General features: G+C 67.5%; 202 protein-coding genes, 14 tRNA genes and 1 other RNA gene (2 of these 217 only partly in view). 59 read left to right on the forward strand and 158 right to left on the reverse strand.

Annotated features, from left to right (window positions below):
* From hflC to ndk, 13 genes are all read right to left on the reverse strand, one after another.
* Positions 1-373: the beginning of a protease modulator HflC gene (gene hflC, locus CBM2594_RS10495; protein WP_116356777.1), read on the reverse strand. Its footprint begins 536 nt before the window's first position; only the first 373 of its 909 coding nucleotides appear in the window; it begins with the start codon at positions 371-373; the stop codon falls past the left edge of the window.
* Between the two features lie 10 nt (positions 374-383).
* The gene (gene hflK / locus CBM2594_RS10500) at positions 384-1,742 is read right to left on the reverse strand and encodes an FtsH protease activity modulator HflK (protein WP_116357764.1); all 1,359 of its coding nucleotides are present in this window, start codon (positions 1,740-1,742) and stop codon (positions 384-386) included.
* A 175-nt stretch (positions 1,743-1,917) separates the two neighbouring features.
* On the reverse strand, positions 1,918-3,177 hold the full coding sequence (gene hflX, locus CBM2594_RS10505) for a GTPase HflX (protein WP_116356778.1): 1,260 nt from the start codon (positions 3,175-3,177) through the stop codon (positions 1,918-1,920).
* A 231-nt stretch (positions 3,178-3,408) separates the two neighbouring features.
* Positions 3,409-3,648 (reverse strand): RNA chaperone Hfq, encoded by a 240-nt coding sequence (gene hfq / locus CBM2594_RS10510; protein ID WP_012353158.1) that lies wholly within the window; start codon positions 3,646-3,648, stop codon positions 3,409-3,411.
* Between the two features lie 210 nt (positions 3,649-3,858).
* Positions 3,859-5,202, reverse strand: a complete 1,344-nt coding sequence (gene der / locus CBM2594_RS10515; RefSeq protein WP_116356779.1) for a ribosome biogenesis GTPase Der — start codon at positions 5,200-5,202, stop codon at positions 3,859-3,861.
* A 216-nt stretch (positions 5,203-5,418) separates the two neighbouring features.
* Positions 5,419-6,594, reverse strand: coding sequence for an outer membrane protein assembly factor BamB (gene bamB, locus CBM2594_RS10520; protein WP_116356780.1), 1,176 nt, complete (start codon positions 6,592-6,594; stop codon positions 5,419-5,421).
* 66 nt (positions 6,595-6,660) lie between these two features.
* Positions 6,661-7,293: a YfgM family protein gene (locus CBM2594_RS10525; RefSeq protein ID WP_116356781.1), complete on the reverse strand. Its 633-nt coding sequence runs from the start codon at positions 7,291-7,293 to the stop codon at positions 6,661-6,663.
* A gap of 55 nt (positions 7,294-7,348) precedes the next feature.
* Entirely contained in the window at positions 7,349-8,719 is a 1,371-nt protein-coding gene (hisS, locus tag CBM2594_RS10530) for a histidine--tRNA ligase (protein ID WP_116356782.1), read from the reverse strand.
* Positions 8,720-8,757: 38 nt separating this feature from the next.
* Positions 8,758-10,050: a flavodoxin-dependent (E)-4-hydroxy-3-methylbut-2-enyl-diphosphate synthase gene (gene ispG, locus CBM2594_RS10535; protein ID WP_116356783.1), complete on the reverse strand. Its 1,293-nt coding sequence runs from the start codon at positions 10,048-10,050 to the stop codon at positions 8,758-8,760.
* 48 nt (positions 10,051-10,098) lie between these two features.
* Entirely contained in the window at positions 10,099-11,067 is a 969-nt protein-coding gene (locus tag CBM2594_RS10540) for a RodZ domain-containing protein (protein ID WP_116356784.1), read from the reverse strand.
* Positions 11,060-11,839 carry a type IV pilus biogenesis/stability protein PilW gene (pilW, locus tag CBM2594_RS10545; protein ID WP_116356785.1) on the reverse strand — a complete coding sequence of 260 codons (780 nt, stop codon included), beginning with the start codon at positions 11,837-11,839 and terminating at the stop codon, positions 11,060-11,062. Before pilW ends, CBM2594_RS10540 begins: the two co-directional genes overlap by 8 nt.
* Positions 11,836-12,990 carry a 23S rRNA (adenine(2503)-C(2))-methyltransferase RlmN gene (rlmN, locus tag CBM2594_RS10550; protein WP_116356786.1) on the reverse strand — a complete coding sequence of 385 codons (1,155 nt, stop codon included), beginning with the start codon at positions 12,988-12,990 and terminating at the stop codon, positions 11,836-11,838. Before rlmN ends, pilW begins: the two co-directional genes overlap by 4 nt.
* Before the next feature lie 36 nt (positions 12,991-13,026).
* Positions 13,027-13,452 carry a nucleoside-diphosphate kinase gene (gene ndk / locus CBM2594_RS10555; protein WP_012353167.1) on the reverse strand — a complete coding sequence of 142 codons (426 nt, stop codon included), beginning with the start codon at positions 13,450-13,452 and terminating at the stop codon, positions 13,027-13,029.
* A 373-nt stretch (positions 13,453-13,825) separates the two neighbouring features.
* Here ndk and CBM2594_RS10560 point away from each other — a divergent pair, with 373 nt between their 5' ends.
* Positions 13,826-14,530 carry a Bax inhibitor-1/YccA family protein gene (locus CBM2594_RS10560; RefSeq protein ID WP_012353168.1) on the forward strand — a complete coding sequence of 235 codons (705 nt, stop codon included), beginning with the start codon at positions 13,826-13,828 and terminating at the stop codon, positions 14,528-14,530.
* Between the two features lie 98 nt (positions 14,531-14,628).
* Here the strand turns inward: CBM2594_RS10560 and rlmD are convergent, their stop codons facing one another.
* Entirely contained in the window at positions 14,629-15,933 is a 1,305-nt protein-coding gene (gene rlmD, locus CBM2594_RS10565) for a 23S rRNA (uracil(1939)-C(5))-methyltransferase RlmD (protein WP_232346636.1), read from the reverse strand.
* Positions 15,934-16,189: 256 nt separating this feature from the next.
* Here rlmD and CBM2594_RS10570 point away from each other — a divergent pair, with 256 nt between their 5' ends.
* The gene (locus CBM2594_RS10570) at positions 16,190-17,044 is read left to right on the forward strand and encodes an endonuclease/exonuclease/phosphatase family protein (RefSeq protein ID WP_116356788.1); all 855 of its coding nucleotides are present in this window, start codon (positions 16,190-16,192) and stop codon (positions 17,042-17,044) included.
* Between the two features lie 23 nt (positions 17,045-17,067).
* Here the strand turns inward: CBM2594_RS10570 and CBM2594_RS10575 are convergent, their stop codons facing one another.
* From CBM2594_RS10575 to surE, 5 genes are read right to left on the reverse strand one after another with little or no spacing between them, the layout of a single operon-like run.
* Positions 17,068-17,907, reverse strand: a complete 840-nt coding sequence (locus tag CBM2594_RS10575; protein ID WP_116356789.1) for a 3'-5' exonuclease — start codon at positions 17,905-17,907, stop codon at positions 17,068-17,070.
* Positions 17,904-19,091, reverse strand: a complete 1,188-nt coding sequence (gene rpoS, locus CBM2594_RS10580) for an RNA polymerase sigma factor RpoS (RefSeq protein WP_116356790.1) — start codon at positions 19,089-19,091, stop codon at positions 17,904-17,906. Before rpoS ends, CBM2594_RS10575 begins: the two co-directional genes overlap by 4 nt.
* A gap of 6 nt (positions 19,092-19,097) precedes the next feature.
* Positions 19,098-19,982, reverse strand: a complete 885-nt coding sequence (locus CBM2594_RS10585; protein WP_116356791.1) for a peptidoglycan DD-metalloendopeptidase family protein — start codon at positions 19,980-19,982, stop codon at positions 19,098-19,100.
* A gap of 8 nt (positions 19,983-19,990) precedes the next feature.
* Positions 19,991-20,911: a protein-L-isoaspartate(D-aspartate) O-methyltransferase gene (locus CBM2594_RS10590; protein WP_116356792.1), complete on the reverse strand. Its 921-nt coding sequence runs from the start codon at positions 20,909-20,911 to the stop codon at positions 19,991-19,993.
* Between the two features lie 52 nt (positions 20,912-20,963).
* A complete protein-coding gene (surE, locus tag CBM2594_RS10595) occupies positions 20,964-21,716 on the reverse strand; it encodes a 5'/3'-nucleotidase SurE (protein WP_092309281.1) in 753 nt (250 codons plus the stop codon).
* A 231-nt stretch (positions 21,717-21,947) separates the two neighbouring features.
* Here surE and CBM2594_RS10600 point away from each other — a divergent pair, with 231 nt between their 5' ends.
* A complete protein-coding gene (locus tag CBM2594_RS10600; RefSeq protein ID WP_116357765.1) occupies positions 21,948-22,922 on the forward strand; it encodes an NADPH:quinone oxidoreductase family protein in 975 nt (324 codons plus the stop codon).
* A gap of 196 nt (positions 22,923-23,118) precedes the next feature.
* Here the strand turns inward: CBM2594_RS10600 and CBM2594_RS10605 are convergent, their stop codons facing one another.
* The gene (locus tag CBM2594_RS10605; RefSeq protein WP_116357766.1) at positions 23,119-24,177 is read right to left on the reverse strand and encodes a porin; all 1,059 of its coding nucleotides are present in this window, start codon (positions 24,175-24,177) and stop codon (positions 23,119-23,121) included.
* 241 nt (positions 24,178-24,418) lie between these two features.
* Here CBM2594_RS10605 and CBM2594_RS10610 point away from each other — a divergent pair, with 241 nt between their 5' ends.
* A complete protein-coding gene (locus CBM2594_RS10610; RefSeq protein WP_116356793.1) occupies positions 24,419-25,093 on the forward strand; it encodes a response regulator in 675 nt (224 codons plus the stop codon).
* Positions 25,090-26,490: a sensor histidine kinase gene (locus CBM2594_RS10615; RefSeq protein ID WP_116356794.1), complete on the forward strand. Its 1,401-nt coding sequence runs from the start codon at positions 25,090-25,092 to the stop codon at positions 26,488-26,490. Before CBM2594_RS10610 ends, CBM2594_RS10615 begins: the two co-directional genes overlap by 4 nt.
* Positions 26,491-26,664: 174 nt before the next feature.
* On the opposite strand, the gene CBM2594_RS10620 is transcribed toward CBM2594_RS10615, so the two are convergent.
* From CBM2594_RS10620 to CBM2594_RS10670, 11 genes are all read right to left on the reverse strand, one after another.
* Positions 26,665-27,456 carry an ABC transporter permease gene (locus CBM2594_RS10620; RefSeq protein WP_116356795.1) on the reverse strand — a complete coding sequence of 264 codons (792 nt, stop codon included), beginning with the start codon at positions 27,454-27,456 and terminating at the stop codon, positions 26,665-26,667.
* 30 nt (positions 27,457-27,486) lie between these two features.
* The gene (locus tag CBM2594_RS10625; protein WP_116356796.1) at positions 27,487-28,299 is read right to left on the reverse strand and encodes an ABC transporter ATP-binding protein; all 813 of its coding nucleotides are present in this window, start codon (positions 28,297-28,299) and stop codon (positions 27,487-27,489) included.
* 129 nt (positions 28,300-28,428) lie between these two features.
* Complete coding sequence (locus CBM2594_RS10630; RefSeq protein ID WP_116356797.1) at positions 28,429-29,472, reverse strand: ABC transporter substrate-binding protein; 1,044 nt, start codon at positions 29,470-29,472, stop codon at positions 28,429-28,431.
* A gap of 208 nt (positions 29,473-29,680) precedes the next feature.
* The gene (locus CBM2594_RS10635) at positions 29,681-30,706 is read right to left on the reverse strand and encodes a Bug family tripartite tricarboxylate transporter substrate binding protein (RefSeq protein WP_116356798.1); all 1,026 of its coding nucleotides are present in this window, start codon (positions 30,704-30,706) and stop codon (positions 29,681-29,683) included.
* A gap of 51 nt (positions 30,707-30,757) precedes the next feature.
* Positions 30,758-31,729, reverse strand: a complete 972-nt coding sequence (locus CBM2594_RS10640; RefSeq protein ID WP_116356799.1) for a hydroxymethylglutaryl-CoA lyase — start codon at positions 31,727-31,729, stop codon at positions 30,758-30,760.
* Positions 31,726-32,922 (reverse strand): CaiB/BaiF CoA transferase family protein, encoded by a 1,197-nt coding sequence (locus tag CBM2594_RS10645; RefSeq protein WP_116356800.1) that lies wholly within the window; start codon positions 32,920-32,922, stop codon positions 31,726-31,728. Before CBM2594_RS10645 ends, CBM2594_RS10640 begins: the two co-directional genes overlap by 4 nt.
* A 177-nt stretch (positions 32,923-33,099) precedes the next feature.
* Entirely contained in the window at positions 33,100-34,005 is a 906-nt protein-coding gene (locus CBM2594_RS10650) for a LysR substrate-binding domain-containing protein (protein ID WP_116356801.1), read from the reverse strand.
* 86 nt (positions 34,006-34,091) lie between these two features.
* Positions 34,092-34,706 carry a recombination mediator RecR gene (recR, locus tag CBM2594_RS10655; protein WP_116356802.1) on the reverse strand — a complete coding sequence of 205 codons (615 nt, stop codon included), beginning with the start codon at positions 34,704-34,706 and terminating at the stop codon, positions 34,092-34,094.
* A 7-nt stretch (positions 34,707-34,713) separates the two neighbouring features.
* The gene (locus CBM2594_RS10660; RefSeq protein ID WP_062800650.1) at positions 34,714-35,046 is read right to left on the reverse strand and encodes a YbaB/EbfC family nucleoid-associated protein; all 333 of its coding nucleotides are present in this window, start codon (positions 35,044-35,046) and stop codon (positions 34,714-34,716) included.
* 69 nt (positions 35,047-35,115) lie between these two features.
* Positions 35,116-37,473 (reverse strand): DNA polymerase III subunit gamma/tau, encoded by a 2,358-nt coding sequence (locus CBM2594_RS10665; RefSeq protein WP_116356803.1) that lies wholly within the window; start codon positions 37,471-37,473, stop codon positions 35,116-35,118.
* 120 nt (positions 37,474-37,593) lie between these two features.
* Complete coding sequence (locus tag CBM2594_RS10670; protein WP_116356804.1) at positions 37,594-40,077, reverse strand: adenosylcobalamin-dependent ribonucleoside-diphosphate reductase; 2,484 nt, start codon at positions 40,075-40,077, stop codon at positions 37,594-37,596.
* A gap of 167 nt (positions 40,078-40,244) precedes the next feature.
* Here CBM2594_RS10670 and ffs point away from each other — a divergent pair.
* An RNA gene (gene ffs, locus CBM2594_RS10675) (signal recognition particle sRNA small type) lies at positions 40,245-40,343 on the forward strand.
* A gap of 178 nt (positions 40,344-40,521) precedes the next feature.
* Here the strand turns inward: ffs and CBM2594_RS10680 are convergent.
* From CBM2594_RS10680 to CBM2594_RS10690, 3 genes are all read right to left on the reverse strand, one after another.
* Entirely contained in the window at positions 40,522-44,127 is a 3,606-nt protein-coding gene (locus CBM2594_RS10680) for a UvrD-helicase domain-containing protein (RefSeq protein WP_116356805.1), read from the reverse strand.
* Positions 44,124-46,997 (reverse strand): PD-(D/E)XK nuclease family protein, encoded by a 2,874-nt coding sequence (locus tag CBM2594_RS10685; protein ID WP_116356806.1) that lies wholly within the window; start codon positions 46,995-46,997, stop codon positions 44,124-44,126. The genes CBM2594_RS10680 and CBM2594_RS10685 overlap by 4 nt, the downstream gene beginning before the upstream one ends.
* 151 nt (positions 46,998-47,148) lie before the next feature.
* On the reverse strand, positions 47,149-47,421 hold the full coding sequence (locus CBM2594_RS10690; RefSeq protein WP_116356807.1) for a hypothetical protein: 273 nt from the start codon (positions 47,419-47,421) through the stop codon (positions 47,149-47,151).
* Between the two features lie 470 nt (positions 47,422-47,891).
* Between CBM2594_RS10690 and trxA the strand changes: the two genes are divergently transcribed.
* The 6 genes from trxA to CBM2594_RS10720 all read left to right on the forward strand — a co-directional run bounded on the left by trxA (position 47,892) and on the right by CBM2594_RS10720 (position 54,573).
* Complete coding sequence (gene trxA / locus CBM2594_RS10695; RefSeq protein WP_010814265.1) at positions 47,892-48,218, forward strand: thioredoxin TrxA; 327 nt, start codon at positions 47,892-47,894, stop codon at positions 48,216-48,218.
* A gap of 180 nt (positions 48,219-48,398) precedes the next feature.
* The gene (gene rho, locus CBM2594_RS10700; protein ID WP_012353193.1) at positions 48,399-49,661 is read left to right on the forward strand and encodes a transcription termination factor Rho; all 1,263 of its coding nucleotides are present in this window, start codon (positions 48,399-48,401) and stop codon (positions 49,659-49,661) included.
* A 76-nt stretch (positions 49,662-49,737) separates the two neighbouring features.
* Complete coding sequence (locus CBM2594_RS10705; protein ID WP_116356808.1) at positions 49,738-50,589, forward strand: M90 family metallopeptidase; 852 nt, start codon at positions 49,738-49,740, stop codon at positions 50,587-50,589.
* 202 nt (positions 50,590-50,791) lie between these two features.
* Positions 50,792-51,052, forward strand: coding sequence for a type B 50S ribosomal protein L31 (locus tag CBM2594_RS10710; RefSeq protein WP_012353195.1), 261 nt, complete (start codon positions 50,792-50,794; stop codon positions 51,050-51,052).
* A gap of 241 nt (positions 51,053-51,293) precedes the next feature.
* Positions 51,294-53,081, forward strand: coding sequence for an ArnT family glycosyltransferase (locus CBM2594_RS10715; RefSeq protein ID WP_116356809.1), 1,788 nt, complete (start codon positions 51,294-51,296; stop codon positions 53,079-53,081).
* Between the two features lie 139 nt (positions 53,082-53,220).
* Positions 53,221-54,573 (forward strand): MATE family efflux transporter, encoded by a 1,353-nt coding sequence (locus CBM2594_RS10720; protein WP_116356810.1) that lies wholly within the window; start codon positions 53,221-53,223, stop codon positions 54,571-54,573.
* Positions 54,574-54,614: 41 nt separating this feature from the next.
* On the opposite strand, the gene CBM2594_RS10725 is transcribed toward CBM2594_RS10720, so the two are convergent.
* The 7 genes from CBM2594_RS10725 to gltX form a co-directional block, all read right to left on the reverse strand.
* A tRNA-Asp gene (locus CBM2594_RS10725) sits at positions 54,615-54,691 on the reverse strand.
* Positions 54,692-54,760: 69 nt separating this feature from the next.
* Positions 54,761-54,836, reverse strand: a tRNA-Glu gene (locus CBM2594_RS10730).
* 105 nt (positions 54,837-54,941) lie between these two features.
* Positions 54,942-55,017 (reverse strand) — tRNA-Ala (locus CBM2594_RS10735).
* Positions 55,018-55,212: 195 nt separating this feature from the next.
* Positions 55,213-55,289, reverse strand: a tRNA-Asp gene (locus CBM2594_RS10740).
* Positions 55,290-55,358: 69 nt separating this feature from the next.
* A tRNA-Glu gene (locus CBM2594_RS10745) sits at positions 55,359-55,434 on the reverse strand.
* A 66-nt stretch (positions 55,435-55,500) separates the two neighbouring features.
* A tRNA-Ala gene (locus tag CBM2594_RS10750) sits at positions 55,501-55,576 on the reverse strand.
* 273 nt (positions 55,577-55,849) lie between these two features.
* Positions 55,850-57,250 (reverse strand): glutamate--tRNA ligase, encoded by a 1,401-nt coding sequence (gene gltX / locus CBM2594_RS10755; protein WP_116356811.1) that lies wholly within the window; start codon positions 57,248-57,250, stop codon positions 55,850-55,852.
* Positions 57,251-57,511: 261 nt separating this feature from the next.
* Here gltX and CBM2594_RS10760 point away from each other — a divergent pair, with 261 nt between their 5' ends.
* Complete coding sequence (locus CBM2594_RS10760; protein WP_116356812.1) at positions 57,512-58,441, forward strand: patatin-like phospholipase family protein; 930 nt, start codon at positions 57,512-57,514, stop codon at positions 58,439-58,441.
* Positions 58,442-58,514: 73 nt separating this feature from the next.
* Here CBM2594_RS10760 and CBM2594_RS10765 read toward each other — a convergent pair whose 3' ends face one another.
* The 5 genes from CBM2594_RS10765 to CBM2594_RS10785 form a co-directional block, all read right to left on the reverse strand.
* Positions 58,515-59,195, reverse strand: coding sequence for a C40 family peptidase (locus tag CBM2594_RS10765; protein ID WP_116356813.1), 681 nt, complete (start codon positions 59,193-59,195; stop codon positions 58,515-58,517).
* 409 nt (positions 59,196-59,604) lie between these two features.
* Entirely contained in the window at positions 59,605-61,218 is a 1,614-nt protein-coding gene (locus tag CBM2594_RS10770) for an ABC transporter ATP-binding protein (RefSeq protein WP_373457588.1), read from the reverse strand.
* 44 nt (positions 61,219-61,262) lie between these two features.
* A complete protein-coding gene (locus CBM2594_RS10775) occupies positions 61,263-62,399 on the reverse strand; it encodes an ABC transporter permease (RefSeq protein WP_116356814.1) in 1,137 nt (378 codons plus the stop codon).
* Positions 62,396-63,445, reverse strand: coding sequence for a microcin C ABC transporter permease YejB (locus CBM2594_RS10780; protein ID WP_116356815.1), 1,050 nt, complete (start codon positions 63,443-63,445; stop codon positions 62,396-62,398). Before CBM2594_RS10780 ends, CBM2594_RS10775 begins: the two co-directional genes overlap by 4 nt.
* A gap of 51 nt (positions 63,446-63,496) precedes the next feature.
* Positions 63,497-65,398, reverse strand: a complete 1,902-nt coding sequence (locus CBM2594_RS10785; protein ID WP_116356816.1) for an ABC transporter substrate-binding protein — start codon at positions 65,396-65,398, stop codon at positions 63,497-63,499.
* Positions 65,399-65,607: 209 nt separating this feature from the next.
* Here CBM2594_RS10785 and fabI point away from each other — a divergent pair, with 209 nt between their 5' ends.
* Positions 65,608-66,396 (forward strand): enoyl-ACP reductase FabI, encoded by a 789-nt coding sequence (fabI, locus tag CBM2594_RS10790; protein WP_062800677.1) that lies wholly within the window; start codon positions 65,608-65,610, stop codon positions 66,394-66,396.
* Positions 66,397-66,491: 95 nt separating this feature from the next.
* Here fabI and CBM2594_RS10795 read toward each other — a convergent pair whose 3' ends face one another.
* From CBM2594_RS10795 to CBM2594_RS26995, 3 genes are all read right to left on the reverse strand, one after another.
* The gene (locus CBM2594_RS10795) at positions 66,492-67,733 is read right to left on the reverse strand and encodes an MFS transporter (RefSeq protein ID WP_116356817.1); all 1,242 of its coding nucleotides are present in this window, start codon (positions 67,731-67,733) and stop codon (positions 66,492-66,494) included.
* A gap of 164 nt (positions 67,734-67,897) precedes the next feature.
* Positions 67,898-68,068: a hypothetical protein gene (locus CBM2594_RS10800; protein WP_174078958.1), complete on the reverse strand. Its 171-nt coding sequence runs from the start codon at positions 68,066-68,068 to the stop codon at positions 67,898-67,900.
* Positions 68,065-68,199: a hypothetical protein gene (locus tag CBM2594_RS26995; RefSeq protein WP_290367791.1), complete on the reverse strand. Its 135-nt coding sequence runs from the start codon at positions 68,197-68,199 to the stop codon at positions 68,065-68,067. Before CBM2594_RS26995 ends, CBM2594_RS10800 begins: the two co-directional genes overlap by 4 nt.
* A gap of 225 nt (positions 68,200-68,424) precedes the next feature.
* Here CBM2594_RS26995 and CBM2594_RS10805 point away from each other — a divergent pair, with 225 nt between their 5' ends.
* Positions 68,425-68,676 (forward strand): DUF1488 domain-containing protein, encoded by a 252-nt coding sequence (locus CBM2594_RS10805; RefSeq protein WP_116356818.1) that lies wholly within the window; start codon positions 68,425-68,427, stop codon positions 68,674-68,676.
* A gap of 55 nt (positions 68,677-68,731) precedes the next feature.
* On the opposite strand, the gene CBM2594_RS10810 is transcribed toward CBM2594_RS10805, so the two are convergent.
* Genes CBM2594_RS10810 through CBM2594_RS10830 form a run of 5 tightly spaced genes read right to left on the reverse strand, consistent with a single transcriptional unit; the run spans position 68,732 to position 74,072 of the window.
* Positions 68,732-69,181 carry a potassium channel family protein gene (locus CBM2594_RS10810; protein WP_116356819.1) on the reverse strand — a complete coding sequence of 150 codons (450 nt, stop codon included), beginning with the start codon at positions 69,179-69,181 and terminating at the stop codon, positions 68,732-68,734.
* A complete protein-coding gene (locus CBM2594_RS10815; RefSeq protein WP_116356820.1) occupies positions 69,175-70,242 on the reverse strand; it encodes a DUF2955 domain-containing protein in 1,068 nt (355 codons plus the stop codon). The genes CBM2594_RS10810 and CBM2594_RS10815 overlap by 7 nt, the downstream gene beginning before the upstream one ends.
* Positions 70,232-71,377: an HlyD family secretion protein gene (locus CBM2594_RS10820; RefSeq protein ID WP_116356821.1), complete on the reverse strand. Its 1,146-nt coding sequence runs from the start codon at positions 71,375-71,377 to the stop codon at positions 70,232-70,234. The genes CBM2594_RS10815 and CBM2594_RS10820 overlap by 11 nt, the downstream gene beginning before the upstream one ends.
* A gap of 20 nt (positions 71,378-71,397) precedes the next feature.
* Positions 71,398-72,933, reverse strand: a complete 1,536-nt coding sequence (locus CBM2594_RS10825; RefSeq protein WP_116356822.1) for an efflux transporter outer membrane subunit — start codon at positions 72,931-72,933, stop codon at positions 71,398-71,400.
* A 17-nt stretch (positions 72,934-72,950) separates the two neighbouring features.
* Positions 72,951-74,072, reverse strand: coding sequence for an AI-2E family transporter (locus CBM2594_RS10830; RefSeq protein ID WP_116356823.1), 1,122 nt, complete (start codon positions 74,070-74,072; stop codon positions 72,951-72,953).
* A 242-nt stretch (positions 74,073-74,314) separates the two neighbouring features.
* On the opposite strand from CBM2594_RS10830, the gene CBM2594_RS10835 reads away from it, so the two are divergent.
* Positions 74,315-75,766, forward strand: coding sequence for a patatin-like phospholipase family protein (locus CBM2594_RS10835; RefSeq protein WP_116356824.1), 1,452 nt, complete (start codon positions 74,315-74,317; stop codon positions 75,764-75,766).
* Between the two features lie 30 nt (positions 75,767-75,796).
* Here CBM2594_RS10835 and CBM2594_RS10840 read toward each other — a convergent pair.
* A tRNA-Arg gene (locus tag CBM2594_RS10840) sits at positions 75,797-75,873 on the reverse strand.
* 51 nt (positions 75,874-75,924) lie between these two features.
* Positions 75,925-77,190 (reverse strand): GGDEF domain-containing protein, encoded by a 1,266-nt coding sequence (locus tag CBM2594_RS10845; protein WP_116356825.1) that lies wholly within the window; start codon positions 77,188-77,190, stop codon positions 75,925-75,927.
* A 412-nt stretch (positions 77,191-77,602) separates the two neighbouring features.
* Between CBM2594_RS10845 and CBM2594_RS10850 the strand changes: the two genes are divergently transcribed.
* Positions 77,603-77,679: transfer RNA gene (locus CBM2594_RS10850), tRNA-Pro, on the forward strand.
* Between the two features lie 147 nt (positions 77,680-77,826).
* Here the strand turns inward: CBM2594_RS10850 and CBM2594_RS10855 are convergent.
* Both CBM2594_RS10855 and CBM2594_RS10860 read right to left on the reverse strand, forming a co-directional pair.
* Entirely contained in the window at positions 77,827-78,570 is a 744-nt protein-coding gene (locus CBM2594_RS10855) for a DNA polymerase III subunit epsilon (RefSeq protein WP_116356826.1), read from the reverse strand.
* A gap of 114 nt (positions 78,571-78,684) precedes the next feature.
* On the reverse strand, positions 78,685-79,206 hold the full coding sequence (locus CBM2594_RS10860; RefSeq protein ID WP_116356827.1) for a hypothetical protein: 522 nt from the start codon (positions 79,204-79,206) through the stop codon (positions 78,685-78,687).
* Between the two features lie 599 nt (positions 79,207-79,805).
* Here CBM2594_RS10860 and infA point away from each other — a divergent pair.
* The 3 genes from infA to CBM2594_RS10875 all read left to right on the forward strand — a co-directional run bounded on the left by infA (position 79,806) and on the right by CBM2594_RS10875 (position 81,804).
* Positions 79,806-80,027: a translation initiation factor IF-1 gene (infA, locus tag CBM2594_RS10865; RefSeq protein WP_008641674.1), complete on the forward strand. Its 222-nt coding sequence runs from the start codon at positions 79,806-79,808 to the stop codon at positions 80,025-80,027.
* Between the two features lie 203 nt (positions 80,028-80,230).
* On the forward strand, positions 80,231-80,707 hold the full coding sequence (locus CBM2594_RS10870; protein ID WP_116356828.1) for a SixA phosphatase family protein: 477 nt from the start codon (positions 80,231-80,233) through the stop codon (positions 80,705-80,707).
* A gap of 257 nt (positions 80,708-80,964) precedes the next feature.
* Complete coding sequence (locus CBM2594_RS10875) at positions 80,965-81,804, forward strand: GNAT family N-acetyltransferase (RefSeq protein WP_116356829.1); 840 nt, start codon at positions 80,965-80,967, stop codon at positions 81,802-81,804.
* 70 nt (positions 81,805-81,874) lie between these two features.
* Here the strand turns inward: CBM2594_RS10875 and ppx are convergent, their stop codons facing one another.
* On the reverse strand, positions 81,875-83,407 hold the full coding sequence (gene ppx, locus CBM2594_RS10880; protein WP_116356830.1) for an exopolyphosphatase: 1,533 nt from the start codon (positions 83,405-83,407) through the stop codon (positions 81,875-81,877).
* Between the two features lie 154 nt (positions 83,408-83,561).
* Between ppx and ppk1 the strand changes: the two genes are divergently transcribed.
* Entirely contained in the window at positions 83,562-85,688 is a 2,127-nt protein-coding gene (gene ppk1, locus CBM2594_RS10885) for a polyphosphate kinase 1 (protein ID WP_116356831.1), read from the forward strand.
* A 56-nt stretch (positions 85,689-85,744) separates the two neighbouring features.
* On the opposite strand, the gene phoR is transcribed toward ppk1, so the two are convergent.
* The 11 genes from phoR to CBM2594_RS10940 form a co-directional block, all read right to left on the reverse strand.
* Entirely contained in the window at positions 85,745-87,136 is a 1,392-nt protein-coding gene (phoR, locus tag CBM2594_RS10890; protein WP_116356832.1) for a phosphate regulon sensor histidine kinase PhoR, read from the reverse strand.
* A gap of 112 nt (positions 87,137-87,248) precedes the next feature.
* Positions 87,249-87,956, reverse strand: coding sequence for a phosphate regulon transcriptional regulator PhoB (gene phoB / locus CBM2594_RS10895; RefSeq protein ID WP_022535813.1), 708 nt, complete (start codon positions 87,954-87,956; stop codon positions 87,249-87,251).
* Between the two features lie 28 nt (positions 87,957-87,984).
* The gene (gene phoU / locus CBM2594_RS10900) at positions 87,985-88,689 is read right to left on the reverse strand and encodes a phosphate signaling complex protein PhoU (RefSeq protein ID WP_116356833.1); all 705 of its coding nucleotides are present in this window, start codon (positions 88,687-88,689) and stop codon (positions 87,985-87,987) included.
* Between the two features lie 47 nt (positions 88,690-88,736).
* Positions 88,737-89,525: a phosphate ABC transporter ATP-binding protein PstB gene (pstB, locus tag CBM2594_RS10905; RefSeq protein ID WP_010814309.1), complete on the reverse strand. Its 789-nt coding sequence runs from the start codon at positions 89,523-89,525 to the stop codon at positions 88,737-88,739.
* Positions 89,526-89,577: 52 nt separating this feature from the next.
* Positions 89,578-90,477 (reverse strand): phosphate ABC transporter permease PstA, encoded by a 900-nt coding sequence (gene pstA / locus CBM2594_RS10910; RefSeq protein ID WP_116356834.1) that lies wholly within the window; start codon positions 90,475-90,477, stop codon positions 89,578-89,580.
* Positions 90,474-91,442, reverse strand: a complete 969-nt coding sequence (gene pstC / locus CBM2594_RS10915; protein WP_011615657.1) for a phosphate ABC transporter permease PstC — start codon at positions 91,440-91,442, stop codon at positions 90,474-90,476. The genes pstA and pstC overlap by 4 nt, the downstream gene beginning before the upstream one ends.
* 116 nt (positions 91,443-91,558) lie before the next feature.
* Complete coding sequence (gene pstS, locus CBM2594_RS10920) at positions 91,559-92,590, reverse strand: phosphate ABC transporter substrate-binding protein PstS (protein ID WP_116312756.1); 1,032 nt, start codon at positions 92,588-92,590, stop codon at positions 91,559-91,561.
* A 231-nt stretch (positions 92,591-92,821) separates the two neighbouring features.
* Positions 92,822-94,165: a phosphoglucosamine mutase gene (glmM, locus tag CBM2594_RS10925; RefSeq protein WP_116356835.1), complete on the reverse strand. Its 1,344-nt coding sequence runs from the start codon at positions 94,163-94,165 to the stop codon at positions 92,822-92,824.
* A 62-nt stretch (positions 94,166-94,227) separates the two neighbouring features.
* A complete protein-coding gene (gene folP / locus CBM2594_RS10930; protein WP_232346637.1) occupies positions 94,228-95,019 on the reverse strand; it encodes a dihydropteroate synthase in 792 nt (263 codons plus the stop codon).
* A 203-nt stretch (positions 95,020-95,222) separates the two neighbouring features.
* Entirely contained in the window at positions 95,223-97,106 is a 1,884-nt protein-coding gene (gene ftsH / locus CBM2594_RS10935) for an ATP-dependent zinc metalloprotease FtsH (RefSeq protein WP_078196995.1), read from the reverse strand.
* A 157-nt stretch (positions 97,107-97,263) separates the two neighbouring features.
* Positions 97,264-97,929 carry an RlmE family RNA methyltransferase gene (locus CBM2594_RS10940; RefSeq protein WP_116356837.1) on the reverse strand — a complete coding sequence of 222 codons (666 nt, stop codon included), beginning with the start codon at positions 97,927-97,929 and terminating at the stop codon, positions 97,264-97,266.
* Positions 97,930-98,190: 261 nt separating this feature from the next.
* Here CBM2594_RS10940 and CBM2594_RS10945 point away from each other — a divergent pair, with 261 nt between their 5' ends.
* On the forward strand, positions 98,191-98,694 hold the full coding sequence (locus CBM2594_RS10945; protein WP_111517611.1) for a YhbY family RNA-binding protein: 504 nt from the start codon (positions 98,191-98,193) through the stop codon (positions 98,692-98,694).
* A gap of 82 nt (positions 98,695-98,776) precedes the next feature.
* On the opposite strand, the gene CBM2594_RS10950 is transcribed toward CBM2594_RS10945, so the two are convergent.
* The 15 genes from CBM2594_RS10950 to gloB all read right to left on the reverse strand — a co-directional run bounded on the left by CBM2594_RS10950 (position 98,777) and on the right by gloB (position 118,304).
* The gene (locus CBM2594_RS10950) at positions 98,777-99,280 is read right to left on the reverse strand and encodes a DUF4149 domain-containing protein (RefSeq protein WP_116356838.1); all 504 of its coding nucleotides are present in this window, start codon (positions 99,278-99,280) and stop codon (positions 98,777-98,779) included.
* Positions 99,281-99,334: 54 nt separating this feature from the next.
* Complete coding sequence (gene greA, locus CBM2594_RS10955) at positions 99,335-99,811, reverse strand: transcription elongation factor GreA (RefSeq protein ID WP_092309418.1); 477 nt, start codon at positions 99,809-99,811, stop codon at positions 99,335-99,337.
* 247 nt (positions 99,812-100,058) lie between these two features.
* Positions 100,059-103,307: a carbamoyl-phosphate synthase large subunit gene (carB, locus tag CBM2594_RS10960; protein WP_116356839.1), complete on the reverse strand. Its 3,249-nt coding sequence runs from the start codon at positions 103,305-103,307 to the stop codon at positions 100,059-100,061.
* Positions 103,308-103,397: 90 nt separating this feature from the next.
* Complete coding sequence (gene leuE / locus CBM2594_RS10965; RefSeq protein ID WP_116356840.1) at positions 103,398-104,075, reverse strand: leucine efflux protein LeuE; 678 nt, start codon at positions 104,073-104,075, stop codon at positions 103,398-103,400.
* A gap of 33 nt (positions 104,076-104,108) precedes the next feature.
* Entirely contained in the window at positions 104,109-105,245 is a 1,137-nt protein-coding gene (gene carA / locus CBM2594_RS10970; protein WP_116356841.1) for a glutamine-hydrolyzing carbamoyl-phosphate synthase small subunit, read from the reverse strand.
* A gap of 335 nt (positions 105,246-105,580) precedes the next feature.
* Complete coding sequence (locus CBM2594_RS10975) at positions 105,581-105,991, reverse strand: RidA family protein (RefSeq protein ID WP_116356842.1); 411 nt, start codon at positions 105,989-105,991, stop codon at positions 105,581-105,583.
* A 58-nt stretch (positions 105,992-106,049) separates the two neighbouring features.
* Complete coding sequence (locus CBM2594_RS10980) at positions 106,050-106,475, reverse strand: acyl-CoA thioesterase (protein WP_116356843.1); 426 nt, start codon at positions 106,473-106,475, stop codon at positions 106,050-106,052.
* Entirely contained in the window at positions 106,472-108,151 is a 1,680-nt protein-coding gene (locus tag CBM2594_RS10985) for an AMP-binding protein (RefSeq protein WP_116356844.1), read from the reverse strand. Before CBM2594_RS10985 ends, CBM2594_RS10980 begins: the two co-directional genes overlap by 4 nt.
* 69 nt (positions 108,152-108,220) lie before the next feature.
* Complete coding sequence (locus CBM2594_RS10990) at positions 108,221-109,390, reverse strand: acyl-CoA dehydrogenase family protein (protein ID WP_116356845.1); 1,170 nt, start codon at positions 109,388-109,390, stop codon at positions 108,221-108,223.
* Between the two features lie 6 nt (positions 109,391-109,396).
* Positions 109,397-110,248 carry an enoyl-CoA hydratase family protein gene (locus tag CBM2594_RS10995; RefSeq protein WP_116356846.1) on the reverse strand — a complete coding sequence of 284 codons (852 nt, stop codon included), beginning with the start codon at positions 110,246-110,248 and terminating at the stop codon, positions 109,397-109,399.
* Between the two features lie 34 nt (positions 110,249-110,282).
* Complete coding sequence (locus tag CBM2594_RS11000; RefSeq protein ID WP_116356847.1) at positions 110,283-111,086, reverse strand: SDR family NAD(P)-dependent oxidoreductase; 804 nt, start codon at positions 111,084-111,086, stop codon at positions 110,283-110,285.
* Complete coding sequence (locus tag CBM2594_RS11005) at positions 111,083-113,437, reverse strand: bifunctional salicylyl-CoA 5-hydroxylase/oxidoreductase (protein ID WP_116356848.1); 2,355 nt, start codon at positions 113,435-113,437, stop codon at positions 111,083-111,085. The genes CBM2594_RS11000 and CBM2594_RS11005 overlap by 4 nt, the downstream gene beginning before the upstream one ends.
* A gap of 156 nt (positions 113,438-113,593) precedes the next feature.
* Positions 113,594-115,486, reverse strand: a complete 1,893-nt coding sequence (locus tag CBM2594_RS11010; RefSeq protein WP_116356849.1) for a propionate--CoA ligase — start codon at positions 115,484-115,486, stop codon at positions 113,594-113,596.
* Between the two features lie 192 nt (positions 115,487-115,678).
* Entirely contained in the window at positions 115,679-117,361 is a 1,683-nt protein-coding gene (locus tag CBM2594_RS11015) for a transglycosylase SLT domain-containing protein (protein WP_116356850.1), read from the reverse strand.
* A gap of 142 nt (positions 117,362-117,503) precedes the next feature.
* Complete coding sequence (gene gloB, locus CBM2594_RS11020) at positions 117,504-118,304, reverse strand: hydroxyacylglutathione hydrolase (RefSeq protein ID WP_116356851.1); 801 nt, start codon at positions 118,302-118,304, stop codon at positions 117,504-117,506.
* Positions 118,305-118,316: 12 nt separating this feature from the next.
* Here gloB and CBM2594_RS11025 point away from each other — a divergent pair, with 12 nt between their 5' ends.
* The 5 genes from CBM2594_RS11025 (at position 118,317) to CBM2594_RS11045 (ending at position 122,852) form a co-directional block, all read left to right on the forward strand.
* Positions 118,317-119,117 (forward strand): methyltransferase domain-containing protein, encoded by an 801-nt coding sequence (locus CBM2594_RS11025; RefSeq protein ID WP_116356852.1) that lies wholly within the window; start codon positions 118,317-118,319, stop codon positions 119,115-119,117.
* An 82-nt stretch (positions 119,118-119,199) separates the two neighbouring features.
* Complete coding sequence (gene rnhA / locus CBM2594_RS11030; RefSeq protein WP_018007845.1) at positions 119,200-119,637, forward strand: ribonuclease HI; 438 nt, start codon at positions 119,200-119,202, stop codon at positions 119,635-119,637.
* 56 nt (positions 119,638-119,693) lie between these two features.
* Positions 119,694-120,434, forward strand: coding sequence for a DNA polymerase III subunit epsilon (gene dnaQ / locus CBM2594_RS11035; RefSeq protein ID WP_116356853.1), 741 nt, complete (start codon positions 119,694-119,696; stop codon positions 120,432-120,434).
* 88 nt (positions 120,435-120,522) lie between these two features.
* Positions 120,523-120,597: transfer RNA gene (locus tag CBM2594_RS11040), tRNA-Val, on the forward strand.
* Between the two features lie 254 nt (positions 120,598-120,851).
* On the forward strand, positions 120,852-122,852 hold the full coding sequence (locus CBM2594_RS11045) for a sensor domain-containing diguanylate cyclase (protein WP_232346598.1): 2,001 nt from the start codon (positions 120,852-120,854) through the stop codon (positions 122,850-122,852).
* A 199-nt stretch (positions 122,853-123,051) separates the two neighbouring features.
* On the opposite strand, the gene CBM2594_RS11050 is transcribed toward CBM2594_RS11045, so the two are convergent.
* The 6 genes from CBM2594_RS11050 to CBM2594_RS11075 form a co-directional block, all read right to left on the reverse strand.
* Positions 123,052-124,791, reverse strand: a complete 1,740-nt coding sequence (locus tag CBM2594_RS11050) for an ABC transporter substrate-binding protein (RefSeq protein WP_373457574.1) — start codon at positions 124,789-124,791, stop codon at positions 123,052-123,054.
* Between the two features lie 119 nt (positions 124,792-124,910).
* Entirely contained in the window at positions 124,911-125,219 is a 309-nt protein-coding gene (locus tag CBM2594_RS11055) for a DUF2160 domain-containing protein (protein ID WP_116356855.1), read from the reverse strand.
* 33 nt (positions 125,220-125,252) lie between these two features.
* Positions 125,253-126,119 carry a carbohydrate ABC transporter permease gene (locus tag CBM2594_RS11060; RefSeq protein ID WP_116356856.1) on the reverse strand — a complete coding sequence of 289 codons (867 nt, stop codon included), beginning with the start codon at positions 126,117-126,119 and terminating at the stop codon, positions 125,253-125,255.
* On the reverse strand, positions 126,112-126,996 hold the full coding sequence (locus CBM2594_RS11065) for a carbohydrate ABC transporter permease (protein ID WP_116356857.1): 885 nt from the start codon (positions 126,994-126,996) through the stop codon (positions 126,112-126,114). Before CBM2594_RS11065 ends, CBM2594_RS11060 begins: the two co-directional genes overlap by 8 nt.
* Complete coding sequence (locus tag CBM2594_RS11070) at positions 126,993-128,099, reverse strand: ABC transporter ATP-binding protein (protein WP_116357769.1); 1,107 nt, start codon at positions 128,097-128,099, stop codon at positions 126,993-126,995. The genes CBM2594_RS11065 and CBM2594_RS11070 overlap by 4 nt, the downstream gene beginning before the upstream one ends.
* A 1-nt stretch (position 128,100) precedes the next feature.
* Entirely contained in the window at positions 128,101-129,210 is a 1,110-nt protein-coding gene (locus CBM2594_RS11075; RefSeq protein ID WP_116356858.1) for an ABC transporter ATP-binding protein, read from the reverse strand.
* A gap of 156 nt (positions 129,211-129,366) precedes the next feature.
* Between CBM2594_RS11075 and CBM2594_RS11080 the strand changes: the two genes are divergently transcribed.
* The gene (locus CBM2594_RS11080) at positions 129,367-130,137 is read left to right on the forward strand and encodes a DeoR/GlpR family DNA-binding transcription regulator (RefSeq protein WP_116356859.1); all 771 of its coding nucleotides are present in this window, start codon (positions 129,367-129,369) and stop codon (positions 130,135-130,137) included.
* A gap of 169 nt (positions 130,138-130,306) precedes the next feature.
* Here CBM2594_RS11080 and purU read toward each other — a convergent pair whose 3' ends face one another.
* Both purU and CBM2594_RS11090 read right to left on the reverse strand, forming a co-directional pair.
* The gene (purU, locus tag CBM2594_RS11085; RefSeq protein WP_116356860.1) at positions 130,307-131,173 is read right to left on the reverse strand and encodes a formyltetrahydrofolate deformylase; all 867 of its coding nucleotides are present in this window, start codon (positions 131,171-131,173) and stop codon (positions 130,307-130,309) included.
* Between the two features lie 141 nt (positions 131,174-131,314).
* The gene (locus tag CBM2594_RS11090) at positions 131,315-132,190 is read right to left on the reverse strand and encodes an NUDIX hydrolase (RefSeq protein ID WP_116356861.1); all 876 of its coding nucleotides are present in this window, start codon (positions 132,188-132,190) and stop codon (positions 131,315-131,317) included.
* A 56-nt stretch (positions 132,191-132,246) separates the two neighbouring features.
* Between CBM2594_RS11090 and glpK the strand changes: the two genes are divergently transcribed.
* From glpK to CBM2594_RS11110, 4 genes are all read left to right on the forward strand, one after another.
* Positions 132,247-133,818, forward strand: coding sequence for a glycerol kinase GlpK (gene glpK, locus CBM2594_RS11095; protein WP_116356862.1), 1,572 nt, complete (start codon positions 132,247-132,249; stop codon positions 133,816-133,818).
* Positions 133,819-133,896: 78 nt separating this feature from the next.
* Positions 133,897-135,501, forward strand: coding sequence for a glycerol-3-phosphate dehydrogenase/oxidase (locus CBM2594_RS11100; protein WP_116356863.1), 1,605 nt, complete (start codon positions 133,897-133,899; stop codon positions 135,499-135,501).
* Between the two features lie 49 nt (positions 135,502-135,550).
* Positions 135,551-135,928 (forward strand): MliC family protein, encoded by a 378-nt coding sequence (locus CBM2594_RS11105; RefSeq protein WP_116356864.1) that lies wholly within the window; start codon positions 135,551-135,553, stop codon positions 135,926-135,928.
* A gap of 88 nt (positions 135,929-136,016) precedes the next feature.
* Positions 136,017-136,397, forward strand: a complete 381-nt coding sequence (locus CBM2594_RS11110; RefSeq protein ID WP_116356865.1) for a hypothetical protein — start codon at positions 136,017-136,019, stop codon at positions 136,395-136,397.
* 44 nt (positions 136,398-136,441) lie between these two features.
* Here the strand turns inward: CBM2594_RS11110 and CBM2594_RS11115 are convergent, their stop codons facing one another.
* The 6 genes from CBM2594_RS11115 to CBM2594_RS11140 form a co-directional block, all read right to left on the reverse strand.
* Positions 136,442-136,726: a hypothetical protein gene (locus CBM2594_RS11115; protein WP_116356866.1), complete on the reverse strand. Its 285-nt coding sequence runs from the start codon at positions 136,724-136,726 to the stop codon at positions 136,442-136,444.
* 91 nt (positions 136,727-136,817) lie between these two features.
* On the reverse strand, positions 136,818-137,042 hold the full coding sequence (locus CBM2594_RS11120; RefSeq protein ID WP_062800783.1) for a hypothetical protein: 225 nt from the start codon (positions 137,040-137,042) through the stop codon (positions 136,818-136,820).
* A gap of 113 nt (positions 137,043-137,155) precedes the next feature.
* Positions 137,156-137,590: a YXWGXW repeat-containing protein gene (locus CBM2594_RS11125; RefSeq protein WP_116356867.1), complete on the reverse strand. Its 435-nt coding sequence runs from the start codon at positions 137,588-137,590 to the stop codon at positions 137,156-137,158.
* 136 nt (positions 137,591-137,726) lie between these two features.
* Positions 137,727-137,930: a hypothetical protein gene (locus tag CBM2594_RS11130; RefSeq protein WP_116356868.1), complete on the reverse strand. Its 204-nt coding sequence runs from the start codon at positions 137,928-137,930 to the stop codon at positions 137,727-137,729.
* Positions 137,931-137,998: 68 nt separating this feature from the next.
* Positions 137,999-138,403 (reverse strand): lysozyme inhibitor LprI family protein, encoded by a 405-nt coding sequence (locus CBM2594_RS11135; protein WP_116356869.1) that lies wholly within the window; start codon positions 138,401-138,403, stop codon positions 137,999-138,001.
* 62 nt (positions 138,404-138,465) lie between these two features.
* Positions 138,466-138,927 (reverse strand): CopD family protein, encoded by a 462-nt coding sequence (locus CBM2594_RS11140; RefSeq protein WP_116356870.1) that lies wholly within the window; start codon positions 138,925-138,927, stop codon positions 138,466-138,468.
* A gap of 283 nt (positions 138,928-139,210) precedes the next feature.
* On the opposite strand from CBM2594_RS11140, the gene CBM2594_RS11145 reads away from it, so the two are divergent.
* Genes CBM2594_RS11145 through CBM2594_RS11155 form a run of 3 tightly spaced genes read left to right on the forward strand, consistent with a single transcriptional unit; the run spans position 139,211 to position 141,605 of the window.
* Entirely contained in the window at positions 139,211-139,813 is a 603-nt protein-coding gene (locus tag CBM2594_RS11145; RefSeq protein ID WP_116356871.1) for a YfiR family protein, read from the forward strand.
* Positions 139,810-141,075: a diguanylate cyclase domain-containing protein gene (locus tag CBM2594_RS11150; protein ID WP_116356872.1), complete on the forward strand. Its 1,266-nt coding sequence runs from the start codon at positions 139,810-139,812 to the stop codon at positions 141,073-141,075. Before CBM2594_RS11145 ends, CBM2594_RS11150 begins: the two co-directional genes overlap by 4 nt.
* An 8-nt stretch (positions 141,076-141,083) precedes the next feature.
* Positions 141,084-141,605, forward strand: coding sequence for an OmpA family protein (locus CBM2594_RS11155; RefSeq protein ID WP_116356873.1), 522 nt, complete (start codon positions 141,084-141,086; stop codon positions 141,603-141,605).
* A gap of 5 nt (positions 141,606-141,610) precedes the next feature.
* On the opposite strand, the gene CBM2594_RS11160 is transcribed toward CBM2594_RS11155, so the two are convergent.
* The 3 genes from CBM2594_RS11160 to CBM2594_RS11170 form a co-directional block, all read right to left on the reverse strand.
* The gene (locus CBM2594_RS11160; protein WP_116356874.1) at positions 141,611-141,883 is read right to left on the reverse strand and encodes a hypothetical protein; all 273 of its coding nucleotides are present in this window, start codon (positions 141,881-141,883) and stop codon (positions 141,611-141,613) included.
* 61 nt (positions 141,884-141,944) lie between these two features.
* Positions 141,945-142,793, reverse strand: a complete 849-nt coding sequence (locus CBM2594_RS11165; protein ID WP_116356875.1) for a D-amino acid aminotransferase — start codon at positions 142,791-142,793, stop codon at positions 141,945-141,947.
* Between the two features lie 117 nt (positions 142,794-142,910).
* Entirely contained in the window at positions 142,911-143,402 is a 492-nt protein-coding gene (locus CBM2594_RS11170; RefSeq protein ID WP_116356876.1) for a GNAT family N-acetyltransferase, read from the reverse strand.
* Between the two features lie 203 nt (positions 143,403-143,605).
* Here CBM2594_RS11170 and CBM2594_RS11175 point away from each other — a divergent pair, with 203 nt between their 5' ends.
* The 3 genes from CBM2594_RS11175 to CBM2594_RS11185 all read left to right on the forward strand — a co-directional run bounded on the left by CBM2594_RS11175 (position 143,606) and on the right by CBM2594_RS11185 (position 148,511).
* A complete protein-coding gene (locus CBM2594_RS11175; protein WP_116356877.1) occupies positions 143,606-145,645 on the forward strand; it encodes a metallophosphoesterase family protein in 2,040 nt (679 codons plus the stop codon).
* Between the two features lie 84 nt (positions 145,646-145,729).
* Complete coding sequence (locus tag CBM2594_RS11180) at positions 145,730-146,704, forward strand: Bug family tripartite tricarboxylate transporter substrate binding protein (protein WP_116356878.1); 975 nt, start codon at positions 145,730-145,732, stop codon at positions 146,702-146,704.
* A 7-nt stretch (positions 146,705-146,711) separates the two neighbouring features.
* Positions 146,712-148,511: a SulP family inorganic anion transporter gene (locus CBM2594_RS11185; RefSeq protein ID WP_116356879.1), complete on the forward strand. Its 1,800-nt coding sequence runs from the start codon at positions 146,712-146,714 to the stop codon at positions 148,509-148,511.
* A 126-nt stretch (positions 148,512-148,637) separates the two neighbouring features.
* Here CBM2594_RS11185 and CBM2594_RS11190 read toward each other — a convergent pair whose 3' ends face one another.
* From CBM2594_RS11190 to acs, 4 genes are all read right to left on the reverse strand, one after another.
* Positions 148,638-149,312 (reverse strand): FCD domain-containing protein, encoded by a 675-nt coding sequence (locus tag CBM2594_RS11190; RefSeq protein WP_116356880.1) that lies wholly within the window; start codon positions 149,310-149,312, stop codon positions 148,638-148,640.
* Between the two features lie 168 nt (positions 149,313-149,480).
* Positions 149,481-149,571: transfer RNA gene (locus CBM2594_RS11195), tRNA-Ser, on the reverse strand.
* A gap of 61 nt (positions 149,572-149,632) precedes the next feature.
* Positions 149,633-151,684, reverse strand: coding sequence for a sodium:solute symporter family protein (locus CBM2594_RS11200; RefSeq protein ID WP_116356881.1), 2,052 nt, complete (start codon positions 151,682-151,684; stop codon positions 149,633-149,635).
* Positions 151,685-151,793: 109 nt separating this feature from the next.
* On the reverse strand, positions 151,794-153,776 hold the full coding sequence (gene acs, locus CBM2594_RS11205; RefSeq protein ID WP_116356882.1) for an acetate--CoA ligase: 1,983 nt from the start codon (positions 153,774-153,776) through the stop codon (positions 151,794-151,796).
* A 317-nt stretch (positions 153,777-154,093) separates the two neighbouring features.
* On the opposite strand from acs, the gene CBM2594_RS11210 reads away from it, so the two are divergent.
* The 4 genes from CBM2594_RS11210 to murI all read left to right on the forward strand — a co-directional run bounded on the left by CBM2594_RS11210 (position 154,094) and on the right by murI (position 158,404).
* Positions 154,094-155,053, forward strand: coding sequence for a DMT family transporter (locus tag CBM2594_RS11210; protein WP_116356883.1), 960 nt, complete (start codon positions 154,094-154,096; stop codon positions 155,051-155,053).
* 100 nt (positions 155,054-155,153) lie between these two features.
* A complete protein-coding gene (locus CBM2594_RS11215; protein WP_116356884.1) occupies positions 155,154-155,702 on the forward strand; it encodes a TIGR00645 family protein in 549 nt (182 codons plus the stop codon).
* A gap of 199 nt (positions 155,703-155,901) precedes the next feature.
* Complete coding sequence (locus CBM2594_RS11220; protein WP_116356885.1) at positions 155,902-157,425, forward strand: fumarate hydratase; 1,524 nt, start codon at positions 155,902-155,904, stop codon at positions 157,423-157,425.
* A gap of 169 nt (positions 157,426-157,594) precedes the next feature.
* Positions 157,595-158,404: a glutamate racemase gene (murI, locus tag CBM2594_RS11225; protein ID WP_116356886.1), complete on the forward strand. Its 810-nt coding sequence runs from the start codon at positions 157,595-157,597 to the stop codon at positions 158,402-158,404.
* 13 nt (positions 158,405-158,417) lie between these two features.
* Here the strand turns inward: murI and CBM2594_RS11230 are convergent, their stop codons facing one another.
* Positions 158,418-160,730: an AAA family ATPase gene (locus tag CBM2594_RS11230; protein ID WP_116357770.1), complete on the reverse strand. Its 2,313-nt coding sequence runs from the start codon at positions 160,728-160,730 to the stop codon at positions 158,418-158,420.
* Between the two features lie 496 nt (positions 160,731-161,226).
* Between CBM2594_RS11230 and CBM2594_RS11235 the strand changes: the two genes are divergently transcribed.
* The 4 genes from CBM2594_RS11235 (at position 161,227) to CBM2594_RS11250 (ending at position 163,692) form a co-directional block, all read left to right on the forward strand.
* The gene (locus CBM2594_RS11235) at positions 161,227-161,883 is read left to right on the forward strand and encodes an energy transducer TonB (protein ID WP_116356887.1); all 657 of its coding nucleotides are present in this window, start codon (positions 161,227-161,229) and stop codon (positions 161,881-161,883) included.
* Positions 161,884-161,946: 63 nt separating this feature from the next.
* Positions 161,947-162,675 (forward strand): MotA/TolQ/ExbB proton channel family protein, encoded by a 729-nt coding sequence (locus CBM2594_RS11240; protein WP_116356888.1) that lies wholly within the window; start codon positions 161,947-161,949, stop codon positions 162,673-162,675.
* A 21-nt stretch (positions 162,676-162,696) separates the two neighbouring features.
* Entirely contained in the window at positions 162,697-163,110 is a 414-nt protein-coding gene (locus CBM2594_RS11245) for an ExbD/TolR family protein (protein WP_116356889.1), read from the forward strand.
* Positions 163,111-163,362: 252 nt separating this feature from the next.
* Entirely contained in the window at positions 163,363-163,692 is a 330-nt protein-coding gene (locus CBM2594_RS11250; protein ID WP_116357771.1) for a hemin uptake protein HemP, read from the forward strand.
* 273 nt (positions 163,693-163,965) lie between these two features.
* Here the strand turns inward: CBM2594_RS11250 and CBM2594_RS11255 are convergent, their stop codons facing one another.
* The 4 genes from CBM2594_RS11255 to CBM2594_RS11265 all read right to left on the reverse strand — a co-directional run bounded on the left by CBM2594_RS11255 (position 163,966) and on the right by CBM2594_RS11265 (position 167,245).
* Positions 163,966-164,373 carry a heme-binding protein gene (locus CBM2594_RS11255; protein ID WP_116356890.1) on the reverse strand — a complete coding sequence of 136 codons (408 nt, stop codon included), beginning with the start codon at positions 164,371-164,373 and terminating at the stop codon, positions 163,966-163,968.
* 163 nt (positions 164,374-164,536) lie between these two features.
* The gene (locus CBM2594_RS11260; RefSeq protein WP_116356891.1) at positions 164,537-164,794 is read right to left on the reverse strand and encodes a hypothetical protein; all 258 of its coding nucleotides are present in this window, start codon (positions 164,792-164,794) and stop codon (positions 164,537-164,539) included.
* A 258-nt stretch (positions 164,795-165,052) separates the two neighbouring features.
* Entirely contained in the window at positions 165,053-165,415 is a 363-nt protein-coding gene (locus CBM2594_RS26820; protein WP_116356892.1) for a hypothetical protein, read from the reverse strand.
* 714 nt (positions 165,416-166,129) lie between these two features.
* Complete coding sequence (locus tag CBM2594_RS11265; protein ID WP_116356893.1) at positions 166,130-167,245, reverse strand: YeiH family protein; 1,116 nt, start codon at positions 167,243-167,245, stop codon at positions 166,130-166,132.
* Between the two features lie 99 nt (positions 167,246-167,344).
* On the opposite strand from CBM2594_RS11265, the gene CBM2594_RS11270 reads away from it, so the two are divergent.
* A complete protein-coding gene (locus CBM2594_RS11270; RefSeq protein ID WP_116356894.1) occupies positions 167,345-168,286 on the forward strand; it encodes a LysR family transcriptional regulator in 942 nt (313 codons plus the stop codon).
* 39 nt (positions 168,287-168,325) lie between these two features.
* On the opposite strand, the gene CBM2594_RS11275 is transcribed toward CBM2594_RS11270, so the two are convergent.
* The 6 genes from CBM2594_RS11275 to uvrC form a co-directional block, all read right to left on the reverse strand.
* The gene (locus tag CBM2594_RS11275) at positions 168,326-169,558 is read right to left on the reverse strand and encodes a cation:proton antiporter domain-containing protein (RefSeq protein WP_116356895.1); all 1,233 of its coding nucleotides are present in this window, start codon (positions 169,556-169,558) and stop codon (positions 168,326-168,328) included.
* Positions 169,559-169,907: 349 nt separating this feature from the next.
* Positions 169,908-169,981 (reverse strand) — tRNA-Cys (locus CBM2594_RS11280).
* A 123-nt stretch (positions 169,982-170,104) separates the two neighbouring features.
* Positions 170,105-170,180 (reverse strand) — tRNA-Gly (locus CBM2594_RS11285).
* Between the two features lie 61 nt (positions 170,181-170,241).
* Positions 170,242-170,317, reverse strand: a tRNA-Gly gene (locus tag CBM2594_RS11290).
* A gap of 170 nt (positions 170,318-170,487) precedes the next feature.
* Entirely contained in the window at positions 170,488-171,087 is a 600-nt protein-coding gene (gene pgsA, locus CBM2594_RS11295; protein ID WP_116356896.1) for a CDP-diacylglycerol--glycerol-3-phosphate 3-phosphatidyltransferase, read from the reverse strand.
* A 117-nt stretch (positions 171,088-171,204) separates the two neighbouring features.
* On the reverse strand, positions 171,205-173,220 hold the full coding sequence (gene uvrC / locus CBM2594_RS11300; protein WP_116356897.1) for an excinuclease ABC subunit UvrC: 2,016 nt from the start codon (positions 173,218-173,220) through the stop codon (positions 171,205-171,207).
* Positions 173,221-173,326: 106 nt separating this feature from the next.
* Here uvrC and earP point away from each other — a divergent pair, with 106 nt between their 5' ends.
* Both earP and efp read left to right on the forward strand, forming a co-directional pair.
* Positions 173,327-174,490 (forward strand): elongation factor P maturation arginine rhamnosyltransferase EarP, encoded by a 1,164-nt coding sequence (earP, locus tag CBM2594_RS11305; RefSeq protein ID WP_116356898.1) that lies wholly within the window; start codon positions 173,327-173,329, stop codon positions 174,488-174,490.
* Positions 174,491-174,694: 204 nt separating this feature from the next.
* Entirely contained in the window at positions 174,695-175,255 is a 561-nt protein-coding gene (gene efp, locus CBM2594_RS11310; RefSeq protein ID WP_010814696.1) for an elongation factor P, read from the forward strand.
* 88 nt (positions 175,256-175,343) lie between these two features.
* Here the strand turns inward: efp and nagZ are convergent, their stop codons facing one another.
* The 23 genes from nagZ to CBM2594_RS11425 form a co-directional block, all read right to left on the reverse strand.
* A complete protein-coding gene (gene nagZ / locus CBM2594_RS11315) occupies positions 175,344-176,393 on the reverse strand; it encodes a beta-N-acetylhexosaminidase (RefSeq protein WP_116356899.1) in 1,050 nt (349 codons plus the stop codon).
* 14 nt (positions 176,394-176,407) lie between these two features.
* Positions 176,408-176,830, reverse strand: coding sequence for a holo-ACP synthase (gene acpS / locus CBM2594_RS11320; RefSeq protein WP_116356900.1), 423 nt, complete (start codon positions 176,828-176,830; stop codon positions 176,408-176,410).
* Positions 176,827-177,609, reverse strand: a complete 783-nt coding sequence (pdxJ, locus tag CBM2594_RS11325) for a pyridoxine 5'-phosphate synthase (RefSeq protein WP_116356901.1) — start codon at positions 177,607-177,609, stop codon at positions 176,827-176,829. Before pdxJ ends, acpS begins: the two co-directional genes overlap by 4 nt.
* Positions 177,610-177,647: 38 nt before the next feature.
* Positions 177,648-178,535 (reverse strand): DNA repair protein RecO, encoded by an 888-nt coding sequence (gene recO / locus CBM2594_RS11330; protein ID WP_116356902.1) that lies wholly within the window; start codon positions 178,533-178,535, stop codon positions 177,648-177,650.
* 54 nt (positions 178,536-178,589) lie between these two features.
* On the reverse strand, positions 178,590-179,525 hold the full coding sequence (era, locus tag CBM2594_RS11335; RefSeq protein WP_116356903.1) for a GTPase Era: 936 nt from the start codon (positions 179,523-179,525) through the stop codon (positions 178,590-178,592).
* Positions 179,522-180,292 carry a ribonuclease III gene (gene rnc / locus CBM2594_RS11340; protein WP_012353305.1) on the reverse strand — a complete coding sequence of 257 codons (771 nt, stop codon included), beginning with the start codon at positions 180,290-180,292 and terminating at the stop codon, positions 179,522-179,524. Before rnc ends, era begins: the two co-directional genes overlap by 4 nt.
* A 1-nt stretch (position 180,293) precedes the next feature.
* Positions 180,294-180,689 (reverse strand): DUF4845 domain-containing protein, encoded by a 396-nt coding sequence (locus CBM2594_RS11345; RefSeq protein WP_116356904.1) that lies wholly within the window; start codon positions 180,687-180,689, stop codon positions 180,294-180,296.
* 47 nt (positions 180,690-180,736) lie between these two features.
* A complete protein-coding gene (gene lepB / locus CBM2594_RS11350; RefSeq protein WP_116356905.1) occupies positions 180,737-181,636 on the reverse strand; it encodes a signal peptidase I in 900 nt (299 codons plus the stop codon).
* 99 nt (positions 181,637-181,735) lie between these two features.
* Entirely contained in the window at positions 181,736-183,529 is a 1,794-nt protein-coding gene (gene lepA, locus CBM2594_RS11355; RefSeq protein ID WP_116356906.1) for a translation elongation factor 4, read from the reverse strand.
* Between the two features lie 196 nt (positions 183,530-183,725).
* Positions 183,726-184,019 (reverse strand): glutaredoxin family protein, encoded by a 294-nt coding sequence (locus tag CBM2594_RS11360; RefSeq protein ID WP_116356907.1) that lies wholly within the window; start codon positions 184,017-184,019, stop codon positions 183,726-183,728.
* A gap of 6 nt (positions 184,020-184,025) precedes the next feature.
* Positions 184,026-185,513 (reverse strand): DegQ family serine endoprotease, encoded by a 1,488-nt coding sequence (locus CBM2594_RS11365; protein ID WP_116356908.1) that lies wholly within the window; start codon positions 185,511-185,513, stop codon positions 184,026-184,028.
* Between the two features lie 128 nt (positions 185,514-185,641).
* Positions 185,642-186,721, reverse strand: a complete 1,080-nt coding sequence (locus CBM2594_RS11370) for a MucB/RseB C-terminal domain-containing protein (protein ID WP_116357772.1) — start codon at positions 186,719-186,721, stop codon at positions 185,642-185,644.
* Between the two features lie 8 nt (positions 186,722-186,729).
* A complete protein-coding gene (locus CBM2594_RS11375) occupies positions 186,730-187,359 on the reverse strand; it encodes a sigma-E factor negative regulatory protein (protein WP_116356909.1) in 630 nt (209 codons plus the stop codon).
* 130 nt (positions 187,360-187,489) lie between these two features.
* Positions 187,490-188,089, reverse strand: coding sequence for an RNA polymerase sigma factor RpoE (gene rpoE / locus CBM2594_RS11380; RefSeq protein ID WP_012353313.1), 600 nt, complete (start codon positions 188,087-188,089; stop codon positions 187,490-187,492).
* A 56-nt stretch (positions 188,090-188,145) separates the two neighbouring features.
* On the reverse strand, positions 188,146-188,670 hold the full coding sequence (locus CBM2594_RS11385; RefSeq protein ID WP_232346599.1) for a hypothetical protein: 525 nt from the start codon (positions 188,668-188,670) through the stop codon (positions 188,146-188,148).
* Between the two features lie 76 nt (positions 188,671-188,746).
* On the reverse strand, positions 188,747-189,979 hold the full coding sequence (gene fabF, locus CBM2594_RS11390; protein WP_116356911.1) for a beta-ketoacyl-ACP synthase II: 1,233 nt from the start codon (positions 189,977-189,979) through the stop codon (positions 188,747-188,749).
* Between the two features lie 190 nt (positions 189,980-190,169).
* The gene (gene acpP, locus CBM2594_RS11395; RefSeq protein ID WP_008644813.1) at positions 190,170-190,409 is read right to left on the reverse strand and encodes an acyl carrier protein; all 240 of its coding nucleotides are present in this window, start codon (positions 190,407-190,409) and stop codon (positions 190,170-190,172) included.
* Between the two features lie 169 nt (positions 190,410-190,578).
* Positions 190,579-191,328: a 3-oxoacyl-ACP reductase FabG gene (gene fabG / locus CBM2594_RS11400; RefSeq protein ID WP_116356912.1), complete on the reverse strand. Its 750-nt coding sequence runs from the start codon at positions 191,326-191,328 to the stop codon at positions 190,579-190,581.
* A gap of 16 nt (positions 191,329-191,344) precedes the next feature.
* Positions 191,345-192,274, reverse strand: a complete 930-nt coding sequence (fabD, locus tag CBM2594_RS11405; RefSeq protein WP_116356913.1) for an ACP S-malonyltransferase — start codon at positions 192,272-192,274, stop codon at positions 191,345-191,347.
* An 83-nt stretch (positions 192,275-192,357) separates the two neighbouring features.
* Positions 192,358-193,338, reverse strand: coding sequence for a beta-ketoacyl-ACP synthase III (locus CBM2594_RS11410; protein WP_116356914.1), 981 nt, complete (start codon positions 193,336-193,338; stop codon positions 192,358-192,360).
* Positions 193,339-193,390: 52 nt separating this feature from the next.
* Entirely contained in the window at positions 193,391-194,470 is a 1,080-nt protein-coding gene (gene plsX, locus CBM2594_RS11415) for a phosphate acyltransferase PlsX (RefSeq protein WP_116356915.1), read from the reverse strand.
* 106 nt (positions 194,471-194,576) lie between these two features.
* Complete coding sequence (gene rpmF, locus CBM2594_RS11420; RefSeq protein ID WP_010814675.1) at positions 194,577-194,756, reverse strand: 50S ribosomal protein L32; 180 nt, start codon at positions 194,754-194,756, stop codon at positions 194,577-194,579.
* A 119-nt stretch (positions 194,757-194,875) separates the two neighbouring features.
* Positions 194,876-195,466, reverse strand: a complete 591-nt coding sequence (locus tag CBM2594_RS11425) for a DUF177 domain-containing protein (protein ID WP_116356916.1) — start codon at positions 195,464-195,466, stop codon at positions 194,876-194,878.
* 200 nt (positions 195,467-195,666) lie between these two features.
* Here CBM2594_RS11425 and CBM2594_RS11430 point away from each other — a divergent pair, with 200 nt between their 5' ends.
* The gene (locus tag CBM2594_RS11430) at positions 195,667-196,266 is read left to right on the forward strand and encodes a Maf-like protein (RefSeq protein ID WP_116356917.1); all 600 of its coding nucleotides are present in this window, start codon (positions 195,667-195,669) and stop codon (positions 196,264-196,266) included.
* A 25-nt stretch (positions 196,267-196,291) separates the two neighbouring features.
* Complete coding sequence (locus CBM2594_RS11435; RefSeq protein WP_116356918.1) at positions 196,292-197,023, forward strand: SAM-dependent methyltransferase; 732 nt, start codon at positions 196,292-196,294, stop codon at positions 197,021-197,023.
* A gap of 72 nt (positions 197,024-197,095) precedes the next feature.
* Here the strand turns inward: CBM2594_RS11435 and CBM2594_RS11440 are convergent, their stop codons facing one another.
* The 4 genes from CBM2594_RS11440 to CBM2594_RS11455 are packed head-to-tail and all read right to left on the reverse strand — an operon-like array spanning position 197,096 to position 200,392.
* Positions 197,096-198,286, reverse strand: a complete 1,191-nt coding sequence (locus tag CBM2594_RS11440; RefSeq protein WP_116356919.1) for a S49 family peptidase — start codon at positions 198,284-198,286, stop codon at positions 197,096-197,098.
* 23 nt (positions 198,287-198,309) lie between these two features.
* Positions 198,310-198,708, reverse strand: a complete 399-nt coding sequence (locus CBM2594_RS11445; RefSeq protein ID WP_116356920.1) for a Rieske (2Fe-2S) protein — start codon at positions 198,706-198,708, stop codon at positions 198,310-198,312.
* Positions 198,701-199,360, reverse strand: a complete 660-nt coding sequence (locus tag CBM2594_RS11450; protein ID WP_116356921.1) for an HAD-IA family hydrolase — start codon at positions 199,358-199,360, stop codon at positions 198,701-198,703. The genes CBM2594_RS11445 and CBM2594_RS11450 overlap by 8 nt, the downstream gene beginning before the upstream one ends.
* A gap of 30 nt (positions 199,361-199,390) precedes the next feature.
* On the reverse strand, positions 199,391-200,392 hold the full coding sequence (locus CBM2594_RS11455) for an RluA family pseudouridine synthase (RefSeq protein WP_116356922.1): 1,002 nt from the start codon (positions 200,390-200,392) through the stop codon (positions 199,391-199,393).
* 793 nt (positions 200,393-201,185) lie between these two features.
* Here CBM2594_RS11455 and CBM2594_RS11460 point away from each other — a divergent pair.
* The 5 genes from CBM2594_RS11460 to CBM2594_RS11480 all read left to right on the forward strand — a co-directional run bounded on the left by CBM2594_RS11460 (position 201,186) and on the right by CBM2594_RS11480 (position 208,099).
* The gene (locus CBM2594_RS11460) at positions 201,186-204,320 is read left to right on the forward strand and encodes an Rne/Rng family ribonuclease (RefSeq protein ID WP_116356923.1); all 3,135 of its coding nucleotides are present in this window, start codon (positions 201,186-201,188) and stop codon (positions 204,318-204,320) included.
* 223 nt (positions 204,321-204,543) lie between these two features.
* Complete coding sequence (gene moaA / locus CBM2594_RS11465; RefSeq protein WP_116356924.1) at positions 204,544-205,668, forward strand: GTP 3',8-cyclase MoaA; 1,125 nt, start codon at positions 204,544-204,546, stop codon at positions 205,666-205,668.
* A gap of 21 nt (positions 205,669-205,689) precedes the next feature.
* On the forward strand, positions 205,690-206,289 hold the full coding sequence (gene mobA / locus CBM2594_RS11470; protein ID WP_116356925.1) for a molybdenum cofactor guanylyltransferase MobA: 600 nt from the start codon (positions 205,690-205,692) through the stop codon (positions 206,287-206,289).
* Positions 206,290-206,320: 31 nt separating this feature from the next.
* Positions 206,321-207,619, forward strand: a complete 1,299-nt coding sequence (gene moeA, locus CBM2594_RS11475) for a molybdopterin molybdotransferase MoeA (protein WP_116356926.1) — start codon at positions 206,321-206,323, stop codon at positions 207,617-207,619.
* Between the two features lie 198 nt (positions 207,620-207,817).
* Complete coding sequence (locus CBM2594_RS11480) at positions 207,818-208,099, forward strand: hypothetical protein (RefSeq protein WP_018005172.1); 282 nt, start codon at positions 207,818-207,820, stop codon at positions 208,097-208,099.
* A gap of 93 nt (positions 208,100-208,192) precedes the next feature.
* Here CBM2594_RS11480 and CBM2594_RS11485 read toward each other — a convergent pair whose 3' ends face one another.
* The 5 genes from CBM2594_RS11485 to pncB form a co-directional block, all read right to left on the reverse strand.
* Positions 208,193-209,683, reverse strand: coding sequence for a DNA recombination protein RmuC (locus tag CBM2594_RS11485; RefSeq protein ID WP_116356927.1), 1,491 nt, complete (start codon positions 209,681-209,683; stop codon positions 208,193-208,195).
* 36 nt (positions 209,684-209,719) lie between these two features.
* Entirely contained in the window at positions 209,720-210,715 is a 996-nt protein-coding gene (locus CBM2594_RS11490) for a 2-hydroxyacid dehydrogenase (protein ID WP_116356928.1), read from the reverse strand.
* A 4-nt stretch (positions 210,716-210,719) separates the two neighbouring features.
* A complete protein-coding gene (locus tag CBM2594_RS11495) occupies positions 210,720-212,144 on the reverse strand; it encodes a sodium:proton antiporter (RefSeq protein ID WP_116356929.1) in 1,425 nt (474 codons plus the stop codon).
* 157 nt (positions 212,145-212,301) lie between these two features.
* Positions 212,302-212,988, reverse strand: a complete 687-nt coding sequence (locus CBM2594_RS11500) for a LutC/YkgG family protein (protein ID WP_116356930.1) — start codon at positions 212,986-212,988, stop codon at positions 212,302-212,304.
* Positions 212,989-213,099: 111 nt separating this feature from the next.
* Entirely contained in the window at positions 213,100-214,278 is a 1,179-nt protein-coding gene (gene pncB, locus CBM2594_RS11505) for a nicotinate phosphoribosyltransferase (protein ID WP_116356931.1), read from the reverse strand.
* Positions 214,279-214,656: 378 nt separating this feature from the next.
* On the opposite strand from pncB, the gene fdxA reads away from it, so the two are divergent.
* From fdxA to CBM2594_RS11520, 3 genes are all read left to right on the forward strand, one after another.
* On the forward strand, positions 214,657-214,980 hold the full coding sequence (gene fdxA / locus CBM2594_RS11510; RefSeq protein WP_061957871.1) for a ferredoxin FdxA: 324 nt from the start codon (positions 214,657-214,659) through the stop codon (positions 214,978-214,980).
* A gap of 77 nt (positions 214,981-215,057) precedes the next feature.
* A complete protein-coding gene (locus CBM2594_RS11515; RefSeq protein ID WP_232346600.1) occupies positions 215,058-216,167 on the forward strand; it encodes an NAD(P)/FAD-dependent oxidoreductase in 1,110 nt (369 codons plus the stop codon).
* A 211-nt stretch (positions 216,168-216,378) separates the two neighbouring features.
* Positions 216,379-216,454: transfer RNA gene (locus tag CBM2594_RS11520), tRNA-Asn, on the forward strand.
* Positions 216,455-216,614: 160 nt separating this feature from the next.
* Here the strand turns inward: CBM2594_RS11520 and CBM2594_RS11525 are convergent.
* The 9 genes from CBM2594_RS11525 to kdpB form a co-directional block, all read right to left on the reverse strand.
* Positions 216,615-217,382 carry an IclR family transcriptional regulator gene (locus tag CBM2594_RS11525; protein ID WP_116356932.1) on the reverse strand — a complete coding sequence of 256 codons (768 nt, stop codon included), beginning with the start codon at positions 217,380-217,382 and terminating at the stop codon, positions 216,615-216,617.
* 67 nt (positions 217,383-217,449) lie between these two features.
* Positions 217,450-218,610, reverse strand: coding sequence for a CaiB/BaiF CoA transferase family protein (locus CBM2594_RS11530; RefSeq protein ID WP_116356933.1), 1,161 nt, complete (start codon positions 218,608-218,610; stop codon positions 217,450-217,452).
* Between the two features lie 12 nt (positions 218,611-218,622).
* Positions 218,623-219,789: an acyl-CoA dehydrogenase family protein gene (locus CBM2594_RS11535; protein ID WP_116356934.1), complete on the reverse strand. Its 1,167-nt coding sequence runs from the start codon at positions 219,787-219,789 to the stop codon at positions 218,623-218,625.
* 49 nt (positions 219,790-219,838) lie between these two features.
* Positions 219,839-220,816 carry a Bug family tripartite tricarboxylate transporter substrate binding protein gene (locus CBM2594_RS11540; protein ID WP_116356935.1) on the reverse strand — a complete coding sequence of 326 codons (978 nt, stop codon included), beginning with the start codon at positions 220,814-220,816 and terminating at the stop codon, positions 219,839-219,841.
* A gap of 47 nt (positions 220,817-220,863) precedes the next feature.
* A complete protein-coding gene (locus CBM2594_RS11545; RefSeq protein ID WP_116356936.1) occupies positions 220,864-221,253 on the reverse strand; it encodes a cupin domain-containing protein in 390 nt (129 codons plus the stop codon).
* A gap of 180 nt (positions 221,254-221,433) precedes the next feature.
* Positions 221,434-222,129 (reverse strand): two-component system response regulator KdpE, encoded by a 696-nt coding sequence (gene kdpE, locus CBM2594_RS11550; RefSeq protein ID WP_116356937.1) that lies wholly within the window; start codon positions 222,127-222,129, stop codon positions 221,434-221,436.
* A gap of 31 nt (positions 222,130-222,160) precedes the next feature.
* Positions 222,161-225,019, reverse strand: a complete 2,859-nt coding sequence (locus CBM2594_RS11555) for a DUF4118 domain-containing protein (protein WP_116356938.1) — start codon at positions 225,017-225,019, stop codon at positions 222,161-222,163.
* 78 nt (positions 225,020-225,097) lie between these two features.
* A complete protein-coding gene (gene kdpC, locus CBM2594_RS11560; RefSeq protein WP_116356939.1) occupies positions 225,098-225,727 on the reverse strand; it encodes a potassium-transporting ATPase subunit KdpC in 630 nt (209 codons plus the stop codon).
* 27 nt (positions 225,728-225,754) lie between these two features.
* Positions 225,755-227,250, reverse strand: partial view of a potassium-transporting ATPase subunit KdpB gene (gene kdpB / locus CBM2594_RS11565; RefSeq protein ID WP_116356940.1) — the 3' portion only. Its footprint extends 676 nt past the window's final position; 1,496 of the gene's 2,172 nt are visible here — the last part of the coding sequence; its start codon lies off the right edge, out of view; its stop codon occupies positions 225,755-225,757.

Below are 227,250 nucleotides of genomic sequence, written 5' to 3' on the forward strand. Positions count from 1 at the left end.
GCGCCACCGAATCGATGCGCTGCGTCATGCGGTCCTGCGCGCCACGCAGGTTGCCGCCGAAGGCGACGAAGAACTTGCGCGGGTCAGTGATGCGCCATTTGACGAACCAGTCCACCACCATGCTCTTCTTCTCGGCGGTCAGGAAACGCTCGTTGGCGGCGACGTCGATGGTCTGCAGGCGGCGGTCCATGAACACCACGTTCTGGAACGGCGGCGGCAGTTTGAAGTGCAGGCCGGGCTCGCGCACCACCTGCTTGATCTGGCCGAAGGCAAACACCACGGCGTACTGGCGCTGGTCGACCACGAACAGCATGGACGAAACCACGGCCACCAGGATGAAAAAGCCAATCGCGAAGGAAATCAGTCGGTTCATGACGGTCTCCTCAGCGCGAGTCGCGGTCGCGGTTGCGCAGCGCTTCGCGCGAACGGGCGTCCGTCGACGCATCCGGCGCGGACGCCGGCGGGCTGGCCGCACCCGGTTGGCCCGGCTGCGGCGCAGCGCGGCCATCGGCCTGTGCCATCAGCTTGTCCAGCGGCAGGTAGAGAAGATTGTTGCCCTGGCGCGCGTCCACCAGCACCTTGGTCGAATTGGTGTAGATCTGCTGCATGGTTTCCAGATAGATGCGGTCGCGCGTTACCTGTGGGGCCTTGGCGTATTCGGTCTGCACCGAACGGAAGCGCGACGCATCGCCCTCGGCCTGCGCCACCACGCGGGAGCGGTAGGCTTCGGACTCTTCCTTCAGGCGCGCCGCGGTACCCTTGGCGCGCGGGATGACATCGTTGGCGTAGGCCTGGCCTTCGCTGATGGCGCGCTCGCGGTCCTGGCTGGCCTTGTTGACGTCGTCGAACGCGGCCTGCACCTGTTCGGGCGGCTGCACGCTCTGCACGTTGACGGACAGCACGCGGATGCCGGTCTTGTACGCCGTCAGGATGGCCTGGATCGACTTGGCCAGCTGCTGCGCGATCTGTTCGCGGCTCTCGTACAGCACCGCGTCCATCTTGTTGCGGCCGACGATCTCGCGCACCGAGGTCTCGGCGGCCTGCGTCACCAGTTCTTCATCGCCACCGCGGTCGGTCTTGTTGAAGAACAGGAATTCGCCGGCGTCCTGGATCACGTACTGCACGGTAAAGCGCACGTCGATGATGTTCTCGTCCTGCGTCAGCATCGACGAGTCTTTCAGGTTGCTGTCCTTGATCGAGGTGGAGCGGCCGACCTCGACCGAACGCACCGCCGACAGGTTGACGACCTCGGCCGACTGCACCGGCCAGGGCATGCGCCAGTTGATGCCGGGGCCGGCGGAGTACTTGAACTTGCCGAACTGCAGGATCACCGCGGTCTGGCCTTCCTGCACCATGAAGAAGCCGCTGGCCAGCCAGATGCCGACCACCGCGGCCACGATCACGCCGGCACCGATGCCCGAGCCCTTGCCGGGGGTGCGCGGGCCGCCGAAGTTCTGGTTGCCGCCGCCGCCGTTGTCCTTGCGGCCAAGCAGGCCGTTCAGGCGGCGGTTGAAGTCGCGCCACAGTTCGTCGAGGTCCGGCGGGCCGCCATCCTGCTGCGGCCGCTGGTTCTGCTGGCGGTTGTCGTCGCGGCCGTCCTTCTTGTCATCGTCCTGCCCGTCCCGACCCCAGCGCGGATCGTTCAGCGAGAAGATGGCGCGCAGGCGCTGCCAGCCCGCGCGCGGCGCGAGGCTGCCGCCTGGTGTCAGGCTCGAATCAGCATTCCGGGGAAACTGGGGCATGAAGTGCACGGGTCCGGGGAAGTTTGTAACAGGGGGATTCTAGCAGTCATCGGCGCCACTTTTGGCCAATTCGCGCAACCCCGGCAGCAACCGCACCGGAATTGGGCAGAACCGGCGCCAAACCGGCACCAAGGCGGCGTTGATCCGGCGGCAAGCCCGTGGCTGGCCACCGGGCCTACGGCCGGCGTGAATCCCCCGCATCGGCGTCGTCGCCGTCGTTCTCTAGGCCGCCGTCACCGACAGTGCCGTCACCGGCGCCATCGGCCTGCGGCACGTCGTCCAGGCGGGGATCGTAGGGTTGCGGCTCGGGCGGGCGGCTGGCCAGCCATTGCGCCACCTCGACCACGGCCTCGCGCAGCGAGTCCAGGCCCAGCCCTTCGCGCGCGCTCAGGAACACGCGGGTCGGGATGCCTTCCACATCGCGCTCGATGCGCGGGCCGTCGCCCATCAATTCAGGAGCGGCGTCGATCTTGTTCATCACCACGATCTGCGGGATGTCGAGAGCGTTGATCTCCGCCAGCACGCGGTTGACCTGCTCGATCTGCTCGTGGCGCACCGGGCTCGATGCATCGACCACATGCAGCAGCAGGTCCGCATGCACGGTCTCGTCCAGCGTGGCACGGAACGCCGCCACCAGTTGCGTCGGCAGGTCGCGGATAAAGCCGACCGTGTCCGACAGCACCACGTTGCCCAGGCCGTCCAGGAACAGCCGGCGCGAGGTGGTGTCGAGGGTGGCGAAGAGCTGGTTGGCCGCATAAGCGCCGGCCTTGGTCAGCGCGTTGAACAGCGTCGACTTGCCCGCGTTGGTGTAGCCCACCAGCGAGATGCTGAGGGTGTCGTTGCGCGCGCGCGCACGCCGCTGCGTGCTGTGCTGGCGCTGCAGCCGCGACAGATCGGACTTGAGCCGCTTGGCGCGCTCGTCCAGCATGCGCCGGTCCAGTTCCAGCTGGCGCTCGCCGGGGCCGCCGCGCATGCCGATGCCGCCCTTCTGCCGCTCCAGGTGGCTCCACGCGCGGACCAGCCGCGAAGCGCGGTACTGCACCTGGGCCAGCTCCACCTGCACCTTGCCGACATGGCTCTGCGCGCGCTGCCCGAAGATATCCAGGATCAGGCCGGTCCGGTCGATCACGTGGCGGTTCAGGAAGCGCTCCAGGTTGCGTTGCTGCGCCGGGCTCAGCGCGTGGTTGAAGACCACTACGTCGGCATCCAGCGCGTCGGCGGCCTCCTTCAGCTCCTCGGCCTTGCCCGAGCCGATGAACAATGCCGGGTCCGGGCGCGAGCGGCGGCCCGTCAGCGTATGCACCGGCAGCGAACCGGCGGTCGAGGTCAGCAGCGCCAGTTCACTGAGGCTTTCCTGGAAATCATGCTTGCCGAAGTCGACGCCGACGAGGATGGCGCGCGAAGGGGCGGTATTGGAGGTGGCTCTGGGGTCCAAGGGCGGGCGCGAATGCGCAGGGAAATTCGGGTTCAGGGGAAAGGATGGCGGATGTCGGACACTGTCCTGGCCCCTGCCGGGACAGGCCGCCGCATGGTGCGGTACATGGCGGCGGCGGGCGCATTGGCAACCGCCGGGCCGCGCGGCACCGGGTGCGCTGGCACGCCGGTGCCGGGCATCGGGGCGGCGCCGCCTGGCGCCCGCGCGATGCCCTGGGGCAGATCGGTCAGATCAGGCCTCGGCGGAATCATCCACGCGGAAGTTGACCGCGCGCGCCGGCACGACGGTGGAAATCGCATGCTTGTAGACCATCTGGGTCACGGTGTTGCGCAGCAGGACGACATACTGGTCGAACGATTCGATATTGCCTTGCAGCTTGATGCCATTGACGAGATAGATGGAAACCGGCACGTGCTCTTTGCGCAGCGCGTTCAGGAACGGGTCTTGTAGCAGTTGCCCTTTGTTGCTCATGGCACACTCCAAATTTATAGGTTTAGTGGTGAATGATGGGGATGGAAATCCCCGGTTCAAGTCAGGCGGCGCAAAAACGCGCCAGAAAAAAGATCAAAACGGTACCAAGTTGGCGTCAATGCACAGGGAACCCCCTGCTACCGTGAATTTAGCCGCAGTTCCAAACGAACGCAAACGAAAACTGGCGCCGCCACGGATCCGATTCCGGACTCAATCCTTCGAGTCCGCGTACGGATTTTTGTTCGTGCGAAATTCGATGCGCAGGGGCGTGCCCTTGAGCTTGAATGCCGCACGGAAACGGTTCTCCAGGTAGCGCCGGTAGGTTTCGGCCACGCCCGAGAGCGCATTGCCGTGGACCACGATGATGGGCGGATTGGAGCCGCCCTGGTGCGCATAGCGCAGCTTGGGCCGCGATGCGCCGACGCGCTTGGGCTGCTGGAATTCCACGGCTTCCTGCAGCACGCGCGTCAGTTGCGGCGTCGGCAGCTTGACCATGGCCGCGGCATACGCATCGTCGACCGAGCGCATCAGCGCGCCGATGCCGGTGCGCTCGCGCGCCGACACAAAGTGAAAGTTGGCGAAGCTGAGGAACTGCAGCTTGCGCTCGAGGTCGTGCTTGATGCGGTCGCGCGCGTGGCCGTCCAGCCCGTCCCATTTGTTGACGCCCACCACCAGCGCGCGCCCGGACTCGACGATAAAGCCGGCGATATGCGCGTCCTGGTCGGAGATATCCTGCTGCGCATCGAGCAGCAGGATCACCACGTTGGCATCCGCGATCGACTGCAGCGTCTTGACCACCGAGAATTTCTCGATCGCCTCGAACACCTTGCCGCGCCGGCGCAGGCCGGCGGTATCGATCAGCGTGTAGGGCTTGCCGCCGCGCTCGAATTCCACATAGATGGCGTCGCGGGTGGTGCCGGGCATGTCGAAGGCGATCACGCGCTCTTCACCGATCAGCGTATTGACCAGCGTCGACTTGCCGACGTTGGGGCGCCCGACGATGGCGATCTTGACGCCCTTGCCTTCGTCCGGGGCTTCCTCGGCCAGCTCGGGGCGTTCCTGCACCGCCAGCTCGATGGCTTCATCGACCAGCTCGCGCACGCCGTCGCCGTGGGCGGCGGAGATCGCGTACGGGTCGCCCATGCCCAGTTCATAAAAGTCCGCCGCCACCGAGGTGTACTTCATGCCCTCGGCCTTGTTGACCGCGAGCATGATGCGCCGGCCGGTCTTGCGCAGGTAATCGGCGATGGCGCGGTCCTGCGGCGCCAGGCCGAGGCGGCCGTCGACGATAAAGATCACCACGTCGGCCTCGACCACCGCCTGCTTGGTCTGCTTGGCCATCTCGGCGACGATGCCTTCCTTGACCACGGGCTCGAAGCCGCCGGTATCGATGGCGATGAACGGACGTTCGCCGATGCGCCCCTCGCCATAATGGCGGTCGCGCGTCAGGCCCGGCAGGTCGGCGACGAGGGCGTCGCGCGAGCGGGTCATGCGGTTGAATAGCGTCGACTTGCCCACATTGGGGCGGCCGACAAGTGCGATAACTGGTTTCATGCCATAAACGGAAACGGGGGCCGGCAACTGCCGCCCCCCGGTAACTCCGGAGTCAAGGGTTCCAGCGGCAGCCCGCGCCACCTGGGCGCGGGCTGCCGCTTGTCCTGTCGGGCGCGGTGCGGGTCAGCGACCCGCTGCAAGCCGCGCCAAGGATCATGCTACCGGATTCGGCGCCGGCCGTACCGACAGGTGTACGGCAGCGCGCATTGGGTCCTGTCAGCCAGGCTGGAAACCGTAGACGTCGCCGTCGCGCGTCTGGATCACCAGGGTCTGCCCCGCCACCACGGGCGCGGCGGTGATGGCGCTGCCATCGGTCTTCATGCGTGCCACCACCTGGCCGTCTTCGCGCGACAGGAAGTGGACATAGCCTTCGAAGTCGCCCATCACCACCGAGCGGCCCAGCGCCAGCGGCGCGCCCAGGCGGCGGTTGCGCAGGTCAGCGTTCTTCCAGCGCTCGCTGCCGTTCTGGCGGTCGAAGGCATGCACCACCGATTGTTCATCGCTGGCGTAAAGCGCATTGTCATCCTGCGCGGGGCCGGCCGGCGACGAGAAATCCTTGCCCCACTGCGGCTGGCCGCTGGCCAGTTCCAGGCAGGCGACCCGGCCCTGGAAGGTGGTGGCGCAGACCTGGCGGCCGCTGACCATGGGCAGGCCGGTGACGTCGTTCAGGCGCTCGATTTCTGACACGCCCTTCGGGTACGAAACCGCGCTTTCCCAGCGCAGCACGCCGTTGCCCGGCGTCAGCACGCCGAGCTTGCCGCCGGGGAAGCCCATCACGATGCCGTCGCCGGCGAACACCATGCCCATCGCCGCGCGCAGGTTCAGCGGGGTCTGCGAGCGCTGGTAGATCCAGCGGCGCTCGCCGGTCTCGGCATCCAGGCCGAACACCCGGGTATCGGTGGTGCGCACCACCACCAGGCCGTTGCCGACCAGCGGCGCCGACAGGACCTCGCCGTTGACCTGCTTCTTCCAGATCTGCTTGCCGCTGGCGTCGAAGGCATAGACCGCGCCCTTCTCGCCCGCGACTGCGGTCACCGAGCCGTCGCTGCCCGGCCCGGAGGTCAGGTCGACGTCGGTCTTGGCCTTCCACAGCACGCGGCCGGTGGCGCCATCGAGCGCCATCACGTTGCCGTTGTTGGACGACACATAGACATTGTTGCCCGCCGCGGCCGGCTGCATCGAATAGGGGCCGCTCTTGCCGACATCGGCCTGCCAGGCCTGGCGCACCGCCAGCGTGCCCGAGACCGGCTTGAGCTGGGCGGGCGGGTGCTTGTTTTCCTTGCTGAACAGCGCGCAGCCGCCCAGCGTGGCCAGGCAGGCAGCCGCCACCAGCGCACGGGAAATGGTGCGGGCAGGCTGGCGATGTACGGCACGGGAAAGCACTGACGTCATAACTTTACGGTCCTGTTGTTCGATCCGCGGGATCAACGGTATGGCAAGGGTTCAGGCGCGGCCGGATCAGGCCGTGCCCAGCGCATCGAGCTTGAACTGGATGATCTGGCGCATCGCCGGCTCGGCCTGGCCCAGCTTGTCCAGCGCCTTGCGGTAGGCCGTGCGGGCATCGTCGCGCTTGTCCTGCGCGGCGAGCAGGTCGCCGCGGCGGTCTGCGTACAGCGCCACGAACGCGGCCGGCGGCTCGTCCTTGAGCAGCGCCAGGCCCTGGTCATAGGCCTTCTCGTCGAGCAGCACGCCGGCCAGGCGCACGCGCGCCAGGTGGGAATACGCTTCGTCGCCGTGGTCGATGGCCCATTGCAGCTGGCTCTTGGCGGCGGTCAGGTCGCCGGCATCGTACAGCACGCGGCTGGCGACCAGGGCGCTCATCTGGCCGTAGGCGGTGCGGCCGAACTTGCCTTCGAGGTCGGTCGCGGCGCGCTTGATGCGCTCGACGTCGCGCGCCTCGGCGGCCTTGAGCACCTGCTCGTACAGCACCGCGGCTTCGCCGGCCTGCTTGCGCTCCCAGTACTTCCAGCCGTTCCAGCCGGCAAAGGCCAGCAGCGCGATGATCAGCGCCCAGGTCAGCGCGTTGCCATACTGGCGCCACCAGGCCTTCAGATTCTCAAGCTGTTCCTGTTCTTCTAGATCGTAAGCCATGTCGAGGCAATTACCTGCGTTGGTTGGATACTCGTGGTGTCAGGCTGCGGCGCGCTTATTCGCTGGCGCCGACCATGGCGTCGATCAGGTAATCGACCAGGCCTTCGGCCGGGACGCTGGCCTGTTGCCCACCGCCTTCGGCCTGTTCGCGCTGGCGAAGTTCCTTGACCTGGACCACGCCGGCGGCGACTTCGTCGTCGCCAATGATAACGGCATAGGCCGCGCCGCTCGCGTCGGCGCGCTTCATCTGCGACTTGAAGCTGCCGCCCTTGCCGTCGGCGCTGGCGTGCAGCACCACGTCCAGGCCGGCATCGCGCAGGCGCTCGGCGGCGATCATCGCCTGCTGTGCAGCGGCTTCGCCCTGGTGCACCAGGTAAACGTCGCAACCGACCGCCTCGGGCACCACGCCCTCTTCGCGGATCAGCTCGATGATGCGCTCGATGCCCATGGCCCAGCCGCAGGCCGGAGCGGGCTTGCCCCCCATCTGCGCGATCAGCGGATCATAGCGCCCGCCGCCGGCGATGGTGCCCTGCGCGCCCAGCTTGTCGGTGATCCACTCGAACACCGTCAGGTTGTAGTAGTCCAGCCCGCGCACCAGGCGCGGGTTGATCTTGAACGGGATGTTGTTCGCCTTCAGCAGGCGCTGCACGCCCTCGAAGTGCGCCAGCGATGCTTCGCCGAGGAAGTCGATCAGCTTGGGCGCGTTGGCCGCCATTTCCTGCAGCGCCGGGTTCTTGGTGTCGAGCACGCGCAGCGGGTTGGTGTACAGGCGGCGCTTGCTGTCGTCGTCCAGGATGTCCTGGAAGCCTTCCAGGTACTTGATCAGCTGTTCGCGGTGCGCCGCGCGCTCGTCGGCCTGCCCCAGCGAATTGAGTTCCAGGCGCACGCCGGTCAGCCCCAGGTCGTCCCACAGGCGCTGGCACATCAGGATGATCTCGGCATCGACGTCCGGGCCGGCGAAGCCCAGCGCCTCGGCGCCGAGCTGGTGGAACTGGCGATAGCGGCCGCGCTGCGGGCGCTCGTGGCGGAACATCGGGCCGGTGTACCACAGGCGCTTGGGGCCGTCGTACAGCAGGTTGTGCTCGATGGTGGCGCGCACGGCCGCGGCGGTGCCCTCGGGGCGCAGCGTCAGCTGCTCGCCGTTGAGCGAATCGGTGAAGGAGTACATCTCCTTTTCAACGATGTCGGTGACCTCGCCGATGCCGCGCACGAACAGCTGGGTGTGCTCGACGATGGGCGTGCGGATCTGCTGGTAGCCGTAGGCGCGCAGCATCGCGCGCGCGGCATTCTCGAAATGCTCCCACAGCGGCGCGTCGGCCGGCAGCATGTCGTTCATGCCCTTCACGCCCTGCAGGGCCTTGGCGGGGCGTAGCTTCGGTTCGGTATTGGCGGCGCCGGCGGCGGCCATGTTGTCGGTTTGCGTCATTCTGTTCTAGTCAGGCTGCTGGCCCCGGCCGGTCCGGCTCAGGCTGCCACTTCTTTGCCGGCCCGCGCAGCGCCCGGGCCGTAGTGCGTGCGAACGTATTCGTCTACGATCGCCTGGAATTCTTCTGCAATGCGCTCGCCGCGCAGCGTCTTCACCTTGACGCCGTCGACGAACACCGGCGCGGCCGGCGATTCGCCCGAGCCCGGCAGCGAGATGCCGATATTGGCATGCTTGCTCTCACCGGGGCCGTTGACGATGCAGCCCATCACGGCCACGTCCATTTCCTCGACGCCGGGGTAGGCGGTCTTCCATTGCGGCATCTGCTCGCGCAGGTAGGCCTGGATGCTGGCCGCCAGCTCCTGGAACACCGTGCTGGTGGTGCGTCCGCAGCCCGGGCAGGCGATCACCATCGGGGTGAAATTGCGCAGCCCCATGGTCTGCAGGATTTCCTGCCCGACATACACCTCTTTCTCGCGCGGCGCGCCGGGTTCCGGCGTCAGCGAGATGCGGATGGTGTCGCCGATGCCTTCCTGCAGCAGCACCGACAGCGCCGCGGTGGAAGCGACGATGCCCTTGCTGCCCATGCCGGCCTCGGTCAGGCCCAGGTGCAGCGCGTAGTCGCAGCGGCGCGCCAGCTCGCGGTACACCGCGACCAGCTCCTGCACCTGCGACACCTTGCACGACAGGATGATCTGGTCGCCAGGCAGGCCGATTTCCTCGGCCTTCCTGGCCGAATCGATGGCCGAGGTGATCAGCGCCTCGATCATCACGCTCTGCGCCGGCCACGGCTCGGCGCGGCCAGCGTTTTCGTCCATGATGCGCGCCAGCAAGTCCTGATCCAGGCTGCCCCAGTTCACGCCGATGCGCACCGGCTTGTTGTAGCGGCACGCCATCTCGATCATCTGCGCGAACTGCGTATCGCGCTTGGCGCCCTGGCCGACGTTGCCCGGGTTGATGCGGTACTTGGACAGCGCCTCGGCGCAGGCCGGATAGTCCTGCAGCAGCTTGTGGCCGTTGTAGTGGAAGTCGCCCACCAGCGGCACGTCGACGCCCATGCGGTCGAGCTGCTCGCGGATCGACGGCACCGCCGCCGCGGCCTCGGGCGTGTTCACCGTGATGCGCACGATCTCGGACCCCGCGCGCGCCAGCTCCTTGACCTGGATCGCGGTGCCGATGGCATCGACCGTGTCGGTGTTGGTCATCGACTGCACCCGCACCGGCGCACCGCCACCGATGGTGACCACGTTGCCGCCCCACGTGACCCGCGCCTGGCGGGTCTGGCGGCGCGGCAGCGGACCCGGCAGGACCGGGAGACAGAGCTGTTGGTTCATAGCGTTACCACCTTGCAAAGACGCACCTTGCCGCACCTCGCAGCCGCGTCAGGGCAGCGTCAGGCGCGCCACGTTGTTGCGGTTGGCTGCCTTCAGGTCGACCGGCGTGCCGTTGCGCGTGAGCGATTCGACGCCCTTGACGTTGCCGATCACCACCCGGTACGGAGGCGTGCCGCCGCCAGCCATGGTCTGGCCGGCCCTGGCGGTGCCACCCAGAACGATCTTGCCGCTATTGTCGCGGATTTCAAACCAGGTATCGGCCGCAAAGCGGATCTGCAGTTCGCCGTCTGCGCTCGCCGCTGCCGCTGACGTGGGGACCGTTGCCGAGGCCGGCGCCGCAATGGCCGCCGGCGCTGCCGGCGCCACCACGGCGCTGGCCGGCACGGTTTCCGCCGACGGTGCCGGCGAGTCGCTGGCGGCCATCACCGGCGGCAGCGTCGCGGTCACGATGCCGGCTTCCGTGCTGGCGTGATCCGCGGCCGGTGCTTCGGCCGCCACCGTTTCAGCCGTGCTGCTGCGCGCGTCGATCCACGCGCGGATATGGTCGAGCCCGAACCAGATGCCCGCGGCCACCACCACCGCCACCAGCGCCAGCCAGATCCAGCGGCCGCCATTGCCGCCGGAGCGGAAGCGGTTGCGGTCGTCGAAGGCCGCGTTGATGCCGCCCTCGCGCTGGCGGGCGATTTCCGCCACCTGCGCCACCGCGCGCGGCTGGAAGCGCGCCAGCAGCGGGTCGATATCGACATGGAGCATGCGGGCATAGGCGCGCATCACCCCCTTGGCGAAGGTCACGTCGGGCAGCGCCTGCAGGTCGGCCGCCTCGATCGCGCGCAGCTTGCTGGCCGCCACCTTCAGCCGTGCGCTGACGTCCTCGACGGACAGCCGCTGCGCCTCGCGCTCGCGCGCCAGCGCCGCGCCGATCTCGCGCGCCGCGGCTTCACGTTCCCCTTCATGCGCGCCCCCGCCGACTGCTTGCGTCGGTACGGCCTGGCCTGCGGCGCGGTCGTGCTCACTCATCCCATGCTCCTTGTTCGTAGGCGCCCACCTCGCGCGAGTCCGGGAAGCGGCTGCGCAGTTGCGCTCCCAGCGCATCCTGCGTGCGGCCGTCGCCCTGACGGTGGGCAATGCGCGCTCCCAGCCAGAGGGATTGCGCCGTGACAAACTGGCTGTTGTTGACGCGCTGGACATACTGCCGCGCCTGTGTGTAATCGCCGCGCCGGTAGAACACCAGCGCGAGGTTGGTGTTCGCCACCGGGTTGTTGCGGTCGTAGCCGAGCGCGGCCTTCAGGTTCTTCTCTGCCTCGGCGCTGTGGCCCTGGCGCAGTTCGCACGCGCCCAGGCTGATCAGCGGCTTGGCGGGGCCGCCGGCCGACGGCGCCGACACGGCGCGCTGCAGCATGGGCACGGCCTCGCCGTAGCGCCCCTGCTGGCACAGGAGCCAGCCGTAGTTGTTGAGCAGGTCGCCGTCATTGGCGCGCATCGACGCCGCGGTGCGGAAGCTGTCCTCGGCCAGCGCCGCTTCGTTCATGCTCATGTAGATCAGCGCCCGCACATGGAAGGCATCGGCCAGCGACGGATCGATGGCGATGGCCTGCTTGATCTCGTCGAGGGCGACCGCGTTCTGGCCGGCCTCGAGGTAATTGGTGGCCAGCTGCAGCCGGATGCCGGCCCGGCGCCTGGCCTCGGTCTGGTCGGAAGCGGTCTGGAGATCCTGCGCCGGCGCATGCGGCAGCTGGCACCCGGACAACATCAGCAGCCCCAGCAGGGCCGCAGCGATCAGACGGATCATGCAGGCCGCGCCTCCCGCGGCTGGCCGCCGGCAGTGACGGGAACCAGCGGCGTGATCTTGCCGAACTTGCCGCGTTCGGCCAGGCGCGTGCGGTCCTTCACTTCCCCGGCCAGCTGGCCGCAGGCGGCGTCGATGTCGTCGCCGCGGGTCTTGCGGATGGTGGTGACGATGCCCGCGTCCATCAGCACCTGCGCGAAACGGCGGATCTGCTCGTTGTTGGAACGCTTCAGCCCCGATTCGGGGAAGGGGTTGAACGGGATCAGGTTGAACTTGCACGGCACGTCGGCGACAAGCTTCAGCAGTTCCCGCGCATGCTCGACGCCGTCGTTGACGCCGTCCAGCATGCAGTATTCGAAAGTAATGAAATCGCGCGGCGCGAACTCCAGGTAGCGGCGGCATGCCGCCATCAGTTCGGCCAGCGGGTACTTCTTGTTCAGCGGCACCAGCACGTCGCGCAGCGCGTCGTTGGAGGCGTGCAGCGACACGGCCAGCGCGACCGGCAGGTCCTTCGACAGCCGGTCCATCATCGGCACCACGCCCGAGGTGGACAGCGTCACGCGGCGGCGCGACAGGCCGTAGGCGTTGTCGTCCAGCATCAGCCGCATGGCCGGGACCACGGCGTCGTAGTTCAGCAGCGGCTCGCCCATGCCCATCATCACCACGTTGGAGATGACGCGGTCATCCTTGGGGCCGCGGCCCAGTTGCTCGCGCATGGCGAACTCCGCCATCCACAGCTGGCCGATGATCTCGCCGGTGCTGAGGTTGCGCGAAAAGCCCTGCTTGCCGGTGGAACAGAACCGGCAGTTGACGGCGCATCCGGCCTGCGAGGAAACGCACAGCGTGCCGCGCGTTTCCTCGGGGATGTACACCGTTTCCACCGCGTTGCCCGCGCCCACGTCGAGCAGCCACTTGCGCGTGCCGTCGGCCGACAGGTTGTCGGTGATCACGGCGGGCGCGCGGATCTCGGCGCGGGTCGCGAGCTTTTCGCGCAGCGACTTGGCGAGATCCGACATGGCGTCGAAGCGGCTGGCACCGTAGTGGTGGATCCAGCGTTGCAGCTGCCGCGCACGGAACGGCTTCTCGCCGAGCTCGCCGCAATAAGCGGTGAGCGCGTCCGCGTCGAGGTCGAGCAGGTTGACGAGGTCGTTCATGGCGGCAAACTCGGCTTGGTGTCAGTCAGCAGCCGATCAGCGGCTGTAGACGTTCATGCCCGGGAAGAAGAACGCCACTTCCACGGCAGCCGTTTCAGCGGCGTCCGAGCCGTGCACGGCGTTGGCGTCGATGCTGTCGGCGAAGTCGGCGCGGATGGTGCCCTTCTCAGCCTTCTTCGGGTCGGTGGCGCCCATCAGGTCGCGGTTCTTGGCAATGGCGTTCTCGCCTTCCAGCGCCTGGATCATGACCGGGCCCGAAACCATGAAGTCGACCAGGTCCTTGAAGAACGGACGCTCCTTGTGGACGGCGTAGAACTGCTCGGCTTCGCCGCGCGACAGGTGCACCATCTTGGCAGCAACGATCTTCAGGCCGGCGGCCTCGAAACGGGCGTAGATCTGGCCAATCACGTTCTTGGCCACGGCATCCGGCTTGATAATCGACAGGGTGCGTTCGATCGCCATGAAAAACTCCGAAAAATGAAGGGGTTACAAATGGATTAAACGTGCAATTCTAGCACGAAGACTATGACGCTTTCGAGGGTCTTGCAGTGCTCCGGACGTGCCCGCGCGCCCCTCGCGCACCTGTTACCCACAAGTTGCAAAAGCCGCACATTACAACCTTGTCATCCCCGGAACGCAGCGCCCCCGCTAACATCCAATGTGAGCGGCGGCTGGCGAACGCGAGCCAGTGCCGGGTGGCGGCTAAATTACCGCGCCCTTGCAATCCGGGCTGCCCGATGCCACATTGACGATGGTTCCGTCCGGCGTCCATACGAAACTTCGCATCCGAAGCCTCGCAACGCCGGCGCCTCACCATTTTGAGACAGGAGTCACCATGGATAACAAGCTGAATACCTACGGTTTCGGCAACAGTGCGTCGACCGTCACTGACGTCGTCGTTCGCAACCGGGTCTTGCGCAACACTTACTGGCTGCTGGCCCTATCGATGATCCCCACCGTGCTCGGCGCGTGGATCGGCGTGGCCACCGGCTTCAGCTTCATGGCGGGCAGCCCCGGCCTGTCGCTGATCCTGTTCCTGGCGATCGCGTTCGGCTTCTTCTTCGCCATCGAGAAGACCAAGAACAGCAGCATGGGCGTGGTCCTGCTGCTGGCCTTTACCTTCTTCATGGGCCTGATGCTGTCGCGGCTGATCAGCGTGACCTTGTCGTTCTCGAACGGCCCGGCGCTGATCATGTATGCCTTTGGCGGCACCGCGGCCGTGTTCGGCGCGATGGCGTCGATCGCCACCGTCAGCAAGCGTGATTTCTCCGGCCTGGGCAAGTTCCTGTTCGTCGGCGTGATCCTGCTGATCCTGGCCAGCGTGGCCAACATCTGGCTGCAGCTGCCGGCGCTGATGATCACGGTGTCGGTGATCGCGATCGGTATTTTCTCGGCCTACATCCTGTTCGACGTGCAGCGCGTGGTGAACGGCGGCGAGACCAACTACATCACCGCCACGCTGGCGATCTACCTCGACGTGTACAACGTCTTCGCCAACCTGCTGGCGCTGCTTGGCATCTTCGGCGGCAACCGCGAATGACGGCAAACGCCGCGGCATGAGAAAAGCCGGCCAGTTGGCCGGCTTTTTCTTTGGAGGCGCGCCGCGGCGCGCCGCGGGCGGTCGCGCTCAGTTTCGGCTCAGTTTCGATCGAATACCGCGATCGACTCCACGTGCGACGTGTGCGGGAACATGTTGACCACGCCGGCGCCGCTCAGGCGGTAGCCCGCCTCATGCACCAGCAGGCCGGCATCGCGCGCCAGCGTGGCGGGGCTGCACGACACATAGACGATGCGCCGCGGCAGCACGTCGCTGCCCTGCTGCGCCAGCTCGCCCAGCGCCTTGCATACGGCCAGCGCGCCTTCGCGCGGCGGATCGACCAGCCAGCGGTCGAAGCGGCCCAGTGCGGCGATGTCTTCGGCGCTGACTTCGAACAGGTTGCGGCACGCGAATTCCGTCTTGTCCGCCAGCCCGTTGTATTGCGCGTTGGCCAGCGCGCGCGTGGTCAGCGCCTCGCTGCCTTCGATGCCCATCACCGACTTGCCCTGCGTCGCCAGCGGCAGCGTGAAGTTGCCGATGCCGCAGAACAGGTCGAGCAGGCGATCCTGCGGCTGGGCGTCGAGCAGCCGCAGCGCGCGGCCGATCAGCACGCGGTTGATCTGGTGGTTCACCTGGGTGAAGTCGGTCGGCTTGAACGGCATGCGGATGCCGAACTCGGGCAGCGTGTAGGCCAGCTCGGCATCGGCCGGGTAGAACGGATAGACCGTGTCCGGACCCTTCGGCTGCAGCCAGAACTGCACCTTGTGCGTGTCGGCAAAGGCGCGCAGCAGGTCCTTGTCGGCATCGGTCAGCGGCTCCAGGATGCGCAGCACCAGCGCGGTCACTTCCTGGCCCACGGCCAGCTCGATCTGGGGCATGCGGTCCCGGATCGACAGCCCCATCACCAGCTCGCGCAGCGGCACCAGCATCGCCGACACATGCGGCGGCAGGATCTCGCAGCGCGTCATGTCGGCCACGTAGCTGCTCTTGCGCTCATGGAAGCCGACCAGCACCCCGCCCTTCTTGGCCACGTGGCGCACCGTCAGGCGCGCGCGGTAGCGGTAGCCCCAGTCCGGCCCGGCGATCGGGCGAAACACCACGTCGGGCTTCACCTTGGACAAGTGCCACAGGTTGTCTTCCAGCACGCGCTGCTTGATGGCCAGCTGCGCACGCGAGTCCAGATGCTGCATCGAACACCCGCCACAGACGCCAAAGTGCTGGCAGCCTGGCGTCACGCGCATCACGGACGCCTGCCGCACTTCGCCCAGGTGCGCCTGTTCGTAGCTGGGCTTGCGGCGATAGCTGCGGTAGCTGACAGTCTCGCCCGGCAGCGCGCCCTCGACGAAGATCACCTTGCCCGGCGTGCCGTCCTCGTTGACCAGCCGGCCGACGCCGCGCGCTTCCATATCGAGGCTGTCGATCGTCACCACGGGGTCGTCGGCGGGCGCATCGCCCTGGGCGGCACCGCGGCCACGGGAGTTTTTAGCGACGGGCGCAGCACCTTCGACGGCCGCAGCGGCCGGCACGGCCGGCGTTTCTTGTGGAGAGGACACGGCTTGGGACACCAGATAAAAGCTGACGTATTGTTTTACGAAAGCGCGATTGTATGCCAGACCGGGGCGGCGCCGCTGGCGCAGGTCCGGTCATCGACGGAGAGCAGGCATGGAACTGATTTCATGGAACATCCAGTGGGGCCGCGGCGCCGACGGGCGCGTCGACCTGGCGCGACAGGTAGAAGCCATGCGCGCGATGGCGGATGCGGACGTGCTGTGCCTGCAGGAAGTGACGCGCGGCTTTGGCGAACTGCGCGGCGAGCCCGGCGCCGACCAGGTGTCGGAACTGACCGCGCTGCTGCCGGGCTATCACCTGCTCTATGCGCCGGCCGTCGACCGGCGCGGCCACAACGGCGCACTGAAGCAGTTCGGCAACCTGATCGCCACCCGGCTGCCCGTGCGCGAGGTGTTCCGCCATACGCTGCCCTGGCCGGCGGATCCCGAAGTGGCATCGATGCCAAGGGTGGCGCTGGAAGCCACCGTGGAAGCCGCCAGCGCGCGGCTGCGCGTGATCTGTACCCACCTGGAATACTATTCGGCGACCCAGCGCACGGCCCAGGCCGAAGCCCTGCGCGCATGGCATGCCGAGGCCTGCGGCCACGCGCTTCGGCCAGGCCGCAGCGAGAAGTGGCCAGGCCCGTTCACGCCGCAGCCGCGCCCCGCCGAGGCCATCCTGTGCGGCGACTTCAACAGCAAACCGGATGACGTCGCCTATCGGCGCATGCTGGAGCCGTTCGACGACGGCACGCCGGCCTGGCGCGACGCCTGGCTGCACGCGCATCCCGGCCAGCCGCATGCGCCCACCTGCGCGCTGCACGACAAGGAACAATGGCCCGAGCCGCCGTTCGCCTGTGACTTCATGTTGGTGAGCGAGCCGCTCGCCGGGCGCATCCGGCGCTGCGAGGTCAACGGCGATACCGATGCCTCGGACCACCAGCCGATCCTGCTGTCGCTGGACCTCTAGCCCGCAAGGCGCGGCGTCTTCCGTCAGTCTTCGAGGTCTTCGGCTTCGGGCGTCAGGCGCTGCAGCCGGAACGCCTGCAGGTATTCCATCCACTGCTCGCCCGGCAACTCCGCCAGCGATTCCTGGACGAATTCCATCTCGACGTCGAATTCGCGCGGCGACATCCCGCCGCGCATCAGCTGGAAGCGGCAGTACATCAGGTAGGTGTTGACGACGTCGGTCTCGCAATAGGCGCGGATCTCGTCGAGCTGCCCGGCCTGGAACGCCTGCCACACCTTGCTGCCGTCCATCCCCATCTTGCCGGGAAAGCCGCACAGCTTGGCCAGGTCATCGAGCGGTGCGCTCGCGCGCGGCTGGTACATCGCCAGCAGGTCCATCAGGTCCAGGTGCCGCATGTGGTAGCGGCTGATGTAGTTGTTCCACTTGAAGTCGCGGCTGTCGTCGTCGCGGCCCTCGCCCATCTCCCAGTAGCGCGGCGCGGTAATGCCGTTGACCAGGCCGCGGTAGTGCAGCACCGGCAGGTCGAAGCCACCGCCGTTCCACGACACCAGTTGCGGGCTGTAGCGCGCGATCAGTTCGTAGAACTTCTGGATCAGCGTGGCCTCGCTGTCTTCGGTGGTGCCGAGCGAGCCGACATGGAACACGGCCGAGCCGTCGCGATGCGTGCGCCGCAGCACGCAGGAAATCGCGGCGACACGCTGCAGGTAGTGCGGGAGGAAATCGCTGCCGGTCTTTTCCCGGCGGGCAGAGAACGCATGCTCGGCGACTTCGGCGTCGCTCATCGCATCGGGGTGGTCATGCAAACGGCGCAGGCCGGCGACATCGGGAATGGTCTCGATGTCGAATACCAGCACAGGGGTCATAGAACGGCGTCCTTCCTGACACCTTGCGAAGCGAAATGCCGCTTGAGCTTGACCAGCGCCTCCTGCTGGATCTGGCGCACGCGCTCGCGCGTCAGGCCCATTTCCTCGGCGAGCTCTTCCAGCGTGGCGGGCTCGATGTGGTTGAGGCCGAAGCGGCGCTCCACCACGTAGCGATGCTTTTCCGACAGGCGCGCCAGCCAGAGCTTCATCAGCCCTTCCAGCTCGCGGTGCGCCACCTCCTGGTCGGGGGCGGCGTTGTGCTCGTCGGAGAGGAAATCCAGGAGGCTCGAGCCGGGATCGAGATCGAACGGCGTATCGAGCGAGGTGGTATGTTCGTTGAGTGCCAGGACGTCCTGCACTTCGTCCGGCGTCTTGCCCAGCAGGTGGGCGATGTCTTCCAGGCTGGCGTCGCGCCCGTCGGTGCCGCCCTTCTCCAGATGGCGCTTGGCGCGCAGCACCTGGTTCAGTTCGCGGATCACGTGGACCGGCAGGCGGACCGTGCGCGCCTGGTTCATGATGGCGCGCTCGATGCTCTGGCGGATCCACCACGTTGCGTAGGTCGAGAAGCGAAAGCCGCGCGACGGATCGAATTTCTCGATCGCGTGCATCAGGCCGAGGTTGCCTTCCTCGATCAGGTCGAGCAGCGGCACGCCGCGATTGAGATAGCCCTTGGCGATGCTGACCACCAGCCGCAGGTTGCGCTCGATCATGACCTGGCGCGCGGCAAAGTCGCCGTCCTTGGCCAGCGTGGAGAAATGCAGTTCTTCCGGCGCGGACAACAGCGGCTTGATGCTGATGCGGTTCAGGTAATGCTGGACCGTGTCGGCGGCCAGCTCGGTATGCAGCACCGTGCGGAAATCGTCATGCTCGGCGGCGGCGGTTTCGGTGCCGTTTTCCGCGCTGTCTTCTTCCTCGTCCTCCGCCTCGTCCTCGTCGTCGTCGCGCAGATGGCGCTCGTTGCGCTCATTGTCGTCGCCGAGCAGGTCGGCCTCGCGCAGGCCCACCGTAGTGGACGTGGCGATGGGCTCGTCGGTCACGGGAATCATCTCGGCGGCGAGATCGGGCTCGAAGCCCTCGGCATCGGCGCGTTCGTCGGGATGCGCCACACCAGCCTTCACTTCCGGCTGCTTGGGACGGCGAGCCCTGCTGACGGTTCCGGAGGAGACAGTTTTCTGGCGTGGCATGAACCCTCACTGTGGCGGCAGGTACCGCATCGGATCAACCGGTTTGCCGTTCTTGCGAACTTCGAAGTGAAGCTTTACCCGGTCGGTATCACTGTTGCCCATCTCCGCAATCTTCTGGCCCTTTCGGACGGTGGATTGCTCAGCCACGAGCACCTTCTCGTTGTGCCCGTAAGCCGTAAGAAATGTCTCGTTGTGTTTGATGATGACAAGATTCCCGTAGCCGCGCAAGGGGCCCACGTGAATCACCCGGCCGTCGTCCGCGGCCAGCACCGAATCGCCCTTCTTGCCCGCAATATCGATGCCTTTATTACCCTTGTCGTCGAATTTACCGACCATCTGGCCGGTCGCCGGCCACGCCAGCTTCATCGAGCCATCGGCTGCCGGCGCCGATGCCGGCGATGATCCCGGCGCGGTCGCGGCGGGCGCTGCCGCCGGCGCCGAAGCCGCTGCGGCAGGCGTGGCCGCAGGCGGCACCGGCGTGCCGTTCGGACGGGCCTGGTCGATCGGCTGGGCCTGCACCGTACCGGGCGCCACCGGCATGGTCGCCACGCCCGGCGCAGTGTTGACGTCGGCACCCGGCGGCACGATGCGCAGCAGCTGGCCGACTTCGATCTGGTTCACGTTGGTCAGGTTGTTCCACGCCGCCACATCGCGATACGACTGGCCGTTCTCCAGCGCGATACGGTAAAGGGTATCGCCTCGCTTGACCCGATAGTATCCGGGCGGCGCCGGTTCCAGCGTCGCCGCCGTGGTACCGGAAGTGGAGGTACGGTCGATGACCGGCGCCGGCATCGGCGAATTGGCGCAGGCGGCCAGCAGGGCCGCGAGCGACGTCGCCGCAAGAAGTTGTCCGGCGCGTGCGAAATTTTGCGATTTCACGGTGTTGTGCATAGTTCGACTCAGATGGTGCCCGATTTTAAGGGCACAAAGAAAACGGCTTCAAGCGCGGTTCGGTGAAAGCGATGGCGGTTGCGCCGCTCGATCAGCAGCAGCTGCTGCGTCACGGTCTGGCCGGGCACGCCCGCCGGCGGCAGCACCGCCACCGGGGCGATCAGGCGCCCGCCGATGGCCAGCTGCTCCAGCAGGGCCTCGGGCACCTCCATGCCGGCCGCGGCCAGGATGATGGCGGAGAACGGTGCGGCCTGCGGCAGGCCGAGCATGCCGTCGCCGTAATGCAGGCGCAGGTTGGGCACGCGCAAGGGCCGCAGGTTGGCCTTGGCCTGCTCGTGCAGCGGCCGGATGCGCTCGATCGAGAAGACCTCGCCCGCCACCTGGGCCAGCACCGCGGCCTGGTAGCCGCAGCCGGTGCCGATCTCGAGCACGCGCTGCAGCGGCGCATCGGTGCCCAGGCCTGCGCGCAGCAGTTCGATCATGCGCGCCACCACCGACGGCTTGGAGATGGTCTGCTGGTGGCCGATCGGCAGCGCGGCGTCCTCATACGCCTGCGAGGCCAGCCCCGGCTCGACGAACAAATGGCGCGGCACCGTGGCGATGGCCGACAGCACGCGCTCGTCGCGGATGCCCGCGGCGCGCAGCCGCGCCGCCAGGGCCGCGCGCGCGCGCGCCGAGGCCATGCCGCCGCCGCCGGCGGTGGCCGCCGAGGCGCGCTGCTCGACGGCGCTGGCCGGCACCGGCGCGGGCGCCGGCGCCGCGGTGCGCGGCAGGCGCGGCTTGGCCGGCGCGGTTGCAGTAGTTGGCGGCGCGGCCGGGCGCGGCGCGCCCACCGCGGCAATGCCGGCGGTGCGCGCGGGCGCGGGCTTGCGCTCGACCACCGCATCGAGCGGCAGCGGGAACTTGTTGCGAGGGGGCGTGGAACTCATCGGGGGCGCGACGCGGCGATTCTGCGGATCGGGCGGCTCGGGACCGGCGGCCCTACTTCAGCCACTGGTCGAGCGCGTCGAGCTGCCCGCGGTGGGTCAGGTCCAGCTGCAACGGCGTGAGCGAGACATAGCCCTGCGCGGTCGCGTGGAAGTCGGTGCCCTCGCTGGCATCGCGCGCATCGCCTGCCGGGCCGATCCAGTAATTGGTGTCGCCGCGCGGGTTGACCTGCGTGATCACCGGCTGCGACGGATGGCGCTTGCCCAGGCGCGTGGCGCGATAACCCTGGATATGTTCGAACGGCAGGTTGGGGATATTGACGTTGAGCAGGAACGGCTCTGCCGGCGGCGTGCCGATGATGCGCTCCACCACGGTGCGCGCCACGCGCGCGGCGGCGTCGAGGTGTTCCCAGCCCTTGTCCACCTGCGAGAAGGCCACCGAGGGAATCCCCAGCAGGTAGCCCTCGATCGCGGCGGCGACGGTGCCGGAGTACAGCACGTCTTCGCCCATGTTCTGGCCCTGGTTGATGCCGGACACGACCAGGTCCGGCTTTTCCTCGAGCAGCCCGGTCAGCGCGATATGCACGCAATCCGTCGGCGTTCCGTTGACGAAGCGAAAACCTTTTTGCACGCCTTCGCGCGCCTCGTAGATCGACAGCGGGCGCTGCAGGGTCAGGGAATTGGAAGCGCCGCTATGGTTCTGCTCCGGCGCGATGACCGTGATCCGGCCCAGCGGCGCGAGCGCAGCATGCAAAACGGCCAGTCCCGGCGCGAGATAACCGTCGTCGTTGGCGAGAAGGATATGCATGCCGCGATTGTACCTGAGCGCAGGCGCGCAAGCGGCCTGCGCGCCGCCCGATCTGGCCCTTCGGCGCGGGCGGCGGCGGCGCGGCGCGGCCGCGGTATGCAGGGCGCAAATGACCGCCTCCACGGCTTCCGCATGAAACAGAACGACCGTGCTATTCCTGCGCTACACTTGCCGCGCCGGCCCGCGTAAGCTTGACTGGCGCGGCATGCCAATACCACCACCGGAGACATGATGAAAGCCGTACTGTGCAAAGCCTGGGGCCCGCCCGATTCGCTGACCCTCGAAACCCTGCCCGACCTGGTGCCCGGCAAGGGCGAAGTGATCATCGACGTCAAGGCGGCCGCGGTCAACTTCCCCGATGTGCTGATCATCCAGAACAAGTACCAGGCCAAGCCCGAGCTGCCGTTCACCCCGGGATCGGAGCTGGCCGGCGTGGTCAACGCGGTGGGCGAAGGCGTCACCCACGTCAAGCCCGGCGACAAGGTCATCGCCTACCTGGGCAATGGCGCCTTTGCCAGCCAGGCCAAAGCGCCGGCGGCGTCGGTGGTGCCGATGCCGCCCGGCATCGACTTCGAGACCGCGGCGGCCTTTACGCTGACCTACGGCACCTCGCACCACGCGGTGATCGACCGCGGCGAACTGAAGGCGGGCCAGACCATGCTGGTGCTGGGCGCGGCCGGCGGCGTGGGCCTGGCGGCGATCGAGATCGGCAAGGCCATCGGCGCGCGCGTGATCGCGGCGGCGTCGACCGACGAAAAGCTGGAGGTATGCAAGCAGCACGGCGCCGATGCCTTCATCAACTACAGCACCGAAGACCTGCGCGAGCGCATCAAGGCGCTGACCGACGGCAAGGGCCCCGACGTGATCTACGACCCGGTCGGCGGCATCTATGCGGAGCCGGCGTTCCGCTCGATCGGCTGGCGCGGCCGCTACCTGGTGGTGGGCTTTGCCAACGGCGAGATCCCCCGGCTGCCGCTGAACCTGGCGCTGCTCAAGGGTGCGTCGCTGGTGGGCGTGTTCTGGGGCGATTTCGTGCGGCGCGAGCCCAAGGGCAACCAGGCCAACATGGCGCAGATGCTGGGCTGGATGAAGGAAGGCAAGATCCGCCCGCATATCTCGGCGCGCTACCCGCTGGAGCAGGCAGCGCAGGCGCTCAAGGACATGGAAGCGCGCAAGGTCACCGGCAAGATCGTGATCGTGCCGTGAGGGTGCCGTGATCGTGCAAAAAAAGTAAGGCGCAGGCGGTGCGGCTACACCCTGCGCCTTGCGAGGCAAATCGCCTCAAGCTGCCTGTTGTCCCCGATGCGCACACCCCTGCGCGGGCCAGCAGGCAGTTCCCAAAACAGGCAGCTCCCCAAACAGCCAGCCCCCGGCCGGACCGTTTTCCCGGAAATCCCCCTGCTCAGAACCGATGCTGCAGGCCGGCCATGACGCCGGTCTGGTTGTTGGCAAAGCCGACCAGGTCGCGCGACACGCTGACGTCCTGGCCATTGCGCGCCCTGGCGTAGCCGACTGACAGGTAGGCCAGCGTGCGCTTGGACAGCGCGTACTGCCCGCGCAGCGAGAACAGGATGGGGTCGGCATCGTTGCCGCCCTTGATGTTCTGCTTGTAGACCGCCCCATACAGCGTGAATGCCGGCGTGAAGGCGTAGCTGGCGCCGCCCCAGTACATGTCGCTGCGGTCGCTCGCCGCGCCGGTGGTGAAGGCGCGCTTGTAGTTGCGGTAGCCGGCAAACAGCTTCAGCTCGCCGAAGTCGTAGCTGGCGCCGGCGTGGATGCCCTGGATGTAGTCGGTGCTGTCGGCGGGCGTGGTGCTGGTACCGGCGCCGTTCTGGCGGTCCCACGTGGCGGCCGCGGCGAACTTGCCGGCGTTGTAGCCGGCGCCCAGCGCATACCTGGACGAGCTCTTGAAGTCCCCCGCCACCTCGCCCAGCGCCATCGTCGCGCCGAGCTTCAGGCCGCCGAAGCTGCCGTCATAGCGGATCGCGTTCGACGCGCGCGAGAACAGCCCGTCCTTGCGGCCGCCGGTCGCCGTCGACGACGTCGCCCACGAATAAGCCGGCGCATAGCCCATCGGGTCGAACGGCAGCATGAAGTCATAGGTGGTGGTGAAGGTGCGGCCCAGCACCACCTGGCCATACTTGCTGGCCAGGCCGACGCTGGCGCGGCGGTCGAACAGCGTGTTGTCGGTGTCGAGCCGGCCGGTGTCGATGGCGATGCCGCTTTCCAGGTTGAAGACGGCCTTCAGGCCGCCGCCCAGGTCTTCGCTGCCGCGGATGCCCCAGCGCGAAGTGTTCTTGCCGCCCGAGGTCAGCTTGACCGCCGAGCCGTCCGGCCCCGCGTGGCTGACATATTCGATGCCCGCGTCCACCAGGCCATACAGGGTCACGTTCGATTGCGCGGATGCCGACCCCGCGGCAGCCAGGCCCATCGCGGCCAATGCCATTGCCGTACGCTTCATGCCATCTCCTTCCTTGTGCTTGTTGTGGTAATCGTCAGCGGCCGGATGGTAGGTGACGCGCACTTTCAGTTCGCTTTCGGATCGCAGGCTTTTCGCGGCCATGGCGCCGCCGCGGGATCAGTGGTTTCCCTAGCTTCTAAGCCGGCGCGGTTCGCTGTATCTGTCTGGCCTTTGCCGTTTTGCCTGTTTCAGGCGCATTCCCGCATTTCCGCATTGCCGCCCGACCGTCCTGCCCTGCCCCATGCGTATCCTGCTTGCCGAAGACAATGTGATGCTGGCCAGTTCCCTGAGCCAGGCCCTGGGCCAGGCCGGCTTCACGGTCGACTGCATGCACGACGGCCACAGCGCCGACACGCTGCTGGGCACGCAGGACTACGCGCTGCTGATCCTGGACCTCGGCCTGCCCGGGCTCGACGGGCTGGAAGTGCTGCGCCGGCTGCGCCAGCGGCGCAATCCGCTGCCGGTGCTGATCCTGACCGCGCACGGATCGGTCGAGGACCGCGTGCGCGGCCTGGACCTGGGCGCCGACGATTACCTCAGCAAGCCGTTCGACCTGTCCGAGCTGGAAGCGCGCGCCCGCGCGCTGATCCGCCGCGCCCACGGCCATGACAGCACGCAGATCGCCTTCGGCCCGCTGCACTACGACAGCGTCAGCCGCGCCTTCCTGCTGCATGGCGAGCTGCTGGCGCTGACCGGGCGCGAGCGCGCCGTGCTCGAGGTGCTGCTGCTGCGCGATGGCCGCGCCGTCAACAAGGGCGCGCTGTCGGAGAAGATCTTCGGCATCGATGAATCGGTCAATCCGGACGCGATCGAGATCTATGTGCACCGGCTGCGCAAGAAACTCGACGGCAGCGGCGTGGCCATCGTCACGCTGCGCGGCCTGGGCTACCTGCTCGAAGCGCGGCCGGCGCCATGATGCGGCCGCGCCGGGCCCCGAGCCTGCGGCTGCAGCTGTCGCTGTGGCTGCTGCTGCCGCTGATGGGCCTGCTCGCCTTCGATGCCTGGCTGACTTACCAGCGCGCCATGTCGGCCGCGCATACCGCCTTCGACCGCACGCTGGAGGCGTCGCTGCGCGCCATGCGCGAAGGCATCCGCCTGCACGAGGGGCGCTTCGCGGTGGAACTGCCCAACCTCGCGCTCGAGCTGTTCGACAATCAGGCCGGCCCGCGCATCTTCTACCGCATCCGCGCCGACGACGGCGCCACCGTGACCGGCTACGACGACCTGCCGATGCCGCCCGAGGCCCCATTGCAGCTGTACCGCACCGTGTTCTACGACACCGTGTTCCGCGACCAGCCGCTGCGCATGGCAGCGCAGCCGCTGCCGGTGCGCGACGTCGGCTCGGCCCGCACCCGGCTGGTGTGGGTGCTGGTGGGCGAGACCATCGAGCCGCGCCAGCTGCTGGCGCGCGACATCCTGATCGGCTCGCTGCTGCAGGAGCTGATGCTGGTGACGCTGGCGCTGGGCATCGTCTGGTTCGGCGTGCGGCGCGGGCTGCGGCCGCTGAACCGGCTGTCCGACACGGTGGCGCGGCGCGGCACGCAGCTCGACCCGATCGAGCAGAAAGACCTGCCCGCCGAGATGAAGCCGCTGGTGCAGGCGCTGAACCAGTACATGGCGCGGCTGCACGGCATGGTGCTGGCGCGCAAGCGCTTCTTTGCCGATGCCGCGCACCAGCTCAAGACCCCGCTGGCGATCATCCAGGCGCAGTCCGAACTGGCACTGCGCGAACGCGACGGCGAGCGCGTACGCGAGCATATGCGGCGGTTGCACGGCACCGTGCGGCACGCGTCCAGGGGCGTGCAGCAGTTGCTGTCGCTATCGCGCCTGGAGCCTGATGCCGGCTATGAGCCGACGCTGAAGCCGCTGCGGCTGGATACGCTGGCGCAGTCGGTGGCGCTGGACTGGGCGCCGGTGGCGCGCGGTGCCGGGGTGGACCTGGGTTTCGAGCAGGACGCGCCGGTGGAGATTGCCGGGCAGCCGGAGCTGCTGCAGGAGCTGACCGGCAACCTGATCGACAACGCGATCCGCTATGCAGGGCACGGCGCGATGGTGACGGTGCGCGTGGCGCTGGAAGACGGGATACCGCGCTTGCAGGTGACCGACAACGGCCCGGGCATTGCGCCGGCCGAACGGGACGCGGTGTTCCGCCGCTTCTATCGCGGCGCAAGCGGGCAAGCGGTGGAAGGCACCGGCCTGGGCTTGTCGATCGTGCGCGAGATCGCGCGGCTGCATGGTGCGAGGGTGGGGCTTGGCGAAACGCCGGGAGGCGGACTGATGGTGTCGGTGCAATTCAGCACCAGAATTCCTTAGCCGCAGAGCTTTTCCTTAATCGCCTGTGTACTCCCTCTCCCGCTTGCGGGAGAGGGTTGGGGTGAGGGCCGGGAGCTTCCACGAAGTCATGCCTGCGGTATGCCACCGCCCGCCCTCACCCCCGGCCCCTCTCCCGCAAGCGGGAGAGGGGAGCAAACCGGCGGGACGCTGACGTTACAGCTTCTCCGTCTCCCCGCTCTTCGGCTGCCACTTCATCAGCCGCTTCTCGCCCATGCCGACCATCCAGTCCAGCACCAGCGCAAACGCGGTCAGCACCACGATGCCGGCGAACACGGTATTGATGTCGAAGGTGCCCTCGGCCTGCAGGATCAGGTAGCCCACGCCGCGCGCCGAGCCCAGGTACTCGCCCACCACCGCGCCGACGAAGGCCAGGCCCACCGAGGTATGCAGCGACGAGAACACCCAGCTGGTCGCGCTCGGCAGGTAGACGTGGCGCAGCAGCTGCTTCTGGTTGGCGCCCAGCATGCGCGCATTGGCCAGCACCACCGGGCTCACTTCCTTGACGCCCTGGTAGACGTTGAAGAAGACGATGAAGAACACCAGCGTCACCGCCAGCGCCACCTTCGACCAGATGCCCAGGCCGAACCAGACCGCGAAGATCGGCGCCAGGATCACGCGCGGCATCGAGTTCATGGCCTTGACGTAGGGATCGAGGATGGCCGAGGTCAGCGGGCTCAGCGCCAGCCACAGGCCGACGCCCAGCCCCGCCACCGTGCCGATGCCGAAGGCCAGCACGGTTTCGATCAGCGTCACGCCCAGGTGCAGGTAGATATCGCGCTCGACGATAAACCAGCTCCAGATGCGCTGCGCCACCATCAGCGGCTCGCCGAAGAAAAAGGCGACCTGCTGCGAGCGCGTGGCCACGTGCCACACGCCGAGGATCACCACCAGGACGAGCAGCTGCCAGACGCGCAGCATGCCCTTGGAATCAGTACGGAATGCCATCGGAATTCAGGTCTTGTTAGGTTGGAGGGCTCAGGCCACCTTGCGCTGCTGGGCGTAGCCCTTGAGCACTTCCTCGCGCAGCACGTCCCAGATCGCGGCGTGCAGCTCGACAAAACGCGGGTGGTTGCGGATCTCGGCGACGTCGCGCGGACGCGGCAGGTCGATCGCGAACTCGCCGATCGGGTGGGTGCCGGGGCCGGCCGACAGCACCACCACGCGGTCGCTCATGGCGATGGCCTCGTCGAGGTCGTGGGTGATGAAGAGCACGGCCTTGCGCTTGGCGGCCCACAGCTCCAGCACCTCGTTCTCCATCAGCTGGCGGGTCTGGATATCCAGCGCCGAGAACGGCTCGTCCATCAGGATGATGTCCGGGTCCAGCACCAGCGTCTGCGCCAGCGCCACGCGCTTGCGCATGCCGCCCGAGAGCTGGTGCGGGTAGCGGTCGCCAAACCCGCCCAGGCCCACGCGGCGCAGCCATTCCTCGCCCTGCTGCACGGCCTCGGCGCGCGCCACGCCGCGGAACTCCAGGCCGGCGACGACGTTGTCGAGCGCGCTGCGCCAGGGCATCAGCGCCTCGGTCTGGAACATGTAGCCGGCGCGGCGGTTGATGCCGCGCAGCGGCTCGCCGAACACGCGCACCTCGCCGCTGGAGGGCTCAAGCAGGCCGGCGCCGACATTCAGCAGCGTCGACTTGCCGCAGCCGGTGGGGCCCACCACCGATACGAATTCGCCGGGCTGGATCGACAGCGTGACGTCCTTGACCGCGGTATAGCGCTGGCTGCGGTCATCGCGCGAGACAAAGGTGCAGGTGACCTGGTCGAGTGAAAGTGCGGGAATACTCATGATGAACCGATCTCGGGCCCGCCGTGGCGCGCGGGGGCGGCGCGGGCGGGTGATGAGGGATGGACCGTCGGCGCCGCAAAGCAAAGGCCCGCTGCGGGCAGCGGGCCGATGGCATCGACGGCAGGAAAATTACTTGTACTTGGCGTTGGCCTTCTGCACGAAGGCGTTGGTGTAGGTCTCTTCCAGCTTGACCGGCTTGCCCTTGAGCTCGGCATCGAACTGGCTCAGCGCGTTGAGCGCGGTGCGCGGGCCGTCGGCCGGCATGGTGCCGTCCGGCGAGATCGCTTCCTTGACCTTGTCCCACGCGGCCAGGTACAGCGCACGGTCACCCAGCAGGTAGCTTTCCGGCACGGTCTTGACGATGTCGGACGGGCCTGCCTTCTGCAGCCACTTGAGCGCGCGCACCATGGCGTTGGTCAGCGCCTGCGTGGTGTTGGGATTCTGCTGGATGAAGGCCTGCGACGCGTACAGGCAGCCCGACGGCATATTGCCGCCGAACACCGCCTGGGTGTCCTTGAGCGTGCGGGTGTCCGAGGCGATGCGCACCTCGTTCTTCTGCGTCAGCATCGATACCACCGGGTCCAGGTTGGCCATCGCATCGATCTGGCCCGAACGCATCGCCGCCACCGCTCCGGCGCTGGCGCCCACGCCGATAAACGACACGTCGGACGGCTTCAGGCCGGCCTTGGCCAGCACGAAGTTGGCCATCATGTTGGTCGACGAGCCCGGCGCGGTCACGCCGATCTTCTTGCCCTTCAGGTCGGCGATCGACTTGAAGTTGGGCATGGTCTTGTTCGACACCACCAGCACGATCTGCGGGGCGCGGCCCTGCAGCACGAATTCCTGGTAGCGCTGGCCCTTGGCCTGCAGGTTGATGGTGTGCTCGTAGGCGCCCGAGACCACGTCGGCGCTGCCGCCCACCACCGCCTGCAGCGCCTTGGCGCCGCCGGCGAAGTCGACGATCTCGACGTCCAGCCCTTCGTCCTTGAAGTAGCCGAGGCGCTCGGCGATGGTCAGCGGCAGGTAATAGAACAGGTTCTTGCCGCCCACCGCGATGGTGACCTTGGTCTTCTCGGGCTTGCCCTGCGCCTGCGCCTGGCCGAAGGTGAACCAGCCGGCCAGGAACAGCGCCAGCGCGATCAGGAATTGCTTCCAGAACTTCTTGTTATACATGCGAGATCTCCTACCCGTGTGGACTGGCGCCGCGGCGGATGCGCTGGAAAAAAAGCGCTGGAACAAAGGCGCTGAAAAGGGGGCGCGCCGCGGTGCGGCAAGTTGCGATGCTACCGGACGGCGCCGCGCACCGCATCGGTATCAATACCTAGCAAACCCGCCAGCTTAGCGCCCTTACCTTTCGATCAGCTTGCCACTGCCAACGGCATCATTCGGCGTGGATGTCGGCGGACTTGATCACCTTGGCCCAGCGCGCCAGTTCGGCCTTCTGGTACTGCCCCAGCTGCTGCGGGTTCATGTACTTGGCCTCGGCGCCCAGTTCCTCGGCCTTCTTGCGGAAGGCCTCGGTACGCATGATCTTGTCGATCTCGCCGGTCAGCTTGTCGACCACCGGCTTGGGCGTGCCGGCCGGCGCGTACATGGCAAACCACGACGACACGTCCAGGTCAGGGTAGCCGGCCTCGGGCGCCGACGGCACGTCCTTCAGGCTGGGCAGGCGGGTCTTGCTGGTCACCACCAGCGGGCGCAGCTTGCCGGCGGCGATATGGCCCATCAGCGGCGGCGGCGTGGTGATGGTCAGGTCGACCGAGCCGCCCAGCAGGTCGGTCATGGCCGGGCCGGTACCCTTGTACGGCACGTGCGTGATCCTGGTTCCGGCCATCTGGTTCAGCAGCTCGGTCGACACGTGCTGCAGCGAGCCGTTGCCCGACGAGGCGTAGTTGAGCTTGTCCGGGTTGGCCTTGGCGTAGGCGACCAGCTCCTTCAGCGACTTGACCGGCAGGCTCGGGCGCACCACCAGCACCTGCGGCGCCGACAGGATATTGGCCACCGGCGCGAAGTCCTTGACCGGGTCCCACGACAGGTTCTTCACCAGCAGCGGCGTGATCACGTGGAAGCCCGAGTACTGCAGCATCAGCGTGTAGCCATCGGGCTTGGCGCGCGCCACCAGGCTCGCGGCGATGCCGCCGTTGCCGCCGGGCCGGTTGTCGACCACCACCGGCTGGCCGAGCGCCTTCGCCAGCGGCTCGGCAATCATGCGCGCGGCGATGTCGGTGGTGCCGCCGGCCGCGGCCGATACCACCAGCGTGACCGGACGGGCGGGATAGCTCCCGTCCTGCGCGAGTGCCGCCGGGGCAAACCATGCCGCGCCGATTGCGGCCAGTGCCGTCAGTGCCGAGGCCACGGCCTGGCGCCGTGCGGGCATGGCGGGCTGGGGTTGAAGGGCTTGCTTCATGAGGGTCTCCGTTTGGTCTTGTGGATGCGTTGTTGTGGTGCGCGTGCGGGGCTACGCCTGCGCGGCGAAATGCTCTGCCATCCAGGCCGGCGCCTGGTGCGTGCGCAGGCGCGGGCCGGCGCTCAGCAGCTGGCTGTGGAGGTCGCGCCCGACCAGCGCCGGCATGCCGGCCACCACGTCGAGCAGCGCGCCCAGGTCGACGCCGGTCTGCACGCCCATGCAGTCGAACATGTGGACCAGGTCTTCGGTGCTGACGTTGCCGCTGGCACCGGGCGCGTACGGGCATCCGCCCAGGCCGCCGGCGGCCGCGTCGAAGCGCGTCACGCCGGCCTGCCAGGCGGCCACGGCATTGGCCAGGCCCATGCCGCGGGTGTTGTGCAGGTGGATGGTCAGGCCGGTATCGGGCAGCGCCGCCTGGAAGGCTTCGCACAGCGCCGCAACCTGGTTCGGATAGGCCATGCCGGTGGTGTCGCACAGCGTGATGCCGGCCGCGCCCGCCTCGGCGAAGCCGCTGGCCAGCGCCATCACCTCGGCGGCATCGACCTCGCCCTCGAACGGGCAGCCGAACACCGTCGACAGCGACACATTGACCGGCACGCCGGCAGCGCCCGCCTCGGCAATCATCGCCAGCAGCTGCTGCTGGGATTGCGCGCGCGTCATGCGCAGGTTGGCGCGGTTGTGGGTCTCGCTGGCCGACATCACCAGGTTGACCTCGTCAGGCCGGCACGACAGCGCCCGCTCGAGCCCGCGCAGGTTGGGCACCAGCGCGGTGTAGCGCACGCCCGGCTGGCGCCGCATGCGGTGCATCAGCGCCTCGGCGTCGGCCAGCGCGGGGATGGCGCGGGCCGAGGTGAACGAGGTGGCTTCGATACGCGCGAAGCCGCAGGCCGACAGCGCATCGACGAAGGCCACCTTGGCGTCGGTCGGCACCACCACCGGCTCGATCTGCAGGCCGTCGCGCGGCGCGACTTCATTGATCTCGACGCGGGCCGGGCCGCGCAGCGGGCTGGCGGCGGCGCTCATGCGACCACCTTGCGCGCGCGCAGGTCGGCGATGGCGGCGTCATCGAAGCCGGCCTGCCTCAGCACCGCATCGGTATGCTCGCCGAGCGTCGGCGCACGGTCATGGATTTCCCCCGGGCTGGCCGACAGCTTTGGCACCACGCCTGGAACTTCCACGGTCAGGCCGCCGGCCGAGGTCACCGACTCGATCACGCCGCGCGCGCGGTAGTGCGGGTCTTCGGCGATGTCCTTGACGGTATAGATGCGGCCCGACGGCACCTGGGCCTCGCGCAGCACCGCCAGCGCCGACTCCACCGTCTGTGTGCGGGTCCAGCCGGCAATGGCGGCATCGATCTCGTCGACGCGCGCCACGCGGCCATCGTTATGCTCCAGCGCGGGATCGGCGGCCAGGTCGGCGCGGCCGATGGCGAGCATCATGCGCTTGAAGATGGCGTCGCCGTTGGCCGCCACCAGAATGTATTCGCCGCTGGCGCAGGGATAGGCGTTGGATGGTGCGATGCCCGGCAGCGCGCCGCCGGCGGGCTGGCGCACCGCGCCGAAGGCCGAGTATTCCGGCAGCAGGCTTTCGCTCAGGTTGAACAGCGACTCGTACAGCGCCACGTCGATCACCTGCCCCTCGCCGCCGCGCGCATCGCGCTGGTACAGCGCCAGCAGCACGCCCATCGCGCCGTGCAGCCCGGCGATGGTGTCGCCCAGCGACAGGCCGGCGCGCACCGGCGCGCGGCCGGGCTCGCCGGTCAGGTGGCGCAGGCCGGCCATGGCCTCGGCCACCGCGGCAAAGCCGGGCTCGTCCTTTTTCGGCCCGGTCTGGCCGTAGCCCGACACGCGCAGCATGATCAGGCGCGGGTTGTCGGCATGCAGCACGTCCCAGCCCAGGCCCCACTTCTCCATGGTGCCGGGGCGGAAGTTCTCGATCAGCACATCGGCCTCGGCGGCCAGCTTGCGCACCAGCGCCTGGCCTTCCGGCTGGCGCAGGTCGATGCAGACCGATTCCTTGTTGCGCGACTGCGCCTCCCACCAGACCGAGGTGCCTTCATGCAGCATGCGCCATTTGCGCAGCGGGTCGCCCTGCCCGGGCGGCTCGACCTTGATGATGTGGGCGCCAAAGTCGGCCAGGGTCTTGGCAGCAAAAGGGCCGGCGATGAGTTGTCCGAGTTCGAGGACGCGAATGCCCTCAAGGATCTGTTGCGCCATGGGTGTCTCCGTGCGATGCGGCAGTTTTGTTGCAGTGCGGCAGCGCCATTGACTGGCATGCCATACATTGCGTTCGGACGGAGTTTGCCCCAGCGCGGGGCAGCCAGGAATCGGCAATCGGAGAAGCGGGCTTTCTCGGAACGCGAAAGGCTTGGTGGTGCCTTGCGCAAGGACGCCCTAGAACGGCGCCCGGTCCCCGCACAGATGGGTGATCAGCAGCCGCGCCGAGACCGTCAGGCCAGCCGGGTCGCGCAGCCCGATCAGCAGCGAGCGACGCGCCCAGGCGTCCTGCAGCGTCACCAGCGACAGCCCCATCGACTTGACGTGCGGCTCGGCCGCGATGCGCGGCAGCACGCCCACGCCCAGCCCGGCCATCACCATGCGGCACATGGCGTCGAAGCTGCGCACCTGGATGCGCAGCCGGAACGGCCGGTCGAGCCGGCTGCTCTCTTCGAGCAGGCGCGCGGCCAGCGAGGTTTCCTGCGGCAGGCTGACGAAATCGAATTCCAGCGTATCGGCGTAGTGCACCGGGCCGCGCGCGGCCAGCGGATGGTTGGGCGGGGTGATGATGACCAGCTCGTCCTGGCGGTATTCGATCGTCATCAGCCCGGCGGCGGGGGTACGATCGGCGAAGATGCCGACGTCGGCACGGTTCTCGACCAGCGCGGCGACGATGTCGCGGCTGTTCTGCTCTTCCAGCTCGATGCGGATGGTCGGATGGCGCTGCATGAACGAGGCCAGGTCATCGGGCAGGAACTGCGTGATCGCCGAGGTGTTGGCGCACACGCGCACCTGCCCGCGCACGCCGGAGGCGTAGTCCGACATCACGCCGGCCATGCGCTCGACGTCCTGCAGGATGGTCAGCGCATGGTGGAAGCAGGCCTGGCCGGCCTCGGTCAGCTGCACGCCGGCGGCATGGCGAAAGAACAGCGGCGCGCCGACCGCGGTCTCCAGGTCGGAAATGCGCTTGCTCGCCGCCGCCACGGCCAGGTGCGACTGGCGCGCGCCGGCCGAGATGCTGCCCTGCCGGGCCACGGCGACGAACAAGCCAAGCGTGACGAGATCGAAGCGGGCCAGGTTCATGGGGCGGGGAGGCAGCGGAAGAAGGCGGAAGAACGCGGAAGAACGCGATGACCGGTGCGCGGGCAAGGGGCCCCGCGCGCCCGGGCTCAGAGGTTGCGGCGATCCATCACCGCGCGGGCAATGGTGCCGGCATCGACGTATTCGAGCTCGCCGCCCACCGGCACGCCGCGCGCCAGGCGCGACACCTTGAGGCCGCGCGCCTTGAGCATCTCGCCGATGTAGTGCGCGGTGGCCTCGCCTTCGCTGGTGAAGTTGGTGGCGACGATGACTTCGCCGACCGGGCCGCCCAGCTCGGGCTCGGTGGCGCGCGCGAGCAGCCGGTCCAGGTGGATCTCGCGCGGACCGATGCCGTCCAGCGGCGAGAGCCGGCCCATCAGCACGAAGTACTTGCCGCGGTAGGTCAGGGTCTGCTCGATCATGACCTGGTCGGCCGGGGTTTCCACCACGCACAGCACCGAGGCATCGCGGCGCTCGTCCAGGCAGGTGGCGCAGATCTCCTGCTCGGTGAAGGTGTTGCAGCGCTGGCAGTGGCGGATATGGTCCGCCGCGCCGCGCAGCGCGTCGCCCAGCTTGCGCGCGCCCTCGCGGTCGTGCTGCAGCAGGTGGTAGGCCATGCGCTGGGCGGACTTGGGCCCGACGCCGGGCAGCACCCGCAGCGCCTCGACCAGCGCCTGCAGCGAAGTCGGCGACGAGGCTTTCACAATGGCCTTAGAACGGCAGCTTGAAGCCCGGGGGCAGCGGCAGGCCCGAGGTCATCGAGCCCATCTTTTCCTGCGTGGTGGCCTCGGCCTTGCGCACGGCATCATTGAAGGCCGCGGCGACCAGGTCTTCCAGCAGGTCCTTGTCCTCGCCCTCGGCCAGCAGGCTGGGGTCGATGGTGACGCGCTTGACGTCGTTCTTGCAGGTCATGACCACCTTGACCAGGCCGGCGCCGGACTGGCCCTCGACCTCGATCAGGGCCAGCTGCTCCTGCATCTTCTTCATGTTTTCCTGCATCTGCTGGGCCTGCTTCATCAGCCCGGCGAGTTGACCTTTCATCATGATGGAATGCTCCTGGATTCGGTAAGGGTTCGGTGACGGAAATTGGGTAAAACCAAGGCCGGCCGCCGCTCAGGCGGCGCGCGGCTGGATCGAGCCTGGCACGATCTGGCCGCCGAAGTCGCGCAGCAGCCCCTGCACGAAGGGATCGGCCTCGATCGCGGCCTCGGCCTGGCGCTGGCGTTCGGCACGGGCCTCGGCATCGGCTGCGGCGGCGGTGACGGTGACCCCGCCCACTTCGCAGACCACGCGCACGGGCTCGCCGAAGTGGTCGCACAGCGCCTGCTGCAGCCGCTCGGCGACGCCGTTTTCGCCCAGCGCCGCGACCGGGATGCGCAGGTGGAAGGTGCGGCCGACCACCTGGGTCAGTTCGCTCTGGTAGGCCAGCTGCTGCGCCAGGCCCTTCAGCGGCAGGCCGGCGGCCAGCACCGGCCAGTCGCCGGTGAAGGCCGGCGGGGTGCCGTCCTCGCCCGCAACGGGCGGGCGCGGCGCGACGAGTTTGGCGGATTCGGCTGGCGCCGCCGGCGCGGCAGCGGGCTCGCGGGCCGGCTCGGCCTCGCGGGCCGGGGCCGCCGGGCGCGCCGCGCCGTGGCGCGGTGCCGTGGCGCGCGGGGCCGGTTCGCTGAAACCGTAGTCGTTGTAGCCCGGGTCGCTGTCATAGGGGCCGATCACCGGCAGGTCGGGCGGCAGCTCTTCCCACGGCGGCACATCGCTGCCACCGGCAGCTTCCCAGGGCGGCACGGATTCGGGCTGCGGCTGGCTGGCCGCGGGCCGTGCCGCGGGCGCGGCCGGCCTGGCCGCCGGTGCGGGCGGGCGCAGCGACTGCGGCGGCGCCTCGGGCCTTGCAACAGGGGCCGGTGCCGCAGCAGGACGGCTCACGGCTGCGGCCGCGGGGGCGCGCAATGGTTGTGCCGGCGGCCGCTGCGCAGCGGCGGGCGCGGCCGGCGCGGCGGGCATGGCCTGCGCCTTGCGGCCGCCACCGCGGGCGGCAGATGCCTGGCGCGCGGCGGCCAGCGCCGCGGCCGCGGGCGACATGGCGCCTGTGGCCGGGCGGGCAGGCGCGGGCTCGGCCGCGGCAGGCGCAGCCGCCGGTGCTGCGGCTGGCTCGGCCACGGGCGCGGCTGGCGCAGTCGCGGACGGCACCGCGGCTGGCAGCGGTGTGGAATCGGTAATGGATGCAGCGGCTGCAGCAGACTCGGCGGACGCAGCCGGGGCAGCGGCGGCAGGCGCCGCCTGGCGTGCCTCGGCCGGTCGCGCCGCGACTGGCATGCCGGCACTGCGCGGGCGCGCGGGCGCCACACCGCCCTGCCCAGGCGCCGCAGCCGGTTCCGACGACGGGCGGAACGCCAGCATGCGCAGCAGCGTCATGGTGAAGCCGGCGTACTCGTCCGGCGCCAGCGCCAGTTCGCTGCGGCCCAGGTTGGCGATCTGGTAGAACAGCTGGACTTCCTGCGCGTCGAACACGCCGGCCAGGCGCCGCACCTCGTCGGCTTCGGGCCATTCGTCCTGCACCGAAGCGGGCACGGCCTGCGCCAGCGCGACCTTGTGCAGCAGCGAACCCAGGTCCTGCAGCGCGCCGGCAAACGACAGGCTGCGGTCGGCCATGGCATCGGCGATGGCCAGCATGGCGGCGCCGTCCTCGGCGGCCAGCGCGTCGAGCAGCTGCACCAGGTAGCCCTGGTCGATCGCGCCCAGCATGCCGCGCACGGCTTCCTCGGACACCTGCCCCGCGCTGTAGGCGATGGCCTGGTCGGTCAGCGACAGCGCGTCGCGCATCGAACCATGCGCGGCCTGGGCCAGCAGCCGCAGCGCGTTGCCGTCGTGGGCGATGCCTTCCTGCGCCAGGATATGGTCCAGGTGCGAGACGATATGTCCCGGCGGCATCTGCTTCAGGTTGAACTGCAGGCAGCGCGACAGCACCGTCACCGGGATCTTCTGCGGGTCGGTGGTGGCGAGGATGAACTTGACGTGCCCGGGCGGCTCTTCCAGCGTCTTCAGCATGGCGTTGAAGGCGTGGTTGGTCAGCATGTGCACTTCGTCGATCATGTAGACCTTGAAGCGCCCGGCGGTGGGAGCGTAGACGGCCTTGTCGAGCAGCTGCGCCATCTCGTCCACGCCGCGGTTCGACGCGGCGTCCATCTCGATGTAGTCGACGAAGCGGCCGCTGTCGATCTCCTGGCAGGCCTTGCACTGCCCGCACGGCTGGGCGGTGATGCCGCCGTTGCCGTCAGCGCCGGTGCAGTTCAGGGCCTTGGCCAGGATCCGCGACAGCGTGGTCTTGCCGACCCCGCGCGTGCCGGTGAACAGGTAGGCGTGGTGCAGCCGCTGTTGTTCCAGCGCGTGCGTGAGCGCGCGGACCACGTGCTCCTGGCCGACCAGCGTGGTGAAATCCCTGGGGCGCCATTTGCGCGCTAGAACTTGATAACTCATGGCGGCGATTGTAGCAAAATGCGGCCCCCCGCCGGCCGCCCCGGCGCCGCTGCCGGCGTCTTTATCCGGCCCCGGCGCCGGCGGCCCGCGCCGGGGGCCGCCGGCCGCCCGCGGCGCGGCTCAGCCGCACTCGCCCACGTAGCCGCAATTGGCGCATTTGGCGCAGCCATCGACCTTGTGCAAGGCATGCGCGCCACACTCCGGGCAGGGCTTGCCGGTGCCCACGCCGGGCGTGCCCGGCGCCGTACTGGCCGGGCCGGCAAGTTCGGCCCCGGCCAGCGCCTGCCCGCCGGCGTCGCGCTGCGCCAGGCGCGCGGCCAGCGCCGCCACCGGCACCTGGCCGCCGTCGGCGTCGAGGAAGCCGCGCTTGATCAGGATGCGCTGCAGGGCGTAGCTGAGCGCCGCCACCTCGGAGTCATGGAAGCGCGGCACCTCGGTGCCGTCCTGGCGCACCAGCGTGCCGTAGCGCACCGTGCCCTTGTCCCACACCACGTTGCGCATGTCGGCCAGCGCCTTGGCCACCGAGCCGCCCGAGCGCGCCACCATCGACAACAGCCGCATGGTGGAGGTGATCCATTGCTGGCCCTCGCTGCGCTGGCCCGCCGGCATGAAGAATTCCACCGGGCGCTCGATCTCCACCGGCCTGCCGTCGGCCACGCCGGCGACGCGCATGAAGTTGACGGTCAGGTAGACGGTCTTGTGGCCCTCGTAGGTCAGGTATTCGACCTTCGACGTCACTCCCTCCAGGTCGCCCACCGGCCGGCTGCCGAACGGGCGCACCAGCGGGTTGTCGTCGGCCGCGGGCGCAGCCGGCGCGGCCGGGGCCTCGACCGACAGCACCGCGCCCAGCACCGAATTCGGCCGGTAGGTCGCCAGCCCCTTGAGGCCGGCCTTCCACGCCTCGAGGTACAGGTTGCGGAAGGCTTCGTACGGGTAGTCCTCCGGCACGTTGACGGTCTTGCTGATGCTGGTGTCGATATACGGCTGCACCGCTTCCAGCATCCGCATATGGTCCAGCGCCGACATCTGCAGCGCGGTGACGAAGGCGTCCGGCAGCTGCGCCATGTCGGCCCCCATGTGACGGTAGAGCCGCCATGCATGGTCCGCCACCTCGAAGCTGCGATAGCTGTTGTCCGGCATGCGCTTCTTGCGGTTGTAGGTCCACGAGAAGGCCGGCTCGATGCCATTCGAGGCATTGTCGGCAAAGGCCAGCGTGATGGTGCCGGTGGGCGCGATCGACAGCAGGTGCGAGTTGCGCAGCCCATGGCGGGCAATGGCATCGCGCACGGGTTCGGGCAGCCGGCCGGCAAACCCGCTCTGCAGGTAGGCGTTGGCATCGAACAAGGGGAAGGCACCCTTCTCCACCGCCAGTTCGGTCGATGCCAGGTAGGCCTCGTCGCGCATGCGCTCCGAGATCCGCGCCGCCAGTTGCCGCGCCGGCTCGGTGTCATACCGCAGGCCCAGCATCACCAGTGCGCTGCCCAGGCCGAGGAAACCCAGCCCGACGCGGCGCTTGGCGTGGGCCTCGGCCTGTTGTTCGGGCAACGGCCAGAAGGTGACGTCGAGCACGTTGTCGAGCATGCGCGTGGCCACCCGCACCACTTCCGCAAAGGCATCGAAATCGAAGCCGGCCTGCGGCGTGAACGGCTGGCGCACGAAGCGGGTCAGGTTGATCGAGCCCAGGCAGCAGCAGCCATACGATGGCAGCGGCTGCTCGGCGCAGGGGTTGGTGGCCTCGATGCGCTCGCAGTAGTAGAGGTTGTTGTCGGCGTTGATCTGCGACAGGAACAGGATGCCGGGCTCGGCATGGTCGTAGGTGGCCTGCATGACCTGGTCCCACAGGTTGCGTGCCGGCACGCGCCGGTACACCCACTGCCCGTCGTCGCGGCGGTACGCGCCGGCGGCGATCATGTCGGCGCCGGGCTCGGCCTCGTGCACCAGCTCGATCTCGGCATCGGCCTGCACTGCCTGCATGAAGGCGTCGGTGACGCCGATGGAGATATTGAAGTTGCTGAGCTCGCCCTTGTCCTTGGCGTGGATAAAGCTCTCGATATCCGGGTGGTCGCAGCGCAGCACGCCCATCTGCGCGCCGCGGCGCGCACCGGCCGATTCCACCGTGGCGCAAGAGGCGTCGAACACCTTCATGAACGACACCGGCCCCGACGCGCGCGAATGCGTGGCCCGCACCAGCGCGCCGGCCGGGCGGATCGCCGAGAAGTCATAGCCCACGCCGCCGCCGCGGCGCATGGTTTCGGCGGCCTGCGCCACCGCGGTGTAGATGCTGGGGCGGCCGTCGCGCGGCTCCGACACCGAATCGCCGACCGGCTGCACGAAGCAATTGATCAGCGTGGCCTGGATGCCGGTGCCCGCCGCCGAATTGATGCGACCGGCCGGAACGAAGCCGTTTTCCTGCGCCCACAGGAAGCGCGCGCTCCAGGCGTCGCGCTGGTCTTCGGGTTCGGCCTGGGCCAGCGCGCGCGCCACGCGCTGCCTGACATCGGCGATGCTGCGCTCTTCGCCCTTGGCGTATTTTTCGAGCAGGACTTCGGTGGAGATTTCCTGCGGCGCCAGCGCGCCGCGAATGATCTGGTCGTTTGCGTTCATGTATTGGCTCACCACGTGTGCGGGTTGGTGAATGGTCGGGGCAGCGCGGCCCGCATTGCCTGCGCCAGATCAAGCCGGCGCCATGACACCGGCAATGACCCGCGCGCGCCAGGGGCATTCGATGCAAATCCTGCGCGCGCCCGCGCTCTGGGGTACAATGCCGCTCGGACGGGCCTCCTCGCATGGTGGCGCGGTCAACCTGGTCAGGTCGGGAACGAAGCAGCCACAGCCGTTTTCCGCCAGTGCCGAGGGTCAGGCTCGTCCACCTCACACTCCCCTTCCGCCATACCCCCTCCCCTGTTTCCCCTTTGTGCGGCAATGCCACGCACCATCGGCTCGCAGCGCAGTCCCTGTCACTTTAGTACAGCCAGGCGGCCCTCGCGCGCGCCATGCGCCCCATTTTGCGCCGATTCCGCGGCCCTTGCCGGGGCGCCGCGCCAGCGTTCAGAACAGCGAACCTTGTTGCGGAGCCTGCGGCGCCAGGCGCTCGGCGGGAATCCATTCGCCATCGGCAGTCGCCACGCCCGCTTCGACCCGCTTGCCCGGGAACATCGGCGCGATCGCCGCCGCGTAGCGGCCCAGCTGCGCGCGATAGGCGGCGTGTTCCTGCGGCAGCAGGCGCAGCTTGTAGTCGATCACGACGACGCGATCGTCGAATTCCACCAGCCGGTCGATACGCAGCAGCCGGCCGCGCGCGTCGTACAGCTCGACCTCGTTGCGCGCGCTGCGCGCTTCCCCGGCGGCCAGCAGCGGTGCCAGCGCCGGCGCGCGCAGCATCGCCGCCACTGCTGCCAGCGCCTCTTCCACTTGTTGCCGCCAGGCTTCCCGTGCCGCCGCGGTGTGCGCGCCGGTCAGCGGGAACCAGCGCAAGACCGTATCGATCGCCGGCACGCCGGCAAAGGCTTCGGGATAGCGCGTCAGGCGTTCCAGCAGCGCATGCACCAGTTCGCCATGGCGCGCCGCGGCGGCGTTGAAGACGATGCCGTCGGACGCATCGTCGGCCTGGGCATCGTCTTGCGCGACGGCGGGCTCGCGCCGGTCATCGATGGCGTCGCGGTAGCGCAGCCGGAAGTCGGTGAAGCGCACCGGCTCGCTCAGCCGCGCGGGAAGCGATGCCTGCGCATCGGCCGCATTGTCCTGGGCCTCGGGATAGGACGGCACCATCTCGCCAACGCCCGCGGCCTGCAGCCGCACATACCAGCTGCCGGCGATCTCGGCGTTGCCTTCGCCGGCACTGTTGCGGCTGGCGCGGCCCTTGACGCCGCTGACCAGCAGGCCCTGCTGCGCGCGCGTCATCGCCACGTACAGCAGGTTCCAGTTCTCGCGCTCGCCCAGCGCCGCCTCGGCTTCGAACAGCGGCGCACGCGCCAGCCCGCGCTCGCTGCGCTTGCCGTACGCGGAGAAATGCCGCGGCACCGGCGACGACGGCGGCCAGTCGACCAGGATGCCGCCCTTGTCGGCGGCGGGCTCGCTGTGGTTGGCGTCGAGCAGCACCACGAACGGCGCCTCCAGTCCCTTGGCGGCATGCACGGTCAGGATATGGACCGCGTCGAGGCCGGCGTAGGCGGGATCGTCGTCGGCCGGCTCGAGGTCTTCGGCAAGCTCGCCCATGCCGCCTTCGTCCGGGCTTTCGGCTTCGTCGCCGCGGCGGATTTCCTGCAGCTCGTCGATAAACTTCGGCAGGCTCGGATAGCGCCCGCCATCGAGGTCCAGCGACAGCTTCAGGAAGGCATCGAGGTTGGCCAGCACCTGTTCGCGGATATCCGGCGGCGCGGCCTCGGCGTAGCGGCGCCGCACTTCGCCGCCGTGGAAGATCTGGTCGATCAGGTCGTGCACCGGCTGCTGCGGCGCGATGCGCAGCCACTGCCGCAGCCGCGGCACGCCCTCGCGCAGCGCGTCGGAAGCGTGCGCCGGCAGGCCGCCGGCCTCGATGCGCGCCCACCAGCCGCCCTCGCCCTCCATTTGCGCGAGGGCCAGCAAGTCATCGTCGCTCGCGCCCACCAGCGGGCTCTTCAAGACGTGCGCCAGGTCCAGGTCCGACTCGGGCGTCATCAGGAACGCCAGCAGCGCCGACAGGTCGAGCGCCTCGAGCGTGGCCAGCAGGCCGCCGCGGCGCGGGCTCAGGCATGGGATGCCGGCCTCGCGCAGGGCGCGTTCGTAGTCGGCCAGATGGGTCTTGCGACGCACCAGCAGGTGCATGTCGCTCCAGCGCGCGGGGCGCTGCGTGTTGCCTTCGTGCACCGGCACGGTATCGCGCAGCAGCCGCAGCCACGCCGCCACGCGCCGCCCTTCTTCCAGCCGCAGCGAGTCGCCGGCCTGCCGGCGCGGCTGCAGCAGCGTGTCGCGATGCGCCGGCGCGGCTTCGGCCTGCTCGTCATCGGCGCCCTGCTGCGCGCTGTCGCCGGCCTCATCGGGCTCCACCAGCGGCAGCAGCCACACCGGCCCGCCGCAGCCGCCCAGCGCCGTGGTCTGGGTAGAGAACAGCGGATAGCGGCCCTCGGCGCGCGCGCCGTCGAACACGGCGTTGACCCAGTCGAGCACTTCGGCGCGGTTGCGCCGGGTCCGGTTGGTGCGCAGCACGGTGGCGCCGAACGCGTCGCGCAGCATCTCGCCGGCGGCGCCGAAGAGCCGGGCATCGGCGCGCCGGAAACGGTAGATCGATTGCTTGGGATCGCCCACCAGGAACACCGTCGGGCGCTCGCCCAGCCCCGCATAGCCGGCCAGCCAGCCCTGCAGGATGCGCCATTGCAGCGGGTTGGTATCCTGGAACTCGTCGAGCAGCAGGTGGCGGTAGCGCGCATCGAGCCGCACCTGCAGGTAGGTGGCGGTCTGCTCGTCCGACATCAGCCGCGCGGCCTGCCATTCGAGGTCGGCGAAGTCCATCGCGCGCTGTGCGTCCTTGTGCCGCTGGTAGCGCGTCAGCAGCGCATCGCCGATGCAGAACAGGGCCCGGTTGATCGCCAGCACCGCGGCTTCGCAGCAGCGCGCGCTGATCTCGTCGAGCATCGCGCAGATCGCGGCATGCTGGTCCAGCAGCGCATCGACCATGCCTTCGCCGCCCGCGGCCCTGGCCAGTGCCGCGGTGCGCCGCAGCGAGCGCGGCCCGCCGGTGGTGGTGAAGAACGCGGCGCGCAGCTGCGCGAACACCCGTGCGGCGGGCTTGCCGGGCGCGGCGCCGGCCGCGCGCCAGTCGGCGATCGCCATCAGCGCCTCGGTGATGCGGCCGGCGTGGGCCTGCTCGCTCTTGCCGGCCGCGCCCAGCCGCGCCGCGAGCGCTTCGCAGGCATCGCGCCAGCCCTCGTCGGACAGCGCCTGCAGCAGCACGTCGCCCTGCGCATCCTCGCCCAGGCAGTCGGACAGCGCCTGCAGCGGGTCGCCGCCCTCCTGCATCGCCCACCATTCGCTGCGGGCATGGAACATCGCGTCGAGCAGCGCGCGCGCCTGGAAGTCGCCGACGGTATCGACCAGCGTTTCCCACGCGGCGCGCAGCTCGGCGTAGGCCGGCGTGGCCAGCGCGCGCCACACCGGCGCCCAGGCCTCGCGCTTCATGCGCAGCGCATCTTCGCGCAGCGACGCGCCCGGCACGATGCCCGAGGCCAGCGGCGCGCCGCGCAGCAGCGTGCCGAACCAGCCGTGGAAGGTGTCGATGGCCATGCGGCCCGGTGCCGCCAGCACCTGCGCATGCAGGCGGCGCGCGCGCGGCAGCGCCTCGCGCGCGGCGTCGGGCGCGAGGCCGCGCTGCACCAGTGCGGCAATGACGTCGTCGTCGCTGTCGCGCGCCAGTTGCGCCAGCACCTCGAGCAGCCGGTCGCGCATTTCTTCGGCGGCCTTGCGCGTAAAGGTGATCGCCAGGATTTCATGCGGCGCCGCGCCGGCCAGCAGCAGGCGCACCAGCCGCGCCACCAGCAGCCAGGTCTTGCCGCTGCCGGCGCAGGCTTCGACCACCACCGAGCGCGCCGGGTCGCATGCGGCGCGCGTGAATTCGGCCTCGGAAACCGGCGCGCCATCGCGCTGGTAGGGCTGGACCTCGTGCAGATCGTCAGGCGTCATGATGTCAGCGCCGGCACGGCGGTGGAGTCCCAGAAGCCCTTGCGGCACAGGCCGCGGGCGGTGCAATACACGCAGGCCGAGGCATCGCCGAAGGCCGGCAGCCTGGCGCCCTGGCGCAGCCGCATCACGTCGTCGCGCATCTGGCGCTCCAGCCAGGTAACCGCGGCCTCGAAGTCAGGCAGGCCGACCTCGCGCTGCGCCGCCGGCGCGCCCTCGCGCGCGCCTTCCAGCGCGACCCAGCTGCCGGCCGCGGCGTCGGCGCGCAGCAGGCCGTAGAACGGCAGCTGGCAGTCTTCGCCGACCTCGGCCAGCTTGCGCTTCAGGCGCGTGGCGCTCTGGGTCTTGTAGTCGAGCACGGCATGCGCGCCGCCAGGGCCCTGGTCGAGACGGTCGATGCGCCCGGTCAGGCGCAGCGGCTGGCCGTCCGGCATCGGCAGGTCGATGCCGGCGTCGAGCTCGCCGCCGCGCCAGAACCAGCCCTCGGCCTCGCGCGCGGACTGCCACGCGACATACGACGGCAGCACCTCGCGCCAGCGCCGGTAGTAGGCAATGGCGTTGCCATCCTCGGCCATCAGCGCGCCGAACACCTCGTCGGATATCCCGCTCAGGCGCGCCAGGCGCTGGTCCTCGGACAGCGTCTCGCCGCGCTCGCGCCGCGCCTGCAGGTCCTTGTGGTAGGTCAGCAGCACGCGGTGCAGGGTCTCGCCGATCTCGCGCTTTTCGAGCTCGTCGCTGACCGTCTCCAGCCCGGCCAGGCCCAGCATGCGCCCGGCGAAGAACTGGTAGGGGCAGCGGCGCAGCATGTTGTACGCCTGCGCGCTCCAGCGCTGCGGCACCAGCGCGGGCTCGGCCGCGGGGGCCGGCATGCCGCGCACGTCGGCGAAGGTCTGGTGCGCCTGCGGCGCGGCGGCGGCTTCGATGCTGACCCCGGCGCGCGCGCAGCACGCCGCCAGCCGCTCGATCCAGCCCGACACGTGGTGCGGCTCGCCTCGGCTGCCGTAGCGCTGCCAGGTCAGCACCACGTCGTCGTTGTTGAGCAGCACCTCGGCCAGGTCGCGCGCCTGCTGCGCAAAGCGCGCCTCGCGGTCTTCCAGGTCCAGCTCGCGCCGCATCTGGTTGGAGAAGAACATCAGCTCGGCGGCGCTGGACGGCAGCTGGGCGTCATCGCAGCCGACGATCACCACGCCCTCGAAGCGCCGCATGCGCGCGCCGTTCAGCGGCAGGATGGTGATGCGCGCGGATCCGCTGGCCGAGGGCTCCTTGTAGGCCACCGATTCCAGCAGCGCCGACAGCATCGCGCGGAACTCGCCCTGCGACAGCGTGGCATGGCCGCCGGTCTCGTCGCGCGGCAGTTCCTGCAGCCGCGCCAGCGCATCGAGCAGCTGGCTGCCGGCATCGTCGGCGGCCAGCGCGGCGCGCATGCCGAGGCGATCGAGCATGCCGTCGAGCCGCTCCAGCCAGGTTGCCAGCGGATGCTGCGCAAGGCCGCGCGGCCAGCGTTCGGCCTCGTCGGCCAGCAAGCCGATCAGGCCATGGGCCGCGCGGCGCGGCGCCTGCCCGGCATCGTCATCATCGCCCGTGGCGTGCGGCGCGCTGGCCGGCGCGGGCGCGAACAACTGGCGCAGCCGCGCCCAGCCGCCGGTAATGCCTTCGCGCCGCACCTGGCGCTCGAGCAGCGCGATGGCGGCGCCGCGCGCGGCCACGCCGGGCAGGCAGAACGGGCTCTTGAGCAGGTCGAGCAGCGCCGCGGTATCGCCGTCGCGCACCAGCAGGTCGAACCAGCGCATCAGCGCGGCGGCCGCGCGCGTGGTGGAAAGCTTCCAGCCGGTCTCGTCGCGCACCGGCGCACCCGCGCGCGCCAGCAGTGCGCGCGCGCGGCGTGCCACCACGCGGTCGTGCGCGACCAGCGCCACCTGGCGGCGGCCTTCATTGAGCCACTGCACCAGCTGCGCGGCCGCGGCGGCGGCCTCGTCCTCGAAGCGCGCGCAGCCGACCACGCGCACCGACGGGCGCTGCGGCGGCAGTTCCGGCATCGCCGGCGGCGGCGCCAGGGCTGCGGCGTCGGCATCGTCGGCAATGCGGGCTTCCGGCCACAACGCCAGCAGCGCCTGGTACCAGCCGGCATCGCCCTGATCCTGGCCGGACCAGTCGTAGCCGACCTGAAGCACCGGCACCAGCTCGGCGGCATCGCGCAGGAACGCGGCCTCGAGCGGCGTGGGCGGCGTCGGCGCAATCCACACCACCGGGCCGCGCAGCTGCTGGGACAGTTCGCGCAGCGCGCGGCGCTTCGCCGGCAGCGGATCGTCGGGCCCGGACAGCGCCTGCCAGAACGCCAGCACGATGCGCGCCTCTTCGCCCAAAAAACGCTCCGACAGATGCGAATAGGTCCGCGCCAGCGCGCCCTGCAGCAGGCCGGCGCGATCGTCGCCGTCGATTTCGTCGTCGTCGCGGATGGCGGCGTCTTCGAGCCAGCGCGCGCTGAGCTCGTCGCAGATCGCCAGCAGCGTCTGCGACAAACCCCATGCCGCGGTTTCGTTCTGGGCGCCGAACGCCCGGCGCAGCCAGTCCTGGCCGCGCACCGCCTGCTGCACCGCGAGCAGGCGCGCGGCCGGGCTGCGCACCGGCGCGCCCTCGGGCGGCAGGTCGAGCAGCCAGTGGCCCAGCGTCAGCACGCGCGGCAAGAGCCGTGGCTGCCCGCCGGCACGCGCGGCGGCGTCCAGCGCCTGGCGTACGCCCGGAATCTGCGCGGCGGTCGGCACGACCACGTGCGCCTGCGCCTCGGGCGCGCCGCAGCGGTCGAGGAAATACCAGGCAGCCGTGGCCGCCTGCTCGAGAAAATCAGGGCCGGGGCGAAAACTGAGCGACGTCATGGGCCGTCATTGAGGCGTTGGCCGCAAGGCTGCGGCAACGGCGTCGGGTTGGAACGAATCAGGAAGCAACGAGAGCAACAATGACGCGGCGCCGCCAGCCGGCGCGTCCGGCGGCGGCGGGCACCGCGGTACGGGGACAGGCCGTGCCGCTTCAGTCGGAACCGCCTTCCAGGCGGGCGCGGATTTCGCGCGCGGTCTCGAGCAGCCCTTCGTAGCCCGAGCGCGCGTGCTCGGGCAAGTCCGGGTCGCCCACCAGCGTGCCGAGCGTTTCGATGATGCTGTAGACCAGCCCGCGCGCGGCGCCGCTGGCGATGCTGTTGGTCTCCACGGCGCTGCTGAGATGGTCCAGCGCATCGCTCAGGTGGTCGACGTCCGGCGCCTGGCCGGACTCGGGCTGCGAAGGCTTGTGGGGATCGGTGTTCATGTCGATGACCTAGTCAGGGGCGCAGGGTGGCGTGAATGGTGCGCCGCGAGCTGCCCGTCGGGCGCCGTGCGAACCGCTTCTATTCTACGCGCAGGCTGTACGCATCCGGCACTGCGGCGCGCATAAGTGCATTCTATGACACCCATCCGCCACCGGCGCCGCGATAAGGCAAAGCTCTCGCCGTCATTGAAAATAAGCATTTCAATGAATCAAACCTTTGCACCAGAATGACGGCATTGTTTGCGGACCCTTGTGCAGGGAGTTGCCGCGGCCTTGCCGGAGGTGCCGGGGGCCGGTCTTGAATATCGGCAAACTGGTAACATATCGGCAGCACCGGGCGCGGCAGCGGCCTCCACCGCCTGCTTCAGGGGGAATGGGGCGGCCCGACGGGTCCGCGCAATCTCGTGTAAGGTAACGGCTCGGCCGTCCAGCCTTCAACATAAACAGAGCGAAACCAGAGGTTTTCCGCCATGAGCGAACAAATCAAGTATGTGAGCGACGCCTCGTTCGACGCTGACGTCCTCCAGTCCGACAAGCCCGTCCTGCTCGATTTCTGGGCGGAATGGTGCGGCCCCTGCAAGATGATCGCGCCGATCCTGGATGAAGTCGCCAAGGACTACGGTGACAAGCTGCAGATCGCCAAGATCAATGTCGATGAGAACCAGCAGGTGCCGGCCAAGTTCGGCATCCGCGGCATCCCGACGCTGATCCTGTTCAAGAACGGCGCGGTCGCGGCCCAGAAGGTCGGCGCGCTGTCCAAGTCGCAACTGACTGCCTTCCTCGACGGCAACCTGTAAGCTGCGCGCCGGGACCCGACCCACGGTCCCGGTTTCGTCACGATCCGACGTGCGTGCGCCACACCCTGGCGCGCCGGTCGGATTGTGCTAAGATGCCACCAACAACTCCCCGAGCGTTCGCTCATTTTCTCCCCCTTCCATTAGGTCTCGCCCGTCCGGGCCCATCTGTACCCCTCGTCTATGCACCTGACAGAACTCAAATCGCTTCACGTGTCTGCGCTTCTCGAAATGGCGGCTACGCTCGAGATCGACAACGCACAACGGATGCGCAAACAGGAACTGATGTTTGCGATCCTGAAGAAGCGCGCCAAGATGGGCGAAACCATCTACGGAGACGGCACCCTGGAAGTCCTGCCTGACGGCTTCGGTTTCCTGCGCTCGCCCGAGACCTCCTACCTGGCCAGCACCGACGACATCTACATCAGCCCGTCGCAGATCCGCCGCTTCAACCTGCACACCGGCGATTCGATCGAGGGCGAGGTACGCACGCCCAAGGACGGCGAGCGCTATTTCGCGCTGGTGAAGGTGGACAAGGTCAACGGCCAGGCGCCCGAAGCGGTCAAGAACCGCATCATGTTCGAGAACCTGACGCCGCTGCACCCGAACCGGCCGCTCACGCTCGAACGCGACATCAAGGCGGAAGAGAACATCACCGGCCGCATCATCGACATGATCGCGCCGATCGGCCGCGGCCAGCGCGCGCTGCTGGTGGCGTCGCCCAAGTCGGGCAAGACCGTGATGCTGCAACACATTGCACACGCGATCGCCAACAATCATCCGGAAGCCGACCTGTTCGTGCTGCTGATCGACGAGCGCCCGGAAGAAGTGACCGAGATGCAGCGCTCGGTGCGCGGCGAAGTGGTCGCGTCCACCTTCGACGAACCCGCCATCCGTCACGTGCAGGTGGCGGAAATGGTGATCGAGAAAGCCAAGCGCCTGGTCGAGCTGAAGCGCGACGTGGTGATCCTGCTGGACTCCATCACCCGCCTGGCGCGCGCCTACAACACGGTGGTGCCGGCCTCGGGCAAGGTGCTGACCGGCGGTGTCGACGCCAACGCGCTGCAGCGCCCGAAGCGCTTCTTCGGCGCCGCGCGTAACCTTGAAGAAGGCGGTTCGCTGACCATCATCGCCACCGCGCTGATCGAGACCGGCAGCCGCATGGACGACGTGATCTACGAAGAGTTCAAGGGCACCGGCAATATGGAAGTGCACCTGGAACGCCGCCTGGCCGAAAAGCGCGTCTATCCGTCGATCAACCTGAACAAGTCCGGCACGCGCCGCGAAGAACTGCTGATAAAGCCGGACATCCTGCAGAAGATCTGGGTGCTGCGCAAATTCATCTCCGACATGGACGAAGTGCAGGCGATGGAATTCATCATGGACAAGATGAAGGCCACCAAGAACAACGCAGAGTTTTTCGATATGATGCGCCGAGGCGGCTGAGCCTCGCTGCGGCCGTGCCGCAACGCAGACAGGAAGGCGTGCCGCGGCACGCCTTTTTTGTTTTTTCGACCATGTCATGCTGGGCAAACTGACCACCTTCCTGCGCTCGCGCTCCCGCGCCCGCAAGCTCGAGCACTACGCCATCCCCGACGCGCTCTGGACGCGCACCGTGGCCACGCTGCCGTTCGTGCAGCGCTACGGCAGCGCCGATCTTGCCGCGCTGCGCGAGCTGGCCACGCTGTTCATCGCCGAGAAGGAATACTCGACCGCGCACGACCTGCCGCTGGCCGACGACATGGTGGCCAGCGTCGCGGTGCAGGCCTGCGTGCCGATCCTGAAGCTGGGACTGCCGTGGTACCGCGGCTGGCATGGCATCGTGCTCTACCCGGGCGAGTTCATCATCCGCCGGACCGTGCAGGACGAGATCGGCCTGGTCCACGGGGTGGTCGAGGAAGCCAGCGGCGAAGCGTGGGAGCACGGCCCGGTGATCCTGTCCTGGCCCGACGTGCACAGCCCCGGCGCGGGCCTCGACAGCGATCATGCCCTGCCGGCGGACACCTACAACGTGGTCATCCACGAATTCGCCCACAAGCTCGACATGCTCGACGGCGAGCCCGACGGCGTGCCGGCGTTCTCGCGCGTGCTGCATCCGGACATCGACGCCGAAGCCTGGGCCGAAACCTTCCTGACCGAATACGACCGCTTCGCCGAAGCCTGGGATGCGCGCGACGAGGCCGACTGGGAGCACCCGGAGCGGCTGCCCGCGGCGCTGCGCGTCATCGACCCCTATGGCAGCGAGGCGCCCAGCGAGTTCTTTGCCGTGACGTCGGAGGCGTTTTTTGTCGAGCCGGTCGGACTGGCGCGGCACTGGCCGGTGGTTTACCAGTCGCTGGCGGCGTTTTATCGGCAGGATCCCGCCGCGATGTGAAACAGACGCCTCTTTTTCGGCGCATCACTTTGTTGGGCCGATGCCCCCGTACGCCCTTCCCCAAGTATTTGTTTTTCTGCCATAATCCCGGTTTGCCCGTAATCGGCAAGTGGTTCGTTCGTCGCCGCGCCATACCTTCTCCGCTTCTGGCGGAGCACCGCGGATGGCAACGGACTGGCTACCCAACCAGAAAGGACTCATCATGAAAGAAGGCATTCACCCGAATTACCGCGAAGTCGTGTTCCAGGACATGTCCAGCGACTTCAGCTTCATCACCCGCTCGACCATCCAGACCAAGGACACGATCGTGAAGGACGGCAAGGAATACCCGCTGGCCAAGATCGAAGTCTCGTCGGAATCGCACCCGTTCTACACCGGCACCCAGAAGATCATGGACACCGCCGGCCGCGTGGAAAAGTTCCGCCAGAAGTTCGGCAACAAGCTGGGCAAGGCTGCGAAGTAATCGCTTTCAGCGACCCCGCGTCGCGCCTGCCGCGGACAAGCTCCGGGCGCGCGCGAACCAGCACAGAGGCAGCATCGGCTGCCTCTTTGCTTTTGTGCCGGAGCGGTTGGCCGGCACGGCCCGCCATCGGGATTTACCCCCACATTTCGTGAGGCTTCCACGCCATGCCACGGCCACGCGGCCGCCGCATGCGCGATACTGTGGCCTTCGCGCCATGGGCCACGGCCCGACCTGAGCATCGATGCGTCAAGCCAACACCTCACCCGTCCAGCTGACCGCAGCCGCCACCGGCGCCCTGCCGCGCGCGCTGCTGCTGGCCATCTGCATCATCTACGGCCTGGTCGGCCTGTTCGGACGCGACCCGTGGAAGAACGAGGACGCCGCGGGCTTCGGCGTGATGTGGCAGTTGGCCACCGGCAGCACGCACGACTGGCTGATGCCGAACATCGTCGGCCGCCCGTACAGCGAGGACGGCCCGCTGGTGTTCTGGATCGGCGCGCTGATGATCCGCGGCTTCGGCGGCTGGCTGGGCGCGACCGACGCGGCGCGGCTGGCGACGGCGCTGTTCTTCTTCGCGACCTGCGCCTGCATCTGGTACACCACCTACCTGCTGGGCCGGCGCGATGAAGTCCAGCCCTTTGCCTATGCCTTCGGCGGCCAGCCCAATGCGCGCGACTACGGCCGCACGCTGGCCGACGGCGCTCTGCTGATTTTCCTGGCTTGCGTCGGCCTGGCCATGCGCGTGCACGAGACCACGCCGCAGGTCGGCCAGGTCGCGTTTATCGCGCTGGCGCTGTACGGCCTGGTGCGCGGCCTCGACAAGCCCACCCAGGGCAGCCTGATCTATGGCGCCGCGCTGGGCGGCCTGACGCTGGCCAGCGGGCCGCTGCTGGCGCTGGCGCTGCTGCTCGGCACCGCGGTCTGCGCGCTGGTGTGCAAGCCGCTGCCGTGGCGCCGGCTTGCCGTGGTCGCGATTCCGCTGGCACTGCTGATCGTGGCCGCATGGCTGGCAGCCGCGTATTTCGGCGCGGCCGACCGCAACGAGGCGGTCACGTTTATCCGCGAATGGTCGCGCTATGACCGCCGCAGCTACGGCTCGCCCAATATGGCGACGTTCGGCTTCAACATGCGCAACCTGTTCCTGTACACGTGGCCGGTGTGGCCGATCGCGGGCTGGGCCTGGATTGCCTGGACCGGCATGCGCCGGGCGCCCCATGTGGCGGCGCCGCTGGCGCTGCTGTTGCCGGTGCTGGTGCTGCTGTTCCTGCAGCGCAGCGCCGGCGACGTGCAGTTCATCCTGCTGCTGCCGCCGATGGCAGTGCTGGCCGCCTTTGCGCTGCCGACGCTGGCGCGCGGCGTGATCAACGCTATCGACTGGTTCGCGCTGCTGTTCTTCACCATCTTCGGCGGCACGGTCTGGTTTATGTGGATCGCCAAGACCACCGGCTGGCCGCCGCGCATCGCGCGCAACGTGTTCCGGCAGTTGCCGGGCTACCAGCATGAATTCACCATCGCCGCGGTGGTGTTCGCGCTGGCGGCGACGGTGGCATGGGTGTTGATCGTGCGCTGGCGCCTGTCGCGCGCGCCCAAGCAGATCTGGCGTCCGGTGGTGATTTCCGCGGCTGGCACCACCCTGATGTGGGTGATGGCGATGACGCTGTGGCTGCCGTCGATCAACTACGGCAAGACCTATCGCGACGTGGCCCAGGCGGCGTCGATGGCGCTGCCGCCGGCCTACCAGTGCGTGCAGCCGATTCGCATGGGCGATGCGCAGCTGGCGTCGTTCGCGTACTTCGGCCATATCCGCTTTGGCGGGCCCAACGACGGCTGCGACGTGCTGCTGCGCCACGATTCGGTCGACTACGGAGAGCCGGGCAATATCTCGCACTTCGAGTGGCGCCTGATCTGGGAAGGCAGGCGCCCGGCGGACCGCGACGAGCGCTTCCGCATGTATCGCCTGGTCGATACCGCGCGCGCCGCCCACCCGCGCCCGGACCTGCCGCGGCGCCGCCTGCCGCGCCAGCCCTGAGCCATCGCTGCCGCTTTCCGTGATCCGCCGGTAGCCGCCCCACCCGCTACACCGCAGCGCCTGACGCGCCCAAGCACCATTCCGGCCGCAGGCGGCTGCGGGGCTGGATTCCAGCCCGCCCCTGCCTGCAGAGCCCTGAATGACACTGTTCCAAGATCTTCGCCGCATTGCTGCCCTGGCCGCTCCCGTGCTGGCCGGGCAACTCGCCGTGATCGCCTTCGGCGTGATCGATACCGTGATGGCCGGACGCGCGTCCGCCACCGACCTCGCCGCGGTGGGGCTGGGCGGGTCGATCTACGTGACCATCTATATCAGCCTGATGGGCGTGCTGCAGGCGCTGTCGCCGATCGCCGGGCAGCTCTACGGCGCCGGCCGCCTCGAAGCCATCGGCGCGGAAGTGCGGCAGGCCGCCTGGCTGGGCGCGGCGCTGGCGCTGCCGGGCGTGCTGCTGCTGGCGTTTCCCGGCCTGCTGCTGGCCTTCGCCAAGGCGCCGCCGGAACTGGTCGAGAAGGCCACCGCCTACCTGCATTTCGGCGCCTTCGGCTTGCCGGCGGCACTGGCCTTCCGCATCTACTCGGCGCTGAACAATGCGCTGTCCCGGCCGATCATGGTGACGGTGCTGCAGGTCGGCGGGCTGGCGCTGAAGGTGCCGCTCAATGCCTGGTTCATCCACGGCGGCCTGGGCGTGCCGGCGATGGGCGGTCCCGGCTGCGGCCTGGCCTCGACGCTGATCAGCTGGACCTGGTGCATCGCCGGCGTGCTGATCCTGCGCTATGGCAGCGCCTATCATCCGCTGCGCATCTTCGGCACCTGGAGCTGGCCCGCCGCCGCGCCACTGCGCGCGCTGTTGCGCCTGGGGGTGCCGATGGGGCTGACCTACCTGATCGAGATCACCTCGTTCACGCTGATGTCGATCTTCATCACGCGCCTGGGCACGGTGACGCTCGCCGGCCACCAGATCATCGCCAACCTGGGCGCGGTGGCCTACATGCTGCCGCTGTCGCTGGGGATTGCCACCTCGACGCTGGTGGCGCAGCATCTCGGCGCGCGCGACCGGGCCGGCGCCAGCCGCCTGGCCTGGCGCGGCATCCGCATGGCAGTGGTGCTTGCGGTGCTGACCGGCGCCGTGCTGTGGCTGCTGCGCAAGCCGGTGCTGGACGCCTATGCCAGCGATCCCGCGGTGGTCGCCGCGGCGCTGCCGCTGGTGCTGTTCGTCGCGTTCTACCAGGCCTTCGACGCGGTCCAGGTGATGACGGCGTTTATCCTGCGCGCGTACAAGATCGCGCTGATCCCGACCGTGATCTACGCCGGCTCGCTGTGGGGCATCGGCCTCGGCGGCGGCTATGTGCTGGGTTTTGGCCTGATCGACGGCATGCCGGCCTTCACGCATGGTGCCAGCGGCTTCTGGCTGGCCAACAGCATCAGCCTGGCGCTGGCGGGGGTGCTGCTGGTGCGGTATTTCAGCCGGGTCAGCAAGGATCTGGAAAGCTGAAACGCGAAAAGAAAAAAGCCCGCTTGCGCGGGCTTTTGAATTGGCGGAGTGGACGGGACTCGAACCCGCGACCCCCGGCGTGACAGGCCGGTATTCTAACCGACTGAACTACCACTCCTTAGTCGGCTGCCGCCTCAAGCTTGCACTTGAGGCGACATGCTGGACGTCTGATTACGCCCTGCTGTTATGGCGTCCCCTAGGGGATTCGAACCCCTGTACTCACCGTGAAAGGGTGATGTCCTAGGCCTCTAGACGAAGGGGACAGAAACTTGTTCTTCAACGCGTTTTCTGTCTTGCGCTGGAAAGTCCGCCACTATAGCAGGCTTTTTCGCGCTTGGGAAGCTTCTTTTCAGACACTTCCCGGATCCTGGTGGAGCTAAGCGGGATCGAACCGCTGACCTCTTGCATGCCATGCAAGCGCTCTCCCAGCTGAGCTATAGCCCCGTATCCGATACTCTGGACGGTTACTGCTGGATTCTTCTGCCGCCGCCGCTTGCGCAGCGTTTGCAGCGAAGACAGGATTATATAGCGTCTTTCGCAACGAATGCAACATTTTTTATTGCATTTACCGCGATTCACAACATAATCCCTCATCCAAAGAAAAACCCGCATGGTGGATACACCATGCGGGCTTAGTTTTGGCGGAGTGGACGGGACTCGAACCCGCGACCCCCGGCGTGACAGGCCGGTATTCTAACCGACTGAACTACCACTCCTTAGTCGGCTGCCACCTCAAGCTTGCACTTGAGGCGACATGCTGGACGTCTGATTACGCCCTGCTGTTATGGCGTCCCCTAGGGGATTCGAACCCCTGTACTCACCGTGAAAGGGTGATGTCCTAGGCCTCTAGACGAAGGGGACAGAAACTTGTCTTTCAACACGTTCCGTCTGGCATCAACCGAAACTGCAGAGTTGACACCTGAATCTTGGTGGAGCTAAGCGGGATCGAACCGCTGACCTCTTGCATGCCATGCAAGCGCTCTCCCAGCTGAGCTATAGCCCCATGGTACTTCTCTTTACTGCCACTTGCTGCGTTTTCGCTTGAATTAACTACCGTTTCAAGCGAAGCCAAGATTATATATCAACCATTAATCTTTGCAAGTTCCCGATTCAGCTTTTTTCGCCTGCTCTGCACTTCAATAATCCATTCAGAGTAGACGTGGATCCTTGCGGATCCGCCGGCTCGCTTGGTCGTAGACCGCGCTGCAGGGAGAACGAGATTATGCGCAAGTCCGTGCCGAAGCGCAAGCCCCGGCACGGATTTTTTTGCGGCGTTTCAGGCTGCCGCAGCCAGGCGGCGCAGCACTGTGTCGCGGCCGAACAGTTCCAGCACCGCGTCGATGCTGGGCGTCTGCAGCTGGCCCGCCACCAGCAGGCGCACCGGCATGGCCAGCTTGGGCATCTTCAGTCCGAATTCGGCCAGCACGGCCTTGAACGCGGCGCTGATCTCTTCGCGGGTCCAGACGGGCAGCGCGGCCAGCCGGGTCGACAGCGCGGCCAGCGCCGGCTGGATTTCCGGCGTCAGGTGTTCGGCCTTGAGCGCGGCATCGGCCTGCGGCTCGCCGCGATAGAACAGCAGCGCGGCCTGCGCGACTTCCTTCAGCGTGTTGGCGCGGTCCTTCACCAGCGCGATCACGCCGACGAGGTCCGCCCCTTCCACCTTGCCGCCCAGCGCCTCGATAAAGGGCTGCGTCAGCTTGGCCAGGCGCTGGTTGTCGCCGGCCTTGATGTAGTGGTTGTTGAGCCAGGCCAGCTTTTCGGGGTTGTACTGGGCGGGCGACTTGCCCAGGTGTTCCAGGTCGAACCATTCGACGAACTGCTCGCGCGAGAAGATCTCGGCATCGCCATGGGCCCAGCCCAGCCGCGCCAGGTAGTTCAGCACCGCCTCCGGCAGGTAGCCCTCGTCGCGGTAGCCGGTGACGCTCATTGCGCCATGGCGCTTGCTCATCTTCTCGCCCTGCTCGTTGAGCACGGTCGGCAGGTGGGCATAGACCGGGGGCGTGCCACCCAGCGCGCGGATGATGTTGATCTGGCGCGGCGTGTTGTTGACGTGGTCGTCGCCGCGGATCACGTGCGTGATCCGCATGTCGAGGTCGTCCACCACCACGCAGAAGTTGTAGGTGGGCGTGCCGTCGGGGCGCGCGATCACCAGGTCGTCGAGCTCGTCGTTGGCAATCTCGATGCGGCCCTTGACCGCGTCGTCCCACACCACGCTGCCGCCGATGGGGTTCTTGAAGCGGATCACCGGATCCACGCCGGCCGGCGGCTCGGGCAGCACCTTGCCCGGCTCCGGCCGCCAGAAGCCGTTGTAGCGCGGCTTCTCGCCGCGCTCGCGCTGGGCGTCGCGCAGCGCATCGAGTTCCGCCGTGCTCATGTAGCAGCGGTAGGCCAGCCCGGCCTCGACCATCTGCGCCACCACCTCGCGATAGCGGTCCATGCGCTGCATCTGGTAGAACGGCCCTTCGTCGATATCCAGTTCCAGCCAGGCCATGCTTTCGAGGATCACGTCGACGGCTTCCTGCGACGAGCGCTCGACGTCGGTGTCCTCGATGCGCAGGATGAAGTCGCCCTGCATGCGGCGGGCAAAGGCCCAGGGATAGAGCGCGGAGCGGATGTTGCCGAGATGGATGAAGCCGGTCGGGCTCGGCGCAAAGCGGGTGCGGACGCGTTGGGTCATGGTCAGGGGAAAAACAAGAAAGCCCGCGCGCGGCGGCGCGCAGGCTGGTGTATGTGCGGGCCCTGCATTATACCAACGCGTATTCGCTGGCCTCGCCTCGCCCGAGCCGCTGCGCGCACCGGCGGCGCGCGGAATCATTTATGCTTGCGCCGGTCTGAGGTGTGGCCGGCAGCCAGGCCCGAGCGATGCGAACGTGAATCGAAAAGCACCCGCATCACATCGCCGCCGCCCGGCCCCACCTTGCTTCCGATTCCCCGCTGCATGCAACGACGTCATTTTCTCGGCATTCCCGCGGCCGCCCTGCTGGCGGGCTGCGCCTTCGGCCCGCGCCCGGCGCCGCCGGTCGCGGCCACGCCGCCCTCGCCGCCCTCCCCGCGGCCCATCAAGATCGGCCTGGCGCTGGGCGGCGGCGCGGCGCGCGGTTTTGCCCATATCGGCGTGATCAAGGCGCTCGAGGCGCAGGGCATCCACGCCGACCTGGTCACCGGCACCAGCGCCGGCGCAGTGGTGGCGGCGCTGTACGCGAGCGGGCTCAATGGTTTCCAGCTGAACAAGCTGGCCCTGACCATGGACGAGGCCGCGATCGCCGACTGGGCACTGCCGTTCGGCACCCGCTTCGGCGGCTGGCTCAAGGGCGAGGCCCTGCAGAACTACATCAACCGGCTGGTGCAGAATCGCCCCATCGAAGCGATGAAGCTGCCGCTGGGCATCGTCGCCACCGACCTCAAGAGCGGCGAGAAGATCCTGTTCCGGCGCGGCAACACGGGCCAGGCCGTGCGCGCTTCGAGCAGCGTGCCGGGCGTATTCCAGCCGGTCTCGATCCAGGAGCATGATTATGTCGACGGCGGCCTGGTCGAGCCGGTGCCGGTCGATTCCGCCCGCGGCATGGGCGCGGACTTTGTCATTGCGGTCAATATCTCGGCCGACCCGTCGGCGCAGCAGCACGCCGGCCAGAGCGGCGTGCTGCTGCAGACCACCGCGATCATGGGCCAGTCGATCAACCGGATGGCGCTGGCGCGCGCCGACGTGGTGATCCGGCCCGAACTGCCCGATATGGGCGGCAGCGATTTCAACGCGCGCAACCGCGCCGTGCTGGCCGGCGAGCAGGCCACCGCGGCCGTCATGGCAACGCTGCGCCAGCGGCTGGAACAAGCCCGGCTGGCGCCGGCGGGCAAGGTCGCGGCGCAGTAGCCACGCCGGCACCATTCGACAAAACAAAAGGGACTGCCGCGGCAGTCCCTTTTGGTATGAAGCGTCGCAGCGCTCAGCCGCCGTACATCGACGCGCGCGCGGCCTTGGGGTCGTAGCGCTTGAGCGTCTCGACCATGTCGCCGAGGCCCTCGGCACCGCGCTCCTTGCCTTCATCGATGCGGCGGGCGCCGTTGTAGCGGGTCACCCAGTAAGCCGCGCGCATGTCGTCGACCCGGATCTTGCTGCCGGTGGACGGTGCGTGCACGAACTTGTTGTCGCCGATATAGATGCCGACATGCGAGAAGGTCTGGCGCATGGTGTTGAAGAACACCAGGTCGCCCGGACGCAGGTCGCTGGTCGCCACGGTGGTGCCGACGCGGCTGATTTCGACGGAGCGGCGCGGCAGCATGAAGCCGAAGGTGTCATGGAACACGTAGCGGACGAAGCCGCTGCAATCGAGGCCGGATTCGGGCGTGTTGCCGCCGAAGCGGTAACGCACGCCGATCAGGCCCAGCGCATTCATGACCAGGTCGCCGGCCTTGCTGGCAACGTTGCTGGTGGAATTCACCACCGACGACAGCAAGCCGCGCTTGCCTTCCGGATGCGAATCCATGGCCGGGGCCGCGGATTCGATACGGGTGTCGGCATCCTTGAACACCGTATCCGCCAGCACTCCATTCGACACAGTCGCACCGCAGGCAAGGGCAAATCCGACGGCGGCGCGCGCCAGGGAATGAAGCACCGATCGCTGCATTGGTTCTCCTGTTGATCGTTCCAAAGCAAGCCCCGGCACAAGGTCCGGGGCGGCTGGGTATTGAGCGGATGTCGCGCGAACGTTTCAACGACGTCGGGCGATCATCTTGTGAACTACGGGGGCTGAACCTACGCAACCTTCGCGCCAGGCCTTCGTGCCGGCCGCCGCACCGCGGTTGTGCGCGGCGTGCGCAAATGCGCCGGACGCACCACCCCCAAAACTAGTTCTGGCGGGATGGTAAAGGGTTGTCATTCACATGTCAAAGTTCGTTACAAATTCGGCGGATTTGGCTTCCGAATCAACGATATAGACCGGTTTTCGCATCTTCTTTATCGGATTAATCCCATGATTCGATGCTAGCCGGCGCGGCCATCCACCATCGCCGCATCGCAACAGAAAGCCCCGCCAGTCAGGCGGCACCGACCTGCGCCGCCGCCATCAGCTTGCGCGTATACGGATGCTGCGGTGCGCCCAGCACCGCTTCGGTGTCGCCGGCCTCGACCACCTCGCCAGCCTTCATCACGATGACCCGGTGCGCCATGGCCCGGATCACCGCCAGGTCATGGCTGATAAACAGGTAGCTGAGGTTGTACTTGTGCTGCAGCTGGGACAGCAGTGCCAGCACCTGCTGCTGGATCGACACGTCCAGCGCCGAGGTGGGCTCGTCCAGCACCAGCACCTGCGGCTTGAGGATCAGCACGCGGGCGATGGCAATGCGCTGGCGCTGCCCGCCCGAGAACTCATGCGGATAGCGGCCCAGCGCGGTGCGGTCCAGCCCGACCTCGCGCAGCGCCTCGATCACGCGCTGGCGCAAGGCCTCGCGCGACAGCCCGGGCTGGTGCAGCGCCAGCCCTTCGCCGACGATCTGCTCGATGGTCATGCGCGGCGCCAGCGAGCCGAACGGGTCCTGGAACACCACCTGCATGCGCGCGCGCAGCTTGCGGCGGTCGTCGCGGGTGGCGGTGTCGAAGCTGCGGCCCAGGAAATGGATGGTGCCCGCGCTCTTGCGCTGCAGCGCCAGCACGGTATGCGCGAGCGTGGTCTTGCCGGAGCCGGACTCGCCCACGATGCCGAGGGTCTCGCCCTCGCGCAGCTGGAAGTCGACATCCTTGACCGCAGCGAACTGGTCCTTGCCGAACCACCCTGCCAGGCCGCGGCGCTTGCGCGCATAGCTGACGCCCAGCTTGCGCGCCTCCAGCAACACCGGCGCCAGCGGCACCAGCGGCAGCACCTCGCGCCGCGGGCGGCTGTCGATCAGCTTGCGGGTATAGGGGTGCTGGGGCGAGGCGAACACGCTGGCGGTGTCGCCGGTCTCGACCAGCACGCCCTTCTCCATCACGCCCACGCGCTGGGCAAAGGAGCGCACCAGGTTGAGGTCATGGGTGATCAGCATCACCGCCATGCCGAACTCGGCCTGCAGGTCGCGCAGCAGGTCCATGATCTGGGCGCGGATGGTCACGTCCAGCGCCGTGGTCGGCTCGTCGGCCAGCAGCAGCTTGGGCCGGCACGCCAGCGCCATGGCGATCATGGCGCGCTGGCGCTGGCCGCCGGAGAGCTGGTGCGGAAAGCTGTCGAAACGGTGCGCGGCATCGCTGATGCCGGTGCGCTCCAGCAATGCGATGGCGCGCTCGCGCGCGGCGCGGCGGTCCAGGCCCTCGTGCAGCGCCAGGGTCTCGACGATCTGGTTGCCGATGGTGTAGAGCGGGTTCAGCGCGGTCATCGGCTCCTGGAAGATCATCGCGATCTCGGCACCGCGAATCGCGCGCATCTCACGGTCGGAGACCTCCAGCAGGTTCTTGCCCTCGAAGCGGATCGCGCCGTCGTAGTAGGCGTCCTCGACCAGCCGCAGCATGGCCAGCGCCGTCACGGTCTTGCCCGAGCCCGACTCGCCGACCAGCGCATAGCGCTCGCCGGCGCGCAGGTCGAAGCTGACCTCGCGCACCGCGCGGGTGGCATGCTCGCCATGGCCGAAGGTGACGGACAGCTTGTCCACGCACATCAGCGTGGTTCCGGGCGCGGGCATCGGCGCGGCCGCCGCGTCTGGCAGCATCACTTGCGACACCGCGGTCATGGCGCAGCCTCCGGAGCCGCCCCGGTGGGCGCGCCCGCCGGGACCTTGGGTTCGACCCGGCCGCGCAGCGCGGCCAGGCCCAGCCGGGTATCGAAGGCATCGCGCAGCGCGTCGCCCATGAAGGTCAGCAGCAGCAGCGTCACCACCAGCACCGCGAAGGTCGACAGCGAGATCCACCACGCATCGAGGTTGGCCTTGCCCTGCGCCAGCAGCTCGCCCAGGCTCGGCGTGGTGGGCGGCACGCCCAGGCCGAGGAAGTCCAGGCTGGTCAGCGCGAGGATTGCCGCGCTCATGCGGAACGGCAGGAAGGTGATCACCGGGGTCAGACTGTTGGGCAGGATATGGCGCCACATGATCTGCACGTTGGACAGTCCCAGCGCGCGCGCGGCCTTGACATAGTCGAGCGAACGGTTGCGGTAGAACTCGGCGCGCACGTAGTCGGACAGGCCCATCCAGCCGAACAGCGACAGCAGGATGATCAGCAGCGCCAGGCTGGGCTCGAAGATCGACGCGAAGATGATCAGCAGGTACAGCTCGGGCATCGAGCTCCAGATCTCGATGGCGCGTTGCGAGAACAGGTCGAAGCGCCCGCCGAAGAAGCCCATCAGCGCGCCGGTCAGCGTGCCGACCAGCACCCCGATCACGGTCAGCGCCAGCGCGAACAGCACCGACACGCGGAAGCCGTACAGCAGCCGCGCCAGCACATCGCGGCCGCGGTCGTCGGTGCCGAGCCAGTTCTCGGCCGAGGGCGGCGCCGGGTTGGGTTCCTTGGCGAAGTAGTTGAGCGAGTCGTACGAATAGCGGTTCAGCGGAAACACCGCGAAATTGCCGTCGGTGGTGATGCGGTCGCGGATATACGGGTCCAGGTAGTCGGCCGGCGTGGCGAAATCGCCGTCGAAGGCGGTTTCGGGATAGACCTTGACGATGGGGAAATACCATTCGCCCTTGTAGTGCACCACCAGCGGCCGGTTGCTCGACAGCAGTTCGGCACCCAGGCTGAGCACGAAGATGACGACGAAGATCACCAGGCTCCAGTAGCCGCGCCGGTTGCGGCGAAAACGCTGCCAGGCGCGCTGGCGCGGCGAAGGCGAATGCGGCAGCCCGTTGGGCGCCGCGTGCGAGAACGGTTTCATCGGTGCAAGCCCTCGAAATGGATGCGCGGGTCCACCAGCACGTAGCAGACGTCGGAGATCAAACGCGTGACCAGCCCGATCAGCGTGAACAGGTAGAGCGTGCCCAGCACCACCGGATAGTCGCGCCGCAGCACCGCCTCATACGACAGCAAACCCAGCCCGTCGAGCGAGAACAGCGTCTCGATCAGCAGCGAGCCGGTGAAGAAGGCGCCGATGAACGCCGCCGGGAAACCGGTCACCAGCGGGATCAGGGCGTTGCGGAACACGTGCTTCCACAGCACGCGGCGCTCGCCCAGGCCCTTGGCGCGCGCGGTCAGCACGTACTGCTTGCGGATTTCCTCGAGGAAGGCGTTCTTGGTCAGCATGGTCACCACCGCGAAGCTGCCCACCACCGACGCCGTGATCGGCAGCACCAGGTGCCACAGGTAGTCCATCACCTTGCCCATCAGCGACAGCTGCTCCCAGTTGTCGGAAGTCAGTCCGCGCAGCGGGAACCATTGCACGAAGGTGCCGCCGCCGAACAGCACCAGCAGCAGCACGCCCAGCACGAAGCCGGGAATGGCGTAGCCGACCAGCACGATGATGCTGGTCACCACGTCGAAGCGGCTGCCCGCCCGGATCGCCTTGGAGATGCCGAGCGGCACCGATATCAGGTAGGTCAGGAAGAAGGTCCACAGGCCCAGGCTGACCGACACCGGCAGCTTGGACTTGACCAGCTCCCACACGCTGCGGTGCTGGAAATAGCTCTGCCCCAGGTCGAACTGCGCGAAGCGCTTGAGCATCAGGAAGTAGCGCTCCAGCGGCGGCTTGTCGAAGCCGTACAGGGCCTGGATCTCCTTGATCTTGTCGGGGTCGACGCCGCGCCGCCCGCGGTATTCGGCGCCGCCGCCGCTGGCTTCGCCAGCGCCGCCGCGCCCTTTCAGCTCCATCATCATCTGTTCGACCGGGCCGCCCGGCACGAACTGGATCACGACGAAGGTCAGCGTGATGACCCCGACCAGCGTCGGGATCATCAGCAGGATGCGCTTGAGCAGATAAGCAAGCATGGGGGCCCTCTCTTTCTTTGTCCGCGCTGAACGCGTCAGCGCCCGGGTGCCTCAGCGGGCTTGCGCCTGCACGTCGGTACGCCACCAGTGGCTCAGGATCCAGCCTTCTGCCGTGTAGTAATACGGAAGCCGCTCCGGATAGGCCAGCGTCTTGCGGTAGGCAACCCGGTGCGAGGCGCTGTACCAGTTCGGCACGATGTAGTAGCCGTGCATCAGCACCCGGTCCAGCGCGCGGCCGGCGGTGACCAGTTCCTCGCGGGTATGGGCGTGCAGCACGTTGTCCACCAGCTTGTCGACCACCGGCGACTTCAGCCCGAACAGGTTGTCCGAGCCGGGCGTGCCCGCGGCCTCGCTGGAGAAGCGGTCGCGCAGCTCGTTGCCCGGGCTCTGCGAATCGGGGAAGCGGATCGACACCATGTCGAAGTCGAAGTCTTCCAGCCGCTTCTGGTACAGCGCGAAATCGGTGGTGCGCTGGTGCACCTGGATGCCGAGCTTCTCGAGATTGCGCACGTAGGTGGTGATCACCCGGCTCATGGCGCCGCCGTCGTCGAGGAACTCGAACACCAGCGGCTCGCCCCTGGCGTTGCGCAGCGCGCCGTCGGTATAGGTCCAGCCGGCCTGGGCCAGCAGGCGCCGCGCCAGGCGCAGGTTGTCGCGCAACGAGCGCGGCGGCGCGGTGCTGGGCTGGACCACGTCGGGGCCGAAGACTTCAGGCGGCAGCTGCGCGCGCAGCGGTTCGAGCAGCGCCAGCTCGCCCGGGCCGGGACGGCCGTCGAAGGTGGCGCTGGCCGACAGCTCGCTGTTGGAGAACCAGCTGTCCAGGCGCTTGTAGGCGCCGTAGAACAGCTGACGGTTGAGCCATTCGAAATCCAGCGCAAGGATCAGCGCCTGGCGTACGCGCACGTCCTGGAACACCGGCTTGCGCAGGTTCATCACATAGCCCTGCATGCCGGCGCCGTTGCGGTGCGGGAACTCGGTCTTGAGCAGCTCGCCGTTGCGAAAGCGCGTGCCCTGGTAGCTCTTGGCCCAGTTCTTGGCCTTGTATTCGACGATGGCGTCGAACTCGCCGGCCTTGAAGGCCTCGAGCCGGGCGGTCTCGTCCTTGTACAGGCGATAGACCACGCGCGAGAAATTGAAGGTGCCGCGGCGCACCGCGAGGTCCTTGCCCCAGTACTTCGGGTCGCGCTTGAAGACGATGCCGCGGCCGGCGTCGAAGCGCTCGATCAGGTAGGGGCCGCTGGTGACAGGCGGCTCGAAGGTCAGCTTCTCGAACGGGACCTTGGCGGTCCACTTGCGCGAGAACACCGGCAGCGAGCCGACGATCAGCGGCAGCTCGCGGTTGCGCTGCTTGAAGTCGAAGCGCACGGAGCGCTCGCCGGTCACGACCACCGCCTTCACGTCGGTGCACATGCTGCGATAGCCCGGGCTCGAGGCCTTGCTCATCAGCATGTCGTAGGAATACTTGACGTCCGAGGCCAGCACCGGATCGCCATTCGAAAAGCGCGCCTGCGGGCGGATCGTGAATGTGACCGACAACTCGTCGGGCGCCACCGTGACGTCCTCGGCCAGCAGGCCATAGGCGCTGGCGCTTTCGTCGGCGCTGCTGATCAGCAGCGACTCGAACATCAGCGCGTTCAGCCCCGGGGCCGAGGTGCCCTTTAGCGTGAACGGATTGAACTTGTCGAAACTGGTACGCCGGTCAGGATTGGCCAGCGTCAGCGTGCCGCCGACGGGCGCATTGGGATTGGCGTAGTCGAAGTGCGAGAAATTTGCCGGGTACTTGAGGTCCCCATGCAGCGCAAAGCCATGCGCCGCCCATGCCGGATCAGAAAAGAGCGAGACCCCCGCCGCCAGCATCAACGCCAGCTTCATTGCCGCCCAACCACGCAGTACTGCATCCCGCCGGAAGCACTGCCATGCCGCCTGAAGCGGCCAACGTGCTTGAATAGGCATCCTGTTGGATTCCTCCACTGTCACCTGTGGGGCCCGGCGTTCTGCGGCCGGGCCAAGTATGAGACAATTTTACATGCGTCCGGGGTGGCCCCAGCCATCCGGACATTCCCTCTGCGCGGCGCAATAAAAGGGCCGCAAGACAGCCCGGCACCCGCACCGCCGCACGGCGGACGCACGAAGCGTGCCTGATACACCACCTTGGAGAATTTATGGGATTTCTGGCAGGTAAGCGGATCCTGATCACCGGCTTGCTTTCGAACCGCTCGATCGCCTACGGCATTGCCTCGGCGTGCAAGCGCGAAGGCGCCGAACTGGCCTTCACCTACGTCGGCGAACGGTTCAAGGACCGGATCAGCGACTTTGCCAAGGAATTCGGCAGCGACCTGGTATTCGAATGCGACGTCGGCAGCGACGAGCAGATCGCCGCCACCTTCGCCGCGCTGGGCCAGCGCTGGGAAAAGTTCGACGGCCTGGTGCATTCGATCGGCTTCGCGCCGCGTGAAGCGATTGCCGGCGATTTCCTCGACGGCCTGTCGCGCGAAGGCTTCCGCATCGCCCACGACATTTCCGCATACAGCTTCCCGGCATTGGCCAAGGCCGCCCTGCCGCTGCTGTCGGACAAGGCCTCGCTGCTGACGCTGACTTACCTGGGCGCCGAGCGCGTGGTCCCCAACTACAACACCATGGGCCTGGCCAAGGCTTCGCTGGAAGCCAGCGTGCGCTACCTGGCCTCGTCGGTCGGTCCGCGCGGCATCCGCGCCAACGGCATCTCGGCCGGCCCGATCAAGACCCTGGCCGCCTCGGGCATCAAGGGCTTCGGCAAGCTGCTCGGCCACTTCGAGCAGGCCGCGCCGCTGCGCCGCAATGTCACCATCGAAGAAGTCGGCAACGTCGCCGCCTTCCTGCTGTCGGACCTGGCCAGCGGCGTGACCGGTGAGATCACCTATGTCGACGGCGGCTTCAACGTGGTCGGCGCGAGCGTCGCCGACGCGGAGTAAATCCGGCGCCGGCAACACGCGCAACAAGAAAGGGGGTGCCGCTATGGCACCCCCTTTTTGCTTCAGGATTCCGACGCGCCGCGCACGCCTGGGTACTACGCCGTGAGTGGGACGCGCCGCTCCATGCTCAGCATCGACCAGGCAAAAATCACCAGCCCGCCAAGCGCCAGCAGCAGGCCGACCCAGCCGGTCGATTCCCAGCCGAAGCCGGCGGCAATGGTCAGCCCGCCCAGCCACGCGCCCAGCGCATTGGCCAGGTTGAACGCCGAATGGTTGAGCGCCGCGGCCAGCGTCTGGGCATCGCCGGCGACGTCCATCAGCCGGATCTGCAGCGCCGGGCCCAGTGCCACGGCGGTACCGACCAGCAGCACATTGAAGGCCGCCAGCCACGCATGCGACGCGGTAAAGGTAAAGGCGCCCAGCACCAGCGCGGTCCAGACCAGCACGCCGCCCACGGTGGGCATCAGCGCCTTGTCGGCCAGCCGGGCGCCGGCCAGGTTGCCCGCCACCATGCCGACGCCGAACAGCGCCAGCACCACCGGGATGCCTGCCGCCGGCATCCGCGCCAGCTCCAGCATGGTCGGCTTGATATAGCTGAATACCGCGAACATGCCGCCAAACCCGATCGCGCCGATGCCCAGCGTCAGCCAGACCTGCTTGCGCCTGAGCGCCGACAATTCGCGCAGCGGGCTGGCACGCCGGTCAGCCGGCACGAACGGCACCCAGCGCCAGACCAGCAGCGCCGTCAGCGCGCCGAGCGCGCCAACGATGACGAAGGCCGAGCGCCAGCCCAGCCACGTGCCGACCGCGGCGGCGATCGGCACGCCCACCAGCGTCGCGGTGGTCAGGCCCAGCATCACCAGTCCCACCGCCTGCGCGCGCCGCTCGCGCGGCACCAGGCTGGCGGCGACCAGTGCCGCGACGCCGAAGTACGTGCCGTGCGGGAAGCCGGTGAGCAGGCGCGCCACCATCATCGACAGGTACGACGGCGCCAGCGCGCTGGCGATATTGCCGGCGGCAAACACCGCCATCAGCGCGACCAGCAGGTTGCGCCGCGGCCAGCGCGCGCCCAGCACCGCCAGCAGCGGCGCGCCGACGACCACGCCGAGCGCATAGGCGCTGATCAGGTGGCCGGCTTGCGGAATCGAGATGCCGAGGTCGGTCGCAGCGTCAGGCAGCAGGCCCATGATGACGAACTCGCCGGTGCCGATGCCGAAGCTGCCGACGCCCAGCGCCAGCAGTGGCAGCCGGCCGGACGGGTTGTGATCGCGGGAAGACAGGGAAGCGTTGGCGCCGCGGTCAGGATCCGCGGCGGATTGTGCATGTGGGGCGGCCATGTACAGGATTTGCAGGGGTTCAACGAAATGCCGCCCGCTGACGGGCGAGGTAATGTCCTCGCCTCTGATCGACCCAGCGTGCTCCTGTGCGGCGCGCAGGCCGTATTGTGCGGCAAATCCGCAAATCCTGCCGGCACCGGCCTAACGGCCGGCGTTGCGTCTGCTTATCTGATCACGTGGACCAGCCGATGCCTCCAGTACCGAAGCGTATGCCTCGTCATGCCGAACACCGGCTTGCGGTGGATGCCCACCCGGATGATGTAGCCGTAGAGCCCCACCAGCACGGCCAGGAACACAAGGGACCAGATCATCCCTGCGCTGTCGGTCTCGTTCATTTCTTCTTCTTGGCGTCCAGATCGTGCCCGCGGGACTGTACCGGGCTGAAGGGGGAAGCCGGCGCCGATGGCTTCTTCGGCTGCTTGGGCTTTTTGGCCTCGCGGCCGCTGCGTAGTTGACTCTTGGCCATGATGGGCTCCTGAAGGGCTTGCCTGGAGATAATGGCAACCCCAGCATACGCGCTAAATCGCCCGCACAAGAAATATCTTTTGCGAAGGTCCGGCCATGCGCCGCAGCGCGCCGCGGCCACCGACGCCCGGCTTGCCGGAAACGGGTGCATACTGGGGCCGACGGCCCCGGCTGGCGCCACCAAGCCCGACACGCACGGCGCAATATGACCGGACAGGAGTCTGCGATGGCACTGAACTTTCCCAATCCCAGCCGCAGCTACGATGCGGCGCGGCACTGCGTTTGCTTCTGGGGCTACGACAACGCGCGCGAAGTGGCATTCCAGGTCACTGACGAGATCCTTCTGCGCCTGAGCCATCAGGGGAGCGCGGACGAATCCGCCCTCCTCGCCACCTTCGACCATCATCGGGACCAGATCCTGCAACTGGCCAGGGAACTCTACAACCCCGGCGAACGTACCACCTACACGATTTCCTGACCGGAAGAACCGGGTCGTTGAACGGGAGTGCAGCGGGCCGAAGCGTCGCACGACGCTATGGCCCTTCCTGCCGCCGCAGCCTGGCCAGGTTGTGCCGGATCACGTCCAGCACCGCAGCGGTCATCACCGAAGTGGAGACGCCGAACATCAGGATGCCGTTGGCGGCCTCGAGCGGCCCCAGCGAGCGCCGGGCGTGCGACATGACGATATCGCCGTAGCCCAGCGTGGCGAAGTTCACGCCCGAGTGATAGAGCGCGGTAGCGAAATCGCCGAACTCGCCCAGCAGCATGAACAAGACCGCCCAGATCGCCATCTGCACGAAATTGCCGAGCAGCATCAGCACCATGACAACCGACAACAGCAGGACGTCCTGCCACAGCGATTCGCGGCGAAGCCGGACATGCTTGAAGCGCACGTAATAGCGCAGGCAGATCGCCACGAAGACCGCCTGCAGCAGCAGGCAGAGCAGCATCACGGGAAGGCCGATCAGCAGGTTGCTCAGCATGGCCGGCCTCTTCGGCGGACGTGCCGGCGTGCGCCGCGCGGCTGGTCGAGCAGTTCGATCATCAGCCAGGCATACAGCGTGACGCCGATAAACAGGCCCATGCGCACGGCGAAGGCGGTATAGACATCCTTCCCTGCCACGCTGTCCTGCACGGACTGGCCCAGCAGGATGATCAGCGTCACGAGGGTGTTGACCCAGAAGCCCGGCGGGTATCGCGTCGGGCTGATGCCATACAGCTTGCGCGCCGCGACCAGGCCGAACAGCAGCATCCACAGGAAGTACATCCACAAATGCACGAACAGGCTCAGTGCGCACCAGAACACGATGGCCAGCACGCCGCCCAGCATGGTCGAGCCAAGCAGTTCGCGCCCGGCGCCGCGTGCCGCGGTGGTGCAGCTCTGCCGGCCGAGGCTGACCGCTTTCAGGATGACCGGGATGTACGCGGCCGGGTCGTTCAGCGCCAGCAGGAAGGCCGGCATCACCACCAGCGCGGCGCGCAGCGCGATCCAGGCCGCCTGGTCATCCGGCAGCGCCGTGGCCGCGGGCGGCGCCGGCGCGCCGGCGGGATCGGGAAACAGCCAGTGACAGAGTGCCAGCACCACGACCGCGACGAGCAACCCCTTGACCAGCGCGCCGATCACCAGCAGCGCCAGCCCGAAATCGAAGGTGCCCGCCGCCGAGATCATGGTCAGGCCGATCACCAGGAAGGTGGAAACCAGGTTGTTGCCGCCGCGCAGTCCGTAGCGGAAAGCGAGGAACAGGCACAGCGCGATCAGCAGCACGCCGGTGAAGGGGTAGTAGCGCAGCAAGGGGATCAGCAGCAGGCCGGAGCCGGTGGTCAGCATCACGACCAGCACCAGGCCCAGCCCGGCCCTGGGCGACATCGGCTGGTTGACGCTGGCCAGCAGGAACACGCCGAGCACCGGCGCAATCATCGGAATCGGCAGGCTCAAACCAAAGCTGGCCGCCAGGCACAGCGCGGTGCCGCTGGCCAGGCGCAGCGAACGCCGGCCACGCGGATCGCGCGCGGGATACAGGATCGCCGTGCTTTCAGTAGACATAGGACAGCCAGCTCATCAGGTACAGAAAAGCACGGCCGAGCGGATTGAGCGGATTGCCCTGGGTGGGAAACGCCATGACTTCGGCCTGCCCGCCCACGCGAATGCCGCGCATCGACGCGAGTTCGCCGCGGGCAAACTCGACCACCACCGGGAAACGTTGCGCCGGACGCAGCCAGTCACGGCTGTTCTGCACCGTCGGCAGGCTGCCCGGCGGCGTGCCCGGGCCCACGTTGACGCCATAGCCGACGCTGCGCACACGCCCTTCGAAGATCCTGCCCGGCAGCGCATCCAGCACGATGGCAACCGGTGTGCCGGGCTCGACGCGGCCCAGGTTGTTCTCGGTCATTTCCGCGCTGACCCACACATCGTGGATGGCGATCAGCGTCATGACCGGGTTGCCGGCCGCGGCAAACTGGCCGACATCGGTGCGCAAGTCGGTGACCAGGCCGGCGGCGCGCGCCCGCACCCGGGTATTGGCAAGGTCCAGCTCGGCCTTTTCCAGCGCCGTGGCGGCGCTGCGCAGCTTGGCGTTCTCCTCCTCGCTGCCCCCCTGCTGTTCGCGCGCACGCTGGACCTCGGCCCTGGCGGCGGCGACCTGGCTGACCGCCTGCTCGAGGCTGGCCCGCGCCACCTCCAGGCGGCGCAGGGAGATGGTGCCCGGGTCTTCGCGGTACAGGCGCTCCAGGCGCTCGCTGTCCTGGCGCGCCTTGAGCTCGTTGGCGCGTGCTGCGCGCAAGGATGCCTGCGCCGATTCGATGCCAGCGGTGCCGGCGCCGACCTGCCGGCGCGTCGACTCCAGATCGGCGCGGGCGCGCTCAACGGCGATCTTGTAGTGCTGGGGATCCACCTCGAACAGCACAGTGCCTGCCGCCACGTCCTGGTTGTTGCGCACATGCACTCTGGTTACGCGCCCGGACACTTCCGCCGCGACCGGCACCACGAAGGCCTGCACCCGCGCCTGCTGCGTGTACGGGGTCAGGCGGTCGGCCAGCAGGTACCAGGTCAGGCTGATGACGATCAGCAACAGCACCCAGCGCACGCCCTTCCTTGCCGGGTCGGCAGCGGGCGGCGGTGCGCCGGGCGCCGGCGCTGGCGGAGCTGCTGGAGCTGCGGGAGGTTGCGGGGCGTCGCTCATCGGCACTCACTCAAAGAGATCTACCTCTGCTTCACAGTGGGGCTGGCACCGGCGGACGGGGGTGTGGGTTCATCCAGCAGGTTCCCCCAGTCGGTGCGTTGCTGCATCTGCTGGCGGGTCGCCGGATCCACCAGTGGCTGTCCGCTGTGCCAGCCGCCGCCGAGGGCCCGGTACAAGGCGATCAGGTTGCTGACGGCATTGCTGCGGTTGACCAGGTAGGCGTCCTGCTGCGAGGCCAGCGCCCGCTGGGCATCGAGCACGCGCTGGAAGTCCGAGTAGCCTTCGCGATAGAGCGCGTTGGCCAGCGTCAGCGAACGCCTGGCGGCCAGCGCGCTGTCGCGCAGGAGCTGCTCGCGCTCCAGCGCCTTGACCAGGGCACTGGCGGCATCGTCGGCCTCGCGCGCCGCCTGCCGCACGGCATCCTGGTAGGCGACGATCAGCTGCTGCAGGCGCGCGTCCTGCACGCGCACGGTGTTCCTGATGCGGCCGTAGTCGAACACGTTCCAGCGCAGGCTGGGGCCGCCGATCAGGGCCAGGCTGTTGGGCGTGCCGGCCAGCGTGCTGGCGGACCACACGATGCTGCCGAGCAGCGTCAGCGACGGATAGAGATCGGCTTCGGCCACGCCGATCAGCGCCGATTGCGCGGCGACCTGCAGTTCGGCGGCGCGGATATCGGGGCGGCGCAGCAGCAGGCTGGCAGGGACATCCTGCAGTACCGCGCGATCGATCAGCGGAATCACTCCTTCCTTGCCCGCCAGTTCCGGCAACGGGCCCGGCGGGCGGCCCATCAGCACCGCCAGGGCATTGCGGGTGCGCGCGATCTGGCTTTCGAATTCAGGGATGGTGCTCAGGGTGCCCAGATACTGCGTCTTCGCCTGCTGCAGGTCGAGCTCGTCGGTCGCGCCGCTCCTGAACAGCCGCTCGGTAATTTCAAAGCTGCGTTTTTGCAAGGCCGCGTTATCCCGGGCGATGCGCAGGCGTGCCTCGGCCGTGCGCAAGGCAAAGTAGGTCTCCGCCACCTGGGCGCGCAGCAGCACCAGTACATCGTCGCGGTTGGCGCTGGCGGCAAAGTAGGCGGCATCGGCGGATTCGATGGCGCGGCTGAAGCGGCCCCAGAAATCGAGTTCCCAGCCGATGTCGAAGCCCGCGCTGTATTGCCAGAAGCGGCTGTTCTGCGGGTTCAGGCCGCCGGCCTGCCGGCGCTCCGTGTACAGGGCATCGGCACTGGCCTGCTGCAGTTGCGGGAAGCGCCCGCTCTGGGCAATGCCCAGTTGGGCGCGCGCTTCCATCACGCGCAGGCCCGCAAGCTTCACGCTGGCATTGTGTGCGTCGGCTTCGGCGATCAGGCGTTCTAGCGTCGGGTCGGCAAACACCTGCCACCACTCGCGGATGTCGGGCGTGGCCTGCTGCACGGTTGCCTGCTCGAGTGCCGGGCTGCGCCACTGCTGCGTCCAGGGCTCCTGCTGCGGCTGGAAATCAGGTCCCAGCCGCGCGCAGCCTCCCACGCAGCAGGCGCCGGCCAGCAATGCGCGCAAAGAAGGCTGCCAGCGCGGCATGGGCGGCCCGGATGCGGTCAGGTCTGCTGCGGGTTGCCGGGCTCGGTCTGCGACGGCGGCGGATCTTCCACCCATTGCCAGAACAGCTGATAGCCGACGGCCAGCACCACCGGGCCGATGAACAGGCCGATCACGCCGCCCGTCACCATTCCGCCCAGCGCCCCGATCAACACCACCGGCATCGGCACCTCGACGCCGCGCCCGAGCAGCAGTGGCTTGAGCACGTTGTCGGCCAGTCCCGCCACGAAGACATAGACGGAAAAGACGATGGTGGCAACGCTGGCACCTTCCGTGGCAAACACGAAGATGATCACCGGCACGGTGATCAGCGTGGCCGGCAACTGCGCGATGCCCAGCAACAGCACCGCCATGGCCAGCAAGCCCGCGGCCGGGATCCCCTTGATCACGAAGGCAACGCCGATCAGCAGCATCTGGATAAAGGCGATGCCGACCACGCCCTGGGCGACCGCGCGAATGGTCGCCGTGCACAGGGACGCGATGCGCTGCCCCCGTTCCGGGCCAAAGACCCGCGCGGCGATCTGCACGGCGCTGCGACTGCCGGCCTCGCCGTAGGCCATGAAGATGCCCCCGATGATCAACGCGAAGACGAATATCAGCAGCCCCTTGCCGATGCCGGCGGCGGTGCCGAGCACGACCAGGGTGATTTCCTTGACCTGGGGCACATGGGCCTGGATCACTCCGGTCAGGTCGGAGGCCGCCTGCAGCCATACGTCGTACAGGCGCTGGCCCACCAGCGGCCAGCTGGCGACCGACGCAGCCGGCGGCGGAATATGCATGCCCTCCTTCCTTACCGTGGCCATGGCATTGCCGACCGAGTCGACCATGGCGGCGCCCAGCAGGTAGGCCGGCAGCGCGATGATGGCAATGGCGGCCAGCACGATCAGCGTCGCGGCGCGCCCGTCCTTGTTGCCCAGCCTGCGCCTGAGCCGCACCTGCAGCGGATAAATGGTCACGGCCAGGATCATCGACCAGACGATGAGATCGAGAAAGGGCCGGAATATCCGGAAGCAGAAGATCGCCAGCACCGCGATCAGCCCGGCGCGGATCAGCACATCGAGCAGTCCGCGCGACAGCGCTCTCTCCGACAGCGCTTTCTCTGAAGTGGGCGTGGGCATCATCGCTGGTCTCCCTGCAGATCACCGCAAAGGTATCGGATCGGCAGCCTCACCCCCGCGCGCATTCGGCAAGCCAGGTTAAGTACCGGTCTCTTGGACAGGTGAAATCCAGTCTAGGCGAGTGCCCGGGCTGGGACAACCTCAATACGTATGCCAATCGCTACATTGGCCGTCTAGTATTGAGAGAGTTGCAGGACGCCGCCCCCACCCGGTCCGGTTCGTCCCGCATTTGCCGCGGGGGACCTATGGCCAGATCGCCGACCTCAGCCCTGGCCGTCATTGCGCTGGCGCTTCTGCTTGCCGCCTGCGCCTCCCGGCCGGTCAATCCGCCGCTCGCCCACGCGGAGCAGGGTGCCGGCTACCGCTTCTTCACGCGGCCCCAGTATGCGGCGGACAACGAGAACCTGGTCATCCTGGCCTTCTCGGGAGGCGGTACGCGCGCGGCGGCCTTCTCGTATGGCGTGCTTGAATTCCTGCGCAATACCGAAGTGGTCGGCCCCAAGGGCAACCGGTCGCGCCTGCTCGACCATGTCGGCGTCATCACCGGCGTGTCAGGTGGCAGCTTTACCGCCCTCGCCTACGGCCTGTATGGCGACAAACTGTTTGATCACTACGAACAGGACTTCCTCAAGCGCGACGTGCAGGGCGAAATCACGTTGCGGACGCTGAATCCTGCGAATTGGCCGTCGTTGTGGTCGAGCGGCTGGGGCCGCTCCGAACTGGCCGCCGACCTGTACGACGAGGTCCTGTTCCATGGGGCAACCTTTGGCGACCTCCATCGGGGCAAGGGCCCGCTCATCATTGCCTCGGCCACTGACATCTCGACCGGCGCACGCCTGCCGTTCACGCAGACCACCTTCGACGTACTGTGCTCCGATCTCAGTGCGCTGCGCCTGTCCCGTGCCGCCGCGGCGTCGTCGGCAGTTCCCGTGGTCCTGACGCCGATCACGCTCAACAACTACGGCGGCAATTGCGGCTACGCGCCCCCTGACTGGATCAAGCCGTTTGTCGATGGCAGCGACCCGCCCCGGCCGGCCGCGCGTGCCACCCGGCACCTGAGGGAAGAAGCACAATACGGGGACAGCATCAACCGGCCCTTTATCCATCTCGTCGACGGCGGTGTCTCGGACAACCTGGGCATGCGCAGCGTGCTGGATTCCCTCGAAGTCATGGAGGCCTTGCACCTGAACGGCCAGCCTTCGCCGCTGGACCATACCCGCAGGATCATTGTCTTCGTCGTCAATTCGCTGTCCACGCCCCGGACCACATGGGACAAGTCGGAGTCGGCGCCGGGTACGCTGGAGATTCTGGTGAAAGCCACCGGCGTGCCGATCGACCACTATTCCTACGAGGCGACCGAACTGCTGAAGGACAGCCAGTCCCGCTGGCAAGCCATGCGCCGGCTGCGCGAGTCCCGCGCCTTTGCCGCGAACCAGGATGCTGCCGTCGCGGCGGCGTTGCGCACGCCGGACGCTACCATCTATGCCATCGACGTGTCGTTTGCCCGGCTGACGGACAAGGCGGAACTGGATTATCTGAACGAGCAGGCGACGTCGTTCTCGCTGCCGGCCGAAGCCGTCGACCGCCTGCGCGCCGCCGCGGCCAGGATCATCCTGGACTCGCCCGATTTTCAGCGTTTGCTCAGGGACGTCGGTGCCAGGATCGTGACAGACCAGGCGGCGGGGGCGAACCAGTAGCCTGGATCGATGGGATGGGCCCCGGGGGGCTGGCGCGTCCTAGAGGATTCGAACCTCTGACCGCTCGCTTAGAAGGCGAGTGCTCTATCCAACTGAGCTAAGGACGCGAAGGCGTGCATTCTACCGCAGCGCCCGGCCGCGGTGACAAGCCATGCGAGTCAGGATGCCGCGCGCGGCTCGCCGCGCGTGACGTAGCGGGCGGCGCCGACGGTGTCGGCAGCCGGCTCCGCGGCATCGCCGCCCGCGGGGTGCAGCGCCACGCAGTTGCGTCCCTTCAGCTTGGCGTCATACAGGGCGCGATCGGCGCGGCGCATCAGCGCATCGGCGCTCTCGCCGGGCTGCCGCGCCGCCACGCCGATGCTGACGGTATAGGCGATCGGATCGGGCTCGGACGGGCACGGCGTGGCGCGCACCGCCGTGGCCAGCCGCAGGCACGCGAGCCGCCCGGGCTCCAGCGCGGTATCCGGCATCACGATGGCGAATTCCTCCCCGCCCAGGCGCCCCGCCAGCTCCCCGTGGCCGAGGGTCTTGCGCAGCAGGCCGGCAAAGTGCCGTAATACGCTGTCGCCGGCCAGGTGGCCATAGACATCGTTGATGGCCTTGAAGTGGTCGAGATCGACAAACGCGACCGTCATCGGCTTGCGCTGCCGCTCGGCCTGCAGGCAGGCGGCCTCCAGTTCCTCCCAGAAGGCGCCGCGCAGCAGCACATCGGTCAGGTCGTCGTGCCGGGCGCGCCGCTCCAGCATGCGGCGCAGCCGGTCGTGCGCCATCAGCGCAAAGCTGACCGATACGCCGACCAGGGCAAAGACGTTGAACATGGCCAGCTCGCCATCCCACGGCATGGGCCGCGGCCAGGTGCCGCCCTGCGCCAGCGCCGCCAGCGGCCGCAACACGGTCCAGGCATTGATGGCCGCGGCGGCGATCACGATCGCCGCCAGCGACCATGCCGCCAGCCGGCCGGTGCCGCGCGTGGCCGGCAGCGCCGGCACCACGCTGCGGGCGAGGTCCAGCAGCAGCACGATATGGCAGGCGCTCAGCACCGGCGCCAGATCGGGCAGCGCCACAGCGGCGGCCAGGTAGCGCGGCGCCAGGTCGCCCCACGCCACCGCTGCCGCGGCCGCGAGGTTCAGCCCCAGCAGGCTCGTGGCACGGCCCGGCCGTTGCGCGAAGTGCCGGGCACCCACCGCCATCACCGAGAGTGCTGCGAGCAGCGCCAGGTCGGTCGACTCCGGCACCAGCCACATCGGCCGCAATGCCTGCACCGCCGCCAGCGCCGCGGCAACAGCCGCCAGCACGCTGCCCAGCGCCCAGGATGTCAGGCCGCTGCGCTCCATGCCCGACGACCGGCGCAACACCACGCAAACCACCGCCATCTGCAAGGCAAACAGCCCTGCGATGAGCACAACCACGTGCGACTGAAACATCTTTATTCCCGTCCAAGGCAACGAGCGGCGCTCCGCATGCCACCGCTCTTCCCTGCTTCTTTGCCGATCCTGTGCCGGACCGTTGTTATCGAATGCCGCGCCTCCTGTTTCAGGCCGCCAGCGCAGCCAGTCGGCAAGCGCGGGCAGACCGAGCCGCTCATCCAGGGTGGAGAGCGCCGTTCTTGTTATGGTGATCAGGTCAGTCCGGAAGGAAATACGCAAAACCGGGCGTTCCCAACAGCACGCCGGTCGGACTGGAGCGGTGTGCGGATTATCGCAGCGCGCAAACCCAAGTCAAGACAAAGCGCCCCCGCCAGAAGGGGGAGCATCGCGGCTGGCCGGCACGCCCAGAACCACTCCGCATCGACGCAGATTGACCGTGGTGCGTCCACGCGGCTACAATGGCCGGCTTCGGAGCGTAGCGCAGCCTGGTAGCGCATCTGATTTGGGATCAGAGGGTCGTAGGTTCGAATCCTATCGCTCCGACCAGAAACAGTAGTGGAAACAACGGCCTGGATCGCAAGATCCGGGCCGTTTTTCTTTTGTCGGGCTGGGCTCACAAAGCGGCCATGCCATGCATCATTCAGCGCTTGACATGTCCACCATACGGCCTGGATGACAGCCGGTGGCCGTGGCTCACCACGGGAACAGGTCCGGCCAGATCACCGCGCCGGCGAACAACATCAGGATCACGGCCGCCATGACCAGGCCCCGGCCGGGGCCATGCTGGCTGGCTTCGACCTGCGGCATCCAGGACGATGCAGCCTCCTGCGGCGCCGGCGCTGCGGGAGGAGGTGCCGGCACGCTGGCGCTATGCGGTGCCGCGCTCATCGCAAAATCGGCTTCGGCCAGCAGGAAGCCCATCGGTGTCGCCTGCTGGGTGGCGCCTATCGGCCGGAACAGCAGCTTGGACAGCGCCAGGCAATCGTCCAGCGCAACCTGCGGCCGGGGACGGAAGATATGCAGGTGCTCGCACAGCGTATCGAGCTTGTGGTTGGCGGCGTGGAAATACTGGGACCAGCGCACCTGCCGCACCGAACAGCGCCAGCGCCTGCCCTGGATGCCGGGCAGCACCTTCTCCAGCATCCTGGCGTTGAAGGCGGCGCCGTGGGCCACCAGCACGTCGGCATCGTCGACGATGGCGCGGATGGCACCGATATCGAAGCGGCGCCCGCGCAGCATGTCGGCAGTCAGCCCGTGGGTATCGGTGGCTGCCGCGCTGATCGGCACGGTGGGTTCCTGCGAACCGTAGTACTCCGCCACTTCGCGCAGCAGGCCGCCGGCGCGCGGCGACACTTCGACCAGCAGCAAGCCGATGCTGACGGGCTCATCCGCTGGCGTGAGCCCGGTGGTTTCGGTACTGACGATTGCGACCCGCATGGGCACTCCGGTGTGGCTGTGCGCAGGCGAGCCAGGCGCCAGCCGCTATGGTTGTTTGCCTCTAGCGTAGTGCGAGCGCGTTAATCGTCATATCAACCAGATGGGCTAAACGGTTCAGGCGGGCGGCCGGTCCGCCGCGGCGCTGCGCCGCCGCTGCAGGTTGCAGTACACATCGGCCGCGACCAGCCCGAACAGCGCGTGCGCGAACAGGCTCTCCCAGCCGCGGGCTTCATCGAACCAGTTCATATAGCGCCCGAACACATAGAAGTTGACCAGGTAGACCACCACGCCGAACACGATGCCGACCACCGAGGCCAGCCCCAGGCTGGTATCGAGCCGGAACGACGACAGGATCAGCGCCAGCACCGCCGCCAGGATGATCGACAAGCCGAAATGCACCGTCCCCGCGGCCAGCACGATGGTCCAGTTGAAGGCATCCGCCGACAGCGCCTCGCGGCCCAGAATGATGGCGGCGACCATCTTCACGGTACCCCAGGCGCCCTGGTACAGCAGAAAGCGCGCGGTCAGCAGCTCCAGCACCATGTAGACCGCGCCGGCAATCAGCCCCGCCAGCACCGCGGCGCGCCAGTCAGGACGGCAGCGGACATAGCGGTGCGATTCCAGATGGAGTTCCATGGCAGTCTCCTTGCGAGATCCGGCCGGGCACGGCCGTACGCGTTAGTTCTAGTCCATATGGCCCAAATACCAAGCGGGCCGCGAGCCGATTTGTGGATTTCTCGCCCCTTTTATTGCGCTGCGCGCAGGCCGGGCGCAAGCGACGCACCGGCAATGCTGCATCTGCGTACGTGATACAATGTCGCAGTAGCCCCCGGGGTGTCCGAGCCTCCCTGTAACCGGGCGTTCTCACCAGCGCGCTCTTGCGAGCGAACAGCAGCCGCCGGCGCGGTCCATCCGCGACGACACCGAACTGGCGAACCACCGGGTACACCTGCCCGCCTGCTCCGCGAAGCACACGGCCTCTCCGGCTGTCAGCGACCAGGTTATCGCCCAAGCAATCCGCGCCCGCAGGGCAAAACCGCTGACACCGCTGACTGGACCGGTCATGCAGGCGCCACGCGTCGCAACGCGCGCGAGCCCGCTCCCGAACCACCCGAGGCGCGGTTGGCCGCATCGGCACGATGTGCCGCGGTTTCGCGCCGCCACGGGCGAACCGAACAGGAATTTTTGATAACGCAACCATGCAGCCTTCGCGGGCTGCCGAAAAGGAAGACAGATTGGCTAAGGAAGAACTCATTGAATTTGGCGGCGTGGTGTCGGAAGCCCTGCCTGACAACCGCTATCGAGTCACGCTGGAAAACGGCGTTGAAATCTGGGCATACGCTTCGGGCAAGATGCAGAAGCACCGCATCCGCATCCTGGCCGGCGACCGCGTGACCCTGGAAATGTCGCCCTACGACCTGACCAAGGGCCGCATCAACTTCCGCCACAAGTCCTGAGTTTCCCCACGGCGCCGATGGCAACGCGCGTACGTTGCCGTCCGCGCCGCTGCCGTGTTGCGCCGACGCGCTGTCTCGCCGCTGACACCGCGCCCGGAGACACTTGCGGGCTGCCCTGACCGGCAGCCCGCTTTTGTTGGCGCAGCGCTTGCGCCGGTCGGGCCGCTTCACCATACTCGAAGCGAACTCATTGCCCGTCCGACATGAACCTGATCCTGTGGCGCCACGCCGAAGCCGAAGACCTTCCCGACGCGCTCAGCCTTAGCCGTACCGCCGACCTGCAGCGCCCGCTGACGCGCCGCGGCCGCAAGCAGGCCGAGGCCTCGGCCAGGTGGCTGCGCGCCCATCTGCCCGCCGATACCCGCGTGCTGTGCAGTCCCGCCGTGCGCGCGCGAGAAACCGCGGCTGCGCTGAGCGGCGAGCCGGAAATCCTGGATGCGCTGGCGCCGGGCGCCGACGTCAGCGCCGTGCTCGCCGCCGTCGAGTGGCCGGAACGCGCCGAGCATGTGGTGGTAGTCGGCCACCAGCCGTGGATCGGCCGCGTCGCCAGCCTGCTGCTGGCGGGCACCGAAATGGACTGGAGCGTGCGCAAGGGCGGCGTCTGGTGGCTGACCGGCCGCACCCGCGAGAGCGAGGCCCAGACGGTGCTGCGCGCGGTTATCAATCCCGAATTTCTCTGAGCCTGTCCTCAAGCCCCCGCTCCGCCCGGCCGGCATGGGCCGGCTTCGGCAAAAATCAGAATTGCCTCATGGCAGGCGGAATCTCCCATCCCTAGAGTGCATTGGCGCCCTTTCCCGCGCCACTTGCAACTGTCCCGGAGATTCCATTGACCAACCCTGCCACCGCCGTCACGCAACCGTCATCGCCGGGTCACGGCACTGTCACCGGCCCTCACTACATTGCATCGCAACAGTTTCGTCACCAAAAGGACATACTGATGCGAGATCTGCCGACGCCTACCCAGCCGCTCTTCGACTCCCTGCCCAATGGCCTCGGCCAGACGGCGCGGAGGCGTCTTCATCGCCCATCGGATACACCGGCACATGAGTCGCCTGTTCTCAGCGTGGCGTGGGCGCGCCACCAGGATGAAGTAGTCGAGGCCCAGCGCCTGCGCTACAAGGTCTTTGCCGAGGAAATGGGCGCGCGCCTGACGTCTTCGGTGCCCGAACTCGACATCGACATGTTCGATGCCTACTGCGACCACCTGATCGTGCGAGACATGGCCACGCTGCGCGTGGTCGGCACCTACCGCGTGCTGCCGCCGCACCAGGCCAAGCGCCTGGGCTGCCTGTACGCCGAGTCGGAATTCGATCTGGTGCGGCTGTCGCACCTGCGCCCGAAGATGCTGGAACTGGGCCGCTCGTGCGTGCACCGCGACTACCGCTCCGGCAGCGTGATCATGGCGTTGTGGGGCGGGCTGGGCGAATACCTGCAGCGCTGGGGCATCGAGTCCATGCTGGGCTGCGCCAGCGTGCCGATGAGCGACGGCGGCCACTACGCGGCCAGCCTGCACCGGCTGTTCACCGAGCGTTCGCTGGCCCCCATCGAGTACCATGCGTTCCCGCGCCTGCCGTTGCCGGTGGAAGACCTGAACCAGCAACTGGCGGTCGAGCCGCCCGCGCTGATCAAGGGCTACCTGCGCCTGGGCGCGAAGATCTGCGGCCAGCCGGCCTGGGACCCGGATTTCAACGTGGCGGACTTCCTCACGCTGCTGCGCGTGAACGACATGAACCCGCGCTACGCCCGCCACTTCCTGGGCCTGAACAACGCCGCATGAACAACACCACCTGAGCGGCGCCCCGCCACCGCCCTTCCGGTCGCAGCCGCCCATCGGCGGCCGGCCGCGCTCAGTCGTAGACCACCTTGTAGCGCTTGCCGATGCGCTGCCATTCGTCGGCTTCCTGCACCAGGCTGTATTCGATCAGCGGATTGGCGTCGATCCACGCCTTCGGCAGGCGCACGGTAAAGCCTTCGTCCAGCGCCTCGGCCAGTTGCGTCACGCGAATGTCCGGCAGCGCGACATCCGAGCGGCGCCGGCACAGCACGAAGGCCAGCCGCAGGCTGAACAGCATGCGCCAGTCGACGAACTTGCCACTGCCCGACAGCTTGCCCAGCTTGCCCGCATGGCCCAGCAACAGCGTCGCCAGCCGCGCCTGGTCGGTCTTCGAAAAGCCCGGCATGTCGGCATGCGTGGCAATGTAGGCGGAATGCTTGTGATAGCCGCTGTGCGAAATCGACATGCCGATCTCATGCAGGCTGGCCGCCCAGCCCAGCAGCGCCAGATTGTCCTCGCGCCGTTCATTGGCCGGATCCGGGAACTGTGACAGCAGCGTCTGCGCGGTGCGGCGCACGCGGCTGGCCTGGGCGCGGTCGACGCCGTAGCGGCGCATGAACTGGTCCACCGTGACCGTGCGCATGTCCTCATGGTGGCTGCGTCCGAGCAGGTCGTACAGCACGCCCAGCCGCAGCGCGCCGTCGGTCACGTCCATGCGCTCGATATCGAGTTCGGCGAACACGCCCAGCATGATCGACAGGCCGCCCGGGAGCACCGGGATGCGGTCCGGCTTGAGCCCGGTCAGCTTGACGCGGTTGGTGTTCTCCGCCTTGATCAGCGCACGCTTCAGGCGCTCCAGTCCTTCGCGCGTGATGCCGTGCTCGGCATTGCTGTCGTTCATGCCGTTGAGCTCGATCAGCTCGGCCAGCGCGCGCGCGGTGCCCGACGAGCCCACCGCCTGTTCCCAGCCCGCGGCGCGGTACTGGCGCACCAGCACCTGGATCTCGCGGCGCGCCGCCAGTTCGGCCTGCTTCATCGCGTATTCGTCGACATTGCCGCTGGGGAAGAACTGGCGGCTGTGCGACACGCAACCGATATACAGGCTTTCCATCAGCCTGGACTGGTAGCCGTTGCCGATGATGAACTCGGTCGAGCCGCCGCCGATATCGACCACCAGGCGGTTGCCCTGGCAGGCCGGCGCATCGTGCGAGGCGCCCAGGTAGATCAGCCGCGCCTCCTCGCGCCCGGCGATCACTTCGATCGGGAAGCCCAGTGCGCTCTCGGCCTCGATCAGGAATTCAGAGGCGTTCTTGGCCACGCGCAGCGTGTTGGTGGCCACCGCGCGCACCTGGCCCGGCGCGAACTCGCGCAGGCGGTCGCCGAAGCGCCGCAGCGCATCGATGCCGCGCCGGCGCGCGGGCTGGTCCAGGTATTTATCGGGCGTCAGCCCGGCCGCCAGCCGCACCGGCTCGCGCAGCGCGTCCACCTGAAAGATCTGGCTGGCCGGGCCGTTGGCCGTCGGGGTTTCGTCCACCCGCCCGATCATCAGGCGGAAGCTGTTCGAGCCCATGTCGACGGCGGCCAGCAGGCGTGGAGTGTTGTTCATCGTGTGCTTGGAGGGCAGGTTCGCGTTGGCGTTGCGAAGCACGGCAGGGACACGCTGGTGGCCTGGCCTGCCGGCATTCGGGCCCGGGAAAATTATGTCGTCGTCATGTCCGCATCATGACAAAATCAAACTGTCATGAAAGTGACACGATTCTATGAAAAAGTCGCCACATTACCAAAAGAAGGTCATGACCATGTCGACGACTCCGTCCAGTACGCTGCTCAATCGCGAACTGGGCATCCTGGAATTCAATGCCCGCGTGCTGGCGCAAGCCGCCGACCCGAAAGTCCCGCTGCTGGAACGGCTGAAGTTCATCTGCATCGTGTCCAGCAACCTGGACGAGTTCTTTGAAATCCGCATGGCGGGCCTGAAGGAACAGATGCGCGACAATGCCTCGGGCCTGACGCCGGATGGTCTTTCCTTCCAGCAGACCTACCAGCTTGTCACCGAGCGCACACAACGGCTTGTGGCCTCGCAGTATGACATGCTGCAGAACACCATTTTTCCACTACTTGAAAAAGAAGGGGTCTTTTTCCACCTGACCACCACCTGGACCGAGGCCCAGCGTGAATGGGCGCGCCAGTTCTTCCAGCGCGAACTGGCGCCGGTGCTGACCCCGATCGCACTGGACCCCGCGCACCCGTTCCCGCGCGTGCTCAACAAGAGTCTGAACTTCGTGGTGGAACTGTCGGGCAAGGACGCCTTCGGGCGCGATGCCGATCTTGCCATCGTGCAGGCGCCGCGCGCGCTGCCGCGCGTGGTGAAGATGCCGGAGAAGCTGTCGGGCTATCCGTACGGCTTTGTCATGCTGTCGTCGTTCATGCAGGGGTTCGTATACGAGCTGTTCCCCGCCATCGCCGTGCATGGCTGCTACCAGTTCCGCGTCACGCGCAACTCGGACCTGTTCGTCTCGGAAGACGACATCACCGACCTGCGCGAAGCGCTGCAGGGCGAACTGCCCGCGCGCCATTTCGGCGACACGGTGCGGCTGGAGATTTCGTCGGATACGCCGGTCCCGCTGGCGCGCCGGCTGTTGCTGGAATCGGGGCTTGCCGAAAAGGACCTGTACCGCGTTTCCGGCCCGGTGAACCTGGTGCGGCTGATGCAGATTCCCGACATGGTCGACCGGCCCGCGCTCAAGTTCCCGCCCTACGTGCCGGCCCCGGTCAAGGCCTTTGCCGGCGGCGCATCGATGTTCGACGTGATGCGCCAGCAGGATGTGCTGCTGCACCATCCGTACGAGAGCTTCAGCTCCGTGCTCGACCTGCTGCAGCTGGCCGCGGCCGATCCCAACGTGGTGGCGATCAAGCAGACGGTCTACCGCACCGGCAACGAATCGCTGGTGATGGAAGCGCTGATGACCGCCGCGCGCAATGGCAAGGAAGTGACGGTGGTGGTGGAACTGCTGGCGCGCTTCGACGAAGAGACCAATATCAACTGGGCCGAGCGGCTCGAGTCCGCCGGCGCGCACGTGATCTACGGCGTGGTCGGGCACAAGTGCCACGCCAAGATGCTGCTGATCGTGCGGCGCGAGCCCACCGGGCCGAAGGCCAAGCAGGTCAAGCTGCGCCGCTACGCCCACCTGGGCACCGGCAACTACCACCCGCGCACGGCCCGGCTGTACACGGACTTTGGGCTGCTGACCGCCGACGAGGCCATCTGCGAAGACGTGCACCATGTGTTCCAGCTGCTGACCGGCACCGCCGGCACGATCCGGCTGAACCACCTGTGGCAGTCGCCGTTCACCATGCAGAGCAACCTGGTCGACCATATCCGCGCCGAGGCCCGCAACGCGCGCGCGGGCAAGCCGGCGCGCATCATCGCCAAGATGAACGCGCTGCTGGAACCTTCGATCATCGACGAACTGTACAAGGCCTCGCGCGCCGGCGTGAAGATCGACCTGATCGTGCGCGGCGTGTGCGCGCTGATGCCGGGCGTGCCGGGCATGTCCGAGAACATCTCGGTACGCTCGATCATCGGGCGCTTCCTCGAGCATCACCGCGTCTATTACTTCCACGCCGCCGGCGAAGAAGTGCTCTACCTCTCCAGCGCCGACTGGATGGACCGCAACCTGTTCCGCCGCGTGGAGGTCGCGTTCCCGATACTGGACAAGGCGCTCAAGGCGCGCGTCATCCGCGAAAGCCTGCAGGTCCACCTGCGCGACAATGCGTCAGCGTGGATCATGCAGTCGGACGGCAATTACGTGCGCAAGCAGACGCGCTCCAAACATCCGCATGTCAGCCAGAACGACCTGCTGGTGATGTTCGGCGGCACGCCCTGAGCCTGCGACGCTGGCAACAAAAAACCCGCCGCGGCGGGTTTTTCTTTGTGCGCTGATCAGGCTGCGCGCCGCGAACTGTCCGGCGCCTGCGGCGCTACCGTCGGGCCGACGCCTGGCGCCGCGCTGTCGGCGCGGTCGGCACTTTCGGCGGCGGAACGCAGGCTGCGCTCCAGCGGGAACACCACGCGGAACACGCTGCCCCGGCCCTCTTCGCTGGTGATGCGCAGTTCCGCATGGTGGCGCGACAGCACGTGCTTGACGATGGCCAGGCCCAGCCCGGTACCGCCGGTGTCGCGCGAGCGGCTGCGGTCGACGCGGTAGAAGCGCTCGGTCAGCCGGGGAATATGCTCGGGCGCGATGCCCAGGCCCGTATCGGCCACAGAGAATACCGCGTGCCCGTCTTCCCAGGCCAGCCGCATGGTGATGCGGCCACCCTCGGGCGTGTAGCGCACCGCGTTCGACACCAGGTTGCCCAGCGCCGACATCAGCTCGGTCTCGGCGCCGCGCATGCCCACGGTAGGATCGATCTCGGCCGCGACCTCGTGGCGGCCCTGCGACAGCGCCTCGGCGTCGTGCATCAGGTGCGCCACCATGGCGCGGACCGGCACCACGTCATGGCCCGGCGGCTGCGCGTCGCTTTCCAGCTTGGCCAGCGCCAGCAGGTCTTCGACGATGCTCTGCATGCGCACCGACTGCGCCAGCATCATGTCGATATAGCGGCGCCGGTCTTCCTCGGACACCGGCAGGTCGCGCACGGTCTCGAGGAAGCCGGTCATCACCGTCAGCGGGGTCTTGAGCTCGTGCGAGACATTGGCGACGAAGTCGCGCCGCATCGCCTCGGTGTTTTCCAGCTTGGTGATGTCCTGCGTGATCACCAGCTTGCGGTTGTCGCCGTAGGGCAGGATCTGCACCGCTATCACGCTGTGCTTGTGCTCGCCCATGTCGCGCATCACCAGCGGGTCGTCGAACTGCTGCCGCGTCAGGTAGTGGACGAACTCGGGCCGGCGGATCAGGTGGGTAATGCGCTGGCGCACGTCGCGCCGCGCGTTCAGGCCGAAATGCTGTTCGGCGACGTCGTTGCACCACTCGATCTGGTCGGCGTCATCGAGCATCAGCACGCCGTTGGGCGACGCCTGGATCGCCTGGATAAAGCGGGTGTGCTGCTGCTCCACCTGCAGCACCTGGGTGCGCCAGCGCTTGACCAGCCGGTGCAGGCGGTAATACACCTCGCCCCACAGGCCGAGCGCGCTGGGAATCTCGCCGTAGACGGGTGCGTCGAGCACCTTCCACAGCCGGTTGATCTGGTACAAGTAGTAGAACAGCAGCCCGAGCAGCGACACGCAGGCCAGCGCCAGCGCCGGCACCGGGCCGGCGGCCAGGTAGACGCCGGCGGACAGCACCAGCAGGCTGATCAGGATGGCCGCGGAACGGGCCCAGATGACATTCATGCGCAGGGTTCAGGCTTGCAGCCAGCCACGGAAACGGCTGGCTGCAGGGTTGCGACGGAGTGTGCCACGATTTCGCCGCGCCCTGCCAGCGGCTTGAGACCCGTGCGGCGGCTCAGGCGCCAGGGGTGCGCGCCAGCCGGTAGCCGCTGCCGCGCACGGTTTCGATCATGTTGCTGTACCCGCCGGGCGTGAGCGCGGCGCGCAGGCGCTTGATATGGACGTCGACGGTGCGCTCCTCGACAAAGACATGGTCGCCCCAGACCTGGTCGAGCAATTGCGACCGGCTGTGCACGCGCTCGGGGTGCGTCATCAGGAAGTGCAGCAGGCGGAACTCGGTCGGGCCCAGGTCCAGCTTGATCGGGCCGCTGTCGTCCTGGCCGGTGACGCGGTGCGTGGCAGGGTCCAGCCGCAGGCCGTTGATCGCGACCACGTCGTCGGTCAGCTGCGGCGCGCGGCGGCGCAGCACCGCCTTGATCCGCGCCAGCAGCTCCTTGGGCGAGAACGGCTTGGTGACGTAGTCGTCGGCACCGGCTTCCAGCCCCATCACCTTGTCCTGCTCCTCGCCGCGGGCGGTCAGCATGATGATGGGAATCTGGCGGGTGCGGTCGTTGGCGCGCAACTCCTTGGCGAAGTTCGCGCCCGACTTGCCCGGGAGCATCCAGTCGAGCAGCACCAGGTCGGGCAGCACATCGCTCATCAGCGACAGCGCCTGCTCGGCGTTATAGGCCCGGATCGGATAATGCCCCGCGTGCTGCAGGTTCACGGCGATCAGCTCGGCGATCGCCGGTTCGTCTTCGACAACGAGAATACTGCTTGGCATGTGTATGGTTCTCCGTGGGCGGCTGTACTCAGCTCAGCGCTTCGCGCTCCATGTCCTCGCGCGAGACATGGCGGACGTCCGTCCCCTTGACAATGTAAATGATAAATTCCGCGATGTTCTTGGCGTGATCGCCAATGCGCTCCACCGCCTTGGCGATGAACAGGAAATCCAGCGCGACCGAAATCGTGCGCGGGTCTTCCATCATGTAGGTGATCAGCTTGCGCACGAAGCCGCGGAATTCCTCGTCGATGGCCTTGTCTTCCTTGACGATGCGCGCCGCCGCGACGGTGTCCAGCCGGGCGAACGCGTCCAGCGCCTGGCGCAGCAGCGAGATCGCCATCTCGCCCGAGAGCTTGACCTCGGCGTAGTTAATGCTGTGCGCCGACGCGTCTTCCATGATGTGCTTGGTGCGCTTGGCGATCTTCTCGGCCTCGTCGCCGGCGCGCTCGAGGTTGGTGATGGTCTTGGAGATCGCCATCACCAGGCGCAGGTCGCGCGCGGTCGGCTGGCGCCGGGCGATGATGTTGCCGCAATCGGCATCGATCTCGACTTCCAGCGCGTTGAGCTCGATCTCCCGGGCGATGACCTGGTCGGCGGTCTCGGTGTCGAAGTCGGTCAGCGCGCGCATGGCCAGCTCGATCTGCGACTCCACCAGCCCGCCCATCTGCAGCAGCTTGGTGTTGATGGCGTTGAGGTCTGCGTCGAACTGGGTCGACAGGTGCTTGTCAGTCATGGGATTCTCCTGGCCGCTTATGGATATGCTAGTCCCTGCCCTGCCCGTCAGCCGAACCGGCCGGTAATGTAGTCTTCCGTTTCCTTGCGGTGCGGCTTGATGAAGATCTTCTCGGTCTCGCCGAACTCGATCAGTTCGCCCAGATACATGTAGGCGGTGTAGTCCGAGCAGCGCGCCGCCTGCTGCATGTTGTGCGTGACGATCACCACGGTGTACTCGTCCTTCAGCTCCGCGATCAGCTCTTCGATGCGGCCGGTGGAAATCGGGTCGAGCGCCGAGCACGGCTCGTCCAGCAGCAGCACCTCGGGGCGGATCGCGATGCCGCGCGCGATGCACAGGCGCTGCTGCTGGCCGCCGGACAGGCCGTAGCCGGACTGGTGCAGCTTGTCCTTGGCCTCGTTCCACAGCGCCGCCTTGGTCAGCGCCCATTCCACGCGGTCGTCCATTTCCGAGCGCGAGAGCTTCTCGAACAGGCGCACGCCGAAGGCGATGTTGTCGTAGATCGACATCGGGAACGGCGTCGGCTTCTGGAACACCATGCCGACCTTGGCGCGCAGCAGCGCGATGTCCTGGCGCGCGGTCAGCAGGTTGTCGCCGTCCATGTTGATCTCGCCCTCGGCGCGCTGCTCGGGATAGAGCGCGTACATCTTGTTGAAGGTACGCAGCAGCGTCGACTTGCCGCATCCCGACGGGCCGATAAAGGCCGTGACCTTGCGGTCCGGGATCGACATGTTGATGTCCTTCAGCGCATGGAACTGGCCGTAGTAGAAGTTCAGGTTGCGCACGTCGATCTTGGCGCGCACCGAATCGGGAATGTCGATGACGGTGGAGGTCATTGCGTTTTCTCGCTTGCAGTCTTGGGGCGGGTCCGGATGCCGGGCGCGCCGCTTATTTCTTGAACAGGATGCGCGCCAGGATATTGAGTGCCAGCACGCCGATCGTAATCAGGAACACGCCCGCCCAGGCCAGCTGCTGCCATTCGGTGAACGGGCTCATGGCGAAGCGGAAGATCGTCACCGGCAGGTTGGCCATCGGCTTGTTCAGGTCGCTGGTCCAGAACTGGTTGGACAGCGCGGTGAACAGCAGCGGCGCGGTTTCGCCGGCGATACGGGCCACGGCCAGCAATACGCCGGTCACAATTCCCGCGTACGGTGACTTCACCGTGATCGACAGCACCATCTTCCACTTGGGCGTGCCCAGCGCGAAGGCGGCCTCGCGCAGCGCGTTGGGCACCAGGTTCAGCATGTTCTCGGTGGTGCGCACCACGATCGGCACCTGCAGCAGCGCCAGCGCGCAGATGCCGGCCCAGCCCGAGAAGTGGCCCATGCGGGTCACCACCAGCGCGTAGACGAACAGGCCGATCACGATCGACGGCGCCGACAGCAGGATGTCGTTGATAAAGCGGATAAAGCTGGCCAGCGGCGAGCTCTTGCCGTACTCGGCCAGGTAGATGCCCGCCAGGATGCCCAGCGGCGTACCGAACAGCGTGGCCATGCCGACCATCACGAAGCTGCCGAAGATGGCGTTGGCCAGGCCGCCGCCGGCGGTGTTGGGGGCCGGCGTCATCTGCGTGAACAGGTCCAGCGACAGCCCGCCGACGCCCAGCGTGACGGTGGTCCACAGGATCCACGCCAGCCAGAACAGGCCGAAGGCCATGGCCACCAGCGAGGCGGTCAGCGCGTACAGGTTGGTGCGGCGGCGGCGCGCCTGCAAGCGGGTGCGGATGGCATCCGCGTCAGGACGGACCGCCGGGATCGATACGGTAGACACGGCTTGGCTCGCGCTCATTTGGTTCCCTCATTCTTGGCCAGTCGCAGCAGCAACAGCTTGGACAGCGCCAGCACCACGAAGGTAATGAAGAACAGGATCAGGCCCAGCTCCATCAGCGCGGCCGTGTGCAGGCCGGCGCCGGCTTCGGCGAACTCGTTGGCGAGCGCCGAGGTGATGCTGTTGCCCGGCGAGAACAGCGAGGCGCTGTCCAGCAGGTTGGTGTTGCCGATCACGAAGGTGACGGCCATGGTCTCGCCCAGCGCGCGGCCCAGGCCCAGCATCACGCCGCCGATCACGCCGGCGCGGGTATAGGGCAGCACCACGTTCCACATCACTTCCCAGGTGGTGCAGCCCACGCCGTAGGCGGATTCCTTGAGCAGCACCGGGGTGACTTCGAACACGTCGCGCATCACCGAGGCGATATACGGGATGATCATGATCGCCAGGATCACGCCCGCGCACAGCAGGCCGATGCCCAGCGGCGCGCCCTGGAACAGCTTGCCGACCACCGGCAGCTGGCCCACCGTGGCGGCCAGGGGCTTCTGGAAATACTCGCCGAAGATCGGCGCGAACACGAGCAGGCCCCACATGCCGTAGACGATAGACGGCACCGCGGCGAGCAGTTCGATGGCGGTGCCGAGCGGGCGGCGCAGCCACGCCGGCGACAGCTCGGTCAGGAACAGCGCAATGCCGAAGCTGACCGGCACCGCGATGATCAGCGCGATCAGCGAGGTCACGATGGTGCCGTAGATGGGCACCAGCGCACCATAGACATCGGCGGGAGGATCCCACTCCGCGGTCCACAGGAAGCGCGCGCCGAAGGTCTGGATCGACGGCCAGGCGCTGATCGCGAGCGAAACGATGATGCCGCCCAGCAGCAGCAGCGTCACGATCGCGGCGCCCCGGGTCAGGCCGCCGAACAGGATGTCGCCCATGCGGCTGGGGGGCTGGACGTTGCGGATCTCGGAGGGGGTAGTCGCCATATCGGGAATTCAGGGTGGATCGCCGCTGCCGCCTGGGCGGGAGCGCGGTGGCCGGGCCGGTTTGGGGCTGCCCGGCCACCGCCGCCGCGCTCGCGCGGCCGGCGATGCCGTCAGGATCAGTACAGCGCCTTGCCCGAGGCGTCCTTGACGCTGGTCTTCCAGGTCGAGCGGATCTGGTTGACCACGTTTTCCGGCAGCGGCACGTAGTCCAGGTCGGCCGCCATGCCGGCGCCGCTCTTGTAGGCCCAATCGAAGAACTTCAGCACTTCGGTGCCCTGCGCCGGCTTTTCCTGGTTCTTGTGGACCAGGATGAAGGTGGCGCCGGCGATCGGCCAGGCATCCTTGCCCGGCTGGTTGGTCAGGATCTGATAGTAGCTCTTGCTCCAGTCCGCGCCGGCGGCGGCGGCCTTGAAGGCGTCGTCACCCGGCTTGACCACGGCACCCGACGCGTTCTTCATGTTCACGTGGGTCATCTTGTTCTGCTTGGCGTAGGCGTACTCGACATAGCCGATGGCGCCGTTCAGGCGCTGCACGAAGGCGGCCACGCCCTCGTTGCCCTTGCCGCCGGTGCCGCCGCCCGGCCAGTTGACCGTGGTGCCCTCGCCCACCGTGCCCTTCCAGTCAGCGCTGACCTTGGACAGGTAGTTGGTGAAGATGAAGGTGGTGCCCGAGCCATCGGCCCGGCGCACCGGCAGGATGTCCTGGCTCGGCAGCTTGGCTTGCGGGTTCAGCGCCTTGATCGCGGGATCGTCCCACTTCTTGATCTTGCCCAGGTAGATGTTGGCCAGCAGCTCGCCGGTGATGGTCAGCTCGCCCGGCTTCACGCCCTGCAGGTTGATCACCGGCACCACGCCGCCGATCACGGTCGGGAACTGGACCAGGCCCTGCTTGTTCAGGTCCTCGTCCTTCAGCGGCGCGTCCGAAGCGCCGAAGTCGACCGTCTTGGCGCCAATCTGCTTGATGCCGCCCGACGAGCCGATCGATTGATAGTTGACCTTGTTGCCCGTTGCCTTGTTATATGCGTCGGCCCACTTGGAATACACGGGCGCCGGGAAGGAAGCGCCTGCACCGGTAATTTCCGCCGCGAACGCAGTACCCGCCACCACCATCGACACGATGCCTGCCACGGCAGTCTTGACCAGCTTCATATGTCCTCCAGAGAACATTGGTTGGGAATGACAAATTTTTGACAAGACGAACTGTATGCTCCCTGTATGACAATTCCGTGACATCTTCAAATCTTCTCGAAACTGGCCTGCAGCAACGCCTCGCCGGCATGCGGGCGTCTGGCTGCGCGGCCAATATGACGGCGGTTAATTGCGTAAGACGATAAAAAAACGCCGGGACGAACCCGGCGTTTCTTCACTGCATGGGAGGGATCAGGCACTCAACGCATCCGCCAGCTTCCTAGCTGCGCGCTCGGCCATGTCGGCCTGCTCCGCCTCGACCATCACGCGCACCACGGGTTCGGTGCCCGAGGCGCGGATCAGCACCCGGCCGCGGCCTTCCAGCTCCGGTTCCACCGCCGCACGCGCCGCCTGCAGGCCGGCATGGGTCTGCCAGTCGAACCCCTTCTGCACGCGCACATTGATCAGCGTCTGCGGGAACAGCTTCACGCCATCGAGCAGCTGCGCCAGCGTCTTGCCGCTGCGGCGCAGCGCGCCCAGCACCTGAAGCGCCGACACGATGCCGTCGCCGGTGCTGTGGCGGTCCAGGCACAACAGGTGGCCGGAGCCCTCGCCACCCAGTGTCCACTTGCGCTTGTTCAGTTCCTCCAGCACATAGCGGTCGCCCACCTTGGCGCGCACGAAGTCGACGCCCTCGCGCTTGAGCGCCAGTTCCACCGCCATGTTGGTCATCAGCGTGCCGACGGCGCCGGGTACCGCCTGCCCTGCAGCCTGGCGGTCCCGCACGATCAGGTACAGCAGTTCGTCGCCGTTGTAGAGCCGGCCATCCGCGTCGACCACCTGCAGCCGGTCGGCGTCGCCATCGAAGGCCAGGCCGAGGTCGGCGCCGTTGGCCCTGACCGCCTCGACCAGTTTTTCCGGCGCGGTGGCGCCGTAGCCGGCGTTGATATTGCGGCCGTTGGGCTGGTTGCCGATGGCAACCACGTCGGCGCCGAGCTCATGGAACACCGGCGGCGCGATGTGATAGGCCGCGCCATGGGCGCAGTCGACCACCAGCTTCAGGCCATGCAGGTCCTGCTCGTAGGGGAAGGTGCTCTTGCAGAATTCGATATAGCGGCCGGCGGCATCGTCGATGCGGCGGGCGCGCCCGAGGTCGTCGGAGGGAGCGCACACCATGGGCTCGTCGAGGGCCGCTTCGATCGCCGCCTCGACCGCGTCGGGCAGCTTGTCGCCACTGGCCGAGAAGAACTTGATACCGTTGTCGTAGTAAGGGTTGTGGCTGGCCGAGATCACCACGCCGGCGGACAGCCGCAGCGCCCGCGTCAGGTAGGCGATGCCGGGGGTCGGCAGCGGCCCGGTCAGCAGCACATGCACCCCCGCCGAGGTGAAACCGGCTTCCAGCGCGGCTTCGAGCATATAGCCCGAAATGCGCGTGTCCTTGCCGATCAGCACGGTGGGCTTGCCCTGCCCGGTCCTGGCCCCGTGCGCCAGCACCTTGCCCGCGGCGTGGCCCAGGCGCATGACGAAGTCCGGCGTGATCGGCGCCTCGCCGACCTTGCCCCGCACGCCATCGGTCCCGAAATACTTGCGTGTCATTCGTTGTTTCCCTTTCTCTTCTGTGTTCTGTCTTCGTGGCGCTGACCGGCACCGGGCCCGGCTCAGCCGGCGCTGACGGATTCGTTGCGCACGGCCCACCAGGTCTTCACGGCGTCGACGGTCTGCTGCACATCATGCACCCGCACGATAAACGCGCCGCGCTCCACCGCACAGACCGCCGCGGCGATGCTGGCGGCGATGCGCTGCTGCGGCGGCCGGCCGCCCAGGATGGCGCCCAGCGTGGATTTGCGCGAGATACCCGCCAGCATCGGCAGGCCGTCCATCGCCAGCCTCGGCAATTGCCCGAGCAGGCGCAAATTATGATCCGGTGTCTTGCCGAAGCCAAATCCCGGATCGAGGCAGATGCGGTCGCCGGCGATCCCGGCGGCTCGCAGCACGGCGACGCGTTCGGCCAGGAACTGCGCGACTTCGGCAACCACATCGTCGTAATGCGGGTCTTCCTGCATGGTTTGCGGATCGCGCTGCATGTGCATCACGCACAGGCCCGCCTGCCCGCCCGCCACCGCTTCCACCGCGCCAGGCATGCGCAGGCCCCAGATATCGTTGATGAGATCGGCTCCGGCCGCAAGCGCGGCGCGCATGACCTCGGGCTTGTAGGTGTCGATCGACAATGGCTTGCCGCAGTCGCGCAGCGCCTCGACCACGGGGATCACGCGCGCCAGTTCGTCGTCCAGCGGCAGCGCCGCCGAACCGGGCCGGCTCGATTCGCCGCCGATATCGATGATGTCGACGCCCTCGGCCATCATCTGCTCGGCATGGCGCAGCGCCGCTTCGCGGCTGGCGTGCTGGCCGCCGTCGGAAAAGGAATCAGGCGTGACGTTGAGGATGCCCATCACCAGCGGACGCTGGTCCAGGGCAAAACGGAAACGGCCGCACTGGAAGTGCCGGGTCTGAGTCGTCTGCTGCAAGGTAGGAAGGCTTCGGCAAGGCGCGCGGATTCGCCGCGCAGAAAAAGAAAAGCCGGTGCGCCAGGCACCGGCTTCGGGGAGGGGCTACACAGCCATCGCTACAGCGTCGTCGCGGGACGAGCGCCGGATCAGGCCGTCGCGGGCGCGTTGGTCGGCGCCACCGGCGAGCCGCCCGAAGGCGTGCTGCCGCCACCGTTCGGGCCCGACGCGCTGCGCGGCGGACGCGGCGGCTTGCCGGCCATGATGTCGTTGACCTGGTCGGCGTCGATGGTTTCCCATTCCATCAGCGCATTGGTCATGGCCTCGACCTTGTCGCGGTTCTCTTCGAGCAGGCGCTTGGCCAGCGCATACTGCTCGTCGATGATGCGGCGGATCTCGGCGTCGACCTTCTGCTGCGTGGCTTCCGACACGGTCTTCGACGACAGCTTGCCGAACATGCCGTCCTGCTCGGTATCGACGTAGACCATCGCGCCCAGCGAATCGCTCATGCCGAAGCGGGTCACCATGTCGCGCGCGATCTTGGTGGCGCGCTCGAAGTCGTTGGAAGCGCCGGTGCTCATGGCGTTGAGGAAGACCTCTTCCGCCGCGCGGCCGCCGAACAGGATGGCGACCTCTTCCAGCATGCTGTCCTTGTACTTCGAATACTTGTCATGCTCCGGCAGCTGCCAGGTCACGCCCAGCGCCCAGCCACGCGGCATGATGGTGACCTTGTGGACCGGGTCGGCCTTGGGCAGCAGCTTGGCCACCACCGCATGGCCGGACTCGTGGTAAGCCGTGGCGCGGCGCTCTTCTTCGCGCATCACCGTCGACTTGCGCTCCGGACCCATGTAGATCTTGTCCTTGGCGTCCTCGAAATCCTGCATGTCGACCACGCGCTTGCTCCGGCGGGCGGCAAACAGTGCAGCTTCGTTGACCAGGTTGGCCAGGTCCGCGCCCGAGAAGCCCGGGGTGCCGCGCGCGATGATCGAGGCGTCGACATCGTTGCCGATCGGCACCTTGCGCATATGGACCTTCAGGATCTGCTCGCGGCCGCGGATGTCCGGCAGGCCCACGTAGACCTGGCGGTCGAAACGGCCCGGACGCAGCAGCGCCTTGTCCAGCACGTCGGCACGGTTGGTCGCGGCGATCACGATCACGCCCGAGTTGGCCTCGAAGCCGTCCATCTCGACCAGCATCTGGTTCAGGGTCTGCTCGCGCTCGTCGTTGCCGCCGCCCATGCCGGCGCCGCGATGGCGGCCGACTGCGTCGATTTCATCGATGAACACGATGCAGGGGGCCTGCTTCTTGGCGTTCTCGAACATGTCGCGCACGCGGGCCGCGCCCACGCCGACGAACATTTCAACGAAGTCCGAACCGGAGATGCTGAAGAACGGCACCTTGGCCTCGCCGGCGATGGCACGCGCCAGCAGCGTCTTGCCGGTACCCGGAGGGCCGACCAGCAGCACGCCGCGCGGGATGCGGCCGCCCAGCTTCTGGAATTTCTGCGGGTCCTTCAGGAAGTCGACCAGCTCGACCACTTCTTCCTTGGACTCGTCGCAACCGGCCACGTCCTGGAACGTGACGGCGTTCTGGTTCTCGTCGATCAGGCGCGCACGCGACTTGCCGAATGAGAATGCGCCGCCTTTCCCGCCGCCCTGCATCTGACGCATCATGTAGAACCAGAACACGATGATCAGCAGGGTCGGCCCGAGGTAATACAGGGCCTGGACCAGCACGTTGGGTTCGTCATCCGCCTTGCCGGTCACCTGCACGCCATACTTCATCAGGTCGCCGACCATCCAGATGTCGCCCGGCGAGATGATGGTGTACTTGGCGCCTTCCTTAGGCGAGACCACCAGGTTGCGGCCCTGCACGTCGACACGCGACACCTTGCCGTTCTTGGCGTCATCCATGAACTGCGAATAGGTGACGCTGTCCTGCGCACGGGGCTTGTCGAACTGCTTGAAGACGGTAAACAGCACCAGCGCGATCACGAGCCAGATTGCCGCCTTTTGAAACAGGTTGTTATTCAAGGCCGAACTCCTTTGCAATTGCCTTGCCAACGGATAGCTGCATTGTAATGCAGCCCCCGCCCTCGAGGGGAAACAGAGAAACTATGATGCCGATAGCACCGGGCGAGGGTATTTCCCTCTACTTTTCTTATTCCACCCTGGCTTGTATCGAGACCGGTCAATCCACTGCCTTGAGGTAACGCCCAAGGATAAAGGTTTCGGAAGACTTGTCGCGCGACGCCTTGGGCTTGCGCTTCGCGACCACTTTGAACTGCCGTTTGAACTTTTCCACGATCTGGCTGTAGCCGCTCCCGTGGAAACACTTTACCAGCAATGCTCCCTCCGGCTTCAGGTGGGCCTGCGCGAATTCCAGCGCCAGGTCGCACAGGTACTCGATCCGGGCAGCATCGGCGGAGGCCACACCCGACAAGTTGGGGGCCATGTCGGACAATACAAGGTCGATCTTGCTGCCGCCGGAGGCGTCCAGCACCACACTTTCGAGTTCCCGGAACACCGCTTCCTCACGGAAGTCGCCCTGGATGAAAGTGACGTCTGCGACGGGCTCCATGGGCAGCAGGTCGATCGCCACGACCGCGCCGTCGATCCTGCCATCCTTTGCCCGCGGCGAATCCGCCAGCTTGTTGCGGGCGTACTGGCTCCAGCTGCCGGGCGCCGCGCCCAGGTCGACGATGACCTGGCCCGGGCGGATCAGCTTGTCCTGCTCGTCGATCTCCTTCAGCTTGTACGCCGCGCGGGCGCGATAGCCCTCGCGCTGCGCCATTTTCACGTACGGATCGTTGATGTGGTCGTGCAGCCACGAATGGTTGAACTTGTTCTTTGCCATGCCAGATACCAGCCTGTTCCCTGCCCGCGCCCGCCGGCCGGTGCCGGCAGCGAAGGTTTTCTACTGTTTTGATGATTTTGCTGCCCGACAGTGCCGGATTGACGGATAATACGCGCCAATCCGCATACCGGCTTGCCGCCCCGGCGGCCGCCGGCAGCCTGCTTTCCGCCCGCCGCGTCACGACCGGCCAGGGCTGCAGCGCCCGATTACCAGCGCCCAGCGCTCTATCACTATTTAAAGCGCCTTATTCAGCGCCAACCTATGCCCGCTCTACAACTAGTCCCTGCCCAGCGCTCTGACCTGCGCTCCCGCGCCCATGCCCTGAACCCGGTCGTGATGGTCGGCGCCGAAGGCCTGACCCGCGCCGTGCTGGCCGAAATCGACCGCAGCCTGGCTGCCCACGACCTGATCAAGATCCGCGTGTTCGGCGACGACCGCGAAGCACGCATCGCCATCTACGAAGAAATCTGCGACCAGCTCAGCGCCGCGCCGATCCAGCATATCGGCAAGCTGCTGGTGGTCTGGCGTCCGGGCGAAGCCCGCCTGAAGGAAAACCAGGCCGAAGACCTCGGCCGGCACACGCCCGCCCGCCGCGGCGGCGCCGCCCCGCGCACGGTGACGGTGAAGAAGCCCAGCGCCGCGCCGAACCGCCGCCCGACCCGCAAGGAAGTTACCGTGCTCGGCAACGAGCGCGTCACCGCCGGCGGCAACGTGAAGCGCGCGCGCGCGCGCCCGACCAGCCAGAAGAAGAAGTCCCTGGGCTGAGAACGCCCGGGCAGGACCCGCGGGCACCGCCAGGCGCCCCGCTGCCGGCACGCCGCCTCCACGGCCGTGCCGGCGACCGGCCTCACTCCCCGGCCGAACGCGGCGCCGAGGCGCGCCATACCAGCACCAGCGCCAGCAGGCTTTGCAGCAGGTAGAAGGCGCTGGAAACGCCGTGCAGCATGCCGAACTGCGCCTTGTACGGCGATTCCGACACCCCCACCCCCAGTGCCAGCGCCTTTTCCTTCAGGCTGCCCATGAACGGCTGGGTACCGAAGTAACCGAGCAGCACGCAGCACAGCATGCCCAGCACCAGCCAGCGCAGGCCGCGGTAGCGATGGGCCCCGCGCCGGATCATCACGTTGCACAGCACCAGCTGCAGCACGCCGATGGTCACGCCGACAATGGCTTCGGTATGGAACAGGTGCCCGGCGATCATGCCCGCCATCTCGCGGCTGGGCAGCACCGAAAACAGCGTCGGCGCCACCATGTAGCCGACGGTCCACAGGCTGCCCGCCCACACCACCGTCAGCAGCAGGAAGATGCGGTGCGGCAGCGGCGGCAGGTTGTTATAGGAACTGGAGAACACAAGCCGGCCTTTCCGGTGGCCGGCGCAGGCGCTCGCCCGCCGGCCGGGCCGGCATCAGATGTAGCGAACGGTAATGACTTCGTACTCGCGCTCGCCACCCGGGGCCAGCACGGTGGCGACGTCGCCTTCGAACTTGCCGATCAGCGCGCGCGCAATCGGCGAGCTGACCGAGATCTTGCCGGCGTCGAGGTCGGCCTCGTCATCGCCGACGATCTGGTAGCTGACCGGACTGCCGGACTCCAGGTCCTCGAGGTCGACGGTCGCGCCAAAGACGATGCGGCCATCGGTATCGAGCTGGGTCGGGTCGATGATCTGTGCCGCCGACAGCTTGGCCTCCACTTCCAGGATGCGGCCTTCGATAAAGGCCTGCTTTTCCTTGGCGGCGTCGTACTCGGCGTTTTCAGACAGGTCGCCCTGGGCGCGCGCTTCCGAGATGGCATTGATCACCGCCGGACGCTCGACAGCCTTCAGGCGCTGCAGCTCCTCCTTCAGGAGCTCTGCGCCACGCTTGGTAATCGGAATGGTGCTCATGTCTTCGTTCAACAAAAAAATGAGCCGCAGCGGAGCTGGAGCCATCCCCGGCAAACCCCGCCAGGGCACTTCCGCTCAACCGCGGCTTTCAACAGGATCGAACGCGGGCACGCCGGTTCGATCGACGAATTTGACGTAGTTTAGGCCAGGAAGCCCGCCGGCAGCAACTCCGGCGGGCTTCCCGGGCGGGGCCGCCGCCATGCGGGCGGCCCCTTTTGCAATGTGCTGCTTCCTTACCTTGACGGCATCAGGCCAGCGAGGCATGCAGGCCCTGCAGGTCGTAGACCTCCAGGCTCTGCATGTGCTTCAGGCCTTCCACCGCGGCGCGCGCGCCGGCAATGGTGGTGTAGTAGGGAATGCGGTTGGCCAGCGCCGAGATACGGATCGAGCGCGAATCGGCGATCGCGCCGCGGGTTTCGTCCACGGTGGTGAACACCAGCGCCAGTTCGCCGTTCTTGATCATGTCGACGATATGCGGACGGCCGTCCTTGACCTTGTTAACCACCTTGACCGGGATGCCGGCGGCCTCGATCGCCGAAGCGGTGCCGCGCGTGGCGACGATCGGGTAGCCCATATCGTGCAGCATGCGGGCCACGGCCACGGCGCGCGGCTTGTCACTGTCCTTCACGGTGATCAGCACGGCGCCCTTTTCCGGCAGGCGCGAGCCCGCGGCCAGCTGGCTCTTGAACAGGGCCTCGCCGAAGCTCTTGCCCACGCCCATCACCTCGCCGGTCGAACGCATCTCAGGTCCAAGCACCGGGTCGACGCCCGGGAACTTGTTGAACGGGAACACCGCTTCCTTGACGCTGTAGTAAGGAGGGATGACCTCGTCGCCGATGCCCTGCTCGTCCAGCGACTGGCCCGCCATGCAGCGCGCGGCGATCTTGGCCAGCTGCAAGCCGGTGGCCTTGGACACGTACGGCACGGTGCGCGAGGCGCGCGGGTTCACTTCCAGCACGTAGACGGTATCGACGCCGTCGTTCTGCTGGATCGCGAACTGCACGTTCATCAGGCCGATCACGTTCAGCGCGCGGGCCATGGCGGCGGTCTGGCGCTTCAGTTCGGCGACGGTCTCGGCCGACAGCGAGTACGGCGGCAGCGAGCAGGCGGAATCGCCCGAGTGCACGCCGGCCTGCTCGATGTGCTCCATCACGCCGCCGATGAAGACGCGCTTGCCGTCGGAGATGGCATCGACGTCGCACTCGATGGCGTCGTTCAGGAAGCGGTCCAGCAGCACCGGGGAATCGTTCGAGACCTTGACGGCCTCGCGCATATAGCGCTCGAGGTCGCGCGGCTCATGGACGATTTCCATGGCGCGGCCGCCCAGCACGTACGACGGGCGCACCACCAGCGGGTAGCCGATTTCCTCGGCCAGGCGCAGCGCTTCGTCCTCGGCACGCGCGGTGCGGTTGGGCGGCTGGCGCAGGCCCAGGTCCTGCAGCAGCTTCTGGAAGCGCTCGCGGTCTTCGGCCGCGTCGATCATGTCGGGGCTGGTGCCGATGATGGGCACGCCGTTGCGCTCCAGGTCCAGCGCAAGCTTCAGCGGGGTCTGGCCGCCGTACTGCACGATCACGCCGACCGGCTTCTCGATCGCGACGATCTCGAGCACGTCTTCCAGCGTCAGCGGCTCGAAGTACAGGCGGTCCGAGGTGTCATAGTCGGTCGACACGGTTTCCGGGTTGCAGTTGACCATGATGGTCTCGTACCCGTCTTCGCGCAGCGCCAGCGCGGCGTGCACGCAGCAGTAGTCGAACTCGATGCCCTGGCCGATCCGGTTCGGGCCGCCGCCCAGCACCATGATCTTCTTCTTGTCGGTCGGCGCCGCTTCGCACTCGCCATGCTCGGCCTCGTAGGTCGAGTACATGTAGGCGGTGTTGGTGGCGAACTCGGCCGCGCAGGTGTCGACGCGCTTGTAGACCGGGCGCACGTTCTGCGCGATGCGCGCCTCGCGCACGGCCTTGGCGTCGGTCTTCAGCAGCCGCGCCAGGCGGCGGTCGGAGAAGCCCTTCTGCTTCAGGAAGCGCAGTTCGGCGGTCGACAGGCTATCCAGCGTGCGCGACTTGACCAGGCCCTCGGTCTTGACGATGTCTTCGATCTGGGCCAGGAACCACGGATCGATGGCGGTCTCGTGATAGACCTCTTCCAGCGACATGCCGAGGCGGAACGCGTCGCCCACGTACCAGATGCGGTCCGGGCCGGCCTCGCCGATCTCCTCGACGATCTCGTCGCGGTCGGTGGACTTCTCGTCCAGGCCGTCGACGCCCACTTCCAGCCCGCGCAGGGCCTTCTGGAACGATTCCTGGAAGGTGCGGCCCATCGCCATCACCTCGCCCACCGACTTCATCTGGGTGGTCAGGTGGCTGTCGGCCTGCGGGAATTTCTCGAACGCGAAGCGCGGCACCTTGGTGACCACGTAGTCGATCGAGGGCTCGAACGAGGCCGGGGTGGCGCCGCCGGTGATCTCGTTCTTCAGTTCGTCCAGCGTATAGCCGACCGCCAGCTTGGCCGCGACCTTGGCGATCGGGAAGCCGGTGGCCTTCGACGCCAGCGCCGACGAACGCGACACGCGCGGGTTCATCTCGATGACGATCATGCGACCGTCCTTCGGGTTGATCGAGAACTGCACGTTCGAGCCGCCGGTGTCGACGCCGATCTCGCGCAGCACCGCCAGCGACGCGTTGCGCAGGATCTGGTATTCCTTGTCGGTCAGCGTCTGCGCCGGGGCCACGGTGATCGAGTCGCCGGTGTGGATGCCCATCGGGTCCAGGTTCTCGATCGAGCAGATGATGATGCAGTTGTCCTGCTTGTCGCGGACCACTTCCATCTCATACTCTTTCCAGCCCAGCAGCGATTCCTCGATCAACAGCTCGCGCGTCGGCGACAGGTCCAGGCCGCGCTTGCAGATTTCTTCGAACTCTTCGCGGTTGTAGGCAATGCCGCCGCCGGTGCCGCCCAGCGTGAACGACGGGCGGATCACGATCGGGTAGCCGCTGGTGCCGGTGTCCTGCGCGATGCGCGCCTGCACGGCCACGGCCTCGTCCATCGAGTGGGCGATGCCGGACTTGGCCGAGCCCAGGCCGATCTTGGTCATCGCGTCCTTGAACTTCTGGCGGTCCTCGGCCTTGTCGATGGCTTCGGGCGACGCGCCGATCAGCTCCACCTTGTACTTGTCGAGCACGCCATGGCGGTGCAGGTCCAGCGCGCAGTTCAGCGCGGTCTGGCCGCCCATGGTGGGCAGGATCGCATCCGGGCGCTCCTTCTCGATGATGCGCTCGACCACTTCCCAGGTGATCGGCTCGATGTAGGTCACATCGGCCGTGTTGGGGTCGGTCATGATGGTCGCCGGGTTGGAGTTGACCAGGATGACCTTGAAGCCTTCCTCGCGCAGGGCCTTGCAGGCCTGGGCGCCGGAGTAGTCGAACTCGCACGCCTGGCCGATGATGATGGGGCCCGCGCCGATGATCAGGATGCTCTTGATGTCTGTGCGTTTTGGCATTGCACGCTCTCTTTATGGGCCGGCCCGCCTTGCCTGCGGACCGCGCCGGTAATCAGGGGAATCCGTCCGGATTCGAAAATTGGGTCTGGCTCAGTTCATCGTGGCCGTCGCCAGCTTGGCGCCGAAGCCGATGAACATCGCCCCTACCCCGCTGGCCATGCCGGCCGACAGCCGGCGGCGGCGCCGGAACGCCTCGGCCAGCTTCGCGCCCACGAAGATGATCGTGGTCAGGTAGGCAAAGCTGCAGATCTGGCACACCAGCCCCAGCACGCCGAACGACAGCACCGGGTACGCAAAGGCCGGGTCGACGAACTGGATGAAGAACGAGATGAAGAACAGGATCGCCTTCGGGTTCAGCAGGCTGATCAGCAACGCCTTGCGGAACGGGTCGGACTGGTCCGGCGTGGCCGGCGCTGCCGCCGCCGCGCCGGCGGCGTCGCCGCGCGCGGCCCAGCTGCGCAGCGCGCCGCGCAGCATGTTGAAGCCGATCCACGCCAGGTAGGCCGCGCCGATGTACTTCACCACGTAGAACAGCGCCGGGCTGGCCTTCAGCAGCGAGGCCACGCCCGCCGCCGACAGCACCATCAGCACGAAATCGCCCAGGAACACCCCGCACGCGCCCTTGTAGCCGGCGCGCACGCCGCGCTGCGCCGCCACCGACAGCACGTACATCGAGTTCGGGCCCGGCAACAGCACGATGAAGATCGTGCCCAGCACATAGGTCCAGAAGTCGGTGATGCCGAAAGCGGTATGCATGAAGGCGTTCATGGGGTGTCCCGGTGTCTGTCGCAGTGGCCGCGCTTACTTGCGCGCGTCGGTCATCAGCTGGATGAAGCGGTCGAACAGGTAGGCCACGTCGTTCGGGCCGGGCGACGCTTCCGGGTGGCCCTGGAAGCAGAAGGCCGGCTTGTCGGTCAGCGCGAAGCCCTGCAGCGAACCGTCGAACAGCGACTTGTGCGTGACGCGCACGTTCGGCGGCAGCGTGTCCGCATCGACCGCGAAGCCGTGGTTCTGCGACGTGATCACCACGCGGCCATCGTCCAGGTCCTTGACCGGATGGTTGGCGCCGTGGTGGCCGAACTTCATCTTCAGCGTCTTGGCGCCGACCGCCAGCGCCATGATCTGGTGGCCCAGGCAGATGCCGAAGGTGGGGATGCCGCGGTCGATGAACTCGCGCGTGGCGACGATGGCGTAGTCGCACGGCTCGGGGTCGCCGGGGCCGTTGGACAGGAACACGCCGTCCGGATTCAGCGCCAGCGCGTCGGCGGCGCTGGCCTGGGCGGGCAGCACCGTGACCTTGCAGCCGCGCTCGGCCAGCATGCGCAGGATGTTGTACTTGACGCCGTAGTCATAGGCGACCACGTGGAACTGCGGCTTGTCCTGCTTGCCGTAGCCTTCGCCGAGCTTCCATTCGGACTGGGTCCACTGGTACGGTTCCTTGACCGAAACCACCTTGGCCAGGTCCATGCCGGCCAGGCCGGGGAACGAGCGGGCCAGGTCGATGGCCTTCTGGACGTTGTCCTCGCCGGCCAGGATGCAGCCGTTCTGGGCGCCCTTCTCGCGCAGGATGCGGGTCAGCTTGCGGGTATCGATGCCGGCGATGGCCACCACCTTTTCCTGCTTCAGGTAGTGGGCAAGGGTGTGCTCCTTGCGGAAATTGGACGCCAGGATCGGCAGATCCTTGATGATCAGGCCGGCGGCATGGACTTTCGTGGCTTCGACATCCTCAGGATTGACCCCGTAGTTACCGATATGCGGATACGTCAGCGTGACGATCTGCCGCGAGTAACTCGGGTCGGTGAGGATTTCCTGGTAACCGGTGATGGCGGTGTTGAACACCACTTCGCCGATGGTATGGCCGGAAGCGCCAATGGAATAGCCACGAAAGACCGTGCCGTCTGCTAGCGCGAGAATGGCGGACGGAAAAGACGGTAACACGGGTAGGCTCCTGCTGGACTCACCCCGTGACCGACCAATCGACGCCTCGTGCCTCCCAGGCTGGATCCGTGACGGCGGCAGCGGCATTGCGCCGAAGCGGTCGGATCCGGTCGCGACATGCTCATTGCGTCACATTACATGAAGACGGCAAAGGCGGCGCGGATGGGGGCGGCGGAAGGTGGAAAGCGGTAGGCGCTAGGGTGAAGGGTTCTGAAAGCGAAACTTTCGAATTATATCTCGCGCCACCCAATTTCTCAAGTTTTCAAGGACTTGCGCGCGGCAGGCGGCGCTGCCGCCACGCCCGTGGCCACCCGCGCGCGCCGCCGGCGGGCCGCTTACCGCGGCGGCGGCACGACCGCCGTGACCTCGATTTCCACCTTCGCGCGCGGCTCGACCAGGTCCGCTACCTCGACCGCCGTCATCGCCGGGAAGTGGCGGCCGATGATGGCGCGGTAATGTTCGCCGATCGCCCCGTAGGCGCCGACGTATTCGGCCTTGTCCTTCACATACCAGGTCATGCGCGCGATATGTTCCGGCCGGGCCTCGCCGGCGGCCAGCACCGCCACCACGTTGCGCAGCGCCTGTGCCACTTGCAGGCCAAAGTCGTCGGTCTCGAATTCGCACTGGCTGTTCCAGCCGATCTGGCCGCTGATGAACAGCAGGCGGCTGCCGGCCTGCATCTCGGTCATCATGCCGTTGGCGTAGCCGCGCGGCGGCGCCCAGTCGGGCGGCTGCAGGATCTTCATGGGGTTTCCCTGTGGTTGCTTGGTATCGGTGGAGGAATCGGCGGATGGCAATCCGGGTTCAGGCCGCGGCGACCAGATAGCGGGCCATGGCCTCGCGCACGGCATCGGGCAGCGGCTGCGGCGCGATCGCGCCGGTATCGACGCAGACCAGCCGCTGCGTCACTTCCATGCGGGTATCGTCATGCGGGCCGGCAAAGCGGATCGCCAGCGTGAAGCTGGACTGGCCCAGCTGCAGCACGCGCAATTCGCGCGTCAGCACCTCGCCCAGCCGGCTCGGCGCCAGGAAGCGGCACTCCAGCTCGGCGGTGGGAATGCCGGCGCGGCCCTCGCCATGCATGGCATCGAAGGGCCAGCCCAGCGCCTCGCCGAACCAGTCCTCGATCAGGTCGTTGAGCATTTCGAAATAGCGCGGGTAGAACACGATGCCCGCGGCGTCGCAGTGCTTGAAGCGCACCAGCACGGTATTGCGGAATACGTCGCTCATGGCTTCTCCTGGTGTGGCTTGCCGCCGGTGGCGCCCTGCTGCGCCATCTGGCGCAGCCGGAAGCGCTGCAGCTTGCCGGTCTCGGTGCGCGGCAGCGCCGGCACGAACTCGATGCGGCGCGGGTACTTGTAGGGGGCGATCTGGCGCTTCACGTGGTCCTGCAGCGCGGTGCGGGTGGCGTCGTCGGCGGCCACGCCCTCGCGCAGCACCACGTAGGCCATCACCACCTGGCCGCGCCCGTCGTCCGGCGCGCCGACCACGCCGCATTCGGCCACCGCCTCATGCTGCATCAGCGCGCTCTCCACCTCCGGCCCGGCGATGTTGTAGCCGGCCGAGATGATCATGTCGTCGGAGCGCGCCTGGTAAAAGTAATAGCCGTCCGCGTCGGCGACGAAGGTATCGCCCGGCAGGTTCCAGCCGTTCTTCACATAGTTGGCCTGGCGCGGGTCGTCCAGGTAGCGGCACCCGGTGGGGCCCTGCACCGCGAGCTTGCCGACCTGGCCGGGCGGCAATGGCTGCATGTTCTCGTCGACGATCTGCGCGACATAGCCCGGCACCACGCGACCGATCGCGCCGGGCCTGACGTCCGCCCCGGCGCTGGAAATAAAGATGTGCATCATCTCGGTGCCGCCGATGCCATCGGTCATCTCGATGCCGGTGGCGGCCTTCCAGCTCTGTCGCGTGGCGTCGGGCAGCGCCTCGCCGGCCGACACGCTGTGCCGCAGGCTGGCGATATCGAAGCGCGGCGCCAGCGTCGCCATCTGCCGGTAGAAGGTGGGCGCGGTGAAGACGATGGTGGCGCGGAAATCGTGGATCAGTTCGAGCAGCGTCTCCGGCGTGAGCTTCTCGGCCAGCACCGTGCTGGCGCCGATGCGCAACGGGAAGCACAGCATGCCGCCCAGCCCGAAGGTGAAGGCGATCGGCGGCGTACCGCAGAAGATATCGTCCGGCACGGAGCGCAGCACATGGCGCGGGAACAGGTCGCACATGGCCAGCACGTCGCGGTGGAAATGCATGGTGCCCTTGGGCTGGCCGGTGGTGCCGCTGGTGAAGGCGATCAGGCAGACATCGTCGCTGGCGGTGTCGCAGGCGTCGAAGGTCTCCGGCTTGCCCGCCATCGCCGCTTCCAGCGAGCCCTCGCCTTCCCCGTTGAAATACAGCGTGCGCGCCAGGCTCGGGCAATGGCAGTCGCCGCCGGCCTGCTGGTTGGCGTCGAGTTCCTCGCGCAGCCGCACATCGCACAGCGCGGCGGTGACCTGGGCCTTGTCGATGATCTGCTTGAGTTCCCTCGCGCGCAGCAGCGGCATGGTCGGCACCGCGACCAGCCCGGCCTTCAGCGTGGCCAGCCAGCTGGCCGCCATCATCAGGTTGTTGGGGCCGCGCAGCAGCACGCGGTTGCCGGGCACCAGCCGCATGTCCTCGACCAGCACATGGGCAATGCGGTTCACCAGCGCGGCGAGCCCGGCATAGGTGACGGTCTCGATGCGGCCGTCGCGGCGATGGCGGATGGCGATGCGCTCGCCGCGCCCTTCGCGCACATGGCGGTCGACCAGCTCCGCCGCGGCATTGATCCGCTCCGGATAGTCGGTATCGGCATTGAAGCGGAACACCGGCCACTGGTCCTGCGGCGGCAGGCGGTCGCGCGCGAAGGTGTCGAGGTGGGCTGTGGTCGCCATGGCTTGTCTCCTGTCTGCTCTGTATCGGTACGGCAGTTCGTGGGTAGCGCGGGGGCGCAAGCTGCGATGTCAGGCCTGGTGCCCGGCCAGCGTCTCGCGCGCGATGATCAGCTTCTGCACTTCCGTGGCCCCTTCATAAATGCGCAGCGAGCGGATCTCGCGGTACAGGCTTTCCACGCGCGTGCCGACCCGGACGCCGAGGCCGCCGAAGATCTGCACCGCGCGGTCGATCACCTGCTGCGCGTTCTCGGTGGCGACCATCTTGGCCATCGCCGCCTCGCGCGTGGTGCGCCGCCCCTTGACATCGCGCAGCCACGCCGCGCGGTAGGTCAGCAGCGCCGCGGCGTCGATCGCGGTGGCCATGTCGCCGATCGCCGCCTGGGTCAGCTGCAGGTCGGCCAGCACGCCGCCGAACATTGGACGGGCACGGGCGCGCGCCAGCGCATCGTCCAGCGCGGCGCGGCCGAAGCCCAGCGCCGCCGCGGCGACCGACGCGCGGAAGATGTCGAGCGTCATCATCGCCACCTTGAAGCCCTGCCCGGCCTCGCCCAGCCGGTTGCCCGCCGGCACGCGGCACTGGTCGAAGCGCAGCGTGGCGAGCGGATGCGGCGCCATCACGTCGATGCGCTCGGCGATGGCCAGGCCCGGCGTATCGGCGTCGACCACCAGCGCGGTAATGCCGCGCGCCCCCGGCGCCTCGCCGGTGCGCACGAACACGCAGTAGAAATCCGCAATGCCGCCGTTGGAGATCCAGGTCTTGGCGCCATCGATCACATAGTGGCTGCCGTCCTCCGACAGCCGCGCGCTGCATTGCATCGCGGCGACATCCGAGCCGGCCTCCGGCTCCGACAGCGCGAACGCCGCGATCGCCTCGCCGCGGGCGACGCGCGGCAGGTAATGCGCGCGCAGCGCGTCGCTGCCCGCCAGCGAGATCGCGCCCGAACCCAGCCCCTGCATGGCAAAGGCGAAATCGGCCAGGCCGTCATGGCGCGCGAGCGTCTCGCGCAGCAGGCACAGCGAGCGCGAATCCAGCGCCGGCAGCGCGCCGCCATGCGCGGCCGGCACGCAGTAGCGCAGCCAGCCGGCCTCGCCCAGCTGGCGCACCAGCGCGCGGCAGGCGGCATCAGTGTCGCTGTGGTCGACATGCAGGTGCTGCGCGCACCAGCCGTCGAGTTCATGCTCGAGCGCGCGGTGCGCGTCGTCGAACAGCGGCAGCTCCAGGTAGGTCTTGTCGGACATGGCGCTTCAGTCCCCTTCGAAGACCGGCTTGGTCTTGGCGACAAAGGCCTCGTAGGCGCGGCGGAAATCGCGCGTCTGCATGCAGATGGCCTGCGCCTCGGCCTCGGCCTCGATGGCCTCGTCCAGCCCCATGTTCCATTCCTGGTGCAGCAGCTTCTTGGTCACGCCGTGCGCGAAGGTCGGGCCGGCGGCCAGTTGCGCGGCCAGCGCCTGCGCCTGCGCCAGCACCGCTTCGGACGGATGCAGCGCGTTGAAGAAACCCCACTGCAGCCCTTCCTCCGCGCTCATCGCGCGGCCGGTGTACAGCAGTTCGCTGGCCCGGCCCTGCCCGATCACGCGCGGCAGCAGCGTGCATGCGCCCATGTCGGCGCCGGCCAGGCCGACGCGCGTGAACAGGAACGCGGTCCTGGCCTGCGCCGTGCCCAGGCGCATATCGGAGGCCAGCGCCATCATCGCGCCGGCGCCGGCGCAGATGCCGTCGACCGCGCTCACCACCGGCTGCGGGCAAGCGCGCATCGCCTTGACCAGGTCGCCGGTCATGCGCGTGAAGTCGAGCAGCTCCGGCATCGACATGCGCGTCAGCGGGCCGATGATCTCGTGCACGTCGCCGCCCGAGCAGTAGTTGCCGCCGGCGCCGGTCACCACCACCGCCTTGATATCGCTGGCGTAGCACAGGCCGCGGAACAGGTCGCGCAGCTCGGCATAGGAATCGAAGGTCAGCGGGTTCTTGCGTTCGGGCCGGTTCAGCGTCACGGTGCCGACCTTGCCGTCGGCCGACACCGACCACAGGAAATGCCGGGGCTGGTAGCCGGCAAAGCTGCGCTTGTGGTGGCGCATGTCGAGTGCGATCTCAGTCATGGGTCCTCTCGTTGTCTGCTTCAGTCCAGGTGCTTTAACCCGCCATCACTTCCCCGCCGGCGACGGGGATCGCCTGCCCGGTGATCGCGCCCGCGGACGGCTGGCACAGCCAGGCCACCGCGTCGGCCACCTCGTCGGGCTGCACCAGCCGGCGCTGCGGGTTGCGCGCGGCCAGTTCGGCGCGCGCCTGTTCCTCGCTGCGTCCGGTCTTGCCGACGATATTGGCCACCGCGTCGCGCACGATATCGGTTTCGGTATAGCCGGGGCACACCGCGTTGACGGTCACGCCCCGGGCCGCGGTTTCCAGCGCCAGCGCGCGCGTGAGGCCGATCACGCCATGCTTGGCCGCGCAGTACGCGCTGACGTAGCCGTAGCCGATCAGCCCCGCCGTGCTGGCCACGTTGACGATGCGGCCCCAGCCCGCGTCGAGCATCGCCGGCAGCGCGGCCTGCGTGCACAGGAAGGTGCCGGTCAGGTTCACGTCGAGCATGCGCTGCCACAGCGCGGCATCGGTCTTCAGGAACGGCGCGCTGTGCGCCTGGCCGGCGTTGTTGACGAGCATCGCGACCGGTCCGGCCTGGTCCGTGGCCGCGGCGAAGGCGCGCGCCACGCTGTCCGCATCGGCGATATCGGCCGTGACGAAGGACACGCCGGCGCCTGCCGGGGCATGCTCGCGCAGCGCCTGCACCGTCGCCTGCAGCGTGCCGGCATCGCGCCCCAGCAGCGTCACGCTGGCGCCATCGGCCAGCAGCCGCCGCGCGATCGCCGCGCCGATGCCGCGCCCGCCGCCGGTGACCAGCGCGTGCCGGCCGGCCAGTGTTGCCGTGCCGCCGGTCATGCCTGCTTCTCCTGCGCCGCGGCGCGTTCGAGATTGGTTTCCAGTTGCCGCTTGCCGGCCAGGTACTGCCTGGGCCAGGCGATGTCGCGGTAGCCGATGCGCGCCGCTTCGTGCAGCGTCCAGGCCGGGTTGGCCAGGTGCGGCCGGGCGATTGCGCACAGGTCGGCGCGGCCCGCGGCGATGATCGAGTCGACGTGATCGGCCTCGAAGATCGCGCCCACCGCGATGGTGGCGATACCGGCTTCGTTGCGGATGCGGTCGGCGAACGGGGTCTGGTACATGCGCCCGTAGACCGGTGCCTGGTCGGGGCTGACCTGGCCCGACGAGCAGTCGATCATGTCGGCGCCCGCGGCCTTGAACGCGCGCGCAATCTCTACCGCGTCGTCGGGCGTGATGCCGCCCTCGACCCAGTCGTGCGCGGAAATGCGCACCGACATCGGCTTGTCCTGCGGCCACACCGCGCGCACGGCTTCGAACACCTCGAGCGGATAGCGCAGCCGCGCCGCCAGCGAACCGCCGTATTCGTCGTTGCGCGTATTGGTCAGCGGCGAGATAAAGCTCGACAGCAAATAGCCGTGCGCGCAATGCAGCTCGAGCCAGTCGAAGCCCGCTTCGGCCGCGCGCCGCGCGCTGGCGACGAAGTCATCGCGCACGCGGTCCATGTCGGCACGCGTCATCTCGCGCGGCGTCTGCGATTCCCCCGGCAGGTAGGGCAATGGCGACGCCGACATCACCGGCCAGTTGCCCTGCGGCAGCGGATGGTCCATCGCTTCCCAGCCGAGCTGCGTCGAACCCTTGCGGCCCGAGTGGCCGATCTGCATGGCGATGCGCGCATCGCTGCTGGCATGCACGAAATCGACGATGCGCTTCCATGCATCGCGTTGTTCGTCGTTCCACAAGCCCGGGCAGCCCGGTGTGATGCGCGCATCGGGCGACACGCAGGTCATCTCCGCCACCACCATGCCGGCGCCGCCGAGCGCGCGCGCGCCCAGGTGGACCAGGTGGAAGTCGCCCGGCACGCCGTCGGTGCAGGAGTACATCGCCATCGGCGACACCACCACGCGGTTCTTCAGCGTGACGCCGCGCATGCGGAACGGCGTGAACATCGGCGGCAGCGGCTGGTGCGCCTGCAACTGCAGGCTGTCTGCCGGCACGCCGGCCTGCTGCGCCAGCCAGTGCTCGAACTGCGCGACATAGCCGGCATCGCGCACGCGCAGGTTCTCATGCGAGATCCGCTGCGAGCGCGTCAGCAGCGAGTAGGCGAACTGCTCCGGCGGCAGGCTGCCGGCATAGCGCTCGACGTTCTCGAACCACTCGGTCGAATTGCGCGCCGCGTTCTGGATCTTCAGCACTTCCACGCCGCGTGTCGCTTCATAACGCGACAGTGCGTCGGGCAGGCCGTCGTGGCCGCTACCGCGGATCTCTTCGGCCAGGTCGATCGCATCTTCGAGCGCCAGCTTGGTGCCCGAGCCGATCGAGAAATGCGCGGTATGCGCGGCGTCGCCCATCAGCACCACCGGCACGCGGCGGCCGTCGGGCAAGGTGTTCCAGTGCACCCATTGCCGGCAGATCACGCGCGGGAAGCGGATCCAGATTGCCGAGCCGCGCAGGTGCGCCGCATTGCTGATCAGCTTGTTGCCGTCGAGATAGCGCGCGAACAGTTTCTCGCAGTACGCGACGCCCTCTTCCTGGCTCATCTGCTCGATGCCGGCGGCGCGCCACACCGGTTCCGGGGCCTCGACGATAAAGGTCGACGTGTTGTCGTCGAAGCGGTAGGCATGCGCCTGGAACCAGCCGTGCTCGGTCTTTTCGAAGGCGAAGGTGAAGGCGTCGAACAGCTTGTGCGTGCCCAGCCAGACGAAGCGGCACTGGCGCGTGTCGATATCCGGCTGGAAGGTGTCGGCATAGCGCGCGCGGATGCGGCTGTTCAGGCCGTCGGAGGCGACCACCAGGTCGGCCTGGTATTGCATCGCCAGCGCCTGGTCGTCGCAGACATCGGTCTCGAACACCAGCCTGACCCCGAGCGCCTCGCAGCGCGCCTGCAGGATGTTCAGCAGGCGCTTGCGGCCGATGCCGATAAAGCCATGGCCGCCCGAGCGGATGGTGCGCCCGCCGATATGGATGTCGATATCGTCCCAGTGGTTGAAGGCGGCGTTGATCTCGCTGGCGCTGGCGGGGTCGGCTTGCTTCAGGTTGTCCATGGTGGCGTCCGAGAACACCACGCCCCAGCCGAAGGTGTCGTAGGGGCGGTTGCGCTCGACCACGATGACCTCGTTGGCCGGATCCTGCAGTTTCATCAGCAGGCCGAAGTACAGGCCGGCGGGGCCTCCGCCAATACAAAGCACGCGCATCTGTTGCCTCCTGCCGGCTGTTCCGGTCCCGGACCACACCGCCATCTAGATCACGGTTAAATATTTTATGCCTCAAATATTAGACTGCATCACGACCGATGGCAAGGCGGCGATGCGGTGTGCCGCGCGCGGCACCCACATCGCCCTCCCACGGCACTAGCCCTTCAGCGCCGCCTGCAGCTGTTCCAGCGCGCCCGGATCCTCGATGGTAGTCAGGTCGCCCGGATCGCGGCCTTCGGCCACGGCTTGCATGGCGCGCCGCAGCAGCTTGCCGGAACGCGTCTTCGGCAGCGCATTGACGAACAGCACCCGCGCCGGGCGCGCCACCGCGCCCAGTTGCTGCTCGACGGTCTTCATCAGCTCGCCCTCCAGCGCCAGCCGCGCCTGCGGCGTCGCCGTGCGCGCCGGATCGCGCGCGATGCAGAACGCCATCGCCACCTGCCCCTTGAGCGCGTCCTGCACGCCGACCACGGCCACCTCGGCCACCGCGGCGCTGGACGACAGGCTTTCCTCGATCTCGCGCGTGCCCAGCCGGTGGCCGGCGACGTTGATCACGTCGTCGGTGCGGCCCAGGATAAAGACGTAGCCGTCGGCATCGCGCACGCCCCAGTCGAAGGTGGAATAGCACAGCCGGTTTGGCACCGCCTGCCAGTAAGTGCGCACGAAGCGGTCATCGTCGCCCCACACCGTGCTCATGCACCCCGGCGGCATCGGGCCGTCGATGGCGACCACGCCTTTCTGCCCGGGCGGGCATTCCTCGCCGGTGTTCTCGTCGACGATCTTGAGGTCATAGCCGTAGGCGGGCACGCCGGGCGAGCCCAGCTTGGGCGGCAGCGCCTCGATGCCGCGCTGGATCGCGATGATCGGCCAGCCGGATTCGGTCTGCCAGTAGTTGTCGACCACGGGCTTGCCCAGGCCGTCCTGGATCCAGCGCGCGGTCGGCTCGTCCAGCGGCTCGCCGGCGAGGAACAGCAGGCGCAGGCTGGACAGGTCGTAGCGCGTCAGCCACGCCGGGTCCTGCTTCTTCAGCACGCGGATCGCGGTCGGCGCGCTGAACATCAGGTTGACGCGGTATTGCTCGACCAGCCGCCACAGGATGCCGCCATCGGGGCGGATCGGCGTGCCCTCATACATCAGCGTGGCCATGCCGGCCAGCAGCGGGCCATAGACGATATAGCTGTGCCCGACCACCCAGCCGATGTCCGACGCGGTGAACATGGTGTCGCCGGGCTTGCCGCAGAAGATGTATTCCATCGACGTGGCCAGCGCCACCGCATAGCCGCCGGTATCGCGCTGCACGCCCTTGGGCTTGCCGGTGGTGCCGGAGGTGTAGAGCACATAGGACGGCTCGCCCGACTCCAGCCACACGCACGGCACCTGCACGCCGGCGACGCGCTCGCGCCACGCCGCGTAATCTTCGTCGCGGCCTTCGGTGCGGGGCATGTCCGCCAGCTGGCGGTCCACCAGCAGCACTTTCTCGGGCTGGTGCGACGACAGCCGGATGGCTTCGTCCAGCAGCGGCTTGTACGGCACCACCTTGCCCGCGCGCGAGCCGGCGTCGGCGCTGACCACCACGCGCGGGCGCGCATCCTCGATGCGCGCGGCCAGGCTGACCGAGGCAAAGCCGCCGAACACCACCGAATGGATGGCGCCGATGCGCGCGCACGCCAGCATCGCGAAGGCGGCTTCCGGGATCATCGGCATGTAGATCAGCACGCGGTCGCCCCGCTGCACGCCCAGGCCCTGCAGGATCGCCGCCATGCGGCTGACTTCGTCGTGCAGCTCGGCGTAGGTGAAGCTGCGGGCCTGGTCGGTCTCGGTCGAGACCCAGTGCAGCGCCGGCTGGGCGGCGCGGTCCGCCAGGTGGCGATCGACCGCGTTGTGGCACAGGTTGGTGCGCCCGCCCACGAACCAGCGCGTGAAGGGTGCGCGGCTGTTGTCGAGCACCTGGCTGAACGGGGTTTCCCAGTCGATGCGTGCGGCCTGTTCGGCCCAGAACCCCTCGGGGTCGGCCAGCGAACGGGCATGCACGGCATGGCTTGCCGTCATGTCTGTCTCCTCCGCGTCTGCGGTTTGTTGTGATATGCCCTGTAGTTTGCCACCGGCCCGGGCGCCCGTGGCGACCGTTTCAGCGCGATGCCGCACGGGGCGGCGCCGGCACATGAAAAAAAGGGGCGTGCCCACGGCATCGCCCCTTTTGCTGTGGCCGCTTCGGCCGCTTTGGCCGCTTCGTGCCGGCGCTCAGCGTGCCTTGACGCCCTTTGCACTGGCCTTGGTGGTGGCCTTGCTGGTGGTCTTGGCCGACGCCTTCACCACCGGCGCCGCCTTGGCCGAGCGCCGCGGCGAGGCCTCGACCACCACGCGCTGGCGCGTTTCCCCCTTGCCCCTGGCCGAGACCCGGACCACCTTCGCGCCCTTGCCGGCCTTGCCGCCGGGTTCCGCGCGGCTGGCGCGTTCGGTGCGCTCGGCCCGGTCGGCGCGTTCGGCACGGGCCGCGCGCACGGCGCCGGCGCCACGCACCGGCACCATCAGCACCAGGCTCTGCCCGGCCACCAGCTTGGTGCCGGAGAGCTTGTTCCACGACTGCACCTGCCCGGCCGAGACGCCATAGCGGCGCGCCACCGAGGCCACGGTATCGCGCCGGCTGGCGCGCACCACGACGCGGCGGGCATCGGGCAGGTCCGGCTCCATCGCCAGCATGGCGCTGTCGGCCAGCGTGGCGCTGATGTCCTGGTCGTGCCGGCCCGAGCGCGGGATCATCACGGTCGAACCCGCCTTCAGGCGCATGCCTTTGGGAATGCTGTTGATCTCGCGCAGCGTGTCGGCATCGACATTCAGGCGCGCCGCCAGCGCTTCGACACGCTCGCGGCTGTCCACCGTCACCGCGGCCCAGCTCGACAGCCCGCCGCGATAGGTGTTCAGGTTGTACTGGAAGCGCTCGGCGTTATCGAATGGCAGCAGGATCTGCGGGTTCGACGCGCCCAGGATCACCGGCCGGTTGAACGACGGGTTCAGCGCCTTGAATTCTTCCACCGACATGTCCGCCAGCTTGGCCGCGAGGTTGACGTCGATATCGCGCGAGGTGGTCACCGTGACGAAGTACGGATGGTCCGGGATCTCGGGCAGCTTGACGCCGTACGCAGCCGGGTTGGCGATGATGTTCTTGACCGCCTGCAGCTTGGGCACGTAGTAGCGCGTCTCGTTCGGCATCGGCAGGCTGGCATAGTCGGTCGGCAGCCCACGCGCCTGGTTGCGCGCGATCGCGCGCGACACCGCGCCCTCGCCCCAGTTGTACGCGGCCAGCGCCAGGTGCCAGTCGCCGAACATGTCGTAGAGCCGCGCCAGGTAGTCGAGCGCGGCGTCGGTCGAGGCCAGCACGTCGCGGCGCTCGTCGCGGAACATGTTCTGCTTCAGGTTGTACGACTTGCCCGTGCTGGGGATGAACTGCCACATCCCGGCCGCCTTGGCAGTGGACTGCGCCTGCGGGTTGAATGCGCTTTCGACGAACGGCAGCAGCGCCAGCTCGGTCGGCATCTTGCGCTGCTCCAGCTCCTCGACGATGTGATAGAGGTAGCGGCTCGAGCGCCCGACCATCCGTTCCATGTACTCCGGCCGCTGCGCATACCACTGGGTGCGGTCGTCGACCAGCGTGCCCTCCAGGTCGGTCATGGCAAAGCCGCGCCGGATCCGGTCCCAGATGTCGTTGGACGGGCCGCGCAGCCAGTCCAGGCCGCCCTGGTCGACATTGATGGTGGAAGTGGAAGAGAGCGCGGACTTGTCGCTGAGGGTGTTGAGCGGGTCCTGGCGCTTGGCAGTCTGGGCGGTCGCGGCACCGTCGGCGCCTTCAGGCGGCGTGGGGGTGCTGGCGCACGCTGCAAGCAGCGCGGCGCACGCGACCACCGCCAGTAGTCGACCAATTTTCATTAAGTTCTCAAATCGTGGCGCTAAAAGGTTGCGTGATGCTAAAAAAAACCGCGTATCGCGTCAATCAGATTTTCCACATAGACAGTATCCGCCCGACCGCCGCCATGCCTTGCGGCGCAAGGCATGGCGGCCCGGCGCGGGGTCAGCGGAAGTTGTCCTTCCAGCCGCGCAGCGCGCCGAACGCCTGCGCATCGCCGGTGGTGGTTGCGCCGTGCGCCGACAGCGCGGCACGCACCGCGGGCTCGCGCGAACGCAGGAAGGGGTTGACCTGCCGCTCATGCGCGATGGTGGTCGGCAGCGTCGGCCGGTCGGCCGCGCGCAGCGCCTCGACGCGCTGCTCCCATGCCTCGAGCGCGGCATTGCCGGGCTCGACCGCGCGCGCGAAGCGCACATTGCTGCGCGTGTATTCGTGCGCGCAATAGACGCGGGTGTCGCCGGGCAGCGCCGCCAGCTTGTCCAGCGACGCCAGCATCTGCGCCGGCGTGCCTTCGAACAGGCGTCCGCAGCCGCTGGCGAACAGGGTGTCGCCGCAGAACACCGCCGGGCCGGCTTCGCCCAGGTCGGCGACGTAGGCAATGTGGCCGGCGGTGTGGCCGGGCACGTCCAGCACGCGCAGCGTCAGCGCCGGCGCGTCGAGGGTCGCCACATCGCCCTCGCGCAGCGCCTGGGTGCGCCCGCCGATACGCTCGCCCGCCGGTCCCAGCACCGGCACCGGAGCGCCCGCCGGCGTGCGCGGATGCGCCGCCAGCAGCTCGGCCACGCCGCCCTGGTGATCGCCGTGGTGATGGGTGATTACAATAGCGCCCAGAGCCAGACCGCTTTGCGCCAGGAAGCGCTGCACCGGCGCGGCCTCGCCAGGATCGACCACGGCGGCGCAGTGCCCGTCGTGGATGGCCCAGATATAGTTATCCTGGAACGCCGGGATCGGCTCAACCTTCAACATGCGCATGCTCCTATGTCCAATCGTCCCAATCACCCGATTGTAAGCTGGGAAGACTGGCTGGCCTCGCCGCCCGGCGAGTACATGCTGCGCTGGGAGGCGCAGCAGTACGACCGGACCGTGACCGACATCTTCGGCTATCACGCGGTCCAGCTGGGCCTGCCCTATATCGACACGCTGCGCGAGAACCGCATGCCGTTCTCGGCGCTGGCGCTGGACCCGTCCAGCGGCCCGCACGGGCCGCGTGCCGCACATCCGGATGCGCGCCAGCTGCTGTGCCGCTTCGATGAACTGCCGTTCGACACCCAGAGCATCGACCTGGTCACCCTGCCCCACATCCTCGAATTCGCCGAAGACCCGCACGAAGTGCTGCGCGAGGTCTCGCGGGTGCTGATGCCCGAGGGCCGCGTGGTGGTCACCTGCTTCAACCCGATGAGCCTGTGGGGCGCGCGCCAGGGCATGAACCGGCTCGGCGCCACGCCGTTCCTGCCGACCGACGCGCAGCAGATCGGCTTCGTGCGCATCAAGGACTGGCTCAAGCTGCTCGGCTTCGATATCATCCGCGGCCGCTTCGGCTGCTATTGCCCGCCCTACCGCACCGACCGCTGGCTGCAGCGCACCGCCTTCATGGAAAAGGCCGGCGACCGCTGGTGGCCGATCTTCGGCGCGGTCTATATGATTTCGGCGATCAAGCGGGTGCGCAATATCCGGCTGGTCGGGCCGGCCTGGAAGAGCAAGCCGGCGCTGGCGCCGGTGTCGGCGCCGGTGGCCACCCCCACCGGCACGCATGGCAAGGCTCCGGGCCAGAAGCACTGACGCAGCCTGGCCGGCGCGCTATCCACCCTGTCCGGCCCCCTCAATGCGCCACCCGACCCACGGGTGGCCACCACGGAATCACATGCAAGAAGTCACGATCTACTCCGACGGCGCCTGCAAGGGCAATCCCGGCCGCGGCGGCTGGGGCGCAGTGCTGGTCGCCGGCACCAGCGAGAAAGAGCTGTTCGGCGGCGAGCCCAACACCACCAACAACCGCATGGAAATGACCGCCGTGATCGAAGCGCTGCGCGCGCTCAAGCGGCCCTGCGTGGTGCGCGTCTATACCGACTCGCAGTACGTGCAGAAAGGCATCAGCGAATGGCTGCCCGGCTGGAAGGCGCGCGGCTGGAAGACCGCCGACAAGAAGCCGGTCAAGAATGCAGACCTGTGGCAGGCGCTGGACACGCTGGCGCAGCCGCACCAGATCTCGTGGCACTGGGTGCGCGGCCACAACGGCCACCCCGGCAACGAGCGCGCCGACGCGCTGGCCAACCGCGGCGTCGAATCGATCGGCCGCTGACCGGATCCCGCAGCACCCGAACAACAAGCGCGGAACGCCCGCCCCGCTCCGCTAGAATGCCTGCCATGCGACAAATCGTTCTCGATACCGAAACCACCGGCCTGAATGCCGCCACCGGCGACCGCCTGATCGAAATCGGCTGCGTCGAGCTGATGAACCGCCGGCTGACGGGGCGCCACCTGCACTTCTACGTCAACCCCGAACGCGATATCGACGAGGGCGCGATTGCCGTACACGGCATCACCGTCGAATTCCTGGCCGACAAGCCGCGCTTTGCCGAAGTCGTCCACGACATCCGCGAATTCGTGCAGGACGCCGAGCTGATCATCCACAACGCGCAGTTCGACCTGGGCTTCCTCGACATGGAATTCCAGCTGCTGGGCCTGCCGCCGTTCCGCCAGCATGTCGGCAACGTGATCGATACCCTGCGCGAAGCGCGCCAGATGTTTCCCGGCAAGCGCAACTCGCTCGATGCCCTGTGCGAACGCCTGGGCATCAGCAACGCCCACCGCACGCTGCACGGCGCGCTGCTCGACGCCGAACTGCTGGCCGAGGTCTACCTGGCGATGACGCGCGGCCAGGATTCGCTGGTGATCGACATGCTCGACAGCGGCAGCGGCCAGGGCGGCGTGGTCGCCACCGCCGACCTGTCCAGCCTGGCCTTGCCGGTACTGCGCGCCACCGACGAGGAACAGCAGGCCCATCTGGCGCTGCTGAAGGGCCTGGACAAGGCCAGCGGCGGCAAGACGGTATGGCAGGAGGATCCTGCCGAAGCCCCTGGCACGCTTGCCGCGTAACAAAATTCTCAAAAGGGCTTTACAAGATACAAGAACCTCTGCATAATCTCACTTCTCTGCTGCACGACGGCAACGACGACGCAGACAGGGGTGGTTAGCTCAGCGGTAGAGCACTGCCTTCACACGGCAGGGGTCACAGGTTCAATCCCTGTACCACCCACCAGATTCAGGAAAGCCAGCCTCGCGCTGGCTTTTTTCATTTCCGCCTCCGCATCCCCTTCTCCTCGAGAAACCGTCCCGCTCATCGGACACGGCTCGTCTCCTTCGCTGCGAGCAAGCCGCCACGCCCCGCTCTGTTGCAAACAGTTTCGAAGTACCGCTTGACATCTGCTAACCTTCTTATAACGCCACCGTCCCGCACCCAGCGGCTTGCGGGGCCGGAACAACGGGTCAGTGCGCACAAGAAAGAAGTCAATCATGCAGCACTCATTGAAGTATCGGATGGCGTTCGCCACGGCGGGGGTGGTAACGCTGATCATCGTGCTGCGCGCGCTCTACGCCCAGTATTACGCCTATGACAGCCTGAAGAACCTGCTGCAGTCGCAGCAGGACACGCTGGTCAAGATGGTCGCCGAGCAGCTCGATGAAAAGCTGCAGGGCCGCGCCGCCGTGCTGCACCGGGTGGCGCGCCAGCTTGCCGCCATGCCCGCGGCCCGGCCGGCGGAGTTGCGCCGTGCGGCGCATGGCCTGGTGGAAATCCCCGAGACCTTCAATGCCGTCTTCCTGGCCTCGCCCGACGGCGATCTGACGTTCAGCACGGCCGTACCGGACGGCGTGCGCCTGCGCGTCAATGACCGCGACTATTTTCGCGACGTGCTGCACGGACAGCCGTTCGCGGTGTCGGACCTGATCCAGGGCAAGCAGACCAACGCACCGGGACTGGTGCTGGCGGTGCCGATGCTGGGGCCCGCCGGCGAACTGCGCGGCGTGGTCGGCGGCGTGCTGAATCTGGCGGACAGCAACTTCCTGCGCGAGCTGGCGCACAGCCGGGTGGGCACCACCGGCAGTTTTTGCCTGGTGTCTGCCGGCGCCACCCCCCGCTATGCGATGCATCCGGACGTGTCGCGCGTGCTGGCACCGGCGCGCGCACTCGGCGAAGCCTGCGGCGCCGAGCCGCCCCCCGCGCTGCTGGAAATCCTGACGCCGACCCAGCCGATCATCGCGCGCTACCTGCTGGCCTCCAATGGCTGGGAGGTGGTGGCGGTCCTGCCCGCCGCCGAAGCCTATGCGCCGCTGATCAGCGTGCGCCAGCGGACCATCGCCGTGGGCGCGATCTCGCTGGTGATCGCGGCCGGGCTGATGTGGCTGGTGATGTGGCGGCTGCTGGCGCCGCTGCAGCGGCTGCACCGCGCGGTGCGCCAGCTCGGCACCAACCCGAAGGCGGTGGCGGACCTGCCGGCCGGCCGCGCCGACGAGATCGGCGAGCTGGCGTCGAGCTTCGCCGAGGTGGTGGCGCAGCTGTCGGAGCGCGAGGCCGCGCTGCAGGCCGCCAAGGACCGCGCCGCCGCCAGCGAGAAGCGCATCGAGGCGATTGCCAACCATGTGCCGGACTTTATCTCGTTCATCGACATGCAGCAGCGCTATGTCTTCGTCAACCAGGCCTATGCGCGGCGCTACGGCGTGCCCGCGCAGCAGATCGTGGGCCTGTCGCTGCGCGAGCTGTGGGGGACGCAGGAATACCTGGCCTGCCAACCCTATCTGCAGCAAGCCGGCACCGGCCAGGCGGTGACTTTTACCCGCGAAAGCGCGGACGGCACCGAGTGCATCGAGATCACCTGCCAGCCGGCGTGGAACGATGCCCAGGACACCGTGGTCGGCCTGCATATGTTCGGACGCAACGTCACGCACGAGCGCGAAAAGCTGCGCAGCCTGGAAGCGCAGACCGTCTCCGACTACCTGACCGGCCTGCTCAACCGCAAGGGCTTCGACCGGCGCCTGGCCGAAGCCATGGCGCGCAGCGGCGCCAGCGCCTGCCCGCTGGCGCTGCTGCTGGTGGACCTGGACGACTTCAAGGCGGTCAACGACAACCATGGCCACCCCATCGGCGACCAGTTGCTGGTGGCGTTCGCACAGCGGCTGCGCGCCTGCGTGCGCAAGGGCGATGCCGTCGCGCGCATCGGCGGCGACGAATTTGCGGTGATCCTGGATGGGATTGCCGACCGCCATGCGATGGCGTCGGTGGCCAACACCATCGTGCAGGCGGCGCGCATGCCCTTCGTGATCGACGGCCTTACGCTGGCGGTGTCGGCCAGCGTCGGCTCGGCCATCCACGATGCCCGCCACACCATGACCGTGAGCGAACTGTTCCTGCATGCCGACATGGCGCTGTATGAAGCCAAGCGGCATGGCAAGGCGCGCTATGCGGCGCAGGCGGCGGATACGGTGGAGCCGTCTGGCCTGGCATCGCAAGCAGGCTAGTGCCGACGTCCGGCCCCAAAATGACCCATTGGGTGCTCCCTCTCCCGCGAGCGGGAGAGGGCTGGGGTGAGGGCCGGAGTATCAACAGGGTAAGGCGTGTCGGTATGCCACCGCCTGCCCTCACCCCCTGCCCCTCTCCCGCAAGCGGGAGAGGGGAGCAAACCCGCGGCAATCATTCATTGCCGCAGGCTCAGCCCCCTCAGCGCACCTTCCCTTCCTTCCACGCCTGCAGCAGCTTGTCGTAAGGAATGGTCTCTCCCTTCGGCTTCTCGTTGGCCAGCTTCTGCCACGGCGCGTGGTCGTTCGACAGCCACTTGCCCGGATCGCCCTTCGCGTTCAGCTTGGGCGCGCAGTGGCTCATGCCGGCGCGCTGCAGCCGCGCCATGACCTGGTCCATCTCTTCGGCCAGCGTATCCATCGCGGCTTGCGGGGTCTTCTCGCCGGTCACCGCGGTGGCCACGTTCTTCCACCACAGCTGGGCCAGCTTCGGGTAATCCGGCACGTTGGTGCCGGTCGGCGTCCACGCCACGCGCGCGGGGCTGCGGTAGAACTCGACCAGGCCGCCATACTTGGCCGCGTTCTTGGTCAGGTAATCGTGGTGGATATCGCTGTCGCGGATAAAGGTCAGGCCGGTCAGCGACTTCTTCAGCGATACCGTCTTCGAGGTCACGAACTGCGCGTACAGCCAGGCGCCGGCGAGCTTGTTGGGGTCGGTGTTCTTGAAGAAGGTCCACGACCCCACGTCCTGGTAGCCGTTCTGCATGCCCTGCTTCCAGTACGGGCCATACGGCGAAGGCGCCATGCGCCACTTGGGCGAGCCGTCGGCGTTGACCACCGGCAGGCCCTTCTTGGTCATGTCGGCGGTAAAGGCCGTGTACCAGAAGATCTGCTGCGCCACCTGGCCCTGCGCCGGAACCGGGCCGGCCTCGGAGAAGGTCATGCCCATGGCCTGCGGCGGGGCGAATTTCTTCATCCAGTCGATGTACTTGGTCAGCGCATAGACCGCCGCCGGGCTGTTGGTGGCGCCGCCGCGCGCCACCGAGGCGCCGACCGGCGTGCACTTGTCCTCGGCCACGCGGATGCCCCACTCGTCCACCGGCATGCCGTTGGGCAGGCCCTTGTCGGCGGTGCCGGCCATCGACAGCCAGGCGTCGGTGAAGCGCCAGCCAAGCGACGGGTCCTTCTTGCCGTAGTCCATATGGCCGTAGACCTTCTTGCCGTCGAGCTCCTTCACATCGTTGGTGAAGAAGTTGGCGATGTCCTCATACGCGGACCAGTTGGTCGGCACGCCCAGGTCGTAGCCGTACTTGGCCTTGAACTTGTCCTGCAGGTCCTTGCGCGCGAACCAGTCGGCGCGGAACCAGTACAGGTTGGCGAACTGCTGGTCGGGCAGCTGGTACAGCTTGCCGTCCGGCGCGGTGGTGAACTTGGTGCCGATAAAGTCTTTCACGTCCAGCCCGGGGTTGGTCCATTCCTTGCCGGCGCCGTTCATGTAGTCGGTCAGCGGCAGGATCGAGCCATAGCGGTAGTGCGTGCCGATCAGGTCGGAGTCCGAGATCCAGCCATCGTAGATCGACTTGCCGGACTGCATCGAGGTCTGCAGCTTCTCGACCACGTCGCCTTCCTGGATCAGGTCATGGTTGACCTTGATGCCGGTGATCTCCTCGAAGGCCTTGGCCAGGGTCTTGGACTCGTACTCGTGCGTGGTGATGGTTTCCGACACCACGTTGATCTGCGTGACGCCCTTGGCCTTGAGCCGGGCGGCGGCATCGATGAACCACTTCATTTCCGCCGCCTGCTTGTCCTTGGACAGCGACGAGGGCTGGAACTCGTTGTCGATCCACTTCTTCGCTTCGGCTTCGCCCGCCCAGGCGGTGCCGCAAGCCAGCGCGGCGGCGCAGGCAAGGGCTGACATCCCCAACGTCACGTGCACTTTCATCGGTGTCTCCTCAAGAATCCCCTGCCCCGGTTCTGGTCTGGGTGGCGGCCCCGGGGTGGGGACAAGCCGCGATTCCCGTCAATGCCTGGTAATGCTTGTGAATGCCGGCCGGCGCGGCGCTAGCCCTTGCGCAGGATCAGCGCCAGCACCAGCATCGATGCGACGAAGCTGATCCACACCGACGGCTCTTCCGGCAGCGCCAGCCAGGTGGAAATCTTCCCGCCCAGCCCGACCCATGCCAGGTTGATCCACGCCGCGCACATCAGCCCGATGAAGAGCCGGTCGCCGCGGGTGGTGGCGATCGGCAGGAAGCCCTTGCGCAGCACCGACGGCGAGCGGATTTCCAGGATCGTCATGCCGATCAGCATCACCACGATGCAGCCAAAGAACACCGCCACCGGCGTGGTCCATACCATCCAACTGAGCATTGGCGCCGTCTCCTCGAATGAAGGCCCCGGGGACTACACGCGGCCCATCGCGAAGCCCTTCGCGATGTAGTGCCGCACGAACCAGATCACGATGCCGCCGGGAACGATGGTCAGCACGCCGGCCGCGGCCAGCACGCCCCAGTCCATGCCCGATGCCGATACCGTGCGCGTCATGGTGGCGACGATGGGCTTGGCGTTGACCGAGGTCAGCGTGCGCGCCAGCAGCAGTTCCACCCAGCTGAACATGAAGCAGAAGAACGCGGCCACGCCCACGCCGGCCTTGATCAGCGGCAGGAAGATGGTCAGGAAGAAGCGTGGGAACGAGTAGCCGTCGACATAGGCGGTTTCATCGATCTCGCGCGGCACGCCGGACATGAAACCCTCCAGGATCCACACCGCCAGCGGCACGTTGAAGACCAGGTGCGCCAGCGCCACGCCCAGGTGCGTATCCATCAGGCCGATGGTGCTGTAGAGCTGGAAGAACGGCAGCAGGAACACCGCCGGCGGCGTCATGCGGTTGGTCAGCAGCCAGAAGAACACATGCTTGTCGCCGATGAACTGGTAGCGCGAAAAGGCATAGGCGGCCGGCAGCGCGACGCCGATCGAGATCACGGTGTTCATCGCCACGTAGATCATCGAGTTGACGTAGCCCGAATACCAGGACGGATCGGTGAAGATGGTCTTGTAGTGCTCCAGCGTAAACTGCCCCGGCCACAGCGACAGCGTCGAGACGATCTCCTCGTTGGTCTTGAACGACATGTTGACCATCCAGTAGATCGGCACGATGGCGAACACCAGGTAGGCCAGCAGGAAGCCGGCGCGCCACCAGGCGGCGCGGTTGGCCTTTGCCGGGATTGCGGTGGGGATCACGGCAGGAACTGCCGAAGAGATCTCAGCCATGGGGCATGTCCTCGCTGCCGGCGGTGCCCGCGCGCTGCATCCAGTTGTAGAGGATGAAACACATGAGCAGGATGATCAGGAAGTAGACGATGGAAAACGCCGCCGCGGGGCCCAGGTCGAACTGGCCCACCGCCTTCTGGGTCAGGTATTGCGACAGGAACGTGGTGGCGTTGCCGGGCCCGCCGCCGGTCAGCACGAACGGCTCGGTGTAGATCATGAAGCTGTCCATGAAGCGCAGCAGCACCGCGATCATCAGCACGCCGCGCAGCTTGGGCAGCTGGATATGGCGGAACACCGCCAGGCGCGAGGCGCCGTCGATCTGCGCGGCCTGGTAGTAGGCGTCGGGGATCGCGCGCAGGCCGGCGTAGCACAGCAGCGCCACCAGCGGCGTCCAGTGCCAGACGTCCATCACCAGCACCGTGATCCACGCGTCGAAGGCGCTGCCGGTGTAGTTGTAGTCGAAGCCCAGCCCTTCCAGCGCGGCGCCGAGCAGGCCGATATCGGTGCGCCCGAAGATCTGCCAGATGGTGCCGACCACGTTCCACGGGATCAGCAGCGACAGCGCGATGATCACCAGCACCGCCGATGCCTTCCAGCCCCGCGCCGGCATCGACAGCGCCAGCAGGATGCCCAGCGGGATCTCCACCAGCAGCACCGCCAGCGAGAAGCCGAGCTGGCGCAGCAGCGCATCGTGCAGCTCGCCGTCGCGCAGCACCGTGCGGAACCATTCGGTGCCGACGAACACGCGCCGCTCGGGCGAGATGATGTCCTGCACCGAATAATTGACGATGGTCATCAGCGGCAGGATGGCGGAGAATGCCACGCATACCACCACCGGCAGCACCAGCAGCCAGGCCTTCTGGTTGACGGGCTTCATGCGACCAGCTCCTCGTTGACGTAGTAGCAGGTATGCCGGTTGAACACCGACAGCCACGCCGTATCGCCCGCGCGCAGCCCTGCCGCCTCCACACCCAGCCGCGCGCGCAGCGTGCCGGCCTGCGCGCCCGCCTCCTGCACCGTGCCGGTCAGCAGCCAGTAAGTGCCGATGTCCTGCGCCCGCTGCACCTGCACCGGCACCGCCTGCGCGTCGCGCTCCGGCGCCAGTCGCAGGTATTCCGGGCGCACCCCGATGCGGAAGCTGCCGGCCGCGCGCAGCGCCGCTTCCACCGGCGGCGCCAGCGTCGGCGTGTAGCGGCGCCCGGCCACGTCGATGGCGCCGTCGCGCCACTGCCCGGGCAAGAAGTTCATGCCCGGCGAGCCGATAAAGTGCCCGACGAAGGTATGCGCGGGCCGCTCGAACAGCGCATCGGCCGGCCCCACCTGCACCGCCTTGCCGCGCGACATCACCACCACCTGGTCGGCAAAGGTCAGCGCCTCGGTCTGGTCGTGGGTCACGTAGATCAGCGTCAGGCGAAACTCGTGGTGGATTTCCTTCAGCTTGCGCCGCAGCTGCCATTTGAGCTGCGGGTCGATCACCGTCAGCGGCTCGTCGAACAGGATCGCCGACACGTCCTGGCGCACCAGCCCGCGCCCGAGCGAGATCTTCTGCTTGGCATCGGCGGCCAGCCCGCTGGCGCGGCGCCCGAGCGTCGACGAAAGATCCAGCATCTCGGCGACGCGCCCGACCCGCTCGCGCACCTGCGCTTCCGGCACGCCGCGGTTGCGCAGCGGGAAGGCCAGGTTTTCGCCGACGGTCATGGTGTCGTAGATCACCGGGAACTGGAACACCTGGGCGATATTGCGCGCCTGCGGCGTGGCGCCGGTGACATCGCGGCCATCGAAGGCGATGGTGCCGTGCGAAGGCCGCAGCAGCCCGGAAATGCAGTTCAGCAGCGTGGTCTTGCCGCAGCCCGACGGGCCCAGCAGCGCATAGGCGCCGCCGTCTTCGAAGGTGAAGCGCAGCGGCAGCAGCGCGTAGTCGTCGTCGGTGCGCGGATGGGGCACATACGAGTGCGCCAGGTCCAGGTCGATGCGCGCCATTTCAGCCTCCCGCCGCTGGCGTTGCCATCGCCGCGCCGCCGGGCCGGCGCGGCGCATGGATGCGGCGGCCGTCGGCATCGAACAGGTAGAGCTGGTCGGGCAGCAGGTGCAGCGTCACCGGCTCGCCCAGCTGCAGGTCGAGCACGCCGGCGAACTGCGCCACCAGGTTTCCGACCGCGGTATCGGCGTGGACGAAGGTGTCCGAGCCGGACAGCTCGGCCAGCGCCACGCGGCCCGGCACCGCGACCGCGCCAGCCTCCCCCGCCAGACGCAGGGCCGACGCGCGCACGCCCAGCGTCACCGGGCCGTCTTGCGCCGCCACGCCGGGCACCGGCACCGCGATGCCGCCGGCCAGCGCGACCTCGCCGCCCTGCAGCCGGCCTTCGACCAGGTTCATCGGCGGGTCATTGAAGGCGCGCGCCACGCGCAGCGAATCGGGATAGTGGAACACCTGTGGCGTGGGGCCGTACTGCAGCAGCTCGCCCGCATCGAGCACCGCCGTGTGCCCGCCCAGCAGCAGCGCCTCGCCGGGCTCGGTGGTGGCGTAGATCACGGTGGCGTCGCCGTGCGCGAACAGCTGCGTCAGTTCTTCGCGCAGCTCTTCGCGCAGCTTGTAGTCCAGGTTGACCAGCGGCTCGTCCAGCAGCATCAGCGGCGCCTCCTTGGCCAGCGCGCGCGCCAGCGCCACGCGCTGTTGCTGGCCGCCGGAGAGCTCGGCCGGATAGCGGTCCAGCAGGTGGTCGATATGCAGCCGCGCCGCCAGCTCGCGCACGCGCCCGGCGATCTCGCCGGCCGCGGCCTTGCGCCGCAGCCGCAGCGGCGAAGCGATGTTGTCGAAGACCCTGAGCGACGGGTAGTTGATGAACTGCTGGTAGACCATCGACACATTGCGCTCGCGCACCGGCATGCCAGTGACGTCGTCGCCGTCGACCAGCACGCGCCCGGCGCTGGGCCGGTCCAGCCCCGCCATGACCCGCATCAGCGAAGTCTTGCCCGCCTGCGTCGCGCCCAGCAGGATGGTGACCGCGCCCGCAACCGGGGCCAGCGTCATCGGATAGAGATACGCCTGCGAACCTGCCTGCTGTGCGACGCCTTCCAAACGTAGCTGCATCCGGTCTCCATGTTCGATATGCTGCCGGCATCACGGCTTGCGTCCGATGCAGGCGCACCACTCTTGGCTTCACGCTCGTTTTAGCAACAAAACGAACATAAAACAATAGTGCAGCGCATCATTTGTTTTCGTTTGTGTTTGAACTAGAATCCCGGCATGACCCTGAATCCCCGCCAGACGGCCCTGCTCGAAGAAGTCCGCACCCAGGGCTTTGCCTCCATCGACGAACTTGCGCGCAAGTTCGGCGTCACGCTCCAGACGGTGCGCCGCGACGTCAACCTGCTGGCCGAGAACGGCATGCTGGCGCGCTTCCATGGCGGGGTGCGGGTGGAAGATTCCACCACCGAGAACATCGCCTACCGGCAACGGCAGGTGCTCAATGCCGAGGGCAAGGCGCGCATCGCGCGCGCGGTGGCGGCGGCGGTGCCCGAAGGCTGCTCGCTGATCCTGAACATCGGCACCACGGTGGAAGAGATCGCGCGCGGGCTGGTGCACCATCGCGGCCTGCGCGTGATCACCAACAACCTGAACGTCGCCAACATCCTGGCCGACAACCCCGATTGCGAAGTCATCGTCGCCGGCGGCGTGCTGCGCTCGCGCGACCGCGGCATCGTCGGCGAGGCCACGGTGGAGTTCATCCGCCAGTTCAAGGTCGATATCGGGCTGATCGGCATCTCGGGCATCGAGACCGACGGCACGCTGCGCGACTACGACTTCCGCGAGGTCAAGGTGGCGCGGACCATCATCGAGCATTCACGCGAGGTCTGGCTGGCGGCGGACGCCAGCAAGTTCAACCGCCAGGCCATGGTGGAGCTGGCGCATGTGTCGCAGGTGGACCGGCTGTTCACCGACGCGCCGGTGGCGGCGCCGTTCGACCAGATCCTGGCCGACAGTGGGGTGAAGTGTGTGGTGGCGGAGCGGGAGTGAGCGTGCCGGATGTCCGGCTGCCGCTGCCGCGCGGGTGGGAGCGGGGGCGGTGTTGATGGCGGGTGGCAGGGCATGGCGGGGCGCGTCGGCATTGCGACGCGCCCGCCCTCACCCCCGGCCCCTCTCCCGCGAGCGGGAGAGGGGAGCAAAGCTTCGGGGCATCGAAGGCTTACTTGAACACCACGGTCTTGTGGCCGTTGAGCAGGATGCGGTGTTCGGCATGCCACTTGACCGCGCGCGCCAGCGCCACGCATTCGACGTCGCGGCCGACGGCGGTCAGCTGGTCAGGGTCCATGCTGTGGTCGACGCGCTCGATCTCCTGCTCGATGATCGGGCCTTCGTCCAGGTCGGCGGTGACGTAGTGCGCGGTGGCGCCGATCAGTTTCACGCCGCGGTCGTGCGCCTGGTAGTACGGCTTGGCGCCCTTGAAGCTGGGCAGGAACGAATGGTGGATATTGATGGCGCGGCCGGCCAGCTTGCGGCACAGGTCGTCGGACAGCACCTGCATGTAGCGCGCCAGCACCACCAGGTCGATGTTCTGCTCCTGCACCACGTCGAACACGCGCGCTTCCTGCGCGGCCTTCTGCTCCGCCGATGCGTTCATCAGCGGCAGGTGGAAGAACGGCACGTCGTACGATGCCGCCAGCTGGTAGAAGTCGCGGTGGTTCGAGACGATGGCCGCGATCTCCACCGGCAGCCCGCCGACCTTGGCGCGGAACAGCAGGTCGTTCAGGCAATGGCCGATCTTCGACACCATGATCATCACGCGCGGCTTGACCGTGGCATCGTTCAGCTCCCACTGCATGCCGAACTGGTCGCCCACCGCCGCGAACGCGGCCTTCAGCGTGGCCAGGTCGGGACCGCCGGCGGCCGGGGTGAAATGCACGCGCATGAAGAAGCGGCCGGCATACTCGTCGCCGTACTGGTCGGAGTCTACGATATTGCAGCCGTGCTGGAACAGCAGGCCCGAGACGGCGTGGACGATGCCCGGCTGATCAGGGCACGAGAGGGTCAGGATGAATCCGGTGTTGCTCATGGTGTGTGGTTCTGTCGGGGTGGCGCGGCGCGGGGCCGGGGAAGCCTGGGGGGCTCGGTCAGTAACGCAGGCAATAACGCGGGCAATGCAGGCAATAACGCAGACACTGCCGCAGCGAGCGGCGATGGATTCCGCGGCGGCTCAGTCGGGCTGACCGGTATCGAGCCAGCCCCGCCGCTCAAGGGCATCCAGCGTCACCAGTGTCGCATCGACCGTCATGGCGCCGGCCGACATGATAGCAAGCAATGGCGCCACCTCGACGCGCCGGTGCTCGCTGACCTCGCCGTCGTGGTTGTGCGGCGTGAAGCCCGGCGGCAGCAGCAGGTCGTAGACATAGACCTGCTCCCACTGCACGCCTTCGGGCAGGTCGCGCAGCACCTCGATCATGCCGTGCGGCTGCACGCCGCGCGCCAGTTCGGGCGGAATGCCGGACTCTTCCCCGCACTCGCGCACCAGCGTCGCCAGCGGGTCGCTGCCGTGGGGCATGCCGCCGGCGACCAGGTTGTCCCACATGCCGGGGTCGACGGCCTTGGCCGGGCTGCGGCGCGAGATCCACAGCGCCGGCGGGTTGTCCGCACCGCCATCGACGATGCCGTTCATGTGCGAAGCGAAGGTCAGCAGCCCCAGGAAGCGGGCCGCGGCGCGCTCCACCACCGCCACTGCGGGTGCGTCCAGCGCGGCGGTGACCGCGAACAGCTCGTCGCGCCAGCCGCGCACATGGCCGGCGTCGGCCAGATGGTGCGACAGCGTCCGCAGCGCGGCGCTGCGCGCGGCGAAATCATCGCAGCCCGGCAGCAGCGCCACGGCCACGGAGCCGTCGGCAAGCGCCTGCTCCGGACCGAGCACGCCAGCGATGCCGCGCAGGATGCCGGCATGTTTGCGGGGAAGCCAGCCGACCTGCCGGCCGCCGGCCATCAGGCGCAGCTTGGCGGCGGCATCGAAGCCGCTGCGCGCCGCCAGCGAGGCGGCGATCCGTGCCGCGGCAGCCGCGGCCGGCAGGAAGGACATTTCAGCCATCGGCATTCCGTGCGCCGGCCGCGCCGGCGCGCATTGTCATTGTCAGGATCGAACGCATGAACCAGCCCGCCGCGCAGGGCCAGCACCCTGCCCCGTCCCAGCTTCCCGCCGAGCCGCAATACGTGCTGGCGCTCGACCAGGGCACCAGCAGCTCGCGCGCCATCCTGTTCGACCATGCCGGCAACGTGGTGCGCCTGGCGCAGCGCGAGTTCCGCCAATATTACCCACATCCCGGCCATGTCGAGCACGATCCCTACGAGATCTGGCAGTCGCAGCTGGCGGTGGCGCACCAGGTGCTGGCCGATGCCGGCATCAGCGCCTCGCAGGTGCGCGCCATCGGCATCACCAACCAGCGCGAGACCACCGTGCTGTGGGACCGCAAGACCGGCGAGCCGGTCGGCCGCGCGCTGGTCTGGCAGGACCGCCGCACCGCGCCGATGTGCGAGGCGCTGCAGGCCGCCGGCCACGGCGAGCTGTTCCGCGAGAAGACCGGCCTGATCATCGACGCCTATTTTTCCGGCACCAAGCTGCGCTGGATGCTGGACAACATCGAAGGCGCGCGGGCGCGCGCGCAGCGCGGCGAGCTGGCCTTCGGCACCGTCGACAGCTGGCTGATCTGGCAGCTGACCGACGGCGCGCGCCATGTCACCGACGTCTCCAATGCCTCGCGCACGATGCTGTTCAACATCCACAGCTTTGAATGGGACGACGCGCTGCTGGCGCTGCTCGACATCCCGCACGCGCTGCTGCCCGAGGTGGTGGCGTCCAGCGGCGAAGTCGCGCGCACCTCGGCGCGGCTGTTCGGCCTGCCGATCCCGATTGCCGGCATCGCCGGCGACCAGCAGGCCGCCACCTTCGGCCAGGCCTGCCTGGTGCCGGGCATGGCCAAGAACACCTACGGCACCGGCTGCTTCCTGCTGATGAATACCGGCGCGCAGCCGGTCACGTCGCACAACCGGCTGCTGACCACCATCGGCTGGCAGTACCGCGGCCAGACTCAATATTGCCTGGAGGGCGGCGTGTTCATGGGTGGGGCCACCATCCAGTGGCTGCGCGACGGCCTGAAGATCATCCAGAGCGCGCCCGAGGCCGAGGCGCTGGCGCGCCAGTGCAACGACAGCGGCGGCGTGGTGCTGGTGCCGGCCTTTGCCGGGCTGGGCGCGCCGCACTGGGACCCCTTCGCGCGCGGCACGCTGGTCGGCATGACGCGCGGCACCGGCCGGCCGCAGATCGCGCGCGCGGCGCTGGAATCGATCGCGCTGCAAAGCGTGGACGTGCTCGAGGCCATGCAGAAGGACGCCGGCATCGCGCTGGCCGAGCTGCGTGTGGACGGCGGCGCCTCGCGCAGCGACCTGCTGATGCAGATGCAGGCCGACCTGCTCGGCACCCCGGTGGTACGCCCGCGCGTGACCGAGACCACCGCGCTGGGCGCCGCCTACCTGGCCGGCCTGGCCACCGGCTACTGGAGCGACCCGGTGCAGATCGCGCAGCAATGGCAGGTGGAGCGGCGCTTCGAGCCCAACCTGTCTGCCGACGAGCGCGGCCACCGGCTCGCGCGCTGGCACCGGGCGGTCGAGCGCGCCCGCGACTGGGCGCGCGACGACGACGCCGGCGGCGGCCACGGCTGACGCCGTTGCGTCAAACCCGTCCCGCGCAGCGCGGGCAAACCGAACATCCCTAGCCAGCACACACCAGAAACCAGCGTCATGCACAGCCTTCCCACCCCGATCCAGCCGCCCGGCCGCGCCGCCCTGCTCGCCACCCTGGAGCGCGAGCCGCGCTGGGACGTGATCGTCATCGGCGGCGGCGCCACCGGCCTGGGCACGGCGGTCGATGCCGCGTCGCGCGGCTACCGCACGCTGCTGGTCGAAGCCGCGGACTTTGCCAAGGGCACCTCGAGCAAGGCCACCAAGCTGGTACATGGCGGCGTGCGCTACCTGGCCCAGGGCAATATCAGCCTGGTGCGCGAGGCCCTGCACGAGCGCGGCCTGCTGGCGCGCAACGCGCCGCACCTGGTGTGGCCGCTGGGCTTCGTGGTGCCGGCCTACCAGATGTTCGACCAGCCCTTCTACGGCATCGGCCTCAAGCTCTATGACATGCTCGCCGGCAGCCTCAACCTGTCCGGCAGCCGCTGGCTGAACCACCGCGAGGTGCTGGCCGCCGCGCCCAACCTGGCCGAACACGTCGGCGGGCGCCCGCTGCGCGGCGGCAACCTGTATTTCGACGGCCAGTTCGACGATGCGCGGCTGGCGGTGGCGCTGATGCGCACGCTGTTCGACGTCGGCGGCACCGCGCTCAACTACATGCGCGCGACCGGCCTGAGCCAGCAGGGCGGCGTGATCAGCGGCGTGACGGTGCAGGACGTGCTGGGCGGCGCCACCTTCCGGCTGCGCGCGGACTGCGTGATCAATGCCACCGGCGTGTGGGTCGATGCCATCCGCCAGATGGAAGACGGGCATGCCCGCGCCATGGTCGCGCCCAGCCAGGGCGTGCACCTGACGCTGCCGCGCAGCTTCCTGCCGGGCGAGCGCGCCATCCTGATCCCCAAGACCGACGACGGGCGGGTGCTGTTCGTGGTGCCCTGGAACGGCCACACCATCGTCGGCACCACCGACACGCCGCGCCGCGACCTGCCGCTGGAGCCCGACGCCGGCGCCGACGATGTCGATTTCATCCTCGAAACGGCGTCGCGCTACCTGGCCAAGGACCCCACCCGCGCCGACGTCACCAGCGTCTGGGCCGGCCTGCGGCCGCTGGTGCGGGCCACCGGCGAAGCCTCCACCGCGTCGCTGTCGCGCGAGCATACGATCGTGGTGTCGAAAGCCGGACTGATCACCGTCACCGGCGGCAAATGGACCACCTACCGCAAGATGGCCGAAGACGTGATCGAGACCGCGATCCAGCGCCAGATGGTGCGCGCCGCGCCGTGCGTGACCGCGGAGTTGCCGCTGCACGGCGCGGCCGGGCTGCCGGCCGACCTGCCGCCACCGGATTCCGGTTCGCCGGACCGCTACTACGGCAACGAGCTGGCGCTGCTGCGCGCGCTGCCGGGACACGACCGCATGCTGGCCGGCGCCTCGGGCCTGACCGAGGCCCACGTGCGCTTTGCCGCGCGGCATGAACTGGCGCGCCGGGTCGAGGACGTGCTGGCGCGCCGCAACCGCGCGCTGTTCCTGGACGCTCGCGCGGCGGTCGACGCGGCACCGGCGGTGGCGGCTATCCTGGCCGAAGAACTCGGCGAGGATGAAGCCTGGCAAGCCCGCGAGCTGGAGAGCTTCCGCGCGCTCGCCGCCGGCTACATGCTGGGCTGAGCGCTTGCCGCAGCCCCACCCGAACACCAACTTTCGACCAGAACACGCCATGCCCGATCGCCTGATGCTGTCCCGCATTCCTGCCGTTGCCCTGCTCGCCGCACTGTGCGCCAGCGCCACCGCCCAGGCCGCCCGCGCGCCCGGCATCGACGGCGTGCGCTTTCCCGAGGTGCGCACCATGCGCTACCAGTGCGACGGCGGCAAGACGCTGACGGTCCGCTATTTCAACAGCCCGGACAACCAGGCCGCGGTGTTTCGCATCGAAGGCAAGCCGGTGCTGGCGGTCAGCACGGTGTCGGCTTCCGGCGCGCGCTATGTCGGCGGCCGCTACGAATGGTGGACCAAGGGCGAGTCAGGCACGCTGCGCGACCTGATGCAGGCGGAAAACGCCGCGCCGGCGCTGGCCAACTGCCACGCGGGGCCATAAGTCCACGATCGGCACGGTCGCGCCGCGCCACGGTTTGAAGCCGCGGCGTTCCGGGCGATAATGCGGGGATTGAATCAGGGAGAACACCATGGACGAGATTGAAGACCTGTCCGATCTGCCGATGCCCCGCTTTATCTGGGGCTTCGCCGTGATCGCGGGCAAGGGCGGCGAGGTCATGCACGACGAATTCGAGTACCTGACCCACACCCGCAGCCCGCGCTTCACCTGCCGCGTGGTCGAGCTGGAAGACATGCCGGCGGAAAGCGAAGAAGACGCCATCGACGGCCGCATCGTCCACGACGACGACCCGAGCCGGATGTTCTACATCACCGATGCCGGCATGGCGCTGGTCAACTTCCAGCTGTTCGACAAGATGCCGGACAAGCAGAAGTTCAAGCGCATCTGCGACGAAGCCATCGCCAACTGGATGCTGCGTCGCGAGTTCCTCGACGACGAAGACGAGGATTGAAAGAGGACTGAAGCCCCGGCGGCCCTGCGGCCGCCGCGCGACGCTCAGGCCTGGTCCTGCTCCGGCGGCAGCGCGCCCGCCAGCACTTCATTGAGCAGCCCCGTCATGCCGCCCGGGTGATCGGCGGCCAGCGCCTGCAGGCGCTTCACCAGCGTGCCGTCGAGCTTGCACGCGAACGGCACCAGACCTTGCTCCTGGTCCAGCCGGCGCTGCTCGCGCCGGTCCGGGCGCGCCGCGGCGCCGGGCATGCCGCCCCGCCCCGCCGCCGCCTGCTTCAGGCTGTTGGCGATCTTCAGGCCCTTGTTTTTTTCCAGGTCCGTTTTCTTCACGGCAATATCCGAAAGTCTGTAGAGGGCGGTATTGTACGCACTCGCGGGCGTCCACCGGGCCGGCGCTACAGTGGCGCGGGTGGGCGTTGGCTTATGCGTCGCTGACTTCGATCAGCTCGGCCGCCACGCGCTGGATCTCCGCATAGACCGGGATCGCGTCCATCGGGCCGGTGCAGCCCACCGCCGTGGCCTGGCTGGCGTCGGCGCCGGGCGGCAGGAACACGAACGCCATGCCGGGCTGCCAGCCGGGATGCTTGCGCAGGCTGTCGTTGAGGATGTCGAGATACTGCGCGCGCGTGAAGACGTGCCTTGCCATCGCTACCTCCGGAATCCGCTGCCGATGCGCCGCGCGGGCGCGGGTGTCATGGCGGGGATCGTAGCATGGCAAGGACGCGCGGCGTCACCGTATGGCGCCGCGCGGCGGGCTGGTCAGCACTCGCCCTTCTTGGCCTGGCCGGGCGGGCAATGGTTGCCCTTGTCCTTTTCCTTGTGGCCTTTGTTGCCTTTGTCCTTGTTTTTGTCTTTATATCCGCCCTGGTCCCAGCGGCCCGGCACCAGCACCCAGCCGTCGCGCGCCTGGACCCAGCGCGGCGACTCATAGACGTAGCCCGGGCGCTCGCGCTCCCAGCGACCCTTTTTCCAGGCGTGCTTGCGGTGGTGATCGTCCCAGTCCCAGTAGCCGGGCATCCAGACGTAGCCGGCGCGCGGCGCGGGCACGGCCTCGTAGATCGGCGCCGGCGGCGGCACGCCGATGGCAATGTTGACCGACACCTGGGCCATCGACGCCGCACTGAACGTCAGGCCCGAACCGAGCAACGCGGCCAGCAGCAGGGCCCTGGCCGGGCGAAGCGCGCAATCCGTCATGGGAGTCCTTTCTTGTGGAGGAACATGCCCATAGTCTAGTGTGCGGGGAACCGCCCGCAAGGCAAGAATCGATATCGGCCGGCCACGGATGCCGGCGCGCAACAGCCCGGTACGAGCCGCTTGCGCTAACGCGAGGCTAGTGATCCTCGGCCATCGCCTTGAGCTGGGCCTCGCCGGCAACGCGCGCGGCATCGGAGGTGGTGAAGGTATCGTCCGACACAATGGCGCGCCGGACCTGCTGCGCGCTGAAATCCACCAGCGCGATGACCCACACGTAGCGCCCCGCCTGGGGTGCGGTCTGCACGAAAGCCTTCAGGTTGTGGCGCGATTCATTGGCCATGATCCATCTCCGGTTGAGACGTGCCGCAGCACAGGGGGTCAGGCAACTCTAGCACAAGGCCCGCAGGCTCACCGGCCGCCGGCCTCGGTGGCGAAGGCGCGCAATTCGCGCGCCCGCGCGGCCGTCATGTCCAGCATGCAGCCCGCGCCGGCCACGCGCGCGGCGCTGCCGCCGGCCGGATTGGAAACGAAAGCGCAATGGGCCTGCCGGTACTCGAGCCAGACCCGCTGCGCCACCCGCAACTGCCCGGTGCGCGGCGGCTCCAGCCGCCGCAGCAGCGACTGATAGGCGCGGTTCAGCGCCGCCTCCTGGACCCGCGACTCCAGCGCGGCACAGTTGAGCATGTCGGCGGTCGACACAGCCTTGCCCATGCAGCGCTCATAGTCGGCGCTCAGGCCGCCATTGCCCGCGGCGCCGGCGGGGATGGCCGCCACGGCCAGGCCGGCGACGGCAACATATGCGAAGACGCGCATGGCAGCTCTCCGTTTGCGTGGTTGTGACAAGACGAGACGGACCCAGGTGCTGCGCGGTCCGTTCAGGCGAGCCAGCGGCCCAGCGTCGCCACGGCGATATTGGCCAGCCCGAGCACCAGGTTGGTCCCGACCGCCTGCCGGATGCGGTTCAGCGCGGCACCGGCGGCCGGCCAGTCCTGGGCGTCCACGGCCCGGCCCAGCGCCCGATACGGGCCGAACCATACGTAGCAGAAAATCCCCGCCATGACGATGCCGATGCCCAGCATCAGGTGCCAGTTGCGCGGCGCGCCAGCCATGCCCACCGCCGCCATCATCGCGCCACCGCTTAGCAGGATTGCGACCACCGACGCCCACACCCATGGGAAAAACCGGTCAAACACGCCGCGCCACAGGCGCAGGCGCGGCGGCGGCTCCAGCACGGCGCCGGCCACCGGCCGCAGGCACAGGTAGGCGAAGAACATGCCGCCGACCCAGACGGCGACGCCGGTCAGGTGCAGCATGCGGAGAAGGGGGTCGGCGATCATGGCGGCACGCGGCAGGGCGCGGGTTGGGGCGATGACCACATTCTAAGTGTTGTGGCCGCCACGGCGAAGCCGGGCGGGCTTCAGGAAAGCAACAGCGGGCCGATAAACATTTCGTATCACGCCGCGTCATGAGCCGGTTCCGCAGGATCTCGCTCGCGCAGCCCGATTTCGCCCAAGCCATTGCACGGCCGGGCGCTTGACCGTCCGGAACCCAGCCCCAGACAATACCCTCGGCCAGACCACAACACCGCAAGCGGCCGCTCCGCCCCCTTCATTCCAGACCATGGCGCCTGCCCCAGCCAGCCCTCCTCCGACCGCGTCCGCTGCCCGTGCGCGACCGCTGCTGCGCCGCGGCCTGACGGCCGCTCTGCTTGCCGTGACGCTGGCGGTGCTGCCCGCCATGCTGCCGCCCGTTGTCACCGCGCAACCTGCCCCGCAACGGGCCGACCTGGTCGCGCGCGTGGTCATCAGCCTGCTCGGCTACGCGCGCTGGCCGGTGGAGCGCGATCCGGTGCGGCTGTGCGTGGATCATGCCAGCCGCTATGCGGCCCGGCTGAGGGAGGGTGGCACGCTCGCCAATGGCCGCACGGTGCAGACCCGGCAGGTCGACGTGCTGGCCGACATGCTGCATCCGGCGTGCGATGCGCTGTACGTGGGCACCATGAACGAACCGCGCCGCAAGCGCCTGTCGGCCGAATTGACCGGCCGCCCGGTGCTGGTCATCGCCGAAGAAGACTTCGAGTGCGAGGTGGGCAGCATGTTCTGCCTCAACATCCGCGACAGCCAGGTCTCGTTCCGCGTCAATCTCGATACCCTCGCCCGCAGCGGCGTGCACATGCATCCCGGCGTGCTGCAGCTCGGCCGCCGCAAGGGAGCGCCGTCATGAGCCAGCCCCGGCCGGTGCGCGGGCAAGGCGCGCGCCCCACCCTCTACAGCGTGCTGCGCCGCATCCACCTGGGCGTGGCGCTGATCGCGGTATGCACCGCCGGCCTGGCGCTGACCGCGATCGGCGTCACCGCGCTGCGCGTCTACGCCGACCACAACGTGCGGCTGGTGGCGCGCTCGATCGCCTATACGCTGGAAGCGCCGGTGGTGTTCCGCGACCAGCCCGCCACCGCGGAAACGCTGGCGGCGATCGCGGCCTCGGAAGACATCGCCCGCGCCACCGTCTATGACCGCGACCACCACGTGCTGGCGGTGTGGGAGCGGCCCGGCCAGGCGCCGCTGACCGGCTTGCGCCATGCACTGGTCGAATGGCTGGGCACGGAAGCCGTCGAGCAGCCCATCCTGCACCAGGCGCAAACGGTCGGCATGCTGCGCGTCAGCGGCGACCCGCGCAACCTGCTGCATTTCCTGCTGCAGGGCGCGCTGGGCCTGCTGGCCTGCCTGCTGCTGACCGCCGTCGGCGCCCACTACCTGGCCAGCCGGCTGCTGGTGCAGATCATCGAGCCGCTGCGCAACCTGATGCGGGTGGCGCACGCGGTCCGTTCCGAGCGCGATTTCGCGCAGCGCACGCCGCCGGCCAGCATCGCCGAACTCAATGCGCTCAGCGAAGACTTCAACGGCCTGCTCGACGAACTGCAGACCTGGCAGAACCAGATGCAGCACGAGAACCGCTCGCTCGCCCACCGCGCCAACCACGATGCGCTGACCGGGCTGCTGAACCGCGCCGCCTTCGTCGAGGCGCTGGAGCACGCCGTGCGCCACGCGGCCGCCAACGACGAATATGCCGCGGTGCTGTATCTCGACAGCGACGATTTCAAGCACATCAACGACCGCCACGGCCATGCCGCCGGCGACGCGGTGCTGGTCGCGGTGGCCCAGCGCATCCGCGCCAGCCTGCGCGCCCGCGACACCGTGGCGCGCATCGGCGGCGACGAATTCGCGGTACTGGCCACCGCGCTGCGCGCGCCGGACGATGCGATCCAGATCGCCGAACATATCCTGCAGGCGATGGCCTGCCCCATCGACCTGCCAGACGGCAGCGCGGTGCAGGCCTCGCTCAGCATCGGGCTGGCCGTCTTCCCTGTCCATGCGCAAGGCAGCCAGGCGCTGCTGCACGCCGCCGACGCCGCCATGTACGGCGCCAAGCGGCGCTCCGGCGGCATCTGGCAAAGCGCCGAGCCGCGCCTGGACGTCACGCAGTGAGAACCCACATGTTTGCAAGCCGTCCCCTGACCGATCACAAATTCCGCTGGAAGTCCTGGCTGGCCGCGGCGATGCTGGCCAGCCTGGCGCTGGCCGGCTGCCAGACCGCACCGCCCGACGGACGGCTGTCGCCGGCGCAGCTGGCCGTGCTGCAGCAGGAAGGCTTTACGCTGACAGGAGAAGGCTGGGAACTGGGCCTCAGCGACAAGGTGCTGTTCGGCTTCAACGAGGACCTGATCGAAGGCGAGCGTGCCGCCAACGTGCGGCGCATCGGCCGGGCGCTGAGCGGCGTGGGCATCGAGCACCTGCGCGTGGACGGCCATACCGATGACGCCGGCGCGGCGGAATACAACCAGTCGCTGTCGGTGCGGCGCGCCGAAGCCGTGGCCAGGCTGCTGGCCGATGCCGGCTTTGCGCGGGACCACATCGAAGTCCGCGGGCTGGGCAAGACCCGTCCGGTGGCGGACAACCGCACCGCCGCGGGACGCGCCGAGAACCGGCGCGTCGCCATCATCGTTTCAGTGGACTAGCGCGCTCAGTCGCCGAAGGGATTGGGCGCGCGGTTCTCCAGCGCCTCGTTCAGGTCGAACTCGTCGCGCACCTTGTCGACCGCCGCGCGCACGCTGGCCGCATAGCCGTGCAGGTTGTCGAAGGCCATGTCCCAGTTGCGGCCGCGCGCATCGCGCGGATGCGGCTGCGGTGCCGGCACCCGGATCCGGGGACCGTCCTCGCCGATTTCATCGATCTGCTGGATACGCCGGCTGACCTCGTCCTGCAAGGCACGCCGGCCGCGCTCACGCTTGGGCATGACTGACTCCTGGCTGAATCCCGATGCATGCTAGCACGCGTCTGCCTGGACTTGCAGGCTCTTACAGCGCCGCCTTGGCCGCCTGGTAAGCCGCATACAGGCGCGCGAACACCGGCCCCGGCACGCCCTTGCCGATCTGGCGGCCATCGATGCTGACCACCGGCAGCAACTCCTTGCTGGCCGACGACAGCAGCACCTCGTCGGCGGCAAACACCTCGTCCCTGCCGATCCGGCGCGACTCCAGCGCAATCCCCATCGCCTCGCAGATTTCCTCCATGAAGCCGTAGCGGATGCCTTCCAGGATCAGGTTGTCCTTGGGCGGCGCCGCCACGCGGCCATCGCGCACCAGCCACACATTGGACGCCGACGCCTCGGTCAGCCAGCCGTCGCGGAACTGGATCGCCTCGGTCACGCCCTGCTCCACCGCATGCTGCGCCGCCAGCACGTTGCCGAGCAGCGAGGTCGACTTGATCTGGCAATTGAGCCAGCGCCGGTCCTCCATCGTCACGCACGCGACGCCCTGCCCGACCATCTGCGCCGACGGCAGCGCCATCGGATTGGTCATGATCAGCACCGTCGGCACCACTTCCTTCGGGAACGCATGGGTGCGCCTGGCCACGCCCCGCGTCACCTGGATATAGACAAGCTGGTCCGACAGCCCGTTGGCCTGGACTACCTCGCCGACACGCTCCAGCCACTGCGCCGCGCTGTACGGGTCGGGAATGCCGATGCCCTCCAGGCTCCGGTGCAGCCGCGCCAGGTGCTGCGCGCCGCGGAACGGCTTGCCGTGGTAGTACGGGATCACCTCATAGATGCCGTCGCCGAAGATAAAGCCGCGGTCCAGTACCGGGATGCGGGCTTCGGAGAGCGGGGTCAGGGTGCCGTTGAGGTGGACGATGGGGTCGGACATGGGAGCATGCTGGCTGTTCGAAAGAGATGCCTGATTCTTTCACGGGCTGCCCGGCAACGTCATGCAATCTGCGCATGAAGCCGGCGCGGCGCCTCACGCCGGCACGGGCGCACGCACTCAGGCCGGCGCCAGCGCTTTCGACAACAACACCGTGGTAAAGCCGCTGTCCCAGCTTTCATCGGGATAGAAATCGATCTCGGCATAGCCATGGCGCCGATAGAACGCGCGGCTCTGCTGGTTGAACGTATCTGTCTCCAGCCTCGCCTCGCGATGCCCGGCGCGGGCCATCCCGGCCTCCGCATGCGCCAGCAGCGCCCCGCCCAAACCCATACGCTGCCATGCGCGGCCGACATGCAATGCCCAGATGAAGTTGTTTTCCCAATCGACCATCGCGGCCGGCACGCCGTCCACGCAGGCGACATGAAAGGCCTGCAGGCGTGATTCGACGTAGCTGCGGGTCTTGCCCTGCTGTTCGAAGGCAGCTGCCGCGGCCGGCGCCAGTTGCGGCTTCCAGGTGCCGAGGTAGGTGTCGGTCAGGATGGCTTCCACGGCTTGCGCGTCCGAGGGCAAGGCGGGGCGGATTTCGAAATGGGGGGTGAGTTTGGTCATGGCCGGGAGCATGTCTGGACAACAAATATCGCCGCGCCGGGCGAGAGCAAATTACCCATTGCAGGCCGGCCGCAATATGCCACAAAGCGCACACGATGGTACCAGTTGCAATCATTCGTTAGAGCCAACGACAAATCTTGCTTGCCTCCGGCAGCATTCCGCCTAAGATCGAATCCAGACTGGATTCAATTTAAAGGCGCGAGATGAAAACAAGTTTGCAGCCCACCGGTAAGCCGAAATTCAGGTTTGTTGTGATTGCCGATACGCATGTCAATCAGGCGGAAGACAAGGCATCTTCGTTTTTTGAGCTAAACCGGCTCGCCAACGAACGGGCGCGTAAGGCCATCCACGAAGCAAAGCGCTACAACGCGAGCTTCGTGATTCACCTGGGCGATATCGTGCACCCCATTCCCTCACATGCCGGCTTCCATGAGGCAGCGGAGAACTATCGGCAGATGGCGGCCGTGCTGGAATGCCCCGTCTACCTTACGCCGGGAAACCATGATGTCGGGGACAAGCCATGGCCACTTGCACCTGTCGCCCAGATCGCGCCGGATTTCATGCGCGCTTACGAGCGCGAGTTCGGCGCACAGTGGTTGGAATGGCAACATCAGGACTGCAGATTCCTGGTTTTGAACACGTCGCTGCTCAACTCCGGATTGCCCGAGGAACTGGAGCAGCAACGATGGTTTGAGCAGGCGCTTGCGAAGGGAAAAGGAAGGGCCTTTTTGTCCTTGCATTACCCCCCTTATGTCAGGGACGCCGACGAGCCAAGCCACTACGACAACATCGATGAGCCAGCAAGGAGCTGGTTACTCGACCTTCTGGCCGAGCACCGCGTGGAAGCAGTCTTCTGCGGTCACGTCCACAACCTTTGGTACGACCAGTATGGGGATACCGAGATTTATCTCCTGCCGTCGACCGCTTTCGTGCGTCAGGACTATTCGGAAATGCAACGCTGCCTCCCGCCAGGCGAGGAAGGCGGGAGGCAGGACGTCGACAAACTAGGCTTCTTCGTCGTCGACGTCTTCGAATCCGGCCATGTCGCTCGCTTCATTCGCACGGAGTCCACTGACGTAGTCCCTGGCTGCGACGAGCTCCGAACGGAGCCCATCCTTCACCCCAAATGCACTTCGCTGCCGAACCTGGGAATCGACCCCGGGTATCCATGGGCTAGTGACGTAGAGGTACAGCCTAGCGGTGCACTGGATGCATTCGATACAAAAACGGTTCGAAACGACTACCCGCTGTTCGGCCTGTTCGACCTCAGCGTCTCCCGGATTCGCACAGCCCTGTCCGACCTGCGTCGTCCTGAAGCGGTAGAGCGGCTTCGCAAACTGGCAAAGATTGGCATGCGGGCTCAGCTCGTTGCGACCTCCCTCCCGGATAGCGCGCAAATCGAACTCTTGCGCGACATCGCTCCGGCGATTGAGTCGCTCGAACTGGTCGCGACTGAAGCCAGCCTTCGCGCCGAGGTGCAGCGGGTGACAAGCATCCCGGAACAGCTGCCCGGCGTACGTCTCCTCGTCAACAAGCTACGGCAGCCCAGCGATGCAGCAGTCGATGGTCTGAAGTATGGGCATCTGGTCTTCCATGGTTGGGTCCCTGCGGAACTCCACCGACTAAAGGAACTTGCCGAACTTGGCTATGCGGGGTGCACTGCACTCTTCCGTGTGGGGTTCTCCGATTCGCCTCTCGATATCGCCGACCAGGTATCGCGGCTGCCGGAGACACATGGAATGCAGCCGAGTCTCCTCGTGCGTACCGCTACCGACAATCCTGCAGGGGCACAGGAAAACGAAGTAGCCCTTTGCGCACAACTTGTCGAATCTGTCCTCGCTGCGTATCGCACTCCGGCGCTGGGCGTAACCATCGAAGGCATGATTGATTTCGACCGCGGCTACTTTTTGCGGGTTGGCATGTTCGACCGCTCGTTCAACCCTCGGGTCGGCGGCCTGGTGCTGAAGTACTGGATTTCAATGCTGGCTCGAGACCTGCCTTGCATCGAAGGGATCGAGCGGTCCAAGCACGAGCACCTGTATCGCTTGCGCATGACTGGTCCAGCGGGTTGCGCCGAGCTCCTCGTCTTTGCCGCCGACCAGCACGCCAAGGCCTTGCAGACGATTGCCCAGGCTCTGCAGACCGGGAAGACTTGCTGGAATCTGCGAAACGGCGAACAGCTTTACCAGGCAGACATGCCAATGGCACGAAATCTCGTGAACGCCGTATATATCCCTGCCTGACCCTGATTGAGCAACTACCCTCGCGGAATTGATGAAACGTGGATTGACGTCGTACTGATTACTAGAAATCAAAGGAGACTCATCATGTTGTTCCGAGCTGCTGCTGCCGTTATGGCGCTGACTCTCGTCGCTGCCGCATCCCCGTCACTTGCTAACAATGGCGGATATCCTAGCAAGCCGATTCGCATCATCGTCCCGTGGGCGGCCGGAGGGGCGGCCGATTTTCTGGCCCGCCAAATAAGCCACGAAATGAGTACGCGTCTCTCGACACCAGTCATCGTTGAGAATCGGCCAGGCGCCGCCACCAATATCGGCACGCAGGCTGCAGCAAATGCCACGCCAGACGGCTACACGTTGCTGATGGCAAGCAGCAATAACTGCGTCAATGCCACGCTATATCCCAAACTGACGTTCGATTTCGCCAAGTCCTTCAAGGCCGTGACCAATGTCGGAGTCGCGCCCAACGTACTGGTGGTCAACCCCGCGGTACCCGCCAAAGATGTCAAGGGCCTCATCTCCTACGCCAGGAAGAATCCGGATGTACTGACCTATGGGTCCTCGGGGAATGGAAGCGCCTCGCACCTCGCCGCGGAGCAATTCAAGGCCCAGGCAGGCATAAAGGTACTTGGCATCCCATACAAGGGCTCGGCTCCGGCTGTGACAGACCTGCTGGGCAATCAGGTCTCCATGATGTTCACGGTGTTGCCTCCAACGCTAGGGCACATCAAGGCCGGAAAGCTAAGAATCATCGGTGTAGCTTCCAAGGCTCGGCTGCCGCTCTTCCCGGATGTTCCGACCATCAGCGAAGCCGGACTGCCAGGCTTTGAATCGAGCATCTGGTATGGCTTGGTTGCCCCCGCCGGAACGCCGGACGAGATTGTAGGCAAGCTGCAATCCACGGTTAGCGCTGTATTGAAGGAGCAAAAAGTGGCTGAAGCCATCAAGCAACAAGGCATCCAACCGGTGGGAGACAGCTCAAAGGCCTTTGCAGAAACCATTTCCAACGATATTCAAACCTATGGGGCCCTGATTAAAACGGCACAGATCGCGGTGGAGTGATTAAAGCATGCTCCGGGCAAGCCGATTTCGCAATGTCCCTCGCTTGGTTCGCAACCTGACTTGGGAATCCCTTCGGGCGGACATCCTCGCCGGCTTGCTTGGCGCAGTGCTGGTGCTGCCTCAGGGGGTGGCATTTAGCGCTCTCGCTGGTCTTCCGCCAGAGTATGGCATCTACACCGCAGTGGTGCCGTGCATCATCGCAGCGCTATTTGGGTCAAGCCGGCATGTCATGTCGGGACCCACGAATGCGAACTCGCTCGCGCTCTTCGCCATGCTGAGCCCCCTGGCTGCTCCAGGCAGTTCATCGTATGTCACGCTTGCACTGAGCGTAACCGTTGCGGTGGGGCTGATGCAGCTGGTCATCGGAGCACTCAGGCTGGGAAGCCTGACCAACTTCATTTCTCCCTCAGTGCTGCTGGGGTTCACCTGCGGCGCCTCGTCGCTGATCGCGCTGTTTGCGCTTAAGGACTTCTTTGGCTTGGCAGTGCCGGCGGGGACAGATGCTTTCGGCTTGGTCAGCTTCTTATTGCGCAATCTCACATCGATCAATTATGCCTCCGTCACCGTTGCGTTGACGACCCTCGTTGTCACGCTGGCGGTACGGCGTATTTCGTCCAAGCTTCCATTCATGCTCATCGGGCTGCTCGCCGGATACGCCACGGCAAGCCTCGCTGAGTTCAGTGGCTGGTTCGGTGACCAGCATGTGGCCGTGGTCGGCGCCATCCCGGCCGCCATTCCGCCATTTTCCGTACCCCACCTCTCGATAGAAGCTATCCGAGACCTGTTTGGAATCTCGGCTGCTCTTACCATCGTCGCGCTTAGCCAAACCATCTCGGTCGCGAAGATGGTCGCGGCTCGTTCGGGACAGGCAATTGACGCAAATCGGGAGTTCATTGGACAAGGACTCTCTAACGTTGCAGGCGGATTCTTCTCCGCGTACGTGTCATGTGGCTCTCTTAACAGGTCTCTTCCAAACCTGGAAGCTGGGGCTCGGACGCCGCTGGCCAGCGTGTTCTCAGCAGTATTGCTCGTAACATTGGTGAGCTTCACTGGCTCCCAGCTCTCGCAGATTCCGCTTGCGGCCATAGCAGCGATGCTGCTCCTGGTAGCGTGGTCCTTGTTCGATGTTGCGCAGCTAAAGACGATGGCTCATGCAAGCCGAATCGAACTAACCATCGTCTGCGTTACGTACCTTGCCACAATCGGAACCCGACTCGAACGGGCAATCTTGATAGGGGTCGTACTGTCGATAGCCGCTCACATGTACCGCACATCGCGCCCAGTACTTGCCTGCGTAGTCCCCGATAGCAGCGCCGGGCGTCGACTTGTGCCAGTGGACAGCACAAAGGACATGCAATCAGAATGTCCGCAGTTGAAGGTCATTCGAATGCAGGGTTTGCTTTACTTCGGCGCTGTGCAAAACATATCCGGCCAACTGCGCGGGGAGCGTTGTGGCACAGGAAAACCGAAGCACTTGCTTGTCCTGGCACGCGGCATGAGCTTCTGTGATATCGCTGGTACGGAGATGTGGAAAAAGGAGCTCGAAGCACGGAGAGCTTCCGGGGGTGACCTCTACTTCCATGACCCACAAGCGCAAGTCTTAGCGCTTTGGCAGAAGTCTGGCCTGCTAGGGGAGCTCGGTGACGCAAATCTGTTTGCAACAAAACAGGCCGCCTTAAGCGACATCATTCCACGGCTGAATTCGACCGTGTGCGCGTCATGTTCCGTTCGTCTATTCCAGGAATGCAGCGAGTTGAAGAGCCTGGCATCTGATGATTGCGGGAGGAATCGCCTTCCTATCCCATAGACTACCGTGCAATCAAAGAAAATGGCACCGCATCGGAGCCGGAAATCTATATCGACTGCCTTTGTCGATGATGGAGACACGCGCGCGGGTAGTGCTCTCGCGCCTATGACATGGGCTTTCCAGCCGCTAGAACAATGAAATCGCAGGGCGAATGCTTGCGGCAGTTTGCCGAAAGCTACTGTGACCTTTCTCAATATGGAGGCGCATCAGGCGCACCGCTTCGTTGCTATCGCGTCTCTGAATGGCCTCAACGATTGCTTCATTCTCCTTGAGAATATCCTGCGCTCTGTAGGGATTCGCGCGAAGCAAGGAGATTCCGAAGAGGATGACCAGGTCGTTGACCTGACGAAACATCCGAATCAGCTGGGAGTTGCCGGTTGCTTGCGTAATGAGTTCGTGGATTGCGCGGGAGGTATGCTGAAATTCCACCAGATTTTCGCTACGGAGATGCTGATGGCAAGAACGTAGCAGCCTCGACATGGCCCGCGCTTCATCGTCGGTAGCGCGTTGGGCAGCGCGCTCTGCGCTGGCCACTTCAATGACGAGACGCGCCTCGAAAATTTCCTCTGCATCTCGCAATGAAATGGTGCGCACGTTGTACCCCCAATTTCCTTCGCGCACAACCAGCCCCTCGCCCTCAAGGCGAGCAAGCGCCTCCTTTACGGGAGTTCTGCTGACCCCAAATTCGCCTGCCAATCGTTGGCTGACCAGTCGCGCACCCGCGGACAATCGGCCACTCAATATGGCCTCGCGCAAACGCGAATACACGCTCATACCATCAAGCAGTTCTTTTGCATCCATAGTGGATTCAATTTAGTGTTGAAGGTCAATCGTGTCAAGGGCACGGAAGACGCGCCGGCGTTATAGCTTGGCCCGCTGACGTGTCAGATCCTGCGGCAGCGTCCTGGCTAGTCGCCAGGCGCAAAAAAGCCCCGCAAGCTATTCACTTTACGGGGCTTTCTGAAATTCTGGCGGAGAGAGGGGGATTCGAACCCCCGATGGGCTATTAACCCATACACGCTTTCCAGGCGTGCGACTTAAACCACTCATCCATCTCTCCGGGAAGTCCGAGATTATAGCAGAGTTGCCTGGCGAATCCAGTGCCACGTCGCCACCCTGCGCTACCCCTTGCGCAGGTAGGTCACCAGCCGGTCGATCACCGGCGCGTTGCGCGGCGTCAGCAGGCTGACCACGATCGCCACCGCGAAGCCGGCCGGCACGCCGAAGGCGCCGGAGGCGATGGGGTCGACGCCGAACCAGCGGTTGCCGAAGATGCCGGTCATGCGGGTGAAGAAGGGATAGTTGACGAAGATGTAGTACACCGCCACGCCCAGCCCGGCGACCATGCCGGCGACGGCGCCGGCGGCGGTGGTGCGGCGCCAGAAGATGCCGAGGATCAGCACCGGGAAGAAGCTGGAGGCCGCCAGCGAGAAGGCGGCGCCGACCAGGAACAGGATATTGCCGGGGCGCAGCGAGGTGACGTACGAGGCGAACAGCGCCACCGCCAGCAGCACGATCTTGGCGGTGGTGACGCGCCGCTGGTGGCTCGCCTGGCGGTCGACCATGTGATAGAAGACGTCGTGCGAGAGCGCGTTGGCGATGGTCAGCAGCAGGCCGTCCGCGGTGGACAGCGCAGCCGCCAGCGCCCCGGCGGCGATCAAGCCGGAGATGACATACGGCAGGCCGGCGATTTCCGGGGCGGCAAGCACGATCATGTCAGGCTGCAAGAGGATTTCGGCCCATTGCACGATGCCGTCGCCGTTGACGTCGCGGATGCCGAACACTGGTGGATCGACCTTGCGCCATTGCACCACCCACTGCGGCAGGTCGGCGTACGAGGTGCCGACCAGGTGCTCGAAGAACTCGTATTTCACCAGCGCCGCGAGCGTGGGCGCCGACACATACAGCAAGGCGATGCAGAACACGGCCCAGGCCACGGAATTGCGCGTTTCGCGCACCGAAGGCGTGGTGTAGAGCCGCGTCAGGATGTGCGGCAGGCTGGCGGTGCCCACCATCAGGCAGAACACCAGCAGCACGAAATTGAGCCGCTTGGTCTTGCGCTCCTGCTCGGATGCCGCGGGATAGGGTTCGGTGGACGACATCGAATGGCGGCTGCGCGCCAGCGCCTCTTCGCGCTGCTGGTGCCACTGCTGCTGCGCGGCGGCGACGTCGCGCGGGAATTCCAGCCGCTCGCGCTCGAGCGCCTTGATCTCGCGCAGCGGCGCATTGCGCGCGCGCAGGTCCTGCAGGCGCGCATCCAGCGCGTCGCGCTCCTGCGCGAACGCATCCGGCAGGCGGGCGATGCGTTCCTGCAGCAGGATGGCCTGCTGCCGGTAGTATTCGCGCACCGCCTGCTCGGCGGGATCGCGTTCCAGCTGCTGTTCCCTGGCATCGAGCTGCGTCAGCAGCGTGCCGTAGCTCAGCTGCGGCAGCGGTTCCTGGTGATGCTTCCACGCGATCATCGACACCGTGACCAGGAACGCCACGATCATCATGATGTACTGCGCCACCTGTGTCCACGTGACCGCGCGCATGCCACCCAGGAACGAGCAGACCAGGATGCCCGCCAGCCCGAAGAAGATGCCGACGGCAAACTCGACGCCGATAAAGCGCGTGACCACCAGCCCAACGCCCTGGATCTGCGCCACCAGGTAGACGAACGAGCAAAGCGAGGCGGCCAGCACCGCGATCGCGCGCACCGGCAGGTTGCCGCCGGGCTTGCCGTTGCCGTAGCGCGCGGCGAGGAAGTCGGGAATGGTGTAGCCGCCGTACTTGCGCAGGTATGGCGCCAGCAGGAAGGCCACCAGGCAATAGCCGCCGGTCCACCCCATCACGTAGGCCAGCCCTTCATAGCCGGACGAAAACAGGATGCCGGCCAGGCCGATGAACGATGCCGCGCTCATCCAGTCGGCGGCGATCGCCATGCCGTTGAACATCGCCGGCACGCGCCGCGACGCGACGTAGTATTCGTTGAGGTCCGAGGTGCGGCAGATCAGCCCGATGCAGGCATAGATCGCGATGGTGATGAACAGGAACACATAGCCGAGCCACAGCGCATCGGCATTGGAGCGTTCCAGCAATCCCATCATGCCCACGAAGCCGAACAGCCCCAGCGTGAACAGGCCGTAGTAGAGCAGCAACCGTCGGCGAAAGCGCGACTGGGCTTCTGGCATGAGGGGGCAGTCCGTGATCGGTGGGAAGCTATCGTAACAAACCCGCCGGCGCGCAGGGGCGCGGCGGCGGGTTCAGGTTGCGGCCCGGGCTTGCGGGATTACCGGGGGATTACTGCGCCTGCTTGAGCTGATCGAGGATGGCCGGGTTCTCCAGCGTCGAGGTGTCCTGCGTAATCTCCTCGCCCTTGGCCAGCGACCGCAGCAGGCGGCGCATGATCTTGCCCGAGCGCGTCTTGGGCAGGTTGTCGCCGAAGCGGATGTCCTTGGGCTTGGCGATCGGGCCGATCTCCTTGCCGACCCAGTTGCGCAGCTCGGTCGCGAGCTTGGCCGCTTCCTCGCCGCTCGGGCGCGAGCGCTTGAGCACGACGAAGGCGCAGATCGCTTCGCCGGTCATGTCGTCCGGGCGGCCCACCACCGCGGCTTCGGCCACCAGCGGGTTGGCGACCAGCGCCGACTCGATCTCCATCGTGCCCATGCGGTGGCCCGACACGTTGAGCACGTCGTCGATGCGGCCCATGATGGTGAAGTAGCCGGTGTCCTTGTCGCGGATCGAACCGTCGCCGGCCAGGTAGAGCTTGCCGCCCAGCTCTTCAGGGAAGTAGCTCTTCTTGAAGCGCTCCGGATCGCCCCAGATGGTGCGGATCATCGCCGGCCACGGGCGCTTCACCACCAGGATGCCGCCGCTGCCGTTGGGCACATCGTGGCCGGTCTCGTCGACGATGGCGGCCATGATGCCGGGCAGTGGCAACGTGCACGAGCCCGGCACCAGCGGCGTCGCGCCCGGCAGCGGCGTGATCATGTGGCCGCCGGTCTCGGTCTGCCAGAAGGTGTCGACGATCGGGCAGCGCTCGTTGCCGACGTTCTTGTAGTACCACATCCACGCTTCCGGATTGATCGGCTCGCCCACGGTGCCGAGCAGGCGCAGGCTGGACAGGTCGTACTGCTTCGGGTGGATCTTCTCGTCGGCCTCGGCGGCCTTGATCAGCGAGCGGATCGCGGTCGGCGCGGTGTAGAAGATGCTGACCTTGTGGCGCGCGATCATGTCCCAGAAGCGGCCGGCGTTCGGGTAGGTGGGCACGCCTTCGAACACCACTTGCGTCGCGCCGGCGGCGAGCGGGCCGTAGGCGATATAGGTGTGGCCGGTGACCCAGCCGATATCGGCGGTACACCAGAACAGGTCGTCGGGCTTGATGTCGAAGGTCCACTTCATCGTCATCAGCGCCCACAGCAGGTAGCCGCCGGTGCTGTGCTGAACGCCCTTGGGCTTGCCGGTGGAGCCGGAGGTGTAGAGCACGAACAGCGGGTGCTCGGCGCCGACCGGCTCGGCCTCGCAGGTGTCGGGCTGGTTGGCGCAGACGTCGTCGAGCCAGCGATCGCGGCCCTCGGTCCACGCAACGTTGCCGCCGGTGCGGCGGTACACCACCACGTTCTTCACGGCCTCGCAGCCGCCCAGCGCCAGCGCGTCATCGGCGATGGCCTTCAGCGGCAGCGCCTTGCCGCCGCGCATCTGTTCGTCCGCGGTGATCAGCGCCACCGCGCCGACGTCGACCAGCCGCTCCTGCAGCGACTTGGCCGAGAAGCCGCCGAACACTACCGAGTGCGTCGCGCCCAGGCGCGCGCACGCCTGCATCGCGGCCACGCCCTCGACCGACATCGGCATGTAGATCACGACCCGGTCGCCCTTCTTGATGCCGAGCGTCTTCAGGCCGTTGGCCAGGCGGCACACCCTGGCGTGCAGCTCGCGGTAGGTGATGCGCGTCACGGTGCCGTCGTCGGCCTCGAACACGATCGCGACCTTGTCGGCGTTGCCGTTCTCCAGGTTGCGGTCCAGGCAGTTGTACGACGCATTGAGCTGGCCGTCTTCGAACCACTTGTAGAACGGCGCGTTGCTCTCGTCCAGCACCTTGGTGAAGGGCTTGTTCCAGTGCAGCAGCTCGCGCGCGTGGCGGGCCCAGAAGCCCTCGTAGTCGCGCTCGGCCTCGTCGCACAGGGCGCGGTAGGCGTCCATGCCGGGGATGGTTGCCTGGCTGGCAAAGGCCTCGGGCGGGTTGAACACGCGATGCTCGTGCATCACCGATTCGATGGCGGACATGGGAATGGTCTCCTGATTTTGGACTGGCTTTGGCTGCCACGTTACGCCCGACGGCTTACTTAAACCTGACGATAAGTTCCGGATCAAATCCCCGCAGCCGGCAGGGCGAGGCACTGCAACCTGTTGCAATGCAGCGGGAAGAATCAGGGGCGCGCCGCGAAAGTGGAGCCTTCTCCATTAGGCTAGCACAGCTATAATGCCGCGAGCCTGATACCTGAATGCGACGCTGGCCCTTGCCGCGCCGCGTCGCGCCAACCACGCGGCACGGCCAGTCCAAGCCCCCGCCTGCTGACCGGAAGACTCAAGGCAACCGACCCGTGCCCGCCAACGCTGCTGTCTTCGCTCCCGTCTACGTGCTGTTCCTGATCGCTTCGATGGCGCTGGTCGGCAGCAATGTCGGGCTCGGCAAGTCGATCATCGCGCATGTGCCGGTGCTGCTGTTCGCGCTGCTGCGCTTTGTCATCGCCATCGTCTGCCTGGCGCCGTGGTACCGGCCCGCGCGCATGCGCCAGGTCTCGCGCGGGGAATGGCTGAACCTGTTCCTGCAGGCGTTCTTCGGCACCTTCCTGTTTACGCTGCTGATGCTCAACGGCGTGCGGCTGACCAGCGCCATGGCCGCCGGCGTGATCACCAGCACCATCCCCGCGACCGTGGCGCTGCTGTCGTGGCTGCTGCTGCGCGAACGGCTGTCGCGGCGCACGGTGGTGTCGGTGCTGCTGGCGGTGGCCGGCATCGCCGTGCTCAATATCGCCCGCGGCGACTCGCACGGCGCCGGCGCGGGCAGCCAGGCATGGCTGGGCAACCTGATGATCATGGGCGCGGTGGTGTGCGAGTCGATCTACGTGATCCTGTCGCGCCGGCTGACGCAGACGCTGGCCGCGATCGAGATCTGCGCCTACACGCACCTGATCGGCGGACTGCTGATGCTGCCGCTGGGGCTGGTCCCGCTTTTGAGCTTCGATGCCGCCACGGTGCCGGCGCAGACCTGGCTGATGGTGCTGTGGTACGCGTTGTCGGCCAGCGTGTTCTCGTTCTGGCTGTGGATGAAGGGCATCCGCCATGTGCCGGCGCAACTGGCCGGCGTGTTCACCTCGGTGCTGCCGGTGGCCGCGGCCACCTACGGCATCGTCTTCCTGGGCGAGCAGCCGGGCTGGCCGCATGGCGTGGCGCTGGCGTGCGTGCTGGCCGGCATCGTGATCGCCAGCTGGCCGGGCCGGATCGCGCGCGGCGCGTGGCGCGCCAAGGCGGCGGGCGCCGACCCGGGCGCGCAGGCCTGAGCGCCGCGGCGCGGTCAGCGGTTACCGCTGGTAACACAGCGTTGCCATGCGCGCTTGGTACAATCCACGCCGAATTTCAACTCGCCGACCCCGCCCCGCCATGGCTTCCAACCCTATTCCCAAGCCGCAGCCCCAGACGCTGCGGCCGATCCCGAGCATCATCTTCGCGTCGCGCTGGCTGCAACTGCCGCTGTACCTGGGCCTGATCGTCGCCCAGGGCGTCTACGTCTACCATTTCCTGATCGAAGTCTGGCATCTGCTCGCGCATGTGACCGAGTTCGACGAGAACAAGATCATGCTGGTTGTGCTGGGCCTGATCGACGTGGTGATGATCTCCAACCTGCTGATCATGGTGATCGTCGGCGGCTACGAGACCTTTGTCTCGCGGCTTGGCATCGACAACCACCCCGACGAGCCCGAATGGCTCGACCATGTCAACGCCGGCGTGCTGAAGGTCAAGCTGTCGATGGCGCTGATCGGGATTTCGTCGATCCACCTGCTCAAGACCTTTATCGACGCCGAGCAGCGCACCACCCATACCATCATGTGGCAGGTGGCGATCCACCTGGCGTTTCTGCTGTCGGCCGTGGCCATGGCGTGGGTGGACCGCATGGTGACCCATCCCGCCGGCGCGCACGCCAGGCATTGACAGCGGCTTGCGGATCCACCCGCTCGCTTTGCTACGGACCGCGGCCATGTGCCGCGGTTTTTGCTTTTGCGCCGGCGCGGCCGCCGGCAGCGGCGTTTGCCGCACATTAACGGCTGTGGACGGCTGTATGCAGCCGGGCAGAGCGCCGCCGCTCAGTGTATGATTTCGGGCTGTGTTTCACCGCTGCCCACCCCACAAAATGACCGTCATCAAGCAAGAAGACCTCATCCAGAGCGTCGCCGACTCCCTGCAGTACATCAGCTACTACCACCCGATGGACTACATCACCAGCCTGGGCCGCGCCTATGAGCTGGAGCAGAGCCCGGCGGCCAAGGACGCGATCGCGCAGATCCTGACCAACAGCCGCATGTGCGCCGAGGGCAAGCGCCCGATCTGCCAGGACACCGGCATCGTCACGGTCTTCGTCAAGGTGGGCATGGACGTGCGCTGGGATGGGGCTACCATGGGCCTGACCGACATGATCAACGAGGGTGTGCGCCGCGGCTACACGCATCCGGACAACGTGCTGCGCGCCTCGATCGTCAGCCCGCCCGAAGGCGGCCGCAAGAACACCAGGGACAACACCCCGGCCGTGATCCACTATGAAGTGGTGCCGGGCAACACCGTCGACATCCAGGTCGCGGCCAAGGGCGGCGGCTCGGAGAACAAGTCCAAGTTCGTGATGCTGAACCCGTCGGACTCGATCGTCGACTGGGTGCTGAAGACCGTGCCGACCATGGGCGCCGGCTGGTGCCCGCCCGGCATGCTGGGCATCGGCATCGGCGGCACCGCCGAGAAGGCGATGGTGATGGCCAAGGAATCGCTGATGGAGTCCATCGACATCCAGGACATCATCGCGCGCGGCCCGAAGGACTGGATCGAGGAACTGCGCGTCGAGCTGTACGAGAAGGTCAACGCGCTGGGCATCGGTGCGCAGGGCCTGGGCGGCCTGGCCACCGTGCTCGACGTCAAGATCATGGCCTGCCCGACGCATGCCGCGTCCAAGCCGGTGGCGATGATCCCCAACTGCGCCGCCACCCGCCACGTGCACTTCACGCTGGACGGCAGCGGCCCGGCCCGGCTGGAAGCGCCGGACCTGTCGCAATGGCCGAAGGTCGAGTGGGCGCCGAACACCGAGACCTCGAAGCGCGTCGACCTGGACACGCTGACCCCGGAAGAAGTCGCTTCGTGGAAGCCCGGCCAGACCCTGCTGCTCAACGGCAAGATGCTGACCGGCCGCGACGCCGCGCACAAGCGCATCGCCGACATGCTGGCCAAGGGCGAGAAGCTGCCGGTGGACTTCAAGAACCGCGTGATCTACTACGTCGGCCCGGTCGATCCTGTGCGCGACGAGGCGGTCGGCCCGGCCGGCCCCACCACCGCGACGCGCATGGACAAGTTTACCGAGATGATGCTGGCCGAGACCGGCCTGATCTCGATGATCGGCAAGGCCGAGCGCGGCCCGGTGGCAATCGAGGCGATCAAGAAGCACAAGTCGGCCTACCTGATGGCCGTGGGCGGCGCCGCCTACCTCGTCGCCAAGGCGATCAAGGCGGCCAAGGTGGTCGGCTTCGAAGACCTGGGCATGGAAGCCATCTACGAGTTCGAGGTCAAGGACATGCCGGTGACGGTCGCCGTGGACAGCGAAGGCACCTCGGTGCACAAGACCGGTCCCGCGGAATGGCAGGCCAGGATCGGCAAGATCCCGGTCGCGGCGCTGTAATTCGCAAAGGGCTACCCTGCTCCCCTCTCCCGCTTGCGGGAGAGGGGTTGGGGGATAGGGCCGGCGCTGGCAGAGGCGCAGGCCTTGACTTCGTCGAGGCTCCCGCCCTCACCCCCGGCCCCTCTCCCGCACGCGGGAGAGGGGAGAAAACCCTCCTCTTCCCCGTTCCGTGAACCCCGCACCCATCGGCGTCTTCGATTCCGGCCTCGGCGGCCTGTCCGTGCTGCGCGAGATCCGCGCGCTGCTGCCGCATGAATCGCTGCTGTACCTGGCGGATTCAAAATACGCGCCCTATGGCGAGAAGCCCGAGGCCTTTGTCGAGGCGCGCACGCTGCAGGCCTGCGAATGGCTGCTCGGCCAGGGTTGCAAGGCGCTGGTGATCGCCTGCAATACCGCCACCATGCATGCGGTGCAGACACTACGCGAGCGGCTGACGGTGCCGATCATCGGCGTCGAGCCCGGCCTGAAGCCCGCCGCCGCGGCCAGCCGCAGCAAGGTCGTGGGCGTGCTGGCGACCGCCAACACCCTCAAGAGCGCCAAGTTCGCGCGGCTGCTGACATCGCTGGAAGGCGAAAGCCGCTTCCTGTGCGAGGCGGGCCTGGGGCTGGTGTCGCTGATCGAGCAAGGCGAGACCGACGGCCCGGCCGTGCGCCAGCGCCTGGATGCCTACCTGACGCCCATGCTGGAGGCAGGCGCCGACACGCTGGTGCTGGGCTGCACCCATTACCCTTTTCTCGCCGGCACGATCCGCGCGATGGTTGGCGACCAGCTGGCACTGGTCGACACCGGCAGCGCCATTGCGCGCCAGCTGGCACGCAAGCTGGCCGAGCATGCGATGGCCGCGCCGCCCGATACGATCCCGCGTGACCGCTTTCTTTCCACCAAGGACGCCGCCCACTTGCGCGCGATGGCGGCGACGCTGCTGCAGGTGCAAGCCGACGCGGAAACCGTGGTGATCGAGCCGGCGCCGGCGTTCTGACCGGCGTCTCCGGCTAGCGCAGGAAGCCCAGCGGCCTGTGCTCGCGCACCTCGGGCTTGATCGCATGCTCCTGGCGTAGTTGCGCCAGGAATTCATCGGGCGTCAGCGCCTCGCCCAGCAGCACGCACTGGCGCTTGACCGTGGCGAAGTCGCCCGGCGTCAGGCAATCCATCGCCCCCAGGTCCGCGCGCATGGCGTCGGTCAGGCCGGCGGCGTCGCCGTCTAGCGCCTCGTCGACGAACATCGCCACGCGTTGCGCGGGCCTGAGCGCCAGGAAGCGGATCTTGAACGAGAAGCGGCGCAGCGCGGCTTCGTCGATGCGGTCGAACAGGTTGGTGGTGCAGATGAAGATGCCGTTGAAGCGCTCCATGCCCTGCAGCATCTCGTTGACCTCGGAGATCTCATAGTTGCGCACCGCCTGCTGGCGGCTCTGCATGAAGCTGTCGGCCTCGTCCAGCAGCAGCACCGCGCCGTCCTCTTCCGCACGCGCGAACATCGCGGCGATCTGCTGCTCGGTCTCGCCCACGTACTTGCTCATCAGGTCCGAGGCGCGCCGGATCATCAGCGGCAGGTCCAGCTCGGCCGCGATATGCTCGGCCAGCGCGGTCTTGCCGGTGCCGGGCGGACCATAGAAACACAGCGTGCCGCGCTGGCGCACGCGCAGCGCGTCGACGATCTTGACCACGTCGTAGCGGGTCTCGAGGTGCAGGTTCTCGAGCCGGTAGTGCGTGACCACCGGGCGCGCCTCGGCCTCGGGGCGCAGCCCCATGGCGCGGTCGGCATGCTCGAGCTGGCGCAGGATCAGCGCCTCCACCGGCTCTTCCACCGCGTCTTCCCCGTTCGGCTGCGCCAGTTCGACAAAGCGCGCCGCCGATTGCACCTGCGCCGGCGTCAGCGTCTTGCGCGCCGCCAGCCCGGCGATAAACGCATCGCTGACATCCAGCCCGCCCAGGTGCTTGCGGATGATGTTCTCGCGCACCAGCGGCGGCGGGATCTTCAGCTCCAGGTGGAACTGGAAGCGGCGCAGGTAGGCCGGGTCGATCTGCCGGATCGAATTGGAGATCCAGATCACCGGCACCGGGTTCTGCTCGAGCGTCTGGTTGACCCAGGCCTTGCCGTTGACCGACGCGCGCGTGTCCTCCTGGCCGAACAGGCTCATCAGCTCGCGCGCGCTGCCCGGGAACACGTCTTCGACCTCGTCGAACAGCAGCGCGGTATGGGCGCGCCCGCGCAGGAACGCCTGCGACACCTGCAGCGAGCGGTAGCGGTCCTTGCCCGACAGGCTGTTGCCGTCGCGGTCCAGGCAGTCGACCTCATACAGCTCGCAGCCGGCCTCGCGCGCCAGCAGCCGCGCGAACTCGGTCTTGCCGGTGCCGGGCGGACCGTAGATCAGCACGTTCACGCCGCTGGCGTGCTGGCGCGTGGCATTGGCCAGCAGCGCGCGCAGGTAGCGCGCGTCGGTGTCCACATGCGGATAGTCGGCGGTGGTCAGCGTGGGCGGCGCGGCCGGGCGCGTGAACACCGCCATCATCTCGGCCTCGTTGGCGTAGTTGCCGAGCAGCACGTGCAGCAGCCGGTCCGACAGCCGCATCAGGTCGCCCAGGTCGGTCACGCTGTTTTCCGGCAGCGGCTGCTCGATCAGGTTCAGCGTTTCCAGCCGCGAGCCGGGCCGCAGCGACGCCGCCACGTCGGCCGCGCCGGCGCCGGTCAGGCCGGCCAGGATCTGGAACGCCTCCTGGCTGTGCGCCACCTTGCAGTCGACCATCACCGCGCGCAGGTCGCGCTTGTACTTGGCCAGCGCCGCATACAGCAGCAGCTTGCGCTCGTGGTCGGGCAGGTCCAGCACGTGGCTGAGCATGTCGATATTGCGCACCAGCAGCACGCGCTCGCCTTCCAGCCGCTGGGCGATCGCCGCGGCCGAGGCGTCGAACACGGCGAACATGTCCTTGGCGTGGTGCTTGACGTACTCGTCGAGGTAATAGAACAGCGCGCTTTCGTCGAAGGCGCTGTTCCACTGGCCGTGGCGGTCGAGGAATTCTTCCGGGGTCAGGCGCGCCGCGCCCTTCCAGGCGGGCATGTCGGCGCAGCGCGCGGCCAGGAAGCGCTGCACGCGCAGCACCACGCCATAGGGCCACACCATCTCCTGCGCGCTGACGGTCAGCACATCGTTGATATTGCTGCGCAGGTTGAAGCGCGGCCCCAGCGCGCAGACCACGCGCAACGCGAACTGCGCGCACATCCAGTCCAGCGCCGAGCTGGACGAGGCCCCTGGCATGGAGCGCAGCAGCGTCGATCGGTCATCTTCAGCAAAACGTGTGAAGTCCATGGACGGGTCCCCGAGCGCGCGATGCGCAATGGCGGGCCGCGACAGGCGCACCGCCACGTCTGCGTTGTCTTCCTATGCTAGCGCGCTTTCCCGCGCCGCGGGCGCGCCGGTGCGCCGCCGGCGCCCGCCATGGTGGCCTGGGCCACCGAAACGCGGCGCGGTGCGAAAGCGTGCCGGCGCGCATGAATCAACCGTACTGCTCCTCCCCACCCTCCCGATTGGCTGCCGGGACTTGCCGGTATAACGCGCGCAGGCGGAAAATTCCAGTTGCGGCGCACAAATCACAACAAATAAGAATCATTATCGTTTATACTCACCCGCTGACACGCTGCCCCAGAGTGGCGCTCCCACGTCAACCCAGTTGAAGGAGCGTTTATCATGGAATTGCTGCTTAGCCTGCTGGTTGGTTGCGGCATCTCGCTGATCCTGTTCTACCGCAAGTGACGGCGCATGGCCGCCTGAGGTGTCGCCGCCGGCAGACTTTTGTTGTTGACACATGTTCGACCAACGCTTCTTAAAGATTACGCTCGCCGTGCTGCTGTTCCACGCCGGCCTGCTTTACCTGATCCAGAGCGGCCTGGGCCGCAAGCTCACCGAGGCCGTGATCGCGCCGGAAATCATTGCGCGCATCATTCCGCTCGAGCCGCCCAAGCAGGAAGCTCCGCCGGAGCCGCCCAAGCCCAAGCCGAAGCAGGAAACCCCGCCCAAGCAGGTCAAGGTGACCACGCCCAAGCCGACGCCGCCGCAACCGAAGCCGGCGCCGCAGCCGGTCGCCGACCTGCCGCCGACGCCTTCTGCACCTGAAGCACTGCCCGCCCCGCCGGCGCCTCCGGCACCGCCCGAGCCGGCGCCCGCACCGGTATCGGCCGCGCCGCGCGCCGTCGGCATCGGCGAAATCCAGTGCACGCCGCCGCAACCGAAGTATCCTTCCCAGTCGCGCCGCATGGGCGAGACCGGCAAGGCCGTGGTGCGGCTGACTACCGATGAAAGCGGCAAAGTCGTGAAGACCTCCGTGGTGTCGTCGAGCGGCTCGTCGCGGCTGGACCAGGCCGCGGTGGACGCGGTGCAGGCGATGCGCTGCAAACCCTATATGGACAACGGCCGCGCCGTCGCCGTCACGGCGCAGCAGCCGATCGGCTTCGAGCTGAACTGACCGCCCCGGATTTCCGATCTCTGATCTGACCTAAACCAAGCGAACTCACCAGGAAACCAACACATGCAGGACCTCGGACTCACCCACCTCTGGTCGCAAGGCGACTACGTCATGCGTGCGACCGCCATCATTCTGCTGATCATGTCGCTCGCCTCATGGATCGTGATCCTGACCAAGGCGTGGGATCTGGTGCGCCTGAAGAAGATGGCGCAAGGCGCGGAAAAGCGCTTCTGGCACTCGGACGATTTCGACCACGCCCTGGAAACGCTGGGCGCCGGCGATGCCAACCCATTCCGAACGCTGGCCATCGCCGGCAAGGAAGCCGCCCAGCACCATCGCGCCAGCCAGCCGCAACTGCACGACGTGATGGATATCTCCGACTGGCTGACGCGCTCGCTGAAGAGCTCCATCGATGAATCGGTGGCGCGCATGCAGTCGGGCCTGGCGGTGCTGGCCTCGGTGGGCTCGACCGCGCCGTTCGTCGGCCTGTTCGGCACCGTCTGGGGCATCTACCACGCGCTGATCGGCATCGGCGCGTCGGGCGTGCCGACCATCGACAAGGTTGCCGGCCCGGTGGGCGAGGCGCTGATCATGACCGCCTTCGGCCTGGCCGTGGCAATCCCGGCCGTGCTGGGCTATAACGCCCTCACCCGCGGCAACAAGTCGGTGATCTCGAAGCTCAACCGCTTCGCCCACGACCTGCACGCCTACTTCGTCACCGGCGCGCGCGTGCGCCCCACCGGCACCCGCGCCGAGGACGGCACCGTGCGCCTGGCCACGGCACAGCGCTAAACCGCTAGCAAGGAAGTCATCATGGCATTCGGCACTATCGAAGGGGACGACGACGAGGTGATGAGCGAGATCAACATGACGCCGCTGGTCGACGTCATGCTGGTGCTGCTGATCATCTTCATCATCACCATCCCCGTGATCAACCACGCGGTGAAGATCGACCTGCCGCGCGCCACCAACACGCCGAACGACCCGAAGCCGCAGAACATCAACGTGTCCATCGATGCAAGCGGCAAGGTCTTCTGGAACCAGGTGGAAGTGGACCAGGCCACGCTGGAAAGCAATATCGCGCTGGCCGCGCAGCAGCAGCCGCAGCCTGAACTGCACCTGCGCGCGGACCGCGAGGTGCGCTACGAGCGCGTGGCAGAGGTCATGGCCGCCGCGCAGCATGGCGGCCTGGGCAAGATCGGCTTCATCACCGAGCCCAAGCAGTAAGCCGGCGCCCGCGGGCGCGCTCGCACGATAAAGGGCACCTTCGGGTGCCCTTTTGTCATGGTGCCGCCGGCTCGCACACCGGTGCCCGCACGCGCCCTGGCACCAGCCGTAGCCGTTGGCTGAATCTTAGCGGCAGGCTCTTGTAATGATAACAATTCTCATTTAATATCTTTCCATCGACTGCGCCAGTCGCGGCATGATCGCCCCTGGTTGCACTCCCCTTACTCTCCCACCGCAGAACGGAGCCAGATGATGAGCACACTTTCCCTGCCGCTGTCGCAACCCCGTGAAGTCACGCGCCGCAGTTTGTCGCTGCGGCGTGTCGACGTGGCCGCGCAGCCTCGCCGGGACGCCAGCGCGAAGGCCGCCCCGTCGGCAATCGCCTCGGTCAAGTCCGCCGTGGCCGCCCTGCCCGCGCGCCTGGAAGCGCTGGTGCGCGACAGCCTGAGCTCGGCGCCCGCCGGCGAGCCGGTGGCGCTGGAAGCCATCATGCGTGGTGCCAGCACGCTGCCGATCCTGCACAACGGCGAGGTCTACACGCTGCGCGTGACCCGCTACGGCAAGCTGATCCTGACGAAATGACGCGGCCCCGCGGCGATTTCCGCAGGGAGGCAGCCCGGGGGAAGCGATTCGAAGCCCGCGCCATGCGCGGACGCCACGAACGTGGCAGCAAAGACTTTTGTGGGGACCACCTCGGAACGAGGTGTTGGGCAGTAGCCAGGTATGCGTGCCGCAGGCGGGAGTCAGACCCCACGCCAGGCCGGCCGTACTAAGCCATGCCCTCTTTTATGCCGCCCCGCAGGCCACGCCTGCGGGGCTTTTTCATGCGCCGGCGCGGCGCCGGCGCGTTTCGCCTTACAGGCCCAGCGCGGCGATGCCGGCGCGCGCGACCTGCGCGTCCTCAGTCGACTTCACGCCCGACACGCCAACGGCACCCACCACCTGCTCGTTGCAGACGATGGGCACGCCGCCCTCCAGCATGCCGTGCAGCACCGGCGCCGTCATGAACGAGTAGCGGCCGTTGTTGATCATGTCTTCGTAGACCTTCGACTCACGGCGGCCCAGCGCCGAGGTACGGGCCTTTTCGCCGGCGATATAGGCCGAGATCGGCGCGGCGCCGTCCAGGCGCTGCATGGCCAGCATATGGCCGCCGTCGTCGACCACGACGATGGACACGGCCCAGTGATGGTTCTTTGCCTCGGTTTCCGCTGCGGCCATGATCTTCTTCACGTCGTCTGCCGTCAGAACCGTCTTTTGCTGCATGCCACTCTCCTGGTCATTGATTTGGATTGAGGCCGAAGTATAGCGCCGCACCTGCGCCACCGTCATGCCGAGCGGGCCGCCACGGCAGCCCGCACACCATGCGCGCCACGACAAAATGGCCCGCGAGCGGGCCATTGGTCATGCGACGACTGCAGCGCTGCGGTCAGGCGCCATCGGTGAACGGATCGGGCTTGCCCACGCGGGCGCCGTCGGTGTACGGGTCAGTCTTGCCGACACGCGCGCCGTCGGTGAACGGGTCCGGCTTGCCGATCTTCGCGCCATCGGTGTACGGGTCGACTGCGCCGATCTTGGCGCCGTCGAGATACGGGTCGACCTTGCCCACCGCAGCGAACGAGGCGGTGGACGCAGTGCCCAGGACCGCCAGCGCGGCGGCGGCAATCATGGCTTGTTTGATCTTCATGAGATTCCCCTTGCTTCTTGGTTGGTCACGGCATCGCGCGCCAGCCAAGGCCGACGTCATTGCGATGTCACACAACTAGTTTAGGGAAAACCCTTATACAGGTGCAGGTGATGCTTTGAGCAGTCTGTTCAAATATTTTGACGTCGATCAAATTGCGCCACGCCGACCGGAACCAGCCGGGCGCCGTTATGTCGCAGCGCCAAAACGAAAGGGCCCGCAACGGGCCCTTTCAGGGAACAGCTGGATCGACGATCGCGCTTAGTCGCGCCACCTGCCGTGACCATGACCATGGCCGTGTCCATGGCCGCGCCCACGGTGATAGCCCGGCGGGCCATAGTAGCCGCGGTGGCCGCCGTAATAGCGCGGCGGACCATAGTAGCCAGGACCGTAGTAGACCGGGCGGGGGCGAACCACCACCGGCGGGGGACCATAATAGACCGGCGCCGGCGCCACCACGACGGGCGGCGGGCCATAGTAGGCGGGCGCGGGCGGATAATACGCCGGCGCACCGATCACCACGCCCGGAACGCCAACGGATACGCCAACGCTCACATGGGCCATGGCTGCGCCAGACGCCAACCCGGCGGCGATACCGCATGCTGCAAGCCACCAACGTTTCATATCCGCCTCTCAAAGTGGGATGTCTCGTAACTGGTATTTTAGAGGTTGGGAAATTTCCAGGTGCAACGGGCCACACGACATTGTTACCAGCCGTAACAGTGTCGTCACTTTTCGATGGAGGCGGGCCAGAGGGAGTCGGCATCGCCGCGCCCTGCTCTGCCGGCTCAGCCGCAGCTTGCATCCGCGATGCGGAGCCACCACAATATCGGGCTTGCCTGCGCTGCGGTCGCCGGGGTCCACGCGGACACCCGATGCAGCGAGCGCTCGCGCCCGAGTGGTGAAATCGGTAGACACAAGGGACTTGAACAATTTGAGCCTTCGGGGGGAAACGCCCGAAGTGACGCCCGTCAAAGTCGGCGAACGCCCTGGATGCGAAGGCATCCGAGCCAACGCCGAGCCAAGCCCGTCCGCAATGGCCGGGAAGGTGTAGAGAGCAGACGGCGGGCACCTACGGCCGCAAGGCTATGGTGAAGGCGTGCTCCAGCCCACGAACAGCGCCCGCGCTGGCGGCGAAAGCCGAAGTGGGAAGAAAATCCCTCGCCGCAAGGCGTGCCGGTTCGATTCCGGCCTCGGGCACCACACTCCGTTGCCACCGTCCACATGGTGGCGACCTGCTGCCGGTCGCAGGATGCTGAGCGTCCGCCGCGGCCTATCCCGCAAAAATGCAGAAAGGGGGCCATCGCCCCCTTTTCCGCCTGGGTCCGGATCGCGCCGTCACGCCATCGCGTAGCACATCAGCGCCCCCACTCCCATCAGGAACACGAACAGCACCCCCGCCAGCGCCAGCGGCTTGCGTCCGGCGCGCACCAGGTCGCCGATGCGGGTGTGCAGGCCGATCGCCAGCATGGCGCAGGCCAGCAGCCAGTTGTCGAGCGCGATCAGCGGTGCCTTCCAGGCAGCCGGCACGGCGCCGGCCGAGTTGACCGCCATCACCGCGACAAAGCCCACCGCGAACCACGGCACCGACTTCATGATGCCGCTCATGCGGCCGGCCGCAGCGCCGGACTTGGCTTGCTGCGACCCGCCCTGGGGCCACAGCGCCATTACCAGCAGCAGCGGGCCCAGCGCCAGCACGCGCACCATCTTCGCCACCACCGCGGCGTCGGCGGTCGGCTCGCTGATCATCTTGCCGGCGGCAATCACCTGCGCCACCTCGTGCAGCGTCGCCCCGGTGAAGATACCGAACATGCACTCGCTGACGGCCCAGTGCCAGTGGCCGGTAGCGAGTTCGTACAGGTAGGGGTAGAGCAGCATGCCGACGGTCCCGAACAGCACCACCGTCGCCACGGCCACGGCAGTCTGCTTGTCGTCGGTGCGCACCACCGACGACACGGCAATGGCGGCGGCCGCGCCGCAGATGGCGCTGCCGGAGCTGACCAGGATCGCCTCGCGGCGGCTCAGGCCGAAGAAGGACGTGCCGACCCAGGTGCCGAACAGCAGCGTCGCGACCAGCATGGTCAGCGGCACCGCGATGCCGGGCAGTCCCAGCGCGACGATCGAGGCGAAGGTCAGGCGCAGCCCGTACAGCGCCACGCCCAGGCGCAGCAGGTGATGCCGCGCCACCTGCATGCCGGGGGCCAGCGGCGCCAGCCAATGGCGCGGCAGCGTATTGGCAGCGACCATGCCGGCGCACATCGCCAGCGTCAGCGCGCTGAGCCCGTAGCGCGATACCGCCGGATGCTCGGCCAGCGCGATCGCCAGCCATGCAATGCCGCCCAGCGGGAGCAGCGTCAGCAGTCGCTGCGACCAGGGCGGCGGCAAGGCCGGCGCGGCAGGCGCGGTGGCCGGCGCGGTGGCCGGTGTAGTGCGGGGGCTGGACACGGAAGACATGGCGGGCTCGGGTTGGTGTGCTTGAGTGACTCCAGCGTAATGGCGCCCGCCTAACCCGTAAAACGGGTAATATCGTTATGCGTTATTGATATTTCCGATATGGACCTTCACCCCAGCCCTCCCCCGTCGCCCCGGCCCGAGCAGCGCCCGTTGCGCCTGACGCTGCGCCAGTTGTCCGTGTTCGTGGCGGTGGCCCAGCATGGCAGCACCATGGCGGCGGCCCAGGCGCTGGCGATGTCGCAATCGGCGGTCAGCGCCTCGCTGGCCGAGCTGGAGCGTGCGCTGGACAGCCCGCTGTTCGACCGCATCGCCCGCCGCCTCAGCATCAACGAGACCGGGCGGCAGTTTTTCCCGCGGGCGCTGTCGCTGCTGGACCAGGCGCAGGAACTGGAGCGCTTTGCCGGCCAGACCGGGGTCCAGTTGCGCATCGCCGCCAGCAATACCATCGGCAGCTATATGCTGCCGCCGCTGCTGGCGGGCTTCCGCCACTCGCGCAGCGGCCCGTGCACGCTGGACCTGCGCATCGGCAATACCCGCGAGGTGCTGCAATCGCTGCTGCAGTTCGAAGCCGATATCGGCCTGGTCGAGGGCGCCAGCCATGAGCGCGACCTGCGCAGCGTGCGCTGGTGCGACGACGAGATGGTCGTGATCGTCGGCCCCTCCCATCCGCTTGCCCGCGCACCGCATGACCTGGTGGCGCTGCGCGATGCCGAGTGGATCGTGCGCGAGCCCGGCTCGGGCACGCGCGAGGTGATCGAGGAGCGGCTGGTGCCGCTGCTGGGCGAGTTGCGCTTCGCGCTGGAACTGGGCAATGCCGAGGCCATCAAGCGCGCGGTGATGAGCGGCTTTGGCGTCAGCTGCCTGTCGCTGCACGTGGTGCGCGACGAACTGGAGCGCGGCACGCTGGTGGCGATCCGCGAGGGCATGCCGCGCATCGTGCGGCCGCTGCAGCTGGTGGTGCACCAGGACAAGTTTCCGACCCAGGGGCTGCTGGCGTTCACCGAATACCTGCGCACCATGGCGCCGCGGATCGGCGCGTGAACCACGCCCGGCACCTCGCCGGGCATCCGCTCAGGCCGCTCAGGCGGGCTGCGGGTCAGCGCTCCGGCTGCGGCGCGCCGTGTACAGGTCCAGCATGTGGAACAGCACGGGATTGAGCATGATCGACAGCAGCGCGCCGGCCAGGATCAGCGCCTGGCCGCGCTCGGGCAGGACCTTCAGGTAGACCCCCAGGCTGGCGAGGATGAACGAAAACTCGCCGATCTGCGCCAGGCTGACGGCAATGGTCATGCCGGTCTGCCCCGAATGCCCGAAGGCGCGCATGATGCCCAGCGCCGCCAGCGACTTGCCGACCACGATGATAAACACCGTCGCCAGCACGCCCCACGGGTCATTGACCAGCACCATCGGGTCGAACAGCATGCCCACGGAAACGAAGAACAGCACGGCGAAGGCATCGCGCAGCGGCAGCGATTCCTCGGCTGCGCGATGGCTGAATTCGGATTCCGCCAGCACCATGCCGGCAAAGAACGCGCCCAGCGCGAACGAGACACCAAACAATGCGTAGGCGCCGTAGGCCACGCCCAGCGCCGTCGCCAGCACGCCCAGGCGGAACATCTCGCGGTTGCCGGTCCAGACAATGCGCTCGAGCATCCACGGAATAAAGCGGCGGCCGATCACCAGCATCACCGCGACGAACGCCGCCACCTTGCCCAGCGTGGCGAGGATCGCCAGCACCACCTCGCCGGTGCCCGGGCCGGCCTCGCCGGAAGCCAGGTCCGCGCCGGCCAGCAGCCCCGCCATCGCCGGCAGCAGCACCAGCGCCAGCACCATCGCCAGGTCTTCCACGATCAGCCAGCCGACGGCGATGCGCCCCTGCGGCGATTCCACCAGGTCGCGCTCCTGCAGGGCCTTCAGCAGCACCACGGTGCTGGCCACCGACAGCGCCAGCCCGTACACCAGTCCCTGCCCCCACGACCAGCCGAAGCCCCAGGCCACCAGCATGCCCATCAGCGTGGCAATGCCGATCTGCACCACCGCGCCAGGAATGGCGATGCGCCTGACCGCCATCAGGTCCTTGATCGAGAAATGCAGGCCCACGCCGAACATCAGCAGGATCACGCCAAGCTCGGCCAGCTCCGGCGCCAGCGCCTGGTCGGCGGTGTAGCCGGGCGTATGCGGCCCCACCACGATGCCCGCGCACAGGTAGCCGATCAACGGCGGCAGGCGCAGCCGGCTGGCGACCGCGCCAAGGATAAAGGCCAGGACGATACCGCCGACGATGGTACTGATAAGCGGGGTGGCGTGATGCATGCGTGCGGGATTCCTCGTGTCAGGGGCTGAACGGCTAACCCGCTCCCTTGCCCTGGCAAGTGGCACAGCGCATCCGGCGCGCACCAGCGGTCAGCGCGGGACAGTCGCCGCAACCATCGGCAGCAGCATCGGAACGGGGAAGAACGGGAAGTGCCGCAGCGGCCCCGGACACGCCGGCGGCGCGTCACGGATCGGGGATGGCGATTGACATGCTGCCCCGCGAACCCGGCCGCGGAGCCCCCCGAAAAGCGTACGACAGGAGTAATGTAACATGCCCGCCACGTCGCGGCGGCGCAGCCGGGACCGGGAAAACAAAAACGGCGCCATGAGGCGCCGTTCTGCTTGCAACTGGAGGCGGAGGTCGGAATCGAACCGGCGTACACGGCTTTGCAGGCCGCTGCATAACCACTCTGCCACCCCGCCAGGTGACGTGCTGCTGGATTGTATCCGCATTCAGCTGAAGCTGCCGCAGCGCAGGGATGCGGCCAACCGCCGTGCGGCGATCCAACCCAAACAAAAAGGGAAGCCTTGCTTCCCTTTGGGGATTGGAGCGGGAGACGAGTCTCGAACTCGCGACCTCAACCTTGGCAAGGTTGCGCTCTACCAACTGAGCTACTCCCGCATACAACTTTGTACTGCCAGCCCCGCATCGCGATGATCACGCTGCCGGACCTGTTTTGACCTGGAGCGGGAGACGAGTCTCGAACTCGCGACCTCAACCTTGGCAAGGTTGCGCTCTACCAACTGAGCTACTCCCGCAGGGCACTGCCGAAATCCAATCAGGTGTTTTATGCTGCAAAACGCTGGTATCTCACAACATCTTGCGCTAAACCCACCTTATCTCGCTGCTTTCGCTTGCGTCGTCAGCAACGAGAATGAGATTATGCAAAGAACTGCCCTCCTCGTCAACCTCTTTTTCGAATTTCTTTTCACTTCGGCGCGCCGGCGCGCGCCACCGCGCCGCTGCGCTCGCGGATCTGCGGCCATGCCAGCTTCATGTAGTAAATCATCGACCACAGCGTCAGCACCGCCGCGACGTAGATCATCCAGGTGCCGAGCAGGTGGGCGTCAAAGCCGAGCAGGCGGTCGCTGAACAGCAGCAGCGGAATCGCCACCATTTGCACGGTGGTCTTGAGCTTGCCGAGGAAATTCACCGCGACGCTCTTGGACGCTCCGATCTGCGCCATCCATTCGCGCAGCGCGGAAATGGTGATTTCGCGCCCGATGATCACCAGCGCGATCAGGTCGGTGACCCGGTCCAGCGCCAGCAGCGACAGCAGCGCCGCCGTCACCATCAGCTTGTCGGCGACGGGGTCCAGGAACGCGCCGAACGACGAGGTCTGGTTCCAGCGCCGCGCGAGGAAGCCATCCAGCCAGTCGGTCACCGCGGCGATGATGAAGAACGCCGCCGCGGTGAGGTTCTTGGTATGCATCGGCAGCCAGGCGTCGGGCAGGTAGAAGACCCCTACCACCAGTGGAATCATGGCGACGCGAAGCCAGGTCAGCAGGATCGGGATATTGAAGGGCATGGAACTCGGACGGCGGGGGGGACGGTAACCAATCCTGCGATTGTCGCCGATTTCGGCGCCAATCGAGCATTATTGGCGATTCGCGTGCCGGCCCGCCGCCTGGCGCGGCGGGCGCGGTCAGTGCAGCTGCCGGTAGATTTCCTCGGCCAGCCCGCGGGAAATGCCCTCGACGCTGGCCAGTTCGTCGATGCTGGCGGCCATCACGCCGCGCAGCCCGCCGAAGCGCGTCAGCAGCTTCTGGCGCCGGCGCGCGCCGATACCCTCGATCTCTTCCAGCCGCGAAGTGGTGCGCGTCTTGGCGCGGCGCGCGCGCATGCCGGTGATGGCAAAGCGATGCGCCTCGTCGCGGATCTGCGCCACCAGCATCAGCGCCGCGCTGCCCTGGCCCAGTTCCAGCGCAGGGCGGCCATCGGCGAACACCAGCGTCTCCAGCCCCACCTTGCGCCCCTCCCCCTTGGCCACGCCGACCAGCAGGCCGATATCCAGGCCCAGTTCCTCGAACACCTGCCGCGCCACCTCGACCTGGCCCTTGCCGCCGTCGATCAGCACGATCTGCGGCACCAGCGCCGCGGCTTCGCTGCCGCCGTCTTCCTGGATCTGCTCGACCAGCTTCTGGTAGCGCCGCGTCAGCACCTGCCGCATCGCCGCGTAGTCGTCGCCGGGGATGATGTCCTGGATGTTGTAGCGGCGGTATTCGCTGTTCTGCATGTCGTGATGGTGGTACACCACGCACGACGCCTGCGTGGCCTCGCCGGCGGTATGGCTGATGTCGAAGCACTCGACGCGCAGCAGCGCCAGGTCTTCCAGGTCCAGCCCGATGGTTTCCGCCAGCGCGCGCGTGCGCGCTTCCTGGCTGCCCTGCTCGGCCAGGCGGCGCGACAGCGCCAGCGCCGCGCCCTGCTGCGCCATTTCCAGCCAGATCTTGCGCTGGCCCTGCGGCTGGCGCACCAGCGTGACCTTGCGCCCGGCGTGCAGCGCCAGCGCCTCGAGCACCGCGGCATCGTCGGGCACATGGCTGACCACGACGATCGGCGGCGCCGGCTGCTCCAGGTAATGCTGCACCATGAACGCCGACAGCACGCGCGTGGCGATGCGGTCCACCGTCAGCGGCAACGCGGCCTCCGCGCTGGCAGCACCGTCAGCGCTTTCCTCGACACGCTCGTCGGCATCCTCGACGATCATCGCGGCCTCGTCGGCATGGGCCGGGAAATAGGCCTTGTCGCCGAGATGGCGGCCGCCGCGCACCATGGCGAGGTTGACGCAGGCGCGGCCACCCTCGACCGCCACGGCCAGCACGTCGATGTCGCGCGCCTGCCCGCCCACCTCTTCCACCGCCTGGCGCTTGAGCACGGTCGACAGCGCCGCGATCTGGTCGCGCACCGCCGCCGCCTGCTCGAATTCCAGCCGTTCGGCGTGCTGCTCCATCTTGCCCTGCAGGCCTTCCAGCACCTCGCTCTGGCGGCCTTGCAGGAAGCGCGCCGCGTTGGCGACATCGCGCGCGTAGTCTTCCTCGCTGATGGCGTTGACGCAAGGCCCGGTGCATCGGTGGATCTGGTGCAGCAGGCACGGCCGCGTGCGGTTGTTGAAGACGGTGTCCTCGCAGGTGCGCAGCTGGAACACCTTCTGCAGGATCTGCATGCTCTCGCGCACCGCATAGGCGCTAGGGAACGGGCCGAAGTACTGGTGCTTGCGGTCGGTGGCGCCGCGGTAGTACGCCATGCGCGGGAAGCGGTGCCCGGTCAGCTTCAGGAACGGGTACGACTTGTCGTCGCGGAACAGGATGTTGTAGCGCGGCGCGAGCGCCTTGATCAGGTTGTTCTCGAGCAGCAGCGCCTCGGCCTCGGTTCGCACCACCGTGGTGTCGATGCGCGCGATGCGCGACACCATCATCGCGATGCGCGGCGACAGCTGGGTCTTGTTGAAGTAGCTCGCCACACGCTTCTTCAGGTCGCGCGCCTTGCCCACGTACAGCACGTTGCCGTTCGCGTCGAAATAGCGGTAGACGCCCGGCAGGCCGGGCAGGCGCGAGATGACCGGGCGGGCGTCGAAGGGCTCGGCGGGTGCGTCGGCTGCGGGGGCATCGGCCGGTACCTGGTCGGCGGGATTCGGGGAATCGGGTTGCTGGTCTGACATGTGGGGACGGTGACCGCTGCGGGCCGGCGCGCGTCAACGCCGCGCGGCCTCTAAAATCGCAAGTTTAGAGCAATTCAACCGGGCACCCCGCCCACCACCACCTCTCATGCCTATCCGTTCCTGGGACATCTTCTGCACCGTGATCGACAACTTCGGCGACATCGGCGTGTGCTGGCGGCTGGCGCGCCAGCTGGCGCAGGAACATGGCCACGCGGTGCGGCTGTGGGTCGATGACCTGGCCAGCTTTGCCCGGCTGGCGCCGGAGCTGGACACCGCCGCCGCGGCCCAGCACCTTGCCGGCGTGGAAATCCGGCCCTGGCATCCCGCCGCCGCGCCCGGCGAAGCCGACGGCACCGCCGGCGCCGTCCCGCACGATGCCGTCATCGAGGCCTTCGCCTGCCACCTGCCGCAGGCGTTCCTCGAGCGCATGGCTGCGCGCGCGCCCAAACCCGCCTGGATCAACCTGGAGTACCTGAGCGCCGAGCCCTGGGTGCGCGAACACCACGCGATGCCGTCGCCCCATCCGCGGCTGCCGCTGGTCAAGCACTTCTTCTTTCCCGGCTTCGAGCCCGGCACCGGCGGCCTGCTGCGTGAATCGATGCTGGGCGCGCAACGCCAGTCGTTCCTGGACGGTGCGGCGGCGCAGGCGTCACTGTGGCACCGTCTGGGCGTGACGCCGCTGACCGACGCGCTGCGCGTGAGCCTGTTCGCCTACCGCAACCCCGCCCTGCCGGGGCTGCTGGAGCAATGGCGCGACGGCGCCGAGGCCGTCCATTGCCTGGTGCCCGCGGGCCTGGCGGCGAGCCAGGTGGCGGAGTGGCTCGGCGCCCCGCTGGCGCCTGGCCGCCCGGTGGCGCGCGGCAGCTTGTGCGTGCAGGCCATCCCGTTCGTGCGCCAGGAGCACTATGACGAACTGCTGTGGGCCTGCGACCTGAATTTCGTGCGCGGCGAGGACTCGTTCGTGCGCGCGCAGTGGGCGGCGCGGCCGCTGGTCTGGCACATCTATCCGCAGGACGACGAGGCCCACCGGGTCAAGCTCGACGCCTGGCTGGCCCTGTTCGCGAACAGCGGCGTGGCGCCGGAAGCGGCGGCCGCGCTGGCGGATTTCTGGCACGCCTGGAACGGCTACGGCAATGCGCCCGACTGGCCGCGCCTACGGGCGCAGCTGCCGGCACTTGCGGCGATCGCGCCGCGCTGGGAGCGGCGTTTGCAGCATCCCGGCGACCTTGCCGCCAACCTGGTGGCGTTTTGCGAAAATCAGGTAAAATAACCGGTTGATCCAAATGGCGACCGGGCCGGAGAACCACGGTCTGGCCCGGCGTGAATGAGCACGCCAGGCACAGACCCAAAGCAAGCTGGGCACGGGGTCGCGAGCGCGTGGATCCTGGCTCTCGCGGGCTTACCGCGGGCACGCCGGCAGCGCGCCTTCGCCATTCCAAATTCCTAGACTTTATTTTTCAGGAAATCAGTTCAGATGAAAATCGCACAGGAACTCCGCGTCGGTAACGTGTTCATGATCGGCGGCGATCCGATGGTCGTGCAGAAGGCCGAGTACAACAAGTCGGGCCGCAACGCCGCTGTGGTCAAGATGAAGTACAAGAACCTGCTGACGGACGCACCGGGCGAGTCGGTGTTCAAGGCCGACGACAAGTTCGAAGTGGTGGTGCTCGAGCGCCGCGAATGCACCTACTCGTACTTCGCTGACCCGATGTACGTGTTCATGGACGCCGACTACAACCAGTACGAAGTCGAGAAGGACAGCATGGGTGACTCGCTGAACTACCTCGAGGACGGCATGAACGTCGAAGTCGTGTTCTACAACGACAAGGCCATCTCGGTCGAAATGCCGACCACGCTGGTGCGCGAGATCGTCTACACCGAGCCGGCCGTCAAGGGCGACACCTCGTCGGGCAAGGTGCTCAAGGGCGCCAAGATCAACACCGGCTTCGAGCTGCAAGTGCCGCTGTTCTGCAACATCGGCGACAAGATCGAAATCGACACCCGCACCGGCGAATACCGCAGCCGCGCCAACTAAGGCGCTGGTTTCGCCCCGCCTCTGCGCGGGGCCGGTCAACGAAAATGGCAGCCTAGGCTGCCATTTTTGTTTCCGCACGAGACCCCGCTCAGGCGATCAGCTCGTGTTCCTTCAGCGTGCGCAGCGCGGCGCGGTACTCGCCCTCCTGGTGCAGCTTGTTCCAGTCCAGCGGCTTGCGCCGCGCAAACAGCTTGCGGATACGGCGCTGCGAGGCCTTGTCGATCTCCACGTCCAGCTCGCTCAACAGCTGGTCGGCCCGGTCCGGGTGGTTGCAGATCAGCACCATGTCGCAGCCCGCGGTCAGCGCGGCACGCGCGGCCTCGGTGACATTGCCGGCGACGCTGGCGCCTTCCATGCTGAGGTCGTCGCTGAAGATCACGCCCTCGAAGCCCAGCTGCGCGCGCAGCACGTCCTGCAGCCAGTAGCGCGAGAAGCCGGCCGGGCTGGGATCGACCTTGGGGTAGATCACGTGCGCCGGCATCACCGACGACAGCGACAGGCCCAGCCATTCATACGGGCGCGCGTCCTGCCCCAGGATCTCGTCCAGCGCGCGCTCGTCGACCGGGATCGCCACGTGCGAATCCGCCTCGACGTAGCCGTGACCGGGAAAGTGCTTGCCGCAGTTGCTCATGCCGGCCAGCAGCAGGCCGTGGTTCAGGTGGCCGGCCAGCATCGACACCACGCGCGGGTCGGCGTGGAAGGCGCGGTCGCCGATCACGGCGCTGCGGCCGTAGTCGAGATCCAGCACCGGGGTGAAGCTCAGGTCGATATCGCAGGCGCGCAGCTCGGCCGCCAGCACATAACCACAGGCGACCGCGGCCTTGGTCGCGGCCAGCACGTCGCGCTCCCACAGCTCGCCCAGGCGCTGCATTGCCGGCAGGTGGGTAAAGCCGTCGGTCTTGCAGCGCTGCACCCGCCCGCCTTCATGGTCGATGCAGATCAGCACGTCGTCGCGCACTGCGCGGATCGCGCGCGTCAGCGCCTGCAGCTGCGCGCGCGACTCGAAGTTGCGCGCGAACAGGATCACGCCGCCGGTGAGCGGATGCGCGATGCGGCGCGCGTCTTCCGCGTCGAGCTGCTTGCCGACGACATCGAGGACCACCGGGCCCGGCCGCTTGCCGGAATTCTTCTTGGACATGGATGGGGTTGGGTTCACAAGGCAGTAGTTTGAGACGCCGCCGCGCCGCTGCGCTCGGCAATGGCGAAGGCGACCGCGTAATCGTGTTCGTCACTGACACTGACCCGCACGACCAGCCCGCGTTGCGCAAGCCACGCAGCCAGCTCGCCATGGCACACCGCGGTGGGCTCGCCGGAGGGCAGGTTCATCAATTCCATCGCGCGCCACGTCATCGGCCAGCGCATGCCCAGGCCGATCGCCTTGGAGAACGCCTCCTTGGCCGCGAAGCGCGTCGCCAGGAAGGCCAGGCCGCGCTTTTCCGAGCGGGCCTTGCGGGCATGGTACTTGGCCAGTTCATCGGGGCCCAGCACCTTCTCGGCGAAACGGCCGTTGGTGCGCGTCATCACGCCCTGCACGCGGGCGATCTGGATGATGTCGGTGCCGAGGCCGTAAATCACGCCGGGGCACCCCCGGCAGGATATTGCGTGCCCAGGCGCGCGGCGACCATGATGGCCTTCATTTCGCGCACCGCGTTCTCCCAGCCGGCGAAGACCGCATGCGCGACGATGGCGTGGCCGATGTTCAGTTCCTTGATGCCCGGCAGTGCCGCGATCGGCTGCACGTTGGTGTAGTGCAGCCCGTGGCCGGCATTGACCACCAGGCCGTGCTTCTGGCCGGCATCGGCGCCGTCGGCGATGCGGCGGAACTCGATTGCCTGCTCGCCCGGCGTATGCGCGTCGGCATAGCGCCCGGTATGCAGCTCGATCACGGGCGCGCCGCAGGCCGCAGCCGCGGCGATCTGGTCGGCGTCCGGGTCGATGAACAGCGATACGCGGATGCCGGCGCCGGCCAGCTGCGCGCACGCCGCCTTCACCTGCTCGAAGCGGCCGGCGACGTCCAGCCCGCCTTCGGTGGTCACCTCTTCGCGGCGCTCGGGCACCAGGCACACGTCCTGCGGGCGGATTTCGCAGGCGATGTCGAGCATCTCCTGCGTGATCGCGCACTCCAGGTTCATGCGCGTGGCCAGCTGCGGGCGCAGCGCGCGCACGTCGGCGTCGCGGATATGGCGACGGTCTTCGCGCAGGTGCAGCGTGATCAGGTCGGCGCCGGCCTGCTCCGCCAGCAGCGCGGCGCGAATGGGATCGGGGTAGACGGTGCCGCGCGCGTTGCGCAGCGTGGCCACATGGTCGATGTTGACGCCAAGGTCGATGACGCCCGGATTTGCGTGGAAGATCATGCGAGCAGGTGCAGGAGTAAGTCAGAGGTTCTTGTCGTTCAGAGATACTGCAGGTCGATCAGTATCTGGCGCGTCTTCAGCGGCGCACCCTGCAGATAATAATGCAGCAGGAAACGCATCAGCGCGCGGCTTTGCGCGGCGGTCTGCGCGCGGCTGTAGTCGTCCTGCGCCATGTCCAGCAGCGTTTGCCCCGACACCACCGGCCACGTCGACGGGTCGCTCGGCTGGGCGCGGCGCACGCCGCGCTCTGGCTGGTAGACATAATCCAGGCCCGGCTGGACCCGCTCGCCGGTGCTCAGGCACTGGTCGAACGCCACCGCAAAGCCGGTCTCCTGCAGCAGCACGCGCTCGAAGCCGCGCAGCACCAGGCCGGCCTGCTCGCCATGCGCCAGCCGTGTAAGCGTCGACAGGTAATGGCGGAACAGCACCGGATGCGCATCTTCGCGCGGGCAGAAGCGCATCAGCAGTTCGTTCAGGTAGAACGCCGACAGCAGCGCATCGCCGGCCAGCGGCGGCATGCCGCCGACCCACTCGGCTTTGGTCAGGGTCTTGACCTCGCCGCGCCCGCTCCACGACACCGAGACCGGGTGGAAGTGCTGCAGCACCGCGCGCAGCGCCGAGTGCGGGCGCTTCGCGCCCTTGGCCACCATCGAGATGCGGCCGTAGTCGCGCGTGAACAGGTCCAGGATCAGGCTGGTCTCGCGATAGGGCCAGGCGTGCAGCACGAAGCCGGGCTGCTCCGCCACGCGCGATTCGGGCCGCGCCGGCACGATGCGCATGGCGCGATCCATCATCGCACGCGCGGCGGCGTCGGCCATGCCGGGCAGCGCGCCGCTGCCGAGCAGCTCGGCGGCCTCGTCGACCACGGGGTCGGCGCGCCGGGCCTTGGGCGCCGGCGCGCGCGCGATGTCAGCGGTCTTGCTCACGGGGCGCTCGCTGGGGGCTCGCTGTCAGGGTTGGCGTGGGGATCGCTGCCGGGCTCACTCGTAGCCGTACGCGCGCAGGCCGGCTTCATTGTCGGCCCAGCCGCTCTTCACCTTGATCCACATTTCCAGGTAGACCTTGCCGTCGAACAGCTTTTCCATGTCCAGGCGCGCCTCGGTGGAGATCTGCTTGAGCTTGCTGCCCTTGTTGCCGATGATCATGGCCTTGTGCGCATCGCGCTCGACCAGGATGGTGGCAAAGACGCGGCGCAGGCGGCCTTCGGTCTCGAACTTGTCGATGATCACGGTGCTGGTGTACGGCAGTTCGTCGCCGGTCCAGCGGAACACCTTCTCGCGGATGATTTCCGAAGCCAGGAAGCGCTCGCTGCGGTCGGTCATGGCGTCGGCGTCGTACATCGGCTCGCCTTCCGGCAGGTAGGGCCGGATGATCTCGAACAGCCGCGCGATATGGTCGCGGGTCTTGGCCGACATCGGCACCACTTCGCGGAACGGGAACAGCTGCCCCATCTTTTCCAGGAAGGGCATCATCACTTCCGAGCGGTTCTCGCCGATGCGGTCGAGCTTGTTGGTCACCAGCAGCACCGGCGTGTTCTTCGGCAGCAGCGACAGCACCTTCTCGTCGTCGGCACCGTAGTAGCCCGCCTCGACCACGAACAGCACCAGGTCCACCGACGACAGCGTGGACGTGACCGCGCGGTTCAGCGAACGGTTCAGCGCGCTGGCGTGGCGGGTCTGGAAGCCGGGCGTGTCGACGAACACATACTGCGCGTCATCGGTGGTCTGGATGCCGACGATGCGGTGCCGCGTGGTCTGCGCCTTGCGCGAGGTGATGCTGATCTTCTGGCCGACCAGCGCGTTCATCAGCGTGGACTTGCCCACGTTGGGGCGGCCGACGATGGCCACGATGCCGCAGCGGAACGCCGCGGCCGGGGTATCCGCCGCGTCTTGCTGCGGATGGGTAGATTCGGTCATTCCTTCAACCTGAGAGACAGCTGCGGGTCCTGCGGCTGGGGTTGCTTGCGGGTCTTGCCGGTACGCTCGGCGCGGCTGCGCTTGAGCAGCTGCGGCACCAGCTTCTGGACTTCATCGAGCGCCAGCTTGGCGGCGGCCTGCTCGGCGGCGCGCCGTGACGCGCCGGTGCCGAACACCCGGACTTCCAGTTTAGGCACGGTGCACTCGACTTCAAACTGCTGGCTGTGCGCGGCGCCATGTGTGGCGATTACGTTATATTGGGGAAGAGCAATCTTGTGGCCCTGCAGGTATTCCTGCAGCAGGGTCTTGGCGTCCTTGCCCAGCGTGCGCGGATCGACCTGCTCCAGGATCGGGATATAGAGCTTGCGGATCAGCGCGCGCGCGGCATCGAAGCCGGCGTCGAGAAACACCGCGCCGACGATGGCTTCGAGCGCATCGGCCAGGATCGACGGACGGCGGAAGCCGCCGCTCTTCAGTTCGCCCTCGCCCAGGCGCAGGGTGTCGGACAACTGCAGCATCTGGGCGATCTCGTACAGCGCCTGCTGCTTGACCAGGTTGGCCCGCACCCGCGACAGGTCGCCCTCGTCGAGCTTGCCGAACATGCCATAGAGCATGTCGGCCACGGCGCAGTTGAGCACCGAGTCGCCGAGGAATTCCAGGCGTTCGTTGTGCTGGGCGCTGTGGCTGCGGTGCGTCAGCGCCTGTTGCAGCAATTCGGGCTTGCTGAATCGGTAGCCGAGTCGTTGCTGCAAGGCGTCGAGGTTCATATCAGTGCTGCGTTCCTGAATAGGTAATCAACAGGCTCAGGGGTCCGTAGACAGGCACCTCGGTGCGGTACGAGAAATCGACCGACTGGATGGTGCCGTTATCGTCTTCCCGGATCAGCAGGTCTTCGCCCTTGACCGCGGTAATGCGGTCGATGGCGGCCTGCTTCTCGAAGAATTCGACCACTTCACGTTTGTTGGCGGCGCGCTGCTTGGCATAGCCGGCGGCGCGCTTGACCGAAAAATATTCCACCAGGCTAGGGATCGCGCGCAGCGCCGGCAAGGCCACGCCGACCACGAACACCACGATCACCAGCAGCGTCCACACGGAAAACCCGCGGGCGCCGCCCCGGCGCCGTGCCGGATGGCTCCCTGCCCCCACCTTCCCAAATCGACCCATCGCGCCTGCCCTCGTTATGTTGAGTGTTCTTGCGCCGCGCCAGTGGCTTATTTAAACGATCCGACGCGTCCGAAATTGCCCAGGTTCATCCAGATCACGAAGGCCTTGCCGACGATATTCTGGTCCGGCACGAAACCCCAGTAACGGGAATCCAGGCTGTTATCGCGGTTGTCGCCCATGACGAAATAGTGACCTGCAGGTACCTTGCAAGTCACACCCTGTTGATTGTAGGTGCAGTTGTCCCGGTACGGAAAATCCGGATCCGCGCCGGCGATAAACGCCGGCCGGTCGGCGTCGTTCAGGATGCCATGATCGACGCCGCCCGGGAGCTTCTCACGGAAATGACGCGAATAGGCCAGGCGCTCTTCGTCGAGGAAGTCCGGCAGCGTAGTGTATTCGGCCGGCTTGCCGTTGATGGTCAGGCGCTTGTTGGCGTACTGCACCACATCGCCCGGCACGCCGATCACGCGCTTGATGTAGTCGAGCGACGGGTCCTTCGGGTAGCGGAACACCATCACGTCGCCGCGCTGGGGTTCGCCCATGTCCATGATCTTCTTGTTCACCACCGGCAGGCGGATGCCGTACTCGTACTTGTTGACGAGGATGAAATCGCCGATCAGCAGCGTCGGGATCATCGAGCCGGACGGGATCTTGAACGGCTCGACCACGAACGAGCGCAGCACGAACACCGCCAGGATGACCGGGAAGAAGCTGGCCGAATACTCCAGCCACCACGGCTGGCGCAGCTTTTCCTCGGCCAGGCGCTTGCGCGTGGCTTCGGCGTCGGCCGCGCCGAAGCTGCCTTGCAGGCGGCCCTGCTGCGAATCGAACTCGGCCAGCGCGAGCCGTGCCGAAGAGCGGCGCTGCCGCTCGAACACGAGCTTGTCGGCCACCCACGCCACGCCCGTAATCACCACCAGCACAAAAAGGATCAGTGCAAAATTCATGACGGCTTCTGGTTCTTGGAAATCCTGGTACAGCCTGTTCTGTCGCCACGCCGGCAAGTCTGCCGGGCGCAGCCCTGCCACTGCCCTGCCCGCGGCAAATTATTTGTCGTCGACTTGCAGGATGGCCAGGAAGGCCTCCTGCGGGATCTCGACGGTACCGACCTGCTTCATCCGCTTCTTGCCCGCCTTCTGCTTTTCCAGCAGCTTCTTCTTGCGCGAGATATCGCCGCCGTAGCACTTGGCCAGCACGTTCTTGCGCAGCGCCTTGACGTTTTCGCGGGCGATGATGTTCGAGCCGATGGCGGCCTGGATTGCCACGTCATACATCTGGCGCGGAATGATCTCGCGCATCTTGGCCGCGACCTCGCGACCGCGGTATTGCGAGTTGGAGCGGTGCACGATCACCGACAGCGCATCGACCTTGTCGCTGTTGATCAGGATATCGACCTTGACCACGTCGGACGGGCGGTATTCCTTGAACTCATAATCCATCGACGCATAGCCACGCGACACCGACTTCAGGCGGTCGAAGAAATCCATCACGATTTCCGCCATCGGGATCTCGTAGGTCAGCTGCACCTGCTTGCCGTGGTAGCTCATGTTGATCTGCGTGCCGCGCTTCTGCGTGCACAGCGTGATCACCGAACCAACGTATTCCTGCGGCATGTACAGGTTGACGGTGACGATCGGCTCGAGGATCGCCTCGATCTTGCTCGGGTCCGGCATCTTCGCCGGATTTTCCACGGTGACCGTGGTGCCGTCGCGCATCTCGACCTGGTACACCACCGTCGGCGCGGTGGTGATCAGGTCCATGTCGAACTCGCGCTCCAGGCGCTCCTGCACGATCTCCATGTGCAGCAGGCCCAGGAAGCCGCAGCGGAAGCCGAAGCCAAGCGCCTGCGACACTTCCGGCTCGAACATCAGCGAGGCATCGTTCAGGCGCAGCTTTTCCAGCGATTCACGCAGCGCCTCGTACTGGTTGGCCTCGACCGGATACAGGCCGGCGAACACCTGCGGCTTGACTTCCTTGAAGCCGGGCAGCGGCGCCGCGGCCTTGCGCTGCATGGTGGTGATGGTATCGCCCACCTTGGCGGCCTTCAGTTCCTTGATGCCGGCGATGACGAAGCCCACCTGCCCCGCGGTCAGCGCATCGCGCTGGATCGACTTGGGCGTGAACACGCCGACCTGCTCGACCAGGTGCTGCGAGCCCGTGGCCATCAGCAGGACCTTGTCCTTGGTGCGCAGCGTGCCGTTGACCACGCGCACCAGCATCACCACGCCAACGTAGTTGTCGAACCACGAGTCGATGATCAGCGCCTGCAGCGGCGCGTCGGCATCGCCCTTGGGCGGCGGCACCTTGGCGATCAGGGCCTCGATCACGTCCTGCACGCCCTGGCCGGTCTTGGCCGAGCACGGCGTGGCGTCCTGCGCGTCGATGCCGATGACGTCCTCGATCTCCTGGATCGCGTTGTCGGGATCGGCCTGCGGCAGGTCGATCTTGTTCAGCACCGGCACCACTTCGACGCCGAGTTCGATCGCCGTGTAGCAGTTGGCCACGGTCTGGGCCTCGACGCCCTGCGAGGCGTCGACCACCAGCAGCGCGCCCTCGCAGGCGGACAGCGAGCGGCTGACTTCATAGCTGAAGTCGACGTGCCCGGGGGTGTCGATCAGGTTCAGGTTATAGACCTGGCCGTCGCGCGCCTTGTAGCTCAGCGCAGCGGTCTGCGCCTTGATGGTGATGCCGCGCTCTTTTTCGATATCCATCGAATCGAGAACCTGCGCTTCCATCTCCCGATCCGACAGCCCTCCACAAAGCTGAATGATCCGGTCGGCCAGGGTGGACTTCCCATGGTCGATGTGGGCAATGATCGAGAAATTACGGATATGGTCCATCTAGTGTTCAGGGGAGCGCCGGCTGAGAGCCCGGGCGGCAACAAGCAGTGGAGCGGCCCGGCGCCGCGCGCCGCAAGGCGTGCGCGGGCGTACCGCGGGTTCGGGAGGTGCAATTTTTGCGCCAATCCGCAATTTTACCGGATTTTCAATGACTTCCGGGCGCCATCTGGCGGCGTGGCGCGGATGCCGGCGGTGCTCAGCGGGCGGTGCGCGCGGCGCCATGTGCGGCAAGCCATACCCTTGTCGCCGCCTCGTCGAGGAAATAGTGACAAAGGGGCGCGGCACCGCTGGCCAGGTCCGCCGGCGTGCCGGGCATCAGCACCGGCACCAGTTCGCCGAAGCGCGCCTCCAGCGCGGCATCGGCGTCGACATCGACTTCATGCAGGGTGAAAGAAAAATCGCGCCGGAGCGGCTCCAGCGCGACTTTCATGTCCTCGCACAGGTGGCAGTACGCCCGGCCGTACAGCGTCAGCGCGGGCGTAGTCGCCATGTCGGATCAGCGGGCCGAGGCGGCGCCCGGTCGCAGGGTCAACACCTGGGTGGCATCGCCGCGCCGCACGAACACCGCGGCGATCCGGCTCTTGTCCAGGCCGCGCACCAGCTCGTTGAACTGGCGCGCGTTGGTCACGTCGGTGTCGCCCAGGCGCAGGATGATGTCGCCCGGACGGATGCCGGCACGCAGCGCCGGGCCGTCGGCCACTTCGACCTCGACGCCGGACTTGAGCTTGAGCTCTTTCAGGCGTGCCTCGGGCAGGTCGCTGACCACCAGGCCCAGCGCGTTGGGCTTGCCGGCCTGGGGCGCGCTGTCGTCCTTGGGCGTGGCGCCGCTGCGGGCGCGCGCCTTGCCTTCCGGCTCCAGCTCGGTGACGGTGATGCTGACCTCGCGGGTCGCGCCCTTGCGCCACAGCTGCAGCGGCACGCGCGTGCCGGGCTTGGTCTCGCCGACCATGCGCGGCAGGTCCGAGGCGCGCTCGATATCGCGGCCGTTGAACTTCAGGATGATGTCGCCCGCCTCGATGCCGGCCTTCTCGGCAGGACCGCCCGGCTCGACGCTGCCGACCAGCGCACCGCGCGCACGGCCCAGTCCCAGCGAATCGGCAACTTCCTTGGTGACATCGCCGATGGCCACGGCAATGCGGCCGCGGGTCACGCGCCCGGAAGACTTGAGCTGCTCCGACACGCGCATGGCCTCGTCGATCGGGATCGCGAAGGAAATTCCCATGTAGCCGCCGCTGCGGCTGTAGATCTGCGAGTTGATGCCGATCACTTCGCCGCGCAGGTTGATCAGCGGCCCGCCCGAGTTGCCGGGGTTGACCGCCACGTCGGTCTGGATGAACGGCAGGTAGTCGCCGGTGTCGCGGCCCTTGGCCGAGACGATGCCGGCGGTCACGCTGTTGTCCAGCCCGAACGGCGAGCCGATCGCCAGCACCCACTCGCCGGCGCGGACCTTGTTGGAATCGCCCAGCGGCAGGCGCGGCAGCCCGCTGGCCTCGACCTTGAGCAGCGCCACGTCGGTACGCTTGTCGGAGCCGATCAGCTTGGCCTTGAATTCGCGCTTGTCCGGCAGCGTCACGTAGATGGTTTCGGCGTCGGCCACCACGTGCGCGTTGGTCATCACATAGCCGTCCTGGCTGATGATGAAGCCCGAACCCACGCCGCGGCTCTGCTCTTCCTGCTGCGGCGGCTGCCCGCGGCGCGGCGGGGTGCCGGGCGCCGGCGCGCCGGGCATCGGCACGCCGAAGAAGCGGCGGAAGAATTCGGCCATCTCGTCGTCGCTGCCCGGCACGCCGCGCTGGCGCACCAGCTCGGTGGTGCGGATATTGACCACGGCCGGGCTGGCCTTCTCCACCAGGTCGGTGAAGTCGGGCAGGTTGTAATTGGAGGCAGCGGCCTGGGCGTGGCTGACTTCGGCAACGGTCGGGCCGAGCAGCACCATGGCAGCCATGACCACGGCCCGCGCCAGGGCTGGAGATCTGAACATCATCGACAACTCCCGGGATTCAGCGAAAAGAAGAAAAACCGACTGGATGTGATCCCGTGGCGGGGACCCCTGCGCGGGTCTCATGGAGCCGGCCCGGACGAAATCCGGGCGCCGGCTGCACCCGCTCAGGCTCAGTGTACCGTCTTGGGCGGACGGTACTCTACTGCTGTCGCAAACTGGCGCACGGTGCTCGCCGGCACCTCGCCCACCACGGTGATCCAGAAATCGGCAACCCGGCGCACCACGACCTGGGTCGCGCCGAGCGCGGCCACGCCTTCGCGGCGCACACGTTGCTCGGAAACCGGCTCAATGAAGACCGACAGGCCGGTCAGCCCGTCGCTGTAGACGACCTGCAGCACTTCGAACACCTGCCCGCGGGCATTGCCCGGAGGCGGGGCGCGCAACTCGCCGAGCGGGCGGCGGACCTCGCGGATCTTCTGGAAGCCCTTCAGGGGCACCGCGATCGACCAACCCTCGTCGGCGATATTGGTGGGCTGGTAGGTCACCTCATAGTGATTCCAGCTGCTGGAATTCTTGATCGCGCCAAGAATGCGCTGCTTCTCGGACGGCACGCCGATCTGCACTTGCGAGAACGACACCTGCTCCAGCACCTTGCCGCCGTCGCCGATGGTCTGCGCGCGCATCAGCAGGCCGGAGTTCTTCTCGGCCCACAGGCGCACCGCGTAGCGCGCGGCATCGTGCGGCTCCAGCGCAAAGACCTCGCACTCCATGCCGGCCACGCGCTCGGCGGGCATCTTGCGCATGTCGTACAGGTCCAGCACGTCATTCTTGTTGGTGGCGAGCAGCGCGGGGAAGCGGTCCTTGGCTTCCTGCTTTTCCACCACCACCAGCTTGGCTTCGGGGATCAGGCTGTGCACCACGTCGTTCTGCCGCAGCACCTCGCGCGGCTTGCCGTCGAGCGTTTCCAGGCGTTCGTACTCGTTGTTCACGAGATCGCTGTAATGCTGGATACGCGAGGCGTGCATGACGCTGCCGCGCTGATAGATCAGCGTGCCGACATAGTTTTCGCGCTGTGCGGCTTTGTGGATCTTGTTGAGCCAGGCAGTGGCGTCGCGTCGGTTCAGCGTAGCGTCCGATGGCTGCGCGGTCGCCGCTGCAGCGCTCAGACACAAGGCCAGAAAAAAGGACCTACGCAGGGCCCTAATTCTCTGCGCGCCCGCTACATAGGCGGGCGAACCTCCTTTGTGCATGTCCGGCATTATTCCTGCGTATTTTCCTGAGTGAAGTTTGCACCGTTGGCAACCGTGCGCATGGTCGGCACGAAAGCATCCGTTGCCACTGAAGTGCGATGCGCACGCAGGTATTCGTCAAGGCGCGGGTCGCGGATCATCTGCGGTGCGTCGGCGGCGACCGTCACGATGCCGGCGGCTTGCCCGGCAGCCGGCTGCTCGGCACGGGCCACCACGGCGTCGGGCGTTGCCACCGTGGCGGGACCGCGCAGTTGCGGCACCACCACCCAGCTGACCGCGGCCACGGCTGCAGCGATCGCGGTGCCGGGCATCACGCGGCGCACCCACGACGGCCTGACCAGCAGGCGATGACGGGCGCCGGCCTGCGCCACCGCCGGCACCAGCACGTGCGGCTCGGCTTCCAGGCGCGCGGAGAAGCGTGAGAGGAAATCGGCGGTGGAACCCGCCTGCGTCAGGTCTTCGGAACGCAATGCGTCGCCGATCAACTGGTATGTGGTCCAGTCGGAGAGGCCGGCCTCGCTCTTCGCGAGATCCAGCACGGCATCGACTTCGTGCGGCGCCAGTTCGCCATCCATCAATACGGAGATCTGCTCCGCTGCTTCCACTACATGAACCGACTGCTTATGAGCCTGACCCATTTCCCACCCCAAGACATTCCATTGAACACCGATAATCCCGTTACTGCTGTCGCTTATCGATGCAGGAATAGGCTGCAACGCTGGCCGCACGACATTGTTCTCTACAACCTGAACCGCCAATTACCGTCACTTACCACCGCTTGCCCTCTGCCGTTCCCAGCAGCGGGCGCAATCTTTCGGCAATCGCCTCGCGCGCCCGGAAGATGCGCGAGCGCACCGTGCCGATCGGGCATCCCATCGCTTCGGCGATTTCCTCGTAGCTGAGGCCCTCGATCTCGCGCAGCGTGATGGCGGTCCGCAATTCCTCCGGAAGTGCTTCCATCGCGCGGTTCACCGTCTCGGCGACTTGCCGCGTGTGGAGCATCGACTCCGGCGTATTGATATCCCTTAGTTGTTCACCGTCCGCAAAAGTTTCAGCCTCTTCCGCATCGATATCGCTGGACGCTTCCGGGCGGCGGCCCTGGGTGGCCAGGTAGTTCTTGGCGGTGTTGACGGCGATCCGGTACAGCCACGTGTAGAAGGCCGATTCCCCGCGGAACTGGGGCAAGGCGCGGTATGCCTTGATGAAGGCATCCTGCGCCACATCCTCGACTTCAGCGGGATCCCTGACCAGGCGCGAAATCAGGCGAATGATCTTCCGATGGTATTTGGTCACCAGAAGTTCAAAGGCCCGCTTGTCGCCCTGCTGGACGCGTTCAACTAGGAGCTGATCGGCTTCGCGTTCGCTCACGTATGGCTCACCTGCAGTGTATCTCTTGGTTTGGTCGTCACGACAAACGTTGTATTTTACCTACGATTCTCAGCCCGCCCGGTGAAGCAACGCGCATCCTGTGACCGCAAGCTAACAAAATCGTTCCCTGCCCGGGCTTCAGGTTGCACCCGCAGTGCAACTCGCGCGGACCGTTGCAGCCACCGCGCCAGTTCCGGGCCGGCCGCCTGCCAGGGGAGAAGAATGACGCCGGGCATCGCGGCATCGCCGGGGGCAAGACTCACTACCGCCGCGCTGCCCAGCTGCCAGCACTGCCGCACCACGGCCTCGCGCCGCGCGCCGTCCGGCGCTTCCAGCCAGAGTCGCAGGGGTCCTTCGGCGTTGGCGTCCTGCACCGCGGTACAGACCCAGCGCAAGCCGCGCCACCATGCCGGCCAGGCCCGCAGTGTCGCCGCGGCGGCCAGCGCCAGGCTAATGCCCGCGGCAAGGTGCCACCACAGGAATCCAGCCTGGCTGCCAGCGACGGCGTTGGCCAGCGTCCGCGCCAGCAGCGCGAGCGCCAGCAATTCGCCGGCACAAAACACGAACAGGGCCCACCGCAACGGGTGGACCCTGCCATGGCGCAGCACCTTAAAGAACCCCCTAAGGGGCCCCTTAAGGGCCCGCCTCAACCACGGATCAGGCGCGGCGGAAAACAAGCGTGCCGTTGGTGCCGCCGAAACCGAAGTTGTTCTTCACCGCCACGTCGATCTTCATCTCGCGCGCCGTATTGGCCACGTAGTCCAGGTCGCATTCCGGATCCTGGTTGTCGATGTTGATCGTCGGCGGCGAAACCTGGTTATGCAGCGCCAGCACGGTGAAGACCGATTCCAGGCCGCCGGCGCCGCCCAGCAGGTGGCCGGTCATCGACTTGGTCGAGTTCACCACCATCTTGTAGGCCTGGTCGCCGAACGCAGCCTTGATTGCATCGGACTCGTTCTTGTCGCCCAGCGGCGTGGAGGTGCCATGCGCGTTCAGGTAGTGCACCTGGTCGGTGTTGATGCCGGCATCCTTGAGCGCATTGACCATGCAGCGGCGCGGGCCGTCCATGTTCGGCGCGGTCATGTGGTACGCGTCGCCGCTCATGCCGAAGCCGATCAGCTCGGCATAGATGCGCGCGCCGCGCGCCTTGGCCGACTCGTACTCTTCCAGCATCATCACGCCCGCGCCCTCGCCCAGCACGAAGCCGTCGCGGTCGCGGTCCCACGGACGCGAGGCCGCCGCCGGATCGTCGTTGCGGGTCGACAGCGCGCGCGCGGCGGCGAAACCGCCGATGCCCAGCGGCGACACGGTCGATTCAGCGCCGCCGGCCAGCATGGCGTCGGCATCGCCGGCCTGGATCAGGCGGGCGGCCAGGCCAATGCTGTGCAGCCCGGTGGTGCACGCCGTCACGGCCGCAAGGTTCGGGCCCTTGATGCCGTGGATGATCGACAGGTGGCCGGCGATCATGTTGATGATCGAGCCGGGCACGAAGAACGGCGAGATCCGGCGCGGACCACGCTCGCTCAGCACGGCATGGGTATCTTCGATCATCGGCAGGCCGCCGATGCCCGAGCCGACCAGCACGCCGATGCGCTCGGCATTGGCTTCGGTCACTTCGAGGCCGCTATCCTTCAGCGCCTGCGTCCCGGCCGCGATGCCGAAATGGATGAACGTATCCATGTTGCGGGCTTCCTTGGCCGGGATGTAGTCCTCGGCGTTGAAACCCTTCACCTCGCCGGCGAAGTGCACGGACAGCGCGGAGTGATCGAATTTGGTGATGGTGGCGATGCCGGACTTGCCGGCTACCAGGTTGGCCCAGCCTTCGGCAACCGTGTTTCCGACCGGAGACACAAGGCCAAGCCCAGTGACGACGACGCGACGACGGCTCACTATGTTTTCCTACGGGTGCGTGAAACGGGAACGGAACGCGGAGTTGTCCGCCGCCGGCCCAGCAGGCCGCGCGACGAAGTCCATTCCATTCTGCTTCTTCGAACAGACGAAAGCCACAGAAAACAGCAAGGCGCGGCCGCAACGGCCCGCCCACCTGCCTTCTGTGGCTCGGAATGCAGAGACGACGGGCTTAGGCCTTGACGTGCGCGGTGGCGTAGTCGATAGCCTGTTGCACGGTCGTGATCTTTTCGGCTTCCTCATCAGGAATTTCCATGCCGAATTCATCTTCCAACGCCATCACGAGTTCAACCGTGTCCAGCGAGTCCGCACCGAGATCGTTCACGAACGACGATTCGTTCTTGATGTCTGCCTCGGCCACGCCAAGCTGTTCTGCCACGATTTTCTTGACGCGTTGTTCGATATTGTCCATGTAACCCTCCAGGGAAGTTCGACAAAAAGTGGGCGCATTTTAGCAGGTTTGGGACAACAGAAATGCTGCCTGCCAAGCTTTGCAAGAATCGCGCCCGATTGGTTCGGAAAACTACGACTTCCGGCAGCTTCTTCCGGCTTCTTTGCCGAAAAACGCTGCCGAAAAACCATTAATTCATGTACATCCCGCCGTTCACATGCAGCGTGGTGCCGGTGATGTAGGCGGCTTGCGGGCCGGCCAGGAACGCCACCGCATTGGCGATATCCTCGGGCTGCCCCAGGCGGCCCAGCGGAATCTGCGTCTTGAGCGAAGCATGCTGCTCTTCGGACAGCGCCTTGGTCATGTCGGTATCGATAAAGCCCGGCGCGACGCAGTTGACGGTGACGTTGCGGCTGCCGATCTCGGCGGCCAGCGAGCGGGTCATGCCGGCCACGCCGGCCTTGGCCGCGGAGTAGTTCATCTGGCCGGGGTTGCCGACCGAGCCCACCACCGAGGTGATATTGATGATGCGGCCCTGGCGCGCCTTCATCATCGGGCGCAGCACCGCGCGCGACAGGCGGAACACCGAAGTCAGGTTGGTCTGGATCACGGCCAGCCAGTCTTCGTCCTTCATCCGCATCGCCAGCTGGTCCTGCGTGATGCCGGCATTGTTGACCAGCACGCCGATGCCGCCGTGGGTCTTGACGATGTCGTCGATGAGCGCGTCGCAGGCAGCGGCGTCGTTGACGTTGAGCACGGCGCCCTTGCCCTTCAGGCCTTCGGCACCGAGGTAATCGGTGATGCCGGCCGCGCCGGCTTCGCTGGTGGCGGTGCCGATCACGGTGGCGCCCTGACGGGCCAGTTCCAGCGCGATGGCGCGGCCGATGCCGCGCGAGGCGCCGGTGACCAGCGCAACCTGGTTGTCGAGAAGTTTGGTCATGCGGTTGTCCTGTTGCTTACTTCAGCAGCGCCAGCGTGTCCTGCAGCGAGGCCGGATCGAAGATCGCGCCACCGCTCAGGTTGCCGTCGATGCGCTTGGTCATGCCGGCCAGCACCTTGCCCGGACCGCATTCGATCACGTGCGTGATGCCTTCGGCGGCCATCTTCTGCACGCACTCGACCCAGCGCACCGGCGCGGCGGCCTGGCGCACCAGCGCGTCCTTGATCGCTTCCGGATCGCTGACGATGGCGACGTCGACGTTGTTCACCAGCGGCAGCGACGGCGCCGAGAACGCCAGGCCGGCCATGCGCTCGCGCAGGCGATCGGAAGCCGGCTTGAGCAGCGACGAGTGGAACGGCGCCGACACCGGCAGCGGCAGCGCGCGCTTGGCGCCCTTGGCCTTGGCGATTTCGCAGGCCTTCTCGACCGCACCCTTGTGCCCGGCGATCACCACCTGCGCCGGCGCATTGAAGTTGACGGCCTCGACCACGCCCGCGGCCGATGCTTCCGCGCACGCGGCGCGGACATCGTCATCGGACAGGCCGAGAATCGCCGCCATGCCGCCCTCGCCCACCGGCACGGCTTCCTGCATGGCCTGCGCGCGGAAGCGCACCAGCGGCACGGCGTCGGCAAACGGGATCACGCCCGCGGCCACCAGCGCGGAGTACTCGCCCAGGCTGTGGCCGGCCACCAGCGCCGGCGCCGGGCCACCGGCATCGAGCCAGGCACGGTAGATCGCCACGGCGGCGGTCAGCATCACCGGCTGCGTATTGGTGGTCAGGTTCAGTTCTTCGGCAGGGCCTTCGGCGATCAGGCGGCCGAGGTCCTGGCCGAGCGCGGCCGAGGCTTCTTCCACGGTGGCGCGCACCACGGCGTTGTCGGCGAAGGCATTGAGCATGCCGACCGACTGCGAACCCTGGCCGGGAAATACGAAAGCGAATTTCATCGGATGGAAACCCTAACAAGAAATCGGGGGCCGGCGCCGCGGCAAGTCTTGCCTGCGCGGCACGCCACGGCGCCGGCCGCGTATCACATGCGCAGCAGCACCGCGCCCCAGGTGAAGCCGCCGCCCACGCCTTCCATCAGCACGGTCTGGCCCGGGCGGATGCGCCCGTCGCGCACGGCGACGTCGAGCGCCAGCGGGATCGAGGCGGCTGAAGTATTGCCGTGCTCGTGCACGGTGGCGACCATGCGCTCGGCCGGCAGGCCCAGCTTCTTCGCCGTGCCCTGCATGATGCGGATATTGGCCTGGTGCGGGATCAGCCAGTCGACCTGGTCGGGCGTCACGCTGGCGGCTTGCATGGTTTCGCGCGCGACCTTGTCGAGCACGTTCACGGCGAGCTTGAACACCGCCTGGCCGTCCATGTGCAGGAACGGGTTGCCGGTGATGTTGCCGCCCGCGACGTTGCCTGGCACGCACAGGATGTCGACATGGCTGCCGTCCGAGTGCATGGCGCTGGACAGGATGCCCGGCTCGTCGGATGCCGACAGCACCACCGCGCCAGCGCCGTCACCGAACAGCACGCAGGTGGTGCGGTCGTTGAAGTCCAGGATGCGCGAGAACACTTCGGTACCGATCACCAGCACATTGCGGTGCGAGCCGCTGCGGATGAACTTGTCTGCCGTGGCCAGTGCATACACGAAGCCCGAACACACCGCCTGCAGGTCGAAGGCCGGGCAGTGGTTGGTGATGCCCAGCTTTTCCTGCACGATGCAGGCGGTGCTGGGGAACACGAAGTCCGGCGTGGACGTGGCGACGATGATCAGGTCGATGTCCTGGCGGTCGATGCCGGCGGCCTCGATCGCCTGCTCGGCGGCCTTGACCGCCAGCGCGCTGCTGGTCACATCGGGTTCGGCCCAGTGGCGCGCCGAGATGCCGCTGCGCGAGACGATCCACTCGTCGCTGGTCTCGATGCCCTTTTCGGCAAGCTGCGCGGCCAGGTCATGGTTGGTCACGCGCCGCGGAGGCAGGTAGCTCCCGGTACCGATGATTTTTGCGTACTTGGTCATGTATTGTCGGATCGTATGGCCCGCGGGCACCCTCGACCGGCGCGCGTGGCGCTCAGGCGACGTGGGGGCTGGGATGCGCGCCAGGCGCCTCTGTCTCCGGGGCGGGCTGGGCACCGCCTGCGGCGCTGGATTTATCGGCAAAAGCCCGGGTGATGCGGGCGATCACGCCATTCTTGGCGGCATCATACCCGCGTTTGATCGCCCACTCAAAAGAATGGGCATCGGCCGAACCGTGGCTCTTGATCACCAGCCCGCGCAGGCCCAGCAGCGACGCGCCGTTGTAGCGCGCCGGGTCGAGCCGCTTGGCCAGGCGCGACAGCACCGGCATGGCGACGGCGGCCAGCAGCTTGGTAAACCACGAGCGGGTGAATTCTTCCTTGATCATGCTGCCGATCATCTTGGCCAGGCCCTCGGTGCTCTTGAGCGCCACGTTGCCGACGAAGCCGTCGCAGACCACGATGTCGGTGGTGCCCTTGAAGATGTCGTTGCCTTCCACGTTGCCGTAGAAGTTCAGCTCCGAGGCGCGCAGCAGTTCGCCGGCGCGCTTGACCACCTCGTTGCCCTTGATGACTTCCTCGCCGATGTTCAGCAGGCCCACCGTGGGGTGTTCCTTGTGGTCGACGACGGCCACCATGGCCTCGGCCATGCGCGCGAACTGCAGCAGGTGCTCGGGTTCGCAGTCGGCATTGGCACCCAGGTCCAGCACCGTGGTGCCCCAGCCCTGCTGGTTGGGGATGGTGGTGGCGATGGCCGGGCGCTCGATGCCTTCGAGCGTCTTCAGCACGTAGCGCGATACCGCCATCAGCGCGCCGGTGTTGCCGGCGGAAATGCAGGCGCCGGCCAGGCCTTCCTTGACCTGCGTGACGGCGACGCGCATCGAGGAGTCGCGCTTCTTGCGCAGTGCCACCTCGACCGGGTCATCCATGGTGATGACCTCGGTGGCCTCGACGATGCTGACGCGCGGATGATCGAGCGCGTGCAGCTTCTTCAGCTGCGCCCGGATGGCGTCGGGCAAGCCGACCAGCACCATCTCGGCATCGTCGTGGCGGGAAAGAAAACTGATCGCCGCGGGCACCGTCACGGAAACTCCGTGATCGCCGCCCATGCAGTCGATAGCGATTTTGATCGTCATTGTTCCTGGTACGGATAGCGCGGCGGCGCACGCCACGCCCGGCGGGAAATCCGAGCGCCCAACAAAAAAGCGCGAGCGAGACGCAACGTCACGCCGAACGAAGCTATCAGTCGTTCTTGGTCTTGATGACCTTGCGGCCACGGTAGTAGCCGTTCGGGCTGACGTGGTGGCGCAGGTGGGTTTCGCCGGTGGTCGGCTCGACGGCCAGCGGCGCGGCCGACAGGTGGTCGTGCGAACGGTGCATGCCGCGCTTGGACGGCGACTTCTTGTTCTGTTGAACAGCCATGATGACTCCTTCGAGAATTTTTCAATATTAACACACGCATCCCGCCCAAGGCGTAGCCGGGGCCCGGCCGGATGCTTCAGATTCACCTGCAAAACCCTGCAGGCCGCGCGCTGGCGGCTTCAGTGCCGGGTCTTCAGGCCGGCCAGCGCCGCAAAGGGCGAAGGCCGCTTTTCTTGCTCAGGCTCAGCTTCAGGCTGGGCCTCGCCGTCCGATCCGGTCACGAGGCTTTCGTGCACGGTCGGGCAGACGTCATGCTTGGGTGCCACCGGCAATGCCAGCAGCACTTCATCTTCAATCAGTTCCAGCAGCGAGAAGCGCTTCGAGCCGGCGATCACGTCGACTTCGTCGTCGTCGATCGGCGCCGCGTCGGCCGCTTCTTCGCTTTCCACCACCTCGAAGCGCGTTGCCGTGTCGATCGGCTCGGCATAGGGCGCCAGGCAGCGCTGGCAATCCAGCCAGATCCGGCCCTGCACCGTCACGTCGAGGAACAGCCGCTGCGCCACCGGGGCGCCGGGCTCGGCCGCCTCTTCACGCATGAAGCCGGTGGCCGTATAGGCGAACGTCTCATCGGGTGCCGAGGCTGGCGCTTGCGCGGCGGTCTCGGCTAAGATGCGCGGCAAATCCCGCACCGCCACGTCGCCGGCCAGGCTTTCACCCTTTCGGCACATGGCGAAGAGGTCAAGCGCGCGCAGGTCGATCGGCTGGGTCATGTGCGTGGCTCCTGTCGCAATTCAATGACGGGTTCGCCACATGCCTCACCTGACGGATTGCGGGCCGCGCACATTGGCGGCACTGCGCCCGGGTGCGGATGCGGCTAAACGCGCGATTATACGGTGTAAACCTTTCCGAGGTCAAAGGCCTTGCTGCGGAAGCCACACGGCTTCCTGCCCTGATTCTGATTCAATTACTTATGTCCCAAGACTCCCGCCCCCGGCTGATCCTCGGCTCCGGCTCACCCTACCGCCGCGAACTGCTGGAGCGGCTGCGCATTCCCTTCGAGGTCGCGGTACCGGATATCGACGAAACGCCGCTCGACGGCGAGTCGCCCGAGGCCACGGCGCTGCGGCTGTCGCAGCGCAAGGCCGAGGCCATCGCGGCCCGCCACCCCGGCGCGCTGGTGATCGGCTCCGACCAGGTGCTGACGCTCGACGGCGCCCAGATGGGCAAGCCGGGCACGCACGACAACGCCGTGGCGCAGCTGCGCCGCATGCGGGGACGCACCGCCACCTTCCATTCGGCGCTGTGCCTGCTGGATTCCCGCACCGGCGCCGCGCAATTGGCCGACGTGCAGACCCGCGTGACGCTGCGCGACCTGACCGATGCCGAAATCGAGACCTACCTGCAGCTGGAGCGTCCCTACGACGTGGCCGGCAGCGCCAAATCCGAAGGGCTCGGCATCACGCTGCTGGCGCGGGTCGAGTCCGACGATCCCACCGCGCTGGTCGGCCTGCCGCTGATCGCGCTGACCGGCATGCTGCGCCGGGCCGGCTACCCGCTTCTTACCGCCTGAACCACATTCACCGCACCCACCCACGATGAGCGGCACCCTTTACCTGATCCCCAATACCCTCGGCAAGCGCGACGAAGCCGACCCGCTGGCCGACGTGATCCCGGCCGGCGTGCAGCAAATCGCGGCCGGCCTGGACTACCTCGTCGCCGAGAACGCCAAGACCGCGCGCGCCTTCCTGAAAAAGCTGGGCGAAGCCACGCCGCTGGCGCGCCCGATCCAGCAGATCGAGATCCGCGAACTGAACGTCAATACGCGCGCCGACGCGCTGGCGGAGCTGCTGGACCCACTCGAAACCGGCCGCGACGCCGGCCTGCTGTCGGAGGCCGGCGTGCCGGCGGTGGCCGACCCCGGCGCCGACCTGGTGCGGCTGGCGCATGCGCGCGGCATCCGCGTGCGGCCGCTGGTGGGGCCAAGCTCGATCCTGCTGGCGGTGATGGGCTCGGGCCTGAATGGCCAGAGCTTTGCCTTCAACGGCTACCTGCCGGTCGATGCCGGCGAGCGCGCGCAGCGGCTGCGGGAGCTGGAACAGCGCTCGCGCAAGGCCAGCCAGACCCAGGTCTTCATCGAAACGCCGTACCGCAATGGCGCGCTGCTGGAGGCCCTGCGCCAGCACTGTGCCGGCACCACGCTGCTGTCCGTGGCGGTGGACCTGACCCTGCCGGGCGAGACCATCGTCACGCTGCCGCTGTCGGACTGGCGCCCCGGGCGGATCGACCTGCACAAGCGCCCGGCGATCTTCTCGCTGCTTGCCGTCTAGGGCGAAGCGGCGGAACCGGAAACGACCAAGGGGCGCACAGGCGCCCCTTGGTCCTGCTGGCTGCAGCCGGCGTCAGCGCATGCCCTGCATGCCGGTGCTCCACAGCATGGTCTTCATCGCCGCCGAGCCCACGGCCGCGCCAAAGCGCTTGGCCACGCGTTCGGCGATGTTCTCCTTGACCGTGTAGTCGACGATGTCCTCGGCCTTGAACAGGTCGCGGGCCACGTATTCGGCACTGCCCAGGCCGTCGGCCAGCCCCAGGTCGACGCTGCGCTCGCCCGACCAGAACAGGCCGGAGAACAGCTCCGGGTCGTCCTTGAGCCGGTCGCCGCGGCCTTCCTTGACCACGTCGATGAACTGCTGGTGGATCTGCTTGAGCATCGCTTCGGCGAAGGCCTTCTGCTTCGGCACCTGCGGCGAGAACGGGTCGAGCATGCCCTTGTTGGCACCCGAGGTGTAGAGCCGGCGCTCCACGCCCAGCTTGTCCATCAGCCCGGTAAAGCCGAAACCGTCCATCAGCACCCCGATCGAGCCGACGATGCTGGCCTTGTCGACATAGATCTTGTCGGCCGCCGCCGCCACGTAGTAGCCGCCCGAGGCACAGATTTCCTCGACCACCACATAGAGCGGCTTGGACGGGTAGAGGCCGCGCAGGCGGTGGATCTCGTCATTGATGATGCCGGCCTGCACCGGCGAGCCGCCGGGCGAGTTGATCTTCAGGATCACGCCGGCGGCGTTGCTGTCGGCAAAGGCCGCCTGCAGCGAGGCATTGATGGCTTCGGCGCTGGCCGGCGTGCCGGCGGCGATTTCCCCCTCCAGCGTGACCATCGCGGTGTGGCGGCCCGAGGCACTGACGCCGTCGCCCTTGAAGTCGAACAACGCGAACAGGATCAGCGCCAGCAGGCCCAGCGTCACCAGGCGGAAGAAGATGCGCCAGCGCCGCGCCGCGCGCTGCTCTCGCAGCGATGCGGTCAACACTTTTTCCAGCACATCGCGCTCCCAGCCGCCGCCGACCTGGCCGCTGCCGGTGGTGCCCGACAAGCGCGCCTTGCGCTCGCGCGCCTCGCGCCGCGCGGCGTCATCGCCGGCGCGGAGTTCGTCTTCCAGCGGAAAATCGGCATGCGGCGCCGTCACCAGGCGCTCGGACTCGGACTCGGGGGCGGCCCCGGCCGGCCCGGCTTCCGCGGCGGGCTTGCGCTCGTCCGGCTGCCCCGGTGCGTTGGGGGTGGGCTCATCCGAGGGCGGTTTCTGTTGTTCTGTCATGCAAATCGCTCGTGGAAAACCATTCAGGCGCCGCCGGAGGGCCCGGCTGCGCGGTACGGGGCCCGCGGCAGCCAGTAGACCTGGCCGTCGCGTTCCTCGACTTGCAGCTTGGCCAGCGCAGCCCCGCGGCAGGGACCGCCAACGCACTCGCCGCTATCCGGCGCGTACACCGCGCCATGAGTGGCGCACATCAAGTATAGGCCCGAGGCATCGAAGAACCGGCCCTCCTGCCAGTCCAGCTCCATTGGCACGTGCGCGCACTGGTTCAGGTAGGCATGGGCAACGCCATCGAAACGCACCACGAAGGCGCCGATCTCGCGCTGCTCGACCGCAACCGAAAAGCGCACGCCGAGACCGCCTTCCTGCAACGCATCGGCGGCGCACAGCCGCACCGGCGCCTGGCCGGAGGCGGCGTCAGGCATGGGCCAGCAGCCACTCGGTCAGGTCGCCGATCGAACTGGCGCAGTGCACCGGCGCCATCGCGCGCAGCGACTCGGCCGGGTGCGCCCCGTAGCAGACCCCCAGGCCCTTGGCGCCCGCGTTTGCCGCCATCTGCAGGTCATGGGTGGTGTCGCCGACCATCACCGTGCGCCCGACGTCCTGGCCCAGTTCGCGCGTGAGCTCGTGCAGCATCGCCGGGTGCGGCTTGGAGAAGGTCTCGTCGGCGCAGCGCGTGGCGTCGAACAGCGCGGTCAGGCCGCTGGCGGCCAACGCGCGCTGCAGGCCGACGCGCGTCTTGCCCGTGGCCACACCGAGGAAATAGTGCTCGCCGCGCAGGGTTTCGAGCATTTCGCGCACGCCGTCGAACAGCACGAGATCGGCATCGCGGGTCAGGAAATGGTAGCGGTAGCGCTCGGCCAGCCGCGGGTAGTCGGCCGGGTCCAGCGTCGGCACCGCATACGACAGCGCATCCTTCAGCCCCAGCCCGATCACGTGGCTGGCCGCGCTGTCGTCGGGCACTGGCAGGCCCAGGTCGCGGCTGGCCAACTGGATGCACTTGGCGATGGTCGGGGTCGAGTCCATCAGCGTCCCGTCCCAGTCGAAAACGATCAGGTCAAATTGTTGCCTGGCCATGGAAGTCCTTGTGGCGTTTGGAGCACTACCCTACTCCGGGGCGTGCAGTTCACGCAATTGTTGCAGGAATCCGACGCATTCGTCGGGCAGCGGCGCTTCCACTGACAGCGGCTCGCCGGTGGCCGGGTGGATAAACACCAGCCGGTGCGCGTGCAGGAACATGCGCTTGATGCCGGGCCTGGCCCCGGAACGGGCCAGCGACTTGTTCAGCGTGAAATCGCCATATTTTTCGTCGCCGACGATCGGAAAACCCGAATGCGCCAGGTGGACGCGGATCTGGTGGGTGCGGCCGGTCTTCAGTTCGGCCTCCAATAGCGTGAAGCCCGGGAAGGCCTCGACCCGGTTGAACACGGTATGCGACGCCAGCCCGTCGGCCTGGACGCGCACCCGGCGCTCGCCGTCCGCCGTGCTGTACTTATATAGCGGCAGCTTCACGTGCTGGCGGGCATTCGGGAATTCGCCGGCGACGCAGGCGAAATAGCGCTTGTCCATGGTGTTGCCGCGGATCTGCTCATGCAGCTGGACCAGCGCCGAGCGCTTCTTCGCCAGCACCAGGATGCCCGAGGTCTCGCGGTCGAGCCGGTGCACCAGTTCCAGGAACCTGGCCTGCGGCCGCGACCGGCGCAGTTGCTCGATCACCCCAAAGGCAACGCCCGAGCCGCCATGCACCGCGACGCCGGCCGGCTTGTTGATGACCAGCAGGTGGTCATCTTCGTACACAACCGGGAACTCGCCGGCAGGCACCGGAGCCGCGCCGGATTGCGCCGGGCTCGCCACCCGCATCGGCGGGATGCGCACGACATCCCCCGATTGAAGCCGATAAGTGGCGTCGATCCGGCCCTTGTTGACGCGCACTTCGCCCGAGCGGAGCACCCGGTAGATATGGCTCTTGGGTACCCCCTTGGCCACCTTCAACAGAAAGTTGTCGATGCGCTGGCCTTCCGAGCCTTCGTCAATCGTGACATACGCCACCTGTGGGCTGGCCGGCGCAGCTTCGGCAGCCTTTTCAATTTGATGGCGTAACTCATTCATTTTCAATATAATTTCCTCGCTGTTCCGGCTCGTGGCCGGCAGCGCAAGACCTGTGTAAGCGATGGATCTTCGGGTTTTACTCGATTTTCCGCATTCTACACTTGGGGTTGCCGCCGACCCCGCCCGTCTCCCGCAATTCGCGTTCCGCCAAGCGCCAGACGGGCAAATGGCAGCAAAAAGCAGCACGCACGGTGCCGCCGGCATGCAGGAAGTCGCCCAAAGGTGGCTTCGGCACGGCAGGCGGTGACGTGGGAACTGAGTGTTCAGGTAAAACAGAATTCAAGGGCGGATGCCGCAGCCGGCATCCGCTTCGGTGAGAGAAGTCCCGCCCGCACCGGGAAACGGTGCCGGCCGGCAGGTTGACCTGCCGCCTGACTGGAAGTTACCGGCGCCCGGTCGCAGAACTCCAAGAAGTAGTAGGTGCGCCCGCCAGGAGAAGTCAGGCAGCAACGGCAACCATGCCGTGTCCGAAAAATTTGCTCTTTGACGCGTCTAGGCCTTCCGCGGCCGGCCGCGATGCCCGCTGCGCTGGTTGCGCCGGCGTCCAGCATCGCCTCCGGCACGGGAATGCGCCGGATGTCTGCGCAAGAGCAGCCTCCGGTGTTCTCTCCTGCCTGCGGTCGTTACCCCGACGTCATCGCTCTCTTTCACCCGCGCCCAGCCGCTCGCATGTCTTGCGCAGCGGCGCTTTCCGGCAATTCTCGCGCCTTCGCTCGCTCCCTCGCGTGCTCCATGGATCGCCGCGGACACCGCCCAGACGGTGCCACCCGCGACACTGGAGTGAGGTATTGCGATGAAACGCATGCTGTTCAACGCGACGCAACAAGAGGAATTGCGCGTCGCCATCGTCGACGGTCAGAAACTGATCGATATCGACATCGAAACTGCCGGGCGCGAACAGCGCAAGGGCAACATCTACAAGGGTGTCATCACCCGCATCGAACCCTCGCTGGAAGCCTGCTTCGTCAATTATGGCGAAGAGCGCCACGGCTTCCTGCCGTTCAAGGAAGTTGCGCGCGCCTTCTTCAAGGAAGGCATCGACGTGCGCAATGCGCGCATCCAGGACGCCCTGCACGAAGGCCAGGAACTGATCGTCCAGGTCGAAAAGGAAGAGCGCGGCAACAAGGGCGCGGCCCTGACCACCTTTATCTCGCTGGCCGGCCGCTACCTGGTGCTGATGCCCAACAACCCGCGCGGCGGCGGCGTGTCGCGCCGCATCGAGGGCGAAGACCGCCAGGAACTGCGCGAGACCATGGCGCAGCTGACCGTGCCGGAAGGCATGAGCATCATCGCCCGCACCGCCGGCATCGGCCGCTCGGCCGAGGAACTGCAGTGGGACCTGAACTACCTGCTGCAACTGTGGAAGGCCATCGACGGCGCCGCCGGCGACAACAAGGCGCCGCTGCTGATCTACCTCGAATCCAGCCTGGTGATCCGCGCCATCCGCGACTACTTCCAGCCGGATATCGGCGAGATCCTGATCGACACCGACGAGATCTACGAACAGGCCCGCGCCTTCATGAGCGTGGTGATGCCTGACAACATGAACCGCGTGAAGAAGTACCGGGATGATGTTCCGCTGTTCTCGCGCTTCCAGATCGAGCACCAGATCGAGTCGGCCTACTCGCGCATGGTGATGCTGCCCTCGGGCGGTGCCATCGTGATCGACCACACCGAGGCGCTGGTCTCCGTGGACGTGAACTCGGCCCGCGCCACCAAGGGCGCCGACATCGAGGAAACCGCGCTGCGCACCAACCTGGAAGCGGCCGACGAAATCGCCCGCCAGCTGCGCCTGCGCGACCTGGGCGGCCTGATCGTGATCGACTTCATCGACATGGAGTCGGGCAAGGCCCAGAAGGACGTGGAAACGCGCCTGAAGGACGCGCTGCGCCACGACCGCGCCCGCGTGCAGATGGGCAAGATCAGCCGCTTCGGCCTGATGGAGTTGTCGCGCCAGCGCCTGCGCCCGTCGCTGTCGGAGGGCTCGCACATCACTTGCCCGCGCTGCAACGGCACCGGCCATATCCGCGATACCGAATCGTCCGCCCTGCAGGTGCTGCGCATCATCCAGGAAGAGGCGATGAAGGAAAACACCGCCGCCATCCATTGCCAGGTGCCGGTGGAGGTGGCCGCCTTCCTGCTGAACGAGAAGCGCCAGGAGATCAACCTGATCGAGCTGCGCTTCAAGGTCAACGTGCTGCTGATTCCCAACAAGCACCTGGAAACGCCGCACTACAAGCTCGAGCGTCTGCGCCACGACGATCCGCGCCTGGAAGACAGCACCGCCAGCTACAAGATGGCCGAGGCCGCCGCCAAGGAACTGGAAGCCGACACCAGCTACAGCAGCCGCCGCAAGGAAGAAGCCAAGCCGCGCCAGGAAGCCGCGGTCAAGGGCATCACGCCCGAGCAGCCCGCCCCGGTCTCGGTGCCGCGCCCCGAGCGCGCGCCGCGCCCGGAAGCCGCGCCCGTGGCCCCGCCCGTGCCGGCCACCAAGCCGGTCGAAGCCGGCGGCTTCATCGCCTGGCTGAAGGGCCTGTTCGGTGCCCGTCCGGCCACCCCGCCGGTGGTGGAGCCGGCCAAGCCCGCGGCCGCCGCGGAAACCCGCAGCGCCGAGGGCCGGCGTGAGCGCGGCCCGCGTGGCGAAGGCCGCGGACCGCGTGGCGAGCGCGCCGAACGTGGCGAGCGCGGCGAGCGTGGCGAACGCACCGAGCGTGGCGAGCGCCAGGGCCGCGGCCAGCGCGGGGAGCGTGGCGAGCGAGCCGAACGTGGCGAGCGCCAGGCCGGTGAGCGTGGCGAGCAGCGCGAGGGCCGTGGCGAGCGCCAGGGCCGCCAGCCGCGCCAGCAAGGTGAAGGCCAGGCAACCCCCGCCGTGGCGCGCCAGGCCGAGGCCATGCCCGCCGAGCGCGCCCAGGGCGAACGCGCCGAGGCCCGCCAGGAAGGCCGCCGCGACCGCAACCAGGAACGCCGCGAGCGCCAGCGCGAACGCCAGCGCGAGCGCAGCGAACTGCGCGAAGCCGAAGCCGGTGAAGCGCCGCAGCCGGAAGCCATCGCCGCCGCCCAGGCCCTGGGCGTGCTGCCGCAGGCCGTGACGGAAGACCTCCAGCCGCGCGCCGAGCTGCCGGAGGGCGCCGAAGGTGCCGCCGACGCCGCCGAGACCGCCGAGGGCGAGGAACGCCGCCGCCGCAACCGCCGTGGCCGCAACCGCTATCGCCGCGAACGCGACGAGTCGGTGCAGGGCGCGCAAGGTGAAGGGGAAGGCGAAGGCACGGCTGGCGAAGGCTTCGCCCCGGCCAGCGCCGAAGCCGGCGTACCGGCCGAGCCCGCGCCGCAAGCAGCCGTGGCTGCCGAAGCCGCGGCCGAACCGGTCGAAGCCATCCGCATCGCCGTGCCGGAAGACGTGACGCCGGCCCCGGCCGCGCAAGCGACGCCGGCAGCCCAGCCGGTGGCCGCGCAAGCTGCACAGCCCGCTGAGCCGGTGGCCGCTGCAGTGACCGAGGCCGTTGCAGCCGAAGCCATTGCCGAACCCGCCGTCAGCGCAGTGGTCGAGACCGCGGCGCCGGTCGTGCCGACTGCTGCTCCGGCAGCCGCACCGGAGCCGATGCTCGCGCCGGTTGCAGAAGCCGTTCCGGTGGTCGAGCCGGCAGTCTCGGTCCCGACCCCGGTCGCGGCCCCTGCGCCGACTCCGGCCCCGGCCGCTGCCGTGGCGCCGGCGGCGCTGGAAAACCTGGAGCCGATGCTAGCCACCGCCGGCCTGCAATGGGTCCACACCGACAGCGACAAGCTGCGCTCGGCCCAGGAAGCCGCCGCCCGCATCGCGCCCGCCCCGCGCGTGCCGCGCGAGCGCAAGCCGCTGCCGCCGCTGCCCCAGGGCCCGATGATCCTGGTGGAAACCGGCAGCCGCGAAGTGCAGATGGCATCGCAGCAGTAAGCGACGCCGCTGCGCCGCAGCCAAAGCAACAAGGGGACGGCCTGGCCGTCCCCTTTTTTTGTGGCCGGCGGCCCGTGAATCCCCGTCATCACCGCGGGATGCGGATGCCCCGCCCCGGCCTCGGCTAGAATGGCAGCAGAATGCATCCGGCCCCCGAGCGCCCGCGCCACATCGCCTCTTGCCTTGCCGCCCCGCTCCCCGGACGCCGTGCCACCCACAGGCCATGACCGAATCCGTCATCCCGATTTTCGACCTGCGCGACCATCGCTACCGCTCGATGACGCCCAGCATTCCCGGCACCCTGGTTGCGCCGGCCGGCCTGGTGGCCGACCGCCGCGGCCGGCCGCTGCATGACCTGCGCATCTCGGTGACGGACCGCTGCAACTTCCGCTGCGTCTACTGCATGCCCAAGGAAGTGTTCGACAAGGACTACACCTTCCTGCCGCATTCCGAACTGCTCAGCTTCGAGGAGATCGAGCGCACCGCGCGCCTGTTCATTGCCCACGGCGTCGAGAAGATCCGCCTGACCGGCGGCGAGCCGCTGCTGCGCAAGAACATCGAACACCTGGTCGAGATGCTGGCGAAGCTCGAGACCGTGTCGGGCAAGCCGCTGGACCTGACGCTCACCACCAACGCTTCATTGCTGGCGCGCAAGGCGCGCGCGCTGCGCGACGCCGGCCTGACGCGGGTCAGCGTCAGCCTGGACGCGATCGACGACGCCACCTTCCGCCGCATGAACGACGTCGACTTCGCCGTCGCCGACGTGCTGCGCGGCATCGAGGCCGCGCAGGCCGTCGGGCTGGCGCCGATCAAGGTCAACATGGTGGTCAAGCGCGGCACCAACGACCAGGAAATCGTGCCGATGGCACGCCACTTCCGCCACAGCGGCATCATCCTGCGCTTTATCGAGTTCATGGACGTCGGCGCCAGCAACCACTGGCAGATGGACGAAGTGCTGCCGTCGGCCGAAGTGGTGAAGCGCATCGCAGCCGAATTCCCGCTCGAAACGGTGCAGGCCAATTATTCGGGAGAAACCGCCGAGCGCTGGCGCTACCGCGACGGCGCCGGCGAGATCGGCGTGATCTCCAGCGTCACCCATGCCTTCTGCGGCGACTGCAGCCGCATCCGGCTGTCCACCGAAGGCCGGCTCTACCTGTGCCTGTTCGCCACCGAGGGCTTCGACCTGCGCGCGCTGCTGCGCGGCGGCTACAGCGACCTGGAAATCTCCAACGCGATCGCGCAGGTCTGGCAGGGCCGCACCGACAACTATTCCGAGCAGCGCAGCGACCCGGCCGTGCGCGCCAGGCGCGCCGAGCGCAAGATCGAGATGTCCTATATCGGCGGCTGAACCCGCCGCACACCCCATCCAATGATTGCACGCGACGACATCACCGGCCTGATCCTCGCAGGCGGCAGGGGCAGCCGCATGGGCGGCACCGACAAGGGCCTGCAGCCGCTGCGTGGCACACCGATGGCCATGCACACGATGATGCGGCTGACGCCGCAGGTGGGCGGGCTGATGATCAACGCCAACCGCAACCTGGCCGCCTATGAGTCCTTCGGCGTGCCGGTCTACACCGACAGCGTGCCCGACTTCGCCGGCCCGCTCGCCGGGATGCTCGCCGGCCTGGAACAATGCGCGACGCCCTGGATGGTGACGGCGCCGTGCGACTCGCCGTTCCTGCCGACCGACCTGGTAGCGCGCCTGGCGCAGGCGATCGAGGCCGAAGGCGCCGAGCTGGCGATCCCGGTCACGCTGGACCCGGACGGCCGGCGCCAGACCCAGCCGGTGTTCTGCCTGATGCCGGTCAGTGCGCTCGACAGCCTGGTGGCTTATCTTTCCGGGGGCGGCCGCAAGATCGAAACCTGGGCCGCCTCGCAGCGGCTGGCCGAAGTGCTGTTCGACGACGCCGCGGCCTTTGCCAATATCAACACCCTGGACGAACTGCGCGCGCACGAAGCGCGCTGAATCCCCCTGCCGAGCCCACCGCCGAGCCGCCATGCCCTCCCTGCAATCCGTCATTTCCTGCCTGTCCGACTACGATCCCAGCGCGCTGCCGGTGGACCACGCCAACCGCATCATCGGCGAGGTGGTCGAGCCGGTGCGCGGCATCGAGCAATTGCCGATCCGCAGCGCGCTCGACCGCGTGCTGGCCGAGGACATCGTCTCGACCCTGGACGTGCCGGCCCATGACAACTCGGCGATGGACGGTTATGCCTTCCAGGGGGCGGCACTGGCCGCGGCGCAGACCCCCACGGTAGAGCTGGAGGTAATCGGCAGCGCCTTCGCCGGCGGCGCCGGCGCACTGGCCCCCACCGCCGTGCAGGCGGTGCGCATCATGACCGGCGCGGTGATGCCGGCCGGCTGCGACACCGTGGTGCCGCAGGAGTTCGTCGAAACCGTCGCCGACGGCGCGCGCATCCGCTTTGCCGCCGACTGCGTCCGCATCGGCGACAACCGGCGCCTGCGCGGCGAGGACCTGGCGCGCGGCCAGGCCGCGCTGCAGGCCGGACGCATCCTGCAGCCGGCCGACCTGGGCCTGCTGGCGTCGCTGGGCGTGGCCGAGGTACGGGTGCGCCGGCGCCTGCGCGTGGCATTCTTCTCCACCGGAGACGAGCTGCGCTCGATCGGCGAGCCGCTCGACCCCGGCTGCGTCTACGATTCCAACCGCTACACGCTGCACGGCATGCTGCGCCGGATGAACGTGGACCTGCTCGACATGGGCGTGGTGCGCGATCACCCCGAAGCGCTCGAAGCCGCCTTCCGCACTGCATGCGAAAGCGCCGACGCGGTCATTACCTCCGGCGGCGTCTCGGTCGGCGAGGCCGACTACACCAAGCAGATCATGGCGCGCCTGGGCGATGTCACGTTCTGGAAAATCGCCATGCGCCCGGGCCGGCCGATGGCCTTCGGGCGCATCCAGGCCAACGGCGCGGAGGCGCACTCGGCGCTGCTGTTCGGCCTGCCCGGCAACCCGGTGGCGGTGATGGTCACGTTCTACCATTTCGTGCGCGCCGCGCTGCACCGGCTGATGGGCGCCAGCGTGCCCCCCCTGCCGCTGCTGCGCGTGCGCAGCGCGCAGGCGATCCGCAAGAAGCCGGGGCGCACCGAGTACCAGCGCGGCATCCTGGCGCGCGCTGGCGATGGCGAGTGGGAAGTGCGCATCACCGGCCAGCAGGGCTCGGGCGTGCTGCGCTCGATGAGCGAGGCCAACTGCTTTATCGTGCTCGGCCACGAGCAGGATTCGGTCAAGGCCGGCGACGCGGTCGAGGTGATGCTGTTCGACGGGCTGGTTTGAGAATCTGAACGGTCCGGCGGGTGTGCACAGCCATTCGCTACACGACCGTAGCAATGTGTCGTTTTTGTGCTGCACATTTGCCGCCGTGGCGCCGTTGTCGCGGGGCTTTCGGCTGCCCTGCGGCCGCCGGGCTATGCTTGGCATCGGCCAATCGCTACACTTGGCGCACGATTCAGAAACATTCGAGTATCCCCCGTCATGAATCAGGAGATTGCGTACCTCCACCCCGTCAAGACCGCCCGCGCACTGGTGCTGGTCTACCTGTGCTTCTCGCTGCCGATCGTGTCGCTGGGCCTGTTCGTCACCTTCGTCCGCTATGGTGACCTGCCCGCCATCACCGTCTTCAGCGCGATCATCCTGAATGCGCTGATCGGCTTCGGCCTGCTGTGGCTGGCCTGCAAGGCCTACAACTGGGTGGCTGCCCGCTTCGGCGGCATCGAAGTCCACGTGCGCGAGTTGTCCCCCGAAGAAGACCGCTGAACGCTGACTTGCCAGTTCGGGCCGGGCGCCAGTCCGGCCGCCCTTCCCGCTCCCCCAGCCCAACTCCCGTTCATCAACCGCCCGGCCGCACGGTCAGGCCTGGTTGTTTTCCGCGCTTTCCTGCGTGCCGTCCGCCGGGGTTTCCAGCCCCAGGCCGAGCAACTGCTGCGCGGCTTCGCCCGGTAGCGCTTCCACCGTGCGCAGCTTGCGCGCCATCTGCCGCGTGCGCACTTCCGCCTGCTCGATATTGCGCGCGGCACGCTCGAGCGTATCGCGGGTCTTGGCCAGCACGTCGCCGAACTTGCCGAATTCGGTCTTGACCGCGCCCAGCACTTCCCACACCTCGCTCGAGCGCTTTTCCAGCGCCAGCGTGCGGAAGCCCATCTGCAGGCTGTTCAGCAGCGCGGTCAGCGTGGTCGGCCCGGCCACGGTCACGCGGTAGTCGCGCTGCAGCTGGTCGGTCAGGCCGGGGCGGCGCAGCACCTCGGCGTAGAGGCCTTCGGTCGGCAGGAACAGGATGGCGAAGTCCGTGGTCTGCGGCGGCGCCAGGTATTTTTCGGCGATGGTCTGGGCCTCGCGCCGCAGTGCCACTTCCAGTTCGCGGCCGAACGCCAGCACGCCGTCGGGGTCGCCGCGCTCCTGCGCGTCGACCAGGCGCTCGTACTGTTCCTTGGGAAACTTGGCGTCGACCGGCAGCCAGACCGGCGCGTTGTCGCCACCCGCGGCCTTGCCCGGCAGCCGGATCGCAAACTCCACGCGCGCGCCCGAGTTGCGCACGGTCTCGACGTTCTTGCCGTACTGCTCGGGCGTCAGCATCTGCTCCAGCAGCATCTCCAGCTGCACCTCGCCCCAGGTGCCGCGCGACTTCACGTTCGTCAGCACCTTCTTCAAGTCGCCCACGCCCTGCGCCAGCACCTGCATTTCGCCCAGGCCGCGATGCACCTGCTCGAGGCGGTCCGACACCAGCCGGAACGATTCGCCCAGGCGCTGCTCCAGCGTGGCATGCAGCTTCTCGTCGACGGTGCGGCGCATTTCCTCCAGCTTGGCGGCGTTGTTGGCCTCGATGTCCTGCAGCTTTTTCTCCAGCGTGGCGCGGACCTCGGCCAGGCGGCGCTCGTTGGCCTCGGACATCTGCGCCAGTTGCTGCTGCAGCCCGTCGCCGAAGCGGCGCAGCGTGCCGGCCTGCTCGTCGCGCGCCTGCTGCGCCTGCAGCAGCAGTTGCTGCCGCACCTGCTCGAGCTGCTGCGTGTTGGCCTCGGTCAGCTTGGCGAGCTGCTGCGCGAACGTGTCGATCTGGTGGTTCTGCAGCGTGGCGATGCCGGTCAGCTGCGACGACAGCGCCTGCTGGAAGCGCAGCATCTGCTGCGCCGACTCGCCGCGGCTGCCGCGCGCGGCCTCGGCCACCTCGGTGCGCACCTCGCGCTCCAGCCGCTCCATGCCGCGCGCGTGGTCCACCCGCATCTCGTCGAGCTGCCGCGCCACGCCGGCGCCGGACGAGGCCCCCTGCTGCCGCAGCAGCAGGATCACCAGCAAGACCACCGCGAGCAGCGCCGCGGCCAGCGTCAGGAACGGAATCAGGTTCATGCGAGACAGATGCGTTGATGAAGCGCTGCGCCCGGCTCAGCGGCGGTGCGGCATCACTTCAGGATTGATCACGGTCGGCGGATGGCCGGCCTGCGGACCCTGGTCGAGCGCCGCGATCAGGTTGTCGGCGGCCAGCATCGCCATGGCGCGGCGGGTTTTCTCGGACGCGCTGGCGATGTGCGGCGTCAGTACGACGTTGGGCACCGTTAGCAGGTCCGGGTGGACCGAGGGCTCGCCCTCGAACACATCCAGCCCCGCGCCGAAGATGCGCCGGTCGCGCAGCGCCTGCGCCAGCGCGGCGTCGTCGACGATGCCGCCGCGCGCCAGGTTCACCAGCGTCGCGGTGGGTTTCATCAGCGCCAGCTCGGCGGCGCCGATGGCGTGGTGGCTCTGCGGGCCGTAGGGCAGCACCAGCAGCAGGTGGTCGGACTGGCGCAGCAGGTCTTCCTTGCTGACATAGCGCGCGTTGAGCGCGCGCTCGGTGTCGGCCGGCAGCTGGCTGCGGTTGTGGTACAGCACGTTCATGCCAAACCCGCCCGCGCGCCGCGCCAGCGCCTGGCCGATGCGGCCCATGCCGAGGATGCCCAGCGTGCTGCCGTACAGGTCCATGCCGACCAGCATGTCGTAGCTCCAGCGCTGCCACTTGCCGGCGCGCAGGTAATGCTCGGCCTCGGTGACGCGGCGCGCGGTCGCCATCAGCAGGGCCCAGCCGAAATCGGCGGTGGTCTCCGTCAGCACGTCGGGCGTATTGGTGGCGACGATGCCCGCGGCGGTCAGCGCCGGCAGGTCCAGGTTGTTGTAGCCGACCGCCATGTTGCACACGGCGCGCAGCGTGGGCAGCCCGGCGATGACGCCGGCGTCGATGCGGTCGGCGGCGTTGGCCAGCACGCCGGCCTTGCCGGCCAGCCGCGCCTTCAGCGCCGCGGCGTCGAGCACCGCGTCCTGCTGGTTGTCGTCGACATCGAAATACTGCGCCAGGTGCGCGATGACTTCGGGGTAGATGGCGCGGGTGACCAGGACGGACGGCTTCATGGCATCAGATATGGAAGAAGAGGAAGGTCATGATGACGAACAGCGGCACCAGGAAGATGCCCGAGTACAGCATGTAGCCGAAGAAGCTCGGCATGCGCACGCCGCGGTTCTCGGCAATGGCCTTGACCATCAGGTTGGGGGCATTGCCAATATAGGTGTTGGCGCCCATGAACACGGCCCCGGCCGAGATCGCGGCCAGCGTCGAGGCATCGCGCGTCATCAGCGTGGCGGGGTCGCCGCCGGCGGTGTTGAAGAACACCAGGTAGGTCGGCGCGTTGTCCAGGAACGAGGACAGCAGGCCGGTGGCCCAGAAATACATGCTGTCGACCGGCTGGCCGTTGGCGTCGCTGACCGCGCGGATCACGCCCGAAAACGCCCCGTCGGTTCCCGCCTTCAGCATGGCGATGACCGGGATGATCGTCAGGAAGATGCCGGCGAACAGCTTGCCGACCTCGAGGATCGGCTCCCAGTTGAATTCATTGCCCGCGCGCGCCACATGCGGCGTCACCAGCAGCGACACCACCGCCACCACCACCAGCAGCGCGTCGCGCATCGCGGCCTGCAGCGGCACCTCGGTGCCGAGGATATCGAACGAGATCCCGGGCTTCCACAGCCCGCTCATCAGCACCAGCCCGACCACCGCCAGCAGCAGCACGAAGTTGAACTTGCCCTGGATGGCGATGCCGCCTGAATCGGGCGTGGGATCGTTGCGCGGCGGCAGTTCTTCTTCCTTGTTGCGGTAGTAGTGCCGGTCGACCAGGTAGAACATCAGCAGCAGCGCGGCGCAGATAAAGAGCGTTTCCGGGAAGATGTTGCGCAGCGTCCAGAAAAAGTCCACGCCCTTCAGGAAGCCCAGGAACAGCGGCGGGTCCCCCAGCGGCGTCAGCGAGCCGCCGGCATTGGCCACCAGGAAGATAAAGAACACCACCACATGCGCCACATGGCGGCGGTTGTCATTGGCGCGCAGCAGCGGCCGGATCAGCAGCATGGCCGCGCCGGTGGTGCCCATGAAGCTGGCCAGGAACGTCCCCAGCGCCAGGATGCCGGTATTGAGCCCCGGCGTGCCGTGCAGGTTGCCGCGCACGCAGATGCCGCCGGCAACGATATAGAGCGTGGTGATCAGCGCGATGAACGGAATGTACTCGGCCAGCAGCGCGTGCACGGTGCTGACGGCGGCGGCATGCGCGCCGAACACGAACGCGAACGGCAGCAGGAACAGCAGCCCCCAGCCAGCGGCGATCTTGCCGTAGTGGTGGTGCCAGAACTTCGGCCCCAGCAGCGGCCACAACGCAATCGACAGCAGGATGCCGGCAAAAGGCAGCCCCCACAGCGGCGACAGCGACGCCCCGTCGAGGTCGGCGGCATGGCCGGCGGCGGGAAAGGCGGCCAGCATGGCCAGCAGTGGCAACAGCACGGGGGCACGTCGCATCAGGCAGGATCTCCTCGGAAATGCAGCAGTCACGGGCGCGCGCGGCGCGAGGCCGGAGCGCGCGGGCAAGCCTGCAAGTGTAATGCAAGCCCCTGCCGCGATTCCCCTTGCGGCGTGCATTTTAGGATTGCGGCGCGCCGGGTTCGCGCCGCCTGCGTCAGGCCGCGTCGACCAGGATCACATGCACGCGGTACGGACCGTGGGCGCCCAGCACGATGGTCTGCTCGATATCGCCCGTGCGCGACGGACCGCTGATGATGTTGGTCGCGCGCGGCAGCTCGCCGCGCTCGCTGCGCACCAGGGCAAACGCATCTTCCAGCCCGGCCACGATGCGCGAGCGCGGCACCACCGCCACATGGGTCTCGGGCAGCAGCGCGGCCGAGGCAAAGGTGCTGGGGCCGGACAGCAGCATCAGCGAACCGGTCTCGGCAATCGCGCAGAAGCAGCCGGTGATGCCGACCAGGTCGCCATGCTCGCGGTCGGCCACGGCGTCGCGCACCGGCGGGCGGCACTCCACCGCCAGGCCCGCGGCCTGCCACGGCAGCGCAGCGAATTCATCCCACGCGACCGCGCGGCTCACCAGTTCCAGGCTGTCGAGATAGCGCACCGTGGCGGCGGGAACGTCGGCCAGCGTCGCGACGCGGTCCACGCTCGACGCCATGCGCTGCGCCTGCGCCAGGAAAGCTTCTGTCAGGTCGGGCGCGGCGGCCGGACGCGGGCCCTGCGGGTGGCGGGCCAGGTAGTCGGCGACGGCGCCGCGCTCGCCCGCGCTCGGCCGGGCCGGCCTGCCCTGGGCGGCACGGATGCGGGCAAAGATGCGGTCGCGGGCGTCGTTGGTTTCCATAGGGACAGGGGCCTGGCTGGGGTGGCTGTGCGCAAAGGCGCGATGCGGCGATTATAGGGGCGAGCGCCGCGCGGGAATCGCATCGCGCGCGGCGAGCAGACTTGAATTTTGCTACGCGGCCGGCTGAACCGAATACACCTGGCGCAGGTAGGCCAGGTAGCCGGGATCGTCGCACATGGTCTTCTCCGGCGTGTCCGACAGCTTGGCCACCGGCTGCCCGTTACAGCGCACCATCTTGAGCACGATCTGCAGCGGCGTGTAGCCCAGGTCGTTGGTCAGGTTGGTGCCGACGCCGAACGCCAGCCGGCAGCGGCCATGGAAGCGCTGATACAGCTCGATCACGCGCGGGATGTCCAGGCTGTCGCTGAAGATCAGCGTCTTGGTGCGCGGGTCGACGCGGTTGGCGGCGTAGTGGGCGACCATGCGCTCGCCCCACAGCATCGGATCGCCGGAATCATGGCGCACGCCGTCGAAGAGCTTGCAGAAATACAGGTCGAAGTCGCGCAGGAAGGCGTCGAAGCCGTAGGTGTCCGACAGCGCGATGCCCAGGTCGCCGCGGTACTCGCGCGCCCAGCGCTCCAGCGCGAACACCTGCGAATCGCGCAGCCGCGGCCCCAGCGCCTGGCACGCCTGCAGGTATTCATGCGCCATCGTGCCCAGCGGCACCATATTGTGCAGGCGCGCGAAATGGACGTTGCTGGTGCCGGCCAGCTGCGGGCCCAGCAGGCGCCGCATGGTCAGCAGCACCTCTTCCTGCCAGTCGCGCGAGAAGCGCCGGCGCGTGCCGTAGTCGGCGATCACGCAATCGCCCAGCTCGGGTGTCTTCAGCAGCGCCAGCTTGCTTTCGAGCCGGCGCCGGCCTTCGGCCAGGTCGGGCCGCGGCTGAGTGCGGCGGAAGTAGACCTCATTGACGATGGCCAGCACCGGCACTTCGAACAGGATGGTGTGCAGCCACGGGCCGGTGATCGAAATCTCGATCTCGCCGTTGTCCTGTGCGGACGGGCGCACCGAGACATATTTCTCGTTCAGGTGGAACAGCCCGAGAAAATCGACAAAATCGCTCTTGATGAAGCGCAGGCCGCGCAGGTAGGCCAGCTCGTCGTCGGTGAAGCGCAGCTGGCACAGGTGCGCCACCTCGGCGCGGATCTCGTCGATATACGGCGTGAGATCGATGCCCGCGTTGCGGCACTTGAAGCGGTATTCGACTTGCGCTTGGGGGAACTGATGCAGCACCACCTGCATCATCGTGAACTTGTACAGGTCGGTGTCGAGCAGAGACTGGATGATCATAGCGAGCCAGACGGCGATGCCGGGTCAGAACGCCATGCTACCTGAAGTCCGCCCGCTGCCGGCGGTGCAGGTGCTGCCACGCAGCATGCCACCCCGCCCGCAAACCCGCACGCCAGCCATCCGCCGGCCACCATGCGTTAAATCAAAAGTACATAAAGAAATAAGAAAACTATCTGATCCGGCTATATAGAGCCGCTATCCTTGCCAGAAGGCTCGGCTACAATATCGGTTTCCGAAAGGCCTCGGCCGGCGCTCGCCCAGCCCATGCTGCCCTGCGGCACGCGGGCACCCATCATGTGATGGATGCGGCGCGTCACGCCGGCAAGAAGCGGCCCCACAGTTTCCCATTAAAAGCCGACCCGTTTTCCTGGAACCGAAATGACTCACGTTGTCACCGAATCCTGCATCCGTTGCCGCTACACAGACTGCGTTGACGTGTGTCCGGTCGATTGTTTCCGCGAAGGCCCCAACTTCCTGGCGATCGACCCGGATGAGTGCATCGACTGCGCCGTGTGCGTGGCCGAGTGCCCGGTGAACGCCATCTACGCCGAGGAAGACGTGCCGGGCGACCAGCAGCAGTTCATCGAACTGAACGCCGAGCTGGCCCGCAACTGGCCCTCCATCACCAAGACCAAGGCCCCGCTGGCCGAAGCCGAGGAATGGAAGGACGCCACCGACAAGCTGCAGTACCTGCAGCGCTGACCGAACCAGAAGGCCGTCCCCGCGCGCTTTCCGCAATACCGGGCACCCGTGGCCCACGCAAACGTATCAGGACGAATATGGACTTGAGCATTCCAAATCCCGTCGCCGACACGACCAGGCAGGTCGACGGCGCCAGCCCCGCCGGCGGCCAGCCGCTGGAAATCGATGCGCTGATCGTCGGTGCGGGTCCGGTGGGCCTGTTCCAGGTGTTCGAACTGGGCCTGCTCGAAATCAAGGCCCATGTCATCGATTCCCTGAAGGTCGTTGGCGGCCAGTGCGTGGAGCTGTATCCGGACAAGCCCATCTACGACATCCCGGCCGTGCCCAGCTGCACCGGCCAGGAACTGACCGACAACCTGCTCAAGCAGATCGAGCCGTTCGAGCCCACCTTCCACCTGGGCCAGGAAGTCTCCGTGGTCGAGCGCCGCGAAGACGGCCGCTTTTTCGTCGAGACCTCGCTCGGCACGCGCTTCATCACCAAGACCATTTTCATCGCCGCCGGCGTGGGCTCGTTCCAGCCGCGCACGCTGAAGGTCGATGGCATCGACAAGTTCGACGGCAAGCAGCTGTTCTACCGCGTCAAGGATCCGAGCCGCTTCCACGGCCGCAACCTGGTCATCGTCGGCGGCGGCGACTCGGCGCTGGACTGGACCCTGGACCTGGTCGGCAAGGCCGAGTCGGTGGTGATGATCCACCGCCGCGACGGCTTCCGCGCCGCGCCCGCGTCGGTGGCCAAGATGAAGGAACTGTGCGAGCAGATGGAAATGCAGTTCGTGGTCGGCCAGATCGGCGGCTATGAAGAGAAGGACGGCGTGCTCACCGAGATCAAGGTGACCGGCGCCGACGGCGTGACGCGCCGCCTGCCGCTGGATGACCTGCTGGTGTTCTTCGGGCTGTCGCCCAAGCTGGGCCCGATCGCCGAATGGGGCCTGGACCTGGAGCGCAAGCAGATCAAGGTGGACACGGAGAAATTCCAGACCAATATCCCCGGCATCTTCGCGGTCGGCGATATCAACACCTACCCGGGCAAGAAGAAGCTGATCCTGTCGGGCTTCCACGAAGCCGCGCTGGCCGCGTTCGGTGCGGCACCGTATATCTTCCCCGAGAAGAAGATCCACATGCAGTACACCACCACCTCGCCGAAGCTGCACAAGGTGCTGGGCGTGGAATCGCCGGTGTTCGACTGAACTGCCGCGGGTCAGCGCAGAAAAAAACCGCCGCGAGGCGGTTTTTTTCTGGCGCAAAGCCGGAACCGTCGCTATAATGCGGCCTCGCTGTTCAGCGCCACCGCGCGCCCGGCAGCAAGCCAGCCTTCCCTGCCCCCGACGACAAGCACTGCATCTCGAAAGGGTGTTGACGAAGAAACGAGAAACTGGCTATAATTTCTTTCTCAGCTGTTCCCCGATAGCTCAGTCGGTAGAGCGACGGACTGTTAATCCGCAGGTCCCTGGTTCGAGCCCAGGTCGGGGAGCCAACCGATACGGAAGCCCGGTGCAAACGCACCGGGCTTTTTCGTTTTCCGGTTCGATTTTTTGGGCTCGTTTTCCCGTCTTCGTTGCGAACGCCGCTGTGCAGGCCGGGACGGGCGCCGCGGCAAATCCCCGCGTCACGCCCTCCTCTTTCGCGCTCCTGCCTTATCCCTGCAGCGACGGGACCGCGGCCTCCAGCGCCGCGACAATGCCCTGCGCATTGACTTCGACCCGGTGCAGCGGCCCGGCCACCGACAGGCCATAGGTGATGCCGCCGATCGTCACCGGCACCGCGATGGCGCCAAGGTCCGGAAACGATTCGCCGAAATTCGGATACCAGCCCTGCTTCTGCCAGCCCTGCAGCGCCGTTTCCAGCGCCTGCGCCGAGCCGATGGTGCGCGGCGTGCGCGCGGCAAACGACACCCCTGACAACAGCTCGGCGCGCGCGCCTGCCGTCAGCGTGCCCAGGATGGCGCGGCCGATCGAATTGACATGCGCGTCGCGCAGCTCGCCCGGCGCGGCGATATAGCGCACCGGGTTGGGGGACTCGCGCACTTCCAGATACAGCACGCGACCATCGTCCTGCAGCTTGCCGAACACCACGGTCTCGCCGGTGGTGTCGCGCAGCGACTCCAGCACCGGCTGCACGCGCTCCAGCAGCGGATCGTTGCGTGCGATGCGTTGCGCGATGTCGAGCAGCCGGCGCGTCGGATAGTAGCCCTGGCGGCGGCCGGTCTCGTAGAGATAGCCGAGCGAGGCCAGCGTGCGGATCAGCCCCAGGCAGCTCGACATCGGTGCGCCCAGCAGCCTGGCCAGTTCGGTCAGCGTCAGCGAGCGCCCTTCGCGCGCATAGATTTCCATGATCTCGATCACGCGCAGCGCCGTCTTGACGCTGCCGTAACCGGATTTCTCCGCCGCTTCGTTTGCTGCCATCGTTGGCTTCCTCGACTTCAGTATCCGTTGGCCGGGATTGTACGCGGCAGCGCCACGCGGCAGCGGGTCAGTCCTCGGTGCCGTGGGCTGGCGGCAAGGCCTGCGGCCAGCTGCGGATATTGCCGGGCGTGCGCGAGAAGCGCGTGGGAATGCCGACGCCGCGCAGCCGCCCTTCGCTCGGATGGTCGTACTCGAACATCATGCCGGTGGCGCGCAGGTGCGGGTCGTCGGCCAGGCTGTCGAAGTGCGGCACCTCGCTGTGCGGGATATCGGCATCGCGCAGCAGCGCCAGCCATTGGGCGGTGGTGCGCTGCGCGACGATCTCTGCCAGCGTGGCATAGAGCGCGTCGATATTGGCGCTGCGCGCGGCCGGCGTGGCGTAGCGCGGATCGCTGGCCAGTGCGGCATGGCCGGAGACATCGAAGAAGCGCTGCCATTGCGCGCTGGTGTACGGCAGCAGCGCGACATGCCCGTCGCGGGTGCGGTACGGCTTGCGATGCATCGACATCACGCGCGGATAACCCGCCGGCCCCAGCGGCGGCACGAAGGTCTGCCCGGCCAGCTGTTCCGCGGCCAGGAACGACACCAGCGTCTCGAACATCGGCACCTCGATGGCCTGGCCGCGGCCGGAGCGCTCGCGCTCGTACAGCGCCATCGGAATCGCATAAGCCACGGTCAGCCCGGCGACCTTGTCCGCGAGGATGGTGTTGACGTATTGCGGCCCTTCGTTGCCGTTGGCGCCCTGGAACTGCGCCATGCCGCTGCGCGCCTGGATGATGTCGTCGAACGCCGGCGCGCCGGCGTACGGCCCCGCCTCCGAATAGCCATACGCGCCGCAGTAGATCAGCCGCGGATGGTCGGCGCACAGCGAGGCATAGTCCAGCCCGAGCTTGCGCAGCGACTGCGGCCGCACGTTCGAGACAAAGACATCGGCGCCGGCGATCAGCGCCTTCAGCGCGGCGAGGTCGTCGGGCTGCTTCACGTCCAGCACCACAAACTGCTTGTTGCGGTTCAGGTTCAGGAAGCTGGCGCCCATGGCGGCATGCCGCGCCGGCTCGGCGTGGCGGAACACGTCGCCGGCCGGCGGCTCGACCTTGATCACGTCCGCACCCATGTCGCCAAGGATCTGGGTGGCGTACGGCCCCATCGCCACCGAGGTCATGTCGATCACGCGGATCCCGGCCAGCGGCCCGGTGGCCGCGCTCGCCTGCGCTTGCTCGTCTTGCATCGCCGCTCCCGCTCAGTACGACTTGGGCAAGCCCAGCACGCGCTCGGCGATAAAGCACAGGATCAGCTGCGGGCTGACCGGCGCGATGCGCGGGATATACGATTCGCGCAGCAGCCGCTCGACGCGGTACTCGCGCGAGTAGCCCATGCCGCCCAGCGTCAGGATCGCGGTCTGGCAGGCATTGTGGCCGGCCTCGGCGGCGAGGTACTTGGCGGCATTGGCCTCGGCCCCGCACGACTGGCCCGCGTCGTAGCGCGCCGCGGCCTTGAGCATCATCAGGTTGGCCGACTCCAGCTGCATCCAGGCCTGCGCCAGCGGATGCTGCACGCCCTGGTTCATGCCGATGGGGCGGCCGAATACCACGCGCTCCTTGGCGTACTGCGTGGCGATGGCCAGCGCCGCGCGGCCCAGCCCGATGGCCTCGGCTGCGATCAGGATGCGCTCCGGGTTGAGCCCGTGCAGGATGTACTCGAAGCCCTTGCCTTCTTCGCCGATGCGGTCTTCGTCGGGGATGAACAGGTCGTCGATAAACAGCATGTTGGTATCGACGGCGGCGCGGCCCATCTTGTCGATCTCGCGGATCTCGATCTTGCTGCGGTCGACCTTGGTATAGAACAGCGACAGCCCCTCGGTCGACTTCTTCACCGCTTCCAGCGGCGTGGTGCGCGCCAGCAGCAGCATGCGGTCGGCCACCTGCGCGGTCGAGATCCAGATCTTGCGCCCGCTCACCGAATAGCCGCCCGGCACCTTGCGCGCAAAGGTCTTGAGCTTGGTGGTGTCCAGCCCGGCGTCGGGCTCGGTCACGCCGAAGCAGGCCTTCTGCTGGCCGGCGATCAGCGGCGGCAGGAAGCGGCCCTTCTGCGCGTCGGTGCCGAACACCACCACCGGGTTCAGGCCGAACACGTTCATGTGCACCGCCGACGCGCCGGTCATGCCCGCGCCCGACTGCGAGATGGTCTGCATCACCAGCGCCGCCTCCAGGATGCCCAGGCCCGCGCCGCCGAACGCCTCGGGCATCGCCACGCCGAGCCAGCCGCCTTCGCACAGCGTCTTGTAGAACTCGTGCGGATAGGTGCCGGACTTGTCGAGGCGGTCCCAGTATTCCATGTCGAACTGCGCGCAGACCTGCTGCACGGCCTCGACGATCGAGGCCTGTTCTTCGGAGAGATCGAAATTCATTGCGTTACCTGCTTGCTGTCGTTGTCTGGTTCGATTGCCGGCTGGCGGCTTATTCCGGCTGGATGCCCGCGTCCTTCACCAGCCGCGCCCACTTCTGCAATTCGGCCACGACGAACTGGTTGAGCTCTGCCGGCGTGCTGCCGAACGGCTCGAAGCCCAGTGCGTGGAACTGCGCCGCATGCTGCTTGCTGGTGGCAATCGCGACCAGTTCGCGGTTCAGGCGCGCCACCACCGGTGCCGGCACCCCGGCCGGCGCAAACACGCCGTTCCACGAGGTCACATCGAAGCCCTTCAGCTCCGGCACGCTTGCCAGCGGCGGCAGGTCCGGCAGCAGCGCGCTGCGCTGCGCGGTGGTCACCGCCAGCGCGCGCAGCTTGCCGGCGCGCACGTTGGCGATGCCCGCGGCAAAGTCGACGAACATGGCCTGCACCTGGCCGCCCATCACGTCGGTCATCGCCGGCGGCGTGCTCTTGTACGGCACGTGCAGCATCTGCAGCCCCGCCATCTTCGACAGCGTGGCACCCGAGACGATGCCGGTGCTGTTGCCGCTGGCATAGGTCAGGCCCGGATGCGCCTTGGCGTAGTCGACGAATTCGCGCAGCGTCTTGACCGGCAGCGCCGGGTTGACCACCAGCATGAACGGCAGATTGCCCATGCGCGAGACCGGAGTGAAATCCTTGACCGGGTCATAGCGCAGCTGCTTCATCAGCGACGGGTTGGCCGAATGCGTGGTGTTGGTGGTCATGAACAGCGTGTAGCCGTCGGCGGGCGCCTTGGCGACGAACTCGGCGGCGATGGTGCCGTTGGCGCCGGGCTTGTTGTCGACCACCACCGGCTGCTGCAGCGACTCGCCCAGGTACTTCGCGGTCAGGCGCGCCACCGCATCGGTGCCGCTGCCGGCGGCAAACGGCACCACCAGGCGCAGCGGCTTTGACGGGAATTCATCGGCGGCCAGCGCCGGGGTGGCGGCCAGCGCGGCGCCGCATCCCAGCACCAGGCCGGCAAAAGCGTTCTTGAAGGACTTCACGGTGGTTGTCTCCTGTCGTTATGTGCCCTGCCGTGACCCGCCGCGCCTCAGGCGGGCCGTATCACGCGCTCGGGGGATTCCTCGTAAGGCGGGGAATAGATCACCAGGATCTTCGCGGGCTCGTCGCTGACCACCGTGAAGACGTGCATCTGGTCCGGGGGAAAGAAGCAGCAATCGCCCGGGCCCAGCTCGCGGCGCTGGCCGCCGACTTCGGCGATGGCGCGTCCTTCCAGCACATAGCAGACCTGTTCGATGCCGGGATGCGCGTGTGGCAGCGCGCCCTTGCCTTTCTCGATGGTGCCGTGGATCACTTCCAGGTGGCGCGAGCCGACCGTCCCGGGCGCGATCAGCCGGCGGTTGAGCGTGCCGACATGGTTGGCGGGGTGGTAGCCCTCGACCTCCTCGGTCGAAACGAAATACACGGGTTGGTCCGGCATGCGGGTCTCCTGCCTGAATTCATGTTTATGAATATAAGTTTATACATATGAATTTCAGCGTCAAACGATTTCGACGCGTTTGCGGGTTTACCGGGAGCGGATAGAAACGGAGGGCAAGCGCCGTCCTCACGCGCCGCGTGATCGATCGGTAACGGGTGACGGTGAATATCGCGCCGGCGCTCAGCCGGCGAAGCGGTAGCCCACGCCCACCTCGGTCAGCAGCCAGGCCGGCTGGGCCGGGTCGGCCTCCAGCTTGTGGCGCAGGTGGCCCATATAGACCCGCAGGTAGTGGCTGCTGTCGGCGTGCGACGGCCCCCACACCTCGCGCAGCAATTCGCGGTGCGTCATGACCTTGCCGCGGTGCGCCAGCAGTACGGCCAGCAGGCGGTATTCGATCGGGGTCAGGTGCACCGCCTCGCCCGCGCGCGTGACCTGCCGGCTGGCGAGATCGACGGCGACTTCGCCGAACGCCACCTGCGCCCGCGCCTGCGCGCCGGCGCGCGCATGCCGGCGCAACAGCACGCGCAGCCGCGCCACCAGCTCGCCCACGCCGAAGGGCTTGGTCAGGTAGTCGTCGGCGCCGGCGTCGAGCGCGCGGATCTTCTCGGTCTCGTCGGTGCGCGCCGACAGCACCAGCACCGGCACCTCGGTCCAGGTGCGCAGCTCGCCGATCATCGACACGCCGTCGCCGTCGGGCAGGCCCAGGTCCAGGATCACCAGGTCGGGCTGGCGCGTGCCGGCCTCGATCAGGCCGCGCTGCAGCGTATCGGCCCCGTGCACGGTGCAGCCCTCGTCCTGCAGCGCCGCGCGCACGAAGCGGCGGATATGGGGTTCGTCTTCCACCAGCAGCACCGTGGGCGAAAACTCGAATGGCATGACGCGTCGCTTCCTTGCAAGTGTGGCGGGTTCAGGCCGGCAGGCCGGCCGCTTCCGGCTCCAGCACGGGCGGGGCGCCGCGCGGCAGCGAGACCACGAAGCGCGCGCCGGACCGCCCTGACTGCGCCGGATGCGCCGGCTCGACCCGGATGCTGCCGCCGTGCGCCTGCACGATCGCGTCGCACACGGCCAGGCCCAGGCCGACGCCGCTGGTGGCGGATTCGCGCTCGCCGCGGGTAAATTTCTCGAACACCTGGCGCGCCATCGCGGCCGGCACGCCGGGGCCGTCGTCCTCGACGATCAGCTGCACGGCGTCTTCCGTGATCTCGCCGCGCAGCCGGATCTCGGTGCCCGGCGCGGTGTACTTGGCCGCGTTCTCGAGCAGGTTGCACAGCACGCGCTCGATCAGCACGCCGTCGCATTCCACCAGCGGCAGCGCCGAGAGGCCGGCCACCACCACGCGGTGCCGCGCCAGCGCGTCGCGCAGCGACGCCAGCGCCGCGCCGGCCAGTTCCTCGAACGACTGCCATGACTTGCGCAGCGCCACGTTACGGCTCTGCAGCCGGGCCATGTCGAGCAGGTTGGCCACCATCGCGTGCATGCGCCGCGCCTGGTCGCGCATGGCGCCGACGGTTTCGGCAACGTCCGGCGCCAGCGGCGAGGCGCCGCGCTGCAGCGTCTCGGCCATGCCGATCAGGCTGGTCAGCGGCGTGCGCAGGTCATGCGACACCGCCGCCAGCAGCGAGCTGCGCAGGCGTTCCGATTCCATCGTCAGCAGCGCCTGCTGCGCGACCTCGACGTAATGCAGCCGCTCCAGCGCGATCGCGATCAGCGTGGCGAAGACATCGGCCTGGCGCCGCAGCGCGGGCTGCGCAAAGGCGCGCCACGCGCGCGGCTCGACCGCGAGCACGCCGCGCACCTGCATCGGCGCTTTCAATGGCAGGTACAGCACGGTGCCGGCCGGCAAGGTGTCGGTGCCGGTGCCGGCCGGCTGGCCGTGGTCGAACACCCATTGCGCCAGCACGTGGTCGATCGCGTCGCTCTGCGCGGCGACGCCGGCTTGCGCATTGCCTTCTGCATCGGTTGCCGCAGGCAACAACCGCCCCTGCGGGCCGGCCAGGAAGAACGCCGCGCGCGCGTCGAACGCCGCGCGCAGGAAGCGGCTGCCGATGGCGACGATCTGCGCGTCGGTCAGCGCCGCCGACAGTTCGCGCGCCAGCTCGTACAGCGTGCGCGCATCGGTCTCGCGCTGCACCGACACGCGCGCCTGCTCGCGCAGCCCGGCGGTAAGCTGCCCGATCACCAGCCCCACCGCCAGCATCACCAGGAAGGTCACCAGGTACTGCACGTCGCTGACCGCGAACGACAGCCGCGGCGGCACGAAGAAGAAGTCGAACGCGCCCACCGCGACCAGTGCGGCGAAAGCGCCGGCGATGCGGCCGTGGCGCAGCGCCACCCCGGCCACCGCCAGCAGGAACAGCATGGCGATATTGACCAGGTCGAACCATGGCCGCGCCAGCGCCGACAGCGCGGTGGCGCCGGCACACCAGGCCACCGCCCACAGCAGCCCGGGCCACTGCGGCGGGCGGGCCGGGTCCCCTTGCGGCTCGATGCCACGCACGCCGCGGGCGGCATCGGGCGCGTCATGCCGGACCCCGTCGGCGGCAACGCGGATCACGTCGACCTCCGGACACGCGGCCGCCAGCGCATCGGCAAAGCTGCTGCGCCCGAACAGCCACGCGCGCGCGCCCAGCCAGGGCGCCAGCGCCCGCCCCAGCCAGCCGTGCAGCCGGCCCGCCAGCGAACCGCCGCTGCCGCCCCAGTACGCCGGCGTGCGGCCGATCAATACCTTGGTCAGGTTGTGCCGCCGCACATAGCCGGCCACCGCCGCGACCATGTCGCTGCCGGCCAGGGTCTCGGTGCGCGCGCCCAGCGACTCGGCCAGCCGCATCGCCTCGTCGAGCTGCGCGCTCGCCGTGCCGGGCACGGGCGCCAGCCGCGGCACCGACACCGTCACCACATGGCAGTCGCAATCCAGCTGCGCCGCCAGCCGGCGCGCGCTGCGCACCACCTGCGCGGCATCGCTGCCGTGGCCGATGCAGGCCAGCACCGCTTCGCGCGTGCGCCACACCGGCTCGATCGAGGCTTGCTGGCGGTAGGCGCGCACATCGTCGTCGACGCGGTCGGCGGTGCGGCGCAGCGCCAGCTCGCGCAGCGCGATCAGGTTGCCCTTGCGGAAGAAGTGCTGCATCGCGTGGCGGGCCTGCTCGGGCACGTACACGCGGCCTTCGCGCAGCCGGCGCAGCAGTTCGTCGGCGGGCAGGTCGACCAGCACCACTTCGTCGGCCTCGTCGAAGACCGCGTCGGGCACGGTCTCGCGCACGCGGATGCCGGTGATGCCGGCCACCGCCTCGTTCAGGCTGTCCAGGTGCTGGACGTTGACGGTGGTCCAGACGTCGATGCCGGCCGAGCGCAGCTCGGCAATGTCCTGCCAGCGCTTGGGATGGCGGCTGCCGGGCGCGTTGCTGTGGGCCAGCTCGTCGACCAGCACCAGCGCCGGCCGGCGCGCCAGCGCCGCGTCGAGGTCGAATTCCTGCAGCGCACGGCCACGGTGGTCGAGCATGCGCCGCGGCAGTTGCTCGAGCCCTTCGGCCAGCGCCTCGGTCTCGGCGCGGCCATGGGTTTCGACCACGCCGACCACCACGTCGCCGCCCTGCTCGCGCAGCGCGCGCGCCGCCGCCAGCATGGCAAAGGTCTTGCCCACCCCGGCCGAGGCGCCGAAGTAGATGCGCAGGCGTCCGCGCGCGGCGCGTTCGCCGTCTTCCTGCATGCGTTGCAGCAGGTGATCGGGATCGGGGCGGAGGTCGTCGGCTGGGTGCGGCGCAGGCATGGTTGGCGCGCTCACCTTGCGGCGGCGTGAGCGCAGCCAGATTGTGCCATGCAGGCAGGCTCGCGGCCTGCCGCCATATCAGCGGGCCGCGAGCGCATCCAGCGCCAGGTTCAGCTTGAGCACGTTGACGCCGGCCTCGCCCAGCACCGGCAGCAGCGGCCGCTCGGTATGCGCGGCGATCAGCGCGCGCACCTGCGCCAGCGGCAGGCCCCGCGCCCGCGCCACGCGCGCCGCCTGGTACTCGGCCGCGGCGACGCTGATATGCGGGTCCAGGCCGCTGCCGGACGCAGTCACCAGGTCGACCGGCACCGGCGCCGTGTTGCCGGGATCGGCCGCGCGCAGCGCGTCGAGGCGCGCGCGTGCCGCGTCGGCCAGCGCCGGGTTCGAGGGCCCCAGGTTGGAGCCGCCGGACGCGCCGCCGTTGTAGGGCATCGGCGCGGTCGCCGAGAGCCGGCCCCAGAAGTCGCCGGGCGCGGAGAACGGCTGGCCGATCAGCTCGGATCCCAGCACCTTGCCGTCGCGCATGATCAGCGAGCCGGCGGCCTGGTGCGGGAATGCCGCGGCGGAAATCGCCGTGATCGCCGCGGGGTACAGCAGGCCGGTCAGCAGCGACAGCGCCAGCAGCATCACCAGCGCCGGGCGCAGCAGGCCGCCCTGCCCTTCGGTTTGCGCATCGCGCGCGGGATCGATCGTGACGGGATGGGACATGGTTGCTCCGGAAATGGGTTGCATCGGTCAGGCCCAGCCCATCGCGGCCAGGCCCATGTCGATCAGCTTGATGCCGGCAAATGGCACCGCGATGCCGCCCAGCCCGTACACCAGCAGGTTGCGGCGCAGCAGCGCGGCGGCGCCGAGGGCGCGGTAGCGCACGCCGCGCAGCGCCAGCGGGATCAGCACCACGATGATCAGCGCGTTGAAGATCACCGCCGACAGGATCGCGGAAGACGGCGTGGCCAGCCCCATCACGTTGAGCAGTCCGAGCTGCGGATAGGTGGTGGCAAAGGCCGCGGGAATGATCGCGAAATACTTGGCGAGGTCGTTGGCCACGCTGAAGGTGGTCAGCGCGCCGCGCGTCATCAGCATCTGCTTGCCGATGCCGACGATCTCGATCAGCTTGGTGGGATTGCTGTCGAGGTCGACCATATTGCCGGCCTCGCGCGCGGCCTGCGTGCCGCTGTTCATGGCGACGGCGACGTCGGCCTGCGCCAGCGCCGGGGCATCGTTGGTGCCGTCGCCGGTCATCGCCACCAGCCGCCCCTCGGCCTGGTACTGGCGGATCAGCGCCAGCTTGGTCTCGGGCGTGGCTTCGGCCAGGAAGTCGTCGACGCCGGCCTCGGCGGCAATCGCCGCGGCGGTCAGCCGGTTGTCGCCGGTGATCATCACGGTGCGGATGCCCATGCGGCGCAGTTCGCCGAAGCGCTCGCGGATGCCGCGCTTGACCGTGTCCTTCAGCTCGACCACGCCCAGCACGCGCACCTCGGCCCCGGCCAGCTCGGCCACCACCAGCGGCGTGCTGCCGGCGCGCGCGACGTCCTCGACCGCATGCGTGACCGCATCCGGGAACTTGCCCGCCTGCTGGGCCACGTAGCGGCGCACCGCGTCGGCCGCGCCCTTGCGCACGCTGCGCCGGGACGCGCCCTCGTCCAGGTCGACGCCACTCATGCGCGTCTGCGCGCTGAACGGCACGAACACCGGCCGCGCCGCGCCCATGGCGGGCGCCTCGACGCCGGCCTGCTGCCGCGCCAGCGCCACGATGCTGCGGCCCTCCGGGGTTTCATCGGCCAGCGAAGACAGCCACGCGGCCGCGGCCAGCTGGCGCTCGGTCACGCCCGGCGCCGGCAGCAGCCGTGCCGCCTGGCGGTTGCCCAGCGTGATCGTGCCGGTCTTGTCGAGCAGCAGCACGTCGACGTCGCCGGCGGCCTCGACCGCGCGGCCCGAGGTGGCGACCACGTTGGCCGCCATCATGCGGCTCATGCCGGCCACGCCGATCGCCGACAGCAGCCCGCCGATGGTGGTCGGGATCAGGCATACCAGCAGCGCCACCAGCACGGTCACTGTGACCGGCAGCCCCGCTCCCGTCGCCAGCACGCTGTAGGCGGAGAACGGCAGCAGCGTGGCGGTGGCCAGCAGCAGCACCATGGACAACCCGACCAGCAGGATGGTCAGCGCCAGCTCGTTCGGCGTCTTCTGGCGGCGCGCGCCCTCGACCATCGAGATCATCCGGTCGATAA

Source organism: Cupriavidus taiwanensis, from assembly GCF_900249755.1.
Lineage (GTDB): Bacteria > Pseudomonadota > Gammaproteobacteria > Burkholderiales > Burkholderiaceae > Cupriavidus > Cupriavidus taiwanensis_D.

Bases quoted from the DNA above. Each gene is read 5' to 3' on its own strand.
- hflK (WP_116357764.1), bottom strand. From the start codon at position 1,742: ATGCCCCAGTTTCCCCGGAATGCTGATTCGAGCCTGACACCAGGCGGC.
- hfq (WP_012353158.1), bottom strand. From the start codon at position 3,648: ATGAGCAACAAAGGGCAACTGCTACAAGACCCGTTCCTGAACGCGCTG.
- der (WP_116356779.1), bottom strand. From the start codon at position 5,202: ATGAAACCAGTTATCGCACTTGTCGGCCGCCCCAATGTGGGCAAGTCG.
- bamB (WP_116356780.1), bottom strand. From the start codon at position 6,594: ATGACGTCAGTGCTTTCCCGTGCCGTACATCGCCAGCCTGCCCGCACC.
- CBM2594_RS10525 (WP_116356781.1), bottom strand. From the start codon at position 7,293: ATGGCTTACGATCTAGAAGAACAGGAACAGCTTGAGAATCTGAAGGCC.
- hisS (WP_116356782.1), bottom strand. From the start codon at position 8,719: ATGACGCAAACCGACAACATGGCCGCCGCCGGCGCCGCCAATACCGAA.
- ispG (WP_116356783.1), bottom strand. From the start codon at position 10,050: ATGAACCAACAGCTCTGTCTCCCGGTCCTGCCGGGTCCGCTGCCGCGC.
- CBM2594_RS10540 (WP_116356784.1), bottom strand. From the start codon at position 11,067: ATGAGTGAGCACGACCGCGCCGCAGGCCAGGCCGTACCGACGCAAGCA.
- pilW (WP_116356785.1), bottom strand. From the start codon at position 11,839: ATGATCCGTCTGATCGCTGCGGCCCTGCTGGGGCTGCTGATGTTGTCC.
- rlmN (WP_116356786.1), bottom strand. From the start codon at position 12,990: ATGAACGACCTCGTCAACCTGCTCGACCTCGACGCGGACGCGCTCACC.
- ndk (WP_012353167.1), bottom strand. From the start codon at position 13,452: ATGGCGATCGAACGCACCCTGTCGATTATCAAGCCGGATGCCGTGGCC.
- CBM2594_RS10560 (WP_012353168.1), top strand. From the start codon at position 13,826: ATGGATAACAAGCTGAATACCTACGGTTTCGGCAACAGTGCGTCGACC.
- rlmD (WP_232346636.1), bottom strand. From the start codon at position 15,933: ATGGAAGCGCGCGGCGTCGGCCGGCTGGTCAACGAGGACGGCACGCCG.
- CBM2594_RS10570 (WP_116356788.1), top strand. From the start codon at position 16,190: ATGGAACTGATTTCATGGAACATCCAGTGGGGCCGCGGCGCCGACGGG.
- CBM2594_RS10575 (WP_116356789.1), bottom strand. From the start codon at position 17,907: ATGACCCCTGTGCTGGTATTCGACATCGAGACCATTCCCGATGTCGCC.
- rpoS (WP_116356790.1), bottom strand. From the start codon at position 19,091: ATGCCACGCCAGAAAACTGTCTCCTCCGGAACCGTCAGCAGGGCTCGC.
- CBM2594_RS10585 (WP_116356791.1), bottom strand. From the start codon at position 19,982: ATGCACAACACCGTGAAATCGCAAAATTTCGCACGCGCCGGACAACTT.
- CBM2594_RS10590 (WP_116356792.1), bottom strand. From the start codon at position 20,911: ATGAGTTCCACGCCCCCTCGCAACAAGTTCCCGCTGCCGCTCGATGCG.
- surE (WP_092309281.1), bottom strand. From the start codon at position 21,716: ATGCATATCCTTCTCGCCAACGACGACGGTTATCTCGCGCCGGGACTG.
- CBM2594_RS10600 (WP_116357765.1), top strand. From the start codon at position 21,948: ATGAAAGCCGTACTGTGCAAAGCCTGGGGCCCGCCCGATTCGCTGACC.
- CBM2594_RS10605 (WP_116357766.1), bottom strand. From the start codon at position 24,177: ATGAAGCGTACGGCAATGGCATTGGCCGCGATGGGCCTGGCTGCCGCG.
- CBM2594_RS10610 (WP_116356793.1), top strand. From the start codon at position 24,419: ATGCGTATCCTGCTTGCCGAAGACAATGTGATGCTGGCCAGTTCCCTG.
- CBM2594_RS10615 (WP_116356794.1), top strand. From the start codon at position 25,090: ATGATGCGGCCGCGCCGGGCCCCGAGCCTGCGGCTGCAGCTGTCGCTG.
- CBM2594_RS10620 (WP_116356795.1), bottom strand. From the start codon at position 27,456: ATGGCATTCCGTACTGATTCCAAGGGCATGCTGCGCGTCTGGCAGCTG.
- CBM2594_RS10625 (WP_116356796.1), bottom strand. From the start codon at position 28,299: ATGAGTATTCCCGCACTTTCACTCGACCAGGTCACCTGCACCTTTGTC.
- CBM2594_RS10630 (WP_116356797.1), bottom strand. From the start codon at position 29,472: ATGTATAACAAGAAGTTCTGGAAGCAATTCCTGATCGCGCTGGCGCTG.
- CBM2594_RS10635 (WP_116356798.1), bottom strand. From the start codon at position 30,706: ATGAAGCAAGCCCTTCAACCCCAGCCCGCCATGCCCGCACGGCGCCAG.
- CBM2594_RS10640 (WP_116356799.1), bottom strand. From the start codon at position 31,729: ATGAGCGCCGCCGCCAGCCCGCTGCGCGGCCCGGCCCGCGTCGAGATC.
- CBM2594_RS10645 (WP_116356800.1), bottom strand. From the start codon at position 32,922: ATGGCGCAACAGATCCTTGAGGGCATTCGCGTCCTCGAACTCGGACAA.
- CBM2594_RS10650 (WP_116356801.1), bottom strand. From the start codon at position 34,005: ATGAACCTGGCCCGCTTCGATCTCGTCACGCTTGGCTTGTTCGTCGCC.
- CBM2594_RS10660 (WP_062800650.1), bottom strand. From the start codon at position 35,046: ATGATGAAAGGTCAACTCGCCGGGCTGATGAAGCAGGCCCAGCAGATG.
- CBM2594_RS10665 (WP_116356803.1), bottom strand. From the start codon at position 37,473: ATGAGTTATCAAGTTCTAGCGCGCAAATGGCGCCCCAGGGATTTCACC.
- CBM2594_RS10670 (WP_116356804.1), bottom strand. From the start codon at position 40,077: ATGAACGCAAACGACCAGATCATTCGCGGCGCGCTGGCGCCGCAGGAA.
- CBM2594_RS10680 (WP_116356805.1), bottom strand. From the start codon at position 44,127: ATGACGCCTGACGATCTGCACGAGGTCCAGCCCTACCAGCGCGATGGC.
- CBM2594_RS10685 (WP_116356806.1), bottom strand. From the start codon at position 46,997: ATGACGTCGCTCAGTTTTCGCCCCGGCCCTGATTTTCTCGAGCAGGCG.
- CBM2594_RS10690 (WP_116356807.1), bottom strand. From the start codon at position 47,421: ATGAACACCGATCCCCACAAGCCTTCGCAGCCCGAGTCCGGCCAGGCG.
- trxA (WP_010814265.1), top strand. From the start codon at position 47,892: ATGAGCGAACAAATCAAGTATGTGAGCGACGCCTCGTTCGACGCTGAC.
- rho (WP_012353193.1), top strand. From the start codon at position 48,399: ATGCACCTGACAGAACTCAAATCGCTTCACGTGTCTGCGCTTCTCGAA.
- CBM2594_RS10705 (WP_116356808.1), top strand. From the start codon at position 49,738: ATGCTGGGCAAACTGACCACCTTCCTGCGCTCGCGCTCCCGCGCCCGC.
- CBM2594_RS10710 (WP_012353195.1), top strand. From the start codon at position 50,792: ATGAAAGAAGGCATTCACCCGAATTACCGCGAAGTCGTGTTCCAGGAC.
- CBM2594_RS10715 (WP_116356809.1), top strand. From the start codon at position 51,294: ATGCGTCAAGCCAACACCTCACCCGTCCAGCTGACCGCAGCCGCCACC.
- CBM2594_RS10720 (WP_116356810.1), top strand. From the start codon at position 53,221: ATGACACTGTTCCAAGATCTTCGCCGCATTGCTGCCCTGGCCGCTCCC.
- gltX (WP_116356811.1), bottom strand. From the start codon at position 57,250: ATGACCCAACGCGTCCGCACCCGCTTTGCGCCGAGCCCGACCGGCTTC.
- CBM2594_RS10760 (WP_116356812.1), top strand. From the start codon at position 57,512: ATGCAACGACGTCATTTTCTCGGCATTCCCGCGGCCGCCCTGCTGGCG.
- CBM2594_RS10765 (WP_116356813.1), bottom strand. From the start codon at position 59,195: ATGCAGCGATCGGTGCTTCATTCCCTGGCGCGCGCCGCCGTCGGATTT.
- CBM2594_RS10770 (WP_373457588.1), bottom strand. From the start codon at position 61,218: ATGCCCGCGCCCGGAACCACGCTGATGTGCGTGGACAAGCTGTCCGTC.
- CBM2594_RS10775 (WP_116356814.1), bottom strand. From the start codon at position 62,399: ATGAAACCGTTCTCGCACGCGGCGCCCAACGGGCTGCCGCATTCGCCT.
- CBM2594_RS10780 (WP_116356815.1), bottom strand. From the start codon at position 63,445: ATGCTTGCTTATCTGCTCAAGCGCATCCTGCTGATGATCCCGACGCTG.
- CBM2594_RS10785 (WP_116356816.1), bottom strand. From the start codon at position 65,398: ATGCCTATTCAAGCACGTTGGCCGCTTCAGGCGGCATGGCAGTGCTTC.
- fabI (WP_062800677.1), top strand. From the start codon at position 65,608: ATGGGATTTCTGGCAGGTAAGCGGATCCTGATCACCGGCTTGCTTTCG.
- CBM2594_RS10795 (WP_116356817.1), bottom strand. From the start codon at position 67,733: ATGGCCGCCCCACATGCACAATCCGCCGCGGATCCTGACCGCGGCGCC.
- CBM2594_RS10800 (WP_174078958.1), bottom strand. From the start codon at position 68,068: ATGAACGAGACCGACAGCGCAGGGATGATCTGGTCCCTTGTGTTCCTG.
- CBM2594_RS26995 (WP_290367791.1), bottom strand. From the start codon at position 68,199: ATGGCCAAGAGTCAACTACGCAGCGGCCGCGAGGCCAAAAAGCCCAAG.
- CBM2594_RS10805 (WP_116356818.1), top strand. From the start codon at position 68,425: ATGGCACTGAACTTTCCCAATCCCAGCCGCAGCTACGATGCGGCGCGG.
- CBM2594_RS10810 (WP_116356819.1), bottom strand. From the start codon at position 69,181: ATGCTGAGCAACCTGCTGATCGGCCTTCCCGTGATGCTGCTCTGCCTG.
- CBM2594_RS10815 (WP_116356820.1), bottom strand. From the start codon at position 70,242: ATGTCTACTGAAAGCACGGCGATCCTGTATCCCGCGCGCGATCCGCGT.
- CBM2594_RS10820 (WP_116356821.1), bottom strand. From the start codon at position 71,377: ATGAGCGACGCCCCGCAACCTCCCGCAGCTCCAGCAGCTCCGCCAGCG.
- CBM2594_RS10825 (WP_116356822.1), bottom strand. From the start codon at position 72,933: ATGCCGCGCTGGCAGCCTTCTTTGCGCGCATTGCTGGCCGGCGCCTGC.
- CBM2594_RS10830 (WP_116356823.1), bottom strand. From the start codon at position 74,072: ATGATGCCCACGCCCACTTCAGAGAAAGCGCTGTCGGAGAGAGCGCTG.
- CBM2594_RS10835 (WP_116356824.1), top strand. From the start codon at position 74,315: ATGGCCAGATCGCCGACCTCAGCCCTGGCCGTCATTGCGCTGGCGCTT.
- CBM2594_RS10845 (WP_116356825.1), bottom strand. From the start codon at position 77,190: ATGTTTCAGTCGCACGTGGTTGTGCTCATCGCAGGGCTGTTTGCCTTG.
- CBM2594_RS10855 (WP_116356826.1), bottom strand. From the start codon at position 78,570: ATGCGGGTCGCAATCGTCAGTACCGAAACCACCGGGCTCACGCCAGCG.
- CBM2594_RS10860 (WP_116356827.1), bottom strand. From the start codon at position 79,206: ATGGAACTCCATCTGGAATCGCACCGCTATGTCCGCTGCCGTCCTGAC.
- CBM2594_RS10870 (WP_116356828.1), top strand. From the start codon at position 80,231: ATGAACCTGATCCTGTGGCGCCACGCCGAAGCCGAAGACCTTCCCGAC.
- CBM2594_RS10875 (WP_116356829.1), top strand. From the start codon at position 80,965: ATGCGAGATCTGCCGACGCCTACCCAGCCGCTCTTCGACTCCCTGCCC.
- ppx (WP_116356830.1), bottom strand. From the start codon at position 83,407: ATGAACAACACTCCACGCCTGCTGGCCGCCGTCGACATGGGCTCGAAC.
- ppk1 (WP_116356831.1), top strand. From the start codon at position 83,562: ATGAAAAAGTCGCCACATTACCAAAAGAAGGTCATGACCATGTCGACG.
- phoR (WP_116356832.1), bottom strand. From the start codon at position 87,136: ATGAATGTCATCTGGGCCCGTTCCGCGGCCATCCTGATCAGCCTGCTG.
- phoB (WP_022535813.1), bottom strand. From the start codon at position 87,956: ATGCCAAGCAGTATTCTCGTTGTCGAAGACGAACCGGCGATCGCCGAG.
- phoU (WP_116356833.1), bottom strand. From the start codon at position 88,689: ATGACTGACAAGCACCTGTCGACCCAGTTCGACGCAGACCTCAACGCC.
- pstB (WP_010814309.1), bottom strand. From the start codon at position 89,525: ATGACCTCCACCGTCATCGACATTCCCGATTCGGTGCGCGCCAAGATC.
- pstA (WP_116356834.1), bottom strand. From the start codon at position 90,477: ATGAGCGCGAGCCAAGCCGTGTCTACCGTATCGATCCCGGCGGTCCGT.
- pstC (WP_011615657.1), bottom strand. From the start codon at position 91,442: ATGGCGACTACCCCCTCCGAGATCCGCAACGTCCAGCCCCCCAGCCGC.
- pstS (WP_116312756.1), bottom strand. From the start codon at position 92,590: ATGAAGCTGGTCAAGACTGCCGTGGCAGGCATCGTGTCGATGGTGGTG.
- glmM (WP_116356835.1), bottom strand. From the start codon at position 94,165: ATGACACGCAAGTATTTCGGGACCGATGGCGTGCGGGGCAAGGTCGGC.
- folP (WP_232346637.1), bottom strand. From the start codon at position 95,019: ATGGGCATCCTCAACGTCACGCCTGATTCCTTTTCCGACGGCGGCCAG.
- CBM2594_RS10940 (WP_116356837.1), bottom strand. From the start codon at position 97,929: ATGGCAAAGAACAAGTTCAACCATTCGTGGCTGCACGACCACATCAAC.
- CBM2594_RS10945 (WP_111517611.1), top strand. From the start codon at position 98,191: ATGCCCGCTCTACAACTAGTCCCTGCCCAGCGCTCTGACCTGCGCTCC.
- greA (WP_092309418.1), bottom strand. From the start codon at position 99,811: ATGAGCACCATTCCGATTACCAAGCGTGGCGCAGAGCTCCTGAAGGAG.
- carB (WP_116356839.1), bottom strand. From the start codon at position 103,307: ATGCCAAAACGCACAGACATCAAGAGCATCCTGATCATCGGCGCGGGC.
- leuE (WP_116356840.1), bottom strand. From the start codon at position 104,075: ATGAACGCCTTCATGCATACCGCTTTCGGCATCACCGACTTCTGGACC.
- CBM2594_RS10975 (WP_116356842.1), bottom strand. From the start codon at position 105,991: ATGAAGATCCTGCAGCCGCCCGACTGGGCGCCGCCGCGCGGCTACGCC.
- CBM2594_RS10980 (WP_116356843.1), bottom strand. From the start codon at position 106,475: ATGAGCGACGTATTCCGCAATACCGTGCTGGTGCGCTTCAAGCACTGC.
- CBM2594_RS10985 (WP_116356844.1), bottom strand. From the start codon at position 108,151: ATGGCGACCACAGCCCACCTCGACACCTTCGCGCGCGACCGCCTGCCG.
- CBM2594_RS10990 (WP_116356845.1), bottom strand. From the start codon at position 109,390: ATGTCCGACAAGACCTACCTGGAGCTGCCGCTGTTCGACGACGCGCAC.
- CBM2594_RS10995 (WP_116356846.1), bottom strand. From the start codon at position 110,248: ATGACTGAGATCGCACTCGACATGCGCCACCACAAGCGCAGCTTTGCC.
- CBM2594_RS11000 (WP_116356847.1), bottom strand. From the start codon at position 111,086: ATGACCGGCGGCACGGCAACACTGGCCGGCCGGCACGCGCTGGTCACC.
- CBM2594_RS11005 (WP_116356848.1), bottom strand. From the start codon at position 113,437: ATGCGCGTGCTTTGTATTGGCGGAGGCCCCGCCGGCCTGTACTTCGGC.
- CBM2594_RS11010 (WP_116356849.1), bottom strand. From the start codon at position 115,486: ATGACGGCAAGCCATGCCGTGCATGCCCGTTCGCTGGCCGACCCCGAG.
- CBM2594_RS11015 (WP_116356850.1), bottom strand. From the start codon at position 117,361: ATGAAAATTGGTCGACTACTGGCGGTGGTCGCGTGCGCCGCGCTGCTT.
- gloB (WP_116356851.1), bottom strand. From the start codon at position 118,304: ATGTTGAAGGTTGAGCCGATCCCGGCGTTCCAGGATAACTATATCTGG.
- CBM2594_RS11025 (WP_116356852.1), top strand. From the start codon at position 118,317: ATGTCCAATCGTCCCAATCACCCGATTGTAAGCTGGGAAGACTGGCTG.
- rnhA (WP_018007845.1), top strand. From the start codon at position 119,200: ATGCAAGAAGTCACGATCTACTCCGACGGCGCCTGCAAGGGCAATCCC.
- dnaQ (WP_116356853.1), top strand. From the start codon at position 119,694: ATGCCTGCCATGCGACAAATCGTTCTCGATACCGAAACCACCGGCCTG.
- CBM2594_RS11045 (WP_232346598.1), top strand. From the start codon at position 120,852: ATGCAGCACTCATTGAAGTATCGGATGGCGTTCGCCACGGCGGGGGTG.
- CBM2594_RS11050 (WP_373457574.1), bottom strand. From the start codon at position 124,791: ATGAAAGTGCACGTGACGTTGGGGATGTCAGCCCTTGCCTGCGCCGCC.
- CBM2594_RS11055 (WP_116356855.1), bottom strand. From the start codon at position 125,219: ATGCTCAGTTGGATGGTATGGACCACGCCGGTGGCGGTGTTCTTTGGC.
- CBM2594_RS11060 (WP_116356856.1), bottom strand. From the start codon at position 126,119: ATGGCTGAGATCTCTTCGGCAGTTCCTGCCGTGATCCCCACCGCAATC.
- CBM2594_RS11065 (WP_116356857.1), bottom strand. From the start codon at position 126,996: ATGAAGCCCGTCAACCAGAAGGCCTGGCTGCTGGTGCTGCCGGTGGTG.
- CBM2594_RS11070 (WP_116357769.1), bottom strand. From the start codon at position 128,099: ATGGCGCGCATCGACCTGGACCTGGCGCACTCGTATGTGCCCCATCCG.
- CBM2594_RS11075 (WP_116356858.1), bottom strand. From the start codon at position 129,210: ATGCAGCTACGTTTGGAAGGCGTCGCACAGCAGGCAGGTTCGCAGGCG.
- CBM2594_RS11080 (WP_116356859.1), top strand. From the start codon at position 129,367: ATGACCCTGAATCCCCGCCAGACGGCCCTGCTCGAAGAAGTCCGCACC.
- purU (WP_116356860.1), bottom strand. From the start codon at position 131,173: ATGAGCAACACCGGATTCATCCTGACCCTCTCGTGCCCTGATCAGCCG.
- CBM2594_RS11090 (WP_116356861.1), bottom strand. From the start codon at position 132,190: ATGGCTGAAATGTCCTTCCTGCCGGCCGCGGCTGCCGCGGCACGGATC.
- glpK (WP_116356862.1), top strand. From the start codon at position 132,247: ATGAACCAGCCCGCCGCGCAGGGCCAGCACCCTGCCCCGTCCCAGCTT.
- CBM2594_RS11100 (WP_116356863.1), top strand. From the start codon at position 133,897: ATGCACAGCCTTCCCACCCCGATCCAGCCGCCCGGCCGCGCCGCCCTG.
- CBM2594_RS11105 (WP_116356864.1), top strand. From the start codon at position 135,551: ATGCCCGATCGCCTGATGCTGTCCCGCATTCCTGCCGTTGCCCTGCTC.
- CBM2594_RS11110 (WP_116356865.1), top strand. From the start codon at position 136,017: ATGGACGAGATTGAAGACCTGTCCGATCTGCCGATGCCCCGCTTTATC.
- CBM2594_RS11120 (WP_062800783.1), bottom strand. From the start codon at position 137,042: ATGGCAAGGCACGTCTTCACGCGCGCGCAGTATCTCGACATCCTCAAC.
- CBM2594_RS11125 (WP_116356867.1), bottom strand. From the start codon at position 137,590: ATGACGGATTGCGCGCTTCGCCCGGCCAGGGCCCTGCTGCTGGCCGCG.
- CBM2594_RS11130 (WP_116356868.1), bottom strand. From the start codon at position 137,930: ATGGCCAATGAATCGCGCCACAACCTGAAGGCTTTCGTGCAGACCGCA.
- CBM2594_RS11135 (WP_116356869.1), bottom strand. From the start codon at position 138,403: ATGCGCGTCTTCGCATATGTTGCCGTCGCCGGCCTGGCCGTGGCGGCC.
- CBM2594_RS11140 (WP_116356870.1), bottom strand. From the start codon at position 138,927: ATGATCGCCGACCCCCTTCTCCGCATGCTGCACCTGACCGGCGTCGCC.
- CBM2594_RS11145 (WP_116356871.1), top strand. From the start codon at position 139,211: ATGGCGCCTGCCCCAGCCAGCCCTCCTCCGACCGCGTCCGCTGCCCGT.
- CBM2594_RS11150 (WP_116356872.1), top strand. From the start codon at position 139,810: ATGAGCCAGCCCCGGCCGGTGCGCGGGCAAGGCGCGCGCCCCACCCTC.
- CBM2594_RS11155 (WP_116356873.1), top strand. From the start codon at position 141,084: ATGTTTGCAAGCCGTCCCCTGACCGATCACAAATTCCGCTGGAAGTCC.
- CBM2594_RS11160 (WP_116356874.1), bottom strand. From the start codon at position 141,883: ATGCCCAAGCGTGAGCGCGGCCGGCGTGCCTTGCAGGACGAGGTCAGC.
- CBM2594_RS11165 (WP_116356875.1), bottom strand. From the start codon at position 142,793: ATGTCCGACCCCATCGTCCACCTCAACGGCACCCTGACCCCGCTCTCC.
- CBM2594_RS11170 (WP_116356876.1), bottom strand. From the start codon at position 143,402: ATGACCAAACTCACCCCCCATTTCGAAATCCGCCCCGCCTTGCCCTCG.
- CBM2594_RS11175 (WP_116356877.1), top strand. From the start codon at position 143,606: ATGAAAACAAGTTTGCAGCCCACCGGTAAGCCGAAATTCAGGTTTGTT.
- CBM2594_RS11180 (WP_116356878.1), top strand. From the start codon at position 145,730: ATGTTGTTCCGAGCTGCTGCTGCCGTTATGGCGCTGACTCTCGTCGCT.
- CBM2594_RS11185 (WP_116356879.1), top strand. From the start codon at position 146,712: ATGCTCCGGGCAAGCCGATTTCGCAATGTCCCTCGCTTGGTTCGCAAC.
- CBM2594_RS11190 (WP_116356880.1), bottom strand. From the start codon at position 149,312: ATGGATGCAAAAGAACTGCTTGATGGTATGAGCGTGTATTCGCGTTTG.
- CBM2594_RS11200 (WP_116356881.1), bottom strand. From the start codon at position 151,684: ATGCCAGAAGCCCAGTCGCGCTTTCGCCGACGGTTGCTGCTCTACTAC.
- acs (WP_116356882.1), bottom strand. From the start codon at position 153,776: ATGTCCGCCATCGAATCGGTGATGCACGAGCATCGCGTGTTCAACCCG.
- CBM2594_RS11215 (WP_116356884.1), top strand. From the start codon at position 155,154: ATGGCTTCCAACCCTATTCCCAAGCCGCAGCCCCAGACGCTGCGGCCG.
- CBM2594_RS11220 (WP_116356885.1), top strand. From the start codon at position 155,902: ATGACCGTCATCAAGCAAGAAGACCTCATCCAGAGCGTCGCCGACTCC.
- CBM2594_RS11230 (WP_116357770.1), bottom strand. From the start codon at position 160,730: ATGGACTTCACACGTTTTGCTGAAGATGACCGATCGACGCTGCTGCGC.
- CBM2594_RS11235 (WP_116356887.1), top strand. From the start codon at position 161,227: ATGTTCGACCAACGCTTCTTAAAGATTACGCTCGCCGTGCTGCTGTTC.
- CBM2594_RS11240 (WP_116356888.1), top strand. From the start codon at position 161,947: ATGCAGGACCTCGGACTCACCCACCTCTGGTCGCAAGGCGACTACGTC.
- CBM2594_RS11245 (WP_116356889.1), top strand. From the start codon at position 162,697: ATGGCATTCGGCACTATCGAAGGGGACGACGACGAGGTGATGAGCGAG.
- CBM2594_RS11250 (WP_116357771.1), top strand. From the start codon at position 163,363: ATGAGCACACTTTCCCTGCCGCTGTCGCAACCCCGTGAAGTCACGCGC.
- CBM2594_RS11255 (WP_116356890.1), bottom strand. From the start codon at position 164,373: ATGCAGCAAAAGACGGTTCTGACGGCAGACGACGTGAAGAAGATCATG.
- CBM2594_RS11260 (WP_116356891.1), bottom strand. From the start codon at position 164,794: ATGAAGATCAAACAAGCCATGATTGCCGCCGCCGCGCTGGCGGTCCTG.
- CBM2594_RS26820 (WP_116356892.1), bottom strand. From the start codon at position 165,415: ATGAAACGTTGGTGGCTTGCAGCATGCGGTATCGCCGCCGGGTTGGCG.
- CBM2594_RS11265 (WP_116356893.1), bottom strand. From the start codon at position 167,245: ATGTCTTCCGTGTCCAGCCCCCGCACTACACCGGCCACCGCGCCGGCC.
- CBM2594_RS11270 (WP_116356894.1), top strand. From the start codon at position 167,345: ATGGACCTTCACCCCAGCCCTCCCCCGTCGCCCCGGCCCGAGCAGCGC.
- CBM2594_RS11275 (WP_116356895.1), bottom strand. From the start codon at position 169,558: ATGCATCACGCCACCCCGCTTATCAGTACCATCGTCGGCGGTATCGTC.
- pgsA (WP_116356896.1), bottom strand. From the start codon at position 171,087: ATGCCCTTCAATATCCCGATCCTGCTGACCTGGCTTCGCGTCGCCATG.
- uvrC (WP_116356897.1), bottom strand. From the start codon at position 173,220: ATGTCAGACCAGCAACCCGATTCCCCGAATCCCGCCGACCAGGTACCG.
- earP (WP_116356898.1), top strand. From the start codon at position 173,327: ATGCCTATCCGTTCCTGGGACATCTTCTGCACCGTGATCGACAACTTC.
- efp (WP_010814696.1), top strand. From the start codon at position 174,695: ATGAAAATCGCACAGGAACTCCGCGTCGGTAACGTGTTCATGATCGGC.
- nagZ (WP_116356899.1), bottom strand. From the start codon at position 176,393: ATGTCCAAGAAGAATTCCGGCAAGCGGCCGGGCCCGGTGGTCCTCGAT.
- pdxJ (WP_116356901.1), bottom strand. From the start codon at position 177,609: ATGATCTTCCACGCAAATCCGGGCGTCATCGACCTTGGCGTCAACATC.
- era (WP_116356903.1), bottom strand. From the start codon at position 179,525: ATGACCGAATCTACCCATCCGCAGCAAGACGCGGCGGATACCCCGGCC.
- rnc (WP_012353305.1), bottom strand. From the start codon at position 180,292: ATGAACCTCGACGCCTTGCAGCAACGACTCGGCTACCGATTCAGCAAG.
- CBM2594_RS11345 (WP_116356904.1), bottom strand. From the start codon at position 180,689: ATGGGTCGATTTGGGAAGGTGGGGGCAGGGAGCCATCCGGCACGGCGC.
- lepB (WP_116356905.1), bottom strand. From the start codon at position 181,636: ATGAATTTTGCACTGATCCTTTTTGTGCTGGTGGTGATTACGGGCGTG.
- lepA (WP_116356906.1), bottom strand. From the start codon at position 183,529: ATGGACCATATCCGTAATTTCTCGATCATTGCCCACATCGACCATGGG.
- CBM2594_RS11360 (WP_116356907.1), bottom strand. From the start codon at position 184,019: ATGGCGACTACGCCCGCGCTGACGCTGTACGGCCGGGCGTACTGCCAC.
- CBM2594_RS11365 (WP_116356908.1), bottom strand. From the start codon at position 185,513: ATGATGTTCAGATCTCCAGCCCTGGCGCGGGCCGTGGTCATGGCTGCC.
- CBM2594_RS11370 (WP_116357772.1), bottom strand. From the start codon at position 186,721: ATGCACAAAGGAGGTTCGCCCGCCTATGTAGCGGGCGCGCAGAGAATT.
- CBM2594_RS11375 (WP_116356909.1), bottom strand. From the start codon at position 187,359: ATGGGTCAGGCTCATAAGCAGTCGGTTCATGTAGTGGAAGCAGCGGAG.
- acpP (WP_008644813.1), bottom strand. From the start codon at position 190,409: ATGGACAATATCGAACAACGCGTCAAGAAAATCGTGGCAGAACAGCTT.
- fabG (WP_116356912.1), bottom strand. From the start codon at position 191,328: ATGACCAAACTTCTCGACAACCAGGTTGCGCTGGTCACCGGCGCCTCG.
- fabD (WP_116356913.1), bottom strand. From the start codon at position 192,274: ATGAAATTCGCTTTCGTATTTCCCGGCCAGGGTTCGCAGTCGGTCGGC.
- CBM2594_RS11410 (WP_116356914.1), bottom strand. From the start codon at position 193,338: ATGACCAAGTACGCAAAAATCATCGGTACCGGGAGCTACCTGCCTCCG.
- plsX (WP_116356915.1), bottom strand. From the start codon at position 194,470: ATGACGATCAAAATCGCTATCGACTGCATGGGCGGCGATCACGGAGTT.
- rpmF (WP_010814675.1), bottom strand. From the start codon at position 194,756: ATGGCTGTTCAACAGAACAAGAAGTCGCCGTCCAAGCGCGGCATGCAC.
- CBM2594_RS11425 (WP_116356916.1), bottom strand. From the start codon at position 195,466: ATGACCCAGCCGATCGACCTGCGCGCGCTTGACCTCTTCGCCATGTGC.
- CBM2594_RS11430 (WP_116356917.1), top strand. From the start codon at position 195,667: ATGTCCCAAGACTCCCGCCCCCGGCTGATCCTCGGCTCCGGCTCACCC.
- CBM2594_RS11435 (WP_116356918.1), top strand. From the start codon at position 196,292: ATGAGCGGCACCCTTTACCTGATCCCCAATACCCTCGGCAAGCGCGAC.
- CBM2594_RS11440 (WP_116356919.1), bottom strand. From the start codon at position 198,286: ATGACAGAACAACAGAAACCGCCCTCGGATGAGCCCACCCCCAACGCA.
- CBM2594_RS11445 (WP_116356920.1), bottom strand. From the start codon at position 198,708: ATGCCTGACGCCGCCTCCGGCCAGGCGCCGGTGCGGCTGTGCGCCGCC.
- CBM2594_RS11450 (WP_116356921.1), bottom strand. From the start codon at position 199,360: ATGGCCAGGCAACAATTTGACCTGATCGTTTTCGACTGGGACGGGACG.
- CBM2594_RS11455 (WP_116356922.1), bottom strand. From the start codon at position 200,392: ATGAATGAGTTACGCCATCAAATTGAAAAGGCTGCCGAAGCTGCGCCG.
- CBM2594_RS11460 (WP_116356923.1), top strand. From the start codon at position 201,186: ATGAAACGCATGCTGTTCAACGCGACGCAACAAGAGGAATTGCGCGTC.
- moaA (WP_116356924.1), top strand. From the start codon at position 204,544: ATGACCGAATCCGTCATCCCGATTTTCGACCTGCGCGACCATCGCTAC.
- mobA (WP_116356925.1), top strand. From the start codon at position 205,690: ATGATTGCACGCGACGACATCACCGGCCTGATCCTCGCAGGCGGCAGG.
- moeA (WP_116356926.1), top strand. From the start codon at position 206,321: ATGCCCTCCCTGCAATCCGTCATTTCCTGCCTGTCCGACTACGATCCC.
- CBM2594_RS11480 (WP_018005172.1), top strand. From the start codon at position 207,818: ATGAATCAGGAGATTGCGTACCTCCACCCCGTCAAGACCGCCCGCGCA.
- CBM2594_RS11485 (WP_116356927.1), bottom strand. From the start codon at position 209,683: ATGAACCTGATTCCGTTCCTGACGCTGGCCGCGGCGCTGCTCGCGGTG.
- CBM2594_RS11490 (WP_116356928.1), bottom strand. From the start codon at position 210,715: ATGAAGCCGTCCGTCCTGGTCACCCGCGCCATCTACCCCGAAGTCATC.
- CBM2594_RS11495 (WP_116356929.1), bottom strand. From the start codon at position 212,144: ATGCGACGTGCCCCCGTGCTGTTGCCACTGCTGGCCATGCTGGCCGCC.
- CBM2594_RS11500 (WP_116356930.1), bottom strand. From the start codon at position 212,988: ATGGAAACCAACGACGCCCGCGACCGCATCTTTGCCCGCATCCGTGCC.
- pncB (WP_116356931.1), bottom strand. From the start codon at position 214,278: ATGATCATCCAGTCTCTGCTCGACACCGACCTGTACAAGTTCACGATG.
- fdxA (WP_061957871.1), top strand. From the start codon at position 214,657: ATGACTCACGTTGTCACCGAATCCTGCATCCGTTGCCGCTACACAGAC.
- CBM2594_RS11515 (WP_232346600.1), top strand. From the start codon at position 215,058: ATGGACTTGAGCATTCCAAATCCCGTCGCCGACACGACCAGGCAGGTC.
- CBM2594_RS11525 (WP_116356932.1), bottom strand. From the start codon at position 217,382: ATGGCAGCAAACGAAGCGGCGGAGAAATCCGGTTACGGCAGCGTCAAG.
- CBM2594_RS11530 (WP_116356933.1), bottom strand. From the start codon at position 218,610: ATGCAAGACGAGCAAGCGCAGGCGAGCGCGGCCACCGGGCCGCTGGCC.
- CBM2594_RS11535 (WP_116356934.1), bottom strand. From the start codon at position 219,789: ATGAATTTCGATCTCTCCGAAGAACAGGCCTCGATCGTCGAGGCCGTG.
- CBM2594_RS11545 (WP_116356936.1), bottom strand. From the start codon at position 221,253: ATGCCGGACCAACCCGTGTATTTCGTTTCGACCGAGGAGGTCGAGGGC.
- kdpE (WP_116356937.1), bottom strand. From the start codon at position 222,129: ATGCCATTCGAGTTTTCGCCCACGGTGCTGCTGGTGGAAGACGAACCC.
- CBM2594_RS11555 (WP_116356938.1), bottom strand. From the start codon at position 225,019: ATGCCTGCGCCGCACCCAGCCGACGACCTCCGCCCCGATCCCGATCAC.
- kdpC (WP_116356939.1), bottom strand. From the start codon at position 225,727: ATGTCCCATCCCGTCACGATCGATCCCGCGCGCGATGCGCAAACCGAA.